Origin of the sequence: Acinetobacter sp. TTH0-4, from assembly GCF_015602665.1 — a bacterium.
GTDB lineage: Bacteria > Pseudomonadota > Gammaproteobacteria > Pseudomonadales > Moraxellaceae > Acinetobacter > Acinetobacter albensis.
The window spans coordinates 1613229-1843914 of sequence record NZ_CP059079.1; the positions used below are offsets into that span (position 1 = coordinate 1613229).

At 38.2% G+C, this 230686-nt stretch carries 218 protein-coding genes, 3 tRNA genes, 3 rRNA genes, 1 other RNA gene, 3 pseudogenes and 2 other annotated features (2 of these 230 only partly in view); of the genes and pseudogenes, 102 read left to right on the plus strand and 126 right to left on the minus strand.

What is annotated here, in order from left to right; all coding sequences use genetic code 11:
• From H0S58_RS07485 to H0S58_RS07510, 6 genes and pseudogenes are all read right to left on the minus strand, one after another.
• Positions 1 to 118, minus strand: partial view of a hypothetical protein gene (locus tag H0S58_RS07485; RefSeq protein WP_053578114.1) — the 5' portion only. 80 nt of this gene lie to the left of the window's left edge; the window shows 118 of its 198 coding nt (coding positions 1-118); it begins with the start codon at positions 116 to 118; its stop codon lies off the left edge, out of view.
• The gene (locus H0S58_RS07490) at positions 115 to 360 is read right to left on the minus strand and encodes a hypothetical protein (RefSeq protein WP_195726177.1); all 246 of its coding nucleotides are present in this window, start codon (positions 358 to 360) and stop codon (positions 115 to 117) included. The genes H0S58_RS07485 and H0S58_RS07490 overlap by 4 nt, the downstream gene beginning before the upstream one ends.
• Before the next feature lie 186 nt (positions 361 to 546).
• A pseudogene (locus H0S58_RS07495) lies at positions 547 to 957 on the minus strand (NAD(P)H-dependent oxidoreductase); the annotation flags it as partial.
• 4 nt (positions 958 to 961) lie between these two features.
• Positions 962 to 2002: an ACR3 family arsenite efflux transporter gene (gene arsB / locus H0S58_RS07500; protein ID WP_195726178.1), complete on the minus strand. Its 1041-nt coding sequence runs from the start codon at positions 2000 to 2002 to the stop codon at positions 962 to 964.
• A gap of 4 nt (positions 2003 to 2006) precedes the next feature.
• Positions 2007 to 2480: an arsenate reductase ArsC gene (locus H0S58_RS07505; protein WP_195726179.1), complete on the minus strand. Its 474-nt coding sequence runs from the start codon at positions 2478 to 2480 to the stop codon at positions 2007 to 2009.
• Positions 2481 to 2485: 5 nt separating this feature from the next.
• Positions 2486 to 2809 carry a metalloregulator ArsR/SmtB family transcription factor gene (locus H0S58_RS07510; protein ID WP_092720663.1) on the minus strand — a complete coding sequence of 108 codons (324 nt, stop codon included), beginning with the start codon at positions 2807 to 2809 and terminating at the stop codon, positions 2486 to 2488.
• A gap of 85 nt (positions 2810 to 2894) precedes the next feature.
• Between H0S58_RS07510 and arsC the strand changes: the two are divergent.
• Positions 2895 to 3254, plus strand: a pseudogene (gene arsC, locus H0S58_RS07515) (arsenate reductase (glutaredoxin)); the annotation flags it as partial.
• A 166-nt stretch (positions 3255 to 3420) separates the two neighbouring features.
• On the opposite strand, the gene H0S58_RS07520 reads toward arsC, so the two are convergent.
• The gene (locus tag H0S58_RS07520) at positions 3421 to 3711 is read right to left on the minus strand and encodes a hypothetical protein (protein ID WP_053578121.1); all 291 of its coding nucleotides are present in this window, start codon (positions 3709 to 3711) and stop codon (positions 3421 to 3423) included.
• A gap of 236 nt (positions 3712 to 3947) precedes the next feature.
• Between H0S58_RS07520 and H0S58_RS07525 the strand changes: the two genes are divergently transcribed.
• Positions 3948 to 5167, plus strand: a protein-coding gene (locus H0S58_RS07525; protein ID WP_195726180.1) for an IS3 family transposase whose coding sequence is annotated in 2 segments (ribosomal slippage) — positions 3948 to 4224 and positions 4224 to 5167 — 1221 coding nt in all. Because the reading frame shifts where the segments join, the coding sequence is not laid out codon by codon here.
• Positions 4223 to 4339 (plus strand) — a sequence feature (AL1L pseudoknot). It overlaps the preceding gene by 117 nt.
• A gap of 99 nt (positions 5168 to 5266) precedes the next feature.
• Here the strand turns inward: H0S58_RS07525 and H0S58_RS07530 are convergent.
• Genes H0S58_RS07530 through ybaK form a run of 6 tightly spaced genes read right to left on the minus strand, consistent with a single transcriptional unit; the run spans position 5267 to position 9388 of the window.
• On the minus strand, positions 5267 to 6022 hold the full coding sequence (locus H0S58_RS07530; protein ID WP_195726181.1) for an adenosylcobinamide-GDP ribazoletransferase: 756 nt from the start codon (positions 6020 to 6022) through the stop codon (positions 5267 to 5269).
• Positions 6023 to 6024: 2 nt separating this feature from the next.
• On the minus strand, positions 6025 to 6636 hold the full coding sequence (locus H0S58_RS07535) for a histidine phosphatase family protein (protein ID WP_195726182.1): 612 nt from the start codon (positions 6634 to 6636) through the stop codon (positions 6025 to 6027).
• 27 nt (positions 6637 to 6663) lie between these two features.
• Positions 6664 to 7716: a nicotinate-nucleotide--dimethylbenzimidazole phosphoribosyltransferase gene (gene cobT, locus H0S58_RS07540; RefSeq protein WP_195726183.1), complete on the minus strand. Its 1053-nt coding sequence runs from the start codon at positions 7714 to 7716 to the stop codon at positions 6664 to 6666.
• On the minus strand, positions 7716 to 8234 hold the full coding sequence (gene cobU, locus H0S58_RS07545) for a bifunctional adenosylcobinamide kinase/adenosylcobinamide-phosphate guanylyltransferase (RefSeq protein ID WP_195726184.1): 519 nt from the start codon (positions 8232 to 8234) through the stop codon (positions 7716 to 7718). The genes cobT and cobU overlap by 1 nt, the downstream gene beginning before the upstream one ends.
• A complete protein-coding gene (locus H0S58_RS07550) occupies positions 8231 to 8860 on the minus strand; it encodes a 2'-5' RNA ligase family protein (protein WP_195726185.1) in 630 nt (209 codons plus the stop codon). Before H0S58_RS07550 ends, cobU begins: the two co-directional genes overlap by 4 nt.
• Positions 8861 to 8917: 57 nt before the next feature.
• Positions 8918 to 9388, minus strand: coding sequence for a Cys-tRNA(Pro) deacylase (ybaK, locus tag H0S58_RS07555; protein WP_195727581.1), 471 nt, complete (start codon positions 9386 to 9388; stop codon positions 8918 to 8920).
• A gap of 659 nt (positions 9389 to 10047) precedes the next feature.
• Here ybaK and H0S58_RS07560 point away from each other — a divergent pair.
• On the plus strand, positions 10048 to 11316 hold the full coding sequence (locus H0S58_RS07560; RefSeq protein WP_195727582.1) for a dicarboxylate/amino acid:cation symporter: 1269 nt from the start codon (positions 10048 to 10050) through the stop codon (positions 11314 to 11316).
• A gap of 52 nt (positions 11317 to 11368) precedes the next feature.
• Here H0S58_RS07560 and H0S58_RS07565 read toward each other — a convergent pair whose 3' ends face one another.
• Positions 11369 to 12589, minus strand: coding sequence for an alkane 1-monooxygenase (locus H0S58_RS07565; RefSeq protein ID WP_195726186.1), 1221 nt, complete (start codon positions 12587 to 12589; stop codon positions 11369 to 11371).
• Positions 12590 to 12764: 175 nt separating this feature from the next.
• Here H0S58_RS07565 and H0S58_RS07570 point away from each other — a divergent pair, with 175 nt between their 5' ends.
• Entirely contained in the window at positions 12765 to 13688 is a 924-nt protein-coding gene (locus tag H0S58_RS07570; RefSeq protein WP_195726187.1) for an AraC family transcriptional regulator, read from the plus strand.
• On the opposite strand, the gene lpxB is transcribed toward H0S58_RS07570, so the two are convergent.
• The gene (gene lpxB / locus H0S58_RS07575; RefSeq protein ID WP_195726188.1) at positions 13648 to 14868 is read right to left on the minus strand and encodes a lipid-A-disaccharide synthase; all 1221 of its coding nucleotides are present in this window, start codon (positions 14866 to 14868) and stop codon (positions 13648 to 13650) included. The two genes, H0S58_RS07570 and lpxB, sit on opposite strands and share 41 nt — an antisense overlap.
• A 215-nt stretch (positions 14869 to 15083) precedes the next feature.
• Here lpxB and H0S58_RS07580 point away from each other — a divergent pair, with 215 nt between their 5' ends.
• The 5 genes from H0S58_RS07580 to H0S58_RS07600 all read left to right on the plus strand — a co-directional run bounded on the left by H0S58_RS07580 (position 15084) and on the right by H0S58_RS07600 (position 22344).
• Positions 15084 to 17282 (plus strand): TonB-dependent siderophore receptor, encoded by a 2199-nt coding sequence (locus tag H0S58_RS07580; protein ID WP_195726189.1) that lies wholly within the window; start codon positions 15084 to 15086, stop codon positions 17280 to 17282.
• Between the two features lie 350 nt (positions 17283 to 17632).
• Positions 17633 to 19207, plus strand: coding sequence for a PepSY-associated TM helix domain-containing protein (locus H0S58_RS07585; RefSeq protein ID WP_195726190.1), 1575 nt, complete (start codon positions 17633 to 17635; stop codon positions 19205 to 19207).
• A 440-nt stretch (positions 19208 to 19647) separates the two neighbouring features.
• The gene (locus tag H0S58_RS07590; protein ID WP_053577824.1) at positions 19648 to 20538 is read left to right on the plus strand and encodes a sulfite exporter TauE/SafE family protein; all 891 of its coding nucleotides are present in this window, start codon (positions 19648 to 19650) and stop codon (positions 20536 to 20538) included.
• Positions 20539 to 20663: 125 nt separating this feature from the next.
• Positions 20664 to 21755, plus strand: coding sequence for a 3-deoxy-7-phosphoheptulonate synthase (locus H0S58_RS07595; RefSeq protein ID WP_053580201.1), 1092 nt, complete (start codon positions 20664 to 20666; stop codon positions 21753 to 21755).
• Positions 21756 to 21819: 64 nt separating this feature from the next.
• A complete protein-coding gene (locus H0S58_RS07600) occupies positions 21820 to 22344 on the plus strand; it encodes a protein tyrosine phosphatase family protein (RefSeq protein ID WP_195726191.1) in 525 nt (174 codons plus the stop codon).
• Here H0S58_RS07600 and ispF read toward each other — a convergent pair.
• Entirely contained in the window at positions 22332 to 22823 is a 492-nt protein-coding gene (gene ispF, locus H0S58_RS07605) for a 2-C-methyl-D-erythritol 2,4-cyclodiphosphate synthase (RefSeq protein WP_195726192.1), read from the minus strand. The two genes, H0S58_RS07600 and ispF, sit on opposite strands and share 13 nt — an antisense overlap.
• Before the next feature lie 99 nt (positions 22824 to 22922).
• On the opposite strand from ispF, the gene H0S58_RS07610 reads away from it, so the two are divergent.
• Positions 22923 to 23573 (plus strand): hypothetical protein, encoded by a 651-nt coding sequence (locus H0S58_RS07610; RefSeq protein ID WP_195726193.1) that lies wholly within the window; start codon positions 22923 to 22925, stop codon positions 23571 to 23573.
• Positions 23574 to 23745: 172 nt separating this feature from the next.
• Here H0S58_RS07610 and aroC read toward each other — a convergent pair whose 3' ends face one another.
• From aroC to H0S58_RS07625, 3 genes are all read right to left on the minus strand, one after another.
• Entirely contained in the window at positions 23746 to 24840 is a 1095-nt protein-coding gene (aroC, locus tag H0S58_RS07615) for a chorismate synthase (protein WP_195726194.1), read from the minus strand.
• Between the two features lie 12 nt (positions 24841 to 24852).
• Positions 24853 to 25863 (minus strand): 50S ribosomal protein L3 N(5)-glutamine methyltransferase, encoded by a 1011-nt coding sequence (prmB, locus tag H0S58_RS07620; RefSeq protein WP_195726195.1) that lies wholly within the window; start codon positions 25861 to 25863, stop codon positions 24853 to 24855.
• A 90-nt stretch (positions 25864 to 25953) separates the two neighbouring features.
• Entirely contained in the window at positions 25954 to 26337 is a 384-nt protein-coding gene (locus H0S58_RS07625) for a lysozyme inhibitor LprI family protein (protein WP_195726196.1), read from the minus strand.
• 209 nt (positions 26338 to 26546) lie between these two features.
• On the opposite strand from H0S58_RS07625, the gene H0S58_RS07630 reads away from it, so the two are divergent.
• The 7 genes from H0S58_RS07630 to H0S58_RS07660 all read left to right on the plus strand — a co-directional run bounded on the left by H0S58_RS07630 (position 26547) and on the right by H0S58_RS07660 (position 33467).
• Complete coding sequence (locus H0S58_RS07630; RefSeq protein ID WP_195726197.1) at positions 26547 to 26852, plus strand: hypothetical protein; 306 nt, start codon at positions 26547 to 26549, stop codon at positions 26850 to 26852.
• Between the two features lie 260 nt (positions 26853 to 27112).
• A complete protein-coding gene (locus tag H0S58_RS07635) occupies positions 27113 to 28486 on the plus strand; it encodes an ABC1 kinase family protein (RefSeq protein WP_053577816.1) in 1374 nt (457 codons plus the stop codon).
• A 224-nt stretch (positions 28487 to 28710) separates the two neighbouring features.
• Positions 28711 to 30006 carry an acyl-CoA dehydrogenase family protein gene (locus tag H0S58_RS07640; RefSeq protein WP_195726198.1) on the plus strand — a complete coding sequence of 432 codons (1296 nt, stop codon included), beginning with the start codon at positions 28711 to 28713 and terminating at the stop codon, positions 30004 to 30006.
• 15 nt (positions 30007 to 30021) lie between these two features.
• A complete protein-coding gene (locus tag H0S58_RS07645; RefSeq protein ID WP_195726199.1) occupies positions 30022 to 31227 on the plus strand; it encodes an acyl-CoA dehydrogenase family protein in 1206 nt (401 codons plus the stop codon).
• 84 nt (positions 31228 to 31311) lie between these two features.
• Positions 31312 to 31797, plus strand: a complete 486-nt coding sequence (locus tag H0S58_RS07650) for a GNAT family N-acetyltransferase (protein WP_195727583.1) — start codon at positions 31312 to 31314, stop codon at positions 31795 to 31797.
• Positions 31798 to 32171: 374 nt separating this feature from the next.
• A complete protein-coding gene (locus H0S58_RS07655) occupies positions 32172 to 32714 on the plus strand; it encodes a type 1 glutamine amidotransferase domain-containing protein (RefSeq protein WP_195726200.1) in 543 nt (180 codons plus the stop codon).
• 219 nt (positions 32715 to 32933) lie between these two features.
• Positions 32934 to 33467 (plus strand): lytic transglycosylase domain-containing protein, encoded by a 534-nt coding sequence (locus H0S58_RS07660; RefSeq protein ID WP_227592272.1) that lies wholly within the window; start codon positions 32934 to 32936, stop codon positions 33465 to 33467.
• A 438-nt stretch (positions 33468 to 33905) separates the two neighbouring features.
• On the opposite strand, the gene rrf is transcribed toward H0S58_RS07660, so the two are convergent.
• The 8 genes from rrf to ftsY all read right to left on the minus strand — a co-directional run bounded on the left by rrf (position 33906) and on the right by ftsY (position 42565).
• A 5S ribosomal RNA gene (gene rrf, locus H0S58_RS07665) occupies positions 33906 to 34020 on the minus strand.
• Between the two features lie 190 nt (positions 34021 to 34210).
• Positions 34211 to 37104: ribosomal RNA gene (locus H0S58_RS07670) — 23S ribosomal RNA — on the minus strand.
• A 405-nt stretch (positions 37105 to 37509) separates the two neighbouring features.
• A tRNA-Ala gene (locus tag H0S58_RS07675) sits at positions 37510 to 37585 on the minus strand.
• Between the two features lie 86 nt (positions 37586 to 37671).
• Positions 37672 to 37748: transfer RNA gene (locus tag H0S58_RS07680), tRNA-Ile, on the minus strand.
• A 58-nt stretch (positions 37749 to 37806) separates the two neighbouring features.
• Positions 37807 to 39346 (minus strand): 16S ribosomal RNA (locus H0S58_RS07685).
• The 16S, 23S and 5S rRNA genes sit together here with 2 tRNA genes alongside, the layout of an rRNA operon.
• A gap of 419 nt (positions 39347 to 39765) precedes the next feature.
• Positions 39766 to 40413: a DUF2057 family protein gene (locus H0S58_RS07690; protein ID WP_195726201.1), complete on the minus strand. Its 648-nt coding sequence runs from the start codon at positions 40411 to 40413 to the stop codon at positions 39766 to 39768.
• Between the two features lie 224 nt (positions 40414 to 40637).
• Positions 40638 to 41231 carry a nitroreductase family protein gene (locus H0S58_RS07695; RefSeq protein WP_195726202.1) on the minus strand — a complete coding sequence of 198 codons (594 nt, stop codon included), beginning with the start codon at positions 41229 to 41231 and terminating at the stop codon, positions 40638 to 40640.
• A 227-nt stretch (positions 41232 to 41458) separates the two neighbouring features.
• Positions 41459 to 42565 (minus strand): signal recognition particle-docking protein FtsY, encoded by a 1107-nt coding sequence (gene ftsY / locus H0S58_RS07700; protein WP_195726203.1) that lies wholly within the window; start codon positions 42563 to 42565, stop codon positions 41459 to 41461.
• A 223-nt stretch (positions 42566 to 42788) separates the two neighbouring features.
• On the opposite strand from ftsY, the gene H0S58_RS07705 reads away from it, so the two are divergent.
• Both H0S58_RS07705 and H0S58_RS07710 read left to right on the plus strand, forming a co-directional pair.
• Positions 42789 to 44129: a M16 family metallopeptidase gene (locus tag H0S58_RS07705; RefSeq protein WP_413784420.1), complete on the plus strand. Its 1341-nt coding sequence runs from the start codon at positions 42789 to 42791 to the stop codon at positions 44127 to 44129.
• An 11-nt stretch (positions 44130 to 44140) separates the two neighbouring features.
• The gene (locus H0S58_RS07710; RefSeq protein ID WP_195726205.1) at positions 44141 to 45724 is read left to right on the plus strand and encodes an insulinase family protein; all 1584 of its coding nucleotides are present in this window, start codon (positions 44141 to 44143) and stop codon (positions 45722 to 45724) included.
• Positions 45725 to 46078: 354 nt separating this feature from the next.
• Here the strand turns inward: H0S58_RS07710 and H0S58_RS07715 are convergent, their stop codons facing one another.
• Complete coding sequence (locus H0S58_RS07715) at positions 46079 to 46438, minus strand: hypothetical protein (RefSeq protein WP_053577805.1); 360 nt, start codon at positions 46436 to 46438, stop codon at positions 46079 to 46081.
• A gap of 227 nt (positions 46439 to 46665) precedes the next feature.
• Here H0S58_RS07715 and H0S58_RS07720 point away from each other — a divergent pair, with 227 nt between their 5' ends.
• From H0S58_RS07720 to H0S58_RS07730, 3 genes are all read left to right on the plus strand, one after another.
• Positions 46666 to 46899, plus strand: a complete 234-nt coding sequence (locus tag H0S58_RS07720; protein WP_053577804.1) for a hypothetical protein — start codon at positions 46666 to 46668, stop codon at positions 46897 to 46899.
• A 139-nt stretch (positions 46900 to 47038) separates the two neighbouring features.
• Positions 47039 to 47413, plus strand: coding sequence for a DUF2750 domain-containing protein (locus tag H0S58_RS07725; protein WP_053577803.1), 375 nt, complete (start codon positions 47039 to 47041; stop codon positions 47411 to 47413).
• 120 nt (positions 47414 to 47533) lie between these two features.
• Positions 47534 to 47965: a CBS domain-containing protein gene (locus tag H0S58_RS07730; protein ID WP_053577802.1), complete on the plus strand. Its 432-nt coding sequence runs from the start codon at positions 47534 to 47536 to the stop codon at positions 47963 to 47965.
• Positions 47966 to 48036: 71 nt separating this feature from the next.
• On the opposite strand, the gene H0S58_RS07735 is transcribed toward H0S58_RS07730, so the two are convergent.
• The 8 genes from H0S58_RS07735 to H0S58_RS07770 form a co-directional block, all read right to left on the minus strand.
• Positions 48037 to 49224, minus strand: coding sequence for a vWA domain-containing protein (locus tag H0S58_RS07735; protein ID WP_195726206.1), 1188 nt, complete (start codon positions 49222 to 49224; stop codon positions 48037 to 48039).
• Positions 49225 to 49240: 16 nt separating this feature from the next.
• Positions 49241 to 50092 carry an AAA family ATPase gene (locus H0S58_RS07740; protein ID WP_092721163.1) on the minus strand — a complete coding sequence of 284 codons (852 nt, stop codon included), beginning with the start codon at positions 50090 to 50092 and terminating at the stop codon, positions 49241 to 49243.
• A 23-nt stretch (positions 50093 to 50115) separates the two neighbouring features.
• Positions 50116 to 50499, minus strand: a complete 384-nt coding sequence (locus tag H0S58_RS07745) for a hypothetical protein (protein WP_195726207.1) — start codon at positions 50497 to 50499, stop codon at positions 50116 to 50118.
• Positions 50500 to 50520: 21 nt separating this feature from the next.
• Positions 50521 to 50829: a YcgL domain-containing protein gene (locus H0S58_RS07750; RefSeq protein ID WP_092721161.1), complete on the minus strand. Its 309-nt coding sequence runs from the start codon at positions 50827 to 50829 to the stop codon at positions 50521 to 50523.
• 127 nt (positions 50830 to 50956) lie between these two features.
• Positions 50957 to 52099: a ribonuclease D gene (locus tag H0S58_RS07755; protein ID WP_195726208.1), complete on the minus strand. Its 1143-nt coding sequence runs from the start codon at positions 52097 to 52099 to the stop codon at positions 50957 to 50959.
• A 223-nt stretch (positions 52100 to 52322) separates the two neighbouring features.
• A complete protein-coding gene (gene recR / locus H0S58_RS07760) occupies positions 52323 to 52919 on the minus strand; it encodes a recombination mediator RecR (RefSeq protein WP_053577796.1) in 597 nt (198 codons plus the stop codon).
• Between the two features lie 12 nt (positions 52920 to 52931).
• The gene (locus H0S58_RS07765) at positions 52932 to 53261 is read right to left on the minus strand and encodes a YbaB/EbfC family nucleoid-associated protein (RefSeq protein ID WP_053577795.1); all 330 of its coding nucleotides are present in this window, start codon (positions 53259 to 53261) and stop codon (positions 52932 to 52934) included.
• Between the two features lie 40 nt (positions 53262 to 53301).
• Positions 53302 to 54489, minus strand: a complete 1188-nt coding sequence (locus tag H0S58_RS07770; protein ID WP_195726209.1) for an O-succinylhomoserine sulfhydrylase — start codon at positions 54487 to 54489, stop codon at positions 53302 to 53304.
• A gap of 136 nt (positions 54490 to 54625) precedes the next feature.
• On the opposite strand from H0S58_RS07770, the gene H0S58_RS07775 reads away from it, so the two are divergent.
• Positions 54626 to 55717 (plus strand): alpha/beta fold hydrolase, encoded by a 1092-nt coding sequence (locus H0S58_RS07775; protein WP_195726210.1) that lies wholly within the window; start codon positions 54626 to 54628, stop codon positions 55715 to 55717.
• Between the two features lie 10 nt (positions 55718 to 55727).
• On the plus strand, positions 55728 to 56600 hold the full coding sequence (locus H0S58_RS07780; RefSeq protein ID WP_195726211.1) for an NAD(P)-dependent oxidoreductase: 873 nt from the start codon (positions 55728 to 55730) through the stop codon (positions 56598 to 56600).
• A 149-nt stretch (positions 56601 to 56749) separates the two neighbouring features.
• Here the strand turns inward: H0S58_RS07780 and H0S58_RS07785 are convergent, their stop codons facing one another.
• Complete coding sequence (locus H0S58_RS07785) at positions 56750 to 57313, minus strand: lysozyme (protein WP_227592225.1); 564 nt, start codon at positions 57311 to 57313, stop codon at positions 56750 to 56752.
• Positions 57314 to 57753: 440 nt separating this feature from the next.
• Between H0S58_RS07785 and H0S58_RS07790 the strand changes: the two genes are divergently transcribed.
• The 3 genes from H0S58_RS07790 to H0S58_RS07800 all read left to right on the plus strand — a co-directional run bounded on the left by H0S58_RS07790 (position 57754) and on the right by H0S58_RS07800 (position 59816).
• Positions 57754 to 58023, plus strand: a complete 270-nt coding sequence (locus H0S58_RS07790) for a YARHG domain-containing protein (RefSeq protein WP_092721156.1) — start codon at positions 57754 to 57756, stop codon at positions 58021 to 58023.
• 31 nt (positions 58024 to 58054) lie between these two features.
• Positions 58055 to 58468, plus strand: coding sequence for an HIT family protein (locus tag H0S58_RS07795; protein ID WP_195726212.1), 414 nt, complete (start codon positions 58055 to 58057; stop codon positions 58466 to 58468).
• Between the two features lie 253 nt (positions 58469 to 58721).
• A complete protein-coding gene (locus tag H0S58_RS07800) occupies positions 58722 to 59816 on the plus strand; it encodes a porin (protein WP_195726213.1) in 1095 nt (364 codons plus the stop codon).
• Positions 59817 to 60129: 313 nt separating this feature from the next.
• Here H0S58_RS07800 and rodA read toward each other — a convergent pair whose 3' ends face one another.
• From rodA to H0S58_RS07830, 6 genes are all read right to left on the minus strand, one after another.
• On the minus strand, positions 60130 to 61266 hold the full coding sequence (rodA, locus tag H0S58_RS07805; protein WP_195726214.1) for a rod shape-determining protein RodA: 1137 nt from the start codon (positions 61264 to 61266) through the stop codon (positions 60130 to 60132).
• Positions 61267 to 61349: 83 nt separating this feature from the next.
• Positions 61350 to 62042, minus strand: a complete 693-nt coding sequence (gene ispD, locus H0S58_RS07810) for a 2-C-methyl-D-erythritol 4-phosphate cytidylyltransferase (protein ID WP_195726215.1) — start codon at positions 62040 to 62042, stop codon at positions 61350 to 61352.
• The gene (locus H0S58_RS07815; RefSeq protein ID WP_053580333.1) at positions 62032 to 62427 is read right to left on the minus strand and encodes a septum formation initiator family protein; all 396 of its coding nucleotides are present in this window, start codon (positions 62425 to 62427) and stop codon (positions 62032 to 62034) included. Before H0S58_RS07815 ends, ispD begins: the two co-directional genes overlap by 11 nt.
• A gap of 18 nt (positions 62428 to 62445) precedes the next feature.
• Positions 62446 to 63735 carry a phosphopyruvate hydratase gene (eno, locus tag H0S58_RS07820; RefSeq protein WP_053580195.1) on the minus strand — a complete coding sequence of 430 codons (1290 nt, stop codon included), beginning with the start codon at positions 63733 to 63735 and terminating at the stop codon, positions 62446 to 62448.
• A 58-nt stretch (positions 63736 to 63793) separates the two neighbouring features.
• On the minus strand, positions 63794 to 64651 hold the full coding sequence (gene kdsA, locus H0S58_RS07825) for a 3-deoxy-8-phosphooctulonate synthase (RefSeq protein WP_053580194.1): 858 nt from the start codon (positions 64649 to 64651) through the stop codon (positions 63794 to 63796).
• Between the two features lie 31 nt (positions 64652 to 64682).
• Complete coding sequence (locus tag H0S58_RS07830; RefSeq protein WP_092721152.1) at positions 64683 to 66320, minus strand: CTP synthase; 1638 nt, start codon at positions 66318 to 66320, stop codon at positions 64683 to 64685.
• A 226-nt stretch (positions 66321 to 66546) separates the two neighbouring features.
• On the opposite strand from H0S58_RS07830, the gene H0S58_RS07835 reads away from it, so the two are divergent.
• Positions 66547 to 66978: an internalin gene (locus H0S58_RS07835; protein ID WP_053580192.1), complete on the plus strand. Its 432-nt coding sequence runs from the start codon at positions 66547 to 66549 to the stop codon at positions 66976 to 66978.
• A 136-nt stretch (positions 66979 to 67114) separates the two neighbouring features.
• On the opposite strand, the gene H0S58_RS14015 is transcribed toward H0S58_RS07835, so the two are convergent.
• The gene (locus tag H0S58_RS14015; protein WP_413784405.1) at positions 67115 to 67231 is read right to left on the minus strand and encodes a hypothetical protein; all 117 of its coding nucleotides are present in this window, start codon (positions 67229 to 67231) and stop codon (positions 67115 to 67117) included.
• Between the two features lie 285 nt (positions 67232 to 67516).
• Here H0S58_RS14015 and H0S58_RS07840 point away from each other — a divergent pair, with 285 nt between their 5' ends.
• Positions 67517 to 68140 carry an aminotransferase gene (locus tag H0S58_RS07840; RefSeq protein WP_195726216.1) on the plus strand — a complete coding sequence of 208 codons (624 nt, stop codon included), beginning with the start codon at positions 67517 to 67519 and terminating at the stop codon, positions 68138 to 68140.
• Between the two features lie 35 nt (positions 68141 to 68175).
• Here H0S58_RS07840 and prpC read toward each other — a convergent pair whose 3' ends face one another.
• Positions 68176 to 69312 carry a 2-methylcitrate synthase gene (prpC, locus tag H0S58_RS07845; protein WP_195726217.1) on the minus strand — a complete coding sequence of 379 codons (1137 nt, stop codon included), beginning with the start codon at positions 69310 to 69312 and terminating at the stop codon, positions 68176 to 68178.
• A 27-nt stretch (positions 69313 to 69339) separates the two neighbouring features.
• Positions 69340 to 70215, minus strand: a complete 876-nt coding sequence (prpB, locus tag H0S58_RS07850; protein ID WP_195726218.1) for a methylisocitrate lyase — start codon at positions 70213 to 70215, stop codon at positions 69340 to 69342.
• A gap of 246 nt (positions 70216 to 70461) precedes the next feature.
• On the opposite strand from prpB, the gene H0S58_RS07855 reads away from it, so the two are divergent.
• Positions 70462 to 71112: a TetR/AcrR family transcriptional regulator gene (locus H0S58_RS07855; RefSeq protein WP_195726219.1), complete on the plus strand. Its 651-nt coding sequence runs from the start codon at positions 70462 to 70464 to the stop codon at positions 71110 to 71112.
• 111 nt (positions 71113 to 71223) lie between these two features.
• Positions 71224 to 72144, plus strand: a complete 921-nt coding sequence (argF, locus tag H0S58_RS07860; RefSeq protein WP_053580187.1) for an ornithine carbamoyltransferase — start codon at positions 71224 to 71226, stop codon at positions 72142 to 72144.
• A gap of 69 nt (positions 72145 to 72213) precedes the next feature.
• On the opposite strand, the gene H0S58_RS07865 is transcribed toward argF, so the two are convergent.
• The 7 genes from H0S58_RS07865 to rpiA form a co-directional block, all read right to left on the minus strand.
• Positions 72214 to 72567 carry a YnfA family protein gene (locus tag H0S58_RS07865; RefSeq protein WP_195726220.1) on the minus strand — a complete coding sequence of 118 codons (354 nt, stop codon included), beginning with the start codon at positions 72565 to 72567 and terminating at the stop codon, positions 72214 to 72216.
• Positions 72568 to 72672: 105 nt separating this feature from the next.
• Entirely contained in the window at positions 72673 to 74949 is a 2277-nt protein-coding gene (gene clpA / locus H0S58_RS07870; protein WP_092720770.1) for an ATP-dependent Clp protease ATP-binding subunit ClpA, read from the minus strand.
• Positions 74950 to 74958: 9 nt separating this feature from the next.
• Positions 74959 to 75372, minus strand: a complete 414-nt coding sequence (gene clpS / locus H0S58_RS07875) for an ATP-dependent Clp protease adapter ClpS (protein ID WP_053580185.1) — start codon at positions 75370 to 75372, stop codon at positions 74959 to 74961.
• A 17-nt stretch (positions 75373 to 75389) separates the two neighbouring features.
• Complete coding sequence (locus tag H0S58_RS07880; RefSeq protein ID WP_092720771.1) at positions 75390 to 76142, minus strand: DUF6776 family protein; 753 nt, start codon at positions 76140 to 76142, stop codon at positions 75390 to 75392.
• A 78-nt stretch (positions 76143 to 76220) separates the two neighbouring features.
• Positions 76221 to 77276 (minus strand): N-acetyl-gamma-glutamyl-phosphate reductase, encoded by a 1056-nt coding sequence (gene argC / locus H0S58_RS07885; RefSeq protein WP_195726221.1) that lies wholly within the window; start codon positions 77274 to 77276, stop codon positions 76221 to 76223.
• Positions 77277 to 77569: 293 nt separating this feature from the next.
• Positions 77570 to 78250 (minus strand): M48 family metallopeptidase, encoded by a 681-nt coding sequence (locus H0S58_RS07890; RefSeq protein ID WP_195726222.1) that lies wholly within the window; start codon positions 78248 to 78250, stop codon positions 77570 to 77572.
• 66 nt (positions 78251 to 78316) lie between these two features.
• A complete protein-coding gene (gene rpiA / locus H0S58_RS07895) occupies positions 78317 to 78988 on the minus strand; it encodes a ribose-5-phosphate isomerase RpiA (RefSeq protein ID WP_195726223.1) in 672 nt (223 codons plus the stop codon).
• Between the two features lie 106 nt (positions 78989 to 79094).
• On the opposite strand from rpiA, the gene ilvA reads away from it, so the two are divergent.
• The gene (gene ilvA, locus H0S58_RS07900) at positions 79095 to 80633 is read left to right on the plus strand and encodes a threonine ammonia-lyase, biosynthetic (RefSeq protein WP_195726224.1); all 1539 of its coding nucleotides are present in this window, start codon (positions 79095 to 79097) and stop codon (positions 80631 to 80633) included.
• Between the two features lie 52 nt (positions 80634 to 80685).
• Here the strand turns inward: ilvA and H0S58_RS07905 are convergent, their stop codons facing one another.
• Positions 80686 to 81078 carry a hypothetical protein gene (locus H0S58_RS07905; protein ID WP_227592226.1) on the minus strand — a complete coding sequence of 131 codons (393 nt, stop codon included), beginning with the start codon at positions 81076 to 81078 and terminating at the stop codon, positions 80686 to 80688.
• A gap of 490 nt (positions 81079 to 81568) precedes the next feature.
• On the opposite strand from H0S58_RS07905, the gene H0S58_RS07910 reads away from it, so the two are divergent.
• Complete coding sequence (locus tag H0S58_RS07910; protein ID WP_053580179.1) at positions 81569 to 82219, plus strand: potassium channel family protein; 651 nt, start codon at positions 81569 to 81571, stop codon at positions 82217 to 82219.
• A 3-nt stretch (positions 82220 to 82222) separates the two neighbouring features.
• Positions 82223 to 83563, plus strand: coding sequence for a TrkH family potassium uptake protein (locus H0S58_RS07915; protein ID WP_195726225.1), 1341 nt, complete (start codon positions 82223 to 82225; stop codon positions 83561 to 83563).
• Positions 83564 to 83629: 66 nt separating this feature from the next.
• Here the strand turns inward: H0S58_RS07915 and H0S58_RS07920 are convergent, their stop codons facing one another.
• The 3 genes from H0S58_RS07920 to H0S58_RS07930 all read right to left on the minus strand — a co-directional run bounded on the left by H0S58_RS07920 (position 83630) and on the right by H0S58_RS07930 (position 88544).
• Positions 83630 to 84778: a phospholipase A gene (locus H0S58_RS07920; RefSeq protein ID WP_195726226.1), complete on the minus strand. Its 1149-nt coding sequence runs from the start codon at positions 84776 to 84778 to the stop codon at positions 83630 to 83632.
• A gap of 32 nt (positions 84779 to 84810) precedes the next feature.
• Positions 84811 to 87750, minus strand: a complete 2940-nt coding sequence (locus H0S58_RS07925) for an insulinase family protein (protein ID WP_195726227.1) — start codon at positions 87748 to 87750, stop codon at positions 84811 to 84813.
• Positions 87751 to 88094: 344 nt separating this feature from the next.
• Complete coding sequence (locus H0S58_RS07930; protein WP_053580175.1) at positions 88095 to 88544, minus strand: GNAT family N-acetyltransferase; 450 nt, start codon at positions 88542 to 88544, stop codon at positions 88095 to 88097.
• 137 nt (positions 88545 to 88681) lie between these two features.
• Between H0S58_RS07930 and H0S58_RS07935 the strand changes: the two genes are divergently transcribed.
• Genes H0S58_RS07935 through H0S58_RS07945 form a run of 3 tightly spaced genes read left to right on the plus strand, consistent with a single transcriptional unit; the run spans position 88682 to position 90649 of the window.
• Positions 88682 to 89686, plus strand: a complete 1005-nt coding sequence (locus H0S58_RS07935; protein WP_195726228.1) for an adenosine kinase — start codon at positions 88682 to 88684, stop codon at positions 89684 to 89686.
• Between the two features lie 14 nt (positions 89687 to 89700).
• Entirely contained in the window at positions 89701 to 90012 is a 312-nt protein-coding gene (locus tag H0S58_RS07940; protein ID WP_193890771.1) for a Rieske (2Fe-2S) protein, read from the plus strand.
• A gap of 19 nt (positions 90013 to 90031) precedes the next feature.
• Entirely contained in the window at positions 90032 to 90649 is a 618-nt protein-coding gene (locus tag H0S58_RS07945) for an OB-fold-containig protein (RefSeq protein WP_092720781.1), read from the plus strand.
• A 115-nt stretch (positions 90650 to 90764) separates the two neighbouring features.
• Here H0S58_RS07945 and H0S58_RS07950 read toward each other — a convergent pair whose 3' ends face one another.
• Together H0S58_RS07950 and H0S58_RS07955 are read right to left on the minus strand one after the other, a co-directional pair.
• On the minus strand, positions 90765 to 91409 hold the full coding sequence (locus H0S58_RS07950; protein ID WP_092720782.1) for a YidB family protein: 645 nt from the start codon (positions 91407 to 91409) through the stop codon (positions 90765 to 90767).
• A 103-nt stretch (positions 91410 to 91512) separates the two neighbouring features.
• Positions 91513 to 91983: a DUF6231 family protein gene (locus H0S58_RS07955; RefSeq protein WP_092720783.1), complete on the minus strand. Its 471-nt coding sequence runs from the start codon at positions 91981 to 91983 to the stop codon at positions 91513 to 91515.
• A 34-nt stretch (positions 91984 to 92017) separates the two neighbouring features.
• Here H0S58_RS07955 and H0S58_RS07960 point away from each other — a divergent pair, with 34 nt between their 5' ends.
• Positions 92018 to 92890, plus strand: coding sequence for a DUF2797 domain-containing protein (locus H0S58_RS07960; RefSeq protein WP_053580169.1), 873 nt, complete (start codon positions 92018 to 92020; stop codon positions 92888 to 92890).
• Positions 92891 to 92948: 58 nt separating this feature from the next.
• Here the strand turns inward: H0S58_RS07960 and H0S58_RS07965 are convergent, their stop codons facing one another.
• The 3 genes from H0S58_RS07965 to H0S58_RS07975 form a co-directional block, all read right to left on the minus strand.
• On the minus strand, positions 92949 to 94817 hold the full coding sequence (locus H0S58_RS07965; protein WP_195726229.1) for a SurA N-terminal domain-containing protein: 1869 nt from the start codon (positions 94815 to 94817) through the stop codon (positions 92949 to 92951).
• Between the two features lie 131 nt (positions 94818 to 94948).
• Positions 94949 to 95221 carry an HU family DNA-binding protein gene (locus tag H0S58_RS07970; RefSeq protein ID WP_004651791.1) on the minus strand — a complete coding sequence of 91 codons (273 nt, stop codon included), beginning with the start codon at positions 95219 to 95221 and terminating at the stop codon, positions 94949 to 94951.
• A 158-nt stretch (positions 95222 to 95379) separates the two neighbouring features.
• Complete coding sequence (locus tag H0S58_RS07975; protein ID WP_092720786.1) at positions 95380 to 95847, minus strand: phasin family protein; 468 nt, start codon at positions 95845 to 95847, stop codon at positions 95380 to 95382.
• A 190-nt stretch (positions 95848 to 96037) separates the two neighbouring features.
• Here H0S58_RS07975 and H0S58_RS07980 point away from each other — a divergent pair, with 190 nt between their 5' ends.
• The 8 genes from H0S58_RS07980 to fdx all read left to right on the plus strand — a co-directional run bounded on the left by H0S58_RS07980 (position 96038) and on the right by fdx (position 102200).
• Positions 96038 to 96685, plus strand: coding sequence for a hypothetical protein (locus tag H0S58_RS07980; protein ID WP_195726230.1), 648 nt, complete (start codon positions 96038 to 96040; stop codon positions 96683 to 96685).
• Between the two features lie 113 nt (positions 96686 to 96798).
• Positions 96799 to 97272, plus strand: a complete 474-nt coding sequence (locus tag H0S58_RS07985; protein WP_053580165.1) for an Rrf2 family transcriptional regulator — start codon at positions 96799 to 96801, stop codon at positions 97270 to 97272.
• Position 97273: 1 nt separating this feature from the next.
• On the plus strand, positions 97274 to 98491 hold the full coding sequence (locus tag H0S58_RS07990) for an IscS subfamily cysteine desulfurase (RefSeq protein ID WP_092720788.1): 1218 nt from the start codon (positions 97274 to 97276) through the stop codon (positions 98489 to 98491).
• Between the two features lie 90 nt (positions 98492 to 98581).
• Positions 98582 to 98968, plus strand: coding sequence for a Fe-S cluster assembly scaffold IscU (gene iscU, locus H0S58_RS07995; protein ID WP_004651785.1), 387 nt, complete (start codon positions 98582 to 98584; stop codon positions 98966 to 98968).
• Between the two features lie 36 nt (positions 98969 to 99004).
• Positions 99005 to 99325 carry an iron-sulfur cluster assembly protein IscA gene (gene iscA, locus H0S58_RS08000; RefSeq protein ID WP_053580163.1) on the plus strand — a complete coding sequence of 107 codons (321 nt, stop codon included), beginning with the start codon at positions 99005 to 99007 and terminating at the stop codon, positions 99323 to 99325.
• 106 nt (positions 99326 to 99431) lie between these two features.
• Positions 99432 to 99947, plus strand: coding sequence for a Fe-S protein assembly co-chaperone HscB (gene hscB / locus H0S58_RS08005; RefSeq protein WP_195726231.1), 516 nt, complete (start codon positions 99432 to 99434; stop codon positions 99945 to 99947).
• A 38-nt stretch (positions 99948 to 99985) separates the two neighbouring features.
• A complete protein-coding gene (hscA, locus tag H0S58_RS08010) occupies positions 99986 to 101848 on the plus strand; it encodes a Fe-S protein assembly chaperone HscA (protein ID WP_195726232.1) in 1863 nt (620 codons plus the stop codon).
• 13 nt (positions 101849 to 101861) lie between these two features.
• A complete protein-coding gene (fdx, locus tag H0S58_RS08015) occupies positions 101862 to 102200 on the plus strand; it encodes an ISC system 2Fe-2S type ferredoxin (RefSeq protein WP_092720791.1) in 339 nt (112 codons plus the stop codon).
• A gap of 77 nt (positions 102201 to 102277) precedes the next feature.
• On the opposite strand, the gene H0S58_RS08020 is transcribed toward fdx, so the two are convergent.
• From H0S58_RS08020 to H0S58_RS08035, 4 genes are all read right to left on the minus strand, one after another.
• Positions 102278 to 103735 (minus strand): adenylate/guanylate cyclase domain-containing protein, encoded by a 1458-nt coding sequence (locus H0S58_RS08020; RefSeq protein ID WP_053580159.1) that lies wholly within the window; start codon positions 103733 to 103735, stop codon positions 102278 to 102280.
• Positions 103736 to 103795: 60 nt separating this feature from the next.
• Complete coding sequence (locus H0S58_RS08025; RefSeq protein ID WP_053580158.1) at positions 103796 to 104230, minus strand: HIT domain-containing protein; 435 nt, start codon at positions 104228 to 104230, stop codon at positions 103796 to 103798.
• 230 nt (positions 104231 to 104460) lie between these two features.
• Complete coding sequence (mfd, locus tag H0S58_RS08030) at positions 104461 to 107922, minus strand: transcription-repair coupling factor (RefSeq protein ID WP_195726233.1); 3462 nt, start codon at positions 107920 to 107922, stop codon at positions 104461 to 104463.
• A gap of 132 nt (positions 107923 to 108054) precedes the next feature.
• Positions 108055 to 108405 carry a hypothetical protein gene (locus tag H0S58_RS08035; RefSeq protein ID WP_195726234.1) on the minus strand — a complete coding sequence of 117 codons (351 nt, stop codon included), beginning with the start codon at positions 108403 to 108405 and terminating at the stop codon, positions 108055 to 108057.
• Between the two features lie 308 nt (positions 108406 to 108713).
• On the opposite strand from H0S58_RS08035, the gene trmA reads away from it, so the two are divergent.
• From trmA to H0S58_RS08050, 3 genes are all read left to right on the plus strand, one after another.
• Positions 108714 to 109796: a tRNA (uridine(54)-C5)-methyltransferase TrmA gene (gene trmA / locus H0S58_RS08040; protein ID WP_195726235.1), complete on the plus strand. Its 1083-nt coding sequence runs from the start codon at positions 108714 to 108716 to the stop codon at positions 109794 to 109796.
• A gap of 251 nt (positions 109797 to 110047) precedes the next feature.
• Positions 110048 to 110275: a hypothetical protein gene (locus H0S58_RS08045; protein ID WP_053580154.1), complete on the plus strand. Its 228-nt coding sequence runs from the start codon at positions 110048 to 110050 to the stop codon at positions 110273 to 110275.
• A 197-nt stretch (positions 110276 to 110472) separates the two neighbouring features.
• The gene (locus H0S58_RS08050) at positions 110473 to 111051 is read left to right on the plus strand and encodes a lecithin retinol acyltransferase family protein (RefSeq protein ID WP_195727585.1); all 579 of its coding nucleotides are present in this window, start codon (positions 110473 to 110475) and stop codon (positions 111049 to 111051) included.
• A gap of 262 nt (positions 111052 to 111313) precedes the next feature.
• On the opposite strand, the gene H0S58_RS08055 is transcribed toward H0S58_RS08050, so the two are convergent.
• Positions 111314 to 112533, minus strand: a protein-coding gene (locus tag H0S58_RS08055; protein ID WP_195726236.1) for an IS3 family transposase whose coding sequence is annotated in 2 segments (ribosomal slippage) — positions 111314 to 112257 and positions 112257 to 112533 — 1221 coding nt in all. Because the reading frame shifts where the segments join, the coding sequence is not laid out codon by codon here.
• Positions 112142 to 112258 (minus strand) — a sequence feature (AL1L pseudoknot). It overlaps the preceding gene by 117 nt.
• Before the next feature lie 76 nt (positions 112534 to 112609).
• Entirely contained in the window at positions 112610 to 114328 is a 1719-nt protein-coding gene (locus tag H0S58_RS08060; RefSeq protein ID WP_195726237.1) for a glutamine--tRNA ligase/YqeY domain fusion protein, read from the minus strand.
• 165 nt (positions 114329 to 114493) lie between these two features.
• Here H0S58_RS08060 and H0S58_RS08065 point away from each other — a divergent pair, with 165 nt between their 5' ends.
• The 3 genes from H0S58_RS08065 (at position 114494) to nfsB (ending at position 116671) form a co-directional block, all read left to right on the plus strand.
• A complete protein-coding gene (locus H0S58_RS08065; RefSeq protein ID WP_053580148.1) occupies positions 114494 to 115003 on the plus strand; it encodes a peptidylprolyl isomerase in 510 nt (169 codons plus the stop codon).
• Positions 115004 to 115112: 109 nt separating this feature from the next.
• Positions 115113 to 115832 carry a UDP-2,3-diacylglucosamine diphosphatase gene (locus tag H0S58_RS08070; RefSeq protein ID WP_195726238.1) on the plus strand — a complete coding sequence of 240 codons (720 nt, stop codon included), beginning with the start codon at positions 115113 to 115115 and terminating at the stop codon, positions 115830 to 115832.
• A gap of 185 nt (positions 115833 to 116017) precedes the next feature.
• The gene (gene nfsB, locus H0S58_RS08075) at positions 116018 to 116671 is read left to right on the plus strand and encodes an oxygen-insensitive NAD(P)H nitroreductase (protein WP_195726239.1); all 654 of its coding nucleotides are present in this window, start codon (positions 116018 to 116020) and stop codon (positions 116669 to 116671) included.
• Between the two features lie 318 nt (positions 116672 to 116989).
• On the opposite strand, the gene H0S58_RS08080 is transcribed toward nfsB, so the two are convergent.
• From H0S58_RS08080 to H0S58_RS08095, 4 genes are all read right to left on the minus strand, one after another.
• The gene (locus tag H0S58_RS08080) at positions 116990 to 117853 is read right to left on the minus strand and encodes an EamA family transporter (RefSeq protein ID WP_195726240.1); all 864 of its coding nucleotides are present in this window, start codon (positions 117851 to 117853) and stop codon (positions 116990 to 116992) included.
• Positions 117854 to 117957: 104 nt separating this feature from the next.
• Positions 117958 to 118995: a class II fructose-bisphosphate aldolase gene (gene fba, locus H0S58_RS08085; protein WP_053580144.1), complete on the minus strand. Its 1038-nt coding sequence runs from the start codon at positions 118993 to 118995 to the stop codon at positions 117958 to 117960.
• A gap of 122 nt (positions 118996 to 119117) precedes the next feature.
• Positions 119118 to 119390: a hypothetical protein gene (locus H0S58_RS08090; protein ID WP_195726241.1), complete on the minus strand. Its 273-nt coding sequence runs from the start codon at positions 119388 to 119390 to the stop codon at positions 119118 to 119120.
• A gap of 149 nt (positions 119391 to 119539) precedes the next feature.
• A complete protein-coding gene (locus H0S58_RS08095; RefSeq protein WP_053580142.1) occupies positions 119540 to 120727 on the minus strand; it encodes a phosphoglycerate kinase in 1188 nt (395 codons plus the stop codon).
• Positions 120728 to 120867: 140 nt separating this feature from the next.
• On the opposite strand from H0S58_RS08095, the gene H0S58_RS08100 reads away from it, so the two are divergent.
• Genes H0S58_RS08100 through H0S58_RS08110 form a run of 3 tightly spaced genes read left to right on the plus strand, consistent with a single transcriptional unit; the run spans position 120868 to position 123029 of the window.
• Entirely contained in the window at positions 120868 to 121251 is a 384-nt protein-coding gene (locus H0S58_RS08100) for a DUF2237 family protein (protein ID WP_195726242.1), read from the plus strand.
• The gene (locus H0S58_RS08105; RefSeq protein WP_195727586.1) at positions 121251 to 121844 is read left to right on the plus strand and encodes a Maf family protein; all 594 of its coding nucleotides are present in this window, start codon (positions 121251 to 121253) and stop codon (positions 121842 to 121844) included. The genes H0S58_RS08100 and H0S58_RS08105 overlap by 1 nt, the downstream gene beginning before the upstream one ends.
• Before the next feature lie 15 nt (positions 121845 to 121859).
• Positions 121860 to 123029 carry a cupin domain-containing protein gene (locus tag H0S58_RS08110; RefSeq protein ID WP_195726243.1) on the plus strand — a complete coding sequence of 390 codons (1170 nt, stop codon included), beginning with the start codon at positions 121860 to 121862 and terminating at the stop codon, positions 123027 to 123029.
• Positions 123030 to 123087: 58 nt separating this feature from the next.
• Here H0S58_RS08110 and H0S58_RS08115 read toward each other — a convergent pair whose 3' ends face one another.
• Genes H0S58_RS08115 through H0S58_RS08125 form a run of 3 tightly spaced genes read right to left on the minus strand, consistent with a single transcriptional unit; the run spans position 123088 to position 125079 of the window.
• Positions 123088 to 123864 carry a glutathione S-transferase N-terminal domain-containing protein gene (locus H0S58_RS08115; RefSeq protein WP_053580138.1) on the minus strand — a complete coding sequence of 259 codons (777 nt, stop codon included), beginning with the start codon at positions 123862 to 123864 and terminating at the stop codon, positions 123088 to 123090.
• Positions 123865 to 123888: 24 nt separating this feature from the next.
• Positions 123889 to 124401, minus strand: coding sequence for a ribonuclease E activity regulator RraA (rraA, locus tag H0S58_RS08120; RefSeq protein ID WP_053580137.1), 513 nt, complete (start codon positions 124399 to 124401; stop codon positions 123889 to 123891).
• Positions 124402 to 124413: 12 nt separating this feature from the next.
• Complete coding sequence (locus H0S58_RS08125) at positions 124414 to 125079, minus strand: NAD(P)H-binding protein (protein ID WP_195726244.1); 666 nt, start codon at positions 125077 to 125079, stop codon at positions 124414 to 124416.
• Positions 125080 to 125294: 215 nt separating this feature from the next.
• Here H0S58_RS08125 and rpsT point away from each other — a divergent pair, with 215 nt between their 5' ends.
• On the plus strand, positions 125295 to 125561 hold the full coding sequence (rpsT, locus tag H0S58_RS08130; RefSeq protein ID WP_053580135.1) for a 30S ribosomal protein S20: 267 nt from the start codon (positions 125295 to 125297) through the stop codon (positions 125559 to 125561).
• Between the two features lie 116 nt (positions 125562 to 125677).
• Here rpsT and H0S58_RS08135 read toward each other — a convergent pair whose 3' ends face one another.
• Together H0S58_RS08135 and H0S58_RS08140 are read right to left on the minus strand one after the other, a co-directional pair.
• Positions 125678 to 126415, minus strand: coding sequence for a histidine phosphatase family protein (locus tag H0S58_RS08135; protein ID WP_195726245.1), 738 nt, complete (start codon positions 126413 to 126415; stop codon positions 125678 to 125680).
• A 56-nt stretch (positions 126416 to 126471) separates the two neighbouring features.
• On the minus strand, positions 126472 to 127329 hold the full coding sequence (locus tag H0S58_RS08140; RefSeq protein WP_195726246.1) for a 3'(2'),5'-bisphosphate nucleotidase CysQ: 858 nt from the start codon (positions 127327 to 127329) through the stop codon (positions 126472 to 126474).
• 13 nt (positions 127330 to 127342) lie between these two features.
• Here H0S58_RS08140 and H0S58_RS08145 point away from each other — a divergent pair, with 13 nt between their 5' ends.
• The 4 genes from H0S58_RS08145 to H0S58_RS08160 all read left to right on the plus strand — a co-directional run bounded on the left by H0S58_RS08145 (position 127343) and on the right by H0S58_RS08160 (position 130338).
• Positions 127343 to 128029 (plus strand): HAD hydrolase-like protein, encoded by a 687-nt coding sequence (locus H0S58_RS08145; protein WP_195726247.1) that lies wholly within the window; start codon positions 127343 to 127345, stop codon positions 128027 to 128029.
• Positions 128022 to 128462 carry an RNA-binding S4 domain-containing protein gene (locus tag H0S58_RS08150; RefSeq protein WP_053580131.1) on the plus strand — a complete coding sequence of 147 codons (441 nt, stop codon included), beginning with the start codon at positions 128022 to 128024 and terminating at the stop codon, positions 128460 to 128462. Before H0S58_RS08145 ends, H0S58_RS08150 begins: the two co-directional genes overlap by 8 nt.
• Positions 128463 to 128606: 144 nt before the next feature.
• On the plus strand, positions 128607 to 129650 hold the full coding sequence (recA, locus tag H0S58_RS08155) for a recombinase RecA (protein ID WP_053580130.1): 1044 nt from the start codon (positions 128607 to 128609) through the stop codon (positions 129648 to 129650).
• A gap of 85 nt (positions 129651 to 129735) precedes the next feature.
• Positions 129736 to 130338 carry a regulatory protein RecX gene (locus H0S58_RS08160; RefSeq protein WP_195726248.1) on the plus strand — a complete coding sequence of 201 codons (603 nt, stop codon included), beginning with the start codon at positions 129736 to 129738 and terminating at the stop codon, positions 130336 to 130338.
• Between the two features lie 175 nt (positions 130339 to 130513).
• Here H0S58_RS08160 and ffs read toward each other — a convergent pair.
• Positions 130514 to 130610: signal recognition particle sRNA small type (ffs, locus tag H0S58_RS08165), an RNA gene on the minus strand.
• 294 nt (positions 130611 to 130904) lie between these two features.
• On the opposite strand from ffs, the gene H0S58_RS08170 reads away from it, so the two are divergent.
• Positions 130905 to 131735 (plus strand): YbgF trimerization domain-containing protein, encoded by an 831-nt coding sequence (locus H0S58_RS08170; protein ID WP_053580128.1) that lies wholly within the window; start codon positions 130905 to 130907, stop codon positions 131733 to 131735.
• Between the two features lie 46 nt (positions 131736 to 131781).
• On the opposite strand, the gene lpxA is transcribed toward H0S58_RS08170, so the two are convergent.
• The 12 genes from lpxA to rimO all read right to left on the minus strand — a co-directional run bounded on the left by lpxA (position 131782) and on the right by rimO (position 144191).
• Positions 131782 to 132570, minus strand: coding sequence for an acyl-ACP--UDP-N-acetylglucosamine O-acyltransferase (lpxA, locus tag H0S58_RS08175; RefSeq protein ID WP_092720812.1), 789 nt, complete (start codon positions 132568 to 132570; stop codon positions 131782 to 131784).
• Positions 132567 to 133052 (minus strand): 3-hydroxyacyl-ACP dehydratase FabZ, encoded by a 486-nt coding sequence (gene fabZ / locus H0S58_RS08180; RefSeq protein WP_171250395.1) that lies wholly within the window; start codon positions 133050 to 133052, stop codon positions 132567 to 132569. The genes lpxA and fabZ overlap by 4 nt, the downstream gene beginning before the upstream one ends.
• A gap of 6 nt (positions 133053 to 133058) precedes the next feature.
• On the minus strand, positions 133059 to 134126 hold the full coding sequence (lpxD, locus tag H0S58_RS08185) for a UDP-3-O-(3-hydroxymyristoyl)glucosamine N-acyltransferase (protein WP_195726249.1): 1068 nt from the start codon (positions 134124 to 134126) through the stop codon (positions 133059 to 133061).
• A gap of 3 nt (positions 134127 to 134129) precedes the next feature.
• A complete protein-coding gene (locus tag H0S58_RS08190) occupies positions 134130 to 134627 on the minus strand; it encodes an OmpH family outer membrane protein (RefSeq protein WP_092720814.1) in 498 nt (165 codons plus the stop codon).
• Positions 134628 to 134661: 34 nt separating this feature from the next.
• Positions 134662 to 137244, minus strand: coding sequence for an outer membrane protein assembly factor BamA (gene bamA / locus H0S58_RS08195; RefSeq protein ID WP_195726250.1), 2583 nt, complete (start codon positions 137242 to 137244; stop codon positions 134662 to 134664).
• A gap of 41 nt (positions 137245 to 137285) precedes the next feature.
• Complete coding sequence (gene rseP, locus H0S58_RS08200) at positions 137286 to 138641, minus strand: RIP metalloprotease RseP (RefSeq protein ID WP_053580122.1); 1356 nt, start codon at positions 138639 to 138641, stop codon at positions 137286 to 137288.
• A 3-nt stretch (positions 138642 to 138644) separates the two neighbouring features.
• Positions 138645 to 139841, minus strand: a complete 1197-nt coding sequence (ispC, locus tag H0S58_RS08205; protein ID WP_195726251.1) for a 1-deoxy-D-xylulose-5-phosphate reductoisomerase — start codon at positions 139839 to 139841, stop codon at positions 138645 to 138647.
• Positions 139842 to 140666 (minus strand): phosphatidate cytidylyltransferase, encoded by an 825-nt coding sequence (locus H0S58_RS08210; RefSeq protein WP_053580120.1) that lies wholly within the window; start codon positions 140664 to 140666, stop codon positions 139842 to 139844.
• A gap of 3 nt (positions 140667 to 140669) precedes the next feature.
• Positions 140670 to 141422, minus strand: coding sequence for a polyprenyl diphosphate synthase (gene uppS, locus H0S58_RS08215; protein WP_053580119.1), 753 nt, complete (start codon positions 141420 to 141422; stop codon positions 140670 to 140672).
• A 6-nt stretch (positions 141423 to 141428) separates the two neighbouring features.
• Entirely contained in the window at positions 141429 to 141983 is a 555-nt protein-coding gene (gene frr / locus H0S58_RS08220) for a ribosome recycling factor (RefSeq protein WP_053580118.1), read from the minus strand.
• A gap of 78 nt (positions 141984 to 142061) precedes the next feature.
• Positions 142062 to 142790, minus strand: coding sequence for a UMP kinase (gene pyrH, locus H0S58_RS08225; protein WP_053580117.1), 729 nt, complete (start codon positions 142788 to 142790; stop codon positions 142062 to 142064).
• 57 nt (positions 142791 to 142847) lie between these two features.
• Positions 142848 to 144191 (minus strand): 30S ribosomal protein S12 methylthiotransferase RimO, encoded by a 1344-nt coding sequence (rimO, locus tag H0S58_RS08230; RefSeq protein WP_092720820.1) that lies wholly within the window; start codon positions 144189 to 144191, stop codon positions 142848 to 142850.
• Between the two features lie 360 nt (positions 144192 to 144551).
• Between rimO and glnL the strand changes: the two genes are divergently transcribed.
• Positions 144552 to 145661, plus strand: a complete 1110-nt coding sequence (glnL, locus tag H0S58_RS08235) for a nitrogen regulation protein NR(II) (protein ID WP_053580115.1) — start codon at positions 144552 to 144554, stop codon at positions 145659 to 145661.
• Entirely contained in the window at positions 145648 to 147126 is a 1479-nt protein-coding gene (gene glnG, locus H0S58_RS08240; protein ID WP_053580114.1) for a nitrogen regulation protein NR(I), read from the plus strand. The genes glnL and glnG overlap by 14 nt, the downstream gene beginning before the upstream one ends.
• 50 nt (positions 147127 to 147176) lie before the next feature.
• Here glnG and H0S58_RS08245 read toward each other — a convergent pair whose 3' ends face one another.
• Positions 147177 to 147503, minus strand: coding sequence for a hypothetical protein (locus H0S58_RS08245; protein ID WP_092720821.1), 327 nt, complete (start codon positions 147501 to 147503; stop codon positions 147177 to 147179).
• A gap of 253 nt (positions 147504 to 147756) precedes the next feature.
• A complete protein-coding gene (gene mnmG, locus H0S58_RS08250; protein WP_053580112.1) occupies positions 147757 to 149637 on the minus strand; it encodes a tRNA uridine-5-carboxymethylaminomethyl(34) synthesis enzyme MnmG in 1881 nt (626 codons plus the stop codon).
• Positions 149638 to 149891: 254 nt separating this feature from the next.
• Here mnmG and H0S58_RS08255 point away from each other — a divergent pair, with 254 nt between their 5' ends.
• From H0S58_RS08255 to H0S58_RS08300, 10 genes are all read left to right on the plus strand, one after another.
• Positions 149892 to 150296 carry a hypothetical protein gene (locus H0S58_RS08255; protein WP_195726252.1) on the plus strand — a complete coding sequence of 135 codons (405 nt, stop codon included), beginning with the start codon at positions 149892 to 149894 and terminating at the stop codon, positions 150294 to 150296.
• Between the two features lie 323 nt (positions 150297 to 150619).
• A complete protein-coding gene (locus H0S58_RS08260; protein WP_092720822.1) occupies positions 150620 to 151489 on the plus strand; it encodes a bile acid:sodium symporter family protein in 870 nt (289 codons plus the stop codon).
• Positions 151490 to 151619: 130 nt separating this feature from the next.
• Positions 151620 to 152525, plus strand: a complete 906-nt coding sequence (prmA, locus tag H0S58_RS08265; protein WP_092720823.1) for a 50S ribosomal protein L11 methyltransferase — start codon at positions 151620 to 151622, stop codon at positions 152523 to 152525.
• A 14-nt stretch (positions 152526 to 152539) separates the two neighbouring features.
• On the plus strand, positions 152540 to 153415 hold the full coding sequence (locus H0S58_RS08270; RefSeq protein ID WP_195726253.1) for a DUF3426 domain-containing protein: 876 nt from the start codon (positions 152540 to 152542) through the stop codon (positions 153413 to 153415).
• Positions 153416 to 153801: 386 nt separating this feature from the next.
• Positions 153802 to 154071, plus strand: a complete 270-nt coding sequence (gene fis, locus H0S58_RS08275) for a DNA-binding transcriptional regulator Fis (protein WP_001086304.1) — start codon at positions 153802 to 153804, stop codon at positions 154069 to 154071.
• A 93-nt stretch (positions 154072 to 154164) separates the two neighbouring features.
• Complete coding sequence (purH, locus tag H0S58_RS08280) at positions 154165 to 155739, plus strand: bifunctional phosphoribosylaminoimidazolecarboxamide formyltransferase/IMP cyclohydrolase (protein ID WP_195726254.1); 1575 nt, start codon at positions 154165 to 154167, stop codon at positions 155737 to 155739.
• A 128-nt stretch (positions 155740 to 155867) separates the two neighbouring features.
• A complete protein-coding gene (gene purD, locus H0S58_RS08285) occupies positions 155868 to 157151 on the plus strand; it encodes a phosphoribosylamine--glycine ligase (RefSeq protein WP_195726255.1) in 1284 nt (427 codons plus the stop codon).
• A 450-nt stretch (positions 157152 to 157601) separates the two neighbouring features.
• Entirely contained in the window at positions 157602 to 158474 is an 873-nt protein-coding gene (locus H0S58_RS08290) for a MetQ/NlpA family ABC transporter substrate-binding protein (RefSeq protein ID WP_092720827.1), read from the plus strand.
• Positions 158475 to 158547: 73 nt separating this feature from the next.
• Complete coding sequence (locus H0S58_RS08295) at positions 158548 to 159573, plus strand: methionine ABC transporter ATP-binding protein (protein WP_195726256.1); 1026 nt, start codon at positions 158548 to 158550, stop codon at positions 159571 to 159573.
• On the plus strand, positions 159570 to 160265 hold the full coding sequence (locus H0S58_RS08300; protein WP_195726257.1) for a methionine ABC transporter permease: 696 nt from the start codon (positions 159570 to 159572) through the stop codon (positions 160263 to 160265). Before H0S58_RS08295 ends, H0S58_RS08300 begins: the two co-directional genes overlap by 4 nt.
• 98 nt (positions 160266 to 160363) lie before the next feature.
• Here the strand turns inward: H0S58_RS08300 and H0S58_RS08305 are convergent, their stop codons facing one another.
• Positions 160364 to 161125, minus strand: a complete 762-nt coding sequence (locus H0S58_RS08305; protein ID WP_195726258.1) for a DUF4184 family protein — start codon at positions 161123 to 161125, stop codon at positions 160364 to 160366.
• Positions 161126 to 161369: 244 nt separating this feature from the next.
• Between H0S58_RS08305 and dnaE the strand changes: the two genes are divergently transcribed.
• From dnaE to H0S58_RS08350, 9 genes are all read left to right on the plus strand, one after another.
• Positions 161370 to 164933: a DNA polymerase III subunit alpha gene (dnaE, locus tag H0S58_RS08310; protein WP_195726259.1), complete on the plus strand. Its 3564-nt coding sequence runs from the start codon at positions 161370 to 161372 to the stop codon at positions 164931 to 164933.
• 33 nt (positions 164934 to 164966) lie between these two features.
• Entirely contained in the window at positions 164967 to 165824 is an 858-nt protein-coding gene (locus H0S58_RS08315) for an RNA methyltransferase (protein ID WP_195726260.1), read from the plus strand.
• Positions 165817 to 166623, plus strand: coding sequence for a serine O-acetyltransferase (gene cysE, locus H0S58_RS08320; RefSeq protein ID WP_053580100.1), 807 nt, complete (start codon positions 165817 to 165819; stop codon positions 166621 to 166623). Before H0S58_RS08315 ends, cysE begins: the two co-directional genes overlap by 8 nt.
• 114 nt (positions 166624 to 166737) lie before the next feature.
• Positions 166738 to 167652, plus strand: a complete 915-nt coding sequence (locus H0S58_RS08325) for an ABUW_2363 family tetratricopeptide repeat lipoprotein (RefSeq protein ID WP_053580099.1) — start codon at positions 166738 to 166740, stop codon at positions 167650 to 167652.
• A 139-nt stretch (positions 167653 to 167791) separates the two neighbouring features.
• Positions 167792 to 169801: an esterase/lipase family protein gene (locus tag H0S58_RS08330; RefSeq protein ID WP_195726261.1), complete on the plus strand. Its 2010-nt coding sequence runs from the start codon at positions 167792 to 167794 to the stop codon at positions 169799 to 169801.
• A 370-nt stretch (positions 169802 to 170171) separates the two neighbouring features.
• On the plus strand, positions 170172 to 172808 hold the full coding sequence (mutS, locus tag H0S58_RS08335; RefSeq protein WP_195726262.1) for a DNA mismatch repair protein MutS: 2637 nt from the start codon (positions 170172 to 170174) through the stop codon (positions 172806 to 172808).
• Positions 172809 to 173012: 204 nt separating this feature from the next.
• Complete coding sequence (gene fdxA, locus H0S58_RS08340) at positions 173013 to 173336, plus strand: ferredoxin FdxA (RefSeq protein ID WP_053580096.1); 324 nt, start codon at positions 173013 to 173015, stop codon at positions 173334 to 173336.
• Positions 173337 to 173481: 145 nt separating this feature from the next.
• Positions 173482 to 174198 (plus strand): D-Ala-D-Ala carboxypeptidase family metallohydrolase, encoded by a 717-nt coding sequence (locus H0S58_RS08345; RefSeq protein ID WP_195726263.1) that lies wholly within the window; start codon positions 173482 to 173484, stop codon positions 174196 to 174198.
• Positions 174199 to 174364: 166 nt separating this feature from the next.
• On the plus strand, positions 174365 to 175030 hold the full coding sequence (locus H0S58_RS08350) for an O-methyltransferase (protein ID WP_195726264.1): 666 nt from the start codon (positions 174365 to 174367) through the stop codon (positions 175028 to 175030).
• A 148-nt stretch (positions 175031 to 175178) separates the two neighbouring features.
• On the opposite strand, the gene H0S58_RS08355 is transcribed toward H0S58_RS08350, so the two are convergent.
• The 11 genes and pseudogenes from H0S58_RS08355 to H0S58_RS08405 form a co-directional block, all read right to left on the minus strand.
• Positions 175179 to 176021 carry a universal stress protein gene (locus H0S58_RS08355; protein WP_092720834.1) on the minus strand — a complete coding sequence of 281 codons (843 nt, stop codon included), beginning with the start codon at positions 176019 to 176021 and terminating at the stop codon, positions 175179 to 175181.
• Between the two features lie 131 nt (positions 176022 to 176152).
• Positions 176153 to 176770: an acyltransferase gene (locus tag H0S58_RS08360; protein ID WP_195726265.1), complete on the minus strand. Its 618-nt coding sequence runs from the start codon at positions 176768 to 176770 to the stop codon at positions 176153 to 176155.
• Entirely contained in the window at positions 176767 to 177360 is a 594-nt protein-coding gene (locus tag H0S58_RS08365; protein WP_195726266.1) for an IMPACT family protein, read from the minus strand. The genes H0S58_RS08360 and H0S58_RS08365 overlap by 4 nt, the downstream gene beginning before the upstream one ends.
• A gap of 282 nt (positions 177361 to 177642) precedes the next feature.
• Positions 177643 to 178833 (minus strand): HlyD family efflux transporter periplasmic adaptor subunit, encoded by a 1191-nt coding sequence (locus H0S58_RS08370; protein WP_195726267.1) that lies wholly within the window; start codon positions 178831 to 178833, stop codon positions 177643 to 177645.
• Entirely contained in the window at positions 178830 to 180968 is a 2139-nt protein-coding gene (locus H0S58_RS08375) for a type I secretion system permease/ATPase (protein ID WP_195726268.1), read from the minus strand. The genes H0S58_RS08370 and H0S58_RS08375 overlap by 4 nt, the downstream gene beginning before the upstream one ends.
• Positions 180965 to 182499: pseudogene (locus H0S58_RS08380) on the minus strand (TolC family outer membrane protein). The gene H0S58_RS08375 and the pseudogene H0S58_RS08380 overlap by 4 nt, the downstream one beginning before the upstream one ends.
• A 679-nt stretch (positions 182500 to 183178) precedes the next feature.
• Complete coding sequence (gene lptB / locus H0S58_RS08385; RefSeq protein WP_053580087.1) at positions 183179 to 183925, minus strand: LPS export ABC transporter ATP-binding protein; 747 nt, start codon at positions 183923 to 183925, stop codon at positions 183179 to 183181.
• Positions 183925 to 184491 carry a lipopolysaccharide transport periplasmic protein LptA gene (lptA, locus tag H0S58_RS08390; RefSeq protein ID WP_053580086.1) on the minus strand — a complete coding sequence of 189 codons (567 nt, stop codon included), beginning with the start codon at positions 184489 to 184491 and terminating at the stop codon, positions 183925 to 183927. The genes lptB and lptA overlap by 1 nt, the downstream gene beginning before the upstream one ends.
• Positions 184475 to 185023, minus strand: a complete 549-nt coding sequence (gene lptC / locus H0S58_RS08395; protein ID WP_053580085.1) for an LPS export ABC transporter periplasmic protein LptC — start codon at positions 185021 to 185023, stop codon at positions 184475 to 184477. The genes lptA and lptC overlap by 17 nt, the downstream gene beginning before the upstream one ends.
• Before the next feature lie 41 nt (positions 185024 to 185064).
• The gene (locus H0S58_RS08400; RefSeq protein ID WP_053580084.1) at positions 185065 to 185604 is read right to left on the minus strand and encodes a KdsC family phosphatase; all 540 of its coding nucleotides are present in this window, start codon (positions 185602 to 185604) and stop codon (positions 185065 to 185067) included.
• 3 nt (positions 185605 to 185607) lie between these two features.
• Positions 185608 to 186600, minus strand: a complete 993-nt coding sequence (locus H0S58_RS08405) for a KpsF/GutQ family sugar-phosphate isomerase (RefSeq protein ID WP_195726269.1) — start codon at positions 186598 to 186600, stop codon at positions 185608 to 185610.
• A gap of 198 nt (positions 186601 to 186798) precedes the next feature.
• Here H0S58_RS08405 and cysS point away from each other — a divergent pair, with 198 nt between their 5' ends.
• Both cysS and H0S58_RS08415 read left to right on the plus strand, forming a co-directional pair.
• Positions 186799 to 188220 (plus strand): cysteine--tRNA ligase, encoded by a 1422-nt coding sequence (gene cysS / locus H0S58_RS08410; protein ID WP_195726270.1) that lies wholly within the window; start codon positions 186799 to 186801, stop codon positions 188218 to 188220.
• A gap of 62 nt (positions 188221 to 188282) precedes the next feature.
• Positions 188283 to 188358: transfer RNA gene (locus H0S58_RS08415), tRNA-Gly, on the plus strand.
• Positions 188359 to 188484: 126 nt separating this feature from the next.
• On the opposite strand, the gene H0S58_RS08420 is transcribed toward H0S58_RS08415, so the two are convergent.
• From H0S58_RS08420 to H0S58_RS08440, 5 genes are all read right to left on the minus strand, one after another.
• Complete coding sequence (locus tag H0S58_RS08420; RefSeq protein ID WP_227592227.1) at positions 188485 to 189522, minus strand: glycosyltransferase; 1038 nt, start codon at positions 189520 to 189522, stop codon at positions 188485 to 188487.
• A gap of 64 nt (positions 189523 to 189586) precedes the next feature.
• Entirely contained in the window at positions 189587 to 189772 is a 186-nt protein-coding gene (locus H0S58_RS08425; protein WP_195726272.1) for a hypothetical protein, read from the minus strand.
• Complete coding sequence (locus tag H0S58_RS08430; protein ID WP_195726273.1) at positions 189769 to 191478, minus strand: FAD-dependent monooxygenase; 1710 nt, start codon at positions 191476 to 191478, stop codon at positions 189769 to 189771. Before H0S58_RS08430 ends, H0S58_RS08425 begins: the two co-directional genes overlap by 4 nt.
• Before the next feature lie 57 nt (positions 191479 to 191535).
• Positions 191536 to 192837, minus strand: a complete 1302-nt coding sequence (locus H0S58_RS08435) for an MFS transporter (RefSeq protein WP_195726274.1) — start codon at positions 192835 to 192837, stop codon at positions 191536 to 191538.
• Between the two features lie 66 nt (positions 192838 to 192903).
• Positions 192904 to 193683 (minus strand): IclR family transcriptional regulator, encoded by a 780-nt coding sequence (locus H0S58_RS08440; RefSeq protein WP_195726275.1) that lies wholly within the window; start codon positions 193681 to 193683, stop codon positions 192904 to 192906.
• Between the two features lie 386 nt (positions 193684 to 194069).
• On the opposite strand from H0S58_RS08440, the gene fahA reads away from it, so the two are divergent.
• The 4 genes from fahA to H0S58_RS08460 all read left to right on the plus strand — a co-directional run bounded on the left by fahA (position 194070) and on the right by H0S58_RS08460 (position 197415).
• Positions 194070 to 195386 carry a fumarylacetoacetase gene (gene fahA / locus H0S58_RS08445; RefSeq protein ID WP_193892540.1) on the plus strand — a complete coding sequence of 439 codons (1317 nt, stop codon included), beginning with the start codon at positions 194070 to 194072 and terminating at the stop codon, positions 195384 to 195386.
• Positions 195373 to 196023 (plus strand): maleylacetoacetate isomerase, encoded by a 651-nt coding sequence (gene maiA / locus H0S58_RS08450; RefSeq protein WP_193892543.1) that lies wholly within the window; start codon positions 195373 to 195375, stop codon positions 196021 to 196023. The genes fahA and maiA overlap by 14 nt, the downstream gene beginning before the upstream one ends.
• Positions 196024 to 196044: 21 nt before the next feature.
• Complete coding sequence (locus H0S58_RS08455) at positions 196045 to 196620, plus strand: VOC family protein (protein ID WP_053580078.1); 576 nt, start codon at positions 196045 to 196047, stop codon at positions 196618 to 196620.
• Positions 196621 to 197028: 408 nt separating this feature from the next.
• A complete protein-coding gene (locus H0S58_RS08460) occupies positions 197029 to 197415 on the plus strand; it encodes a carboxymuconolactone decarboxylase family protein (RefSeq protein ID WP_092718041.1) in 387 nt (128 codons plus the stop codon).
• 274 nt (positions 197416 to 197689) lie between these two features.
• On the opposite strand, the gene H0S58_RS08465 is transcribed toward H0S58_RS08460, so the two are convergent.
• From H0S58_RS08465 to H0S58_RS08500, 8 genes are all read right to left on the minus strand, one after another.
• Entirely contained in the window at positions 197690 to 198229 is a 540-nt protein-coding gene (locus tag H0S58_RS08465; RefSeq protein ID WP_053580076.1) for a molybdenum cofactor biosynthesis protein MoaE, read from the minus strand.
• Position 198230: 1 nt separating this feature from the next.
• Positions 198231 to 198482, minus strand: coding sequence for a MoaD/ThiS family protein (locus H0S58_RS08470; protein ID WP_195726276.1), 252 nt, complete (start codon positions 198480 to 198482; stop codon positions 198231 to 198233).
• Between the two features lies 1 nt (position 198483).
• Positions 198484 to 199524 (minus strand): GTP 3',8-cyclase MoaA, encoded by a 1041-nt coding sequence (moaA, locus tag H0S58_RS08475; protein ID WP_195726277.1) that lies wholly within the window; start codon positions 199522 to 199524, stop codon positions 198484 to 198486.
• A 130-nt stretch (positions 199525 to 199654) separates the two neighbouring features.
• On the minus strand, positions 199655 to 200296 hold the full coding sequence (locus H0S58_RS08480) for a molybdenum cofactor guanylyltransferase (protein WP_171250333.1): 642 nt from the start codon (positions 200294 to 200296) through the stop codon (positions 199655 to 199657).
• Positions 200293 to 203085 carry a nitrate reductase gene (locus H0S58_RS08485; protein WP_195726278.1) on the minus strand — a complete coding sequence of 931 codons (2793 nt, stop codon included), beginning with the start codon at positions 203083 to 203085 and terminating at the stop codon, positions 200293 to 200295. The genes H0S58_RS08480 and H0S58_RS08485 overlap by 4 nt, the downstream gene beginning before the upstream one ends.
• A gap of 273 nt (positions 203086 to 203358) precedes the next feature.
• On the minus strand, positions 203359 to 204984 hold the full coding sequence (gene nirD, locus H0S58_RS08490) for a nitrite reductase small subunit NirD (RefSeq protein ID WP_193890347.1): 1626 nt from the start codon (positions 204982 to 204984) through the stop codon (positions 203359 to 203361).
• Between the two features lie 30 nt (positions 204985 to 205014).
• Positions 205015 to 207561 (minus strand): nitrite reductase large subunit NirB, encoded by a 2547-nt coding sequence (nirB, locus tag H0S58_RS08495; protein ID WP_195726279.1) that lies wholly within the window; start codon positions 207559 to 207561, stop codon positions 205015 to 205017.
• 36 nt (positions 207562 to 207597) lie between these two features.
• Positions 207598 to 208971: an MFS transporter gene (locus H0S58_RS08500; protein WP_053580070.1), complete on the minus strand. Its 1374-nt coding sequence runs from the start codon at positions 208969 to 208971 to the stop codon at positions 207598 to 207600.
• Positions 208972 to 209415: 444 nt separating this feature from the next.
• Between H0S58_RS08500 and H0S58_RS08505 the strand changes: the two genes are divergently transcribed.
• The 4 genes from H0S58_RS08505 (at position 209416) to H0S58_RS08520 (ending at position 213112) form a co-directional block, all read left to right on the plus strand.
• The gene (locus tag H0S58_RS08505; protein WP_195726280.1) at positions 209416 to 210003 is read left to right on the plus strand and encodes an ANTAR domain-containing response regulator; all 588 of its coding nucleotides are present in this window, start codon (positions 209416 to 209418) and stop codon (positions 210001 to 210003) included.
• 3 nt (positions 210004 to 210006) lie between these two features.
• Positions 210007 to 211002, plus strand: coding sequence for an ABC transporter substrate-binding protein (locus H0S58_RS08510; RefSeq protein ID WP_195726281.1), 996 nt, complete (start codon positions 210007 to 210009; stop codon positions 211000 to 211002).
• A 271-nt stretch (positions 211003 to 211273) separates the two neighbouring features.
• Positions 211274 to 212104, plus strand: a complete 831-nt coding sequence (locus H0S58_RS08515) for an SDR family NAD(P)-dependent oxidoreductase (RefSeq protein WP_195726282.1) — start codon at positions 211274 to 211276, stop codon at positions 212102 to 212104.
• Between the two features lie 39 nt (positions 212105 to 212143).
• Positions 212144 to 213112, plus strand: coding sequence for an alpha/beta hydrolase (locus H0S58_RS08520; RefSeq protein ID WP_195726283.1), 969 nt, complete (start codon positions 212144 to 212146; stop codon positions 213110 to 213112).
• A 22-nt stretch (positions 213113 to 213134) separates the two neighbouring features.
• Here the strand turns inward: H0S58_RS08520 and H0S58_RS08525 are convergent, their stop codons facing one another.
• Positions 213135 to 214316 carry a helix-turn-helix domain-containing protein gene (locus H0S58_RS08525; RefSeq protein ID WP_195726284.1) on the minus strand — a complete coding sequence of 394 codons (1182 nt, stop codon included), beginning with the start codon at positions 214314 to 214316 and terminating at the stop codon, positions 213135 to 213137.
• 202 nt (positions 214317 to 214518) lie between these two features.
• Here H0S58_RS08525 and H0S58_RS08530 point away from each other — a divergent pair, with 202 nt between their 5' ends.
• From H0S58_RS08530 to H0S58_RS08540, 3 genes are all read left to right on the plus strand, one after another.
• The gene (locus H0S58_RS08530) at positions 214519 to 216030 is read left to right on the plus strand and encodes an aldehyde dehydrogenase family protein (protein WP_053580064.1); all 1512 of its coding nucleotides are present in this window, start codon (positions 214519 to 214521) and stop codon (positions 216028 to 216030) included.
• A 331-nt stretch (positions 216031 to 216361) separates the two neighbouring features.
• Positions 216362 to 217081, plus strand: coding sequence for a glutamine amidotransferase (locus tag H0S58_RS08535; protein WP_195726285.1), 720 nt, complete (start codon positions 216362 to 216364; stop codon positions 217079 to 217081).
• A 61-nt stretch (positions 217082 to 217142) separates the two neighbouring features.
• Entirely contained in the window at positions 217143 to 217763 is a 621-nt protein-coding gene (locus tag H0S58_RS08540) for a LysE family transporter (RefSeq protein WP_195726286.1), read from the plus strand.
• A 110-nt stretch (positions 217764 to 217873) separates the two neighbouring features.
• On the opposite strand, the gene H0S58_RS08545 is transcribed toward H0S58_RS08540, so the two are convergent.
• Both H0S58_RS08545 and H0S58_RS08550 read right to left on the minus strand, forming a co-directional pair.
• Positions 217874 to 218077 carry a hypothetical protein gene (locus H0S58_RS08545; protein ID WP_004651643.1) on the minus strand — a complete coding sequence of 68 codons (204 nt, stop codon included), beginning with the start codon at positions 218075 to 218077 and terminating at the stop codon, positions 217874 to 217876.
• 227 nt (positions 218078 to 218304) lie between these two features.
• A complete protein-coding gene (locus tag H0S58_RS08550; RefSeq protein WP_074942988.1) occupies positions 218305 to 218883 on the minus strand; it encodes a YceI family protein in 579 nt (192 codons plus the stop codon).
• A 295-nt stretch (positions 218884 to 219178) separates the two neighbouring features.
• Here H0S58_RS08550 and H0S58_RS08555 point away from each other — a divergent pair, with 295 nt between their 5' ends.
• Positions 219179 to 219586: an OsmC family protein gene (locus tag H0S58_RS08555; protein ID WP_193890315.1), complete on the plus strand. Its 408-nt coding sequence runs from the start codon at positions 219179 to 219181 to the stop codon at positions 219584 to 219586.
• Between the two features lie 61 nt (positions 219587 to 219647).
• Here H0S58_RS08555 and H0S58_RS08560 read toward each other — a convergent pair whose 3' ends face one another.
• Together H0S58_RS08560 and tkt are read right to left on the minus strand one after the other, a co-directional pair.
• Positions 219648 to 219863 (minus strand): hypothetical protein, encoded by a 216-nt coding sequence (locus H0S58_RS08560; RefSeq protein ID WP_053580060.1) that lies wholly within the window; start codon positions 219861 to 219863, stop codon positions 219648 to 219650.
• 200 nt (positions 219864 to 220063) lie between these two features.
• On the minus strand, positions 220064 to 222052 hold the full coding sequence (tkt, locus tag H0S58_RS08565; RefSeq protein ID WP_195726287.1) for a transketolase: 1989 nt from the start codon (positions 222050 to 222052) through the stop codon (positions 220064 to 220066).
• Between the two features lie 750 nt (positions 222053 to 222802).
• On the opposite strand from tkt, the gene metK reads away from it, so the two are divergent.
• Positions 222803 to 223969 (plus strand): methionine adenosyltransferase, encoded by a 1167-nt coding sequence (gene metK / locus H0S58_RS08570; RefSeq protein ID WP_092717989.1) that lies wholly within the window; start codon positions 222803 to 222805, stop codon positions 223967 to 223969.
• Between the two features lie 144 nt (positions 223970 to 224113).
• Entirely contained in the window at positions 224114 to 224422 is a 309-nt protein-coding gene (locus H0S58_RS08575; protein WP_195726288.1) for a monooxygenase, read from the plus strand.
• A 74-nt stretch (positions 224423 to 224496) separates the two neighbouring features.
• On the opposite strand, the gene H0S58_RS08580 is transcribed toward H0S58_RS08575, so the two are convergent.
• Positions 224497 to 224727 (minus strand): hypothetical protein, encoded by a 231-nt coding sequence (locus H0S58_RS08580; RefSeq protein ID WP_053580056.1) that lies wholly within the window; start codon positions 224725 to 224727, stop codon positions 224497 to 224499.
• 326 nt (positions 224728 to 225053) lie between these two features.
• On the opposite strand from H0S58_RS08580, the gene H0S58_RS08585 reads away from it, so the two are divergent.
• The gene (locus H0S58_RS08585; RefSeq protein WP_053580055.1) at positions 225054 to 225254 is read left to right on the plus strand and encodes a hypothetical protein; all 201 of its coding nucleotides are present in this window, start codon (positions 225054 to 225056) and stop codon (positions 225252 to 225254) included.
• Between the two features lie 112 nt (positions 225255 to 225366).
• Positions 225367 to 226230, plus strand: a complete 864-nt coding sequence (locus H0S58_RS08590; protein WP_195726289.1) for an IS982 family transposase — start codon at positions 225367 to 225369, stop codon at positions 226228 to 226230.
• A 320-nt stretch (positions 226231 to 226550) separates the two neighbouring features.
• Here H0S58_RS08590 and H0S58_RS08595 read toward each other — a convergent pair whose 3' ends face one another.
• Positions 226551 to 227126, minus strand: a complete 576-nt coding sequence (locus H0S58_RS08595; protein ID WP_195726290.1) for an FxsA family protein — start codon at positions 227124 to 227126, stop codon at positions 226551 to 226553.
• Between the two features lie 122 nt (positions 227127 to 227248).
• Here H0S58_RS08595 and ruvC point away from each other — a divergent pair, with 122 nt between their 5' ends.
• Positions 227249 to 227794 (plus strand): crossover junction endodeoxyribonuclease RuvC, encoded by a 546-nt coding sequence (ruvC, locus tag H0S58_RS08600; RefSeq protein WP_195726291.1) that lies wholly within the window; start codon positions 227249 to 227251, stop codon positions 227792 to 227794.
• 9 nt (positions 227795 to 227803) lie between these two features.
• Here the strand turns inward: ruvC and H0S58_RS08605 are convergent, their stop codons facing one another.
• On the minus strand, positions 227804 to 228139 hold the full coding sequence (locus H0S58_RS08605; RefSeq protein WP_053580052.1) for a hypothetical protein: 336 nt from the start codon (positions 228137 to 228139) through the stop codon (positions 227804 to 227806).
• Positions 228140 to 228397: 258 nt separating this feature from the next.
• Positions 228398 to 229933: an NAD(P)H-hydrate dehydratase gene (locus H0S58_RS08610; RefSeq protein ID WP_195726292.1), complete on the minus strand. Its 1536-nt coding sequence runs from the start codon at positions 229931 to 229933 to the stop codon at positions 228398 to 228400.
• A 23-nt stretch (positions 229934 to 229956) separates the two neighbouring features.
• Between H0S58_RS08610 and queG the strand changes: the two genes are divergently transcribed.
• Positions 229957 to 230686, plus strand: the 5' portion of a protein-coding gene (queG, locus tag H0S58_RS08615) for a tRNA epoxyqueuosine(34) reductase QueG (protein ID WP_195727587.1). 371 nt of this gene lie beyond the right edge of the window; 730 of the gene's 1101 nt are visible here — the first part of the coding sequence; its start codon is at positions 229957 to 229959; the stop codon falls past the right edge of the window.

The following is a 230686-nucleotide window of genomic DNA, read 5'->3' on the forward strand; positions in this document are numbered from 1 at the left end:
CACAATCATTCGTAATATTTATAAAATTTCCATTTTCATCATAATTAGCCCAAGCTCCTTTTTGATTATTTGGATCAGTTAGTTTATAAAATGTGACTAGAACTTGAGGATGTATCATATTAGCTCCCCACCTTTATCAAAATTTATTTGAAAATTATTATATTCATCGATATAAAACACTTCATTTGTGGAAGGCAGAATCCATTGAGATGTTCCAAATATTCTGGTTAATTTCTCTTGTAGTTCGTTGTATACATTAATTAAATTACAATTATTGTCATATTCACCAATGTACATAACTTTGGGCAACAATCTAAACTCTTCAAACATTTTATGTACTTGTATAAGTTTTCTGTTCATTCTAAATCACCATATAATTAAAGGAACCTAAGCCCCTTTAATTTTTATATATTAGATAAAATAAACGTTATTGTTATTTTTTATCTGAATCTTTTTGCTCAGATTCTTTTTGTGTATTTTGTTGATTATCTTGATTTGGCTTTTGTTGATCAGGTTGTTGTGGATGCTGCTGAGATTGATTCTCTTGACCTGCATCAAGGCCAAAGTCTTTCCTTGAGTTGCACGAATTGCACCACCCGCCAATGGTATCCAGTCAATTTGCGATTTAAAAATAAAACTCATGGAGCCATGACGCTCAGGCGAGCACCACACCATTCCTTCTGCCCAAGCTAATAAATCATGTAACTCTTTGACTTTAGGATGTTCAGTATCCGCATCTTCAGGCAAAGGTAATCCCTTTGGATGGAAGATTTTTACTTCAGCACCAAAATATTCCAAGATCCGTCCTGCTTCCATCACCGCAAGTCTGCTGTATGAGCGCTCTCGGTTTGAACCGTAAAGCAGTAAAATACGAGGTGGATGATCAAGTTCTTTGGCTTGAACTTTATCTAAAGTCGGTTGTTCAAGAAGATTTAAATCTACATTTGGGAGAGTCATAGCGTTATATCTCTTTAAAGACTTTTTTTCGAAGCCAGAGTGACACACTTACTAAAGCAATGAGTACGGGAACTTCAACCAGTGGCCCAATGACTGTTGTAAAAGCAACCGGTGATGCCAATCCAAAGGTTGCAATGGCAACAGCTAAAGCCAATTCAAAATTATTCCCTGCCGCAGTAAACGAGATGGCAGCAGTTTTGGGATAATCATTTCCCATCCATTTACTCATAAAGAAGCTAATAAAAAACATCAGCACAAAGTAAATGGTCAAAGGAATGGCGATTCTGAGTACATCGAGTGGCAAACTGACCACTTCACCACCTTTCAGGCTAAACATAGCCAAAATCGTGAACAGCAAAGCAATCAAACTTAGAGGACTGATTTTCGGAATAAACTTGGTTTGATACCACTCCACGCCTTTTTGTTTCACCAAAATTAAGCGCGTTAAGAAACCCATTAAAAAGGGAATCCCTAAATAAACCAAAACTGCATGGGTAATGGTCCAGAAGCTGACATTAATAACTTGCGCTTCCACACCAAAATAAGGCGGTAAAAAGGTCAAAAATAGCCAAGCATAGGTACTAAAAAATAGGATTTGGAAAATACTGTTAAATGCGACTAAACCTGCAACATACTGATTATCACCACAAGCCAAACCATTCCAGACCAACACCATGGCAATACATCGAGCCAATCCAATCAGGATCACACCGGTCATATATTCAGGATAGGACTGTAAAAAAATGATGGCTAAAGCAAATATTAAACAAGGTGCAATGAGCCAGTTTTGCACCAAGGATAAGGTGAGCGTTCGTTTATCCTTAAAAACTTGTGGCAATGTTGCATAGTCCACCTTGGCCAGTGGTGGATACATCATTACAATCAAACCAATGGCAATTGGGAGATTGACTGAATCAATGCTCATCTTGTCCAAGGCAACAGATGCCTGAGGAAAGAACACACCAATCCCCACACCCAATGCCATCGCAATGAAAATCCATAGGGTTAGGTTTTTATCTAAAAATGACATTTTAGAAGCAGACATAATCTTACTCAATATTTGAAATTTTATTGATTTCTGCAATCAACTCAGAACGAGAAAGTGTGTTTACATCCAATGCAAATAAAGCATCCAAACGTTTATTAATATGATCAACCGTGACTAAAAAAGCGTTGAGCTTTTCTTCTTCAGGAAGATCTAGATGAGATGGATCAGATAATCCCCAATGTGCCTTAATCGCACCACCTAGATAAAGTGGACAAGCTTCTTGAGCTGCCGAATCACACACAGTAATGACCACATCAGGTTGATACTGTTCACAGTCATCAATGGTCTTACTCGATAAGCCATCGGTAGATAAACGTAAGTTCTGCAAAGTTTTTATGGTGAGTGGGTGAACCTGACCTGAGGGTTGACTACCAGCGCTGTAAGCTTTCCAACCTTCAGGCGCACGGCTATTGAATAACACTTCTGAAAGAATGCTACGACAACTGTTACCCGTACATAAAAATAAAAATTTCATCAGTATTACTCGCAATGCACGGAAATTGAAGAATGAACAAGAGGATTGTTCATGATGTCGTCATTTTGATTTGAGATAATGTTTAAAACCTCATTTGCCCATTCAGGCAGATTGGGATTCAAACGGTAATACACCCATTGCCCTTGTCTTTGATCAAGCAGAATAGAAAGATTTCGAAGTAAGGCCAAATGACGAGAAATCTTCGGTTGGCTAAGTTGCAACTGTTCTGTCAGTTCACATACGCAAACATTTTGTTTGGCCATCACTAACTTTAAAATGTCTAAACGCGTTGCGTCAGAAAGACACTTAAAGAAATCAGTTTGATTCATTTTCTTATAACCCATTATATTCACTATTGCGAATATACGCATAACCATATATAAATGCAATATTGTTTTTGCACTGAGAAAAGTCATGTCACAAAAGATTAAAATTTATCACAATCCTGCTTGTGGAACTTCTAGAAATACACTCGAACTTATCCGAAATACAGGGCAAGAACCTGAAGTGATTGAGTATTTGAAAACGCCACCAAATAAAGCAGAATTAATGACTTTAATTGAAAAATCAGGGCTTTCTGTCCTTGAAGCCATGCGTAAAAATGTTGAACCTTATGAGAAACTGGAATTAGCACAAGAACATTGGAGTGATGATCAGTTGATTAGTTTTATGCTTGAATATCCGATTTTAATTAATCGCCCATTTGTAGTGACGGATCTTGGTATTAAATTATGTAGACCATCTGAGTTAGTACTGGATCTATTATCTGCTCCTTAACTCAATACATTTATCAACTAAAGCGTGTTTGTTCTAATTGCTCCTGATCATCTTTCTCACCCAGCTCAGTGCATGCTTTAGTTTGAATTGAACGTTTCTTGGTTTTCCAAAAAAATTTTCGTCGATAAATAACACCACAAAACAACCTCCTGAAGAAGGCTTATCATAAAATATCGTTTGTTCTCATATTTTTTAGCTTTTTAAGCAACCAGTTTAAAAATGCTCTCTTTTCTCCGAACCTAGGAGCATCTCCAGCATTAAAACCAATGTAATTCCCATTAAAATGAAACTTAAACTTATAAGGCTTTTCAGCTAAAAAGCCATGCTCACCCTGTGTATGCAGTTCTTGTAGAAGTCTTTCAATTTTATCAAACTGTTGTCTTGAAGAAAATGATTCATCTTCTTTTAAAAAGTTATAAATTTGTTCTATTGATTCTGCGGTATTGGTATTCATTGTAATTTCACCTTGAAACCCATGAAGTGAATATAAGTAACATATATATTTTGGGTGTCTACATCGCTTGTATCAGTCATGTATCGAGACGATATAAATTAAATATATTGATTACTTAAATAATGATACAGATCAATCTAGCACAGATATTTTTAAAAAACTTTGAAATATAAATAAGATATAAACTGAACCGTACCGGGTTTGTCGGAGAGTCAATATTCTGAGAGACTATCCCGATGACAAAATTAAAATATACCCCTGAAATCAGAGAAAGAGCGGTTCAATTATTGATTGAATCCGAAAAAGATTATCCATCGAATTGGGCCGCAATCACAGCAATTGCGCCTAAGATTGGTTGTACTCCTGAAACACTACGTGCCTGGCATCAAAAGCATTTAGATCAGCAAAATCCTATTAAAGTACAAGAGATATCTGATCAAGAAAAAATGAAGCAAATGGAACGTGAAATTAAAGAATTAAAGCGTGCCAATGAAATTCTACGTAAAGCAGCCGCTTTTTTCGCCCAGGCGGAGCTCGACCGCCCACACAAATAATGGTGGATTTCATCCATAACAATAAAGATCGATATGGTGTTGATGCGATTTGTAGGATTTTACCGATCGCAGCTTCAACCTATTACCGAACTTTAGATCTCGCGGACAATCCAGAACATCGAGCGAAACGAGATCTACATGATGAGCATCATGCTGAACAAATTAAACGAATTTGGAAAGAAAGTTCAGGTCGATATGGTGTGCGTAAGGTCTGGCAACAATTGAAACGTGAAGGTTATGTTATCGCACGTTGTACAGTTGCTCGATTGATGCAGAAGCTAGGTATACAAGGTGTTTGGCGTGGTAAGAATAAACAAACCACCCGTAGCCGAGATGATCAAAAAAGAGCAGATGATTTAGTGAAACGTAATTTTAATGCTGATCATCCTGACCAACTGTGGGTCGCTGACTTCACGTATATTCAAACAAATTCAGGCTGGGTCTATACCGCCTTTATTATTGATGTGTTCTCACGAGCCATTGTTGGATGGAAAGTATCTACACGAATGAATACAGATATGGTGCTCGATGCATTAGAGCAAGCATTGCATGATCGAGGCATGCCAAAGAACGTGATTCATCATAGTGACAGAGGCGTGCAATATCTTTCCATTCGTTATACCAATCGTTTAGAAGCAGCAAATTTACGAGCATCAGTCGGTACGACCGGTGATTCATACGATAATGCTTTGGCTGAAACGGTGAATGGCTTATACAAAACAGAGGTGATTGAATATTTAAAAGCAGATTGGCAAGGTTTAGCGGATGTACAACTTGCGACATTAAATTGGGTAGATTGGTTCAACAAAAAGCGTGTACACAGTGCACTGGGTTATGTATCGCCTTTTGAGTTTGAAGCAATGTACTATGATAAGATTAACCCGTTAGGTCAGGTGGCCTAACTTAAATAAAAAAGTCTCCGACAAACCCGGTACGGTTCACCATTTCAGATCATTTTTTTGAATATATTTTTCAGACTTGATTGTGGTTAAAAGCTGGGATTAGAACCAAGTGGTCGGTACATAAAAACTAAGTACCACAAAACTCAATAAAGTGACGGTTTCAACGATTTCAATGCTCGCACCAATTGTATCACCAGTTATCCCACCAATACGTTGGATAAACTTATGTCGCAGATAAACCAGACTACCCAGAAAAATAAAGATCAGCACTAAGCCAGCATATCCAAAATATAAGGCGCTGGCTAAGCCTAGCCTTAAAACAATGCCACATCCGAGTTTTGGCAAATATTCTGCAATAGAAAAACCTAGCCCTTTCTCGCGCACATAATGGGTAGTCAAAAATAAAAACAACGCGGTTAAACGTCCCAGAACAGGAAATAAAAGTACTGCTAAAAATAATTGCTGTTCTAATAAGATGTAGATGGCTGACCATTTTAGTAAAGATACTATAATTAAACTGAGTACACCGATTGGCCCACAGTTCGGGTCTTTCATGATTGTTAAAGTACGTTCTTTATCGCCAAAGCCACCAACCCAAGCATCAGCGGTATCGGCCAAACCATCTAAATGCAGACCACCCGTCAACCAAATCCATACCACCAGAACCAGACTTGAAAGCAAAATGTAGGGTAATTCCTGCAATAAAATGACCAAGATCAACAGGATAATTCCGATGATTAGGCCAACCAGTGGATAAAACAATAAAGATTGGGCATTTTGCTGTTGCGTCGGCATTTTTTTTAACTGAATGGGAAATTGAGTCAAAAACTGTAAGGCAATCAAAAATGGTGTCATGATTATTCTTCCTTCAGCAAATGTACCGAAGCATTATCTCGAATGACAAAGGAGTTGAGTTGCCCCAACTCTGCGCTCATTTTAAGAATATCATCTAATTTATGATTCAAAGCGATGCATTTAAGCAGCTTTATTACACCGCCATGTGTCACCACTAAAGCATGCTTCCAATTATTTTTTAACATCTGCTGTTGGATTTTTTCAAAGCTAGTGAGAATTCTCTGCTGAAATTCCTGCAATTTTTCTGCATTGGGCGGCGTAAATACAGTGGGTTGTTGCCAAAAATTTGCTAGTAATTCAGATTCATTTTCATAAATCACCTGAGTTGAAATGCCTTCCCAATCTCCAAAATGCATTTCCTGCAAATTAGAATCAATAATCAACTCAAGCTTTAATTGCTGTGCAATGTGATGTGCAAATAAATGGCATCGCTTTAAAGAAGAACTAAAAACAACGTCCCATTGTAGCTGCTGATGTGTAGATGCCTGTAAAGACTGATCTATAGTTTGCTGCATTTGCGACCAACCTACTTCGGTTAAATCGTCATCCGTTGAACCCCTTAAAGTGTGGCTTAAAGTGGTTTCTCCATGACGTAATAGATCAATCTTTAACATCTACAATCCTAAACCAATATTCTGGAATTAAACTTTTTCGCCAATCACCGCAGCTTCAGTAAAAGTTGCCATGTTGTTGTGTAAGCTACACGCCAATTTAATAATTCCTAATGCAGCCCCTGCACCACTCCCTTCACCTAAACGTAAGTTTAGTTTGAGCAAAGGATTTGCCCGAAGTTCTTCTAATAATCGGCGATGACCATATTCAGCTGACTGATGTCCAAACAACATCCACTCACGAACTGCTGGATTTAAACGTACGGCAAGTAACGCTGAAACTGTCGTAATAAAACCATCAACCACTATAGGAACTCCAAGTTGAGCACAGCGGATATAAGCACCTGTCATGGCTGCTATTTCCAAACCACCCACTGCACACAATGCTTTAAAAGCATCTTGAGCCACATAATCTCGATGCAATGCCAAAGCCTGATTAATTACATTTTTCTTATGAATGAGTTGTTCTGCACGAATACCCGTTCCAACACCTGTTAACTGTTCTGCAGTTTCATTCAATAAAAAGCATGCAACTGCTGAAGCTGAACAGGTATTGCCAATGCCCATTTCCCCTGCGACATAAATAGATGCGCCATACGCCACAGCATCTTCAACACTTTTACGTCCCAAATCCATTGCTGCTATACATTGTGTTTCTGTCATTGCCACGTGATGACTAAAGTTGGCAGTCCCTGCAATGATACAATGGCGTTCTACGCCTTTATATTCATAATCATCACCAACTGTGCCACAATCAATAACTTGTAATCTGGCCCTATATTCTTTAGCAATCACACTGATACATGCACCACCTGAACCGAAATTTTGTAGCATTTGCCGTGTAACTGCTTGCGGATAAGCAGAAATATTTTCCTCCATAATCCCATGATCACCCGCAAAAATGCTAATCCAAGGTCGATCTACCTCTGGACGTTGATTGTCTTGTAAACTTGCCAATTGCACCGCGGTATTTTCAAGTTCAGATAATGACCCTGTCGGTTTGGTCAGTTGTAATTGAAGTTCTTGCGCTAATTTTTTTACTTTTGCACTTGGCGTTTTACACGCATCCAACCACCAGCTCATTATTTCTCTCCTTTTAACATCATGGGAAAACCCGCAACACAAAATACAACTTTTTCGGCAATTTGCCCCAATTGTTGATGTAAACGCCCAGATTCATCAACAAACTTACGGCTGATTTCCCCCATTGGAATCACCCCTAAACCTGTTTCATTACTGACTAAAATCAGTTCCGATTGTAAAGTAGGTAAAACTTCAAGCAATTTTAAGCATTCCTGTGACTGTAATTCAGCATTTTCATGCATCAATAAATTGCTCATCCACAAAGTTAGGCAATCGACAAGAATTAGTTGATTGGGTTCATTCACTCTCATTAAACACTCGGCTAGATATAAAGGTTCTTCAATCACAGTCCAATGCTTGGGTCGTTGTGCTTGATGATGATCAATACGGGCCTGCATTTCACGATCAAATGCCTGTGCCGTTGCAATATAAGTCACGTTTAAATTTGAATCTTTCGCAGCTTGTTCTGCAAAGCGACTTTTACCAGAACGTGCACCGCCTAAAATAAGTTGTATCATGCATTTTCCAATTTAAACTGCTGTAACGGATAAAGCGGGCCTTGTAGTACCTGTGCCTGATACCAACCAAAGGTAATTTGATCGACTGAAAATTCAAAACTTTGCTGTTCTATATTTTGAATATGTTTAAAAATCAGATCACTTTTGAAGCTATGAGAATATAAACCTAAGGTCAAATGTGGATGATAGGTTAAAGGTGCAATTTCATTTGCAGTTTCTTGAAACAAATGACGAATCTGTTCAAGTAGATTGCTGTCATCCATCACCTCTACAAATAAAGCACTTTCAAAACTATTAATCCTTCCAGTTTTTAATTTAATTTTTTTTGGTCTTTGTGCAATTAATGTCTGGAGATGTTGCTGCATAGCTACGAGATTAAAATCATCATCTCGAACAGGCTTGTGCTGCGTTAAAAAGCCACATACGAATAAAGTAATATGAAACTGTCGGCTATTTGGAGTGTATAAAAAATCCGAAAATTCAGAACGTAGCTGATTTAGATAAGCCAGTAATTCTGGATGTTCAATATGAATATACCAGAGTGAATAATACTCACGACCACAATGCCATTCAGGATAATCCCCTGTAAGGGTCGGAATAACAGAAGTTGAAGAGTTTAAGAACACATTATTATCACTTTAAATTCAATCTTATCATTAGAACGTACCTAGCTGTGCTGACTTTTAATCTTGATCTAGTACATCAGCAAATTGCGCACTCAATACCCATATGAGATCTTGAGGCTTTATACCGATATCCAAACCTCGTTTTCCACCACTGATATAAATTTTATTTAGTAATTCGGCTGACTGATCAATTACCGTTTTTAAACGCTTTTTCTGTCCTATTGGACTAATACCGCCAACCAAATAACCTGTTAAGCGCTCAGCATCTTTAGGCTCTGCCATCTGTAATTTTTTAGCACCCACTGCCGCAGCAATTTTCTTTAAACTTAACTGATGTGCAACAGGTAAAACTGCAACATAGAAATTTTTGCTATCCGTTACCAGTAATGTTTTAAAAACTTCCCTTACATCTAAATTAAGCTTTTGGGCAGCTTCTAATCCAAAACTTTTTGCGTGTACATCATGTTCATATTCATGAATTGAAAATTCAATTGCACTCGATTTTAAAACTTTGCAAGCAGGTGTCATTTTTAATGGATTAATCGTCAGTTTATTCAATTATATGCTTTTTCAAACTGAATGTTTAGTTTGCTTAGGCTATTTATTCCTAAATTCACTTCCAATCAATGACTTTAAAAGTTGGTGTTTTGATTTAAATTAAGCATGAACTTTCACATAAATGCTCTTTTAACAATACAATTCATATTACTTTAAATCGTTTATTTATAAAATTTGATTGTCGATTGAACCGCTATAAACCCATTTTAATTGAAAAAATCTGCATACATTGAATTACTCATTCAAATCCATTTTAACCGACAAACCATTTATATAAAAAATATCAATATCATTAACATGCTTTTATTATGTGATCGAAAAATTTTATTTTAATTTTTAAAAAACAGTTGGTTAATAAAATAACCATATAAAACATAAATATACATGCACCAAATTAGGGCCTACTATCATCATTTAAAATATACTTTTATATCTTTAAGATATAGTATCCAAAATTAGTATTTCTCAAATTTATGATGGAGTTGGCTTTTTCTTCTTTACAATGCTTCTTTTTCCTCCTTTCTGAAGTATTAATATTGCTGAGCGATTAAGTACTTTAGCTATTTAAAATTCTTTCCATCGTAAAAGGTATTCAGATAATGGATTTCAGTACCCTTTAACCAGAAGCTATTAAGAAGAAACAAAAGTTTCATCAGATCTTATATGTACAGGTCATCTTTGCAATTATCTTAGGTATCCTTTTAGGACATTTTTATCCAGAATTTGGCGAAAGTTTAAAACCTTTAGGCGATGCTTTTATTAAAATCGTGAAAATGATTATTGCCCCAGTCATTTTTTTAACAGTGGTGACTGGTATTGCCAGTATGACCAATATGAGTCGTGTTGGGCGTGTCACTGGTAAGGCAATGTTGTACTTCTTTACATTTTCTTCACTTGCCCTTGTTATAGGCATGGTAGTGGCAAACATTATTCAACCTGGTAAAGGCTTGAATATTGATCCAACCACACTGGCAACCGATAAAGTTGCAGGCTATGTCGAAAAAGCACACGACGCGACCTTGGTCGATTTCTTCATGAATATTATTCCAAAGACTTTAATTAGTCCTTTGGCTGAAGGAAGTATTCTACAAGTTCTATTCGTAGCCGTTTTATTTGGTATTTCATTAGCTGCAATTGGTGATCGTGGTCGTCCTATTGTAGATCTTTTAAATAACCTAACAGCACCTGTATTTTACCTCGTGGGCATGCTCATGAAATTAGCACCGATTGGTGCATTTGGTGCAATGGCATTTACTATTGGTGCTTATGGTATTCAATCTATTGGTAATTTATTACTATTGATTATGACGTTCTATATCACCGCTCTCTTATTTATCCTGATTATTTTAGGTGCTGTTGCTCGTTATAATGGTTTCTCAATTTTAGCACTAATCCGTTATATTAAAGATGAATTATGGCTTGTATTAGGAACCAGTTCTTCAGAAGCTGCGCTACCCTCTCTTATGCATAAAATGGAAAAAGCAGGCTGTGAGAAATCTGTAGTCGGTTTAGTGATACCAACAGGATATTCATTTAACCTTGACGGTACTAATATTTATATGACGATGGCCGCTTTATTTATTGCACAGGCCTGTAATGTCGATTTATCAATTGGCGAACAAGTCGCATTATTGCTGGTTGCAATGGTGAGTTCTAAAGGTGCAGCGGGCGTAACTGGTGCAGGTTTTATTACATTAGCTGCCACGCTGTCAGTCGTACCTGCCGTTCCCGTCGCTGGTATGGCACTTATTTTAGGGATTGACCGTTTTATGTCTGAGTGCCGTGCATTGACCAACCTTGTTGGGAATGCGTGTGCAACCATTGTGGTTGCTCGTTGGGACAATGCTCTAGATAAAGACGTTTTAAATGAAGCCCTAAATAAACCAAAACAGTCATAAAGTTTTCTTATTTTAAAAAAGAAAAAGAGCCTAATTAGGCTCTTTTTCATCTTTAATCTCTGTTTAAGAATTGATCAATTACCCCAAATTTCTGAAAGATTTTTGCACGACGTTTTGGATGAATATTGGCTTTATTTAAATCACCTTGATAATGATCAAAAACACGTTTATCCATCATTTTAAACCATAAGGATGGAATTAAAGCGGGCAATAACATGGTGGCATAACCACTTGGTAATTCTGGTGCTTCATCAAAATGACGCAAGGCTTGAAAAGGCCGTGTCGGATAAGCATGATGATCTGAATGACGTTGTAACTGATACAAAAATAAATTGGTGGTGATGTTATTGTTATTCCAACTGTGCTCAGGCATGGTTCGTGCAAAAGATCCATCTTCTTTTTGTTCACGCATTAAACCATAATGTTCAATGTAATTAATGACTTCGAACAAACTTACTCCATAAAAGGCTTGCGTCGCCAAGTAAGGGATAATCTCTCGCCCAAACAGGTTTAACAATGTAGCGTGAAATCCAGCACTCATCGCCCAGCCTTGAAATAGTTCATTTTGGGGACTAAAAAATGACAGACCTTTACGTTTTAAACGATTTTTTTCAATCTCTATAGCCGATTTTAAGCCACCAAAAACTGTTCTTGGCCAGAACTCATAGAAGGTTTCTCCCATTTTCGAAGATGCGGGATCATCGGGAGTAGCTGCACGTCTATGATGCCCATACGGATGTTCAACTCGAAAATGGTTATAAAATAACGGCATTAAAGTCGCATGTGAAAGATAATGATCTTTTTTATGGGGTCGGTGTGACAACTCATGTGCAGTATTGACTCCAATACCATTAATCGCACCCATGGAAATACCCAGTAAAATTTGATCGATAAATGAAGTACTTTTTCGACTGACCACATAAGCTGCAAAAACATTGGCAGTCATTTGTAAAGGGATAAAGAGTTTTACAATACGGTCATAATATGGATCTTTGACCAATGATTGGATTTGTTCATTTTCAGGATTGTTATTGTCCTGTCCAACAATAGAATCAATACTGGGAATAATGACATGTAAAAGTAAAGGTCCACCTAAAGCAAAGATTTTTTTTGTTGCTTTAGGGCCAAAATGATAACCTGCCAAAATACCCATTCCAAGCACAGGTAAACCCGGACTCAGTAACCACCAATAGCGCTTTTTATCTAACGCTAAGCCTGAAGAAGTAGGCACAATTTGAAGGTGGTCTTGATTTAAATTTAATGGCGCATTCATGCGATATGCTTCCCTATTTTCTGTTCTATCGCTATATTTATAGAAATAAGCCCTCAAGAACAGTTGTGAGCGTCCAAAAAACCTATCTAAACGTCCTTGGCTTAAGACCTAAAATCACATACTTATACTATTTGAGAATTCTTATACTTTAATTCGCTGCTGAAGAACGATAATCATGGATGCTTTAAGTAAAATATTTGATGATATTCATCTTAATCGATCTGAATATATCTATTTAAAACCGCAAGGTAATTGGGTGCATTGTTATCAAGAACAAGATGCCATGATTGGTTATGTGGTTTTGGTCGGTAGTATGATGCTACAACTCAATTCACATACTCAGCTTTATGTTGAAGCTGGAGATCTCATTCTGATTCCATCAGGACAAAATCACTCCTGTTCAAGTCATACACACAGCAATTTGGTAGAAGCTTTAGATATCACGACACTTTTTGATCAAAAAAGACAAGAAACCATTGAATTTGGCAGTCCGAGTGGAGAATCTACACTCATTTTAGCGATCCGCTGCCATCTTGATACCCTTATGGCGCGCCCTTTACTGCATGCCCTACCCCCCTATATTCACATTCATCATATTACAGGCAGTGCAGCACCAGAATGGTTGCAAATTGGTTTACATTTTTTAGCAATTGAGGCGTATCAAATCCGGCCCGGACGCGACAAAATTTTAGATCATCTGGTGAGTATTCTTTTTATTGAATGCGTTCGTGACTACATTGCACAATTAAACGATTCTAATAATTGGCTTAGCGCGCTGTCGCATCCTGAACTATCAAATGCTTTAGCAGCCATTCATAGCCAACCAGAATTGGCATGGACAGTTGAAACATTGGCTGAGCAATGCTGTATGTCCCGCTCTAAATTTGCCACCTTATTTAGCCAGATCGTGGGTGAAACGCCATTGGCATATTTGCAACAATACCGTTTCCGTTTGGCTTCACAACACTTACGTGCAGGACAATTTTCCATTCAACAAATTGCGCACCGAGTCGGTTATTCTTCCGAAACCGCCTTTAGCCAAACTTTTAAAAAACTGTTTAGTTTAACCCCAAGCCAGTATCGTCAACAGTTTCAGTAGATTTTACTGATTTTAAGGTATTGAGAATAGCCTGAACGGGATCTTCACTATTACCTGCAAGCAATTGTTTATGCATAGTAATGTGCTGCATCGCTTGAATTTGTGCGGTTTCAACATTCATTAATTTTTCTATTTCAGCCGCTAAGTTTTCGGCGGTGGCGTCATTTTGAATGAGTTCACGAATCACTTTTTTACCTGCAATAATATTGGGCAAAGAATAATACGGAATTTTGATCAGAAATTTAACCACCACATAGGTCAACCAATTCAGCTTATAAAAAGTGACCATTGGGCGATGTAATAACATTGCCTCTAAAGTTGCGGTTCCCGATGCCAAAGCGACAATATTTGAGGCATTCATGACTTGGCGACCAATTTTAGATTCAATATCACTATTCTCCATCAGTTTAATTTTGGCCACAAAGTCACTTGGATAATCTTTTAATAATGCTTCAATTTGTTGCTGACGCGCATCATTAATCGCAGGAATTAAAAAAATATATTCTGGATATTTTTGATAAATAATGTTAGCAGCATCCAATACCAAAGGGCCAAGTCTTTCAATTTCACCACGGCGGCTACCCGGCAAAAGTGCAATATGCTTATCTTCAATATTTAAATTAAGCTCTTGCTTTGCTTCTATAATTGGATTTTTAAGCGGCAATTGACTTGCCAAAGGATGTCCAACACAAGCAGCAGGCACATCAAATTTATGATAAAAAGACTTTTCAAACGGAAATAAGCAGAGCACTAAATCAATACTGGCTTTAATACCATGTACCCGTCCCTGACGCCATGCCCACACTGAAGGACTGACATATTGAACGGTTTTAATCGGTAGATTTTTTTGTTTTAAGCTTTTCGATAAACGTAAATTAAAATCTGGCGCATCAATACCAATAAAAATATCAACTGGATCTTTACTCCAAGTTTCAACCAAGCCATCACGTACTGCAAATAGTTTTTTAATGTCTTTAAGAACTTCAACAATCCCCATAACCGATAAAACATCCATCGGATAAGCACTTTTAAACCCCTCAGCGATCATCTGTGGTCCACCAATGCCTTCAAATTCAGCATCAATTCCTTGCTCACGAAAACTGCGGATTAGTTTTGCACCCAAAGTATCACCTGATACTTCTCCAACCACTATACCGATTTTAAGCTTCCGATTTTGCAAGACTTTTATCCTATTTAGATTTAGAACTATTTTAACATATTCAATTTATTTAAAGCGTAATCTTAAAATCACTTTCTAAACATGGCTTAAAGCATTTCTATCTAAATTCTCACTCTTTTTATTTATTTTAATTCAAAAACTCAATTACTTCTGTCTTGCGTTCAGACCATACAAACAATAATATTAATGATAATTATTTTCACTTAGAATCACTCATGCAATCCATCTCTCCTCTCTTTTATCAAAGCTTCAAATTATCTTTACTCAGTTTTGCGATTTTAAGTGTTCAATATAGCTTTGCAGAAAACCTTATTGAAAATGAAAGCCAAACCTTATCTACGATTCAACTCCAAGCCCAAGCAGAAAATACAAATGAGAGTTCTGAAAAAACCAAAGCTTATACTGTAAAAAATAGTAGCAGTGCTTCAAAACTCAATATTGCAGTCAAAGAGACCCCTCAAACCGTCAATGTAGTCACACGCCAGCAAATTGAAGATTTTGGTTTAAATTCAACACGTGAAATTTTAAAAAATACACCTGGGGTCACTGTTCAGAGTCAGGAAACAGAACGTAGCTCTTATATGTCACGCGGTTTTGAAATTTCAAATATTCTCACTGATGGTGTAGGCTTCCCATTAAGCAGTTATAACTATAATAATACCAATCCCGATACTTACTTTTATGACCGCGTCGAAGTAGTCAAAGGCGCCGATGCCCTATCGAATGCCTTTGGTGACCCAAGTGCAACCATTAATAATATTCGTAAACGACCAACTAAAGAGTTACAGGCCAACGCAGGACTGAGTTATGGATCTTGGAATACAAAGCGTTATGAAGCAGACGTTTCTGGTTCACTTTCTCCAGATGGACGAGTACGTGGTCGCCTCATGGGATATGAGCAAACGGGAGATTCGCATCTTGACCGATATTCTTCTGAAAAAAATGGCTTTGCAGGCATTTTAGAAGCAGACATTACAGATACTACTTTATTTACTGTGGGTTATAGTCAAAACCAAAATAAACCCAATGCCAATAATTGGGGGGCTTTACCACTACTTGATGCCAATGGAAAACAACTGGCTTATGACCGCAATTACAATCCAAATCCAGATTGGGCACATTGGGACAATGAAACCCAAGATGCTTTCCTAGAATTACAACAAAAACTTGGCAAAAAATGGACTGCAAAACTGAGCTATAACTATAGTGATACTGAACACAATAGCCGCTTGCTTTATTACTATGGCAATCCTCAAGCAGATGGTTCAGGCGTTTCACTCACAGCTTGGGGTGGCAAAGAACAACTGCGTAAACATTTTACTGATTTGAATTTCCAAGGTACTTTTAACTTACTCAATCAAGAGCATGAAGCTACATTAGGATACAGTCATATTCAAACACATCAATACGATCAACAATCGAGTGGTGTTATTAATGACAGTAATATTAATAATGTAGCAGGTATTTATGATGGTGTGCCTTATCTAACTCAATACACAACAAATTGGGCGAGCTGGACACCACAATCAGTTACATGGTCTGAGTTTAGTGATGCAGCGGACTATAAACAAAAAATTAACTCTTACTATGCTGCTACACGTCTTCATTTAAATGATGACTTGAAATTAATCTTAGGTGGCAATTACGTTCAGGCGAAAAGTCATGGCAGTAGCTATGGTTCTCCAATGGATTACAGTGAAAGTAAATTATCGCCCTATGCAGGTTTAACTTATAATTTCAGCCCTGAATATACAGGTTATATGAGCTATACCTCTATTTTCCGTCCACAAACAGGGATTGAAGAAACAACGCGTCAAGCTTTAAAACCTGTTGAAGGTGAAAGTTATGAAATGGGGATTAAAAGCGCATGGCTCAATGATCGATTAACAGGTTCAATGAGTGTCTTTAGAACGGAACAAAATAATTATCCATTGCGTAATTCCGATGGTAACCCATTAAATCGTACGTCTAAGACCAGCGATTTACTTTCTCAAGGCGTAGAAATTGGCTTGGCCGGACAAATTAACGATGATATCAACCTCGCTTTTGGTTACACCCAATTTAGCTTAAAAGATATAAAAAATGGTGGTGCAGCACGAACCTATAATCCAAACCAAACCATTAATCTGTTAGCAACTTATACCGTACCTACTTTACCTCAACTGAAAGTCGGTGCTGGGCTGCAATGGCAAGACAATATTAAATTGTATGATGCGACTTTAAATAGCACCATCACTCAAGATGCTTATGCCTTAGTCAATTTAATGGCCAGTTATGAAGTAAATGATCATATTTTGCTACAAGCAAATGCTAAAAATGTCACCGATAAAAAATACTTAAATAGCTTTCCCGATGGACAAGCTTTTTACGGCGAACCTGCTAACTATTCTGTGGCAGTGAAATTCAAATATTAAATAATTAACTTGGCCTGATGATTTAGGCGTGATTTTTGTGAGCACAGTGACCTTCCCTTATGAGTAAAACCGTATCTTTCTCTTATCGAATCTCTGTGCTCTATCGATTTATTATTGCATTTATCGTGGGCTACATTTGTACTTCTTTATTGATTCACAATCTCACCCTAATTTTGAATACTGTACTGCCGAAAGCAGAATCAATTTATTTGGCAGCCTTCTTCAGTCTTCTGTTTTTTATTGGTTTTGTGATCAGTAGTTTTTGTATTTACACGGTGCGTAAATTAAGTTTGATCAGTTTCAGTTTGTTGGTATGTCTAGCTGTAATATATTGGATATTAGGATAAGTCATGCAAAAATCAATACGTCAATCCATGGCATGGCTGCATTCTTGGACAGGATTAATCTTTGGCTGGCTCATGTTCGCCATTTTTTTAATGGGTGCACTGTCATATTATCGTCAAGAAATCAGCCTTTGGATGCAACCACCTCTGACCCAAATACAGGTTAATCAAGACACAGCTCTACATTCTGCATACCAGTATTTAGAACAAAATGCGCCAAATGCCAAAACATGGACGATCAACATCGCCAATGAACAGAAGCCAGTCAACCAACTATATTGGCAAAAAGCCGATGGAGCATATGAAAATAAGACTTTAAATCCGAATACTGCAACAGAAGTCAGCCTAACCGAAACACTCGGGGGAGATTTTTTCTATTTATTCCACTTCCAACTGTTCGGCATGAATTATTTGCTTGGTCGATTAATTGTGTCACTCGCGGCATTTATTATGTTGATTGCCTTGGTTTCAGGCATCATTACGCATAAAAAAATCTTTGTCGATTTCTTTACTTTACGTGCTTTTAAAGGTCAACGTTCGTATTTAGATTTTCATAATGTCAGCTCGGTTATTGCCCTTCCTTTCTTTCTCACTATTACATTTACAGGTTTAGCTATTTTCTTTTATTTATATTTACCTTGGGGTATGCAAAAACTTTATCCTGAAAATAACTACCAATATTTCGATGAAATTAATACAAAAATCGCTCCCAAAATTGAAAAAAACTCGCCCGCTCAAATGCAATCTATTGAGCGCTTGATACAACCTGTGCAACAAAAATGGGGCAAAACTGAGTTCAACACTATCCATGTGAAAAATCCAAATACCCAACAGGCACAAATTACTTTTATCGAACGTAAAGATCATTCGATTACCCGTAATCAAGCACAAATGACTTTCAATGCTATTACAGGGCAGCCATTATCAAGTAGTAAAAATGAGAGTGCAATTGCCACACTGAATGCAGGTGTATACGGATTACATATGGCAACTTTTGCACAACCCCTGCTCCGTTTGGCCTTGTTATTTTCAGGCTTACTCGGCTGCGCGATGATTGCATCAGGTTTATTGCTCTGGAGTTTAAAGCGACAACTACAAAATAAGCAGCAACAATTTCACTTTGGACATTATTTGGTTCAGCGACTTAATATTACGGCTATTCTAGGTTTACCAATTGCAGTTATGAGCTATTTTTATGCCAACCGCATCGGTTTATCTCTGCATAGTTCCCAAAACTATGAAGTCATAACTTTTTTTAGCGTATGGTTGGCTGTTTTTATTTTAAGTTTATGTTTAAAAAAACAATATCTTTGGAAAGTACAATTAAGCATATTTATTACATTGGCCTTTAGTTTGGTCGTCTTTAATCTGCTTTATCTGCTTTATCTGCTTAAACAAGACAGTATTCAGGATTTTATAGATTATTGGACTTTCTTGAGAATTGACATTTTTATTGTGCTTTTTGCTTTATTGGCTATATTTTTATATAAAAATATCCACCCCATTCAACTCAAAGCGCACACCAAAATAAAAAATAAGCTTGATAAAAATGCTCAATTAAAAAATCTGGACGGTCTTTGATGAATATTTTATGGAGTTTGCTCATCATTTTATGTGCTATTTTTGGTTTATATAAATTGAGTGAAAAACAAATCAAGAAAACTCAGCAATCCAAATGGTCATTTCTAGCGATTAAGCCTCGAACCACCCGATTCATGTGTTTGTTCCTTCTCCTCATTTCTATTTTTTTATTGATGAAACAACAGGTTTTTTCAATTGGTTTTATTAGCTTTTGGATTTTTTTGACTCCGCTTTTATGGTTGTTTATCTTTTGCGTCAATGAACTCAAAATTAAGAACAAAGAATATTCAAAATAGATGGAGTTATTTTTTAAATAAGAGTATCCAAATATATTAAATCGACTTTAGCTTTTTTTTGAATAAGCAAATCAATAATCAAGACAACGGCTTATACAAAAAAATCATAACATATCTACGTTTTTTGATATTTGGCATATAACCATGTTTGGTCCACTCGAATTTATTTTAGCAGGTGTATTGGTCGGTTTTTGTGTAGGTATTACAGGTGTTGGAGGTGGCTCTTTGATGACCCCCATCCTGATTAGTTTATTTAGAATTGAACCACATATTGCGATTGGTACAGATTTGTTATATGCCGCTATTTCCAAATTTTGTGGCTCGTTTGTACATGCCAAAAAATTGAATATTGTCTGGCCCATTGTGATTTGGCTAGCAGTCGGAAGTATTCCTGCTTCACTTGCCACACACTGGGTTCTAGAAAATTATTTAAGCCAATCTTCAAGTTATAAAGCCGTACTGACAACAGTACTTGGTTTTATGTTGACTTTAACTGGGATCTCTATTGTTTTCCGCGCTCAAATTGAACGTTTCTTTAATAAGTTTCGTAAAAATGATGCCTTAGATATGACCCAAGACTTAGAGAAAGTAAATTTTCAAGCCAAAGATAAACGTGCTTTGATTGTCATTATGGGCATTGTACTGGGTGTATTTGTGACCCTCTCATCTGTTGGTGCAGGCGCATTTGGGATTATGGCCTTAGTACTGATGTTTCCCAACTTACCCATGATTCGTATTATCGGTTCTGATGTCGTACATGCTGTACTTTTAACCTTAGTCGCTGGACTGGGACACATGAGCTCAGGAAATGTAGATTTTCATTTACTCGGTTGGCTGTTGGTTGGTTCAATTCCTGCCATTATCATCGGTACTTTAATCAGTTCCCGTTTACCTGAAAAAATTATTCGTAAAGTTTTAGGCATCACATTATTTGCATTAGGGATTAACTTCATTCTGCATCCAGTGAAAGCAAAACCAGTGGAAAAACCGACCACTGCCATGATTTCAACACTTGAACATAGCAGTCAAGCTTAGACTCTCTATTCGATTCATCTGTATTCTCATGATTTTATTGGTCTGTGCTATAGCAACTCACCAATAGAATCGTGTTATATTCAGGCTACTAAAAAAACTCTTGTATGATCAAACCAGTGACGGCAATGAATACACTACAGTCAAATTCTATTACACAATCCGACATCGATGACGTGAATGTACAAAGCATTCAGCCTCTCGTAACTCCTGCTGAATTAAAAAAAGAGTTACCTTTAACTGAACATGCCTATCAAACGGTATTAAAAGGTCGTGAAACTATTCGCAATATTCTTGACGGGACTGACAAACGCCTATTTGTGGTTATTGGTCCTTGTTCAATTCATGACACAGTTGCAGCTCATGACTACGCAGATCGTTTAAAAGTTTTAAGCGAAAAAATTAAAGATTCAATTTATGTGGTTATGCGGGTTTATTTTGAAAAACCACGTACAACTGTCGGTTGGAAAGGTTTAATTAACGATCCTGATATGAATGATTCTTTTAATATCGAAAAAGGTCTTCGTATAGGTCGTCAGCTGTTGGTTGAATTAAATCAAAAGGGTTTACCGTGTGCAACTGAAGCACTTGATCCGAACTCACCACAATATTATCAAGATCTGATTTCATGGTCAGCGATTGGTGCGCGTACCACTGAAAGCCAGACACACCGTGAAATGTCATCCGGTTTATCATCACCAGTAGGTTTTAAAAATGGTACAGATGGTGGCTTAACCGTTGCAACCAATGCGATGCAATCGGTAAAACATGGTCACAGTTTCTTAGGACTCAATGATCAAGGTCAAGTCTCTGTCATTCGTACCAGTGGTAACCAGTATGGGCATGTTGTGCTTCGTGGTGGTAACGGTAAACCAAATTATGATGCGGGTTCTGTAGCTGAAGCTGAAAATGCCTTAGCAAAAGCCAAAGTCAGTACCAAAATCATGATTGATACCAGTCATGCTAACTCCAATAAAGACCCCTATTTACAACCCTTGGTTCTGAAAAACATCACAGAACAAATTCAGGATGGTAATAAATCTATTGTTGGAATTATGGTGGAAAGTCATATTAAAGGTGGCCGCCAAGATATTCCAACCAATCTAGATGATCTTGAATATGGTCAATCTGTGACGGATGGCTGTATTGATTGGGAAACTACAGAAAAAGCCTTACTCGATATGCATGAAGCATTGAAAGACGTTTTACCAAATCGTTAAATCACCTAAAACGCCATCTCGATAGATGGCGTTTGTATTTTAAAGCTAGGGGAAAATTTATCTTATGAATGATATTGAACATGCACTCAGCCATATTGAAAATTTTCAGTTTATTCACGAACATCTTTTTACTTCAGCTCAACCGAATGCTGAACAGTTAAAAACAATTAAAGAGTACGGCGTAAATACCGTTATCAATCTAGGCTTATCCAATCTAGAACAATCCTTAGCCCATCAAGATCAAATTTGTCTTGATTTGGGTTTAAACTATATTCAGTTGCCCATTTCTCCAGATACCCCTTCTGATGATCAATGTTTATTGGTCTTAGACATGCTTGACCATTTAGTCAAAGAACAATTGGTTTGGGTGCATTGCTGTAAAAACCATCACGTCAGTAGCTTAATGTATTTATATCGTCAATATTTTATGGATATGGACTTACCTACGGCGCAAGATCTGATGCACAATATTTGGCAGCCAAATGATACATGGACAGGACTGACTCATGCTGTCGCATTACAACTTCAAGGTCGTAAAGCGACGAAAGAATTACAACAGTCTTTGATTCATCCAGATTATTTTACGTGATGCGAAATCAAAACCGTGGCCGTCGCTAAAATACCTTCTTGACGGCCAGTGAATCCGAGCTGTTCAGTAGTGGTTGCTTTGATACTGATTTGTGTCACATGTACTTTCAATACATCAGCAATACTGTGGCGCATATCTAAATTATGCTTGGCTAATTTTGGACGTTCACAAGCCACCGTTATATCAGCATTATTGAGTAAATACCCTCGATCTAAAATCAGTTGATAGACATGCTTCAATAGAACTCGACTATCAGCACCTTTAAATTTTGCATCTGTATCTGGAAAATGCTGTCCAATATCACCCAATGCTAATGCACCTAACAGGGCATCACACAACGCATGTAATACGACATCTCCATCAGAATGTGCTTTTAAACCTTGAGTATGGGGTATTTTTATTCCTGCTAAAGTGACAAAGTCACCTTCTTCAAAGGCGTGTACATCCATTCCCTGACCAATTCGAATTTGTGCGACCACTTTAAGCATCCTTAAGAAATAAATGATTGAAATGTTGTATTCACGCTTTCTCTTTCGCTATAGTTACAGCAGCGTAATATAGTGAAATTATAAGCGATCATGCTGCTGAATACCGAAATTAATCTCATTAAAACTTTTAGCATGTTGTTCAGTATTGGCTGTCTATGCTCAACGCTGGCGCATGCTCAAAAAATTGACTGTACTCAGCCCAATACATCGTCAATGAAGAAAATTTGTGCCGAGAATTTTGATGAATCTCGAGAAAAGCTGATCAATCATTACACCACGGCCTTTCTGGTCAGTGATGCACCCGTGCATTTATTACAAGATACCCATACTTTATGGTTTAAACGCCTTCAACAATGTAAAAGTTTAGATTGTTATAAACAACAGTTTGAATTGCGTATTGATGATCTCAACTTTTACACTTCCTTGAATCAAAGTTTAACCAGTCATTATTTGAAATTTGAAAATGGTCAAATTGCCAATCAACCTGTGCATTTACAGGTGCATCAGTTAAGCAAAAATAGTATTAAAATTGAAGGAATTGCTTATCGTAATCCGAATAATAAATTGGAAACACAAAGCATTCCGTTCTTGGCCTACACCACTCCAGACCGAAAAGATCAAGTGACAGATAACGAGCATGATTGCAAATATCAATTTAATTTTAGTAAAGCCATTTTATCGGTTAAGACTATGCAAAAAGGCTGCGAGCGTTTTGTAGGCGTGTATCGAGTTTATGATTAAATGAGATTCACGAATAAATTAGGTTCATTCTTGATAAATTGAACTTATATTTTAAATACATTATAAAAAAGATTACTCAAAAAAAAACCAGATTTTATCTCTGGTTTTTTAAAAACTTAAAATATCTATTCTTTACTTAGCTTGTTCGGGACAAAGCACTGCTTTGTTTTCCTCATTTAGGCTCGATGGGTGCAAATGGTGCGACCACATCTGCATTTTGAGCACGATGACGCATAAAATGATCCATGAGCACAATTGCAAACATTGCTTCAGCAATTGGCGTTGCACGAACACCCACACAAGGATCATGGCGACCTTTGGTCAATACATCCGTATCTTCACGCTCAAGATTAATAGTTTTACCCGGGGTCGTAATACTTGCAGTAGGTTTCAGTGCAATCGCAACGCGAATAGTCTGACCACTTGAAATCCCGCCTAAAATGCCACCTGAATGATTGGCCAAGAAACCATCCGTCGTTAATTCATCACGAGATTCATGACCAAACTGTTCGGCTACTGCAAAGCCATCACCAATTTCAACCCCTTTAACGGCATTAATTGACATCATTGCATGGGCAATATCTGCATCCAAACGGTCAAATACTGGCTCCCCCCAACCCACTGGAACATTCTCCGCCAAAATTTCAAGCTTTGCGCCACAACTTGTGCCTTGCTCACGTAATGACGTGACTAGTGCTTCAAAACGTGGAACTGCATTAACATCGCCACAGAAAAATGGATTATTAGGAACTTCATTCCAATCTAAAGTATGGACTTTTTCTGTTCCAATTTGTGTGACATGACCACGGATTAAAATACCAAATTTTTCAGATAAATATTTTTTCGCAATTGCACCGGCAGCCACTCGCATGGCTGTTTCACGTGCGCTTGAGCGACCACCTCCACGGTAATCACGAAAACCATATTTATGCGTATACGTATAATCCGCATGACCCGGACGGAAAGTTTGCGCGATATTGCCATAATCTTTCGATTTTTGATCTGTATTACGAATCAATAGGCCAATTGAGGTACCCGTAGTTTTACCCTCAAATACCCCAGATATAATTTCAACTTCATCGGGTTCTTTACGTTGAGTGGCAAATTTTGAGGTTCCTGGTTTACGGCGATCCAAATCTCTTTGTAAATCTGCTTCATTCAGTTCAATTCCAGGCGGTACACCATCGACAATTGCCATCAGGCCAGCGCCATGAGATTCACCACAAGTCGTTACACAGAACAATTGTCCAATCGTATTACCTGCCACGTTCCGAACTCCCTATGCTTCTACAGACTGTACAAATAAATCACGGTATTGACGGCATTGCGCCGCAGTTAAAGCAAAAATACCCGAACCACCTTTTTGGAAAGTCAACCAGTGGAAATCAATGGTATTAAAATTCTGTTTCATCGCCCATTCTGAATTACCCACTTCTATGACAATTAAACCATCTTCGGTCAAATAATCTGCAGCTTGTGCCAACATTTTACGCACCAAATCTAACCCATCTTGACCAGCAGCAAGCGCAAGTTCTGGTTCATGCAAAAATTCAGCAGGTAAATCAGCCATATCTTCTGCATCTACATAAGGCGGATTGGAGACAATTAAATCATATTGATTTTCAGCAGGAATTTTTGCAAATAAGTCAGATTCCATTAACGCAACTTGATATTGCATATTGTGATGTTCAGCATTAATTGAGGCTACCTCTAAAGCTTCTTTAGAAATATCGGTTGCATCCACTTCTGACTCAGGAAAAGCATAAGACAGCGCTATTGCAATACAGCCCGAACCTGTACACATATCTAAAATACGACGCGGCATTTTAGGCTGTGGATTCTCTGGAAGATTATTTTGGGCCTCACGCATTTGACCATTTTCATCTAAACAGTACGGGGCAAAACGTTGATTAATTAATTCTGCAATAGGAGAACGCGGAATCAATACACGCTCATCAACGTAATATGGGTTGTCACAGAAATAAGCTAAGTTTAGTAAATATGAGGTCGGAACTTTTTCATTGATGCGACGCTCAAGTAAACTGATAAATTCAGCTTTTTCACTTGGCAGCAATTTAGCATCTAAAATTTCTGGGTTTGCATTCCAGTCCAATGCTAAAGTTTGTAGAACCAGCGCAGAACTTTCAGCAAAAAAGTCTTCAGTGCCTTGGCCCAAATGTGCATCATATTGACGTAGAGCTGAAACACCAAAACGGATAAAATCACGAATGGTGTTTAAATTTTCAGCGGCTTCCTGCAAATGTTCAGGGCTAATAGTCAGTTGATCCACTTAAGGCGTCTCCAAGGTCAATTTTTTAAAACGCCTCATGATACCTTGTTTTGCGCGTTTTTTATAATTTTTCAATCAAGTTGAATATAATTATTTATACCCCATTTGCTTCATTTCATAATAATAAACACGTTCTTTTGTCATCGCTAATAGACATTTTTTTTGTTTAATTTCGATAAACGAAGAGGTCACGCCGAAATGACATTGTTGTTTCATTCGGTTCAACCAAAGCTGATGTTGTTGCTCAAGATTTTTTTGATGAGAGGCATTATTTTCTAAATTGCTTTTATAATATTTTTTTAATAATTTTTCCTGTATTTTTAATTCTTTATCAATACATGTAATGATAATTTTACTTTGACCATAAGATGTATTTAAACATTGAGTATATTCTTGACTAGCACCTGATTGCGCATTTACTGCCATAGCGCTTAAGCTGCCCACAGTTAAAATAATTGCAAATAAAAAATGCATGCTTCCCCCCTATTTGTTTGATCAATTTTTTATCAAAACTGAATCTTTAAATACTATTTTTTTGTTTATATTCAGATATTACAACAACTCTGTCAGAATTCCTATAAAGCGATTTGTAGAGATTGCATCATCAAATTTTAGTCCTCACTATTGAATCTCTCTCATCTACCCCGATATAAGATTTATTCTTTTTGAGTCTATGGATCAGCATGAGCTATAAACACAACAACCTCATGGCAATGCGTGAGAAATATTGGAATGATACCCCTTCTGCCCAAGTTGAAACTGAGAAAAAATTCTTGCAACATATTTTAATAAAATATGATATTTACGCCACACCGTCAGAGGATGATGCCAAATATTTATTCTTTAGTTTACCCAGCATTATTATTGTGAAAGGTTATGCGCTGGGTTTTATGCACGAAAACGTTCAAGCCATGATTTTTAAATACTTGCAAAATAATAAAACTTTGCTCAAGCAGAAAAGTGAAATGAAAGTACAGTTTCGTATGTAATATTTTTATTTCTGGTCTCATATTTTGAGCGTTCTTGAGCATTTTTGATGGATAAAACCAGTCCTCATTTTCCTCAACTCATTTTTTATTTCTATATAGTTGGATGAGTTGTGACTCAAAGTGTGACGGAAAAAATAAATTAAAATATTAAGAATATTAACGTTCAATTTAGCATATGGAACTTTTTTAATACGTCAATTCACGTTAATATCCGCTACAATTAAATATTCTGCGACTTGCTGCTTAAAGGATTTTGTTTAATGTCAAATCAGAACGATAAGCTTAAACAACTTAAAACCTCTTCTATGGATCGACGCTTATCTATCGCTAAAGCGTCCTTACTCGCAGGAACGCGTTGGGCAGCATCTAATGCAACCACCATATTTTCAAGTGAAGTCGAAAAAGACAAAAAACGCAAAAAAGCCATGAAACAACAAGCAGATTATCTTGTTTCAGAAATTGGTAAGTTAAAAGGTTCAATTGTAAAAATTGGACAAATGATGGCCTTATATGGTGAACATTTTTTACCAGAAGAAATTACTCAAGCGCTAAATACGTTAAACAACCAAACGATTGCACTGGCTTGGCCTGCAATTAAAGAACATTTAGAACAACAATTAGGTTCTAAACTCCATGATTTAACCATCGATCATGAACCATTAGGGACAGCTTCATTGGCACAAGTGCATCGTGCTGTGCGCAAGTCAGATGGCTTAGAAATAGTACTCAAAATTCAGTATCCGGGTGTAGCCGCTGCCATCGATTCTGACATGAGCCTCTTTAAAAATATGCTCAAGTTAACTCGTATGGTGCCGCAAACACGTGAATTTGATCAGTGGTTTGATGAAGTTCGCGAAATGATGCATCGTGAAGTGAATTATAAAATTGAAGCTGAAACCACCTGTCGCTTTGCTGAACGTTTGAAAGCAGATCCTCGTTATGTCGTGCCACAAATTATTCACGAATACTGTACCGATCAAGTGCTATGTATGACCTTTGAACGTGGCGTGCCGATTAATAGTCCAGTGATGCTCTCCTTACCTCAAGAACGTCGTAACCAATTAGGTGAAGCGTCCTTAGAAATAGCGGTACGTGAGATTTTTGAATGGGGTGAAATGCAAACCGATCCAAACTTTGGTAATTATCTAGTGCGCTTAGCAGATGATGAAAACGGTCAAGATCGGATTGTATTATTAGATTTCGGTGCAATTCGTCAGTTCGATCAACATTTGCTGACTGTCGCGCGTAATTTAATTCATGCAGGCTACTGTCATAATCAAGATGAAATGGTACAAGCCATGACGGGTTATGACTTCTTTGATTCTATTCCGCAAAGTATTAAACCCGATATGGCCAAAGTCTTTTTGTTAGCCACAGAAGCTTTTAGTACTATTGCCAACAATCCTGACTTGCCTGAAGGCGTGATGGATGACCAACAGCGTTATGATTGGAAAAAAAGTCTCCTTCATAGCCGCGTAATGCAACGTGCTTCTAAGTCGATGGCATCACGTTATTTTAGCGTACCACCCAAAGAATTTATGTTTATCAGTCGAAAATTTATTGGTGCGTACACCTTTATGACGGTGATTGATGCAAAAACCAATGTTCGCAAGATGGTGACAAAATTTTTATAATTTTTGATGACTAAAATGGCAACTTTGTCATTTTAGTCAATTTTTATTTTTAAAATAATCTTAATCATTAAAAAATAATTATAAAATTCATATTCTTGAAATCACCTAAAAACACCAAGAACCATTTATCTAAGTCAATTTTAATTGTCAATCATGACATAGTTTTTTCCATCTCCTCATGTCAGCATAAAAATATAAAGCAATAACATCGATGGATTATAAAAATGACCAATATGGTAAACAAGGCACAAGGATTTGGGCTCTCACTGATCACTAAAATTGCCGCAAGCGATGTACTGGATCAATTAAAACTCCGTAAATTTATTGAAAAATCCTTATATCAAGGTTCAAAAATGAGTTTTAAAACGCTAAGTCAATCTCAAAAAGTGTTTAAATCTGATCATAAGATGACGAAACAACGCCTGCCTTCTCAGCAAAAATCTTTATTTGATTTGAACCTGACTGAAGAACAGCAAATGACCTGTGACGCGATGGACCAGTTTGCCGCAGAGGTACTCTACCCTCTAGCACATCAAGCCGATCATGACGAAAAGTTTCCTCCTGCACTTTGGCAATATGCCACAGATTTAGGACTCAATTACTACGCACTTCCAGAAGCTTTAGGCGGTGTGGCAAGTGAAAAAAATATCTTAAGCAATATTTTAATAGCCGAGCATTTGGCCAAAGGTGATTTCACTTTAACTGCTGGATTACTATCTACTTTTAGTGTCATTAATGCCATTACCCAATGGGGTTCTGAAAGTATTCAAGCCACCTATTTAAGCAGTTTTGCAACTGAGTTAGACATTCAAGCCACGTTTGCTATACAAGAATCAACGCCAGCATTTAATCCCTACACCTTAAAAACGATAGCCACTTCATCACATGGAAAATATACCCTTCATGGTGAAAAAACCTTGGTAATTTTAGGTGAAACGGCTGATCTCTTTTTGGTGAATGCTGAACTTAACGGCTCACCAGAAGTCTTTTTGGTAAAAAGAGACAATACCATCACAGCCAAAAAAACATCTGCAATGGGCTTAAAAGCTGCTGAAACTATGACCTTAAAATTTGAGCATAGCCCTGCTGAACTTTTGGGAGATGACGATTTTAATTATTCAGCATTTTTAGATTTAGGTAATTTAATGTGGTGTGCCATGGCAGTTGGTACATGTGAAGCGGTAAAAGCCTATTGTATTGAATATGCTAATGAGCGTACTGCTTTTGGTGAGCCCATTTCACATCGTCAAAGTGTCGCTTTCATGATTGCAGATATGGCAATTGAAATTGAATCTATGCGTATGATGATTTTAAATGCAGCCAGTCTTGCCGAAGCAGGTCAACCTTTTCATCGTGAAGCCTATCTAGCTCACCTGCTATGCGCAGAAAAATCGATGAAAATTGGAACTGATGGTGTGCAAATTTTAGGTGGTCATGGTTTTACCAAAGAGCACCCCGTTGAACGTTGGTATCGCGACCTACGTGCAACTGCCATTATACACTCAGGTTTACATGCTTAATTTTGGAGAATAATAATGAATTTACAAAATCCTAAAAAATTTAAAATGCTGGTCGATCAAGCGCACGAAGTCGCTCTTAATGTTCTACGCCCGATATCACGAAAATATGACAAAGCTGAACATGCTTATCCCAAAGAATTAGACATGTTGTCATCTTTGGTCGATGGTATGAACGAAGGTGGCGAAGGCATGAATGCTGGAGCTGCGGGTGCAGGAAAACGCAGTGAAGATACAACAGCAGGTAATCGAAATGGTACCAATATGTCGACTGCTTTAAGCATTATCGAAATGTGCTATGGCGACACAGGTTTGTTATTGTCTATGCCTCGTCAGGGATTAGGAAATTCAGCGATTGCTGCTGTTGCAAATGATGAACAACTTGAACGTTTTAAAGGCACTTGGGCAGCGATGGCAATTACCGAGCCAAATTGTGGTTCAGATTCTGCTGCCATTCGAACTACAGCAATCAAAGATGGCGACGATTATATTTTAAATGGAGAAAAGATATTCGTTACTTCTGGTGATCGTGCCGATTCGGTGGTGGTTTGGGCCACCTTAGATAAAAATTTAGGTCGTGCAGCGATCAAGTCATTCGTAGTTGCAAAAGGCACGTTTGGCATGACAATAGAACGCTTAGAGCATAAACTTGGCATTAAGGCCTCAGATACAGCCGTTATTCGCTTTATTGATTGTCGTGTTCCTGCTGAAAACTTACTTGGCAACGCAGATATTGATATTTCTAAAGGTTTTGCTGGTGTGATGGAAACATTTGATAACACTCGCCCACTTGTTGCCGCAATGGCCGTAGGCTGTGCAAAAGCATCGTTAGAACGAATTAAAGAAATTTTTAGACATCAACTTGACTTGACGTATTCTACGCCATATTTGCATACTTCGAATATTGCAGCACAAATTTATCGTATGGAAGCAGAGTGGGAAGCGGCTCGGTTACTCACTTTGAAAGCGACATGGATGGCAGATAATAAAAAACCGAACTCTAAAGAAGCCTCTATTGCCAAAGCTAAAGCTGGACGTATTGGAAATGAAATTACACTTAAATGCGTAGAATTAGCTGCCAGTATTGGTTATAACGAAGATGATTTATTAGAAAAATGGGCACGTGATTCAAAAATTTTAGATATTTTTGAGGGAACGCAGCAGATTCAGCAATTGATTATCGCACGCCGTGAATTAAGCAAAAGTTCAAGTGAATTAAAATAAGCCAATATCTACTGCATAAAAATCTCAACTGGGATAGAATTTTTGTTATCAAAATCTATCCTTTTTATAATTAACTTTAGGCTTATGTACCAAATTAGATCACTCCAAGTGCAAGACAATCCTGAAATAGCCCGAATTATTCGCAAAGTTTCTAAAGAATTTGGACTCGCTGCTGAATCAGGTTTTGCTGTAGCTGATTCTATGTTAGATAATTTATTTGATTTTTATTGCCAGCCTCAAGCTGAATATTGGGTGATTACAGATCAGAATGGACAGATATTTGGAGGTGGTGGTTTGTCACCTCTCCAAGGTGATTCAACGGTTTTAGAAATTCAAAAAATGTATTTTTTACCTGAGATTCGAAGTTTAGGCTTAGCCCAGCAACTTTTAGAAAAAGCATTTGAGTTTAGCCAAGAAAATGGTTTTCAGTCATGTTATTTAGAAACCACACCTGCCCTCTTCCAAGCAATAAAACTTTATGAAAAATTAGGTTTTGAATATTTAAATCACCCTAAAGGACACACTGGACATAGTCATGTGTGTGAAATTTGGATGGAAAAAAGATTTTAGTTTATTTTGATTCTCATGTTGATTAAGTCAAATAGATAATAGAATTTATACATTCTAATCCAAGTGATTCATCATGAAGTCCGAAAGATCATATCTTACGTACTTCATATTTATTGATCCTAATCAATCAATAATCCTGTATAAAAATATCATTAAATTAAGATACTTACTAAATAAAAAATAAATTTCTAAGGCAAAATACTGGATAAAGAAAAAGTCAGCCGCTTAATCTTCAAAAAATATTTTTCATCTCAGCATGAGATTTATTGTTTATGTTCATTTCAAACTTTAACAAGAATGAGTCAAAATTTGTACAGCATGCATTCTCGATTTTGTTAAGGTCGAAAGTCAAATAAGCGATTCAGGATCATAAAATGTCTAAGAAAGCATTATTTATTACTTCAAATGTCGGTGTAGAACATGATGAACTGATGAAACCTCTTGAGTATTTACAATCTAAAGGGATTGAAGTCATTCATGCCGCAGAAGAACAAGCAGAGGTACATACTGTTAAAAGTGATAAAACACCTGCAACGTCTTATACTCCTCAAACCACTTTAGATAAGGTTGATGCGCAAGATTATGATCTTTTGGTTATTCCCGGTGGAACTATCAATGCAGATATGCTAAGACTCAACGAAAATGCACATCAAATTATTCAACATTTTACTGATCATGCAAAACCGATTGCCGCAATTTGTCATGCACCTTGGGTTTTAATTAATGCAGGGAAAATTAAAGATAAGAATTTAACCTCTTACAAGAGTATTCAATTAGATGTCGAAAATGCAGGCGGAAAATGGGTCGATAAAGAAGTACATCGATGCAATACTCATGGTTGGCCGCTCATTACATCACGCTGTCCCGATGATATTCCTGCCTTTAATCAGGCTCTTTTAGAAGAATTAAGTTCTTAAACTATTTAATTATTTCGACTTTGAGTCCCATTAATCTAATGGGACTCCTAATAAAATTCGCATTTAAAATAGAATACTTTAAAATCTTACATAGTGATAAAGTATTTGTTATTGACTCCCACAACCTGTCCGAATAGCATAACTTTTAATAAAAACTGACGAACGGCTTGTATTTTGTTATCTACACCATTTTTATTTTTAGAATCTAAGTTATTAAAAATTAAACCTTCATTTTTTAGATTAATATTTCTAATCAGTTTTATAGTCATACTCACAGGCTGCTCTGCTTTAGGCGGAGGATCAATTGCTAAAAGGTCAATTAAACTCTCAAATGGCATTCAAAATGCTTACGCTGTTGAAAGCAATACTGCTAATCGTGTTGCGCCTATTATTATTCAAGCTGCCGAAAAATATGATTTAAATCCTTTGATGTTAGCCGCGATGATTCAACAGGAATCGAGTTATCGAAACTATGTCATTTCACCAGCAGGTGCAATCGGTTTAACACAAATTATGCCCAATTATTGGCAACAAATCTGCCCGGGTGATTTATTTGAAGAAGCAACAAATATTAATTGTGGTTCATTTATTTTAGCTAAATATAATCAATCGGCAGGCAGTTGGAAAAAAGCATTAGCTTATTATAATGTCGGACCTACTGGCTATAAATCTAGTTGGAAGATGAAGCGTCAAGGTAAAAAATATGCGAGGCAAGTCAAACAACATGAAGAAAAATTAAAAAAGGTGTTATAAGATTTAAATAATTTAAATAAAAAAACCCAACATTATGTTGGGTTTTTAACAATTTTAATTTCAATTAAAGGTTTTTTTTAAAAATAACATCTTGATTTACAGAAATTTCAGTAAGTTCTAAAGCGGTATAAGTACTTCGATGATCTATACTCCCCTTTACTTACTACTATTTTAACCGCTTCTAAATGATGATTCTCAACAGCAGTTTAAAGTGCATTATAGCCTTTACTGCCTTCAGGAATTGAGGAGAAAAATCTGAATATAAAATATTTCTCACTATCTTTCTTACAAAGTATTTGAGAGTAGTTTGATTCAAATCTTAGGCTACAGTGAGAATTTTAAATTTTGAAAGCCACATTATTTATTTCACTTTCAACTTTTTAAATTATGTATAGAAAAACCCCCTCAGTCTTTAGGCTGAGGGGGTTTAGAATAATGAGCTGGCGATGACTTACTCTCACATGGGTAACCCCACACTACCATCAGCGCGAAGAGGTTTCACTTCTGAGTTCGGGAAGGGATCAGGTGGTTCACTCTTGCTATTGTCGCCAGCACAACTGTTTATGGACTTGTTCGGGTCTTATTTACGGGATTTATTTCGTAAGCCTTACTTTGTACCAAAAGAGTTATTAACAGACATTAAATTTGAGTTGAGATTTTAGTTTGTAGCGTTAACTAAATCAAGGGTATATTGCTTGGTTTTGAATCACTTAGATGATGCAATACAACTGTTTGGGTGTTGTATAGTCAAGCCTCACGAGCAATTAGTATTGGTCAGCTTCACATATCACTATGCTTCCACATCCAACCTATCAACGTCGTAGTCTTCAACGGCTCTTTAGGTGACATAAAGTCACAGGGAAATCTAATCTTGAGGTAGGCTTCCCGCTTAGATGCTTTCAGCGGTTATCCCTTCCGAACATAGCTACCCGGCGATGCAACTGGCGTTACAACCGGTACACCAGAGGTTCGTCCACTCTGGTCCTCTCGTACTAGGAGCAGATCCTCTCAAATTTCCAACGCCCACGGTAGATAGGGACCGAACTGTCTCACGACGTTCTAAACCCAGCTCGCGTACCTCTTTAAATGGCGAACAGCCATACCCTTGGGACCTGCTTCAGCCCCAGGATGAGATGAGCCGACATCGAGGTGCCAAACACCGCCGTCGATATGAACTCTTGGGCGGTATCAGCCTGTTATCCCCAGAGTACCTTTTATCCGTTGAGCGATGGCCCTTCCATACAGAACCACCGGATCACTAAGACCTACTTTCGTACCTGCTCGACTTGTGGGTCTCGCAGTTAAGCGCGCTTTTGCCTTTATACTCTACGCGTGATTTCCGACCACGCTGAGCGCACCTTCGTACTCCTCCGTTACTCTTTAGGAGGAGACCGCCCCAGTCAAACTACCCACCAGACATGGTCCTCGCTCCAGATTATGGAGCAGAGTTAGAACCTCAATATTACCAGGGTGGTATTTCAAGATTGGCTCCACCGAAACTAGCGTCTCGGTTTCAAAGCCTCCCACCTATCCTACACAAGTAAGATCAAAGTTCAATGTCAAGCTGCAGTAAAGGTTCACGGGGTCTTTCCGTCTAGCCGCGGGTACACCGCATCTTCACGGCGAATTCGATTTCACTGAGTCTCTGCTGGAGACAGCGCCCCCATCATTATGCCATTCGTGCAGGTCGGAACTTACCCGACAAGGAATTTCGCTACCTTAGGACCGTTATAGTTACGGCCGCCGTTTACTGGGGCTTCGATCAAGAGCTTCGCTTACGCTAACCCCATCAATTAACCTTCCAGCACCGGGCAGGCATCACACCCTATACGTCCACTTTCGTGTTTGCAGAGTGCTATGTTTTTAATAAACAGTTGCAGGGGCCTGGTTTCTGTGGCTGTCAACCGCTCAGGGAGTAAATCCCATCACCGTCGACAGCGTACCTTCTCCCGAAGTTACGGTACCATTTTGCCTAGTTCCTTCAGCAGAGTTCTCTCAAGCGCTTTGGTCTACTCGACCTGACCACCTGTGTCGGTTTCGGGTACGATTCCTGTGTAACTGAAGCTTAGAGACTTTTCCTGGAAGCATGGTATCAGCCACTTCACTGTACAAGTACAGCTTGCTATCAGTTCTCAGCATAGAGCACCCCGGATTTGCCTAAGATGCATGCCTACAACCTTTCACCTGGACAACCAACGCCAGGCTGACTTAACCTTCTCCGTCCTCTCATCGCATTACACAGAAGTATTGGAATATTAACCAATTTCCCATCGACTACGCCTCTCGGCCTCGCCTTAGGGGTCGACTCACCCAGCCCCGATTAACGTTGGACTGGAACCCTTGGTCTTTCAGCGTGCGAGTTTTTCACTCGCATTGTCGTTACTCACGTCAGCATTCGCACTTCTGATACCTCCAGCAGACTTCTCAATCCACCTTCATCGGCTTACAGAACGCTCCCCTACCACTTGCAATAAATTGCAAATCCGCAGCTTCGGCATATAGTTTTAGCCCCGTTACATCTTCCGCGCAGGCCGACTCGACTAGTGAGCTATTACGCTTTCTTTAAAGGGTGGCTGCTTCTAAGCCAACCTCCTAGCTGTCTATGCCTTCCCACATCGTTTCCCACTTAACTATAATTTTGGGGCCTTAGCTGGCGGTCTGGATTGTTTTCCTCTTGACTACGGACGTTAGCACCCGCAGTCTGTCTCCCGGATAGTACTCATTGGTATTCGGAGTTTGCATCGGTTTGGTAAGTCGGGATGACCCCCTAGCCGAAACAGTGCTCTACCCCCAATGGTATTCGTCCGAGGCGCTACCTAAATAGCTTTCGGGGAGAACCAGCTATCACCGAGTTTGATTAGCCTTTCACCCCTATCCACAAGTCATCCCCCGGCTTTTCAACGACGGTGGGTTCGGTCCTCCAGTTAGTGTTACCCAACCTTCAACCTGCTCATGGATAGATCACCCGGTTTCGGGTCTACACCCAGCAACTAAACGCCCTATTAAGACTCGATTTCTCTACGGCTCCCCTATGCGGTTAACCTTGCTACTGAATGTAAGTCGCTGACCCATTATACAAAAGGTACGCAGTCACCGAACAAGTCGGCTCCCACTGCTTGTATGCATGCGGTTTCAGGATCTATTTCACTCCCCTCACAGGGGTTCTTTTCGCCTTTCCCTCACGGTACTGGTTCACTATCGGTCAGTCAGGAGTATTTAGCCTTGGAGGATGGTCCCCCCATATTCAGACAAGGTTTCACGTGCCCCGCCCTACTCGTCATCATTATCTAAGCCCTTTCGTGTACAGGACTATCACCCACTACGGTTGCACTTCCCAGAGCATTCCACTAAAACTTAGATAACTTAATGGGCTGATCCCCGTTCGCTCGCCGCTACTAAGGGAATCTCAATTGATTTCTTTTCCTAAGGGTACTGAGATGTTTCACTTCCCCTCGTTCGCCTTGCATGACTATGTATTCATCATGCAATACCTACCTTATGGTAAGTGGGTTTCCCCATTCAGAAATCTCCGGATCACAGGATATTTGCCGCCTCCCCGGAGCTTATCGCAGGCTATTACGTCTTTCATCGCCTCTGACTGCCAAGGCATCCACCACATGCACTTAATTACTTGACTATACAACCCCAAACAGTCGTTAACACCCTACAAGTGATGTAACAACAGAGTCAGCCTTACGACCTTCTCATACAGTTTGTGGTCTGTAGATTTAACTACAGTACAGCTTCAATCTAAATTCATCTACCAAAACGCTTGATTCAGTTAATTTCGCTAGTTCTCAGTTCTTCTTCGTCATTGAAATGAAATACTTGCGTATTACAGTCAATGCTGAATTAGTTCTGAGTTCAAACAATTATTTCAACTCAAATTCTCAATCTGTTAATGATTAACTACGTCTTCGTCAGACCGTAGGTAACTGTGATAAATCACAGAACTTAATAAATTAAAAAATCATTTAATCATGATCTTATTTATTAAATTCTATAATCTAACTTCTTAGCTTATATATTGAAGAACAATATATGGTGGAGACTAACGGAGTCGAACCGTTGACCTCCTGCGTGCAAAGCAGGCGCTCTACCAACTAAGCTAAGTCCCCAGCTTATCACTTATTAGCTTTATGTATCTCTCGTTTGTAACTCAACTCCAAGACTCTCATCTCTTCATTATTTCAGTTAGTAGACTTGGTGGGTCTGACAAGACTTGAACTTGTGACCCCACGCTTATCAAGCGTGTGCTCTAACCAACTGAGCTACAGACCCATCGATACATCATGAAGAACAACTTGTTGTGGATTCTTACCAATCGTCAATCTTTCGTTAAGGAGGTGATCCAGCCGCAGGTTCCCCTACGGCTACCTTGTTACGACTTCACCCCAGTCATCGGCCACACCGTGGTAAGCGTCCTCCTTGCGGTTAGACTACCTACTTCTGGTGCAACAAACTCCCATGGTGTGACGGGCGGTGTGTACAAGGCCCGGGAACGTATTCACCGCGGCATTCTGATCCGCGATTACTAGCGATTCCGACTTCATGGAGTCGAGTTGCAGACTCCAATCCGGACTACGATCGGCTTTTTGAGATTAGCATCCTATCGCTAGGTAGCAACCCTTTGTACCGACCATTGTAGCACGTGTGTAGCCCTGGTCGTAAGGGCCATGATGACTTGACGTCGTCCCCGCCTTCCTCCAGTTTGTCACTGGCAGTATCCTTAAAGTTCCCGGCTTAACCCGCTGGCAAATAAGGAAAAGGGTTGCGCTCGTTGCGGGACTTAACCCAACATCTCACGACACGAGCTGACGACAGCCATGCAGCACCTGTATGTAAGCTCCCGAAGGCACCAATCCATCTCTGGAAAGTTCTTACTATGTCAAGACCAGGTAAGGTTCTTCGCGTTGCATCGAATTAAACCACATGCTCCACCGCTTGTGCGGGCCCCCGTCAATTCATTTGAGTTTTAGTCTTGCGACCGTACTCCCCAGGCGGTCTACTTATCGCGTTAGCTGCGCCACTAAAGTCTCAAAGACCCCAACGGCTAGTAGACATCGTTTACGGCATGGACTACCAGGGTATCTAATCCTGTTTGCTCCCCATGCTTTCGTACCTCAGTGTCAGTATTAGGCCAGATGGCTGCCTTCGCCATCGGTATTCCTCCAGATCTCTACGCATTTCACCGCTACACCTGGAATTCTACCATCCTCTCCCATACTCTAGCCAACCAGTATCGAATGCAATTCCCAAGTTAAGCTCGGGGATTTCACATTTGACTTAATTGGCCACCTACGCACGCTTTACGCCCAGTAAATCCGATTAACGCTCGCACCCTCTGTATTACCGCGGCTGCTGGCACAGAGTTAGCCGGTGCTTATTCTGCGAGTAACGTCCACTATCTCTAGGTATTAACTAGAGTAGCCTCCTCCTCGCTTAAAGTGCTTTACAACCAAAAGGCCTTCTTCACACACGCGGCATGGCTGGATCAGGGTTCCCCCCATTGTCCAATATTCCCCACTGCTGCCTCCCGTAGGAGTCTGGGCCGTGTCTCAGTCCCAGTGTGGCGGATCATCCTCTCAGACCCGCTACAGATCGTCGCCTTGGTAGGCCTTTACCCCACCAACTAGCTAATCCGACTTAGGCTCATCTATTAGCGCAAGGTCACAAGTGATCCCCTGCTTTCTCCCGTAGGACGTATGCGGTATTAGCATTCCTTTCGAAATGTTGTCCCCCACTAATAGGCAGATTCCTAAGTATTACTCACCCGTCCGCCGCTAAGTTAAGTAGCAAGCTACTTTTCCCCGCTCGACTTGCATGTGTTAAGCCTGCCGCCAGCGTTCAATCTGAGCCATGATCAAACTCTTCAGTTTAATATTGCTTAGTACCTATAGGGCACCAATCTTGGCTCATCAATTTTCTGACAAATATTTCTCAAATAAACTTCGAGTAATTTCTACCATCAATCAATGAAAATAATTTCGATCAATCAATCAGTAAAAATCCACACAAGTTGTTCTTCATAAGCTCTTAATGATCTCTCTTATTCCTCGTCAGAATAAGTCGCTCAACAACATAAACCTAAAAACTCAGCACCTAGTGCTTCGTACTTTCCGTCTATCTCGTCGGGATGCAGCGTATTCTATACACTTTATATCAGCACGCAACCCCTATTTATCAAAAAATACTAAAAAGATTATCAGTTGCTTACTTTTTAATCCAAAAAATCTTTTTATCAATTTTCTAATAAAGAAATGTACAGCACACCCTTTAAAAAAGATCCATGAATAGATTAGTTAGATTGTTCACCTAACCAATTCATAAATTTTTGACGTTCAATTTTGCTCGATTTTTTCCATAACTGAATAAGTTGTTGATCAGTTGTTGATATAGAGCGATCTTCTACCGATTCTGTAACAGAAGTTTGACTATACACTGGCGCAGGTTGATTGAGCGGAATTGATTTTTTTTGAGTAAGGTCGGTCACTTTTCCAAATAGACTTTGAGATAACCACGGCTTTTGCTCTGTATTGGCACCTGTTTGTTGGACTAATATTTTTTTATTTTGATCAAATAATGCAATCACAGGCTGTTCAGCATATTTTTTTGCAGTTTCGTAATTTGTTGGTGCATTGACTAAATTTAATGCATAGCTTTCACCATCTTTTAATAGCGGTGTTGTTAATGTAATTACACCAGACTTCACAATGTCATGCTCTCTATTCAGATGTTCAAAATATTGGTTATATCGAACACTTAAATTATTTTTACCTGCATCAACTTTATACTGATTATTTTTCGCACGAAACAATCCTGTATTCACCTCTTGATCATTTACTGCCAAAATTTTTATTTCTTCTGGTGCTGTAATTGTGACTGCTGAAAAGGTGGTTACACTGGCTAGGATTAATGTAATTGCAAAAATTGATCTTATAACCATTTCATTTTCTCTTTGTTCATCATTAAAATTTGATTGCACTATGCAATGCATAAATGACGATTTTATGACAAGCTGATTATCTATATACGATTATGTCCCAGTATTTGTTCAGATAAGCTTTTTCATTTAAAAGCTATAAGCATTATTGATTAAGTAAAATTTGAAAGATAAAACAAAAAAGAGCACTTTAAAAAGTGCTCTTTTCATTCAGTAAAAATAAATCTTTAATCAAATTTTTTAAAACGAATTGCATCATCAATAAAGGTTTTCTCGCCAGCCAAAGCTTCAATTGAACCAAATACCAACTGCCCTCGTAATTTCCAGCTTGCAGGAATATTAAAAGTTTTTGCTACTTCTTCATCAATAATTGGATTGTAATGTTGTAATGAAGCACCAATTTTTTGCTCTGCTAATGCATTCCAGACTGAGAATTGTGCAATGCCTGTTGAATGCTCAGACCAAATTGGGAAATGTTCTGCATACAAAGCAAACTGCTCTTGCAATGATTTTACCGTATCCTGATCTTCAAAAAATAAAGCTGTACCAAAACCAGCTTCAAAACTCTTAATTTTGGTATTGGTACTTTCAAACGCTGCTTCTGGTACCATTTTTTTTAAGGTTTCACGCACAATATTCCAAAATTGTGCGTGAGACTCACCATATAATGTCACAACACGTGAAGTTTGAGAATTAAATGCTGAAGGACTATGGCGTACTGCTTCTTTAATAATTTCTTCAATTTGATCTACTGTTAATTCAACTTTTTTACCGATTGCATAAATTGTACGGCGTTGTTTGATTTGGTTTAAAAATGGCATGAAATAGTCCTCTTTTAATTTTACTAAATGTTTTCAAGATAAATTGATCTTAAACCAACTTTAAGGCAGATACATGACCAAAACAGCAACATTATGTTTTATTTATAGAACAATCATGCAAAAAAACTTGTGTGCTTATTATTGAATGATTCATTTTGAATTGTTTTTCACAATATCTATCATTATAAAAAACTCCGCATAATGCGGAGTTCTCAAAAAATAAACTTTTACTTTTCTGTCTCAAATAAGGCGGCAACAAATGACTTAGCAGAAAAAGGACGTAGGTCATCAATTTTTTCCCCTACACCAATGAAACGTATAGGTACATGTGTACGACTTGCAATATTAAATAGTACCCCACCTTTTGCAGTTCCATCCAGTTTAGTAATGGTTAAACCAGTGAGTCCTACTGCCTCATCAAACACTTCTACTTGATTAATTGCATTTTGACCTGTGCCTGCATCTACAACCAACATGATTTCATGCGGTGCTGTAGCATCAATTTTTTGCATCACACGTTTAACTTTAGTCAATTCTTGCATTAAATGACTTTTATTGTGTAAACGCCCTGCAGTATCGGCAATAAGTACATCTATGCCTTTAGCACGCGCACTTTCAAAAGCATCAAAAATTACAGAGGCACTGTCTGCACCATGGCCTTGCGATACCACTGCAATATTATTGCGATCACCCCAAATTTGAAGTTGTTCTGTTGCCGCTGCACGGAATGTATCACCTGCAGCAAGCATGACTTTTTTACCTTCACCTTGTAAACGTTTGGCAAGTTTACCAATGGTTGTGGTTTTGCCTACGCCATTTACACCCACCACTAAAATTACAAATGGTTTTTTATTTGGATCTATATGTAAGGGTTTAACACGTGGTGCAAGTAAAGCGACCAATTCTTCCTGTAAAGCTTTGTAGAGTGAATGTGAATAGATTAAATCCCCACGTTCAGTACGTTCTGTTAGGTTGGTGATAATGGTTTTAGTCGCTTCCACCCCAATATCTGCAACCAATAGTTGTTCTTCAACTTCTTCTAATAATTCATCATCAATTTCTTTACCACCAATCAGGATATTTACCATCCCATCAGCCAGATTTTTACGGGTTTTGGTCAAACCGACTTTCATCCGATTAAAAAAGCCTGTGCCAGAAGTTGAAATATCTTCTGAATTGGTTTCCGTAGCGACAGGCGCAGAAATAATGAATTCTTTTTTTTGAGTTTCAATAATAGGAACATTTACCGCAGGTAAATTCGGTAAAGTGACATCGTCATCTCCGATATCAGCATCAATCAAAAATTTATTTTGCCCATTAGATTGCTGTTGCATGCCGAATCCTTGAAAAGCATTGTGTTAAAAAACAAAGATTCTAGCATAGATTCTGCTTGCAATACCTTGTAGACACGTGACACACGAAAAACGAACAACTTCACCTTGCTTTCAAAGCCAAATTTCTTAAAAATGATGATAAATATAATTTATTACTTTGGTTAAGCCTGTGTATAAAAGCTTTTTTTCACTTTTTCCAAAGCGATCATTTTTGAGCAAATCTATTTTAGCCGTTGGTTTTTTCATATTTTCAATTCAAGCTCATTTTACTTATGGTGAGACTCGGACTGAATTAGCACGTACTACATTTGAAACAACGCTGAAAAATGGACTCAAAGTCATTATTCGTGAAGATCACCGTTCACCTATGGTGATGACTCAAATTTGGTACGCGGTAGGCAGTAGTGATGAATCTGGAAACTTGTTGGGGATTTCTCATATTCTCGAACATATGATGTTCAAAGGTACGCAAAAAGTTCCAAATGATGAATTTACCCGCTTAAGTCGTATGTATGGCGGCAGTATCAATGCTTCAACTTTTACCAATTATACAAATTACTATCAACTTTATCCGAAAACCTATTTTCCTTTGGCTTTAGAACTTGAAGCAGACCGAATGCGTAATTTACTTTTACGCCAACAAGATTTTGAACCAGAAGTTAAAGTGGTTATGGAGGAACGTCGTCTACGCACTGATGATAATCCCCGATCTTTGGCTTTTGAGCGTTTCAAATGGATTGCTTATCCAACCAGTCATTACAGACAGCCTGTGATTGGCCACATGAAGAACTTACAAAATATTCAACTGAAAGATGTGAAAAAATGGTATCAGGATTGGTACACCCCCAATAATGCGGTGTTGATAATTGTAGGTGATGTCGATGCTGAAAATGCCTTGCGTCAAGTACAAAAATATTTTGGCGACATCCCTTCTCGCACTATCCCACCGAGAAATGATGTATTGGAATTTGATCGAGTCGGTTACCGCCATATGGAACTGAACTTGGCTGTAAAAGTTCCCAATCTTTATATGGCATGGAATGTTCGTTCTTTGGCTACTGCAAAAAACCCACAAGATGCTTATGCTTTAACCATTATCAAAAATGTACTGGATAGTGGCATTTCCTCAAGACTACAAGACCGCTTAGTAAGAGACAAAAAAGTTTTAACGGCTCTCAGTGTATCTTATGATCCTTATAATCGTGGCGATAGTTTATTTAGTGTTTCTGCTTTACCCGCCGATGGGATAAGTTTACAAGAGGCCGAGAAAGCCATTCAAGATGAAATTAACATCTTAAAAACCGAATTAATCCAACCAAAAGAAGTGGAACGGGTTACCGCTAAATTCGTTGCCAATTTAATCTATAGCCAAGATGATATAGTCGGGCAAAGTAAAATGATTGGAAATTTAGAAATTAATGGCTTGAGTTATCGTTTAATTGACCAATTACCGCAGCATTTTGAAACCGTCACCCCACAAGATATTCAACGTGTAGCCAATATTTATTTTGTACGTGACAATTTAAGCACTTTATACCTTTCTTCCGAGAACAAAACACAGTAATGAAATTTTATATGCTTAAATTCGGTTCTATTATTTTATTGAGTTCTACCTTGTATAGCGCATGGGCCAGTGCAGATGTAAATATAAATACAATGATTGATGACCATCCGAGTGATTTAAAATCAATTCCGTTTTTACAAAGTTTAAAAATCAATCCTACGCAACTTCAATTTCGTGCGCCTTATGTTCATGAACTTAAAAACCGTTATCGTGTTCGAACATTATTTGTTGAGTCACAGGACTTACCAATTATAGATATACAGTTAACCTTTAATGCAGGTGCAGCAAGAGATGAGGAAGTAGCAGCTGGCCTAAATGGCATTGCCAATATGGCGGCTCAACTCATGGATGAAGGAACTGAAAAATACAATGCCAATGAAATTGCAGGTACTTTTGAACGTGTAGGTGCTCAATTTAGTGTGATCGCTTATCGAGATATGTTTATTGTAAAATTACGGGTTTTATCTGACCCTAAAAAACTTGAGCCTGCTTTAGGTATGATGATGGAAGTTCTTAATCATTCAACCTTTAAAAAATCCAGTATCAATTTCGTTTTAAGCAATACCCAAGTGGGACAAAAACAAGTCCAAGAAAATCCCAGTCGCCTCATGAATATTCAATTTTATCGGGCATTATATGGCAAGCATCCTTATGCAGAACCTATAACTGGCACTCAACGTAGTATTAGTAAAATTACGCCTGTGCAACTTAAACAATTTAGTCAGCAATTCTTAGTGGCACAAAATTTAAATATTGCCATCACAGGCAAGCTTCATCCTAAAGAAGCATTAAAACTGTCTGAACGTATTGCAGGTCATTTACCACAAGGTGAAAAAGCCAAACCATTGGCGCTACCCATCGATAAAACACACTTTGACATTCGTCATCTCAACTTTAATTCTACTCAGGCGCATGTAATTTTGGGACATTTGGGCACAACTCGATTTGACTCAGATCGTTTAGCCTTGGAAGTGACCAATCAAATGTTTGGCGGAAGTGGTTTTAACTCCGTACTCATGCGGGAATTAAGGGTTAAACGAGGTTACAGCTACGGTGCTTATAGTAATTTCTCATTTACCCAAGTACCGGGCATATTTAGCTATAGTTATTCCACTCGTGAAGATCAGTTGATCGATAGTATTCAAGTTGCTCATCAAGCACTGGTCGACTTTGTTAAACAACCTATAGACCAAAAACAACTTGAAGAAACAAAGGCAGGTATGTTACGTGCTTTTCCCAATACTTATAGCAGTAATGCCAATATTAATGCGCAATTGGGTTCTATGGGATTCTACAATCAAAGAGCAGATTATTTGACTGAGTATCCAAAATTACTAGAAAAAATTACTGCTCAAGATGTCCAAAATGCAATTCAAAAGCATTTGCATCCAGAGCGTTTAACCGTAATTGTGGTCAGCCCTACATTTGATAAATCTACACTTGAAAAAATATTAGAGAGAAATTTAATTCGCCCTACTCCACCAAATACATTACCGACAGCAGATCAAGTTCCAAAAACTATTTTTTATCCGCCTGAAAAGGAGGCAATTGATGAGCCTGTTTTAATTCCCACTGATACGCCTGCATCAACTTAAAATATTGCACATGTGAAACTTTATACTGCTGAACCAGCATTAAAGCAATGACCTGAGTATCAGGATAACTCGCTTGGGTAGAAAGATGAATAATATTTTTAAATTGTAAAACTGAAATAGGACGATAAAGCGCAAAAGAAGCAAGAAAAAGGATAATCGTGATAATGAACACAATAAGAATGTTATAAAGATATTCCAGCTTTAATTCAGCTTTAAACCTAATAATTTTTTGTATAGCAATGTGCATAAACTACCTCAAACTTCGGGTAGTGTAGGATGGGATATAAATTAGTACAAGTAACTTTGCTCAACTCCTTGGTATTTAAATCAAGAAATTGAGCATTCGCTAAGCGTTTACCCCATCAAGTTTCTTATAATGGCAAAGTAAAATACCAATCCAATAATTGCGAGCACCAATATAATCGCAAAAGCGCTTAAACCTTTTTCTGCTTCAGGCGGGTGTAAATCATCATCGTCAGCAATACGTTTTAATTCATCATTATAAGTTAAATAAAATTCTTCACGTTGCTGTGGATCGAGCTGGCGCGTGAAATCATAAACTCGTTTTCTTTGTGCGAGACAAAAATCCCCCAAATGAATTTCTTCATGAAAAACAGCCTCATCTAAATTTTTACGATGCTGATGCGCAAGTTGTATTATTTGTGATGTTGTTGGAGGTAAATCAAAACTGAGTCCGTCAAATGTTTTATTCATGTTCTTCTCCTTATGTATTTATCTTTCAGTATAACTATATTAATAAAAAACTATTTTGTGCATTGTTTAATCGTGTAACCTTGATTTTATTTATTTTAACCACATATATTGTTTGACAATTCAAGTTTATTGTAATATTACTTTAACAATACTAAATTATAGTAATATAAAGACAACCTGAAAATTAAGTCTTTTAAAGCAATCATAATTACAATAAGGAGTTCTATATGATTCAACAAATCTCTCATCAAGACCTAGAACATGTTTATGCAAATGCAGTCAATACCATTCAATCTCAAATGATATTTGCAGAAGCAGTTCAACAATTGGAAGAAGTCGCACGTGCTGGACATGGTAAAGCTGCCTTATTCTTAGCAGAACTTTATTATCAAGGTTTTCGCGTAGAACGAGACTCTCTTAAAGCTCAGTATTGGCAAAATCTAGCCACTCTCCAAGCTTAGTAAAACGTCACTCAGGTGGCGTTTTTTTTCATCTATACTTTTTTGAATACATATTTGTTTACATTGTTTCTCAAAGCTTACACTGAACTTTCACATAAAATTATTACAATAGATACTGAAATCACAAACTATTTTTGACATGAATCAGATCAATTCATTACAACCACTGCCTAAAGATTTATTTTTTAAAATTACTATTTTAAAATCGATGATGTATTGCGGTGTACTTTGGGGACTTTACCATCAGCAAGGTTGGGCAATGATGTCAGACCATGAAGATTTTATTTTTCCATTTTGGCTTAATAATGTTCAAGCCCATAAATATGCAAAACTCCACTGGCCAAATTATACGCCACGTAAAATTACCTCTCAAGATTTTCAGGAATCCCTTTTACCAACCTTGACTCGTTTAAATGTAACGCCCGCTTTGTGTAATTCATCAAGTCAAAAATTTAAATTGACCACTCAACAAATGCGTCATTTCTTTTTTTCTGAGTCATACAAACCTGCTTAAACCGACATAAATCGTAAATAATCAAAGATAAATTAAATTTTTGATTTGAAAAGTATTTGCATTTTACTGATTTCGCGCTAAGTTGAATGTAGAGCAATTCATAACAAAGGATAACCATAAATGAGTAATGTAGCCCAAGTTATTCAGGATAAAGTTGAACGAACTATTTTTACGATTAGCCCAGAATCTACCGTACTTGAAGCAATTTCACTGATGGCAGATAAAGGTATTGGTGCGTTAGTTGTGACTGTGGAAGATAAAGTGGTGGGGATACTTTCTGAACGCGATTACACTCGTAAAGTGATTTTGATGGAACGTACTTCAAAAGAAACCACCGTAAGTGAAATTATGACGTCTAAAGTTTTAACCGTCACTAAATCCACTACTGTAGAAGATTGTTTAAGCTTAATGACAGATCGTCATCTACGTCATTTGCCTGTGCTTGAAAATGAAAAGCTGATTGGTTTAATTTCTATCGGCGATTTAGTGAAAGCTGTTATGGATGATCAACGCAAATTGATTGATCAATTACAACAATATATTGCAAGTTAATGAATCGTATTTAAGCAAAAACCTCTCATATCGAGAGGTTTTTTTGAACTCTAAACATTTAAAACTGAGAATTAACGCGCTAAATACTTGGTCATATCTTCTACGCCTTTTAGAGTCATCGGATACATATGATCTTCAAAGATTTGCTTTACCTGTCCAATCGTATGCGTGTAATGCCAATAATGATCTTGTTCAGGATTAAGCCAAGCCGTTTTTTCAAAATGTTGACGTAAGCGTTGTAACCAGACACTACCAGCTTCATCATTCATATATTCAACCGAACCACCCGCTGAAGTTAACTCATAAGGTGCCATACTGGCATCCCCCACGACAATGACACGGTAGTCTCGTCCATAGGTATTAAACAAGTCCCATGTATTCATACGCGTATTTGAACGTCTAATATTGTCTTTCCAGACATAGTCATATAAACAGTTATGGAAATAAAAATACTCGAGCGTTTTAAATTCTGTTTTTGCGGCACTAAATAGTTTTTCACATTGTGCAATATGGGAATCCATAGATCCACCCACATCAAATAACATCAAAACTTTTATTCGATTACGGCGCTCTGGCACCAATTGAACATCTAAAATCCCTTGCTTGGCCGTTTCACGAATGGTGCCATTAATATCCAACTCTTCAGCCGCACCTTGACGCGCAAATTTACGTAAACGACGCAAGACCATTTGCATTTGGCGTGTACCTAAAATTTGTTCATCATCCAAATTTTGATATTTGCGCTGTTCCCAGACCTTCACTGCGGAACGTTTACGTCCTGGGCCGCCTATACGAACACCTTCAGGATGGTCACCAAAGGCACCAAATGGCGATGTACCACCCGTGCCAATCATTTTGTTACCACCTTGATGCTTTTTGTGTTGCTCCCGTAGACGCTCTTCCAGCATTTTCATCAGCTCTTCAAGAGAACCTGCTTTTTTGAGTTCTTCGCGTTGTTCAGGTGTCAAATGTTTTTCAAGTAGTTCTAAATCAAACCAGTCTTTGGGTAACTTGTCGACTTGTTTCAGCAAATCATCTAAATCAAAAGTTGAAATACCCTCAAAATAGTCTTTCATGGCTCGGTCGAATTTATCAAAGAAACGCTCATCTTTGACCATCACCGTTTTAGCAAGTTGATAAAACTCATCTTGATCTGCAAAAACTAAACCTTCACTGACAGCCTGATTTAAATCGATCAATTCTCGCGTCGAAACGGGTACGCCGTAACGTCGTAATGTATAAAACAATCGCACGAACATGAGCGATGTCTCCTGCTTATCGACGTGACATAAAGGCTAAACGCTCAAGCAATTGTACATCTTGCTCGTTTTTAATCAGCGCACCATATAACGGTGGAATAGCTTTTGATTTATCATGATTGCGTAATACATCTTCTGGCATATCATCTGCCATAAGCAAACTTAACCAATCAATTAATTCTGAAGTTGAAGGCGGTTTCTTTAATCCTGGAATTTGACGAAGCTTAAAGAAAATCTGCAAAGCTTCATTCACCAAAGTTGCGGAAATTTTTGAGAAATGCACGTCAATAATATCGCGCATTGTAGCTTCATCAGGGAATTCAATATAATGAAAGAAACAACGACGTAAGAAAGCATCAGGCAATTCTTTTTCATTGTTGGATGTGATAATCACGATGGGGCGTTGCGTTGCAGTAATGGTTTCTCCCGTTTCATAAACATAGAAGGACATTTTATCCAGTTCATGTAAAAGGTCATTAGGAAATTCAATGTCTGCTTTATCAATTTCATCAATCAACAATACACAGCGCTCTTCGCTTGTAAATGCTTCCCACAATTTTCCAGGTTTAATATAATTTTTGATGTCATAAACCCGATCATCACCTAACTGGCTATCACGTAAACGCGATACAGCATCATATTCATATAAACCTTGCTGCGCTTTTGTGGTCGATTTGATATGCCATGTTTTTAGTTCAAGACCTAAACTTTGCGCTACTTGCTCTGCAAGTAACGTTTTACCTGTACCTGGCTCACCTTTGACCAAAAGTGGTTTTTGCAACGCACGCGCAGCTTTAACTGCCAATTTTAGACTTTCAGTCGCAATATACTGGTCTGTACCAGCAAAATGTTGAGTATCAACAGACATGATTTAACCTTTATTGTTTTTAATTAAAGTGGTGAGCTATTTTGTGTGACGACAAATTTTGTTTTGTTGAGGGAATATTTTGAATATAAATAACCCACAACCAAACCAAAACCGATTACAAATAAAATAAGTGAGGCATTTGACCAGACCAAACCATTTTCTTTGGTCAAAATACCAAATAACAATCCGAAAATAGCCGGTGCGATGGAAGCATTATTTCCTTCAGACACTGTCGGTGTAAGTAAAATTGCAAATCCAATGATCCACGTGATAGCACCGATGGGTTTAGGCAAACGCTTTGCTATCACATACCATGACCAAAGAAGAATAAAACTGCCCAACAAATATACCGTAATCGCAATGCTATCTTCAGGAATTGAATCAAGTAGCGCAAAAAAACTATTCATTATACAACTCCTGAATTCATTTTAAGCACCACGCAACCCTTCTGGTGCAGCTGCATTCGGATTGATTAATCCCTCTGGTGGCACTTGAATAAAAAATCCTTTATTTTGAATAGAATCCATCACATGTAAAACATTCACACGTGACAATTTACGCTGTTCTGATAATTCCAAATCCATGACAAATGTTGCACGACCAAAAGCGGCACGCATAGCTTCAGGTAAAACCTCAAGCGGATTTAAAGCATCAGTTTGGTTTTCGGTAGACTCAGGACGGGCGATATAAAGATACATTTCATCTTTTTTACTGGATTTATAAATTGAACAGTGCATATTTAGAACAGGACTCATAAAACTTAGCTCAAGCATACAACAAAAAAAAGACCGATACATGAATGATTATTAACGCATCGGTCTAGATTTTGTATAAATGATAATTCTTTAATCAATCGCTTTAAAATTATTCAACGACTTTCATTTGACTAGACAAGTAATTTTTATCTGCATGCAATACCTTAATTAAAGGCTGAGTTAGCAACTCATATCGCCATCCTAAAAGATAATTAGGTAAATCTTGTTCATCGTTATGAAAGACTACATGCTGATATAAAGCATGCATCCATTTTTTACGTATCAATACTTCTTTTGGAATATCAGTTTCTTGCACAACAGCCTGAATGACCTGATCCACATTTTCACTCATTTCTTTGGATGAGTTACGAATTGGGCGTACTAAACGAAGTGGCCATTCTGCTTGTTCAGGTAAGCAATTGAGTAAATCTAAAATTGTTTTACCATAATCACGCACAATATTTTGACGAATATCTTTAATATTACACAGCTGAAAATGATTACGCGGATTTTTTTCAACCAAGTCAATCATGGTTGAGGATTTAAGAATAAAACTACGTGGATAATTTAAAGCTTTAACCATTTTCTCACGCCATAATGCCAGCTGTTGTAATTGCATAAGCTGGCGACGCGAATGACGATAGTTCCCCATATCCAAATAAAGTAACTCTAATGGGGTTTCTTGACCAATTTCATACGTTAAATGACGGCAATCTTCGAGGGCAAAATCTAATACATTTTTTTGGGCCAATTGATGCTGAATAGTCTTGGATAAATCCATCAAATACAGAACATCATTTGCTGCGTAACTAAGTTGTTCGGGGCTAAGTGGACGTGCCAACCAATCTGATCGGGTTTGATCTTTATCAATATCGATATCAAGAATTTGTTTCAAAGCATTTTGATAGCTGACTTGTAAGCCATGACCTAAAAAAGACAGTCCAACTTGGGTATCAAATACATTATTTAAGGTTTTTTGCTGCGCATAATGATAAATCAGATCGATATCTTCACTACAAGCATGAAAAATATTTTGCTGTGCTTTAAATAATTTTTCCCAAAATGCAGACAAATCTAAACTTGTACCATCGAGCAAAAAAACCTGTTCTGCAACATTAATTTGAAATACACCCAATTTAGGCCACAAGGTATCTACCTTGATAAATTCTGTGTCTAGCCCATAAATGGAAGTGCAATTCATTAATTGCAAAATATTTTCTAAGTCTTTTTGTTGCTGAATAAACTGAAACATATTCCCGAGTCGAATGTAAGATTCTCTTTAAAAGTATATTAACCTATATATAGCATTTAGATATAAGAAATTTGACGACAAACATAGCGATTGCTTATATTTTTAGTGTCTAAATTTTGAAATCATCATTTTTTATATATTTTTTGTATAATTTCAAAATTGATTTAAAATCATAAGTTAAAAAAAATTAAATCAAAATATGATGAAATAAGTGCTTTTGCACTTACTTCATTCGCATACGATTATGTACAGCTTGGCTTAATGTATGACTATCAACATATTCAAGTTCACCACCCTGAGGTACACCTTGAGCAATTCTGGTCATCTGCACAGATAAATGCTTGGTGGCTTCTACCAAATAATGTGCCGTTGCCTGACCTTCAACTGTCGCATTGGTCGCTAAGATGACTTCAGAAACATGCCCCTGACTCAAACGTTGAATTAAATAAGGAATACCAATTTCTTCGGGTCCAATGCCATCCAATGGGGATAAATGCCCGCCCAATACATGGTATTTCCCACGAAAACTTCCACTTTGTTCAATTGCCATGACATCAGCAGGTGACTCCACCACACACAACAGCTGATCATCACGCTCATGCGAAATGCAGATGTCACAAACTTCATTTTCAGTCAAGGAATGACAAACACTACATTCATGAATATAAGTACTTGCTTCGTTTAAAGCATGTGCCAGCCCAATTGCACCTTCTCTATTTTTCATAATCAGGTGTAAGGCCATGCGTTGAGCCGATTTTGGCCCAACACTCGGCAAAATACGTAAAGCTTGAACCAGCTGATCAAAACGATCACTAAACACTAAACGTCTTCCTTAGAATAAACCTGAAAGGCCTGGTGGTAAGCCCATACCAGAGTTTGCTGATTTCATTTTTTCTTCTGAAATTGTTTCAGCTTGACGCGCAGCATCATTCATTGCAGCAGCAATCAAATCCTCAATCATATCCGCATCATCTTGCAAAAGTTCAGGACTAATCTCAATTCGTTTGACTACATTACGGCATGTCATCGTAACTTTTACCAAACCACCACCTGCTTCAGCATGCACTTCAGTTTGCGCTAACTCTTCTTTTGCCTTTTTCATGTTAGTTTCAACGTCTTTTTGCATACGCTGAGCTTGCTGCATTAACATGTTAATGTTCATAAAAATCTCCGAACAAATAATTTTAAATTAAAATCTTGAATTAGATGAGGTCTAAACCACGACTTAGATCGCGAATAATATCATCAATATCTTCTAAACCAACAGATACACGAATTAAACCTTCACGAATACCTGCTGCCTCTTTCGCGTCGACTGATAATTTTCCATGCGTCGTGGTCGCTGGATGAGTAATAGTAGATTTTGCATCACCCAAATTACCAGTAATTGAAATAAATTGGGTATTATCGATGACTTTCCAAGCCTCGTCACGCCCACCTTTTACTTCAAATGACACGATTCCACCAAAACCTGTTTGTTGTTTGCCAGCAAGTTCATGTCCAACATGTGCTGGCAAACCTGCATAGTAAACTTTTTCGACACTTTTATGTGCAACTAGGAATTCAGCTAATTTCTGTGCACTTGCTGAATGTTCGCGCATACGTAAACGTAAAGTTTCCAGACCTTTTAAAAATACCCAGGCATTGAAAGGGCTCATTGAAGGTCCTGTGGTACGTACATAACCAAAAATATCTTCAAGTAATTGGTGATTGCCTACGACAGCACCACCCAAAGCACGCCCTTGCCCATCCAAATATTTGGTTGCAGAATACACCACTAAATCTGCACCAAACTTAAGCGGTTGTTGCAAAACTGGTGTACAGAAACTGTTATCAATTGCAAGTAATGCACCATTGGCATGTGCGATATCAGCCAGTGATTGAATATCTGCAATTTCAGAAAGTGGATTTGACGGCGATTCAACAAACAGTAATTTAGTTTCAGGTTTAACTGCATTTTTCCATGCATTTAAATCTGTTAAGTCTACAAAATCGATGCTTACACCAAATTTAGCAATATATTTTTCAAATAAAGAAACGGTTGAACCAAATACAGCCCGTGAACAAATAACATGATCGCCCAATTTTAGATAAGACATTGCAACTGCCATAATCGCAGCCATTCCTGTGCTGGTCGCAACAGCACGTTCAGCGCCTTCTAAAGCAGCTAAACGTTTTTCAAACATAGCAACCGTCGGATTGGTAAATCGAGAGTAAATATTACCGGGTTCTTGACCTGAAAACTTAGCTGCGGCTTCTGCGGCATTTTCATAAACAAACGATGAAGTCAGGAAAATCGGTTCTGCATGTTCACCTTCGAAACTACGGGTATGACCTGTACGAATGGCTAAAGTATCTAATTGGTATTCAATGACATCTTGTTGGCTCATTTATAGTTCCCCAGTCCTGAACTGTGTTAACGAATAATGCCAACATTTTGAGCGCCTAATGTATTTAAGGTCAAGGTATAATGCATAAATATCACCTACACTTTCAGTAATTCATTCATATATCACTCGGCTTCTTATGATTCACATTAGAAATAAAATGGCAAAACATAAAATTAAGCTGAAAAATTTATCTACCCGTTTATTTAATTCTCGGTCACTGGTTCTGTCACAGACGACGCCTTACGATATTGTTGCCGAATATAAAAAAACATGCATTCGTTACTATGCCTCGCCTAAAAAGGAATACAAAGAACCGTTGGTTTTTGTTGCTCCACTTGCCATTAATATGGCCATTTACGATTTATTTCCTTATCGTTCATTAGTGAAACATTTTCAAAATAGTGGTTTTGATGTGTATTTAGTCGAATGGGGGCAATACAACTATAAAGATCGTTTTTTAAATTTCATGTCATTTATTGATGATGCAATTCCACATTGTATCGATCAAATTCGCAACCATTCGAACAGTGATCAAATTTCATTACATGGCTGGAGTATGGCGGGTATATTTGTATTGTTATATACCGCATTAAGGCAACCCCATTTTGTTAAAAATCTCATGGTTTTGGGTAGCCCTATAGATAGCCATGCATCAGGAAGTACGGGTAAAATTTTTCACACTGCCAATCAATTACTGGCCAAAAATAAAACTCTGCAAAACAAACTGTATTCGGAAATGATACCCAAGCATTTTATCCACTCTCCTGGCTTATTAAATGCTCTTGGTTTTAAAATGATTGACCCGATGGGATGGATTCAAAGTCAAAAACAACTTTGGTTCAATCTAGACAATAGACAAGCACTTTATGAACATGCCACTATGGGTGCTTTCTTAAATCAGATGATTGATTATCCGGGTGGAATTAACCAAGATATGCTATTTAATATTTGGCTCAGAAATCCGCTGAAAAATGGTGTGATTCAATTACAAGATCAAAAAATTGAATTAAAAAATATCAACTGCGCTTTACTAGTGGGCGCAGGTCGTAGCGATCAAATTGTATCAGCAGAAGCAATTCAGCCATTAACGGAATTGACCAGCAGTCAAGATGTTACATTTAAGCTAATTCCGGGCGGGCATCTAGGAATGATATCCAATCAAACCACTGCCAATGAGTTCTGGCCAGTCATGACCAGTTGGCTTAAACAAAGATCAAGCAAAATATAAAGGATAGAAAATGATTCAATCAGTTGCATTTATTGGTTTGGGCGCAATGGGTTACCGAATGGCGGCACATTTACCTCAACATTTTGATACGGTCTATGTGTGGAATCGTAATTTTGAAAAAGCCCAACAACACGCAACTGAATATGGCACTCAACCAGTGGACCTACATCAAGCTGTTCAAGCAGATGTTATTTTTTCGTGCCTGCCCACCAGTAAAGAAGTCGAACAACTCATTGCGAGTGTAAGTATTAAATCGGGTGCGATCTGGGTCGATTGCACCAGTGGTGTGCCTGAATCTGCTAAATTTTTATCTGAACAACTTAAACTACAACAGGTTGATTTTCTCGATGCTCCTGTTAGTGGTCAAACAATTGGTGCAGAAACTGCCACATTAACGGTGATGGTAGGTGGTGAAACTACAGCTTTTGAAAATGCACTACCCGCCATTCAAGCTTTTGGTAAATTGATTAAACATGTCGGTGGTGCTGGCGCAGGATTTTCAGTTAAAGCAGTCAATAATATGCTTTTAGCTGTAAATTTATGTTCGGTTGCTGAAGGTTTTACCGCTTTAAAAGCGCATGGTGTTGATCTACATGCAGCTTTAGACTGCATTAATGCATCCAGTGGCAAAAGTGGTGTGACTGAAACAGTATTACCACAACGTATTTTAAACCGTAGTTTTCCGCTTACTTTTGCTTTACCACTCTTGGCTAAGGATACAGGTATTGCTTTAGATTTAATTCGAGAGGCAAAACTATCTGCACCTGTTATTGCTTTAACTCAGAGCCTTATTCAAGCTTCCAGTGATTTGTCCAATCAAGACAGTGACTTCTCAAGTGCTGTAAAAATTTATGAATCATGGAGCAAAATCACTTTAGAGTAATTTTAACGATCTAATCAACTACTGAGTTAAAGCATATTCCAGCAATAAGGCGCAAAAATAGTACTCAGTAATTTTAGAAGAAACTAAAAACAAAATATTTTTACCCATTATTTTTATCCCGATAAAAATAATGGGGTAATTCAGAAGACTCATTTTAGAAACAAGCTTTTTTCTGCCTTACGTCGATTAACGAGACCTTGCATGCGCTTACCTCCAGCATTTATCCACACATCAAATTGCTGTGCAGCGCCATGCCTATCATCAGCATTCAGCTTTTTAACCAAAGTTGATTGACTAAATGCAGTCGCTCCGATGTTATATGCCAATGATACCAGTGCATCGAATTGATTTTGATTCAGCGGCACAGTCACCTTATTATTCACTATTGTCTCAAATCTTTTCAAATCATGTGTCATATAAGCTTTCGCTTGTGATTCTGTACAACTATCCCCTTTTTTGACTTTAATACCATTCGGGTAAAGCGTGGTACCAAATCCAATACTCCAAACGCCCACACCATCGTCATAAGCCAAAAGTCGTTTCCCCTCGAAACCACAAATTAGATTTACGCCAAACGAACTTGTGCTCATCTGGTCAATCGCAATAGCTGACATATGGGACAAATTTGAATCTGTCGCTGTTGCGATGGCTTGATGGTCAGCATCCACATTTTTTTGAATGAACTTGCTTAAAAAATCAAAAATTCGTTTCACGTATTCAGCCCTTTAACTTTGCTTTTAACTGTAAACAATCGATTATCACTGTTTCAAGTCAAAACCTGTATCAGTGTGATTGAATTGACCTATTGAACGATACTATTCAACACTTAAAATTACACCGTTGTAGTTAGTTTGAGTAAATTCACAGTCTTTATAGCAGTCTTTGGGTAAGTTGATTTACATAGTTCTTTCAAGCCAGTAATCTTTTCATTTCAGTCAAGAGTCCCAAGATTAACTGTGCTGAATATAAATAAACTTAAATAACTATTTCAAAATAGGATTTAAAAGCAATTGATATATAAAATTTTTATTATTTTTCAAATCAATTATGAAGTAAAATTACAATTGAGCAATAAGTCGCCATTGAATAATCATAATAACAACCTAATATTGTGTTTATATAACTACACAGTATTAAACCTGAGGAAACTTTTATGAACAAGTTTATAGTTGCAATGTTTGCAAGCTTTGTGACCTTAATCGGGGCAAATACATTTGCAGCAAGTGCAGATCAAGAATGTCAAAAATTAAAAAATGATCATGATGTCATTTATGCATCAAAAGGTTTTTGTTTTAAAGATAGCGAAGCAAAAGCGAAATTCGGTAATGATAACTGCTATACCACCAAACCGAAATTTTCTGAAAAAGAACAGCAAAAACTTGACACCATTAAAGAACGTCAGAAAGAATTAAACTGTAATTAATTCTGAACTCAATGACTTTCAAGGAATAAAAATGGTTTACGATGATGAAAACATTTTTGCACGCATTATTCGTAATGAACTGCCTGCAATTAAAATTTATGAAGATGATCATGTTTTGGCCTTTATGGATATCATGCCACAAGCCGAAGGTCACACATTGGTTATTCCCAAATCTCCTGCTATAACTTTGCTTGACCTTGCACCTGAAGCCGCAGCGTATACCATTCAGATTGTGCAAAAGGTGGCAAAAGCAATGGAACAAGCACTTGAAGTTAAGGGTATTGTACTGATGCAACTTTCAGGTGCGGCAGCCGGTCAAACTGTACCGCATGTACATTTCCATTTAATTCCAAGCTCCATTCATGAATTAGGTAAACATGCTTTACACATGGGTGACCAAGAAAAAATTAAAGTTTTAGCTGAAAAAATTAAAGCTGCACTTTAATTTTGAATACTTAAAAAATGAAGCTTAGGCTTCATTTTTTTATAACTCTTTAATAAAAAAAGAAATATAAAAACAAATATTAAACTCAAACACGTCATGAAACTGTCATTTATCTTTCACTTCACTGTCACAAATTTTACAGATACTGCTTAGCAAGTTGGTTAGCTTCTGTAACTTTTTGTACTCAAGCCGACTAAAAAGAAAAGTTAAGCAAGGCTAAGGCCATTAAGAACAGTGTTTTGGAGAAATCTCGATGAAAAAATTGCTTCTCGCTGCAGCAGTTACAACTTTAAGCTTAAGCGCAGCACAAGCGGCGCCAACTTTATACGGAAAGTTGAATGTAAGTGTTGATAGCTATGATAATGGTAAGGATACTGTTACTGAATTAAACTCGAATGCTTCACGTTTAGGTGTTAAAGGCGAAGAGAAATTAACAGAACAACTTTCTGCTGTCTATCAAGCTGAATGGGAAGTAGACGTAGATGGTGGTGATGACGTATTTAAAAAACGTAATATTTTCGCTGGTTTAAAGTGGGCTAATCTCGGTACTTTAAAAGCAGGTATCATGGATACCCCATTTAAAGATGCTGGTACTGGATACCGCGACGTATTTAATGATTATGCTCACGCTGACATCAAAGAAATGATGTACGGTGAAGAGCGTATAGAAAATGTCATTGGGATTGAAACTGATCCTAAACTATTGGGTGGTTTAGTCTTTGCACTTCAAACTCAACAAGGTGAGTCTACAAGTGATACCACTAAATATGTAGATGGAAAACGTGACAGTTTAGGTGATGGACTTTCTACTTCACTTTCATATGCCAATAAAGATATCGGCTTTGAAGGCGTTATCGCAGGAAACTTCAAGTCGGTAGGTGATTTTGCTGCGGTGGGAATTTCAAATGCCCCTGCTGATGCAATCCGTGTAGGCGGATCTTTTGATCTTGGAAAAATTGGTGCTCCTGGTTTATCTGTTGGTGCGATGTGGCAGACTGCAGAGATTTCAGACTATAGCAATATTAAACCTTTCACGGTTACACCAGCATATGCAGGTGACTACAACAAAGTTGAAGAAAATGCATGGTTAATCTCTGCAACTTACAAACTTGCAAATACACCGTGGACGCTTAAAGCTCAATATCAACAAGCAGATACGGACTACGCAGTGCTTGGTGGAGCATCTGGTGATAGCTCTGTAGACCAATGGGGTATTGGTGCAGACTATAAGCTTAATAGCCAAACCAAACTATTTGCGAACGCCGTTCAACGTGAATGGGATAATTCACCGAAGAAAGGTAATGCTGAGGAAAGCGTTTATGGCTTAGGCATGGAAATTAAATTTTAATTCCAAAGTAAACTTTTAACTGTTCAAAAAAAAGACCACCCTAAGGTGGTCTTTTTAGCAATTTATAATTCTATTCAAACGATTTAAATTTTTGGACAAGCTCAATATAACTAGACTCAGAATGAGGATTTTCTATTTTAATTTATAACATTTTATATTCTTATTTCACCATCACTCATATCTACTCTTATTAGAAATGCGCTTGTCACATTCAACAAAACATCCAATCGTGAGGATGCACAGATCATAAAAAAACTAAAATATTCATAAATAAGTCAGAAAATTTGTTCTCATCAATTGCTGAATAAAGGATTTAACGATGACTATGAATGGACATTACAATACCCATACTGGCCAACATGGAAATAACCGCTGTGCCACCATAACTCATTAATGGTAATGGATCACCTGTTACAGGCAGAATACCGCTCACCATTCCTGAACTTAAAAATACAAAAAAGAAAAAGGTCAGCCCAATTGCACCTGCATATAAACGTCCAAAATTATGAAAACTATTAATTCCAATCATAAGACAACGAATAATAATTGCAGCAAACAAGCTGATCAGCAAAAAAACACCAATAAACCCAAATTCTTCTGCATAAGTGGACATAATAAAATCAGTGTGATGTTCAGGTAAATAACCCAAATGAGACTGAGTACCGCCCAAATAACCTTTACCTGTAAAACCACCAGAACCAATTGCAATTTTGGATTGAATAATATTCCAGCCTGCTCCCAAAGCATCTGACTCAGGATCAAATAAAGTTAACACACGCTTTTTCTGATATTCCTGAAACACAAACATCCATAAAGCAGGTGCCGCAATAGCCAATGCTGAGAATGCACCTGCAATCAGTTTCCACGACATACCACTTAAAAATAGAACGAAAACACCAGGAATAATCAGTCCAATATTCATATCGGGTTGTAATAATACCAATACAAAGGGAATTAGCATCAATACCAAAGCCACAATAATATCTAAAAGCTTAGGTGGAAATGGACGTCTTGAGAAATACCATGCCATCATCAAAGGCATGGCAAATTTCATAAATTCGCTGGGTTGCATACTGCCAATACCAGGCAATGATATCCACCTTTTGGCCCCCATGCGCGTTTCACCTACCACCAACACCAACACCAACATCAACATGGCCAATACATAAAAGTAAGGACTGATGGCCTGATAAACTTTAGGTGGAATTTGCGCGCAAATAAATAATGCAATAAAACCAACACCAAAACTAATGGCTTGACGCAATACCATTTGGGAATCTTGTCCAGATGCGCTGTAGATGACCATCAGCCCTAAAGCGGAATTCAGAACCAAAAAACATAATAACCATGGATCTAAATGCCATTTTTTCCACTTCGATGAGTTATCTTTAATGCTTCTACCATCACGTAAAGAGTGACGTAAAAAACGATACTGCGGTGATGGTATCATTGGAAATATTTAAACATAGAGATGAGTTGATAAATTATAAAATTAAAGCTAGGCAGATAATACATCTGGAGGCTTTTTTTATTTTATTTTTGTGAGGATAAAATGAGTTTAGCCAATTCTAAATCATCAACATAGGTAATTTTAATATTGTCTGAACGGCCCTGCACTACTTTTACAGTTTCACCTATATACTCTAAAGCACTCGCTTCATCAGTAATATTGATGTCACTCAACAATGCTTGTTCAATCGCAGCTTTTAAGACACCTAATTTTGCAATTTGTGGTGTTTGCGCTTGCCATAAATCATGACGACTCACAGTTTGACTAATGGTATTTTGCTCTTCAACACGCTTTAATGTATCACGAACAGGAATGGCTAAAATTGCACTACTCTTTTCTTGTATTGCCGCATTAACCAACTGATTTAAGCAATCTTGAGTGACACATGGACGCGCTGCATCATGCACCAAAACCAAATCATCTAATGAGGCAAATTGACTTAAATATTGCAAAGCATTCAGCACAGAATTAACACGCTCAGCACCACCTTCACAGAAATGAGCTTTCTCGGATTGCACAAATTTTAAAGTGTGAATTATTGAATCATTTTCACTCGAGGCCAAAACATAACCCGAAAGTGGTAAACAATTTAAACGAGCCACAGTATGCTGTAACACCGTTTGACCTTGAATGATTTGATATTGTTTTAACTCTGTTTGAGAAAAACGACGTCCAGAACCCGCCGCAGGAATAACAGCCCAAAGTTTAGGGTTCATTTACAGTAACTTCTTGATTGCCATCTTCATTTGTTCTTAAATCAACGTTGGCATTTGGATCAATATAAACAGGTCTATATTGTGTTCCAATCATACTCATTTGCACAAAAGTTTCATGCGGTTTAATCAAACCCAGATCAAGGCGAGCATGTTCTTCAATGGCTTCGATACCATTTTTCAAATCAAACACTTCTGCTGCCAGAACACGATTACGTTCTTTTAATTCTGAATTAATTTCTGTTTGTTGTTGAATTTTTTGCGCTAACTTTTGATGATCATGGAAACCACCCTCACCAAACCAAAACAAATACTGAAACCCCGCGATCAAAATGATCGCAAGGCCCAATAATACTTTACTCACGATGGAGTCGAATATATTTAACATGAATGACATTGCAGTCGCTTAGTTCAAACCTTTGAATTCAGCTTTACCGCGGTAAGCAGCATTTGTCAATTCTTCAATACGAAGCAATTGGTTATATTTCGCAACACGATCAGAACGGCACAGTGAACCTGTCTTGATTTGACCCGCAGCAGTACCAACAGCAAGATCCGCAATGGTTGAATCTTCAGTTTCGCCAGAACGGTGTGAAATCACAGTAGAGTAACCATTTGCTTTCGCAAGATAGATTGCATCTAATGTTTCAGTCAACGTACCAATTTGGTTGTATTTGATTAAGATAGAGTTACCAACTTTCTCATTAATACCACGCTGAAGGATTTTTGGGTTGGTAACGAACAAGTCATCACCCACCAACTGGATTTTGTCGCCAAGGATCGACGTTAAGTAAGACCAACCTTCCCAATCTGACTCGTCCAAACCATCTTCAATTGAGATAATTGGATATTGGTTTACAAGACCCGCTAAATAGTCAGAGAACTGGTTGCTTGTGAATGCTTTATTACCTTCACCTGCAAGAATGTATTGACCATTTTTGTAGAATTCTGAAGATGCACAGTCAAGCGCAAGCATAATGTCAGAACCTGCTTTGTAGCCTGTTTGACCAATTGCTTCAAGAATGACCGTGATCGCTTCTTCGTTTGAACGCAAGTTTGGTGCAAAACCACCTTCATCACCAACAGCAGTGTTTAAACCTTTTTTGTTTAGCACTGACTTTAAAGAATGGAAGATTTCAGCACCCGCACGCAATGCTTCAGAGAATGAAGAAAAGCCAACAGGCTCAATCATAAACTCTTGAATATCTACATTATTGTCTGCATGTGAACCACCATTGATGATGTTCATCATAGGCACAGGCATCGTCAAAATGGATTGACCACGTAAATCTGCGATGTATTGGAACAATGGAATTTTCTTTTCATCAGCAGCAGCACGAGCAGCAGCCAGCGATACAGCTAAAGTTGCATTTGCACCCAATTTTTCTTTGTTTTCAGTCCCATCCAAAGCAATCATCGTATTATCGATGTCTTTTTGTTCAAATACTGATTTACCTAATAAAGCATCACGGATTAGCGTGTTTACGTTGTTAACCGCAGTTTTAACACCTTTACCTAAATAACGCGCTTTATCGCCATCACGAAGTTCTAAAGCTTCACGAGAACCAGTTGAAGCACCAGATGGTGCACATGCACGGCCAACTACGCCAGATTCTAAGATTACGTCTGCTTCGATGGTTGGGTTACCACGAGAGTCCAAAATTTCACGTGCACGAATGTCAACGATTTGACTCATGAACTATTCCTCAGTTGATTAATATGAGCTGCATTTCAAGCAGCACAAGAGTATAAACTCAGTGTGTATCTAACTTTTTGAAACCTTTAACCAAGGTATCCAATTCTTTTAATTGCGCCAAAAATGGCTCAAGCTGCGACATACGTAATGCACATGGACCATCACATTTTGCATTCTCTGGATCTGGATGTGCTTCTAAGAACAAACCAGCTAGACCTGTTGCCATACCTGCACGCGCCAAGGTCGTGATTTGTGCACGACGCCCACCGGCAGAATCCGCACGTCCACCTGGAGTTTGAAGCGCATGGGTCACATCAAAGAATACTGGCACATTCATTTCTTTCATGTGATCAAAGCCCAGCATATCTACAACCAAGTTGTTATAACCAAATGCTGAACCACGTTCACACAGAATAAGCTTGTCATTGCCTGCTTCTAAACATTTATTTAAAATGTGGCGCATTTCATGCGGTGCAAGGAACTGTGCTTTTTTGATGTTGATAATGGCATTGGTTTTTGCCATCGCCTCGACCAAATCGGTCTGGCGACTTAAAAACGCAGGAAGCTGGATAATGTCAGCCACTTCAGCCACTTCAGCTGCTTGATATGGCTCATGTACATCGGTAATGATTGGGACATTAAAATGTTTTTTAATGTCCGCTAACCACTCTAGTCCTTTTTCCAAACCTGGACCACGAAAAGAGGTCAAGCTTGAACGATTGGCTTTATCGAAGCTTGCTTTAAATACATATGGAATATCTAGACGTGTACAGATATCCACATAGGTTTCAGCAATTTCAAAAGCTAAATCTTTTGACTCAAGTACATTCATTCCGCCGAACAATACAAATGGCAAATGATTTGCCATCTGGATATCGCCTAAACGTACAATTTCTTGTGGTTTTAGTGGTGACATTTAAACTTCCTAGTATATTCCTAGACCAACATTATTTATTCTTTTGAAACTGCTTTTTCGCAGCCTCAATAAAACTCGCAAATAATGGATGCCCATCACGTGGAGAACTTGTAAATTCCGGATGGAATTGTACAGCAATAAACCAAGGATGTTGTGGTATTTCAACTGTTTCTACTAAGTGTTGTACAGGTGAATAGCCCGAAATTTTCATACCTGCCTCTTCAAGCGCAGGAATAAAGCGGTTATTCATTTCATAGCGATGACGATGACGTTCAATAATGTCAGCACTGCCATAAATCTCACGTGTTTTTGTACCTTCAACCAATTCTGATTTTTGAGCACCTAAACGCATGGTTCCACCTAGATCCGACTCTACAGAACGTTGCTGAACCTCACCACGCTCATCTAACCACTCAGTAATTAAACCGATTAATGGAGATTTGGTCGAACGATTAAATTCTGTAGATGTTGCATCGACAATACCCGCAACATTGCGTGCATATTCAATTACAGCAAGCTGCATACCTAAACAAATCCCGAGGAATGGAATGCCATTCTCACGAGCAAATTGAATAGCTTTCATTTTTCCTTCAGTACCGCGCTCACCAAAACCACCTGGAACAAGAATCGCATCAGCATCTTTCAATACAACCGTTACATCTTGACTTTCAAGCTCTTCAGCATTGACATAGTCAATTTGAACTTTAACGCGATTTTTAATTCCCGCATGCAGTAAAGCTTCATTTACAGACTTATACGCATCTGGAAGCTCAATATATTTACCAACCATCGCAACACGAACTGTGTATTCAGGGTTAAGTAAAGCTTCCACCACATTATCCCAATCTGTTAAATCAGCTTCAGGAAGGTCATAACCAAAACGTTCACAAATTAAATCATCAACATTTTGTTCATAGAAAGTACGCGGAATTTGATAAATTGAACGCGCATCTTTACAGACGACAACCGCACGTGCTTGTACATTGGTAAATAATGCAATTTTACGTGTGGTATCAGCATCTACATCATATTCAGTACGACAAATTAAAATGTCTGGCTGAATCCCAATCGACAACAATTCTTTTACCGAATGTTGTGTAGGCTTAGTTTTAAGCTCTGCTGCAGATTTAATATATGGAAGTAACGTTAAATGCATGAGCATGGTACGTTTATGACCCAGTTCGACCATCAGTTGACGTACAGATTCCATGAATGGGAGAGATTCAATGTCACCTACTGTACCGCCAATTTCAACAATCGCAACGTCATAACCTTCGCCTGCACGAAGAACACGTTCTTTAATATTGTCTGTAATATGGGGAATAACTTGAACAGTTCCACCAAGGTAGTCACCACGACGTTCTTTGTTTAAAACATCTTGGTATACGCGACCAGAAGTAAAGTTATTGAGTTTGGTCATTTTCGCACGACGCAAGAAACGTTCGTAATAACCCAAATCTAGGTCAGTTTCAGCACCATCTTCTGTGACAAAAACTTCACCATGCTGGAAAGGACTCATTGTCCCTGGATCGACATTAATGTATGGATCCATTTTGACCATGGTTACTTTTAAACCACGGGCTTCTAAAAGTGCAGCAACTGAAGCAGCTGAAATACCTTTACCGAGTGATGAAACTACACCACCAGTCACGAAAATAAAATGGGTCATTGGGTTTCTCGTACAATCGAGCCTAAATCGGCCTGCAATGTTGCGCAATTTTACTTTACTCTGTACCAATAAAGCAAAGTCATTCCGCATCAATTCAAAGAACAATAAGCAATTGATTATTCTATCAGCATTTCCGATAAAAAATTAGAGGGACTGAAGAGGATTTTTATATTCATATTTGCTGTTATAATAAGGGCATCTTAATTAATGCTTAATTTTGTGAATTATGAATAAAAAACTTTTACTTTGTGGTGTGATCGCAGCAAGCTTAATATTAACGGCATGTGTCAAGAAAGAAACACCGAAAGACGATGAACAAGAACAAGTCGAAACAACCCAACCGGCGCAGAGTTCTGAGGCAGTAGAATCTACTCAGTTTGAACCCTTAAACTCAATAGATAATTCAGAAGCTGAAGTTCCGACACAGGTCGAAGTTGAACGAACTGAAACTGAAAATACAACGACTGAAGTTCGTCGTGAAGTACGAGATGTTCCGCCACAAGCGCCATCTAAACCAGAAGCACAAAAGCCAGTTGCACCTAAAGCCGAAGATAAACCAACGTCCGCAACATCTAATCAGTCAAACTCAGATGCTCAATCTGAAGATGATGCAGTTGCCGCTGCAATTGCTGCCGCAACACCAGCGCTGAATAACTAAATTTAAATAAAAAACCCAGTGTAGGACTGGGTTTTTTATTGACTACATTATTTATATCGCAGTTTTAAATTTCTTTTTTACATTATTATTGATCAATAGTTAAAAGTTACAACCTCATAAATACAAATAAATCTCATTATAAAAAAGGATTAATAAAATAAAAATGTATGACTAAGACCATTAAAGCAATAATAGCCATGAATAAATAAGTATTTACCGTATTAAAACTTTTAATAAATTTGAGAATATCCACTTCTTTTGACCCTAATTAATTTTTAACAAAAATATATTTACAACACATAATGATATAATAAAAAACATAATAAAACATAAATTACTCAATTTTTTCACAATTAAATAAAATATTATAAAAAACACATTTAATAATTAGGTAATTGTTTTTACTAATATAAATCAAATATAAATTTAACATCACTAATCAAACTCTTTAGAAATTTTAAATAAAATTTAATATTTATATTCAAGTGATATATTTTATTTTACAAAAGATTATCAATCTCATTTATAGGGTTTCACTATGTTTAAAATAAAAAAATTATTCTATTTATTTATTTTTACTCCTTCACTGAGTTTTGCCACAGTCGGCGGTCCTCAAAATATAGAAATACTTGGATATGAAAGCCAAGACCAAAAAGTCTATTTGCTCAAACATTATCACGATGGTCGAGGTCGCCTGCCTCAGCTTTATTATTATCAATTCAAAAATAACAAAACACCTGAAAAAATAATTCAGGTCAACTCTTTATATATCAACCCAAAAACCCAAAAAATTGATTACGATCAAAATAGTCAGTTATTTGATCAAGAAATTCTTAACATTAAAAATCGACTTCAGCCATTAATAAAGCTCGCTCCCAATACAGTCAAAGCTCATGTACTTAATAAAATTACTTCTAAAGAAAAGTCTTGGTATGACCCAAATAAACTTATACCCAAATATACGTATACCTATCAGTTAAGAAGCAAAAATTATCAAAGTCAGAAACATCAAGCTTTAGCTTATCGGCACGGTATAAGCATTTCTCAAGTTTATAAAATTCCACATCAACAGAAAGTTTTGGCAGTGGTTAAATATTTAGGCATTCCTTTTGAAACAGGTTATACCCTTGAATCTCCGATATTACTCATCCCTAAAAAATAAAACCTCCGTAGAGGTTTTATTAACATTGATTAATCTTATGCAGCACTACGCGCTTCAATAGGCACAATCTTACGCAACTCTGGCCCCGTATAGTCCGCACTTGGGCGAATAATACGGTTGTCTGCGCGTTGTTCCATCACATGCGCTGCCCAACCAGTCACACGACTCATCACAAAGATTGGGGTAAACAGTTTGGTTGCAATATCCATAAAGTGATAAGCCGATGCATGGAAAAAGTCTGCGTTACAGAATAATTTCTTCTCTCGCCACATCACTTCTTCACAGCGCACCGAAACTGGATAAAGTACGCTATCCCCCACGTCTTTGGCTAATTTTTCAGACCAAATTTTAATGATATCGTTACGCGGGTCATTGTCTTTGTAAATCGCATGGCCAAAGCCCATGATCTTTTCTTTACGCTCAAGCTTACCCAGCATTTCTCGTTCAGCTTCTTCAGGAGATGCCCAGTTTTCAATCATCTCCATCGCTGCTTCGTTTGCACCACCATGCAATGGACCGCGCAGTGAACCAATTGCACCAGTAATACAGGAATGCATGTCTGAAAGTGTTGACGCACAAACACGGGCAGTAAAGGTCGATGCATTGAATTCATGCTCTGCATACAAAATCAGTGAAACGTTCATCACTTGTTCATGCAGTTCGTTTGGTTTTTCACCCCGGAGCAAATGTAAGAATTGTGCACCGATTGAATCATCATCGGTGTTTTCTTCAATACGTACGCCATCATGGCTAAAGCGGTACCAATAACAAATGATGGCCGGTAAGGTTGCCAAAATGCGGTCGGCCACGTCTTGTTGTTGTTCGAAGGATTGTTCTGTTTCAATGTTGCCCAGCATGGATACACCAGTACGCATCACATCCATCGGATGTGAATCTGCAGGTATACGCTCCAGTACTTCTTTGAGTGCTTGTGGTAATTGGCGCAATGATTTGAGTTTGGCTTTGTAGGTGGCCAGTTGTTCTGCTGTTGGCAATTCACCAAAGAATATGAGGTAAGCCACTTCTTCAAACTGGCAGTTTTCTGCCAGGTCTTGGACATCGTAACCGCGGTAGGTTAAGCCTGCACCACTTTTGCCAACCGTGGATAATGCCGTTTTACCTGCCACTTGTCCGCGCAATCCTGCGCCTGTGAGTACTTTTCCTTCAGCCATTTTTTTATTTCTCCATCTTTAACGGTTTTATTTAAATAATTTATCCAGTGTATTTTCAAAGGTGTGGTAGTCAAGGAATTGATAGAGTTCTTTACGTTGTTGCATCTGGTCTAGCACATTGACTTGGGTACCCTCTTTACGAATGGAATGCATCACTTCAAGCGCTGCTTTTTGCATGGCACGAGTCGCAGAGAGTGGATACAGCACCATGGATATGCCTTGCTCAGCCAGTTCTTGGGTGGTGTAATACGGTGTATCACCAAATTCTGTGATATTGGCCAGTACTGGTACACCGACTGCATCACAGACGGTTTTATACATGGTGATGTCCGTCATCGCTTCGGCAAAGATGGCATCTGCACCAGCTTCAACACAGGCACAAGCACGATCGATCACTGCTTGTAGGCCTTCTTTTTGTAGGGCATCGGTACGTGCCATCACCACAAAGTTGGAATCGGTTTTGGCATCGACGGCTGCTTTGATGCGATCCACCATTTCTTGCTGTGAGACAATTTCTTTGTTGGGGCGGTGTCCACAGCGTTTCTGTGCCACTTGATCTTCAATATGCACGGCTGCTGCACCTGCTGCAATCATTTGTTTGACACTGCGTGCGATGTTGAATGCTCCACCCCAACCTGTATCAATATCCACCAGTAAAGGCGTATCGACACGTTCGGTAATCCGGCGTACATCTTCCAAAACGTTATCTAGACTGGTCAGTCCCAAGTCAGGTAAGCCATAGGAGTAGTTGGCAACACCCGCACCTGAAACGTAGATGGCTTTGTAACCCACTTCCTTGGCCATCATCGCGGCATAAGCATTAACCGTACCAATAATTTGCAAGGGTTTCTCTATTTCTAGTGCTTCTCGAAATCTTAAACCTGCAGATCTTTGTGCTGTCATATTCCTTTTCCACAGTTTCATTTTACTTATCGAATTTCGAGTATAGCCATAAAGATCTTCATATCTACGACTTTTTAGTGTTTATACTTTAAAACTTTAGTCATATATTTAGCCAAACTATACTATTATTTCAATGCATCATATGCGTAACAAAATAATTCAACTCTAGTAATTTAAGAAATGTGTGCATATTTTTGCTATAATTGCAAATGATTTCATTTTTTCATTATTGACTCAATACGCCATATGCAACAAATAGTTCAATTAGATCCTTTAGCTCGTGATATTCCACACACAAAGCGTGGCCATGAACGATGCCTATCACTTTTACTCAGTGCCAATGAATTATTTTTAGAACGTGGTTATGATGCAGTTTCCTTAGATGATATCGTGCATCATGCGGGTGGCTCTAAAGCATCAATTTACAAGTTTTTTGGCAATAAAGAAGGCTTATTTACTGCCATTTGTGACTATCGTCGTGAACAATTTTTTAAAAATATTTGTGTTCCTTTTGAACAAGATAAACATAATTTAAAAACTTATCTCATTCGTACTTTATTAAATTTTCATCAACATTTATTACAACCAGAAAATACGGCATTTATGCGCTTAGTATTGGAGCGTACGCAACGAAGTTCGGAACTAGCCCTCTACATTCACGAACAAGGACCAAAACATATTCAATCTGCAATTGCCTGTGCGTTAAAAAAAGCGCATAGCAATGGAGTAATAAAGTGTGAAAATCCAATTTATTCTGCACAATTTTATTTCGGGATTTTACGAGATTTAGAATGGCGTATATTAATTGGACTTCCTATTGAGGAAGATGAACAAGAAACCATCACATACTTAAGTTATTGTGTCGATCGCTTTTTAGAAGGTCATCAAAAAGATTAGTTTTTTGCAATTTCCTCTGGTTATAGTATATTGGTCGATTCCCTTTTCACTTAACCAACCGACAATTCATTGTTGTTTTCGTTTTTATTTAACAATAATTGTGGAGTAATCATGGCTCTCCGTCACTTTCTGACCTTACGCGATTTATCGACTTTAGAACTTAACCAAATTTTACAGCGCGCAATTGAACTGAAGCGCAAGCAACATAACAATGAGGTATTCCAACCTTTTGTCGGTAAAGTCTTGGGCATGATTTTCGAAAAATCGAGTACCCGTACACGTGTTTCGTTTGAAGCAGGTATGAGCCAATTCGGTGGTAGTGCAATTTTCTTATCTTCTCGTGATACCCAATTGGGGCGTGGCGAACCGATTGAAGATTCTGCGCGTGTTATTTCAAGTATGCTTGATATTATTATGATTCGTACTTTTGGTCATGACATCGTAGAACGTTTTGCTTCTTATTCTACAGTGCCTATTATTAATGCTTTAACTGATGATCATCACCCTTGCCAGCTTTTGGCTGACATGCAAACTTTTCTAGAACATCGCGGTTCTATTGAAGGAAAAACAGTGGCATGGATTGGTGATGGTAACAATATGTGTAACTCCTATATTGAAGCTGCGCACATGTGGGGCTTTAACTTAAAAATTGCCACACCTAAAGGTTATGAACCTCAGCAAAAATTCTTGTCTGAATTTGCTCATTGTGTGGAATTATTTGATTCGGCAGAAGATGCAGCGGTAAATGCTGACCTCATCGTGACTGATGTTTGGGCAAGTATGGGACAAGAGGAAGAACAAAAAATTCGTGAAGCTGCATTTGCCGATTTTCAAGTGAATGAGAAATTAATGAGTTTGGCGCATCCTGATTGTTTATTTATGCACTGTTTGCCAGCACATCGTGGTGAAGAAATTTCAGAAAATATGCTAGATCATAAAAATGCTGTCGTTTGGGATGAAGCAGAAAACCGCCTACATGCACAAAAAGCTTTAGTTGAATTTCTGTTAAATCAAAATTTAAATAAAAATTAGAATATTTATTTTATTCAATAAAATTAAGCACCTTTTGGTGCTTTTTTATATTTAAGTTTAAAATAAGATTTAACGAACTAAACCCTGTGGTTGTAAAATAATAAGCAGTGCGCCGAGTATCACCACTATGCCGCCCAGCAAATCCCAACGTGTTAAACTGACTTGATCAACGTAACGAAGCCAGAGTAACGCAGTAAAAATATAGATTCCTCCATATGCTGCATAAATTCGTCCTGAAGCAGCAGGATGCAAAGTCAGCAACCAAACAAAAATCAATAGACTTAAGGCTGCAGGAATCCATAACCAATGAGACTTCCCTTGATTTAAAATTAAATAAGGAAAGTAACATCCTAAAATTTCAGCAATTGCGGTAATCAAAAAAAGAAAAAAGGTAGTGATGACTCTGGTAATTTGAATATCCATAAATTTTAATTCACCCAGCAATCTGGACCTTTGATCTTTAAGCAAAACTCATAAATTTTCAATATAAAAAAACCCGTACGGACACGGGTTGTTTTTTATATAGTCTTAAGCAGGTTCAGCGGTCTGATCTTCAAATACTTCCAATTTCAAACCAGTCGCTTTACCATTTTCTTTCTTCACGGAAACTGCGACATTGCCACCATGTTCCGCAAGCTCACCAAATAAAATCATTTCTGCAAGCGGTTTTTTCAAATGTTCTTGGATCAGACGTTGCATTGGTCGAGCACCCATTAAACGATCGTAACCCTGCTCAACCATCCATTCACGCGCATTTTGATCAACTTCAAGAATGACTTTCTTATCATCCAGCTGCGCTTGCAATTCAGTCAAGAATTTATCTACCACATTTTCAATTACTGTGGTTGGTAAGGCATTGAATTGAATTACACCATCTAGACGGTTACGGAATTCAGGTGAGAATGCTTTTTTCATTGCATCTTTATTGTCTAGACTATTATCTTGCTCCATAAAACCAATACTCGTGCGTGAAATACTTTCAGCGCCAATATTCGTGGTTAGAACAAGAATCACATTACGGAAATCTGATTTACGCCCATTATTATCAGTTAATGCCCCGTGATCCATAATCTGCAAGAGCAAATTAAATACATCAGGGTGCGCTTTTTCAATTTCATCTAATAATAATACACAATGCGGATTCTTATGAATTGCATCGGTGAGTAAACCACCTTGATCAAAACCAACATATCCTGGAGGTGCACCAATTAAGCGTGAAACAGCATGACGTTCCATATACTCAGACATATCAAAACGAACCAGTTCAACGCCCATCAATTTGGCCAATTGTTTGGTGACTTCAGTTTTACCCACTCCTGTAGGACCTGCAAACACAAAACTACCGACAGGTTTATCCGGTGATTTTAAACCTGCACGTGACAGCTTGATTGCAGAACCGAGTGCTTCGATGGCATTGTCTTGTCCAAATACCACACGTTTGAGATCGCGTTCAAGATTACTTAATACAGTTTTATCATCTTTAGATACTGTTTTCGGTGGAATACGGGCAATTTTGGATATAATATCTTCAATATTTTCAACGGTAATCAGGGTATTTTCTTGTTCAGCTTTTAAACGACGCTGCGCACCTGCTTCATCAATCACGTCAATCGCCTTATCAGGCAAGAATCGATCATTGATAAATTTCGATGATAATTCAACGGCTGCAATCAAAGACTGATCGTCATATTGTACATGGTGAAAATCCTCAAACTTAGATTTTAAACCGCGTAAAATATCAATTGTTTCAGAAATAGATGGCTCATTGACATCAATTTTTTGGAAACGACGTGACAATGCATGGTCTTTTTCAAAGACTTGGCGATATTCTTGAAATGTGGTTGAACCGATGCAACGCAATGAACCATTCGATAAAGCGGGTTTAATTAAGTTTGAGGCATCCATTGTGCTGCCCATACTTGAACCAGCACCAATAATCATGTGAATTTCATCAATAAATAAAATCGCTTCTGGTTTCTTTTTTAAAGCATTAAGAAGCTGTTTCAGACGTTTTTCGAAATCACCACGATATTTTGTACCTGCCACCAGTGCACCAATATCCAAGCTATAGACTTCAGCATTGGCGAGTGGTTTAGGTGCTTTAGCATTGACAATCAGCCAAGCCAAACCTTCCGCAATCGAAGTTTTACCCACGCCAGGATCACCGACCAATAATGGATTATTTTTACGGCGACGACATAGAATTTGTGCTGCGCGTTCAATTTCTTTTTCACGCCCAATGAGTGGATCAGTTTTGCCTTTTTGCGCTTCGACGTTTAAATTGGTCGTATATAAATCGAGCGGACCTGAATTTGAAGAACTTGATGTTTCACCATCTAACTCTTCCACTTCTTCTTCGGCCTGTACTTCTTCTTTGCGAGTACCATGAGATAAATATTGAGTCAACGTTAAACGATTAATTTGATGACGCTTAAGCAAGTAAACGGCAAAAGAATCACGTTCAGAATACATCGCGACCAATATATCAGCACCTTCAACGGTACGATCACCACCACTTGACTGAACATGAAAAATCGCACGTTGTAAAATACGATCAAAACTTTCAGTCGGATGAGGAGCCTGCTCACTGTGTTCACCCAGTTTAGGGGTATGCTGTTCAACGTATTCTTCAAGTTCTTTACGAAGCGCAACGATGTCTGCACCACACGCCTTTAGCGCGTTTACAGCAGAATCATTATCAAGTAAAGCCAACAATAAATGTTCAACCGTGAGAAACTCATGTCTCTTTTGACGAGCCATGCTTACAGCCAAACGTAAAGATACTTCTAATTGACGACTGAGCATGTAATCCCCTTAATCTTTTGGCTCAATCTGACAAAGTAATGGATGACCTTGAGACCGAGCATAATTATTAACTTGGTTCGCTTTCGTTTCCGCAATGTCTCGTGGATAAACGCCTGCAATACCTTTTCCTTCATAATGTACAGTTAGCATTACTTGAGTGGCTTGGTCAAGATTCAAAGCAAAGTATTGTTGTAAAATTTCAATTACAAAGTCCATTGGGGTGTAATCGTCGTTCATCAGAACCACAACATACAGCGGTGGACGTTTTAATTGTGGTTGCGCAGTTTGAACAGCCAGATCTCCTTGCTCGTCCCCATGCGTTTCATCGCTTAAGCGCGGATGAATATGCCAATCGACATACCCAGTTTGCTGAAAAGAATTTTTGATGTCGTTTAAACAATGTTGACGTTTATTCATTGGCATATAATTTAAAGTTCACACTATTGTGCATTGGCTTCTGCTTGAGGAATTTCAGAAATGAATGCGGATTGACTTTCTATAGGTTTCCCACGCCCCCAACTGAAACGCTTAATCACGGGGGTTGCTGTTCCCGTTAAACGAACTTCAATAAATTGCGGACTAAAGCCTTTAGGCATAGTCCAACGTCCAGTTAAACGTTCAAAATCCTGAAAATTAAAATTCTTATCTTCCAGTGGAATTTCTAAAACTTCAGTACCTTGGATTAAACGTAACTCGACACCTCCAGATGTACTACGTTTATTTGGACTCACTTGAACCAAATCAAGCTGATACTCATAAGCATTTTCAGGTAAAGGTTTAATTCCAATATTTTGAATGGTTAAGCTTAATCCACCTCGTTGACGCAGAACCTCACGGTAAATAGCACTTAGCCCCTCAGACTGAACTTTGTCTTCTTTGGCCTGATTGAGCACAGTAAATAAATCATTGGAATTACTTACTGCTACATCACGTTCTTGTACAGCTAGATTCAATGTTTTATTTAAAGTTTCGAGTCTGGTTTTTTGCTGTTTAACCACTTCAACCAATTGCTCAGCATCCGCCTCAAAGCCTACAGCGGTTAAACCCTGTCGATGTCCTACTGAATAGCCCATAAAGCCACTTCCTACCACTAAAATGGCAGCACCAATCGCAAGCGGCAAATTACCTTTTAAAAACGGCTTTTTATTGACCTGCGTCGGTTGTGACGGGGTATTTGATTCGGTATTCAACATCGTCATCTCTTATTTTGATTTATTCAAAACACATATTTAAATCTAAATCCAAATATGTGTGAAGTCTAAAATAGTTTTTTATGGTAATAAACCAATACCTTCTAATCCAGAAGTCTCAGTTAAGCCAAACATCAGATTCATATTTTGTACGGCTTGACCTGCTGCGCCCTTAACCAAATTATCTTGTACAGATAAGACAACTAACTTTTTCGGCTGAGGTTTGTACAATGCAATTCGAAGTTGGTTTGCACCACGAACTGAACGTGTCTCAGGTGAACTGTTCACGGGCATCACATCAACAAAGGCTTCATCTGCATAAAATTGTTCATAAAGAGCTTGCAAATCGGCTGCATCGCCTGCATCTGTCAAATCAACATAGATTGTACTCAACATGCCGCGAATCATCGGAACCAAATGTGGCACAAATACAATATAATCAAACACACCTTTTTGACCGGATATATTTTCCAATGCTTCCACAATTTCAGGATGATGACGATGTCCACCAACTGAATATGCCTTAAAATTATCTGCATTTTCCGAATAGCTCATCTCTAAGCTGGCTTTTCTTCCCGCCCCTGAAACCCCTGATTTTGCATCAATAATAATGCTTTCAGGTTTTATCAATGCATCACTGTTTTTGAATAGTGGTGCCAAACCCAATTGTACTGTTGTTGGATAGCAACCTGGGTTACCAATCACGTTGGCTTGTTTGATGTTTTCACGATTCAGTTCTGATAAACCATAAACAGAATCTTTCAAGATTTCTGGACAAGCATGTGGCATGCCATACCATTTTTCAAATTGCGCTAAGTTTTGTAAACGAAAATCAGCTGCAAGGTCTATTACTTTGGTATTTGATGCAAGTAGTTCTGCTGCATGATTCATGGCAACACCGTGTGGCGTTGCAAAGAAAACTACGTCACATTTTTTTAATTCATCGATATTTAAATCTGAATATTGAAGATCGGTATGTCCACGCAAACTTGGGAACATATCATCTACACGGCGACCATTTTCAGTACGCGATGTTAATACACTAACTTGTACATTTGGGTGTCGTAGCAAAAGACGCAACAATTCTACGCCTGTATAACCTGTACCACCGACAATACCAACTGTAATCACGCCCATTACCTCACATCAAAATTTTTTATTTCGTAATCACATAGTATGACAGGAAGCTGAATTTTTCTAAACTATTTCACTAAGGATTGCTTGTTTTTTTATTAGTTTAACCAGACCCAAACATAAATCTATTGAGTATGCTTAGCATATTTTGGACGGAGTTCTTATTTTATAACTTACATCTCATAAATAAAAATCCCGATAAAACTAGGCAAACAATTGCATTGTGATGCTGAGAAAATCCAACGACAGCAAATAATAACTCTAGTTTACTCAGCCTATTTATTCACTCTATCCGCCTAATGAATCCACCAATAAGGTAATGGCGTATTTTTTAATATTTTTCGATGCTGTAAATAATGCTGATCATACTTTGCCACTTCTGCCCAAAAATGCGGACCATGATCAAAATACTTGGTATGTGCCAACTCATGTACACACACATAACGAGCGATATGCTTTGGAAATAATACCAAACCACTGTTCAACATAATGTCATGCTTAGATGTACAACTTCCCCATCTGGTTTTAGGTTGACGAATCGCACATTTTGCAAAATTCAGATTAGATTCTTGGCTTATCTCTTCCAAGTAAAGTGGAAGATGATCCTTTGCATAAGCAATCACGAAGTTTTTTAAATATTGCTTAGGCTGCCGGTCACTGATAAGCAGCTGTAAATTTTGATCATCAAAGATAAAATTAGGCTGCTGCGTTTGATAAATAATAGTAACTGAATTTTGTAAATTAAAAAGTTGCAACGTATTCGGTAAAGTCCAATCTTGTTTTTTGATATTCTGTTGCTGCTGATGCCATGTTTTTAACAACCATTGTTCAGATAACTGAATAAAACTTTGAATTTGTCCTGGTGTACAAAAAACAGGAGCCGTAAGACGTATTTTATTAGGCTCAACGCGTAAACGTAAATGCTTAGAGCGCACATTTCGAGTGATTTCAATTTCTGGCAAGTCTGGAAAATTCATTATTCTTGTTCTTCTATTCAAATTTACTAACCCTCCTCCTACAAAAGGAGGATTAGTTAGCATGATTTAAACCGCAGTACGTTCTTCAATACCATTATTGGTAGCAACAATTGCTACATCAGCTTGATGAATCGCGAAAATGCCGTTACACACGACACCAGGAATATCATTCAAGGTTTTTTCAAGCTCAAGCGCATTTAAAATATTAAAGTTATATACATCTAAAATCACGTTGCCGTTATCGGTAACCACACCTTCACGATACACTGGGTCACCACCAAGTGAAACGATTTTACGTGCTACTGCGGAACGCGCCATTGGAATCACTTCTACTGGCAGCGGAAAATCACGCCCCAACTGATCAACCCATTTAGAATCATCTACGATACATACAAATTTTTTCGCAATCGATGCAACAATTTTTTCGCGTGTTAAAGCAGCCCCACCACCTTTGATCATATGCATATGACGATCAATCTCATCTGCGCCATCGATATACGCATCTAAACCACCAACATGGTTCATATCGACCACTTCTATACCCAATTTTTTAAGACGCTGTGCAGTGGCTTCAGAGCTTGCTACAGCCGCCTCCAACTGTAACTCAGGTAATAAATCAATCAGGAAGTTAACAGTGCTTCCCGTACCTACCCCCAAAATTCCACCCTTTGGCAAATGCTTTAATGCAGCTTTCGCGGCAGCTTGTTTCTTTTCATCTTGGGTCGCATACAGACTCATAACTTGGCTCAACTATTTTTGACATTTCTTGCTGATTAAACAGCCCAAATGCACAGGGGTTTGTTACAATAATTGCCTATTTTAAACTGTTAGATGGAAAATTAACATGCTGTCTCGTTTGGTTCGACAAATATTACAAGCAACTGTCTACGATGTTGCAATCGAAACTCCACTCGAAGCGGCACCACGAATTAGTGAAAAACTTAAAAACAACATTCGTTTTAAACGCGAAGATTTACAACCTGTCTTTTCTTTCAAACTACGCGGTGCATATAACCGTATTAGTCAGTTACCAAAATCACAATTAGAACGTGGTGTAATAACTGCGTCTGCTGGTAATCATGCACAAGGCGTAGCACTTTCTGGTCAAAAATTAGAGATTCGCGCCATTATTGTGATGCCTAAAACCACACCTGACATTAAAGTTCAGGCGGTAAAACGTTTAGGCGGTGAAGTCGTATTACACGGTGACTCTTTCGATGTTGCCAATAAATATGCGATTCAACGTGCTAAAGAAGAAGGCATGACTTTCATTCCGCCTTATGACGATGAATTGGTCATGGCTGGCCAAGGCACGATTGCCAATGAAATTTTGCGCCAATGGCGTGATGTTGAATATGTATTCGTTGCCGTAGGTGGTGGTGGCTTAATTGCAGGCGTTGCTGCTTACTTGGGCGATGTCGCGCCACATGTCAAAATCATTCCTGTGGAATATGAAGAATCCGCATGCTTAAAGGCAGCTTTTGAAGCCAATGAACGTGTGATTCTTCCACAAGTCGGCTTATTTGCCGATGGTACGGCGGTGGCACAAATTGGTGAAAAACCTTTTGATGTGATTCGTCTGCAAAAATCGGATAATTCAGGTCCAATTGTTGAACGCGATGTAGTTCTGGTCAATACAGATGAAATCTGCACAGCCATTAAAGATACTTATGATGAATGCCGCAGCATTGTTGAACCCTCAGGTGCTATGGCACTGGCAGGAATTAAAAAATACGTCGAACAACATGGTCTAGAAAACAAGAACATGGTCTCGATTGTATGTGGTGCCAACATGAACTTTGATCGTCTACGTTATATTGCCGAACGTACCGAACTCGGCGAACAAAAAGAAGCGATTTTTGCAGTCACTATTCCTGAAGAAAACGGTTCATTTTTAAAATTCTGCCGTGCGCTACAAGGACGTAATATTACCGAGTTTAATTATCGTGCTAGCAGTTCAAGTGCCGCACAAGTATTTGTTGGTATCAGCTTAAAAGGTGGCGAACCCGAACGTCATGATATCCATGAAATGCTTAAAGTTCAGTATGATGTGGATGATTTATCTGATGATGAAGTAGCCAAATTACATATTCGTTATTTAATTGGCGGTCATGCTGATCTTGAAAATGAACGTTTATTCCGTGTCGAATTCCCAGAACGTCCAGGCGCATTATTAACCTTCCTCGAACGTCTTGGGCCTACACATAATATTACCTTGTTCCACTATCGTAATCATGGTGCAGCAGAAGGTCGTGTTTTGGTCGGCTTAGAAGCCTCTGATGCCAAACAAAATCCAGATGGCTTAATTGAAACGCTAGAAAGTATTACTTATCCTTATGCAGAAATAACCAACAATCTTGGCTATCAACGTTTTTTAAAATAATCCTTTAAACAAAGAGCCATATATGGCTCTTTGTTTATTTTCAAATCGCTATTTAAGTCGATCTTAAACAATCTGATTTTGTATAATGTTCAATACAAATTCCTTCATTTTTAAATTGCTTGCTGAATGACTTACAAAATTTATGAATTTTAACATCCTGATTAGGAACCGCCATCCAGTACGTGGCATCTGCATAAATTAACAACAACTCAAAATTATGATGCTGTAATACTGTATCAATTTCTTCAAAAACCAGATCAAAAATTTGATCATTGATGTTGTAATATTTTCCAATCGTATCTTTATGTTTTTCGTAATGTGCATTGAGAGGCATGACTCGATCCTCAATGCGTTGCTGTATGTCTTCAAAATTTAATTTTAAGGTTTTTAACACTGCGCAACGCTGCAACTGATTGTCTAATGGACTTTTAAAAAACACTGACATCAAATGACTTCCCTTTTCACTCTCAGCTAAAATCCACGTGAGAAATTGCTAAAAATTCTGTCGATGTTTTTTCTTAGGTATGCCTTGTTGCGCGAGAATAGGAAACCAATCTTGTAATATTTTAAAAATCTTTTTATCGTCCATTTTAGTTCTTCTATGGTTATTTTTTAGACTTGGTGATAACAATAAAATCTTCTGAAGATGCTATATGGTATTTTTGAATGTTTGATGACGATCACCGTTTCATTTGTGTCTATTGTAATATTGAATACAAAATCTTTTTTTAGACTGCTACATATTTTCAAATCAAAGCGACGCTTTTTATATAAAAAATAAAGGTTTTAATTGGCTGTATATTTTATTTTTCCATCTAAAATAAACTCTTGTTATATATAATTTTGTAAGCTCGACACACGTGTGAAGTAGAACATTATAAAATGATTTGCTACTTAGACTTTCCATATATAAAAACCAATAAGAGGTATTTTGAATGGCTCAATTTGCAGTAATTGGTTTAGGCAGTTTTGGAGCAACGATTGCCACAGAGCTTGTAGGTTTAAATCATGATGTGATTGGTATTGATATCAATAAAAAATTTGTTGAAAACATTGCTGAGCAAATTACCCATGCCGTCATTGCAGATGCGACTGATGACCATGTTTTAAATGAACTGAATATTCAAAATTGTGAAGCAGTCGTGGTTGCGATTGGTGAAGATATTGAAGCCAGTATTTTATGCGTACTACATCTTAAAAATATGGGTGTAGAAAAAATCTGGGCAAAAGCCAAATCCAAAGCCCACCATATGATTTTGACTCATCTGGGCATTAGCAAAATTATTCATCCAGAAGAAGATATGGGCGTTCGGATTGCACAATCCTTGAGTTATCCCATGGTCAGCCGTTATATGGTTTTAGAAGATAACCATTTTCTGGTCAAAGTAGAAATTAAAGAAAAGCTTCACGGGGAACGCTTTAACCATCTCATGAATCATGCACCAGAAATTAAAACCTTACTGCATAAACGGGGCAAAGAAATTTTATATAGTATTGATCCAAATTTAATTTTACAAATGGGTGATGTATTGGTGGTTGAGGGAGAACTTGAACCCTTACGTAAACTCTCAGCACGGTTTAAATAACACATGAATTCATTACAGAATAAAAAACAAAATACTATTAATCTGAGTCCACCCAGTTTACTGGCCTTGGGGTTTTTAGGTTTTATTTTAACGGGGACATTGTTACTTAAACTGCCTATTTCACATCATGGTGAACTCAGTTGGTTAAATGCCTTGTTTACCGCTACATCTGCCGTGACCATCACAGGACTTTCTGTTGTCAATGTCGGAGAAGCCTACACCACTTTTGGACAAGTGGTGATTATGTTTTTACTGCAATGTGGCGGTTTAGGCTTTATGACTTTCGCCATTCTTGCAGCGCTCAGCCTGTCTTCTAATCTCAAATTAAAACAACAAATGATGGCTCAAGAAGCAATAGGACAAACCAGCCTAACCAAAGTTGCGTTTACCATTAAGGGCGTCCTTTTATATTCTTTATTTTTTGAAGCTGTGGGCACAGTAATTTTAACCATTGCTTGGATGCAAGAGTATGATTTTGCTCGCGCATTTTTTTATGCGGCTTTTTATAGTGTTTCTGCTTTTAATAATGGTGGCTTTTCACTTTTCCCCAATAGTCTGATGAGCTTTGCAGGGCATTATTTCATTACTTTCACCATTAGTATGCTCTATATTATTGGAGGCATAGGCTTTGTTGTACTCATGGATATTAAACGTACACGGCGCTGGAAAAAGATGAGTCCAAACAGTAAATTAATTCTCTCTACCATTGCAGGTTTAAATCTTCTTGCTTTTTTAGTTATTTGGGCTTTAGAAGCAAATAATCCATTAACACTCGCTAGCATGAGTCTCGGTGATCAAGCTGTAAATGCTTGGTTTCATGCGACTGTCCCGCGCTCGTCAGGCTTTAATAGTTTAGATATGTCGAGTATTACTGATGCTTCTAGTTTATTTACCATTATCTTAATGTTTATCGGGGGTGGCTCCCTCAGCACTGCTGGCGGCATTAAAGTTGGCACATTTATTATCGTGGTTTTAAGTGTCATCACCTTTTTACGTCGCTCTGAAGAATTACGTGTTTTTAATCATTCAGTTTCAAAAGTCACTTCATTTAAAGCATTCGCAGTTGTTTCAATCACGGCCATTTTGGTATTTTTAGGATTATTCACTTTACTTATTTTAGAACCCAATAAGAATTTTTTAGATTTATTATTTGAAGCAGTTTCTGCCGCCTGTACAGTCGGTTTATCTCGAGGGATTACCAGCGAATTGCAACCAGCTAGCCTAATCGCTCTAATATTATTGATGTTTGCAGGGCGTTTAGGTCCATTAACCTTGGCTTATCTTATTGCCACACCCAAAAAAACGCGTCTCAAACATCCACCCGCAGATATTCAAATTGGTTAACTTTCTCTAAATTTTAGTAAAAAAAAACCACTTTTAAAGAAAGTGGTTTTTAGCTTTTCACATAGTTTAGAACCAATTCATCAACGATACGCCTAAACCGACATACGTTGCACGGTGATTATAATCAATCAGACTCTCACCATAGCCATCAAATAATTGAAAATGGCCTCGTAATTTTCCACTAATCGGAAATACCCAATCAAATTGGGCCGCACCATGCGCATCATCTCCACCTTTCAATGAATGACGCAGCATCAATGAAAAATCATGATCATTCCAGCGATAAAAAGCCGTCAAATCTCCACGACCAATATAGTTTTTAATGTCTGGATTATTATCATCTTTTGAATCTTCTTCAATTCGATACCAAGGTCGCAACATTAATGCAAAATTATCACGCTCAAAACCGATATTCATCATGATACGGTTCCAACTACGCGACAATGGGTCTGCTCGCCCATTAGACTGATGATTAAAAGTTAAACCCAATAAACGTGCATTTAAACCCAATATTTCATAATTAGTCCGAAAAATGAGACTGGCTTCAGGTTCGTAATTGGTTTCACGAAAAGGACGAGATTCCTCACTGTTATAGACCTGCCAGCGCGAAGATTGTGTATAACCCAGCCAAATATCGCCATTATCACCCAGCAGATTTTCAACGGCTTTGGTCTTTAATGACAATTGAAATTTGGATTCTGTCGATTTCAAATTTTGATCTTTATCGACCGTATTGTACACATTCGGACTTTGCGGAAATTCATTTTTGTCTGAAGTCCAAAATGCAGGTAACAAATAGACTGGCTGATGTGCTCGAATATTCCATGTTCCGAGTTTACTGTCTGGAGATAACTCCCAACGTCGATCTAGCAATGAATGATTTGGATCGATTTTCGATCCGTCACTTGCAAATATAGTACTCACACCCTGACTGATTTTTTCTTTGAGTGTCTCGGGCTGAGTAGGTTCAGGTGCAAGCTCCTTTGCGGCTTGGCGTTCTGAAAGCAATGTCGTTTTCTCTGCTTCTGGCACTTTAAACAAAGTATCGTAACAAGATAATCGATCTGCATTTGACTCTAGCGCCACACATGCTTCAGCACTGGCGGGTGCAATCAAGTTTTCAGGGCTAACTGCATAACTAGTACTCACAGACAAAGAACTGAGCATAAATATGCTCAGTTTCAGTGTTGTGCATTCAAATGTTTTGAACGCCATCGTATTCCACCTCAATTTATTTTTTTAATGTATTAATTCACTTGCTGAAGATCAAAACCAAGCTCAAGCAAGATATCACGTTTCGACACAGGTGCCACCACAGCTTTAACAGGTTTTTGCTGAACCAAATATTGCTGAGTTACACGTTTTAAATCGTCTAAGGTGACATTCAATAAACGTGCTCTTAATTGTTTACGAATCGCAGGTGTTCTTGCATGCAACAAAGCATAACACGCCGTAATTGCTTCGCCCGCAGGAGAACCTGGTTTATCCATACTGGCAATCAAGCCCAAGATCGCTTCTTCAAGTTGATGAGGTTGATGTTCTGTTTTTAATAACCATTCAATACTGGCATCAAAATCTTTAAAGGTCTCAGCCAAGCGTGGGTCGCGATAACTGTAAAAACGGAATGAACAGGCATTACCGTCATAACTTGCCCCCCCCCCATAAGCTCCACCTTTTTCACGAATCGCACTATGTAAGAAACCATTACGTAAATAAGCAGCCAAGACCATTAAAGGAGCAGCATCGGGATGTGAAACTTCCACAGCAGCATAAGCTGAGGCACAAAATTGAACATTGGCTTGAATTAACCATGCTTCATCTTTATTGCTATCGACAAAAGCAACTGGCGTTAACTGAACAGGCTGAGAATCGACTACTAATTTATCCCAAACATTCTGAATTTCTTCAATCAAGCGGTCTGATTGAGGCTCTTCACAAACCAGTAAAAATTGTTTTGGGGCCTGTAACAGCAAACGATGAATCGCTTGTAACTCTGCAATTAAAGCATTATATGCAGTATCGTCTTTTTCAATTCGATTAACTAAGTCGTTTAACCAATTTAAAGCACCCAAACCTGTGGTTTGATAATCGCGTTGAGCCAAAGCACTACTATGACGAGATGCAATTTGCATAGCATAACTGTGCCCAGAACCAGAAATACGCGATTGCCAACGTGTTTTACGCTGTTGCAACAATTCAACGATTCGATCTTTTTCATCGAAACGTAACTGTTCAAAGGCTAATTTTAATAAACGGATCGCTTCAAAATTATTGACCAATGACTTAGTAGTAAGCGTGAGCCATGCGCTAATTTTATTTTTATCATCTACTTTAGAACGTAACGACGCACCCATTCCAACGCCACCACTTACCGCAGTTTGCAGCTGCTGAAGTTCAAGATAATCGTACTCACCTGCGCCAACCTCACCCAACAAAACGGACAATAGATTAAAATAAGGCGATTGCACGACTTCATCTGGAATTTGAACGACAACCTGCTGGTAATAAATACCATTTGTTCCAGCATGATATAAATTTAAAGGCGTATCGATATTATTACTAATAATTTCACGTAATTGACCTTGTACGATATGCAAGTCAGCAGGCACATCTTCCAAGCCTACTTTCGGTAATAAATTTAAATCATCTGGTGTGTCTTGACGGACATTGAGGGCTTCTGTTTGCTTGATAATCTCAGCTTTTTGCTCATCTGTCAGTTTAGCCCCGATTTCATTTAAACGTGCTTTCTCTGCCTCCGCTTCTTTTGCCGATTTAGTCGCATCTGGTACTAAAGTCAATTGCACACGATGTGGATTATCAATGAGATAGGTTTTGATCAGATTCGATAACCACATTGGATCTTTGAGTTCTTCTTTCACCAATGTAATCGCACTATCCACATCCCAAACATCCACTGGATCACTGTGATGAATAACACTGCTTAAGCCATTTAAAATCAGGCTTAATCCATATGGCATGCCGTCGCCATTAATTTCACGTTGGTGTAATTCAATTTGATGCAAAATCGCATCGACCATTTCTGTATCAACAGGCTTTGAAGCCACGTCTTCAAGAATTTTAAAAACGCCTTTTTTAAATTCTTCAGCATATTCAGCATTGGAACCTTGCACACCACAGAAAAAAGTCATTTCAAAGTTAGAATCATCAACACCCATTATTGGGCCAGTCGATTGAGCATAACCACAGGTTTCTAAATAATGGCGTAATGGTGATGCAGAGTCTTCAAGTAAAATGCCTTCGACCAAGCGCAAACCTAAACGCAATTTAATATCACTTGCTTCTGGTAATAACCATGAAATAATGTGGTAGGTTTTATCCTTTAAATCTTCTGCATCTAAAGCATAACTTTCTGTTACTTCTATTGGTGCTGTTAAACGTGTTTCAGGAGTTGAATGCAGCGTTTCACCTTGTTTGAATTTAGATAAGGCTAAAATTTCAAATTGCTCTTGCAAGTGATAAGCCGATTCATCACCAAACGTCATGAATACTGCATTACTTGGATGGTAATGCGATTTATAGAAATTAACCAATTCAGAGTAAGTTAAATCTGGAATATCTTTGGGATCACCACCTGAATTGTAGTGATACGTGGTTTCTGGAAATAAATGATGCGCCAATTGATGATACAACTGATCTGAAGGCGAACTCATCGCTCCTTTCATTTCATTAAAGACCACGCCTTTATACACTGGTTCGTCATTTTCAAGTTCAATCCGAATCCCTTCTTGTGCAAAATCCAATTCATTTAGATTTGCAGCAAACGCAGCATCTAAATAGACTTCTAATAAATTTTGAAAATCTTTCTTGTTTTGCGTAGCAAAAGGATAAGCGGTCCAGTCTGCCGAAGTGAACGCATTCATAAAGGTATTTAATGAACGACGAATCATGAGAAAAAATGGATCGCGTACTGGGAATTTTTCAGAACCACATAATGCAGTATGTTCTAAAATATGCGCTGCACCTTTTGAATCCATCGGCTGAGTGCGAAATGCCACTAAAAACACATTTTCATCCAGATCACTGGCCAAATGGTAATGGATAGCACCTGTGACTTTATGTTTATATTCAGACACAAAAACGTCTAAGGCTTCAACATGGTGTTGACGTATCAACTGAAACGCAGGGTGAACAGTTTGAGTAATGGTTTCAGTAACATCTACAGTCATGTGATCTCCTCAGATATACATATTTGATAAAATGTTTTTGAGTATACCTCAATCTACATCACTGTGGATTTTGGGGTTACGAATTTCATTGTATTTGAGGGTAGTTTTAAACCATATATTTTTTAAAATTTACAAATGACTCATCATTCGAAGATCGGATTGCAACGAATGCTTTTTTGGGCTCTTTCAACATAAAAATAAATTTAACTTTATACAAACATCACACTCCCAAAGTTAAAGTCCTTAAACTATTCCTTAAACAGAATTACTGCTATACAGGCAGAAATGGTGCGCTCTTTTAAATATACAAGCTAGACACCATTTTCCATACTCAATGGAAAATTTTAGAGTAAATATTTGAAATAACTATAATTAGGATGATTTTCAACAAAAACATAATTTTGCTTTTGATAAAAACTGGCTGCCGCTTTGGTATCAATACTCAAACACAAGGCAGAAAAATTTGCACGTGCCTGTTTTTCCAGATGTTGTAAAAGCTGTTTTCCAACACCATGCTTACGATACTTCGGCAATACATAAAAACGACGAACACGACCAATACGTGTATCAATTTCATTTTCATTCCATTGCTGATTAAGCCCCCCACAGGCAATTAACCGATCATCATCATAAGCAAAAAGAAGAAACTCCCCAGGTTGATTGAATCTATTTTTTCCACTTTCATACTCTTCAATCAATCCATCAACCAATACCAAGCCTTCTTTGTGAGCTTGCTTCGCCAATTCTTTGATTTCTACAGGTAATGTTTCTGCCTGAGTAATGGTGATGTTCATCTATGCTTCCTTATCCTTTCTTAAGTTACATTCTGAACGAATCAATAGACAATATCTTGAATTTTATTCATCAATCTACAGCAATCATGAGCATTGGTGTAAACTTAGTGCTTTAATTTAAAATGTGAATCAAAGACATGGCAACTGTGGATCTTTTTGCAATTGGTAATGCACTCATCGACCAAGAATTTCAGGTTTCTGACGATTTCCTTGTCCAACAAAATTTGCAAAAAGGCACTATGCAGTTGACTGATGCTGAAACACAAGCAAATTTATATAATAATCTAATCGAAACGCAAGTATACAAAGGTCAAGCATCGGGCGGTTCTGCTGCAAATACGACGGTGGCTTTTAGTGCTTTGGGTGGAGCCGCTTTTTATGGTTGCCGTGTTGGTCATGATGAACTGGGTGGGATTTATTTAGCAGGATTAAATGAAGCAAAAGTTCAAACCACCAAAAAATCAGTGAGTCATGGCGTAACAGGGACCTGTATGGTACTTGTAAGTCCAGATTCTGAACGCACCATGCATACATATTTAGGTATTACTGCTGAGTTAAGTGAAGATCAAATTTATTTTAAGCCTTTAAAATCTGCAAAATGGCTTTATATTGAAGGATATTTGTCTACCAGTGATTCTGCTCGACAAGCAGTCAAACAAGCACGTAAAATTGCTCGCGAACATGGTGTTAAAATCGCCCTGACCTTATCTGATCCAGCTATGGTGCAATATGCACGTCAAGGTTTAGATGAGTTATTGGATGATGGTGTAGACTTACTCCTCTGCAATCAGCAAGAAGCCCTGATGTATACCAATACTGAGACAATCGAAGCTGCGCTTGCTCAATTACAATTGAAAAGTAAATACACCGTCATTACATTATCAGCTGAAGGTGCTCTTATCTCAGATTCAGAGCAAACTTTTACGGTTCCAGGTCGAGCTGTTACAGCAGTAGATGCAAATGGTGCTGGTGATGCATTTGCAGGCGCGTTTCTTTATGCTTTAAATACAGGTCTTAGTTTAAAAACTGCAGCTGAATTGGCAATACTCATTTCAAGTGAAGTTGTTTCACAATTTGGTCCACGTTTAAGTGTTCAACACTATGCAGAATTATTAAATCATTTTCAAAAGGAATGTGCATAATGCTTAAAATTGCCATGACGGAAGAAATTCCCGAGCGTGAAGCTCGTGCTTATGAAACAGCGAATGGTGATACTATTTTTATTACCCAACGTGATGGTTCATTTTATGCTTATCAAAATATATGTCCGCACTTACAAGTTGAATTAGAATTTTTAGAAAATCAATTCTTAGATCAAGACCAAGAATATATTCAATGCTCTACACACGGTGCACTGTTTGTTGTAGAAACAGGTGAATGTATTTCGGGTCCATGCCAAGGTGAGTCACTTAAAAAAGTGAACATTAATGTGCACTCTGATGGCGGAATTTATCTAAACGAAGCATAAAAACCAATGGAATTTTATCATGCTTGAGTTTTTGCAAAACTATAATTTAATCCCCTTTCATTTAAGTTTATTGGCTTTGCTCCTCCTCAGCATGATAGAAACTATTGGGTATTACTTTAATATTCGCCCTATGCAATTTTTAAAACATTTATTCCCTAAAAAGTTAACCGAATCTCCTTTGCTCAGTGTTAAATTTTCTAAAACTTTGATTATTGTTTTTTTATTAATGAATTTTAGTTTTTCCGGTTATTTTTTACAGCTTTGTGCATTTGCACGCCAACAAGAATTTTTGCCTGCTTATTACTTGATTCTTCCCGCTCTTATCATTGCGATTTTCTTTACTGTATTTATGATTCACTGTTTAGATCAAGTGATTAAACCTACAAAAACCAAGCGACAAATTACGCTGCTTGGACATTTAGCCACCATTTCAAGCGGCAATGCGCGCCCAGGATTTTCTGCTCAAGCAAGGGTCAGAGATCATTTTGGACAATTACACTATGTTCAAGTTGAACCTGAATTTGGCGAATTAGAATTTCAATCACAAATAATTCTTATTCGATTAAAAAAATCGCATTACGTCGCCAAAAAGATTTCTAAATCGAATACTTTGTTTACGCTCGAACATGACTCTTAGACTTTTAAAATTGCTATTTTAAACAATTATACGCAGTATAAAACACAACACAGTAATCAAATAATTTTGTGTTGTGCTTTAAAATAAAGTGATATCAAGCTGTTGAAATATGAGATTAGCGTTTCAAGAAACCTGACACCAAGTTCATGACTTGCTGAATATCATTATTGGCTTCTTGTTTATCGGTGTGTTCGCCTTGAGGTGTCAACGAATCAATAATTTGCGGCAACACTTTAGAAATCGCGCTATAAATGTCCTGTTTCGGTACTTGCGCTTCTTCTGCAACTTGCGCTACTTCCTGCTCATCAAATAAGCTTTGCACTTGCTGTTGGTCTACACTTGCATTATCACCAGGACCTGTCGATACCCAGTCATCCACTTGCTGATTTAGCCCCATGCCTTTTAATTTTTCTAAAGCGCCCTGTATCCCACCTTGTTTTTGAATCCACGCCAACACCAAAGGTAAAACTGCAATCAATAAGGTTTTTGCACCACCGCCGCCTAAACCACTGTTTTTGGAATTCGATTGAGTTTGCTGTGTACCTCCTAAATGTCCCAAAACAGAGCCAAGTATTCCACCGAGACCACTTTGTTGTGATTGCGTCTGATTATGCGGGGTTTGCTGTGTATTATTCGTGTTTAATTGCCCCAAGACAGAACCTAAAATCCCACCTAAACCGCCTTGTTGCGATTGATTTTGCTGGCTGCCACCCAAAGCCTGCTTTGCCAGTATTTCCACAATATTGCTAAGATTAGTCATTCTTTTATCCTGATCTATGTTTTATAAAAGCATACGATGCTTTCAAAATATTAGATCAAGTGAATTGTTAAAATTTGCAATACTGAAAAAACATGAATAAATTTTACCAGCGAAACTTATTCCAGTTATCAGGATTCGCCCAGAATTTAGAATTAAACCAGTCTGGCACGTGCTTATAAGTCAAAATATTAAATTGCCATAACGCAAAATTATTAGAATATCGAGTTTTATCTATAAGCTGAGTAAATCCCAAAGAACGTAATAATTTTTCGTCTTGCAAGTGACTGACGACGACTATTCGTTTCGCCATCAAATCCCTTAATTTCACCAATAATTGAGATTTTTCTGTATTTGAAATATGACTAAATTCTGGAGAATCTAGCAATATAAATCCCAAATCATATCGTTGGGTAAAAGGCAGACTTAAAAACCCAGTTACGTTAAAATAGTGCCATTGAATGGATTGATTGTGATCGTATTGGCTTAAATTTTGACCAATACACAATGCAGTTTGAATAGGCTGTTCTTTAAATAAATCGTCTAGCATCGAAGCAATGACATTTTGTTCAGCCATAACTGCATCCTTATTATTTGAGAGAGTATTCTTCATGGAACTACAAGGCATTTGCTATAAAATGCATGCGGGTTTAAAGCAGCCTATTGTAACTGATCAACAGACCTGTAAGGCAAATGTAGAATATAAATTTGTGCTAGATCGCGCTGAAATAGACATTCCTTTTACCTTAGGTCAAGAAGTCGAAATTGAATGGACAGGCAATATTTACTGTGTCTCTTGTGGCAACAAAACACCAAAATCTTATGCACAAGGTCATTGTTTTAAATGTTTCAAAACAAAGGCCTCTTGTGACCTCTGTATTATGAAACCAGAGACGTGCCACTACCATTTAGGCACTTGCCGTCAAGACAGTTTCGCTCATGAAGTCTGCTTTCAGCCGCATATCGTCTATCTGGCCAACTCAAGTGCATTAAAAGTAGGAATCACTCGTTTCGGTCAAATGCCCACTCGCTGGTTAGACCAAGGGGCAACTCAAGCCTTACCTATTTTAAAAGTTGGTTCACGTCGGCTCTCAGGGCAGCTTGAAATTCTATTTGGTACTCAAGTGGCTGATAAAACCGATTGGCGCAAGCTGCTTAAAGGTGAAGCTGAGCCATTGGATTTACTAGAAGTACGGGAAAGACTCTTAGAGGAATTTGCGCCAAAAATTCAGACCATTCGTGAAGAATTCAGTCAAAATATTGAATTTAATGAAACCGTAGAATTACTGGAAAATGAACTGCCTCGTGAATTTGCCTATCCGGTAGACCACTATCCCGAAAAAATAAAATCGCATAATCTCGATAAAACACCCATTATTCGGGGCGTTTTACAGGGAATTAAAGGTCAATATTTAATTTTAGATACGGGTGTGATTAATATTCGAAAATATTCAGGATATCAACTTAAATTACGTGCTAACTAAATCAAATGATATTAAAAAAACCTGCATTAATGCAGGTTTTTTTTAATACTGAGATCAATTATTTAATCTTAGCATGCGATTTTAAATACTCAGTGTAGTCGTCTAATTCTTGCTGACCACGAAGCTGTTGATATAATTTAGACAATTCACTCAATTGCTGATCATTTAAAGCATTTGAAGTCGTCTTGTTCACATTTGATACAGCTACAACCACCAACTCATTCGGTAGTGATGCCGTACTCACTGACCACATCCCAGCCTTTGGTGCTGCAAGACTAAATGCTACGCGCTCAATCTCACGTTTTAAGCCTTGAGACCGTGTGAACACTCCCGCACTCTCGAATGCCATTTTACTCTGTGCCAACACTGCAGCAGCGGGCTGTGATTTAAAACTATTCAAGGTAGATTGAATTTTTGCTTTCGCAGCATCACTTGCTTTTTGCTCAATCAATTGAACTGTGACACGAGGAGTCGCTTCTGTAAGATTTTGCACACCAGCCGCATGGTAGTCACGTACTTTAATCCAAACAGTATCACCATTGCTTAGCTGAATACTGCTCGAAGCATTACGATCCCCATTTTTAACATCGTCATTAAAGAGTTTCACTTTTACATTAGAATCACTTAATACAGGATGTTGAGTCGACAAAGTCATACCTTTAACAGATTGCACAGTCACGCCTTTGACTTCCTGAGCAACGACATCTAAAGCATCACTCCCCACCACCATTTCGTTTAAATTATTTACAGTATCTGAAAAAGCATTTGCAGATTTATTCTTTTGCAATTCTGCCAATAAACGTGGTTTTTCTACCTCAAATGATGGAATTTTCACCGATGCAACTTCTGTTTCAATTAAATGATAGCCATATTGAGTTTTGACCGGTGCAGAAACTTGGGTCGATTTTAACGAAGCAACCGCCTGATCAAATGCATCACCAAATACACCTTTTTCATAAGCCTCAATGACACCGCCTTTGGCTTTAGACTCAGTATCATCTGAATACTGTGCAGCAGCTTCAGCAAAGGTCATTCCTGCTTTAATTTTTACAGCAGCTTCATCAGCCAACTTTTTCGCTTCAGCATCTGAGCGACTATCTGCAGTAATTAAAATATGTTTAACCAATGGTTTAATATTTTTCTTTTGCCCATCAACAAACGTTGCATAAGCTTGCTGTAATTCGGTATCTGTAACTTGAGCATTAGCAGGTGCAATATTGGTCGGTGTTATTACCACGTAATCTACATCAACACTTGCAACCTGCTTAAATGCAGCTTTGTGCTTGTTATAATAAGCCTCAACTTCTTGCGGTGTTACTTTAATATTTTTCTTATATTCATCAAGCTTAATACTCGCGAGATGTAAAGTACGCTGTTCCGTCTGCAAATTAGCAATTTGTTGAATATCAGGTTTACTTACCAAAGCATAGTCTGTAAATGTTGAAGTCAACATTTTTAAAGCATGATCTTGGCGCAAATTAACAATTAAAGCATCATTGGTCATACCCACCGAACGCAAATAATTTGCATATAAAGTTTCAGAGAATTTACCATTTTCTTGAAAATTTGGTTGCTGTGCTACCATTTGCTCAATCTGGGTATCACTTAAAGAAATCCCCAACTCTTCTGCTTGTTGTAGCAACAAAGTACGAGCCACCAAAGTATCTAAAGCTTTATTTTGAATAAAAGATTGATTCAATAAAGTTTCATCACCATTGGCATAGCTTAAGTATTGTTCTTTAAATGTTTTGGTGAGCGCTTCTAATTCTTTGTTGGAAATATCTTGTCCATTGACCACTTTTGCCGAATCTTCAGACTTTCCACCACTAAAATATCCTTCAATACCTACAAGTGCCAAAGGGGTTAAAAACAAAATAAGCAAAACCTTGCCCAACCAACCCTTAATAACTTTACGAAAAGATTCCATAAGTATTCCAATATTTTATTTGTGAGGGATTTTACCCGAAAACCTGTAATGAATGAATGAGTTCAAACTATAAATTAGCTTTATTAATAAAAAACGCGCCGATGAGGCGCGTTTTAAGGCTTTAAAAAAGATTAAGCAACAGAATCTTTCAAACCCTTACCAGCTTTAAAACTAGGAACTTTACTTGCTTTAATTTCTAAAGCTGCACCAGTCTGTGGATTACGACCAGTGCGTGCTGCACGTTCTTTAACATTGAATGTGCCGAAACCAACAAGAGTAACGGTATCACCAGATTTAAGCGCTTCGGTAATGGAAGCAATTGTCGCGTCTAAGGCTTTACCTGCATCAGTCTTAGACAATCCCCCTTTCTCTGCAATTGCATCGATTAATTCTGATTTATTCATGAAGATTATGTCCTCTTAATATCGTTTATTTAAGGTCTAAGGATTCCATAACACCTTTATAGCAATGCTTTAGGGCAAAACGCAATACTTTAGATCGGCATTTCTATAAAATAAATATGAAAAAATTTGTTGAATAATGCATAAAAAGCAAAATTGTTTCATTTTTTTACAATTTGTTCTTTTAAAATTTTATTCTCTTCTACCAACATATCAACTTTGCTATGTAGCTGTAATATGAGATTTTCTAGATGCTGAATATCTTTCACTGTCACCAAACCAATTCGGTTTAAAGAGTGATGGACACTGTGATCAATCAACTTTTCAACCTTATCTTTTGTATCCGTAACAGACTCTTTTGCTTTTTCAGATACTTTTTCTACTGTCTGATCTGCGATTTCAGTCGTTTTGGATTCAAGCTCTTCGCCTACTTTTACCAAGGAGTCAAATAATTTATTTCCTTCTTCTTCTGCACGTGAAAAAGCACCTAAACCAGCCAACCAAATTTGTTGCGTATATTTACGAAAATCCAAACTAGACTTACGTCCAGATTGTAACTTATTCTTTGATTTATCAGAATTTTCTCTTACTGAATGATCCGCAGTTTGATCCTTTTCACGTTTATCCATGCCACATTTCTCCTATCATTCTAAATACCCTTTAATATATTTTATCCACAAAATGCACTCATAATAGCAAATTAAATACTTGATCGATTTGCTAAACTGTTCTACAAAGCAAGATATTGTTTATTTAGTTTAGTCCTGAGGACATGTTTCGAGCATCGGATGCTCTAGTTTAAGGTAAGGATTGGGTTTTATGAGTGAAACGCAACAAAATCAAAATCGACCGCATTTGTTGCTAACCATGGCTATGATTGTTCTTGAAACTATTTTCACTTTCATTTTAAAACATGATCGTGTTGCAAGCTTGCAAGCTAAAAAATTTATTGATGAAAACATTACTATTAAAATCAATAGTTATTTACCGTATTTTGATTTTTATGTTCAATTTACCGAGCAAGGTATCTTATTTGATACCAAAGAGCCTGATCACGCAGTCAACCTTGATATCCGCACCACACTTATGGATTTGATAAACATTTTTGTTTTTGCAAATCGTCGTAGTTTAAAAAAAATGCGAATCGATGGTGATATTACCTTAAAAGATGAATTTCGCGATCTCGCCTTACTTTTTAGCGTGCCGAAAGTTTTATCAGATTGGAAACAATGGTTAAGTGAACCTTCTGACGAACAAGATATTGTTAGTTCCAAAAAACGAATTGCGCCGCTTTTAGAAAAAATTGATCAACAGCGTTCAAGTATTAATCATCTACAAGTAGAAGTGAAGCAATATAAGAATCGTATTCGTAGAATTGAACAAAAGCAAAAAAGAATTAATAGCGGATTTATCGTCATTGTCGGAATTTTAATTGCGTTATTAGTGTATAATTTTTGGCTAGGATAAATAATTAATTTTTCATCATAAATAAAACTGTTTTGTGGCACATAAAAAAACTTGACTATTTTAGTCAGGATTCATAAAATCAACACATCTAGTCTTAACATGTGTATCGAATCATGCGCCTTACCACTCGCGGTCGTTACGCAGTGACTGCTCTACTTGATTTAGCTTTGCAGCCAACTGAACAAACGATTACGCTTGCAGAAATTGCAAACCGTCAAACTATTTCCGTTGCCTATCTTGAGCAGTTATTCGCAAAACTAAAGCGCCATGGTTTGGTTTCTAGTGTTCGAGGTGCTAATGGTGGATACCATTTAGCACGTAATGCAGAAAAAATCACTGTCTTAGAAATTATTGAAGCTGTAAACGAAACTGTCGATGCGACTCGTTGTGACCATAAAGGTAACTGCCAAAATGGTGCAATGTGCTTAACACATGATTTATGGCAAGAACTCTCCCATCACATTGCCGATTATTTAGCTAAAATTACTCTTGCTGATCTTGTAGCACGTGACAACGTACAAACTGTTGCAATCCGCCAAAATTCACCAAGTTTTGATTCAGCCCTTTTATCGGGTACAGGTATTTAACATGAAACGTCCGATTTATCTTGATTATGCAGCAACCACTCCTGTAGACCCTCAAGTTGCAGAACGTATGATGGAATGTTTAACATTCGACGGTACTTTCGGTAATCCAGCATCACGTTCTCATGCCTACGGTTGGCAAGCAGAAGAAAAAGTTGAATATGCACGTGAACAAGTTGCAAATTTAATAAAAGCTGATCCACGTGAAATCGTCTGGACTTCTGGTGCGACTGAATCTGATAACTTGGCGTTAAAAGGTATTGCTCAGTTTTATGGTTCTAAAGGTAAACACATTATTACCAGTAAAATTGAACATAAGGCAATTTTAGATACCTGTCGTGAGCTAGAAGAAGAAGGTTTTGAAATTACTTATATCGAACCTGAGCCAAAAACAGGTTTAGTCACCCCTGAAATGGTAAAAGCAGCCATTCGTCCAGATACCATTCTAGTTTCACTGATGATGGTAAACAATGAAATTGGTACAGTAACTGACGTTACTGCGATTGGTGAAATTACCCGTGCCAATAAAACGTATTTCCACGTCGATGCTGCTCAAGCCGCAGGAAAAGTTGAAATTGATCTTTCAACCATGAAAATTGATTTGATGAGTTTCTCAGCACATAAAATTTATGGTCCTAAAGGGATTGGCGCGTTGTTCGTTCGTCGTAGCCCACGTGTTCGTCTTAAAGGGCAAATGCATGGTGGTGGTCATGAACGTGGTATGCGTTCTGGTACACTTGCGACTCATCAAATTGTGGGTATGGGCGAAGCATTTGAGCTTGCAGGTAAAAACTTAGTATCTGAGCAAAAACGCATTCGTGTATTACGCGACAAACTCTGGAATGGTTTACAGGGTTTAGAACAAGTATTTTTAAATGGTCATGCTGAACAAAGTGTTGCAAATTACTTAAATGTAAGCTTCAACTTTGTTGAAGGTGAATCATTAATGATGGCATTGAAAGATGCAGCAGTTTCATCGGGTTCTGCATGTACTTCTGCAACACTTGAACCTTCATATGTACTTCGTGCATTAGGTTTATCTGATGAGTTGGCACATAGTTCAATTCGTTTCAGTTTTGGTAAATATACCACTGAGGCAGATATTGACCATGTTCTTGAAGTGACTATTGCTGCTGTAGAAAAATTACGTGATCTTTCTCCTCTTTGGGATATGTACAAAGATGGTGTAGATCTATCTACAGTCGAGTGGGCTGAACACTAATTAATTTATTCATGGCATCTTATAGAAATCTATTAAAGATGCCCCCATATTAAACCTTATCAGGCTGACCCCGAGGTTTGGAGACGCATCATGGCTTATAGTGAAAAAGTAATTGATCATTACGAAAATCCTCGTAATGTAGGTGTTTTGGATAAAAACGCTGAAAATGTTGGTACAGGTATGGTGGGTGCACCAGCGTGTGGCGATGTTATGCGCCTGCAAATTCAAGTAGATGATAACGGTGTGATTGAACAAGCACGTTTTAAAACTTATGGATGTGGCTCTGCAATCGCTTCAAGTTCATTGGTAACTGAGTGGTTAAAAGGTAAAACTTTAGACCAAGCACAAGCGATTAAAAACATTGATATCGCTACTGAACTCGCACTTCCTCCAGTAAAAGTACACTGTTCTGTACTTGCTGAAGATGCCATTAAAGCTGCTGTTGAAGATTATCGCAGCAAAAAAGCGAAAGCTTAATTATTTAAGTTTTGAATAAGGAACAATGGAGTTTTCATGATTCATTTAACTGAAAATGCTGCAACTCATATCAGCAATTACTTGAAAAATCGCGGTAAGGGTGAAGGCATTCGCGTTGGCGTGAAAACTTCAGGCTGTTCTGGTTTGGCTTATGTACTCGAATTTGTCGATGACATTGATACACATGATCAAACTTTTGAACAGTTTGGTGTTAAGGTTTTTGTTGATCCTAAAAGCAGTGTCTATTTGGAAGGTTTAGAAATGGACTATGTAAAAAATGGATTAAATGAAGGCTTCGAATTCAATAATCCCAATAAAAAGGGTGAATGCGGTTGTGGTGAATCTTTCACTGTCTAAACAACTCTCCTGACCTTTTTAAAGCCTTAAAACAGTGTGCCTACACTGTTTTAATTGCATTCATTTATGCACTTATTTTTATTGAACTTTGCGGATCACATCTCCCATGAATCATTTTGAGTTATTTAATCTTCCAGAAGTACTCGATATTGATTTAGCAGCTTTAAAAAATGAATTTTTAAAATTGCAGCAACAATATCATCCAGATAAAGCCGAGAATAAAGATCAAGCGTTGATTAAATCAAGCGAAATTAATCAGGCCTTTAAAATTTTATCTCAAGTTGATAGTCGTGCGGGATATCTGCTTTCATTAAAAAAACAAGATCACCTTCTCGATCAATCGATTAGTGATTTTGATTTTCTACAATCTGCCTTAGAAATTCGTGAGCAACTCGATGAAGCACATTCTGCCGATGACTTGGTTTCTCTAAAACAAGAAGTTCAACAGTGGATTGATAGCTTAGTTCGTGAATTTAAAATTGATTATGCTGAGGAAGATTGGACTGAAGCCCGTGATACAGTTCGAAAATTACGTTTCTTTCAAAAAGTTATGAGCGATATCGATAAAGCTGAAGATCGCTTTTTGGATGATGATACTTTTGATCTTGATGATGATTTTTAATTTATTTTTACTTTTAGACGTTCAAAGGATGTAACACTATGGCTCTCTTGCAAATTGCAGAACCTGGTCAATCAAGTGCGCCCCATGAACACCGTATTGCGATTGGTATCGATTTAGGAACCACTCACTCTTTAGTCGCTACGGTTTTATCTGGCAAAGCCAAAGTTCTTAATGATGATCAAGGTCGCGTGTTACTTCCATCTCTTGCACATTATGCGGAGCACACAGCTCTGTATGGAGATGATGCAAAAAGCTTTATTACCAGCGACCCTAAAAACACAATTATTTCTGTTAAACGTTTTATGGGACGCTCAAAAGCAGATATTAAGTTTCAACATCCGTATACACTGGTCGGTGAAGATCACCAAATGCCAGCCTTTGAAACCAATCAAGGACCTAAAACGCCTGTTGAAGTTTCGGCTGAAATATTAAAACAATTAAAAGATCGCGCTGAATCAAGTTTACAAAATCCGATTAATGGCGCGGTGATTACTGTTCCTGCTTATTTTGACGAAGCGCAACGCCAAGCCACTCGCGATGCTGCGCAATTGGCTGGTTTAAACGTATTGCGTTTATTGAATGAACCGACTGCTGCTGCGGTGGCTTATGGTTTAGATCAAACTGCAAATTTGGCTTCCGATCGCAATTACGTTATTTATGATTTGGGCGGTGGGACTTTTGACGTTTCTATTTTGCGTTTTACTCAAGGTGTTTTTGAAGTATTAGCCACTGGTGGACACACTGCACTTGGCGGTGATGATCTTGATCGATTAATCGTTAAATGGGCAAAAAAACAACTGAATATTGAAACGCTGAATGATTCAGAATATGCACATTTTATTGTTGCAGCGCGCAATGCCAAAGAATCTTTAACCGATGTAGAATCTGTCGATCTTCAAATCTTCAATCATGTTTTAAGTCTAGATCGAATCACATTCCAAGCTATTATCAAAGTTGCTTTGGACAAAACGATTAGTGTATGCAAACGTGTCATGCGCGATGCTAAACTTGAACTGAGCGATATTCAAAATGTAGTTCTGGTGGGTGGTTCAACTCGGTCTTATGCAGTACAACAAGCGGTACAAGACGTTTTTAATCAAGAACCTTTATGTACCATTAATCCAGATGAAGTGGTTGCAATTGGCGCAGCCATCACTGCAGATCAACTGATTGGTAATAACACAGAAGCTGCATTACTTCTTGATGTTACCCCACTCTCGCTCGGTTTAGAAACCATGGGCGGGTTGGTCGAACGTCTGATTTCACGTAATACTGCTATTCCCGTAGCACGTCGTCAAGAGTTTACCACCTATCAAGATGGTCAAACTGCTATGCTCATTCACATCGTACAAGGCGAACGTGATTTGGTGGAACATTGCCGTAGTTTAGGTCGTTTTGTCTTGCATGGCATTCCTCCAATGACTGCGGGTCAAGCACGTATTGAAGTGACATTTCAAGTAGATGCAGATGGTTTGCTTACCGTTTCTGCAAAAGAAACCACTTCTGGTGTACATGCACAGATTGATATCAAACCGTCTTATGGTTTATCGGATGCTGATACTGAGCGCCTATTGATTGAAGGTTTTAAATTTGCAGAAGAAGATAAAAATCTTCGCCATTTGCAAGAAACCAAAGTTGAAGCGCAACGTGAACTTGAAGCACTGACCCAAGCATTGAAAGTTGATTCAAGTATGCTCAGTGCAGAGCAACAAAATGCTTTAGCACAAGCCAAAGTAGAACTTGAACAACAATTATCAACAACCAATATTGAAACTATTGAACAAGCTGTGCATCAGCTTAAAATACACAGTGATGCTTTTGCAGCGGCTCGTATGAATCAACATATTGATTCTGCGCTCAAAGGTACTCAACTTGATGATTGGTCAAACTCACCCAAATAAATAGGTAGAAATTATGCCACGTATTAAAGTTCTTCCGCATGCGCAAATTTGCCCTAACGGTGCGGAGTTTGAAGTTGAACAAAATGCCAATCTTTGTGAAAGCTTATTGAAAAATGGTATTAAAATTGAGCATGCTTGCGATATGTCTGCTGCATGTACAACGTGTCACGTGGTGGTACGTAGAGGTTTTGATAGCCTAGATGAAATGAATGATGTTGAAGCCGATTTACTTGATCGTGCTTGGGGACTTGAACCTGATTCACGTCTTTCTTGTCAGGTTAAAATTGTAGAGCAAGATTTGGAAGTTGAGATTCCAAAATATACGATCAATCATGCTTCGGAAAATCATTAATTTTTTCACCGCATAAAAAACCACGCTTTCGCGTGGTTTTTTATGCTAAATACATATTTTAATTATGCTTTTTTATACTACTCATCATCATTTCTAGGTTTTTTTACTTCATCTTCTAAATTCAATTTTACAATACCCTGAGCATTGGTCATTTTTTGCTGTTTTTGAATTCTTTTGATCATTTTTTCTAAAACATTAATCAACTCTGGATATTCATAATTTTGAACTTCATCTAAGTTTAATAACAAATGAAAACCTTTATATTCATAATCAAACCAGCGCTGATAATCTAACTTCCGCGAACTGTATTTTTCCATCACTTGCCAAGTATTGACTGGTGCTTGAATGCCCTTAAGGGTAATCGGTGCTTTAGGTGCACATAAGTAATCATTTTTAATTAAGTTATAGGTCTCATCTGAAATCAAAATTTCATCGACTGCTGCGGCACTTTGCAAACGTGCTGCCAAATTTGCATCGCGCCCCACAATGGTATAGGCCATGCGATGTGCTGCACCATAATTTCCAACGTGACAATATCCCGTACTGATTCCCATCCGGATATGTAAAGCCGGATAACCCATTTTAATCCAACGCTCTCTTAATAGTTTCATTTGTTGACGCATCTCAATGGCCATATCTAGACAAGTTTTTGCATCTTGTTCTACACCCTGAGAAATTGGATCACCAAAAAAAATGAGAATTGCATCGCCCATAAATTTGTCGACTGTTGCTTCATGATGTTTCGCAATTTCAGTCATATGGCTTAAATAGTCATTGAGTAAAAAAGCTAAATCATCGGGAATCAAAGTTTCAGAAAGCTCAGTAAAACCTTGAATATCTGAAAAAAAGATGGTCATCTTTTTACGTTTATACTCTATTTTAGCTGCAGACTCACCTTTCATAATAGAATGCCACAATTGCATAGGCGCATAACGGCTAAGCTGATTGGCAAATTCCATATAGCGATTCATTTGCTCAAAATAGTAAGTTTTACGGTCATTGATATGCTGCACTTGACTACGTTGGTAAAAACTACCCACACCAAAATAAGTAATTAAACAAATAAAACCAAGAACGGTTAATTCACCTGTAGTTTGCTCAAAATAATCACCAAACCCAAAAATAAAGATATTGCATAAATAAAAAATTGCACAACCTAACAGGCTAGCCAATGAGATCAGCATAAATGAAATTTTAATATTAAAAGCAGTGTATAAAAGAGCAAAGAATAAGAGCAGGGTCAGAACAAGATTTAAATGGATTGCAGATAAAATGATTGCAATGACAACAATATCAAGAATAAACAAGACATTATTTTGTGTCTTTAAATTAAAACGGTATGACAACCAATTGGATAATTTAGGTGTAATTAATAAAATAAACAGCAGGAAAATAGGAACATAGATCTGATAGTGAGTGTCAGATGATGTGTAATGATAGACGAGGATAATCAAAGACAACATGATATATCCCATCAAGCGATGAAAATATTCAAATTGTTTTGGTTCTTTTCTTATCCAATCGTCCAATGACACTTAACTGCTCCCAACCAGAGGATTTACATTTTATTCTTTTAATCTGGTTTAATGACTGGATCAGTCCATTCGCCAATCAAATGGCATATCACCTTGACCACGTAAAGCCAACATTAAAGTTTGACGCATATGCGCAAGGACTTCATTGCTATAAGGAACGGCTGGTGTTCCCCAAACAGGTTTTGGCCATGCAATATCATTCTGATAACGTACAACATGATGAAAATGTAATTGTGGGACTACATTTCCCAAAGCTGCAACATTCATTTTATCAGCACGGAATACACGCGCGAGCTGGCTTGATAACCAACTTGATTCACGCAAGAATTGTTCTTGGTCCGCCTGACTCAGCTCATATAATTCTGTAATTCCCGGTACACGCGGAATCAAGATCAGCCATGGAAATTGCATATCATTCATTAAACGACATGTTGACAGTGGAAAGTCGCCTATGAAAAAAGTATCTTGAGCAAGTTGTGGGTGCAAACTAAACATATCTTTATAAATGATGCAAAATTAAAATGATGGCTAATACTACCACATACAATGAAGTGTGAATATTCTATGCAATGCGTTTCATTACAAATAAATTACGATTTTCTTTAAACCCTTTAAGCGCTCTAAATATATTAAATTTCTTCAAAAATCAAATATATGTTAGAGATCAGGTTTATTTCTTTCTAGCCTCCAGATAGGCACGCTTATTTTTCAGTGCCTGCCTATTTTCATCCATGAATTTCTTGCAATAAATTACTCAATACATCTGAAATAAATTGAATTCTTTTTTGATGATCTTCTAGCATGACCATGATTTTTAAGCGCTGCCCTCCTTCCATACGGAAAAAAGTGGGGTGTTTTTGCATCATTTGAATAATACTGATTGCTTGTACAGGTGTATCTGGAGAAAATTCAATATGGCCACCTTTTGACCCAATATCCACCTTGGTAATACCCAATTGTTCAGCTTTTAGACGCATCTGATGCACAGCAAATAATTGTTTCACAGGTTGCGGAGGCACACCAAAACGATCTATCAGTTCCATTCGAATATTGTCCAGTTTTTCTTGGCTATCTGTATTACTAATTCGTTTGTAGAACATCAGTCTTTGATGTACATCTCCCAAATAATCATCTGGAATTAATGCGGGCATATGTAAGTTAATTTCAGCGGTTAGAGATAATGGCGCATCGAAATTTGGCGTTTTGCCCTTTTGAATTGCTTTGGTCGCCTTTTCAAGCATTTCCATGTACAAGCTATAACCAATTGCTTGCATAGAACCACTTTGCTGCTCTCCTAATAACTCACCAGCTCCCCGAATTTCGAGATCTTCAATTGCGAGCATAAACCCTGCACCTAAATTTGAGGCACGTTGAATGGCATCAAGACGTTTTTCTGCATCCCCTTTTAGGCTCTTTAGCGAAGGCACGAGTAAATACGCATACGCTTGATGATGTGAACGTCCAACGCGACCACGTAATTGATGTAACTGAGCAAGTCCCAGTTTATCAGCTCGTTCAATCACAATGGTATTGGCATTGGGAACATCAATTCCTGTTTCAATAATGGTTGAACACACCAAGACATTATATTCTTTGTGATAGAACTGCTGCATGACCTGCTCAAGTTCACGTTCGCGCATTTGTCCATGTGCCACAGCCACACGTGCTTCTGGCACCAATTCACGTAAACTTTCAGCAGTACGTTCAATGCTATCCACTTCATTATGTAAAAAATATACCTGACCGCCACGAAGCAACTCACGCAGAATCGCTTCTTTCACCGAATCGCCAGTATGTTCTTGTACGAAAGTTTTAACGGCTAAACGACGGGCAGGTGGCGTAGCAATAATCGATAAATCACGCATTCCACTAAATGCCATATTTAAAGTCCGTGGAATAGGTGTGGCTGTTAAAGTCAACATATCGACATCCGCACGCATGGCTTTGATCCGCTCTTTATCTCGCACACCAAAGCGATGTTCTTCATCGACAATCATCAATCCCAAGTTTTTAAATTGGATACTTTGTTGCAAAATTTTGTGGGTTCCTATCACAATGTCTACCTTACCTGCGGCTAAGTCTTCGGTGGTTTTAACATGTGATTTATTTGAACCAAAACGGGAAAGTACTTCAATTCGAATCGGCCAGTCAGCAAAACGATCCTTAAAGGATTCATAATGTTGTTGTGCTAACAATGTCGTAGGTACTAAAACTGCGACTTGTTTATTGTTCTGGACAGCTAAAAATGCCGCACGCATAGCCACTTCTGTTTTACCAAAACCGACATCACCACACACCAAGCGATCCATCGGTTTTGCCAGTTGCATATCATGTAAAGTCGCTTCAATCGCATTGGCTTGATCAAGAGTTTCTTCATAAGCAAAACCACTGGCAAATTGCATATAAGGACTTTGCTCAAGCTCAAAGCTAAATCCAGGTCTAGCTTGGCGGCGTGCCTGTATATGCAAAAGTTCAGCAGCAACATCATGAATTTGTTCTAACGCTTTACGCTTGGCTTTACTCCATGCATCTGTACCTAATTTATGTAATGGAGCTAAATCAGGATCACCCCCACTATAGCGACTAATCAAATGTAAGTTGGTGACAGGCACATACACTTTCGCAGCATCGGCATAATCGAGCTGTAGAAACTCATAATCTTGATCATCAATACTTAAGGTGACCAAGCCTGCATAACGCCCTACCCCATAATCAATATGTACCACAGGTGCACCGATACTCAGTTCCGTTAAACTGCGAATCAGAAACTCTTCAGATACTTCTTGCTGACGCTTGCGACGGCGCTGTACAACGCGATGCTCATATAACTGATTTTCAGAAATAACGGTCAATTGATCAGGAATGACTAAACCACGGTCAAGTGGCGCACTGGTGATTGCAATTGCGTATAGGGATTTTCTAAAGTCAGCAAAATTATCAATATTGGGAATATCGCCTAAAGCTGCTCGCAATGCATCTTTTAACGTTTCACGGCGACCAGCACTCTCCGCGACCAATAATACGGGATGACTTGCAGCATCAATATATTTTTTAACGGCTGAAAAGGGTTGCTCTTGTTTGGGGTCAACAGGTAAGCGCGGTGGTAATTCAGTTTTAAAATTTAAAACACCTGTTTTCTCTATAAACTCCTCTGCAGAAGCAATAATTCGAGCAAATTGATTCAGTTGTTCTAAAACTTGATTCGGCGGCAGAAAAATCTGTTCAGGTGATAAAATTGGATGATCAACATTATATCGACGGTCTTCATAACGACGAATAACATCTTTCCAAAAACTGGCTAAAGTGTCATCTAAATACTTGTCTGTTATGACAATACTATTCTTGGGTAAATAAGCCATAAGCATGCTTTGATTCAGCATAGCCTCTTTACTAAAAAATAAAGGAAAATAAAACTCAAGACCTGGGGATGCAATCCCTTCTAATACATCTTGATATACTGGATTTTTTTTTGGATTTGCATTTGGAAAACTTTCTGCGTAACGATCTCTAAAAATTGAACGCCCTTCTTTGAGGGGAAATTCCTTTGCTGGTAATACGGCAAACTGCTGCAAGTTTTGCGTGGTTCTTTGGGTTTCTGGATCAAAAAATTTTAAGCTTTCTATCTCATCATCAAACAAATCTATACGAATTGGTGCGTTTTGCCCGGACGCATAAATATCCATAATACTGCCACGAACAGCAAATTCGCCATGATCATATACTGTATCCACCAAATGATAGCCTGCTTGAATCAAGCGCATCTTTTGCTGCTCTAATTTAAACTTTTGACCGACCTGAATATCAAAATGCTCACCCAATATCCATGAGGTGGGCGCTACACGCTGTACCAAAGTCGAAGCTGAAAGGAGGAGTACCCCGCTTTGCGGCATATTGGATAAAATGGATAGTCGTTCAGAGACAATATCTTGATGAGGCGACAAACGATCGTAAGGCAAAATTTCCCAATCTGGGAAAATGGTCGGTTTTATGCCATAAAACTCTAATTCACTTTCCAACTGTCCCAAATGTTGATTATTTGTGGCGACTAAAATAAACAATTGCTTGGTTTGACTCGCCATTTCTTTAAACAATAAAGACGCAGATGAGCCTTGTAAATTACCGACCCAGCGTTTTTCGCCTGCTTTAAGTTGCTGCAAATTTAATTGAGAAATTTCTTGTTGGAACATGTATATAGCTTTTGGTCTAAATGACATAGGCAATATATTAGCATGGGTTATTTAGCGTTTGAGTTATTTTTATTGGTGCAATTTTTACACTAAATTTTATCTGTGACTCCATATTAAAAGAGAATGAATCCATTATTTATCACGCAAAAAATGGCGATAGTAGTCATTTAATTTTTTGATGGCATGCTTCATCTGCAACAAATTTTCTTGATTGTTACCTAAATGCCTGACAAAACGCTGATTCGCAATTTCTAAATCAATTTTTTCATTGATAATCATGGCGCTGAAATACAATGCTTTTAAATCATTAAATGTGCTTAATTTTCGGTTAGAAAAATACATTAAACGTTCTGACCATTGATTGATTTCTATTCCATCTACAATATAGCCTTGCTCTGGATCAAATTGAATATTGTTTTCTTGCAAAAATATTTGCTCAGCTGAAGGTTTCTTTTTAAAAAAATCAGCAAGTGTATTGAACATGATGAATTTATCTATTGAACAATTTCCACTATGTTAACGCTATCTCTCAATTTAAACGACTTATTTATACCTGCTTATTTCAGAGTCCATTCTCATTTTTTAAATAAGATTACTACGATGCTGCACGCATATTTAAACTTTGTACTAGCTCAACACGAAGCGAATAAATCTATCATTAAACACATTTAAAAGTATGTTATTTTTAGGTGTGGTGACATTTCTACTGCTTAATCTGGAATAAGTTTAGTCATCTGATTCAAACTTTGTTACCATTCCTGTTTTCAATGTGTTCATAATTTTTACTGCATATGACTTCCCCTTATCAGTTACAGCTTGATGCCAAAATTGCCCGTATTTCTGCTCAATTTGCCGAGTTCAATCCTCCATCTTTAGAAGTGTTTCAGTCGCCTGAACAAAACTTTCGGATGCGCGCAGAATTTCGTATTTGGCATACAGATGATGATATGTTTTATGCCATGTTCGAACGCAGTGAAGATCAGCAAAAACAAGTGATTCGGATTGATGAATTTCCTATTGCGGATACTCGCATTAATCAATTGATGCCCGTTTTACTACAAGAATTAAAAAGTAATCCTGTTTTATCTCAACGCTTATTTGAAGTGCATTTTTTAGCAACACTCAAAGGTGAAATGTTGGTATCGATGATTTATCGTTGCCCTCTCACTGCTGAATGGGAAACATTGTCTAAACAACTGGCAGAAAAACTAAATATTAAATTGATTGGCCGCAGTCGTGGTCAAAAAGTCGTTTTAAGTGATGAATTTGTCATTGAAGAATTGAAGGTATTTGATCGCACCTATAAATACAAACAAATTGAAAGTAGCTTTACTCAACCGAACGCACAAGTGTGTAAAAAAATGCTCGAATGGGCATGTCATGCAGCCAAACAGTCAGATAAAGACTTATTAGAATTATATTGTGGCAATGGTAACTTTACATTACCCCTATCCACCAAATTTAATCGTGTACTTGCCACCGAATTGGCTAAGTCATCGGTATATGCTGCGCAGTGGAATATCGAACAAAATCACATTGATAATATTCAAGTCGCACGCCTATCAGCAGAAGATTTTACCCAAGCTTATAATGGCGAACGTGAATTCCGCCGTTTACAAGAAGCCGAAATTGATATTTCCAGTTATGATTTTGACACGGTATTTGTTGATCCTCCGCGTGCTGGAATTGATGATGAAACTTTGAAATTAATTCAACGCTTTGAACGTATTATCTATATCTCTTGTAATCCTGATAGCTTACAAGACAATTTAAATACTTTAACGCATACCCATAAAATCACTCAATTTGCAATGTTTGACCAATTCCCTTATACCCATCACGTTGAATGTGGCGTATTACTGGAAAAGATTTAAACAATTTATTTCATTGTTCAGCTTTAAACACTTTTAGAATTCTGAATAAAATTTTAGGTTTTTAAATTATTATATTTTAAATTAGCCACTTACGATCAAATGAAATTAGTCAACATTATAATTTCGTTAAATCTATTGAACACTATCGGAAAGATTCGTGTTCAATTGCTGCTTTTTTCACTTTAGTAGACTTGTTTTATTTATAAAACTGACTATATTTCGATCTATGTTAGGTCGTATATGAATACTCTATGAGTTTTTGGCAAAAGCTGTTTTCTGCGAATCAACAGCTCAATGAACACAAGAATCAAATCTCGTGTGTTGAAAATGATTGCTCTTGTAAATCCAATGAAGAATTGATTCAAGCTTTAGCGAAAGCCAAAGATGAAGACGTGATTATTGGAATTAAGAAAGTGTTAGCTTCTCGGGGCTATAGCCGTAAAGAGTTAAATGAATTGCAGCATTTACCGCTGCAATAATAGAGTCTCAAATAAAAGGCATTTAGTTGATCTAAATGCCTTTTTTATGAAGCGCAATAAAATATTTCCTGCTTAAAATATGATGACTACATTACAAGCATAAATGATTTAATAAAGTGAAATAGTCGATTCTTTTACACAGAAGCAGTACACTAGGCTCATAAAATACATTTGTAACTTTATTGGCTATACGTATGATGCAGTTGCAGAAAGCACGGTTTCCTTTAGGGACACATCTTATTGTTAAACATTTTGGATACTCCCATCACGGCATTTATGCGGGGCGTGGAAGAGTCATTCATTATTCAGGTTTTGCACATTTATTTAAAAAACGTCCTATTGAAATGACCTCTTTAGAAAAGTTTAGTGCGGGTAAAACTGTTATTGTCCAAAAATACCAGCACCCCAAATTTACTGGTCGTAAAGTTGTTCGTCGCATGCGCTCACGTATGAAAGAAAACAACTATCATCTGATCTTGAATAACTGCGAACATTTATGTACTTGGGCAATTACTGGCTTAGAAAGTAGCCCTCAAGTCATACGCATGATGAATCGCTTAACCACACTGGGTTACGTAAGCTCTATTATGAGTTATATGAACAGTATGTTGCTGGCGATCACCACGACCTGTTTTGCGCTGGTCTTGTATATCAAGAAAAAATTACGTGACAAAGCCAAACATCGTTTGAAACATTATCGTTTAATGCGTAATCCGATTGAACAGCCAAATAACACTGTAACGAAACCGGATATCACTGATCACAAGACACTTTAATTTCAAATCCATTCTATTTTATAAGTAAGTGCGAGCATTATTCAGTTTCAATTTAAGTTCTCTTTTAACAGTATTTATAAGTTATAAGCGCTTACACAAGATTAAAAAAGCTCAACCGAAGTTGAGCTTTGAGAAGATCTATTTCAAGGACTTTTCACCTGCATCACAGATGAAGTAAAACTTCATCTTCTACGTTTGGGCAAATAAGCTCTATATGACAAAATGAACCGTACCGGGTTTGTCGGAGACTTTTTTATTTAAGTTAGGCCACCTGACCTAACGGGTTAATCTTATCATAGTACATTGCTTCAAACTCAAAAGGCGATACATAACCCAGTGCACTGTGTACACGCTTTTTGTTGAACCAATCTACCCAATTTAATGTCGCAAGTTGTACATCCGCTAAACCTTGCCAATCTGCTTTTAAATATTCAATCACCTCTGTTTTGTATAAGCCATTCACCGTTTCAGCCAAAGCATTATCGTATGAATCACCGGTCGTACCGACTGATGCTCGTAAATTTGCTGCTTCTAAACGATTGGTATAACGAATGGAAAGATATTGCACGCCTCTGTCACTATGATGAATCACGTTCTTTGGCATGCCTCGATCATGCAATGCTTGCTCTAATGCATCGAGCACCATATCTGTATTCATTCGTGTAGATACTTTCCATCCAACAATGGCTCGTGAGAACACATCAATAATAAAGGCGGTATAGACCCAGCCTGAATTTGTTTGAATATACGTGAAGTCAGCGACCCACAGCTGGTCAGGCTGATCAGCACTAAAATTACGTTTCACTAAATCATCTGCCCGTTTTTGGTCATCTCGGTTACGGGTGGTTTGTTTATTCTTACCACGCCAAACACCTTGTATACCTAGCTTTTGCATCAATCGAGCAACTGTACAACGTGCAATCACATAGCCTTCACGTTTCAGTTGTTGCCAGACCTTACGCACACCATACCGACCTGAACTTTCCTTCCAAATTCGTTTAATTTGTTCAGCATGATGAAGGTCATGCAGATCCCGTTTCGCTCGATGTTCTGGATTGTCCGCGAGATCTAAAGTCCGGTAATAGGTTGAAGGTGCGATCGGTAAAATTCTACAAATCGCATCAACACCATATAAGTCTTTATTGTTATGGATGAAATCCACCATTATTTGTGTGGGCGGTCGAGCTCCGCCTGGGCGAAAAAAGCGGCTGCTTTACGTAGAATTTCATTGGCACGCTTTAATTCTTTAATTTCACGTTCCATTTGCTTCATTTTTTCTTGGTCAGATACCTGTTGTACTTTGGCGGGATTTTGTTGATCTAAGTATTTTTGATACCAAACACGTAGTGTTTCAGGAGTACAGCCAATTTTAGGAGCAATTGCGGAAACTGCTGCCCAATTCGATGGATAATCTTTTTCAGATTCAATTAGTAATTGAACCGCTCTTTCTCTAATTTCGGGGGTATAGTTTGGTTTTTTCATCGGAATAGTCTCTCAGAATATTGACTCTCCGACAAACCCGGTACGGTTCAAAAGACGAAATGATTTTTACTTATACTTACTTAGGCTTAAAACTGTCTTTTAAATCCAAAATGCGGTTAAACACGGGTTTGTCGCTTGTATGATCATATTGATCCGCTACAAAATAACCTTCACGTTCAAACTGGAATCGATCTTCGGGTTGCGCTTGTGCTAAAGCAGGCTCAATCACGGCTTGAAGCACATTTAAAGAATCAGGATTTAAGTGCGCCAAGAAATCATCATCGGCATCAGGTGCAGCTTCAGTAAATAAACGGTCATACACACGCACTTCTGCAGCAACCCCTTTACTTGCAGAAACCCAATGTACAACTCCCTTCACTTTACGTCCTTCAGGATTTTTACCTAATGTTTCTGGGTCGATTGAACATTTGAGCTCAATGACTTCACCATTTGCATCTTTAATTACTTCATCGCACTTAATCACGTAAGCATGACGTAAACGTACTTCACCTTCAGGAATTAAGCGTTTAAAGCCTTTTGGTGCAATTTCTTCAAAATCTTTACGATCGATATAAATTTCTTTCGATAACGGAATAATACGCTCTCCCATATCCACATTTGGATGACGTGAATGGGTTAAGTCCATATCTGCTGCTAAGTTGGTTAAAGTCACTTTAAGCGGGTTTAACACTGCCATACCACGTGCAGCGGTATTTTCAAGCGATTGACGAATACAAAACTCAAGCATCGCGACATCGACAATACCATCCGTTTTAGATACACCCACACGCTTACAAAAATCACGTAAACCTTCAGGCGTAAAACCACGACGACGCATACCGACGACAGTTGGCATCCGTGGATCATCCCAACCATTGACATGATTTCCCTCAACCAATTTACGTAATTTACGTTTCGAGGTAATGGTGTAATCAATATTTAAACGGCTTGATTCGTACTGACGTGGAATGGCTTCAGATTTAACTTTATCCACCACCCAATCATAAAATGGACGGTGATCTTGGAATTCCAACGTACACAGTGAATGGGTAATCCCTTCAATCGCATCTGATAACGGATGAGCATAGTCATACATTGGGTACATTTTCCAAGTATCACCGGTTTGATGATGCTCAGAATGTAGTACTCGATATAGAATCGGATCACGCATATGTACATTCGGTGATGCCATATCAATTTTGGCGCGTAATACTGCTTGCCCTTCACCCAATTCGCCATTATTCATTTGAGTAAAACGTGTAAGATTTTCTTCCACACTCACATCACGATAAGGTGAATTTTTTCCGAGCTCTTTGAAATTACCCCGGTTTAATTTAATTTCTTCAGGGCTTTGCAAATCCACATAAGCATCCCCTTGTTGTATCAATTGAATTGCCCATGCATGCAACTGATCAAAATAACTTGACGCATAGCGTGGTTCGCCCTCCCAATGAAAACCCAACCATTTTACATCGTTGGCAATACCGTCCACATATTCTTGTTCTTCTGCATCGGGATTGGTATCGTCAAAACGAAGATTGCATATACCATCAAATTCTTGTGCAATGCCAAAATTTAAACAAATGGCTTTGACATGACCAATATGCAAATAACCATTTGGTTCTGGCGGGAAACGTGTCACCACAGTTTGAGTACGGCCTGCTGCCAAATCTTCACTAATGACCTGACGAACAAAGTCTAAGCCAGGTTGTTGTTCTTGCTGCGCAGCATCGACAGATTGATTTTGAGTTGTCGGGTTATTTGGCAGGGATGAAACAACATCATTTGGCTTCATAGTTGATAAATCACTTCTATAAGATAAAATAGGATAATTAAAACGCTTTCTTGATTTTTTAACAAAGAAAATAACGTTTTTGCTTGCCTTGTAGTTTACAGTTTGCTTATGCTTCTCTCAACCAAAAACCCATGGCTTTTTTGTCCATGATCAGGAGATTATAGAATGAGTTTTCCTCAAGTTGAATTAAACACCAATAAAGGCCGTATTGTGCTTGAACTGAACTCTGAAAAAGCACCTAAAACTGTTGCTAACTTTTTAGAATATGTTCGTGACGGTTTTTATGATGGCGTAATTTTCCACCGTGTTATTGAAAATTTCATGGTTCAAGGTGGTGGAATGGATGAAAACTTCAAAGAAAAAGCCACTCGCGATTCAATCGAAAATGAAGCTGACAATGGCTTAAGCAATGAAATTGGTACAGTGGCAATGGCACGTACACAAGCGCCGCATTCTGCATCTGCACAATTTTTCATTAATGTAAGCAATAACTCTTTCCTAAACCATACGGGTAAAACAGCACAAGGTTGGGGCTATGCAGTGTTTGGTAAAGTGACTGAAGGCCTTGATATTGTTGATGCTATTAAAAGTGTTCGCACAGGCAACCGTGGTTACCACGCTGATGTTCCATTAGAAAATGTTGTGATTGAATCTGCTAAAATTATTTCTGAATAAAAAATCTCCTCTCCGTTTTAAATGAGTTTTCAAGTGCTGCTTTAAAACGGAATAATGAAAATAGATTCCTCATTTATTGAGGAATCTAGAGGGTAAAAAAGGAAATATTGTGACCTATTTGTTTATCGCTGATTTACATTTGTCACCTGAACACCCTCGACTTGTTCGGGGGTTTTTGGATTTATTGGCACACTATCAAAACAAAAATACCCAGCTCTATATTTTAGGTGACTGGTTTAATGCGTGGCTTGGTGATGACTACACTGCCCCATGGCTAGATGACGTGATTAATGCCTTAAAACAGTTCAATCAAACTGGTAATCAAGTTTATTTCCAAGTCGGCAATCGTGACTTTGCTTTAGGTAAGCGTTTTTTAAAACAATTTAATGGTATTTTATTGCCTGATGTTGATATTTTAAAAATAGATAACATTCAAATACGGCTTGAACATGGCGATTTACTCTGTACCGATGATGTGTCCTATCAAAAGTTTCGTAAAATTATTCGTAATCCGCTTCTTTTAGGCTTTATTAAAAGTATGCCGCTCAGTTTCCGTCAGCAATTGGCTAATGGTTTCCGTAAAAAAAGCACAAAAACCAAACGAGTAAAATCCTATGAAATTATGGATGTGAATCAACATGCTGTTGAACAATCACTTCAATCAGTTGATTTATTGATTCATGGACATACGCATCGCCCTGAAATGCACCATGAATTTGGCAAGACTCGTATTGTTTTAGGTGATTGGCGTGAAAACCAAGCACAGATTTTAGAAATTGATCCCCAACAAATACATCAAACCTTAAAATTAAAAACTTGGTCTTACTAAGTAAAAAATAATGCTGTATGTTTACAAAACGATGACCTCCATTTCATTTCAAATACTCAGCCTTAGCTTCTTGATAAGGTATATTTATCATGCCAAAGTCTAATATATGTTCAATTTGTTATAAGCCATTGTCATCTAGCTTCAGGTAGAATAAGACTTATATTTTTCCAGTGGAGTCATGCTTGATGGATCTTTTAAACGTTTCAAAAACTCGCTATACCACCAAAGCTTATGATCCTGATCGAAAAATTCCATCTAAACAGATTACGCGACTATTAGAAGTACTCCGTTTAACACCCTCTTCAATCAATATTCAACCTTGGCATTTTTTTATTGCAGATCATCAAATAGCCAAAGAGCGTATTGCCAAGGCATTGGTCGGCAAATATGCGTATAACGCACCCAAAGTTTTAGATTCGTCCCATACCATTTTATTTTGTACGCAAGCTGATATTAGTGAACAGCATTTAGAAAATCTACTCCAACAAGATGATGCAAGTGGCCGTTTTAAAGACTCAACTGCGAAACAAGGTCAAAAAGACAGTCGCAGTGGTTATGTTGATTATTATCGTAATGAAAAAGGTGATATTCAACGTTGGGCAGAAAATCAAACCTTTATTGCTTTAGGTCAAATTTTACTGGCTGCTGGCATCGAGGGTATTGATGCCACACCGATTGGTGGCTTCGATGAGCAAATTATCAATGATGAACTAAAACTGACAGAAAAAGGTTTAGTACCTTCTGTACTCTTAACACTCGGCTATAGAAGCGAAAGTGATTTCAATGCCAAATTGCCAAAATCACGTCTCAATAAAGAGACTATTTTTACTCAGCTTTAATTAAAGCTATTTAAAATAAAACGGAGTGCAGATCAGATCAAACACTCCGTTTTATGTCAATTTAGGACATATTTCTTACATAATATACAGGTTATACTGCTAAAAAATAAAACAGTAGTGGTTCTTATGTCTGTTCTACCTAAAATGCCAATAAAATTCGAATGCAACGATTGTTGTAAAATCTATATGTATCCATATTCAGTTAAAACCTTAAACGTTTATCCGAAGTGTCCGGGTTGTAAACAAGCAGGTTCAATTTTAGGTACAGCTGAAAAGCTTGATATCATTAAACATCCACGACACTTTTAAAGTCTGTATTTAAACAGATAGCGTATATGCGAGGCAAATAACACTCGCTAAACCAAGTAATAAACCTAAAGCAGTCATCAATTTTAATTTTTCTTTGAAAATCATTAAACCACTGCATGCACCCAAAACAACCACCAGAATATTCATACCTGCAAAAACAATAGCAGGTGTGTCTTTCAATAGCATATGTGCTTTAACATAGAGGGCAATATTAGCAAAATTTAAAACACCTAAACCTAAGCCGGCTATTATATTTTTTGCATGGCCAAAAGTTTTTGATGTGAATAAAATATAAACCAGTGACAAGATAAAAGCACAGATAAACATCAGATTTAACACCACAGCAAATTGAATCCCCAATCCTGTGGTGTATTTGAGCAACACATCAATCAATGCATAACCAAACCAAACTAAAACAAGATAAAACATCGCTTGTTTTGAAGATGCTTTGGCTTTTTGATTACGTTGTTGTGAAAATAGGATACTCAATACAGCCAGAATACCCAGAGCAATTCCAATGATCTTTAAATAATTAAACTGTTCTTGAAAAATAAAAAATGCCGCCAATAAAGATAAAACTACGGATAAACGTTGTGCAATTTCAGTATTGATTATGCCAGCATGGTGCAAAGATTTTGCCAAGCATAAAAAAATACTGGGTAGCAGAATCCCTAAAGCTATAATTAATAACCATGGGGTATGAGAAACTGAAATATGCTGCAAGTCTGGTTTAAACCATAAAAGACACAATAAACTTGCCGATGCATAATTCCACGCAATCATGTGCAGTGCATTGAAACCTTTCGTTTTTGCAAGCTTTAAAAGGATTGAAATCAGTACACTACAACAAGCTGCAGCAAATATAAGTTCCATCTTTTACCTTTTTTAAAAGTGAAATACAAAAAAGCCCACAAGAGTTGCGGGCTTTTGATCATAAATAATTTTTATCGATGATCTTGATAGATCATCATCAAAGATTATTTATAACGATCTACCATTTTCTCTAAAGAGATTGGGCGAATTTTGTCTGCATGACCTGCTGTACCAAACTGGGTATAACGATCTACACAGATTTGTTTCATTGCAACCACTGTTTCTGCAAAGAATTTACGTGGATCGAATTCACTTGGTTTTTCAGCCATCATACGACGCATTGCACCTGTAGATGCCAAACGTAAATCGGTGTCAATATTAATTTTACGCACACCGTGTTTAATTGCTTCAACCAGTTGTTCAACTGGCACACCATAGGTTTCTTTGATGTCGCCGCCGTACTGGTTAATAATCGCCAACCATTCTTGTGGTACAGAGCTTGAACCGTGCATCACAAGATGTGTATTTGGCAATGCCGCATGAATTTCTTTAATGCGGTCAATGGCTAAAATATCACCTGTAGGTGGACGTGTAAATTTATACGCACCGTGGGAAGTCCCTACTGCAATGGCTAAAGCATCAACATTGGTATCTGCAACAAATTGAGTTGCTTCTTCAACTGAAGTTAAAAGTTGGGAATGGTCAAGAACACCTTCTGCACCAACACCATCTTCTTCACCGGCCAAACCTGTTTCAAGGCTACCCAAACAGCCAATCTCACCTTCAACGGAAACGCCACATGCATGCGCCATTTGAACGGTGCGACGTGTTACGTCGACGTTATATTCATAATTTGTCGGAGTTTTGCCATCTGCACCCAATGAACCATCCATCATCACCGATGAAAAGCCCAATTGAATCGAACGTTGACACACATCAGGATCAGTACCATGATCTTGATGCATTACCACGGGAATATGTGGCCACTCTTCAATTGCAGCCAAAATTAAATGACGTAAAAACGGAGCACCTGCATATTTACGAGCACCCGCAGATGCTTGAACAATAACAGGTGAATTCGTTTCGTCTGCGGCTAACATAATTGCGCGCATTTGTTCTAAATTGTTTACGTTAAACGCTGGTACGCCGTAATTGTGTTCACCGGCGTGATCCAAGAGCTGGCGCAATGAGATAAGTGCCATAAAGTCCTCCCAGTTGATGCCCCATATTCTACATGCTGAATCATTTCAATTCAGTAACAAAACACACTATTTTAAAAAAAAGTCCCTGCAAATGCAGGGACTTTTTAAATAATATGAGCAACCTAAGGTGTTACAGCCTCAGAAGCAGCGACTTCTGTGTCTGGAGTTGCTTCATCTGCATCTGCATTCGCAATTTCTGGCGCCACATCTGTGTTGTGTTCATCCAAAATAGGTTGATCAATGGCATCGATAGCAGCTTGTTGTTCTGGTGTAATTTTTTCATTTACTGCCACAGTTTCAGCAGTTTCATTTTTTGGTGCTTCATCTTTTTTTGCACATGCGGTTAAAGCCAAAGGCACAATCAGTAAGGCTGCAAGCGTTAATTTTAAGTTCATCACATTTTCCTAAGACAGGAGATTTAATGAACATAATTTTATTGCAATTATATTTCATTTTCATGACTAAAGTATGTCTATCAAAAAACAAAGGCTGGCCTAAGCCAACCTTATTACTCTTCCAATCTGTTCTACTATCTTATTAGAGATTAAGCACGCTCTAATAATACTGCTACCGCAGGTAAGGTTTTACCTTCTACAAATTCAAGAAAAGCACCACCACCGGTCGAGATATATCCCATTTGGTTAGCGACTTCATATTTGTCAATGGCAGCCAAAGTATCGCCCCCGCCTGCAATAGAGAAACCAGCAGATTCCGCAATCGCTAAAGATAAGGCTTTCGTTCCTTCGCCAAATTGATCGACTTCAAATACACCGACAGGACCATTCCAAAGAATCGTTTTTGAAGTTTTGATAATTTCTGCAAATGCTTTTGCTGTTTCTGGACCAACGTCTAAAATCATATCGTTGTCAGCGACATCAGCAACATTTTTAACGATTGCTTTTGCTTTTGCTAATGAGCCCAAGAAATCACTGAAATCAATTTCAGCTGCATCAGCAACCACAACATCTGTAGGTAATGGAACAGAAACTTTAGCAGCAATGGCTTTAGCTGTATCGATTAAATCATTTTCACACAATGATTTACCAACGTTGTAGCCCGCAGCAGCCAAGAATGTATTGGCAATACCACCGCCCACAATGATTTGATCGCAAATACTAGAAAGCGAAGTCAGTACATCAAGCTTGGTTGAAACTTTTGAACCCGCAACAATAGCCACCATTGGTGATTCAGGGGTCTGAAGTGCACGACCTAAAGCATCTAGTTCCGCGGCAAGTAACGGCCCTGCTGCTGAAACTTGAGCAAAGCGCGCGACACCTTCTGTGGATGCTTCCGCACGATGTGCAGTACCAAAGGCATCCATCACAAATACATCGCAGAGCGCTGCATATTTTTGAGCAAGGTCAGGGTTGTTTTTCTTTTCCCCAACGTTAAAACGTACATTTTCAAGCAATACCACTTGACCAGCCACAACCTGTACGCCGTCTAAATAATCAGTAATTAATTCAACCTTTTGACCTAAAGCTTGCGTCAAATAAGCAGCAACAGGTGCTAAAGATTGTTCGGGTTGAGCTTCACCTTCAACGGGACGACCTAGATGTGAACACACCATTACTGCAGCGCCTTTTTCAATGGCTGCCTTAATAGTTGGAAGCGCAGCGCGTAAACGTGCGTCACTGCTAATCTCACCATTTTTGACAGGCACGTTTAAATCTTCACGGATTAAAACACGCTTAGCGGTTAAATCAAGGTCAGTCATACGCTGAAAATTCATGTATAGCTCTCTTTATAAATATAAAAATCGCCCGATTTTAAATGATTATGTAGAAAAAGGTTAGCTTCTTTTGTATAAAAGCTGTCGAAAGGCAAAGTTTTGATTATGATAGTCAAAAGCCACATTATGATTCAGAATTTATGTCTATTCACCCCGATCCAAAAATCAATCGATTAAATGTTTTAGGCGAATCCTTAGCCAGCTGTTGTTACGCTCCCATTACAGGATATTTTCGCAATGGTTTTTGCCATACTGCCACGACCGATCTCGGTCAACACACCATGTGTGTGCTAATGACTGCCGAATTTCTAAATTATTCGCAGAAAGTAGGTAATGACTTAATTACCCCTTTACCTGAAATCGACTTTCCTGGCTTAGAACCTAGTGATTTTTGGTGTATTTGTGTGACACGCTGGGTAGAAGCATATCAAGCAGGAATTGCTCCTCCAATTAAAATTCATGCCTGCCATCAAGCTGTACTTTCTTATGTACCTATTGATGTACTGATGGACTATGCGGTGTAATCAAAATGTCTCAAATTATTTTGGCTTCAAGTAGTCAAACGCGAAAAGCATTGATGGATCGGCTTTATATTGATTATCAATGTGTAGTGCCTGATATTGACGAGTCACCACACCGTGAAAACCATGCTGATGACTTGGCAAAGCGCTTGGCTTTCGAAAAAGCCAAACAGATTTCTGATCAATATCCCGAAGCGATTGTGATTGGATCTGACCAAGTGGCTTGGCGTGAAGGTGCACCTGATATTTTTATTGGTAAACCTTTAACTCACGAAAAAGCGATTAAGCAGTTACAAGCCAATTCAGATAAAATCGTGTATTTCAGTACTGCTTTAAGCATACAGCAGCAATCTACAGGTTTTGAACAGACCTTGGTTGAACATTATAAAGTCAAATTTCGCAAACTGACCTTAACTGAAATCGAGCGTTATATCCGAATAGATCAGCCTTTAATGTGCGCAGGCAGTTTTAAATGTGAAAGTCTAGGCATTAGTTTATTTGAAAACATGAGTGGACAAGACCAAACCACACTTATGGGTCTGCCCATGATTCAACTTTGCCATATTTTACGTCAATTCAACATTTTAGTTCCTTAATTTTAGGCTTTACCTATGTCTCAAACTTTAGCTGTTTTGGGCGGAATCACCGCTGAACAATTTCTTACCGAATACTGGCAAAAGAAACCGTTACTGGTGCGTAATGCGCTTCCTGAAATTAAAAATCTTTTAGAACCAGCCGATGTAATGGAGCTGGCTTTAGATGAAAATATCAATGCACGATTGATTAAGCAAAAGGACAAAGATCCGAATCATTGGTCAGTAAAATCATCACCTTTAATGAAAGCCGACTTTCAAAAGATGCCAAAACTTTGGACACTTTTAATCCAAGCTGTCGATCATTATTCATTTGATTTGGCCGAACTTTGGAAGAAATTCCCTTTTATTCCACAATGGCGTCGTGATGACATTATGGTGTCTTATGCGCCTAAAGGTGGTTCAGTCGGTAAACATTTTGATTTTTATGATGTATTTCTAGTACAAGGTCATGGACATCGACGTTGGCAGCTTGGACAAATGTGTGATGCAGGCAGTGAAATTGTGGCCGGTCAACCGTTAAAATTATTGCCAGAAATACAAATTCATTTTGATGAAATTTTAACACCGGGTGACTTACTTTATGTACCACCTGGTTTGGCACATTACGGTGTAGCAGAAGATGACTGTTTGACTTATTCTTTTGGCTTTCGCATGCCAAATGTTGCGGAAATGATGGATCGTGTCAGCGATAAATTTGCGGTTGATCAATTACTTAAAAATCCACTCACAGATATTCTGCGTGAAAAAGTGACTTCTGTGGGTCAAATCAATCAAACAGAACTTGAATATTTAAAAACAAAACTCTTGGCGCAATTGCAAAATCCAAACGTGCTTGAAGATGCACTCATGAGCCTGATGTCAGAGTCAAAATACCCTGAAAATATTCCAGAGGCAGAAGCCATTGGTTCAGGTGATTTAGAACAAGCACTTGATCAAGGTTATTCACTGATGCTTGAGCCTGCATCACGTCTGCTCTACACCGAAGTTGAAAGTAAATTGTTGTTTTGGGCGAATGGTGAAGGGATTTGTATTTCTGATGATTTTGCGCCACTTTTAAAACAATTGGCTGATGGCAATTTAATCTTACTCGATGAAAAATTGGCTCGTCCAGAGATGCTAGAAGATATTGTCAATTTACTGAATGAATCAATCTTAATGTTATTGCCTGCTGTAGATACAGAATAAACCATGAATCAAGGGGAAATTATGATTTTCCCCTTGATTCAAATCAATTCTTTATTATTCACGCATATTGCTGCTTTAAGTATTTTACAATTTTTGCAGATTCAAACATTTTCACCCCAGTATTAGGATCAACCAAATAAGGAACCTGAATATCTCTTCCCATAATCTCAATAACTTTTTCGCGCTTACCACCTTTTAACGGCTCATATTTACCGGGTTTCAAACGCAATAATGCGGGACCCATATCCTGCCAACGTTCTTTGGGCACATTGTGAAATATGAATGGTAATTCTAGCTCTGTTAAAACGCCGCGTACCACACGGGTAAACGGACTGGCTTCAAAACCCCATAATTCTAAAAGTTGTGCAGGTGCTTCACGCTGAATGCTTTTCTCATTGATCCAGACACCACGCGCACCATTAATCAATGTTCCTACAAAAGCAACGACAGGGATTTTAGGATAAGTCGAAAATTTTGTCGGTGTTTTTCCAGTCCGTCCATAATGTTTAAACAGATAATGAATGATGTCTTGTGACTCATACATCTCAATACCTGTATTTTTATCTATGAAAAACGGAAATTGTTTTTTCCCCCCTTTTTCTTGCACAACTTTACGGTATTTTTGTCCCCCTTTTGGACAAGGATAAACCTCATAATCCAAATTCAATAGACTCATCACTTCACGTACACGACGGCAAAATGGTGAACCTTCAAATTCATAAAGTTGCAGTGCTTTTTCTGGTTGCTTCGGAAATGCTGTACCGCTTACCCCTCGACCACCTTCAGTGATAGAAGATGCTAGAGCCTGTAATACTTTAATTTGATGCATCACCATTCTGTTATTCCCGTTCAGTTGTGTTTATAAATCGACTAATTTTTCTTTTGCAATCACTATTCCATTATTATCGGCGTAAATATAGTCACCAGAATTAATACTTACTCCACCAAAATATAGTGTTAAATCTACTTCGCCTATGCCTTTTCGATTGCTTTTTTGCGGAATTGCAGCCAATGCATGTATACCTAAATCAAGTTCAGCAATCGCATCCACATCACGCACACAACCATAAATCACAACACCACTCCAGTGATGATTCACTGCAGATTCTGCAATCATGTCGCCCATTAAGGCACAACGCATTGATGCTCCCCCATCCACTACCAACACTTTTCCACGACCATCAGTTGCAAGGAGTTCTTTAACCCGTGAATTGTCTTCAAAGCATTTTACCGTCACCACCTGACCAGCAAAACTTTGACGTGCTCCATAACTTTTAAAAAATTTCCCATCCATAGATGGTGTCACAACCTGAAGATCTTTTTCAGGATGATCATCCAGCAAATCACAGGTTACAAAAGTTTGATCCGACACTCTCCATCTCCTTTATTTTGAATTCTGTATAGCTAAATTATCATAAATTTCAAACTTATCCGTCTGAAACTGTGCCGCTTTGAGCATAGTACGAGCCACTTGCGCTGCTGTCACTGGCTTATATTTAAAAGTATTGGGTACGAAATGCGACAATTTTTGATAAAGTTTTTGCGTCATATCCTCTAAAGTTCGTTGTTCTGAGCGATCACCTAGTAACAAGGAAGGTCTAACAATTGAAACATGTTCCAGTTTCAGATCTTGAATATGATTTTCTAGTTTTCCTTTCACCTTATTGTAAAAAAATTTTGAATCTGCATTGGCACCCATCGCACTAATGAGCAAATAATGCGTAGAGGTTGATTCGAATAAATCGGCAAAATGTGCATTGATTTCATAATCAATATTATAAAATTTTTCTTTTGAACCTGCTTTTTTCAAGGTTGTTCCTAAACAGCTAAATGCATGGCTATAGCCATTTACATCTTCATCGTTTAGCAAAAGAAAATCATCCAGTCTAAATTGTTGCACTTTTTCCAATGTTCGAAGTTGTGCGTCTTCATGGCGGACAACAGCGGTAATTTTTTCACACACCTCAAGTTGATTCAGCTGTTTTAATAGTTCACGACCAACCAAACCAGTCGCACCAATCACAATTACACTTTTAATTGATTTAGTCATTTTTTAAACAATCTCTAAGGGTTATTACCAATCTAGCGCTTTCTCGATCATTTTTCTGCATCTAAAATGTTGTCAAAGTAAGTCAAGACTTGACTTAACCTCATAGTTTAATCACAATATGGCACTTGTTTACGGGCTGGTGATAATTCTTCTGATGAAGGTTTTCAGTTGCAATTTCAGCCCGCCCAGACCAATCTATTTCAAGGAGTGCACGAGTGGCAAACTCTGCTCAAGCTAAAAAACGTGCTCGTCAAAACGTTAAAGCACGCAAACACAACGCAAGCTTACGTTCTATGGTTCGTACTTATCTTAAACGTACAGTAGCTGCAATCGCTGCTGGTGATTATGCTGTTGCTTCAGAAGCATACAAAACTGCAGTACCTGTAATTGATCGTATGGCTGATAAAGGCATCATCCATAAGAACAAAGCTGCTCGTCACAAGAGCCGTTTGAATGCACAAATTAAAGCGTTAGCTAACTAATTTGTTGCATTGAAAAAAGCCCGTTAAGGGCTTTTTTTAGGTCTATATTTTTTCAAATAAAAATAAATGAAATGAATCTTTAAGAAAAATAATCAATATAAGTGTACCTATTTACTTTATTTTTCTAACAATTGAAAATCTCGAATAGAAAGTTCACTGACTTTACCGCGCCAAATCCATTTGAGTTTTGATTCTAAAAATTGATCGCCTTCAAACCAGACAAATAAGCCTTCCATCATTTTGGGCCAGTCTTCTTGGCTAATGCTCTTATGCCCAGAAATAACAGCAATAATCGCCGCTAAAATAGTGTCATGACTGACAGCCAAACTTAAACCAAACTGATTTTGCGGATGTGCGTTATAAATCAGTTCCAATACATCCACCACACCCGAAATTGGGTGTTTCATCCCAGGTAAAGCATTATTCACAAAACTGTTAATAAAACCTAAAGCCCCTTGTTTTCGAAAATAAGGACCTGCTTGTTTAATATCCAATACAAAACTACCTGGCTCGACCAGCAACCCTTGCTCAACAATTTCGATATGATGAGTATTTTGGACAGATGTATTAGAGTCAGCACCTTGAATCATTAAAGCGGCTGTATCTACACAGCGCTGTATCGGACTTGAAATGCAGTGTTGAATACTTCGGTCTGTATTCTCAATTAAATAACATCCCCAAGCCTCTGCTAATTCTCGACCTTGGGAAGTCAATTGTAAATCATAGCCAGCCAAGCCCTGACCCGATACCATTTCACGAATAGAATGACGAGTAAATAAAGTGACAGGGACTTTTGCTTCTGGCAATAAATCAATTGCTTTGAGCATACTTTTAGGAAGGAGGTCTAACGCCATGATGCAGCCAAAAATTAAACATGGTTCGCCATACTATAGCATGTTACAGCGTGGACTTATTCGTTGTTCGCCATAAGTCGCAATGCTTGAAATGCAATATTTTTCATTTCGATAGTCTTAAAAGCGATAAAACCCTTGTTTAATAAGCTGTCTCTTTGATTATATTGAAAATCCTTTCCTTGCAAGCTGACCAGCCCACCACCAATACGCTCAAGTAAACATTGTCCTGCACTGGTATCCCATTCGCTGGTCGGATGGAAACGGGGATAAATATCTATCTTTCCCTCTAAAATCATACAAAATTTATAAGCACTCCCTGCTTTGAATTCAACAATTTCAAATGACTTTTTGAGTATTTTTACATATTTTGCATACTGAGTTTTACCTTGATCACTTTGACTGAGCCCAATTTGAATCGCTGTAGTCGTTGCTTGATCTTCAACATAGCTTCCCCAGCGCTGGTTTTTAATTTCAAACTTTAAAGGCATCCCTTGTTTTGGGCAAATATACAACGTTTGCTCCTCTGGAATGGCTAAAATCGCAAAAATCGTCTGTGTACCCTCAACCAGACTTAAATTAATTGTAAATTCAGTTCGCTTATGCAGAAACTCCTTAGTTCCATCTAGAGGGTCGAGTAACCAAAAAGTTTGCCATTGTTTACGTTGCGTATTATTTCCCTCTTCAGACAAAACTGGAATGTCTGGAAAATTTCTTCGCAATTCTGCTACTATAAATTCATTCACCCGATAATCAGCCTGCGTTACAGGTGAATGGTCACTTTTTTTCTCAATATCAAAAGCAACACCTGAACAATAAGCACGATATTCTGCTCGCAAAATTTCACAGGCCTGTGTCACAATGGGGATCAATTGTAAAATCAAAGCATCTTGTGGTGCTGTTGTTGTTCTAAACATAGATTACCTTTATATGCCAAATAACTTAAAAAAACCGACGATCATTTTCGATATGGACGGTACACTTCTTGACCTTGCCTATGATGATTTCATTTGGAATCACCAACTTCCTACTCGTTATGCAGAAACACATAGCTGTACTTTAGAACAAAGCAGCCAAGCATTATTTCAATTTTATCAAGAACATAATCATACTCTAAACTGGTACTCAACTCGCTTCTGGAGTGCCAAAGTAGGACTCGATACGCTTGCCCTACAACATGAATTTAAACATAAAGTTGCACTACGTAGTGGTTGCATGGAATTACTTGATGCTTTAAAAGCACAGGATTACCCATGCTGGATTGCGACCAATGCTGACTGTGCAGGACTTCAGTTTAAGCTTGAACAAATGCAAATTGCCCATTATTTTGATGTAATAATCAGTAGTGAAAGTATCGGCTACGCCAAAGAGTCAATTGAGTTTTGGCAAAATTTACATACTTTGCATCCCTTTTGTCTAGATTCAGCTTATTTTATAGATGACACAGAAAAAGTACTCAACAGTGCAAAAAAATTTGGTATCGCCAATTTAATTACTATTGCTCAGTCCTCATCTAAAGGGAAGATAAGAGTTGAGAGTGCTTATCCTATTTTAAATCATTTGACTGACTTAATGCAGATGTTAGAACACACTGAGGATATGAAAAAATATGCCTAATTCTTCTCAACAAACTGATGTTGAAAGTATGCGTGTCGATAAATGGTTGTGGGTTGCACGTTTTTTTAAAACGCGTTCCATTTCAAAAGCAGCCATTGAAGGTGGTAAAGTTCACCATAATGGTGAGCGGGTCAAAGTCTCAAAAGAAGTACGTGTCGGTATGGAACTCACTATTCGGCAAGGTTTTGATCAAAAAACTGTGGTCATACAATCGTTATCGGCCATACGTGGCGCAGCACCGATTGCACAACAACTTTATACAGAAACCGAAGTCAGTATTGCACGAAGAGAGTTGCTTGCAACCCAAAGAAAGTTGCATAATCTAGCGCGGCCTGAACATCGACCTGATAAAAAAGATCGTCGGCAAATGAGTAAATTTAAACAAAACAATGATCAGCAATTAGACCAAGACTGGTCTTATAGTCATGATTAATTTAAGCGTCATATTCTGTCGTACCCGACTGAATTGATATAGAACATAAAGAATGAATCTGTCACTATACTGAAGTGGAACACGTTTTAAAGTTACACATCCACTTAAGTTAATAATTTTGTGACATCGCTTTGAGGTTGTGAGATGGATGATAATAAAAGTAAGGCGCTCAATGCTGCCTTAAGCCAAATTGAAAAACAATTTGGTAAAAACACAGTAATGCGTCTAGGTGATAATACCGTACTGGCTGTTGAAGCCGTCTCTACGGGTTCTTTAACACTGGATATTGCACTCGGTATTGGTGGCTTACCTAAAGGTCGTATCGTTGAAATTTACGGGCCTGAATCCTCTGGTAAAACCACAATGACTTTGCAAGCGATTGCAGAATGTCAAAAAGCGGGTGGTACATGCGCTTTCATCGATGCCGAACATGCGCTTGATCCACAATATGCACGTAAGCTTGGTGTAGACCTTGATAACCTTTTAGTTTCTCAACCAGACCACGGTGAGCAGGCACTTGAAATTGCCGACATGTTAGTACGCTCTGGCGCTGTCGATATGATTGTTGTCGATTCCGTTGCTGCCCTTACCCCTCGTGCAGAAATTGAAGGTGAAATGGGCGACTCACACATGGGACTACAGGCCCGTTTGATGAGTCAGGCATTACGTAAAATTACTGGTAATGCAAAACGCTCAAACTGTATGGTGATCTTTATTAACCAAATTCGTATGAAGATTGGTGTAATGTTTGGTAGCCCTGAAACAACAACTGGTGGTAACGCACTTAAATTCTACGCTTCAGTACGTTTAGATATCCGTCGTATTGGTCAAGTGAAAGAAGGTGATGAAATTGTCGGTTCTGAAACACGTGTTAAAGTCGTGAAGAATAAAATGGCACCTCCATTCAAAGAGGCGTTATTCCAAATTCTCTATGGTAAAGGTGTTAATCAACTCGGTGAACTGGTTGATCTTGCTGTGGCTCAAGAACTGGTACAAAAAGCAGGTGCATGGTATTCATATCAAGGCAATAAAATTGGTCAAGGTAAAAACAACGTGATTCGTCACCTTGAGGAAAATCCTCAAATTGCACAAGAACTTGATCGCCTTATTCGCGAGAAACTCTTGACGCCTGTGACTACGCCAATTGAAGAAAAAGATGAAATCGAACCTGATTTACTAGACGCTTAATCACGATTTGTTTTCAAACGCTATCCACCTTAAACTGTAAAACGCCTTGCGAGGCGTTTTTTATTTGATTCAATAGAACCCTATTATGAGCGATCCAAAATTTCCTAAAATGCTTGACTATGATCTACTCAAGCAAGAATTGAATGATTCACACTTAAAGTCAGCAACAGATTCTTCTCTCAACCATCTAGCACCTGAAGCCTTACATTTTGAAGATCACCCGTCAACTAAAGTAGAAGGTCTCACAGGTTCACGTTTACGTTCTTACGCTTTTGCAGTACTTACACGCAAAGAATATTCAAAATCTGAGTTGGTTGAAAAACTGGCTTTGTATGCAGCACATCGAGATGAAGTTTTAAAGCTGGTCGAAGAATTAGCAAAAGAAAATTACCAAAGCGACCAACGTATGGCAGAAACGATGCTGTCGAGTCAAAAACGCAAAGGAAAAGGGCCAAACCGCATAAAACTGGCATTAAAATCAAAAAAAATAGACAGCAGCTTAATTCAAGAAGAATTAAAAGAAACAGATTGGAATGAACAAGCATATCAACTTAAAGTTAAAAAATACGGTACTCAAGTCGAAAAAGAAGCCAAATTAAAAGCCAAACAAATACGTTTTTTGATGTATCGAGGATTTGAAATGGATGCGATTATTAAAGCGATTACAAGAAAAGAAGATGACATTTAGAAAATAGAAAATAGAAAATAGAAAATAGAAAATAGAAAATAGAAAATAGAAAATAGAAAATAGAAAATAGAAAATAGAAAATAGAAAATAGAAAATAGAAAATAGAAAATAGAAAATAGAAAATAGAAAATAGAAAATAGAAAATAAGGATTATTATTTTAGAAACTGGTGGCAACCCCACTAGCAAAACTTCGGCACATCATAGTTCTGTTACCGTTGCTACCTTCCGGTCCTGGCGGGGTTCACAGAGTACAATTGCGAAGCCACCAGCGGGGCTACCATTGCAAGAACAGAGTATAGAGATTTTTAATCAACTTGCAAGTATAGAAGCGACATTTATAATGGCATTGCTTGTGTTTGCTTATTAAAAAAACAATTTGCATTAAAAACGATATTTTATTTATTTTTATGAACTAAATCATTTACTTTAAAACTACGACAACATTGCAAATCTATATTGCATTTCAGGGGATTGACGTCTTTAATGTGGTCATGTCTTTTAAATCGCTATAGCTCTAAAGTTAGGTATTTAGAATGTAGCAATGAATACGAAATGGATATTTTTTATGATACTTAAAAAGCACACATTGTGTGTTGTTGCTCTCATGAGCTCAACTTTACTGTATGCCAATGTGCCGATTGAATCTCGAGGATTAAGCCAAAATAGTACAACTGATGCCAATAGTGTAGCCATAAGCTCTGGCGCTATCACGGCAAATGTTCCTACAAATTTGAATTGGCAAATGATGCAAAAAAATCAGCAATTAGAAAATGATTTACGTGAACTACGGGGTAAAATTGAAGAGCAAGATAATGAAATTGAAAAACTTAAACATGAACTAACTAATCGCTATACAGACTTGGATCAACGATTAGAACTTCTACAACAGAAAATAGATCCAGAACCGACTGCGCCAGAGGAGGAAAACCAACAGGATATTTCTCCCAGTCCAGCAGACGCTAACACCCCAATAGGATCAGGTACAACCTCTACTTCACCAGAGACCGTCTCCACTACTCAGAATGCAACTGAAATGGATAAAGCGGCCTATACTGTAGCACTAGATGCTTACAAGCAAGGTGGAGCAAAAAAAGCCATTGCACCGATGCAAAACTTTATTAAGAACAACCCGAATAGTGTTTATATTAGCAATGCCTATTTTTGGTTAGCAGAGTTTAATTTAGCCATTGAACCGACCAATTATACTGAAGCAAAAAAGAATTATAATATTGTAGCCAACCAATACCCCAATTCCGCTAAAGCAGCACGTGCACTGTATCAACTTTATAATATTGCTAAAGATGTAGACCGAAATACTACACTTTCAAATCAACTCAAAACTAAACTCATTAAAAACTACCCAACCTCAGAAGAGGCTGGATATTTTAAAAAATAAAAAAAAGACACCGAATACGGTGTCTTTTTTTAAATCAAATACTGAGTTAACGTACAATACCACGCTTAGATTGCTCTAAAGAGTCAATTAATAATTGAACCTCAGCAACTTCAGGCAGTATGTCTAGACGAATCTGTTGAAGCGCTTGCTCAGTCGTTAAACCATCTTTATAAATCAGCTTAAATGCTTGGCGAAGACCTTGAATAACATTCTTGGACCAACCCTTACGACGCATTCCTTCCACATTCATAGAAAAAGCATGTGCTGGATTACCAGAAACCATCACATAAGCAGGTACATCTTTTAAAATTAACGAAGCACCACCAATCATGCTGTAAGAATCAATTTTACAGAATTGATGAATACCTGAATTTCCACCGACTACGACATAATCCCCAATATGAACATGCCCAGCCACACCAACATTATTGGCAAAAATATTATGATCACCAATGACACAATCATGTGCGATATGGGTATTCACCATAAGGAGGTTATGACTGCCAATCTTGGTTAAACCTTGGTCTTGGGTAGTACCGCGATGTAAACTGCAATGTTCACGAATACGATTATGATCGCCAATTTCAAGCCATGTTTCTTCGCCAGCATATTTCAAATCTTGACAAATTTCACCCACACTCGAAAATTGAAAAATTTCATTATTTTTTCCAATTTTGGTGTATCCCCCAATCACTACATGTGAATGTAGCTGAGTGCCTTCACCAATCGAAACCTGTGGTCCAACAATAGAATAAGGACCAATTCTTACATCTGCGGCAATAACAGCAGATGGATCAATGATAGCGGTTGGGTGAATTAAATCGTTATTACTCATGCCTGCTCTATTTTTTGATGCGAAACCATAATTTCCGCAGTTGTTGCTACAACACCATCAACAGTAGCAATACAATTATATTTGTAAATGCCACGTTTATGCATTACCAGCTCCGATTTTAAAACGAGTTGGTCACCTGCAACAACCTGTTTTTTAAAACGAACCTTTTCTGCCCCTGCAAAAAGGAATAAAGAACCTTCACTTGGTTTTTCATTATTCATAATAAAACCAAGTATACCAGAGACTTGAGCTAAGGCCTCAACAATTAATACACCTGGCATAATCGGATAGCCTGGGAAATGTCCCTGTAAAAACTCTTCATTAATTGAAACGTTTTTATAACCCACAATCGCATTATCAGTCACATCGACAATACGATCGACCAATAAAAATGGATAGCGGTGAGGTAAATATTCACGAATTTGTTGAATGTGCATTGGCAATTCAGGTTTCGTAAATGCAGCAGTATTCGACTCAGTCATCATATTCTATTTACGCTTAAAAGTTGATTCAAGGGACTCAATTTGAGTCTGCATATGATCAATCCGTTTGAGCAGTTGGGTCAATGGCACATCTGCTAATTGTTTAAAGCGAATTGCAGCACGCTTCCAAGGCAAACTTTCCAACATAGGTGTACCTGAAGAATAGCTTCCTGCTTCGGAAATACTTTTTGTGACCATTGACATTCCCGTTATGGTCACATTATCTGCAATATTAATATGCCCTACTACACCAACACCACCTGCTAAGACACAGTTTTTGCCTATGATCGTGCTTCCTGCAATACCGCATTTGGCAGCTAGCGCAGTATGTGTACCAATTTTAACATTGTGTGCAATTTGCACAAGGTTATCAATAATGACACCATCTTCAAGAATAGTGTCATCCAATGCACCACGATCAATACTACAATTTGACCCAATTCTGACATCATGACCAATTTTAACTGAGCCTAATTGTGCAATCCGATGCCATTTTCCTTGATAAGGTGCAAAACCGAAACCTTCACCACCTATTACAGTATTGGCATGAATACGAACCCGATTCCCTATTTTCGTTTCACCCGTTAAAGTCACATGTGAATCTATGAAACATTGTTGCCCAATTTCGACATCATGATCAATTTTAACGTGCGACTGGATAATCGTTTGCTCACCCACAATACATTTTTCACCAATCACGACAAAGTGTCCAATATATGCACTCTGAGCTATGATTGCTGATGGATGAATTTGTGCAGTATCTTCTATTCCTTTTTGTTCACATTTTTTTTCAAAAACATGTGTCAGAATTGCAAAAGCGAGATAAGGATTCGCAACCACGATAAAATTATGATGATTGCTCAATTGATTTTTCAATGATGCAGTAACAATCAAGGCACCTGCTTTTGAAGCCTGTGCCTGATCTAAATATTTATCCGCGTTTACAAATGCAAGATGTCTTGCTTGAGCTAGATCAAGGCTAGCTAATCCTTCTAGTTGCAAATCAGATTGACCAACAAACTCGCCTTGTACAAGACGAGCAAGATCTTCTAAACAAAATTGTCTATGATTCATTGATTATTTAATAGCATTGACCTTTTGGATCATTTTATCAGTTAAATCATATTTAGGGTCATAAGCAAGCGCGGTATTTTTATTCAAAACACCATCAAAGTTATTTTCTTTACGCAATTGCTCAGCAACTTGTTTCACTTGTCTATCTAAGGTTTGATTCATCACTTGAATTGAAGATTGAACACTCGTCTGCAATGCTTGTTGAATTGAATTAAACTCTTTAAGTTTCGCCTGATATTGAGCGGCCATTTTTTGCTGTTCAGCTTGAGATAAATTGGTGCTCTGTTGCGCACGTGTCTGAATCGCTTCCAACTCTTTGCCTAATTGCTCAAGTTTAGTGGTTTGCGGCTTCATTTTTTGCTGTAAAGAGGTATTTTGTTGTTTCAAATAAGTGCTATTTTCCACAACTTTTTCTAAATCAACAACACCGTAACCTGCAGCATGCACCACAGAGCTACTCGCAATCCCAGCAAAAATCAGAACTGATAATATTTTATTCATTTTAATGTCCTTTTAAATTTTCTAAGGTTGCCACTTAGAAAGTACGACCGATTTCAAACTGGATATTTTTAGTTTCGTCACCAGCTTTATCATTTATTGGGTATGCATAGCTTAGCGAAAGAGGACCAATCATGGTAATCCAAGTAAAGCCTACGCCTACGCTATAACGGAAGTTATCTGCATCAAAACCAAAGTTGTCTTCACAATATTTTTTAGCATCTACACCTGGATCATTCGGTGTTCCTTGTAAGTACAAAGCTCCGCTTGGAATGCTACATTGTGTATCAAATACTTGTGCACCTTCTGCAAAGAGCACAGGACGTATTTGACGTGTCCAATCCCCTTTAAACGGTAAAGGCAAAGCAAGTTCAGCACCAAATTGCACCAAGGCATTTCCGCCTACTTCCTCAGGGTCATAATCTATTTGACGTGACTCATTATAGGTTACGCCTGGATACTTAGGTCCGAGTGTACTATTGTCATAGCCACGAACTGAACCAAAACCACCTGCATAGAAATTTTTATAGAATGGCAGATCATTACCATAACCTAACTTACCGTAACCACGTAAAACAAAGTCATAGGGTAAAGGGAAAAATGCCTGAGCATCATAAGTCAGTTTCTGATATTCAACATCACTGCCTGGTAGTGCAATTTCACCATTCACACGATGAGACATACCTGATGTCGGGAATACAGGGCGGTTTAACGTATTGTATGACCAACCCAAGTTCAAGTTATAAGTTAAAAAATCACCTTTGAATTGATCTTCAAAATCAACCAACCCTACAGCCTGTTGGTTATTATCTAAACATTTATCAGGAGTATCATAACCCTCAGGAGGTGTCGTAGGTCTTTCTTTACCATTAAGTTGATCCAGTGCTGCTTGTGAATATAACGTCGCAATACAAACATCTTGACGAGTATTTGTGGCTTTTCCGCCATTTGCTTTTAAATAGTCACGCACATAGGTTGATACATAAGGACCCGTCGTTACTTCAGTTTGGTCAATATTTAAACCCGCACTAATACTCTGGTTTTCATCAATTGGATAACCAAAGCTAATCCCTCCACCAAAACTGTCTGTGACGTAATTATTAACGTTATAATCATCATCTAACTTGGTTTTGCGGTAATACATGTTGTAACCACGACGCACACCATCAATAGTAAAGTATGGATCAGTGACACTTAAATTATAATAGTCTTGTGTTTCTGAACGAGACAAATCAACTGAAACACTATTCCCTGTACCCAAGAAATTGGTCTGACTTAAACCTGCTTGGAAAGTAATACCGCCACTTTGTGAAAAACCTACAGCAAGTGTACTCGTACCTGAATGTTGTTCTTCAACATTCACATTTAAATCGACCTGATCAGGCACATTTGGAATACGTGCTGGCTTAATATCGACAGTTTTAAAGAAACCTGTACGTTCTAAACGAACTTTTGATAGATCAATTTTTTCGTTACTGGCTAAAGCACCTTCCATTTGACGCATTTCACGACGTAAAACTTCATCTGCCGTTTTAGTGTTGCCCGCAAAATTAATACGACGTACAGTCACCTGTTGCCCTGGATTAATATAATAATTCAAATCAACCAATTTGGTTTCTTTGTTAATCTCGGGAACCATATTCACTTCGGCATAGTAATAACCGGCATTACCATACTTACGTAACAACAATTGCTTAACCGCATTTACTTTTTCTTGAGAATACGTCTCGCCATCTTTATAAATTTGTAAGACTTTTAATTCTTCTGGTTTATAAAGTGCATCACCTAAAAATTTGGTTTGACCAAATTTAAACTCTTCACCTTCTTCAACAGATACTTCGATAAAAATGTTCTTTTTATCTTCACTTAAGTTCAAGTTTGAATTGGTAATATTAAAATTGATATAACCTTTATTCAAATATAAAGCGCGTAGTGCTTCAAGGCTTGCCGCCATTTTTTCACGCGCATAGCGATCATTACGAGTAACAATTGAACTCCATGCACTCTCTTTTACTGCAAAAGCTTGTTTGATTTCACTTTCTTTAAAGACAGTGTTACCAATAATATTGATATCAACAACTTTAGCCGCTTTGCCTTCCACAAACTCAATGCTTAAATCTACGCGATTATTAGGACGAGCTGTAGTCACAACTTTAACATCAGCGTCGTAACGACCTTGCTGCATATATTGTTGTTCAAGTTCAGTTTCTATGGTTTGCAAAGCAGATTTTTTCAAAACCTCGCCTTCCGCAATACCCATTTTTTTCAAACCTTCATCTAAGGCTTCTTTGGGAATAAGTTTATTCCCTTTAAACTCCACCTTAGAAATCAGCGGACGTTCAACCACTGCGAAAACAAGCGTATCTGCATTTTGAGAGACTTTAATATCATCAAACAAGCCAGTGGCATACAAAGCACGAATCGCATTTGCAATAGTCACATCATTGACACGATCACCTGCATTAATGGGCAATACCCCATAAACATTTGCTGGCGTTAAACGGACAAGTCCGTCAATTTTGATATCGCGGACAATGAACTCATCTGCTGCATATACTTTTTGTACTGCTGCCATTGCACTAATAAGCGCCAAAGGCATAAATAAATGTGTGTGCTGCATGCCAGTCTTTTCCGATGTTAATTTATTTCATAGTAACGTTGTTATAAACGCATAAAATCATTGAATAATGCAAGGAGCATCATACTACCGAGCAGTACCATACCAACTTTTAAACCAACCAATTGTATTTGTTCAGAAACAGGTTTACCACGAATCAATTCAATAAAATAGTAAATTAAATGTCCGCCATCAAGCATCGGGATAGGTAATAAATTTAAAATTCCTAAACTTACACTCATTAACGCCATAAAAGAAATAAAGGTTTGCCAACCCATTTCTGCACTTTGTCCAGCCACTTTAGCAATGGTAATTGGACCAGATAAATTATCCAAACCGATTAAACCACGTACCATTTTGACAATCGAGTTCAAAATCATACTTGAAATTTGACCGGTTTTATCAACAGCCATACCGAAAGCTTCAGCAGGATTATACTGAATCGTTTGTTTATAATCCGCAGGAATATTTATTTTCCCAGGAATACTTTGCACACCTAAAACCCCAGAAACATTGCCCATATTGTCACGCTGTGCTTGTGGCATGACTTGCAACTGCATTCTCTGATTTTGGCGTAACACATCTATTTTCAAAAGTTTTTCTGGTGAAGCTTGAATAATCTGTACAACATCAAACCAATCTTTTACTTTCACACCATCAATTGCAAGAATTTGATCGCCTTGTTTCATGCCCTGACGTATTGCCGCACCATCTGCACTTAATTTGGTCGCAATAGCAGGAATATGAGGACGATAAGGAGTAAAACCTAAACTCTCCAACGCAGATTGATTTTGATTTTTAAGAAAATCTTGTATCGGTAATTTAAATGTTTGAATTTGTCCTGCACGGTCAGCTTGAATTTCAATCGAGCCTGTTTCACCTACACGATTCACTAAAGCAAAATTCAGTTTTTCCCATGTTTTAGTTTCATTTCCATCTACTGCGGTAATTTTGTCACCGACCTGCATCTGAACTGAAGCGGCTGGTGTGTTGGGTAACACTTTACCAACACGAGTGTTTAATTGTTCTTGTGTCGGTAAGAATAAGATCCAAAACAACACTACTGCAAAAGCTAAATTGATTAACGGACCTGCCGCTACAATCGCAATTCGTTTCCACGGAGATTGACGATTAAATGCTTTCGGTAAATCTTCTTCCGCAACATTACCTTCGCGCTCATCTAACATTTTGACATAGCCGCCTAAAGGCAAGGCGGACAGCTGATATTGGATACCTGATTTTTTAGATGTCCATTTCAACAGCGTAGGACCAAAACCAATAGAATAAACTAAAACTTTAACGCCTAATTTTCGTGCAACAATATAATGCCCAAACTCATGAATTGCGATGAGAGGCCCAAGCAGAAGAATTGCTGCCATAATAATAAACAAGGCATTCATGCTTTAGCTTCCTGTATTCAGGACAATCTGATCAGCAACAGAACGTGCCAAGAGATCTGCCTGTAAAATGAGTTCAATTGAATTTGCCGCACCATTTTCAACGTGATTTAACGTCTTTTCAACGACCTGCGAAATTTCATCAAATCTAATCGAATGATTCAAGAATGCTGCAACAGCAACTTCATTTGCAGCATTCAAAATAGTCGGTGCCAACCTTCCACTTTGCATCGCTTGACGTGCAAGCTTTAATGCAGGAAACCGAACAGTATCAGGTTCTTGAAAGTCCAAACGATGATTTACAAACAAATCCAGTGCAGGCACATGCGTTTGTATTCGTTCTGGCCACGCCAGTGCATGCGCAATCGGCGTACACATATCAGGATTGCCCATTTGTGCCAAAGTCGAACCATCCACATATTGAACCATGGAATGGATAATACTCTGTGGATGCACCACTACTGTTACAAACTGTTCTGAAATTGCAAACAAGTGGCAAGCTTCAATCAACTCTAAACCTTTGTTCATCAATGTAGCCGAGTCAACAGAAATTTTTTGACCCATCGACCAATTTGGATGCTTACATGCTTGTGCAGGCGTAACATTTTTTAATTGATCTAAATCATAATGCAAAAATGGGCCACCCGAGGCAGTCAATAAAATTTGTGCAACCCCCTTTTGAGGTTGTCCATTCCGCTCTGCCTGTAAATAACCTTCAGGTAAACACTGAAAAATTGCATTGTGTTCAGAATCGACTGGAAGTAATACAGCGTGATGATCTCGCGCAGCTTGCATCATGATATCGCCAGACATCACAAGCGCTTCTTTATTGGCCAGTAAAACACGTTTTCCCGATTTTACTGCTGCCAATGTGGGCAACAAGCCAGCTGCACCCACAATGGCCGCCATTACCACATCTACATCTGAATGTTCAGCAACAGCAATTAAGCCAGCTTCATCAGTCAAAATTTCAATATGATTCAGATGCTGATTTTTGAAATATTGTCGCAGTTCATCTACTTTATTGGATGGAATAACTACCACTTGTGGATGATACTGTTTGCATATTTCAACCAATTCTAAAATTCGGCTGTATGCCGTCACCGCAAATACAGAATACTTTTCAGGATGCTGTTGCAGAATTTTTAAGGTACTTTGACCAATTGAACCCGTAGCACCTAATATACAAACAGATTGTGACATCTATAAATCTACACCAATAAGTTTTAAAACATACATGCTTGCAGCAAAAATTGGAGCAGCAGCCAGCAGTGAGTCTATACGATCCAATACCCCACCATGTCCTGGTAAGATACGACCTGAATCTTTAATTCCCGAGCGGCGCTTCAGCATAGATTCAAATAAATCACCCAAGACAGAGCTAAATACTGTCACAACCGACAAAATCAGGAATAATAAATGCTGAGCCAACGTTAAATTTAAATATAAAACTTCAACAGCCACCACGATCAACATTGCAGTAAACACACCACCGTATAGACCTTCTAAAGATTTATTTGGACTGACATTGGGAGCAAGCTTTCTTTTACCAAACTTACGGCCAACAAAATATGCACCACTGTCCGCACCCCATACCAGTAAAAACAGGTACATGAGCCACCAAGGCGAACTTTGCCATACAGAAAAAATTGCAGTCACTGCGGCTGAAATTAAGATAAAACCTAAAATATTCAGTGTTGAATTATACCAACCATCATAATTTGGATAAGATTTAACCCATACAATACTTAAAAGCCAAGACAATATCGAAGCGGACCAAAGCAATAAAGCAATGTCATTAAAATATAATGCTAAGGCTGCTAGAGCTGCCGTTGCAGCACCATACATCCACGCAATAGGTTTAACAGGATTTTTATTTTTTCTTGGCATAAGTTTAAACCACTCATACCCCGCCACCCCTGCGGCTACAATCATCAGCATAAACATTGGATACTGAGACTGTGTAGCAAACATACAACTCAGCACGACTGCTACCAATACCAATGCGGTTATAATCCGCTCTAACATGTATTAATTCTCAATTTTCTTTTGTTGGAGTTGCTCTGAGGTTTTCCCAAAACGACGTTCTCGCCCAGCAAAAACTGCTAGCGCATCATCGAATTCTTCAACTGTAAACTCAGGCCATAACGTTTGGCTAAAATATAGCTCAGCATATGCTGCTTGCCAAAGTAAAAAGTTCGATAAGCGGAAATCACCACCGGTACGAATCAGTAAATCTACAGCAGGTAAATCTGCCATACTTACATGTTGCCCAAAAAGCTCAACATTTATATCTTCAACAGCAACTTTATTTGCCACAACCTTAAGTGCAATTTGTTGCGCAGCATGTGCAATATCCCACATACCACCATAACTAATAGCAATGGTTAAAGTCATGCTATCGAAATTAGCAGTCCTTTGTTCAGCTTGCAACATTAACTCACACAAATGCGCAGATAAACGAGAACGATCACCAATAAAACGTAAAGCTATATTGAATTTTTCCATTCTAGGCAATTGCTCTAAAATAGTTTCTTCCAATAACGCCATGAGTAAATCGACCTCAAATTGAGGTCGATTCCAGTTTTCACTGGAAAATGCAAAAACAGTTAACGCCTGTATTTGATTTTTTCTACAGTGTTCAACAATCGGGTCAAGGACATTTTTCCCTTCACGATGGCCATCACCTTTCTGCATTTGCATTTTTTTAGCAAAACGATTGTTGCCATCCATAATGATGGCAACATGTTTTGGAAGATGCGAATTATCTTCTGATGCGGTCATTCAATGTTAGACCTTCATCAATTCAGCTTCTTTTGCAGCAAGACGTTTATCAACTTCAGCTACAAATTTATCCGTAATTTTTTGAATATCATCTGCCGCACGACGATCATCATCTTCAGAGATTTCTTTGTCTTTAAGCAAAGATTTGATATCACCCAATACATCACGGCGAATATTACGAATCGCAACTTTGGCATTTTCAGCCTCATTACGTGCAACTTTTTGCATGTCACGACGTGTTTCTTCAGTGAGAGCAGGCATAGGTACACGAATTGCGTCAGCAGTAATAGGATTTAAGCCTAAACCTGCTTCACGAATTGCTTTGTCAATTGCTGAAACCATATTACGTTCAAATGGCTGTATCACCAAAGTACGAGCGTCTTCAAGACCCACATTTGCCACTTGATTTAAAGGCACGTCAGAGCCATAGTAAGGAACCATCACCCCATTAAGTATAGAGGGATTTGCACGGCCAGTACGAACTTTAGCAAAACCTTGCTCTAAAGAGTCTAAAGTCTTGTTCATACGGTCTTCACTGTCTTTTTTAAGATCGTTAATCATATGATCTTCCTTACTGAATTCTAAGAAATGTAATTACTAAATAATGTGTAGTATAAAGAGCTTTGGAGTTCACGTACATTAGTTCGTAACGTGAGTCCCTTCTTTTTCACCCATGACCACTGAAAGCAATGAGCCTGATTTATTCATATCGAATACTTGTAGCGGTACATTATGATCACGACACAAACAAATTGCGGTTAAATCCATGATGCCTAATTTTTCATCTAGAACCTGATCAAATGTCAGTGTTTCATACTTCACTGCATCATCATATTTGCTCGGATCTTTATTATAAACACCATCAACTTTAGTGGCTTTCAAAATTAAGTTAGCCTCAATTTCAATACCACGTAAGCAAGCTGCTGTATCCGTGGTAAAAAACGGATTACCCGTTCCTGCCACAAATACGCAGACTTCGCCTTGAGTTAAATGACGAATCGCATCACGACTTGAATAAGACTCAACAACTGCACCAATGGGAAGTGCCGACATTAAACGGGTCTTAATATTACGACGGACTAAGGCATCTCGCAAAGCCAAGCCATTCATTACAGTGGCAAGCATCCCCATTTGGTCACCCGTTACACGACCAACTAAGCCGTCTTTTTGCAACTGACTCCCACGATACAAATTACCACCACCAACGACAATACCGACTTGAACACCCAAACCAACCAAATGTGCAATCGCTAAAGACATTTGATCAAGCACCATCGCATCAATCCCCATATCTTTATTGCCTGCCAGGGCTTCACCAGACAGTTTCAATAAAATACGTTCATAACGGGGCTTTTTTGAATCCAACATTAGGAATCTCCGAATCTTCCAATATCTAAAATTTTTTTTGCATACTTCAATAACAGATTAAGCCGACTTAATCCGAATTAACTTGGCATATAAATCATATTCATCTGCATCAGTAATTTCGACTTCGAGTAAATCACCAGATTTAATTTGACTTTTATCAATATCTTCTACAAAAACATTACCATCAATTTCAGGCGCATCCGCATAAGAACGTGCAATCGCCACTGGAAATTCATCTTCCAGACCATCGACCAATACAGTCATGGTTTGACCAATACGTTTTTGTAATTTTGCTGCTGAAATTTCTTGCTGCACTTGCATGAAGCGTTCATAACGATCTTGTTTAATGTCTTCAGGGACATGATCTGGCAAATCGTTGGCTGTTGCGCCCTCTACAGGTGAATAGGTAAAACAACCAACTCGGTCAAGCTGAGCTTCTTTGAGCCACTCTAATAGAATTTGGAAATCTTCTTCAGTTTCACCAGGGAAACCCACAACAAATGTGGAACGTAGCACCAAATCCGGACATTTTTCGCGCCACAATTTCAGACGCTCCAATGTATTTTCACTATGAGCTGGTCGTTTCATCAATTTTAGGATGCGTGGACTGGCGTGCTGAAAAGGAATATCTAGATAAGGCAATATTTTACCTTGTGCCATTAAATCAATCACAGCATCCACATGTGGATAAGGATAGACATAATGCAAACGTACCCAAACCCCTAACTGACCGAGTGCTTCACACATGTCATAGAATTTGGTTTTAACAGGCTGACCATTCCAAAAATCGAGTTTGTATTTGGTATCTAGGCCATAGGCAGAAGTATCCTGAGAAATGACAAGCACTTCTTTTACACCTGCATTTTTTAATGCTTGTGCTTCGCTTAAAACTGAACCTACAGGACGAGAAACCAAATCGCCACGCATACTTGGAATAATACAGAATGTACAACGATGGTTGCAGCCTTCCGATATTTTTAAATAGGCATAATGTTTAGGCGTTAAACGAATTCCCTGTTCAGGAACAAGGTCAATAAAAGGATTGTGCTTTGGTGGTTCAGGTACGTACTGATGTACGGCCTCCATCACTTCTTGATATGCTGCTGCACCTGTAACCTTAAGAACACTAGGATGCATTTTGCGAATCTTGTCTTCATCTTTACCCAAACACCCTGTCACGATGACGCGACCATTCGCACTAATGGCTTCGCCAATCGCGTCTAAAGACTCTTGTACTGCAGATTCAATAAAACCACATGTATTGACAACAACCAAATCGGCACCGTCATAATCCGATGCAACATCATAACCTTCAGTTTTTAACTGAGTTAAAATTCGTTCAGAATCTACCAACGCCTTAGGACAACCTAAAGAAACAAAACCGACTTTGGGGGACTTCATGAATCTACACTCCACTATAATGCGCATATTGTATGTCTTTTCCGTACATATGAATAGGTGGAATGCCGACTCTTTGCGTAACGCACCAAAATACATCCAATTTTTTACACATTTCCTTGTGCGCACTATTTTGGTTCAATAATATTTTGAATTGATTTACTATGAGATGTGTTTCTGCAATCAAATAACAAAAAAGCGCATTTTTCTCTTCATAATTTTTTTATTTATACCGATAGTTAAAGTTGGCGTGCATTTTGCTTTATTTTGACAATGCTTAATGCGTTGAATGTCCCATAACAGGGAGAAATAATCAAAAATGCAGCTGCCATTGCGCTATTTTAATACAGGATAATTTCATCAATGGATCAACCCGTCGCGATCGACTACCGCCTTTTAGTGGATAATTTAACGACTGCTATTTTACTGGTTGATGGGCAACTTAATGTTTTTTATTTAAACTCTTCATGTGAATCATTATTTGACATTAGTCTGCTACGCGCATCAGGCCAGCCTGTTTTAAATTTGCTGCATATGGCCAATGATGAGTTCAATACCCAAGAAGCGCTATTGAATACTTTTAATACGGGACAACCTTACACACGACGCGAAGCAACCATTCGCGTAAATTTCAAAGATATCCATGTGGATTATACTGTTTCACAAATTAATGCAGAAAAATCCTACCACCCACTTTTATTGATTGAACTTGATCAAATTGATCGAATGTTAAAAATCTCTAAAGAAGAAAACCTCATTCAGCAACACCAAGTGGCGAGGCAACTTATTCGCGGTGTTGCACATGAAATTAAAAATCCTTTAGGCGGTATTCGCGGTGCAACCCAATTACTGGCACGTAGCTTAAATGATCCGCAGTACGAAGAATTTACCGACATTATTATTAGCGAAGTAGATCGTTTAAGAAATTTAGCCGATACCATGCTCGGTTCGCGCCAATTACCCAGTTACGAATTAGTCAATGTACACGAACCTTTAGAACGTGTTCGCTCACTGGTGACCAATCAAACCAAAAAGAAAATTAAAATTACTCGCGATTATGATTTGTCTTTACCCGATGTACTGGCAGATCGAGACCAACTGATTCAGGTCATGCTCAATATTAGTGTCAATGCAGTTCAAGCCATGACAGAAAATAAAGAATTCTTTATCGACCATCAGCCTGAATTAATCTTAAGAACGCGTATTCAACGATTAGTCACCATTAATGGCGTATTAAAACGATCTGTAGTTCGTATCGATATTGAAGATAATGGCCCAGGCGTACCAGAAGAAATATTAGAATCAGTGTTTTATCCTCTTGTTACTGGACGCGCTAAAGGCACAGGCCTAGGTTTAAGCATTGCACAAAATATTATGCATCAACATGGTGGAATGATTGAATGTCAATCCATTCCAGAAAAAACAATATTTAGCTTATATTTACCTTGGGAGGCGAGTCATGTCGCGAAATAAAATATGGGTCATTGATGATGACCGTGCCATGCGTTGGGTACTCGAAAAAACATTCAAAGAAGAAGGTTTTGAGGTTACCAGTTTTGAAGAAGCACAATCTGCGCTTGATCAAATGAATACAGAGTTACCCGATGTCATTTTAACTGACATTCGCATGCCCGGTATCGACGGTCTTACATTTTTAGGAAAAGTTAAAGCCAGTCATCCAGAACTTCCTGTGATTATCATGACCGCACATTCTGACTTAGAATCTGCTGTATCGAGCTATCAAACAGGTGCATTTGAGTACCTACCTAAACCATTTGATATTGATGAAGCTTTAGCACTAGTCAATCGTGCTATTTTACATATTGCCAAATTACAACAACAAGAATCCGCCAAAACTGCCCCACCAATTCAATCCACTGAAATTATTGGTGAATCTCCTGCTATGCAAGAGGTTTTTCGTGCAATCGGTCGCCTGTCCCAATCTCATATTACCGTACTTATTAATGGCGAATCTGGAACAGGTAAAGAATTGGTCGCGCATGCGCTACACCGCCATTCACCACGTGGCAGCAAACCTTTTATTGCCCTGAATATGGCAGCCATTCCTAAAGACTTGATTGAAACTGAACTTTTCGGGCATGAGAAAGGTGCTTTTACAGGTGCAAATTCGCAGCGCCAAGGTCGTTTTGAACAGGCCAATGGTGGTACGTTATTCCTAGATGAAATTGGCGACATGCCATTTGAAACCCAAACCCGTTTGCTCCGAGTTTTGGCCGATGGCGAGTTTTACCGTGTTGGCGGACATATCCCTGTCAGAGTAGATGTGCGTATTGTTGCAGCAACTCATCAGGATTTAGAAAAATTGGTGAATGACGGTCGTTTCCGTGAAGACTTGTATCATCGCTTAAATGTCATTCGCATTCATATCCCGAAACTCGCGCATCGTAGTGAAGACATTCCGATGCTGGCGCAGCATTTCTTGGCACGTGCAGGTAAAGAACTGGGTGTAAATGCTAAAATTTTACGCTTAGAAACCCAAGAATATATGAAACAATTGCCTTGGCAAGGTAACGTGCGCCAACTAGAAAACACCTGTCGTTGGCTTACGGTCATGATTACAGGTCGTGAAGTCTATCCAGAAGACTTACCGTCGGAGTTAAAACAACTTCCGATTCAGCGCTCAGGCGATGAAGCACAAGTACAGAATAGTTTTGATCGAGTGTCTTTGCATCATTGGGATGAATTATTAAATCAATGGGCAATACAAAAGCTTAAAAATGGTGAAATGAAGATTCTTGATATTGCAACACCCATGTTTGAACGCACACTCATTACTGCTGCACTGCAACAAACCCGTGGCCGTAAACGTCATGCTGCTGAACTTTTAGGTTGGGGAAGAAACACCTTAACCAGAAAGCTGAAGGAGTTGGGTATGGACACTGTAGATGATGATACTGAAGAAGAAGTAGAAAGCTAACTTTATAAAGAAAAGCTCCTATTGGAGCTTTTCTTTTTTGCGTTGTCTATTTAAGCGGTAAAACCAATGTAGCGAAAATACCCTTGTGCGCCCAAATCTGATTTAAAAATCAAATAATTCGGATATGTTGATTGAGTAATTTCTGCAAACATATTCACCTGATCATCATGGGCATGCAAATCATCCACAGAACGCTGCATAGTTTGTTCAAAATCATCAGTTATATATTCAAAACCAATATCCATAGCAATAAACAAGGTATGTTCACACGGTTGAATATATTGCTCTTGTATCCAATCAATCACATTTTGCTGACAATGTGGGCAAGCGATATTATCAACTGCCGAAATAGATAAGGGAATAATTTGATAAGCCATTTAGTATTCGTCTGTTTTGCTATAGTGTCATTTTAGCAAATTTTTAGATTGGTTTATTTTGCACATCACATTTTTTAAAATAAAAAAATTTAAGGAAAAAAGATCAAGCTTCCATAATATTTAACTTTTACATTCAGTATTTGTCACTACGTGTAGATGTTTAAATAGAATGACAAGCATGATGTTCAAGCTAAAATTAAATTATAAAAGCCCACATGAAGTGGGCTTTTAACATCATCAAACCAAACTAAAATTATGCTGATTTTTTCGTTTGTGCATTCTTACGAATGGTAATCATAATCAATTGCACCGCAGCAGGCGTAACACCTGGAATACGATTTGCTTGCGCTAAAGTTTCAGGACGCACATCTTTTAACTTTAAAGTAATTTCACGTGATAAACCTGAAACAATATCATAATCAAAATCAACAGGAATTTTTGTGTCTTCCAGACGCTTCATCTGAGCCACATCTTCATGCTGACGGTTGATATAACCTGCATACTTCACTGCAATTTCAATTTGCTCACCCACAAACGGGGTTACTTCAGAATCTGTCAATTCTGCAATTTGAGCAAAATTGATATTTGGACGCTTCAATAAATCAATCGCAGAGCATTCTTTAGAAAGATCTGCCCCTGTCATTTCTACGAACTTCTTGCCCATTGGATTGTTGGGTGCAGCCCAAAGATGCTGTAAACGCCCCGTTTCTTTCTCTACTGCTTCCATTTTTTCACAATAAGATGCCCAACGCGTGTCATCGACCAGTCCAAGTTCACGCCCGATTGTCGTTAAACGCTGATCTGCATTATCTTCACGTAACATCAAACGATATTCGGCACGTGAGGTAAACATACGGTATGGCTCTTTGGTTCCCAGTGTAATTAAATCATCCACCAAGACACCCATATAGGCTTCATCACGTTTTGGTGTCCATTGCTCTTGATCCCATGCACGACGTGCTGCATTTAAACCAGCCAACAAACCTTGTGCACCCGCCTCTTCGTAACCTGTGGTGCCATTAATTTGACCGGCAAAATAAAGGTTATGAATGGCTTTGGTTTCAAGCGAAAATTTTAACGCTTGTGGATTAAAATAATCATACTCAATGGCATAACCTGGACGAAGAATATGTGCATTCTCCATACCACGAATTGAACGGACCAATTCAAACTGCACATCGAACGGCAAAGAAGTTGAAATACCATTTGGATAAAGTTCGTGCGTATCTAAACCTTCAGGTTCCAAGAAAATCTGATGCGAATTTTTATCAGCAAAACGATGAATTTTATCTTCAATTGATGGACAATAACGCGGCCCAACCCCTTCGATCACACCGGTATACATCGGTGAACGATCTAAACCACCACGAATAATGTCATGGGTACGCTCATTGGTATGCGTGATATAGCAATTCACCTGCTCAGGGTGCATAGAAGCATCCCCCATGAACGACATAACAGGTGACGGAAAATCACCCGGTTGAGCGGTCATGACTGAAAAATCAACTGAACGCGCATCAATACGTGGTGGTGTACCCGTTTTTAAACGACCAACTGGCAAATTCAATTCACGTAAACGAGCAGCCAAAGAAATAGATGGCGGATCACCCGCACGACCACCACTCGATTTTTCAAGCCCCACATGAATTACCCCACCCAAGAAAGTTCCTGTCGTTAAAACGACAGTTTTTGCCTCGAAGCGAATACCCATTTGAGTGACTACACCTTTGACAGTATCACCCTCAACAATCAAATCGTCTGCTGATTGTTGAAAAATATCTAAGTTGGCTTGATTTTCTAAAGTTTCACGAATTGCTGCTTTAAAACGCACACGATCTGCTTGTGCACGGGTAGCGCGAACTGCCGCACCTTTGCGTGAATTCAAAATACGAAATTGAATACCACCTTTATCGGCAGCCAATGCCATAGCGCCGCCTAAAGCATCAATTTCACGAACTAAATGCGATTTACCAATACCACCAATTGCTGGGTTACAGCTCATTTGCCCTAAAGTCTCAATGTTGTGAGTTAGGAGCAATGTCTGTCGACCCATACGTGCCGCAGCAAGCGCTGCTTCAGTACCTGCGTGACCGCCACCGATAACAATGACATCGTAAACTTTAGGATAATGCATAATGGTTTGAGAGATAAAAAGGAATGACAGAACATTATATCAAAATTGATCAACTGAGGTGGATAAAATACGACGATTTTATCATGTCTTAAATGGCGTCAATCTCTTGCTTAAACATTGCAATGTAAGTCTAGTTTGCAAAGTAACCATAAAAATTAAACATTTAATGAATAATATTTACTTGATTGGTCTTGTTTTATTCTGGTTATTTTTTACTCTATAGGTTGGTTACATTACAAACAAAGGTATAAAAGATGAATAACAATGCTTTTCTTTCGATCATCCTCTGTAGTCTATGTCTCACTCCTTTTGCTACCCAAGCAAATGACAAAGTAGAAACCACTTATAACGCGCAAAAATATCAACAAGTCTGTAAAGGCAAAACTCAAGGTGCTCAAGTCAGTTTTGCACATCGAGGAATTATATGGAATGGCACCTGTGAACCACAATTTTTCTCTTCATCAAAAAATAGCGCGATTAAAGGTGATGAAGCCGAGCTCAGCAGCACTTGTAGTGCTGATATGAATGCTAAAATGGCAAACATAAATGGTAAAGAAATCAAAGGGAAATGCGCCTTAGGCTTTATGCCACCCCAGCCCCAGATGCAAAGCCCATCGATGCAATCACAACCTACTAGGCAGTCTCCAACAGCGATGTAAACGCATTACATTTTAATTCAATTGATATTTACTTAGCGTAAATACTTGACGGGTAAACAATTAAATTTTTACCCGTTTTTTTATGCAGAATAAATAGCGCCTTAAAATTAATTTTGTTCTAAAAACCAACATCCGAATTAAAGATAAAGAAAAAAATATTCAATACAACTTATAAAAAACTTTACTTTTAAACAGCCATACTCTTAGTCTTTATAAATTCTAAAATTCATCTAATATTTTCAAATTTTAATTTTATAAGCTATATATAGGATTGAAATTAAAAAAATTAAACAAAAAATAAATTAAGGATTAGGAAAATCAATATGGATTCTGGAATTATTACTCTCTTATTACCTTTAGCTCTGGCAATTGTTATGGCTGGGCTTGGTTTAGAACTCACACTCAAAGATTTCGCTCGTGTGACCAAACATCCTAAAGCTGTATTTTTAGCACTTTTTTGCCAACTTGTAGTTTTAGTCGGAGTCGCGTTTTTAATTTGTAAGTTATTTCAGCTCCCTCCACTTCTAGCTGTTGGTCTCATGTTGCTCGCAGCCTCACCAGGAGGAGCAACAGCAAATTTATTTAGCTATCTTTATAAAGGAGATATTGCTCTCAATATTTCCTTAACCGCAGTAAATGCCATTTTGTCTGCATTTACTTTACCTTTGATTGTAAATTTTGCTGTTATTCACTTTATGAATAATGGTGACGGCATGGGCTTACAATTTGCAAAAGTAATTCAAGTGTTCATTATTATTTTTGTCCCTGTGTGTATCGGCATGTTGATTCGCCGCTACTCCCCATCTATTGCAACCAAGCTACAACGTCCTACTAAAATTTTTGCGATTGTATTTTTAATTGCAATTGTCTGTGGCGCAATATTTCAAGAACGAGAGAATATTTTAGGTTATTTTGCACAAGTGGGTCTAGCAACCGCTGTATTTTGTGTGGCAAGTTTAGCCATCGGTTATTTCGTCCCTCGCTGGGCTGGAGTAAGTTCATTTCAAGCACGCGCTTGTGCTTTTGAAATTGGGATACATAACAGCACGCTGTCTTTGACAATAGCACTGACCATTATGGCCAGTACAACCATTGCAATTCCTGCGGCTGTGTATTCAATTTTTATGTATTTTTTTGCAGTCATCTTTGGCCTGCTATTGAATAAGTATGCACCGCAACCTGCAACCACCTAAACTAGATTTTTACCTAAAAAGACCTACCATTAGGTCTTTTTATTTTTTACTGGTTTTATGAAAATATAGTGGTTTAAGTACAACTTCCGCTACAATGGCATTTTTAAAAACATCAATTTAGGTTATTTCTGTGAAGTGGTTACAAATTCATATTACTGTTGAACAAGCTCAAGTCGATTTTACCGAAACCTTATTAAGCTCACTGGGTGCAGTGAGTGTAACTTTAGACGATGCTGAAAATCAGGACTTGCTTGAGCCACTTCCAGGAGAAACTCCACTGTGGAATAAAGTTATTGTTACTGGTATTTATGCTCAAGAAGAAGATGAAGAAATTGACGTAAATGCCCTAACAACCTTTATTACTGCACAAATGCCCGATACACCCTTGCGTTATGACTTCCTTGAAGATCAAGAATGGGAACGAACATGGATGGATGCCTACAAGCCTATTCAAATCGCTGAGAAATACTGGATTGTGCCTGAATGGATGCAAGCACCTGAACCAGATGCAGTTAATATTAAACTGGATCCCGGTTTAGCCTTCGGTACAGGTAATCATGCGAGTACTTTCCTCTGCTTACAATGGCTTGGGAAAATTAACCTTAAAGATAAAATTGTCATCGATTATGGTTGTGGTTCTGGTATTTTAGGCGTAGCTGCACTGTTATTAGGTGCTAAAAAAGTCTATGCCACCGATATTGACCCGCAAGCAGTTTTGGCAACCAAACAAAATGCCGAATTAAATGGTGTACTTGAACATTTATATGTAGGTTTACCCGAAGAGTTTAATATTGAATTTAACCATCAAAAAGCAGATGTGTTTGTGGCCAACATTCTGGCTGGCCCACTTATGGCACTTGCGCCTGAGTTCTCAACTTTAATAAAATCTGAGGGAGAGTTCGCACTTGCTGGCATATTAGAAGAGCAAGTTACTGATGTTTCTGCTGTTTATTCACAGTTTTTTGATATAATAGAAGTCGAAAAACGTGAAGAACAGTGGTGCCGAATTTCGGGAAAACGCCAAAACATCCTTTAATTTCTGAATAGATCATGAGCGAAAAACAAACCTATTGCCCGAATTGTTTGACTAAATACAAGGTCTCTGTAGAACAACTCACAATCGCGCGGGGGATGGTTTGTTGCGCAAAATGTTCAACCAACTTTAATGCATTAACTCACTTAGTCGTAGAGAAAAATCAAAATTTCTCTACCACTAAAGACTCTCTATCTGTCAGTTCAATCCAGAAAAACATGCCAACAATGGCAACAACAGGATCGCTTCTGATAGATTTATCGACACCCGAACAACATTTATTGGATATTTTTAATCGTAAGGTAGAAAATTCAAATATTGATTTAAAAACGTATTTGAACAATTTGAATTACTTCAGTACAGAACCCATTCGAAATTATCCAATCATGAATTGGGATGAGACATCTGAAAATAATAAAAAACACAGCACACGCTATTATGTAATATGGCTATTCGTTAATTTATCTTTAATTGGTTTACTGGTTTTTCAATTTTTTTGGTTTAACCCTAAAGTTTTCAACAATAGTCCCGCATTGGGCGTCTTATTGAATCAAGTATGCCAACCTATTAATTGCTCTATCATGGATGATAATTATCAGTTACTGGCCACCAAAAAAGTTAAGCTAGAGCCAATTGCCGATCGTAGAATTCAATTGACAGGCGAACTGGTTAATTATCATACAAAAAGCTTATCACTGCCTATTTTGAAAATTAATTTGAAAAAAAAAGGTAAAGTCGTTTCATCTTACTCATTGAACGCTTCGGAATACTTGACGACTAGCTTGCATGGAATTCAGAGAATCCCTCAAAACAGTCCTTTCAAATTTAAGTTTAAGCTTCCAGTCGCACGTGAAAGTTTCGATAATTATAATTTAGAAATAATTCCACCGTAATATTGATAAAAATTATTAAAAAAATAAAAAAAAATAAAAAAAATGTAGTTTTCTTGCTCACTTTTTCTTAGACAATGCTATCATACGCGCCACGAAAGCTTTGTGCTGCAAACTCCTCGCTATTTTCACAACAAATATAGTCTAGCTGATGCGCTTTATTTTTATTAATGCGTATTGAGTAGATTTTTTGTTTTGATTTTGGTCTGTAACAAATATTAATGTATTGTTACGCTTATTTTTCGACCAAGTACGTCGAGTTGTGGCAAGCTAAATGTACAGTTTTAGAATTTCCGTTTTAGGATCTAAAACGGAGTTCATTTAATTTTATAGACCACTTTTATATATCTCTTTACCCAAGTGATATTTGATTTTTCGGATTAATTCGCATGAATAGCAAATCTCCTATTTTTACTGCACAATCTGATGTCGCTCTACGTATTCATGTAGATCGCGCAGTTCGCCATTATTTTGCACAATTGCAGGGCGAGCAACCTTCTCAGGTATATGACATGGTGTTGGCAGAAATGGAGAAACCTCTTTTATCTGTAGTTCTAGAATATACACGTGGTAATCAAACACGTGCTGCCGAGATTCTCGGACTGAACCGTGGTACTTTACGTAAAAAGTTGAAAGCTCACGGTTTAATGAGTGAATAAATGATAAAATGCTCGCGGTTACCGTGGGCATTTTTTTTATCTTATATGTGCCTATTGTTTTAATCTATACCTTTAATATTGTTGACCAAAATCATGACTATTAAACGCGCGTTAATCTCTGTTTCTGATAAATCAGGGATCGTTGAATTTGCTAAAAACCTTGTTGCTCTAGGGGTAGAAATTTTATCTACCGGCGGTACATATAAGTTGCTTAAAGACAACAATATTGCTGTCGTAGAAGTTTCAGAGCATACAGGTTTTCCAGAAATGATGGATGGTCGTGTAAAGACTTTACATCCTAAAATTCATGGTGGAATTTTAGCACGTCGTGGTTTAGACGAAGCGGTGATGGCTGAACACAATATTGATGCGATTGATTTAGTAATTGTAAATCTTTATCCATTTGCAGCTACTGTAGCGAAACCAAATTGTTCACTTGATGATGCCATTGAAAATATTGACATCGGTGGGCCGACTATGGTGCGTGCTGCTGCAAAAAATCATGCTTCAGTGGGTATTATTGTGAATGCATCTGACTATGATGCCGTGATTGCAGAAATTAAAGCGGAAGGCGTTTTATCTCATGCAACACGTTTTGACTTAGCTGTTAAAGCATTTGAACATACAGCACAATATGACGGCATGATTGCTTCTTACCTTGGTGCTCGCGTAGGTAAAGAAGAAGGTTCTGCTGACAAATTTGCACGTACCTTCAATACCCAATTAAATAAAGTACAAGATCTTCGGTATGGTGAAAACCCACATCAATCTGCTGCATTCTATGTTGAAAGCACTGCAACCGAAGCCTCTGTTGCGACTGCTAAACAATTACAAGGTAAAGAGCTTTCTTATAACAATATTGCAGATACCGATGCCGCACTTGAATGTGTAAAATCTTTTGCTAAACCTGCGTGTGTCATCGTTAAACATGCAAACCCTTGTGGTGTTGCAGTTTCTTTAGATGGCATTCAAGTTGCTTATGATCTTGCTTATGCAACTGATCCTGAATCTGCATTTGGTGGCATTATTGCATTTAACCGTGAATTAGACGTTGCAACTGCGCAAGCCATTGTTGATCGTCAATTTGTTGAAGTGATTATCGCACCAAGCATTGCTGATGGCGTACTTGAAATTACAGGTGCGAAGAAAAATGTACGCGTATTGGTATGTGGAGCATTACCTGCAATTGATGCACGTCAATCTCAGTTAGATTACAAACGTGTCAATGGTGGCTTATTGGTTCAAGACCAAGACTTAGGCATGATCACGAAAGACGATCTTAAAGTTGTGACTAAAGTTGCACCAACGGATGCTGAGATTGATGACTTAATCTTTGCATGGAAAGTTGCAAAATACGTTAAATCAAATGCCATTGTTTATGCTAAAGGTCGTCAAACCATTGGTGTAGGTGCAGGACAAATGAGCCGTGTAAATTCTGCACGTATTGCTGCCATTAAAGCTGAACATGCAGGTCTTGTGGTTGAAGGTGCAGTTATGGCATCTGATGCATTCTTCCCATTCCGCGATGGTATTGATAACGCTGCTAAAGCGGGTATCAAATGCATTATTCAACCAGGTGGTTCTATGCGTGATGAAGAAACCATAGCTGCTGCTGATGAAGCAGGTATTGCTATGGTATTCACGGGTATGCGTCACTTCCGTCATTAATAGATGCAATCCTGATTGTAATGACAATGTCATTCATGTTGTTTAAAACAGATTTCTAAATCTTGTATAAAGTCCTCTCCTTTTGGCTGAGGACTTTATGTCATTTTGGATTCATGGAGTATGAACCGATGAACATTTTAGTTTTGGGTAATGGTGGTCGTGAACACGCACTTGCTTGGAAAATCGCGCAAGATGAGCGAGTAGCGAAAGTATTTGTTGCACCGGGTAACGCAGGCACAGCAACAGAACATAAATGTGAAAATGTGAATTTAAGCATTTTAGACAATGCTGCAATTATCGACTTTGCAAAAAATAATGCCGTTGAGTTAGTGATTGTTGGTCCAGAAGCGCCACTCGTAAATGGTGTAGTCGATGCATGCCGCGCAGCAGACGTTAAAGTTTGGGGTCCGACCCAATTTGCTGCACAGCTTGAAGGTTCGAAAGCATTTGCTAAACATTTCTTGAAACGCCATAACATTCCCACTGCATTTTATGATGTATTTACCGATGTTGCAGCAGCCAAAGCCTTTGTTGAAAAAAATGGCGCGCCGATTGTGATTAAAGCCGATGGTCTTGCTGCGGGTAAGGGCGTGATTGTTGCCATGACCAATCAAGAAGCATTTGATGCGATTGATGACATGCTTGCAGGCAACAAATTTGGCGATGCAGGTTCTCGCGTAGTGATTGAAGAATTTCTTGCAGGCGAAGAAGCGTCTTTCATTTGTATGATTGATGGCGATAATATTTTACCGATGGCTACATCTCAAGATCACAAACGTATTTTTGAAGGCGATCAAGGGCCAAATACAGGTGGTATGGGTGCGTATTCCCCTGCGCCAGTGGTCACTGCTGAGGTCTTTAAAAAAGCCATGAATGAAGTCATGCGTCCTACCGTTGACGGAATGAAAGCAGATGGTCATGTGTATACAGGTTTCTTATACGCAGGCTTAATGATTGATGAACACGGTCAGCCAAAAGTGATCGAATTTAACTGTCGTTTTGGTGACCCTGAAACTCAACCGATTATGATGCGTCTAAAATCATCTTTGGTTGAACTGGTTGAAGCTGGGATTGCAGGTAATTTACCTGCTGAAGCTGAATGGGATGAGCGTAAAACTGTCGGTATTGTGCTTGCCTCAAAAGGCTACCCAGAAACGTCGAGCAAAGATGATGTCATTTCTGGTTTAAATACAGAAATGAATGATGCTAAAGTTTTCCATGCAGGTACTGCACTCAATGCAAATGGTGATGTTGTGACTGCTGGCGGCCGTGTACTATGTGTGACGGCACTTGGCAATACCATTGGTGAGGCCCAAGCTAAAGCCTTGGAACTATGTCAAAAAGTTACTTTTGACGGTGTTCAATATCGTCAAGATATTGGTTATCGTGCGATTGCGCGTGAAAATGCCTAATCATTAAAATATTTTTAAAAAAGCTCGCCTAATGCGAGCTTTTTATTTTTTTGAATTTAGAATCAAGAAAATCTTATAAATTAAAAAGTTACACTGCTATTTTTAAAATAACTGAAAGTATAAATAGCATATTGATTTAACAGATATTAAATATTAAAACATCATTTTATTTATTTTTTCTTCGCTATGTGCAAAATTTTTATAGTCTATATTGAATATCAATTTATTGTTATGATATTGCAAATTTTTAAATGAAATTGAAGCTTTTAAGTTGTTGAATATTTATATTCAAATCAAGATTTAAGCTTCAAAAAAATAGTTTATACATCCAATTTTCACTCTCAAATTCTGAGGTTTCTACGGAAAAATGAGTGTATTAAATTTGATTAATCTCTCTAATTAAAATATGTGAATTTAGACTTTAACGTTAAATTTACTAAGGGTGAATACATGAAAAAGTTCCTCGGACTTGTTTTAGGTGTGGCCGTTGCCTTAACGGGTTGTTCTAAACCAGAAGCACCTGCAAACGAGTCAGCGCAAGCTAAAGATTCAACTGCTCTTCAAACTGTGACTATGGCATCAACTGGTTCTGATGCTGACATTTGGCGTTTTATTGCGACTTTGCCTGAAACCAAACAAGCTGGTATTAAATTGGAAGTGAAAAACTTCACAGATTATGTCGCAATGAACACAGCTGTTGCAAATAAAGAAGTGGATATTAATGCATTCCAATCTTATGCGTATTTGGTGGCATTTAATGCTTCAAATAAAGATAAAATTGCCGCAGTTTCGACTACCTACCTTGAACCAATGGGAATTTATTCAAGCAAAATTAAAAAGATTGAAGAACTGAGTAATGGTGCAACCATTGCAATTCCAAACGATGCTGCGAATGAAGCGCGTGCCCTATTGCTTCTTCAATCTGCGGGCTTATTAACATTAAAAGCTGATTTCAACCCAGCAACAGGTACACCAAACGATATTACTGAAAATGCTAAAAAAATAGTGATTAAACCGATTCAAATGGCGACTGCTGTTCGTGTAAAAGATGAAGTAGATGCTATTGTTCTGGGCAATACTTTGGCCATGGAAGGTGGTTTAAACGTGCTAAAAGACTCGATTTATTATGAACCTGTAGATCAAAGCACCAAATTAAATGTGAATATTTTAGCTGTCGCTGAATCACGTAAAGATGATGCTGTATTACAAAAAGTCGGTGCTTTATATCATACCGAAGCAGTCAATCAATATGTACAAAAACACTTTGGTGGTACAAAGGTTGATGTAAATAAACCAATTAGTTATTTAACAGATGCAAAATAGTAATATAATGATTTAAACAAAACAGGCAAAATCACTTTGCCTGTTTTTTATTTTCTGACTAATTTTTGACGATATGATTGAATTTAAAAACATTTCAAAGCACTACCAGCTAAAAGGCCAAACCATACGCGCTCTGGATCAAATTAATTTGGTGATTCCAGAAGGCAGCATTTTTGGCATTATTGGTTATAGTGGCGCGGGTAAAAGTACCTTAATACGTTTGATTAATTTATTAGAGCGACCAAACGAAGGTCAAATTATTCTGAATCAAAAAGACTTTACCGCTTTGGATGCGCGCTCATTACGTCAAGAACGTGCAAATATTGGAATGATTTTTCAACATTTCAATTTATTGCAGACCAAAACAGTGGCAGCCAATATTGAAATGCCGCTTAAGCTCTTAGGTATACCCAAAGCAGAACGTGAAACACGCTTAAACGAGTTGCTTGAATTTATTGATTTAAAGCATAAAAAAGACGCTTTTCCCGATGAGCTTTCAGGTGGACAAAAACAGCGCGTTGGTATTGCACGTGCGCTTGCCAATCGACCTAAAATTTTATTGTGTGATGAAGCTACATCGGCACTTGACCCGCAGACCACCAAATCTGTTTTGGCATTATTGAAAAAAATTAATCAAGAACAGAATATTACGATTGTCATGGTCACGCATGAGATGGATGTGATTGAGACAGTGTGTGATTATGTCGCCGTGATGGAGCAAGGCAAAGTTATTGAAACGGGTTCTACGATTAATATTTTTAGTCAGCCACAACACCCGACCACCAAAAACTTTATTCAAACAGTGCTTCAGCAGCAACTCCCTATCAATATTCTTAAAAATCTTGAGAATCAGAACCATAACAGCATTTATTGTTTACAGTTTTTAGGAAAATCTGCGCAAGAAACGGTAGTTCAAGCAGTCATCAAAAAATTTGATATCAGTCTAAATATTTTGTTTGCCAATATGACTGAAATTAATGGCACTGTGATTGGGCAAATGTTTATCCAGTTACTGGGTGACCCCTTGATTATTCAGCAGGCAATTGAATTTTTGAAACAAAATGGCGTACAGGTTGAACATTCAGGAGATCAGGTATGAGAGATTTAATCGTACAATGGTTGACTGAACTCACTGCACCATTTTGGCAAAGCTCCTTGTCAATCGATCAATTTGTCACGGCATTGCAAGAAACTTTCCATATGGTGTTCTTTGCCATGCTGTTTGGAGGCATTTGGGGCTTCATTCAAGGGATTATTTTATTGGTGACGCGCCCTGAAGGTATCCTGCCAAATCGTGCGGTTTATCATATTTTAAATCCTATTGTGAATGCGCTACGCTCCCTCCCCTTTATTATTTTACTAATTGCCGTTATTCCGCTGACCAAATTTTTAGTCGGTACTTCAATTGGTACATGGGCTGCGATTGTTCCGCTCACGATTTATATTGGCCCTTATATGGGACGTCTTATTGAAACATCTTTACTTGAAGTCAATGAAGGCATTGTAGAATCTGCTCAAGCCATGGGCGCAACGCCTTTACAAATTATTTTCAAGTTTATTCTACCTGAATCACGTAGTTCACTCATTTTAAATTTGACTACCGCTACGATCAGTTTAATTGGCGCTACAGCAATGGCAGGTGCAGTTGGAGCAGGTGGGATTGGTGATTTAGCAATTTCATATGGTTATCAACGTTTTGATACGAGTGTCGTGATTTTAACGGTGATCGTGCTTTTACTCTTGGTTCAAATTGTTCAGACGATGGGCGATTGGTTAGCCAAATTAAGATAAAAATGATTCAAGCAAAATTTTAAAGCCCTCACAAATTTGAGGGCTTTTTATTATATGGATTTCATGGGCTGCACTTATTTTCCAGAAAAGAAAATGGCTCATTGAGTGTTTATTATCTTTCTATTTTTCATCATCTTAAAAAACAAAGACACAATTAAGATGCTCCAAAATAAACATGCTATTGTAGCGACCAATACATGAACCAAAGAAAATTTTAAATCACTATTGAATATTAACCATAAACCAAGCAAACACCCTAGCAATATCAATATCGCTCCCCAATACATCCACAGGGTTTTTCTTTCATTATTTGTTTGAATACTTGTATAAGATGGTAGTTTAAAAAAATAAATAGCAATGATTATCAGTCCCAAACTGGAACTTAAATGCTGAAAAATTTTATACAGCGGTATATTGAAATCTGCAATTGAAACAGTATCTTGTAAAAAAACATTTTTCTGCACAAAAAAACCTGTTTGATGCGTAAAAGCATCCCATATTACATGGGTGAGAATTCCGAAGAAAATCGAAATAATGACCATCAAATAGTGGTTTTTAAAATATTCAAACCAATCAAGATTTTGAAAAATAAGAACCCGTTTTTTCAAAAACCAAGGTGAATGTTCAATCATTTCATCACGAATTACTTGATGAAAAACTAAAGCAATTAAAATTGAAACCGGCAGATTAAAAAGAAAAATTCCCGCAATATGATGTCCAAACTCCCCCTGCATTCTCATTCTTAAGAAGTATTCAAAATCTGGCGCCATACATCCAAGAACAACGCCAGTTAGCGATAATTTATTTAGCCAAGGCTTAAAAAGAAATGCTGCCACTGTATGCGAAAATGTAAAAGGCATTGTTTTAAATTTCTGTTTTTCTTCGAAAGAAGAATATTATGAATTAAAACTGCTGTAAAAACCTGAATCAATCTAAAATAAACATAGAGTCTCGGTTGCTAAATACTTTAACCTCGCCAAGTACTTCTCATCTAGGTGATTGAGCTTCAATAATCAAATAAAACTTCGCCAAATCACTTGAATATCCCTCAGATTGACTGCGGGCCATGCTAAAATAGCCGACGGTTTTTGCAGGGACTCATTTATGCACTTTGTTCATCTTGGTATACATACAGAATTTTCAATTACGGAATCTATCGTACGTATACCTGATCTTATTAAAGCTGCAGTGAATGATGAAATGCCAGCTTTGGCATTAACAGATCTATCGAACTTACATGCCGCAGTTAAATTTTATACAAAATGCTTAGATAAAGGCATTAAACCTATTTTGGGCAGTAATATTCGCCTGAATGATGCAGAACATAAAGTCACTCTGCTTTCAATGACCAACAAAGGTTGGCGCAGTCTCACTGAAATTGTTTCGCGTGGCTTTATTGAAGGTCAGCAACTAGATATCCCTTGTGTACAAAAAGAGTGGGTTTTAGAACAAAACCAAGACATTATCGTGCTGTTAGGCATGCATAGTGATGTGGGTAAAATGCTGAATTCATCCAATCCACAAAAAGCCGACGCGCTACTAGAGGAATGGATTGAAAAATTTGGTAACCGTGTCTATTTAGCCCTGACCCGCACCGACCGCCCTGATGAAGAAAATTTCATTGCTGGGGCAATCAAATTGGCTCAAAAATATAATATTGGTGTCGTTGCGCATAACGATGTGCATTTTATTGCACAAACTGACTTTGAAGCGCATGAAGCCCGTGTATGCATTGCAGATGGCTATGTTTTAGGAGATAGCCGTCGTCCACGTTATTACAGTCCTGAGCAGTATTTTAAAACAGCTGAGGAAATGACGGCATTATTTTCAGATATTCCGACGGCGATTGAAAATACTTATCACATTGCCAAACGTTGTAATGTCAGCTTGCGCTTAGGATTCAACGATCTTCCGGATTATCCTGTTCCAGAAGGTCATACCATTGACACCTTCTTTGCCTATGTTTCGCAACAAGGTTTAGAAGAACGCTTAAACTTGTTGTATCCAATTGAAAAACGGGATGAAGACTGGCTTGAGATTCGTCAAAAATACGATGAACGACTGACGTATGAAATCAGTACCATTTTAAATATGGGTTTTCCAGGCTATTTTTTAATTGTCATGGATTTCATTCAATGGTCTAAAAATAATGGGGTTCCTGTCGGCCCTGGTCGTGGTTCTGGTGCAGGCTCACTGGTGGCCTATAGCTTAAAAATTACCGATCTAGATCCACTGCGTTATGACTTACTTTTTGAACGTTTTTTAAACCCTGAACGTGTATCGATGCCTGACTTTGACATCGACTTCTGTATTGCAGGCCGTGACCGCGTGATTGATTATGTCGCACGTCATTATGGCCGCGAGGCTGTTTCACAAATTGCAACCTTTGGTACGATGGCAGCAAAAGGTGCTATCCGAGATGTTGCTCGTGTTCTTGGAAAATCATACGGTCTGGCTGACCGTATTTCCAAAATGATTCCGACCAAACCTTTAGGTATAGATTTACGTGGCGCCATTGATATGGAACCGCAGTTAAAAGATATCGTCACCAATCCATCTAACCCAGATAATGATGATGCCGCTGAAATCTGGGAAATGGCACTAAAACTTGAAGGTATTACCCGTAACACAGGTAAACATGCCGGCGGTGTGGTGATTGCACCAGGTAAAATTACCGATTATTCAGCTGTGATGTGCGATGCTGACGGGACTAACCGTGTCGCACAATTCGATAAAGATGATGTTGAATCCGCAGGTTTGGTTAAATTTGACTTTTTGGGTTTACGTAACCTGACTGTGATTGAAGATGCCATTCAAAATATCAATAAGCGTGTTGCAGAAGACAAAAAAGTGGATATTGTTTATATCCCACTAGACGATCCGAAAGCCTACGCCATCTTTGCAGATGCCAATACAACTGCAGTATTCCAGTTTGAATCCGTCGGCATGAAAAAAATGCTGAAAGAGGCACGACCAAGTAAGTTCGAAGAAATTATTGCCTTTGTATCCTTGTACCGTCCAGGGCCAATGGATCTGATTCCAGACTTTATTCACCGCATGCATGGGGGTGAATTTGAATATTTACACCCACTTTTAGAAGGTGTTTTGGAACCGACTTACGGGATTATGGTTTACCAAGAACAAGTGATGCAAGCTGCGCAATACTGTGCAGGTTATACGCTGGGCGGTGCAGATATGTTGCGCCGCGCAATGGGTAAAAAGAAACCTGAAGAAATGGTGAAACAGCGCCAAATCTTTATTGAGGGTGCTGCCGAAAAAGATATTGATGAGGCGACAGCCAATCATATTTTCGATTATATGGAAAAATTTGCAGGCTATGGTTTTAACAAATCACATGCGGCAGCCTATGCCCTTGTTGCCTACCAAACTGCATGGTTAAAAGCTTATTATCCATCTGAATTTATGGCTGCGGTCATGACTTCAGAAATGCAAAACACGGACAACGTAGTATTTTTGATTGATGATTGCCGTAATAACCAGTTAGAAGTATTTCCACCGTCAATTAACATGTCTTTTTACCAATTCCATGCCAGCGATGAAAAAACCATTGTCTATGGTTTAGGTGCAATTAAAGGTGTAGGTGAAGCAGCCATGCAATCAGTGATTGATTCACGATTGCAGGACGGGCCATATAAAGACTTATTCGACTTCTGTCACCGAATTGATTTGAAAAAGATCAATAAACGAACCTTAGAAGCACTTATTCGCTCTGGTGCATTGGATTGTTTGGGCATTGATCGTGCAAGTTTAATGACACAATTACCAGAAGCAGTTCAAGCAGCAGACCAAGCACGTTCTAACCGTGAAACAGGCATCATGGATTTGTTTGGTGAAGTTGAAGAAGTTCAACGTAAACCTGCAAAACCAGTAAAACCGTGGTCGGATGAAGTTCGTCTAAAAGGTGAAAAAGATACCCTTGGTTTATATTTAACAGGACATCCAATTGATGTTTATCGCTCTGAATTAAAATCATTTATTCCAGTTAAACTCAATGAATTAACACCCACCCGTCGCGGGGTAACCACTGTTTTTTCAGGCTTGGTGGTTGATATTGCCAATTTCCCCAACCGTATGATGGTCACCTTAGACGATGGTACATCACGCCTTGAAGTATCTGCCAATCATGAACGTTTCCAGCGCTTTAAAGATATTGTTCAACTTGAGCGTGTGGTTGTCATTGAAGGTGAAATTTATGAGCGTGAAGGTTATGACCGTCCAATGGCGCGCTTAAACAAGGCTTTTAGCTTAAATGAAATTCGTCAAAAACGTGCCAATAGCATTCAAATTAAACTCAATAATGAGCATTTGAGTAAGACCCTAAGTCAAGATTTACAAAAGATATTACTGCCTTTCTGTAACGTCGATATGTGTAATCATATTCCCCTGCAATTGCAGATTGAATATGATTATGCTTCTGCCGAAGTTCACTTGGGCTTAAACTGGAAAGTGGCACCACAAGATGAATTACTGGCCAAATTACGCGATTATTTTGGTAAAGATGTGATTCATGTCGAATATCAAGTGAAATCTAAAGCCGCAAAAATCGTGCAGTACACTAAGCCCGCACAAACTGTACCACCTCCTGCCAACATCAGTATGGATGATGCAATGGATATGTATCAGGCAGAAGCCAATCAATATTCTTAATTTTTAAATACTTAAATTTATATCGGACACATTATGAGTCAAATTGACAATGCTGTTGTTTCAGCACATCTCTCCCATGTGCGTATTGTCATGGTCAATACCACACTGCCTGCTAACATTGGTAGCGCTTTACGTGCAATGAAAACCATGGGCTTATCTAAGCTCGTTTTAGTGGCACCCAAAACCTATCCTCATCCAGATATTGATGCTTTGGCTGCAGGTGCAACCGATCTTATCGAACAGATTGAAATTGTATCGACTTTAGAAGACGCCATTCAAGATTGTCATTTGGTTTTTGGTACCAGTGCACGCAGCCGTACTATTCCTTGGCCATTGCTTGACGCTCGTCCTGCTGCAGAAAAATCGCTACAAGCAGTGTTGAACGATCAGCAAGAGGTTGCGATTGTATTTGGCCGTGAAGATCGTGGTTTGACCAATGAAGAATTAGCGCTGGCCAATTATCATGTCACTATTCCCGTCAATAATGATTACGGCGTATTAAATGTCGCACAAGCCATTCAAGTGATTTGTTATGAACTACGTATGGCAACGCTGGCTTTAGTGGAACAAAAAGATAATACTGAAGCCACTATGCCTGTCACCGAAACAGAATCGATGCAATGGGATGAACCTTTAGTCACACACGAACAAATGCAACAATTTTATCCGCATATTGAAAAAATGTTGGCTGAAATTGAATTTATGGACCCTAAAAATCCAAGATTGTTGCCATTACGCTTGCGCCGTCTCTTTGGACGTATACAATTAGATCGTATGGAATATCATTTACTTCGTGGCATTTTTACTCGTGTGCAAGCCATGAATAATGGCACATGGAAAAAATCTAAAACCGAAACTACAGATTCTTCAGAGGATCAACCCCATGTTTAAACAGCTTAAAGAAGATATACACGCTGTATTCGCGCGCGATCCAGCAGCTCGAAATACTTTAGAAGTTCTGACTACTTATCCTGGTATACACGCGCTGATTATGCATCGTGTTGCCCATGAACTTTGGCAAAAAGAGTGTAAAGGCTCTGCGCGTTTATTGTCTTCTTTTAGCCGTTTCGCCACAGGAATTGAAATTCATCCAGGCGCAAAAATTGGTCGTCGTTTCTTCATCGATCATGGCATGGGTGTTGTGATTGGGGAAACAGCAGAAATTGGTGATGATGTTACGCTTTATCATGGCGTTACTTTAGGAGGCACAACATGGCATAAAGGCAAACGTCATCCGACCTTAGAAGATGGTGTCGTAGTGGGTGCAGGAGCAAAAATTCTTGGCCCCTTCACTGTCGGGAAAAATTCAAAAGTTGGCTCGAATGCAGTCGTAACCAAAGAAGTTCCACCAGATACTACAGCAGTGGGCAACCCTGCCCGTTTTATCACCAAAGACAAACCAAAAGATGCAGAAGAAGCTCGTCGACGTGATTATGCAGAAAGTATAGGTTTTCTGCCCTATGCGGCAACGCAAGAGCAATCTGATCCGATTCTAGATGGTATGCGCGTTCTACTCGATCGGATTCAGCACAATGAAAAGCGCATGAATAGTTTATGCCAACGTTTATCTTTATTAGATCCTAGCTTTAAAAAGCAGCAAGATGAACAACCGTTTAGTGTCGAAGAGCTTAAAATTATTGAAGATGTTCGCCGTGAATGTGAAGCGCAAAGTAGCCAATCTAAAGCCTGAGAAAGTAATTCAAATATTAACAAGCGCTAACTTGCATGTTCGTGAGAGTTTTTTTAGACTGACGAACATGGCTATTTATCAGTATACAATTAATTAAATGAATGGATGATCGATATGACGCTTAAGCCTTTGGCATTTACATTAATAGCGGTTTCCTTACTCTCTGCTTGTAGTACAGCACCTAAAAAAGAAACGCCAGTCAATGGTCCGATTGTCTTTACCGAACCTGATTTAACACCACCTTTTTACGCCCTTAATCCATTTAATTATGATGCACCACCACCTTTTGAACTTGCCTTAAAACAAGCTGCTGTTCAGCCTGTAACCAAGATGGAAGTCAGCATACAAAATGATCCGACTAAAAAGCTGATTTTAGATGTCAACAAACTTATTATCCCTACCGTTGATAATAATGAAAGAACACTAAAATTTGCTGCTTTGGCGGGCGAAAATGAAATTGATATCACTGAAATTGATGATTTCTTACAAATGGTTGAAGGCAAAGCTCGTCATTATCCGCCCCGTTTTACAGAACGTCAGGAACGTAAAGGTTTCGAAGCTAAACTGAAGCAATTAACTCAACAACTTGATGGCTTGGCGGTTAAAGAAAATGCGTCTTTCGATATTCTTATGCGCGCTTTTAAAGCCAGTGTGATGGCGCGTAATCTAGATTTAGGATCTGTTTACACGACAAATTCTTTGACCTATGCACAACGCATTTTAAAAATTAATAAGGACGATGCAGAAGCGAATTTCTGGTTTGGATTTGGTTTATCTGAAGGTGGTGGTCAACGTGAGGCTATTCCTTATTTAGACAAAGCCATGAAAGCGGGTGTCCAAGAAGCTTATTTGTCTGCTGCTAATAACTACATTGCCATGGAACAAAAGAAAAATGCAATTCAAACGCTAAAAAATTATAAAATAAAATATCCGCAAGAAGCAGAAGTTTCTGATCGCTTAATCGCAGAAATTGAAAATCAAGGCCGTTGGAATGTTTGGCAGGTGCTGAATGTGACCAAAACATCTTAATTTTTAAATCATAATTTAAACTAGATCATCAAAATAGACCGTCCAGTACGGTCTATTTTGTTTTGAGCGAATTGAAAATGAGTAGAATTATCGTATGATGATGAAAAATTCAAATAAACATTTAATGTAGACAATCTTTATGCCTAAACACATTTATAAAATTGTTTTTTCAGCGCTTGTGAGTGGTTATTTACTCACAGGTTGTCAAATTGTCAGTGTTAAAAACCAAGCCATCAATGTCACCATTGCCAATGAACGAGAAAGTATTCTTACTCGCGACAAATTAAGCGAAGCGAGTTTAAATGTACTTTCGATGACGGGTCGTGAAGCTAAGGTTTGTTCTGAACAACCAGATCAATGCATTCAAGAGTTGCAGCAAATTCCTCAAATTCAAGAGGAACAATTACTTTCAACAGCAAGTGAAATCTATTTATCCAAAGCCTTAACTTTTGAAAAATCGAACGATTGTAAAATCAGTATTTTAAATCGTACACAATCAGAAGAAAAACAGAAACTACAGCAAGTCAGCTATGATCAGTGCTTAGATCAGCAACTTTATATGCTGGATAAAAGTATTCGATACAGCTACGCATATATGTTTAAAACGAAACGCGGCCCTCAAGATCGTATTTTTGATAACAGACAAGTTCAAATCCGAGATTTTTACAATTTAGCTTTGGCAAAATTAATCCCGACTTATGCTTTACGCCATAAACCGACTGAAGTTCAATCCCAAATTAAAGTCGGCAACAGTATTTATAAAATTAATTTTGATGCCTATCCACAACTCAAGCAACAAAAAATTGAACAACTTCTCTCTAGTTATAATTTAAACTTTTCAGGTTTACGCTCTATCAACCGTCGTGATGGTTTTGGCTCAGAATTTGTCGTGGTTTTACCGCAAGTTAAAGATGACATTGGTGAAGGAAAAGCCAAATATATTATAGATCCAATCAATTTTAGTTATAAAAATGGGATTAATCCTAATATTCATCAGGCACGCTATTTAGCCGCTACGATTATAGCTGAACCTAAATCTAGCCAAAATATTCAAGACATTTTGAATCAGTCTGAGTTTGAATTAAAAGCATTCGATCCCTACAAATATGAAAAAGTAAGTATGGCAGGTAAGAGTTATCCTTTGGCTGCTAACTTTTCTACACCTTATGGTCTATGGTTAGCACAAAATAATTTAGGAAAAGCAGCTTATCTGTCCTTAATTGATCGCGATGATCATCTGACGATGCCGCATTTATATATGTTGGAACCTTACAACCCAAATAAAAAAATCATTGTGTTGGTTCACGGTTTAGCCAGTAGTCCAGAAGCATGGATACGACTCACCAACGATATTATGGGTGATAATGCATTGCGTGAAAATTTTCAAGTATGGCAAGTTTTTTATTCAACCAACATGCCCATCATAGAAAGTCGTTTTCAAATTTATGCTTTAATTAACCAAGCTTTCGCTCAGGTGGATGCAAAATCAGCAGCCAAAAAAGATGCCGTATTGATTGGGCATAGCATGGGCGGCATTATTGCCCGCCTTTTGGTCAGCGATGCGGATGTCACTAAAAAGGCATTATCTATGATGAATAATCGTCAGCTAGCTAAATATCAAAAATTACCAATTGTGTCACAACGTTTGGTCATTCGAGATATTCCGAATTTTAATCGCGCAATTTTCTTGGCTGCTCCTCATCGTGGAACAGAATATGCAGACCGCTGGTTTACTAAAGCTGCACGTAAAATTATACGTCTACCCGTGACTTTTGTGTCTGCTATAGGTGACTCTTTACAAAGCCAAAACTTAGATTTTAAAGAGTTGATGGACCAGATTGACCAAGGATTCATTCAAAATGGTCCCAGTGATTTAAGCCATCAATCTAAATTTATGGAATTGACTGAAGATATTGCGCCACGTAAAGGCTTGGCTTTTCATTCCATTATGGGGAACATTACCAAGAGTGATGATTTAAATGTCATTACAGATGGCATCGTTCCTTATAAGAGTGCGCACTTATCAGGCGCACTTTCAGAAAAAATTATTAAAGGTGGACACTCTATTCAGGAAACACCAGAAGCTGTTTTAGAACTCCGTCGAATCTTGCGTTTACATTTAACTCAATTGGGTTTGCAGAAACCTTAATTTTACTTAATATCTATCAACATCGGTTAAGCATGGCATATATCAGACATGTTTAACCGTATTTTAGATTTATTCATTTTTGAAAATAACAACGTCATAACAAAATAAAGAAAGATTAAATTTTTGAATTTTTTATCCGCCTCGTTAAAGACACTAAAATTGATTGTTGCGTTCATTTATCATAATTTGCTGCAAAGCTTTTTTCTATACAGCTGCAAATTTGCTAAGATATGCCTTTCGATGAAATGAATTTTTCTCTCTCTAATTTGTTTAAAAGTTCGACCCACTTTTGGTTTTTGTACAGAAAATTGGTGAAACAGCCAAGTTTTTAGCGATTAATGATATTCAAATATTTAAGGATTTTATCTCAATGAGTTACTCGGAAATCATGGCTGATTTTTCCACATTAACCCCGATGATGCAGCAATATTTAACCATAAAAATGCAGCACCAAGACTCACTGATGTTTTATCGGATGGGTGACTTTTATGAGCTCTTTTTTGATGATGCGCACAAAGCTGCTAAATTATTGGGAATTACCTTAACGCATCGTGGTAAAGCCAATGGGCAACCTATTCCAATGGCTGGTGTGCCTTATCATGCGGCTGAAGGTTATCTTGCCCGACTGGTAAAAAAAGGTGAAACTGTCGTCATTTGCGAGCAGCTGGGCGAGGTGAATGGCAAAGGTCCAGTTGAGCGCGGTGTCGTTCGGATTATTACTCCTGGTACCCTAACGGATGATGCCCTGTTAAACAGCTACCAATCCTCCAATTTAGTTGCACTCTGTATTCAACAAAATCAAATTGGTATAGCGTTGCTCGATTTGAGCGCAGGCATTTTTAAAGTACAACAACAAGATTTTAAACATGAGCAATTAGCGATTGAGCTTTCTCGTTTAATGCCGAGTGAAATTGTGGTTGATGAGAATATTGTCGATCCCAACATTATTGAACAAATTAAAAAACAGCTTGATTGCCCTATTACAAAGCGACCAAATGTCGATTTCAATGTGAATAATGCGCAAAAAACACTGTGTGATCAATTGGTCGTTTCGACCCTTTCAGGTTTTGGAATTGATCATTTACCACTCGCAAAAGCTTCAGCTGCGGCATTGATTCATTACGCTAAAGAAACTCAAAAAACGGCTTTGCCTCATATTCGTTCAATTCAACTTGAACAAAGTAGTGATTTTATTGCACTTGATCCAGTCACACGACGTAATTTAGAGTTAGTAGAGCCTTTATTTGAACATGGCACTTCACTCTTTCAACTCATTAATGATTGCCAAACTGCAATGGGCAGTCGTTTGCTCAGTCGTACTCTGATGCAGCCATTAAGAGACACAAAGCTACTTGATGCTCGTCTTGATGCGACTGCTGCCATGTTGAATGAATATCATGAATCACCCATCCGTCTTGTCCTTAAAAATATTAGTGATATTGAACGTGTGCTTAGCCGTATTGCTTTAGGTAGTGCGCGACCACGCGATTTAGTTCAGTTACGTCAGGCATGTGCGCAAATTCCGTTATTAAGACATGCGATTCAACCCATTATTTCATTAAAAACGTCTGTATTGGTTCAACAACTTGATGAGGAATTAGGTGATTTTAAAGGACTTTACCAACGTCTGATATCAGCCATCGTAGAGCATCCCCCCGTGTTACTTCGTGATGGCAATGTAATTGCAGAGGGATTTGATAGTGAACTTGATGAATTGCGTAAAATTCGAGATCATGCTGGGCAATTCCTCATTGATTTAGAACGACAAGAACGTGAAAATACAGGCATAGTCACCCTTAAAATTGGTTATAACCGTGTAAGTGGGTATTTCATTGAATTAACGCGAGCTCAAGCAGATCAAGCTCCCGATCATTATATTCGACGTCAAACTTTGAAAAATGCAGAGCGTTATATCACACCAGAACTTAAATCATTTGAAGACAAAGTACTTTCAAGTGAATCACGCGCACTTGCACGTGAAAAAATGCTGTTTGAAATGCTATTGGATGAATTACGTCAAGATATTGGCAATTTACAAATGATGAGCAGTGCAATTGCACAAATTGATCTGCTTGCCAATTTCGCTCATCAAGCTCGATTAAGAAATTGGGCTCGTCCTGAGTTTAGTCCAGAAATCGGGGTTAAAATTATTGCGGGTCGACATCCTGTGGTAGAAGCATTAAATAAAACTGCTTTTACCCCGAACGATACCAGTTTAGATTTTAATCATCGCATGGCAATTGTGACAGGACCCAATATGGGGGGTAAATCTACGTTTATGCGTCAAACTGCCCTCATTAGCTTATTGGCTTATTGTGGATGCTATGTGCCTGCTAAAACTGCTATTTTGGGCCCTATAGACCGTGTTTTTACCCGTATTGGTTCTGCCGATGATTTATCTACAGGTAAATCGACTTTTATGGTTGAAATGACAGAAACCTCACAAATATTGCATCATGCGACCAATCAGTCTTTGGTATTGATGGATGAAGTTGGTCGTGGTACCAGTACCTACGATGGCCTATCACTAGCTTGGGCATGTGTACTTGATTTAAGCAGACGAATTAAATGCTTATGTTTATTTGCAACCCACTATTTTGAACTGACTGAACTGGGCAAAGAATCAGGTATTGATAATTATCATGTCACTGCGAAAGAATTAAATGGTAATTTAATTTTATTGCATAAAGTTCAGCATGGTCCTGCCAGTCAAAGCCATGGTTTACAAGTGGCAAAATTGGCAGGTATACCCGTAAGTGTAATTAAAGAAGCACAAAATCGTTTGAAAATTTTAGAGAAACAGCAGCATCAACACCGTAACACCGCGGTACAAAATGACTTGTTCAGTATCACGGATGACCCTAAAACTGAAATTATTGAACGAATTATCGAGGTGGAAAAAGACTTACCTGCTTTATCTATGTTAAGAGCATTAGATGTCGATAATCTTTCTCCACGTGAAGCACTTCAACAAATATACGCATTAAAAGACGCACTTCAAATTTAAAAGATAAAATGAGTCGATTGTAAAAGGCTGATGTATTGAGTTCTTTTACAATTACTCAGCTTATTTCGACGTATATTGAGTAATTATCAAAATTAACAGCCCCGCATATAACAAATATCAATAAAAGGAATTGTTAGTTGTAGGCATTTTTGCCTAAAATACAGCATCTGTAATTAGAACCATATTTTTTAGGTAGCTGTCGCCATGACCTTTGTTGTCACTGAAAATTGTATTAAATGTAAATACCAAGACTGCGTAGAAGTTTGTCCAGTAGATTGTTTCTACGAAGGTCCAAATTTCCTTGTGATCAATCCTGATGAATGCATCGACTGTGCGTTATGCGAACCTGAATGTCCAGCAAACGCTATTTTCTCAGAAGATGAATTACCAGAAGGTCAGGAAGTCTTTATTGAACTCAATACTGAACTGTCACAAAAATGGCCGAATATCACCCAAATTGGTGATCAGCCTGCTGACCGTGAAGAATGGAATGGTAAAACCGATAAGTTACAGTACTTGGAAAAGTAAGACTCTTCTAAAACTTAAAAAAGAGATCGGCAATTGCTGATCTTTTTTTATACCTAAAACACACATTTGATTGCAAAATTTTCAAATTTTCTCCTTAAAATTAGATTAAAATAGAACAAGTATTTATAAATATTTGATTTCTATAATGAAGCATTTTCGAAAGAGATTACTCAGCTTAAGCGTGATTTCTCTTGCTATGGTTGGATGTACTACATCTACTCATAAACCAGGACATACAACGCCTGATGGAAAACGGATCTTCATCCCACAAGAACGTATTATTATTGAACGCCCAATTCCACCTAAAACTGTGCCCTATGCCTACAATGCTTGGATTGCAGTAGGTGATAATTTAAGACGTGTACGTGAATATGAAATTTTTCTTGAGAGAAATGGTGTAGGCAACATTATTCCTAGTTTTGAACTCATGCGTACCGCACGTGACTGGCAGAAATGTGCTCGCTCGCAATATATGATTCCAAATAGAGAATTATGGAATAACCAAATTTCGACCTTGAGAGTTTTTAAATATTTGGTCGCAGCAAAAGTTTTAACTGATTTTGAAGTCACTTCTGTTTATCGTGATTTGCCACTGAATCAATGTGCTGGTGGCGCAAGTTCATCACGTCATCTCTTTAATTCTGCTATCGATTTTCGTATTGGGCCTGCTTATCCACAGCCCGAAGATTTTACTTTTATTGAAAATACTAAATTTAAATTGTGTCAGTTCTGGGCTCAACATGGTCAAAATCTCAATATGGGACTTGGATTATATTCTTCAGGTCAAATTCATATCGATACGCAAGGCTATAGAACTTGGGGGCCAGATCTTTCTAGAAACAGCTCAATGTGCAGTTATTAAGGTTGCATAGTCGATCAATTGTTTGCCCATTAATTCCATGTTCCAATACTTTAGAGATCATTAGTATCTCTTTTTTTCATTTTTGCAGTTAAATACTAAAACGAAAAATTGCACTCTGAATGGAAAAGTTTAAAATACTGTGCAACGCAACAAGGGTGAAAAGATTATGCAAAAAATGTGGACAGAGATTGATGCTTACATCGATTCACATTTGATTCCAGAAGATCCTATTCTGTTACAAACGCTCAAAAATACTGAAGATAACGGTTTCCCAGATCATCTTGCAGTTGCACCCAATCAAGGCATGCTGCTTCAAATGTTGATTCAAATGAATCAATGTAAACGCGTACTAGAGCTAGGTACTTTTGCAGCTTATAGTACAATTTGGCTCGCACGTGCTTTACCCGAAGATGGTTATATTTTAACAATTGAAGGACGCGATACACATGCAGCTTTAGCACAAGAAAATATCAAGCAGGCAAAATTGCCACAGACAATTGAACTTCAAGTCGGACGTGCAGCTGACGTACTAAAAGCACTTCCTCAAGATTTTGAAGCTTTTGACTTTATTTTTATTGATGCAGATAAACAAAGTTATTCTGAATATTTAGAGCTCAGTTTAAATTTATCTCATTCTGGTACCATTATTGTACTGGATAATGTTGTACGTGCTGGTGAAATTATTAATAGTACAAATCAAAAACCAAGTATCGAAGGTATCCGAGATATGTTTGTCGCTTTAAAAAATCATCCAAAAATTTTATCATGCACTGCTCTACAAACTGTAGGCAGTAAAGGTCATGATGGTTTTGCTTTAGTACTGGTGAAATAATTAGATACAAAGCTTAAAAAACAAGCGTAGTCTTTTTTTAATTAAATATGAGTCACTTATAAATATTGTCCATATAGTTATCCACAACTTATGCGGATAACTTTAGGACAAGAAGGCATTAAAGTAAGCATTCAAACCTATCTAAACATTATTTAACAACCAACAACGGTACCGTTGAATTTCTGAATATACTGGTTGCAACACTTCCCAAAAAGAATTGACGTATTTTACTGTGACTAAATGCACCGAGTAAAATCAACTGAATACCATGCTCTGCCTGATACTCCAGTATGTTTTCCGCCACATCTCCATAACGGTATTCCATGATTACATCAATCCCTGCATCACTTAAATATTTCGAAGGCTCATTTAGAATTTCGGGATGATCACCTACATATAACAAATGACATTGTAATAATTTTAATAAGTCTGTTTGCGCTACTCGATGCATTACCTTGACGCAAGTGGGTGAATATTCATATGCAAAAATAAAACGTGTTGGTGGTTTAAAGTTCTCTCCAACAGTCATCACCGCACAATTTGCACCACGAATAAAGTTTTCAACATTACTGCCTATAGGTTTATTCCGTTCTGCTGAACGCTCCCCTACTCGACCAATCACTGCAATGTCATCTTCATGCAGTACATTAAAACTTTGTTCTAAAAAATCACCTTTTTCTTGAATATGTGAAGTGGTAATCTGATATTTTTGCTGAATCATCTCAGATATATGATTCAATAAATTATTACTATAATCCAGTGCAAGTTCGCTTTGTTTTTGTTCAAGTTCTGCCAGTTCCTTCAGCAACATGGCATTACTTTCAAAACCAATTACGCCACTAATTTCCCCCAAATGATAACTTGCTGGGTAATAGTCTAAAACCTGTAATAATACTAATTCACGTTGTGTTTGCCTTGCCACCCATGCCGCAGCTTCAGCAACTGCATTTACACAGGGAGAAGAATCAATACAAGCGATTACACGTTTCATTTTAGCCTCGCTTTTTGCCTATTTGGGCTTTAAGTCTATTGGTTATTTTTAACTTAGCACATCTGTTATAACGCGAGGATGCTTTTATGTAAATATCAGTATAAAAAACTGAGGATTAAATTCATCCAGTATTAATATCTATAACGAATAAATTGAGCTGGGTTTCCGACGACAATCGCAGCTTCGTCAACATGTTTAGTCACCATACTGTTCATTCCAACCACTGCTTTTGCTCCAATTTTGACACCATCTTTTACACCTACATGTGCGCCTAGCCAAACATCTTGACCAATTTCAATCCCTTTTGATCGAACGGGTTGTTGGTATATTGGCTGTTCTAAAGCCATGCCATGATCAAAAGCATATAAATGACAATAGGCGGCCATTCTTACTTGATCATGCAGTTTTATGCCGACACGTCCACCATCCAAGATACAATGATGATTAATGGCGACTTCATTGCCGATGTCCAAAGGCCCGTGCAAGGTACAATCTGCTGCAATAAAAGTATGATCTCCGATACTAATTTTTCGACCTGGTTCAGCAAAAATATGCGCTAAAGGTGAAATAAAACAGTTTTCACCAATTTCAATGGTTTCCATCTGCATTAAATAGGTCTGATATTCTTTTTGCCAAGTTTCTGCCCATGCACGATTTTTCGCCTTTAACGACCAATATAACCAAGGCATATAATTTAAACGATGCTTATGCTGCTCACGATACTTTAATAGAGGATCAGACTCATTCATGGTAATTCCTCTATTCTTTTAAGTTGCTCACGACCACGAGTTACATCCTGAATTTTTAATGATAAATGTTCCATTTGATCAACTCGAACATAAGCAATAATTTGTACGCCTGTAGCCAAATAATCTTCTTTAAATTCGATCTGTTGCTGATTTAAATCATATTGAAAAATAGCCCATTCATTAAAATTGCATAAAAAGCTGACGGGTATTTTTTCTATAAGTTCAATTTTTTCAGCCAATGCTAAACATTGCCCAGCAGAGCCACCATAAGCACGAACTAAGCCGCCAGTGCCGAGTTTAATCCCCCCATACCAACGATTCACTAAAACTATAATATTAGTCAATTCATTGCCTTCAATACTGGCAAGGATAGGTCTACCTGCAGTTCCAGATGGTTCACCATCATCATTAAAGCGCACTTGATGACCAATTTTCCATGCCCAACATTGGTGGGTTGTGCTGAGATCTTGATAAGTCTCTAAAAAGTCTTTTACAGCTTGTTCATTTTCTACAGGAACAGCAAAGACTTGAAAACGACTTTTTTTAATCTCCGCTTGAAAGGTCACAAGTGAAGCAAGGGTAAAAGGCATAACTCTAGAATAAATAACGACATCAAGTCAGTATAGCCTGATTTTGAGAGGATTAAAGTGCCAAGAATACGTCTAGGTAAAACTTATCCTCCCATAAACAGTTGCAAGTTCATCATGATCGTATTCAATTTTTGATTTTGTGCTGCTGAGTACATGACTCAAAAATTTACAAATGACAGATTTAGAAATCCATTAAAAAATATAATTAAAAAGCCATTAATTTTTAAAATTAACGGCTTTTTAATTATATCCAAGCGCTATATTTACTTAAATTTTTATGTATTATCGCTCTCGTAAGGCTTCCTGTGCTTTATTAAACGGTTTGATCAAATAATCCAAAACCGATTTTTGTCCTGTTTTAATGTCCACCGTTGCGACCATCCCAGGTGTAATACTAAATTGTTGACCTGCTTTATTGGTGAGTTTATCGGTATCTGTTCGAATATACACTCTATAATAAAACTGGTCTTGCTTCACTTCATCTCTCAAAGTATCAGGTGAAATAACCTTGACCTTACCTTTTAAACCGCCATAAATAGAATAATCATAGGCTGTAATTTTAACCAGTGCATCTTGTTCAGGATGAATAAATGCAATATCTCGCGGTGAAATTCGGGCTTCTATCAATAATTGTTCATCTAAAGGAACAATGGTCATGATTTTACCATTCTGCGGAATGACCCCACCAATGGTCATCACATCTATTTCTTTCACTACCCCGCGCATCGGGGCTTTAAAAGTAGTTCGACTGAGTGTATCAGACTTGCCTTTTACAACTTGTTGCTGCATTTCAACATCAGTATTGGCTTTGGACAATTCTTCACGCGCTTTGACATAATATTGATTGCGAATATCATTCATCTGATTACGAAGATTATTGGCTTCACGTTTTAAACGTAATACCTCCACTTCACTGGCCGCACCCTTAGCCACCAATGGCTCAGTCATTCTGAGTTCTTGTTCGACCAAACTTAATGCCTGACGCAGACCTGCTATAGACTCATCCAAATTGGCGCGCCGTGAATGATAAAGTGCTGTTTCTTCCTGAACCAATTTATTTTCTTTTAAAACATCTTCTGGAAATGACAGCGCTGTACCGTTTACTTCTGATCTTAAACGGGCTGACGTGGCACGTGAAGACATTAATAAAGAAGCTGACTCTCCCACATTTGAGGCAAATCGAGTAGGATCAAGTTGTGCTAAAATTTGACCCGGTTTTACAATTTCACCTTCACGCACATTAATTTTGGTGATTATCCCGCCTTCAAGAGATTGAATGATTTGTTCTTTTGAAGAAGGAACAACTTTCCCCGTTCCAGTTGATACTTCTTCAAGTTTAAAAAACCAAGCCCATAAGAGTAAGACCAATAAACCAAGGCAAATTATCCAGATAAAGATACTTGATTTAGGTAAAGGTGGTTCAAGTTCAGTTATTTTCGAGGCATTTTTTGGATTGTATTCTTGATTGCTCATGAACTTGTACCTCCGGCTTGACGTTGCTGATGCAAATTTTGATTTAAAATCTGATCACGTGGGCCATCCATCACAATTTTGCCGTCATTGACCACAATAATTCTGTCCACCAACTCAAGCACAGCGCGACGATGTGTCGCAACAACTAAGGTTCGATGCCCCAACCAAAATTTTAAATGATCAATAAATTGTTTTTCTGATACATCATCAATTGATGCAGTAGGTTCATCCAGTAAGAGAATATTTGGTTGACGAATGAGTAATCGTGCAAGTAACAAAGCCTGCTTTTGTCCACCCGAAAAACCCACGCCTCCCTCAAGAATAATATGATCTAAACCCTCTTTTTTATCCTGAACAAATTGCATTGCACCGGTAATTTTTAAGACCTTAAAAATATCTTCATCACTGGCTAAAGGTGCACCTAGAGTCAAATTTTCACGAACAGAACCGAAAAATAAATAGGCATTTTGGTTTAATAAAGCCATATCTCGTCGAACATCGGATGGATCAATCAAGCCCAATTCAATATTATCTAGTTTAATTTTTCCTTGAGTGGGTGTCTGCATACCCGACAATAGCTGTAATAATGTCGATTTTCCTGCTCCATTACGGCCAAGAATAGCAATTTTTTCACCTGATTTTATTTCAAGTTTCGGAATACTCAGACTTGGTCTCGCATCATTCTGACCGTATTGAAAACTTAGTCCAGATAAGCTGTAATCCCCATTTAATACAGCACGATGAATCAAATGTGCATGATCTGGCTGATCTACCGTTTTTTTCATTAACTCATCTAGTCCAGCTTTAGCAACCTTTGCCTGCTGCCAACGACCTAAAACACCCGTAATTTGTGCAATAGGCCCTAACATACGTGAAGAGAGCATAGAACAAGCCACTAAAGCACCTGTGGTCATGTCACCTTTCATCACAGCAAAACAACCCACCAATACGACGACAGCAAAAGTTAATCCTTGTATTTTCTGTGTCCAAGCTGTCATGACGCCAACAATTTTCCGCTGCCGCATGGAAATATCTGCTGAAGTTTCATTCATGTGATTCCACTGATTTTGGAACCGTGCTTCTGCACGCAGCAGTTTAATATCTTCAATTCCCTGAACGGCCTCCACGAGCATGGCATTACGAATAGCACTTTCGCGCATCCCTTCATTGGCAAGTTTAGCCAAACTTTTTTGTGCCAAAATCCCCGGTAAAATCATTAAAGGTACGACTGCAAGCATAATCCAAAAAAGATTGCCGCCAATAAGCCAAAAAATAACCAAAAACAAAATAAAAAAAGGTAAGTCAGCAATCGCCGAAATGGTGCTTGACGTCACTAATTCACGTACCCCTTCAAGTTCACGAATTTGGGAAATAAATGTGCCTGTAGATTTAGAACGTTCACTATTTTTAATTCTCAGTGCATGCCCAAAAACACGATCCGAGACTCTTAAGTCAGCACGTTTTCCAATCACATCAGATAAATAAATTCGTCCTACACGCAAACTAAATTCAAAAATAGCTGCAATGAGAACGCCACCTGCCAAAACCCATAAAGTGGGAACAGATTGTGCAGGAATCACCCGATCATATACATTCATAGAAAAAACAATGGTTGCCAAGGCCAAAATATTCGCAATCATGGATGCAAACATCACATCGATATAACGCTTCCAATCACGTAATACAATGCTCCAAAACCAACTACTTTGGTAAGGCTTAATATATTCATCAACACGCGCATCAGGTACAGATTTTTCTGGTCGGATAATATAGATATGGCGTATATTGGCATGCACGACTTCAGGGGTCAGAACTTGGGTGAGTCCCTGTTCAACACTAAACTGGATGCTGGCATTTCCTTGACTGTCGACCTTATCAATCACGCCGACTTGACCATCATGAAATTCGACCATCACAGGTAAACGCCAAGGGTTGATTAAATCAGGATCAAAGTTAGATTTGCGCAAACTCATGCCAATCTGGCGCGTCATTAATGCCAAAATATCGTCCGTATTTTGGTTCGGATTCCAATCCAGTTGTAAACGTATACGTTCTTCTGAAGGCTCTATACGATAGTGTTTAGCAATGCTTAAAACGGCTTGTAACCAAGGCAGGTATTGATTCTTATTATTCATGGCTGTATCTCAAATCCCTGAATTGAAATGTGATTTAAATCATACAGATCGCGCGAACGTCCTGTGACAAAATGTATCTCACAATAGCGTCATAAATATCAAAACGTGCATTTTCGATTTCTTGCGCTGCACTATGAATGGCTTGTTCAGCATTCAGTAAATCGACGGCTGATCGTGTGCCGAGTTTGTACTGTTCTTGATAAAGTTCACGCGTGCGTACTGTGGTTTGCTTGCGGGCAATTAAACTGACAATCTGACGCTGCTTATTTTCAATTTCTTCACGCAAAGAACGTATTTCATCCAGCACATCTAAATAAACACGATTTACTTTGGCTTTAGCTGCTTCTTCTGCATAACTGGCTGCACGAGTCTGTGACGCAGTTGCACCACCTTGATATAAATTACTGTTGGCTTCAAGCATGATTGAATTATAAAAACCATCATCTTCATTGTTATTCGGATTTCGACCATTCACAGCCTGACTTAAAGAACCTTTCACATTAATGGTTGGATAACGACTCAATTTAGTTTGTTGCTTCTGAAATTTCGCCACATCGACTTCTGCCTGTGCAGACATCATGTTAGGTACTTTATTAAATTCAGGATCAGTATATAAATCTGACTCTTTCACCAAATGTTCTGGAATAGCCCATTTCAACCCTTTAACTTCGCTACCCAAAAGTGTACGTAATCTTTGTTGAAATTTTTTAAGCTGTGTTTCTTGTACAATTAAATTGGTTTCCGCTGCTTGTACATTTGAACGGGCTTGTACTGGATCCGCTTGTGAACTAATTCCAGCTTGAGCCCTTAAGTTGGTTATTTCGGCAATTCGTTAAATTCCACTAATTTGCTGCTGTGCAATTTTAATAATTTCTTGATAACGTTGAATATTAACAATCGTATTGGCCGTTTCATATGCCACATTATCGATACTGACGAGAACATTGGCTTGAGCCACTGAAAGTTTGGCTTCTTGTATATCAACACTGCTATTGATCTTGCCAAAATCATAGAGCATTTGTGTCGCACTGAGGCTTAACATTTGTCGACCACGCTCACCCGACGTTAAGTCTGCCGTAGACAATCCACCTGAAACTTGCGGATAATATTGTGCTTTTGCAACATCAATATTTGCGCCCTGAGCTGCCAAAGTAGCAATATTTTGTGAAATTTCAGGACTGCGTTGCAATGCGTGCAGAATAGTTTCATTCAACCCAGAAGCATTAAAAGCAGTATAGGTATATTGAGGTGACCTACCCATTTGAGCAGGAGCAAAAATAGTCGGCAACTCCTGTATTTTAGTCGTATCCAATTGAAAATTGCTTAAAGAAGAAATACTCGCCTTAGCATAATTTTCCTGCGATTTAGGCGCTAAAATTTCGCTCATACTTGACTGAACAGACTGCAAAAATGTTTTTGAGTTTTCCGCATGTAAAGCGTTAACTTGAAAAGGAATGATCCATATTAAAAACCGTAGATTTCTAACGAATAAATTTTGGTATGAAATAATTTTACTTTGATTTTTGAGCATCATTTGACTAGCAATCACATTCAACGGATATCCTGATGTATTCGAAATGTATACACCTATTATTGTTAAGTAATTTTCTTCTTTAAAACTTTTAAAATGTTATAACACTATGATGATCATGTCATTTTTTAAATGAAAAATCATCTTATTTATTGCTTAGATTTTCTAATGAATACCAATAAAAATTAATCTAGCTAAGAGATAAGAGATCAAATTTAAAATCTACTACGCAAATGCTTTTAAATAAGAGATTTGGTTTACACTCTCTTTAAGGTTTCTAAAAAAAAGTGACTTACAAAAAGAAATGATGATTTTCAATGATCAAAATATCTATAAAATTTCAACACCTTAATCCACCATTACATTTTATCCATTGGGGAATAGATGTGATCTTCAATCCAAACATTAGTTAATCCTCGTTTCGATTGTAAACAGAAAATAGGACAATCTTTCTTCAAAAGCTACCGTTCATCCAACCACTCCATCCAATAAGCGTTATTAACACTCACTACAGGTAATTTTTAACAATTCAGCTTATATAGCCAGATTATAAATGAGCTGATTTTTATTTTCGATCCGCAAAACGAGAGTATGCCTGCCAAAAAAAGACTCTGATTTGAAAGTCAGAGTCGGATAATATGGTAAGAGCGCTGTGCTGACCAGTTAAATCGAAGTTGAATTAAACGGTGAAATCATCACCTAAATAAACTTGGCGTACTGTTTCATTTTCTAAAATTTCTTGTGGTGTGCCTTCAGCAATCACTGCACCTTCACTGACAATATAAGCACGTTCACAAATTGCTAAAGTTTCCCGGACATTATGATCGGTAATTAAAACGCCGATCCCACGATCTTTTAAAGTCCGAATAATATCTTTAATATCACCCACTGAAATAGGGTCAACTCCCGCAAAAGGTTCATCCAACAGCATAAATTTCGGATCAGCTGCCAAAGCACGTGCGATTTCTGCACGACGACGCTCACCGCCCGAAACGCTCATACCAAGTGAATCTTTAATATGAGTGATTTTAAAATCGGCCAACAGTTCACTTAGACGTTGCTGACGCTGTGCCTTAGTTAAATCTTTACGGGTTTCAAGAATGGCCATGATATTTTCAGAAATGGTTAATTTTCTAAAAATAGAGGCTTCTTGTGGTAAGTAACCAATACCTTTACGCGCACGTTCGTGCATGGCTAAATCGGATAAATCTAAATCATCTAAATGGATTTCACCTTTATCCATTCGGACTAAACCTACAACCATATAGAAGCTTGTCGTTTTACCTGCACCATTTGGACCAAGCAAACCTACAATTTGTCCACTTTGCATTTGAAATGAGACGTCTTTCACGACCCATCTTTTGCTATAGTTTTTTGCAAGTTGTTTAATACACAGCGTTTGTGGTTTATTTGGCGCTTGCTCCATTAATCACGTGCTCCTGGAAAAGATTTTGATGCAGAAGGTGGTATCACAATTTGGACACGCCCTGATGATGAACCGGTAGAGTTTGGCGTACCTGTTGCCTCGACATCTCCTCTGTTCATGCTATATTTCAAGGTATTACCTCGAATACTTGCATTATTTTGTTCTAACAATGCACTTCCTGACAAAGTAATAATGCCTGTTTCTGCATTGTAAATAATCTTTTGTGCCTGTCCTTTCGCCAAACCTTTATTTACATCTGTTTGCTGCTGAAAACGTGCAGGACGCCCTGAAGCAGTAATGGTACTGATTTCTCTTTTGCTGTTTAAATTGGCCACAATAGAATCAGCCTGTAACTTCATTGTGCCTTGTTCAATGATGACATTACCCGTATACGTGGTGATTCCTGTTTTCTCATTGTAGGTTGCACGATCGGCTAAAAGTGAAATAGGTTGGTTTCGATCAGAAGGTATGGCAAAAACAGTTGACGATGACAATACAACCAAACCGACTAAAGCTGCTTGCTTAAGCAAGGATTTAGAATATGTAAGCTTAAGATTTTGGTTCATATTTTCCTCGAATATTAAAAAATTCGTATTGACCGTTGTTAAAATTGGCTTTCAAACCTTGGCTTACAAATTCAGCTTGCGGTGACTGCACAACGACTTGTTTGTTGGATTCTATTTCACGTGTTTTAGGGTAACCCGTTAATTCTGTGGTTTTAAACTGCATTTTACCTTGTTGCATGAGTTTAACAGCAGTTACATCACCAGATAAAACGACCCGTTGATTATCATCATAACTATTTGCAACTTTGGCATAAAAAGTCGCATCTACAGCACCATCTTTATATATAGAAGCATCCAGATTCGTCAGTTTCGCTGTTTGTTTTTGCATGTCTTGTTCAAGCCGATCGACTTGAGCACGCATATATAAATTGCCTTGATCATCCGTTTGAGTCAAATGAATTTTCTCAGCGGAATAGGTCATACTTTTGGCTGAATCAACCTCAAGCTTGTTCCCCTTACCACTATAATAGTAGTAACCACCACTTATAGCTGCAATGGCTATAGCAGTTACGTATAAAAATTTTATATCCATAAGTGGTGTACTGAACTCAAATAAAATAGATGATTAAATAATTAATATGGGGTAGAAGTATATTTTTCAAGCAGGCTGTTATAAACACCTTTTGCGCTTAAAATCATATCGCAGATTTCACGTACTGCACCACGCCCACCCATAGCCTGAGTCACCAAGTCTGCACGACGTCTAACTTCTACATGTCCATTGGGTACAGTGACTTTAAGTCCAGCAATCGCAAATGCAGAAAGGTCAGGCCAATCATCTCCCATATATAAACAATCTTCTGGTGCAATATTGAGTTGTGCACATGCCTCACGTAGTGCAATACCTTTATCTTCACGGCCTTGAAAAATCAAATCCACACCAAGATCAGACATACGTTTTTCAACGATATGACTCTTACGGCCTGTAATAATAATGACTTTGACACCTGCTTGCTGTACAAGTTTCATGCCCAAACCATCACGAATATCAAAAGACTTAATTTCGTCACCTGAATTGGTCAGCGTCACAAAACCATCACTTAAAATACCGTCTACATCGAGAACCAACGCTTCAACATGACGCGCTTGTTGTAATAAAGTGTAAGATGCCATCTGTTAATTTACCCCAGCTTGAATTAAATCGTGCATGCTAATCACGCCAATCACTTGATTTAAATCGTTTACAACCACAAATTGATTAATTTTTTTATCATTCATTCGCTCTAATGCTTCAACAGCACGTGCTTCTTGTGAAATAGTGAGGGGGTTTTGGGTCATCACTTCAGACACCACTAAATTCACATCAAAACCTTGCTGCTTATCAATGAGGCGACGCAAATCGCCATCCGTAAAAATCCCAAGTAGCACGTCATTTTTATCTACAATTGTGGTTAAACCTAGACGTTTATTTGAAATTTCGTATAGAACCTGATTCATTGGTGTATCTGGAGACACTTTTGGCAAATCTGTATCGGTATGCATAAGGTGCTTAACATGCAACAACAGGCGTTTGCCTAATGCACCTGCTGGATGTGACATCGCAAAATCATCTGCCGTAAAACCGCGCGCATCTAATAAAGCCACTGCCAAGGCATCACCTAAGGCCAAGGTCGCCGTCGTACTTGAAGTCGGAGCCAAACCCAGTGGACAAGCTTCTTGAATATTGCCCAAAGTTAAAGCAACATCTGCATTTTGTGGCAATGGGCCTTTTGTATCACCACTAATTGTGATGAGTGGTACTTCTAAATGCTTAATCAAAGGCATCAACATCATAATTTCATCACTCTTTCCAGAGTTTGAAATAGCAATCAGTACATCACCATGTACCAACATACCTAAATCACCATGCCCCGCTTCACCGGGATGCATAAAAAATGAAGGCGTACCTGTAGAGGCAAACGTTGCTGCCATTTTTCGACCAATATGGCCTGACTTACCCATTCCCGTAATGACTAAACGTCCGCGACAATGCAAAATAATTTCACACGCCCGACTAAAACGCTCATCAATTTGAGTTGCCAATATCTCTAAGGCTTGCTCTTCTATACGTAAAGTTTCTAATGCAACTTTTTGGAAGTCTATGGGATTCGGCCTATTTTTTAGATTCAAAGTCAGTCTACCTTTACGCTATAAAGCCTTGATGTTAATCAAGCAAAAATAATTTTCATAATTTTATCATATCTATACAAATACCACGTTTCTAAATGTGTAAGTTTTCACATCCTTATAAAAAAAAACTATAAAACTTTATGAAGAATAAGGCTTGAGTTAAGATGAGACATCTTTTATTTAGTCTTTTGAAACTCTATGCAACCATTTGTTCTATATAACTCAGAGCAACGTAAAAAAGTTGAATTTGTTCCGCGTGTTGAAGGACATATCGATATGTATGTATGCGGTATGACTGTTTATGATTATTGTCATATTGGACATGCTCGGGTCATGGTTGCATTTGACTATATTATTCGTTTTTTACGCAGCCAAGGTTGGTCGGTCAAATACGTCCGTAATATTACCGATATTGACGATAAAATTATTAAGCGTGCTAATGAAAATGGCGAGAGTATTACAGCTTTAACGGATCGTTTCATTCAAGCGATGAATGATGATGCGGAAAACTTAGGCTGTTTAGCACCAGATGAAGCACCGCGTGCCACTGACTATATTGATCAAATGCAAAGCATGATTGGTCATTTGGTGGATAAAGGTACAGCTTATCCATCTAAAAATGGTGATGTGTATTTTCAAGTGGAAAATTTTGCCAAATATGGCCGCTTGTCTGGGCGTAAACTTGAAGATATGCAAGCAGGTGCATCAGAACGCGTCGATGTTGAAGTTGAAAAAAAGCATCCTTTTGACTTTGTTCTGTGGAAACATGCCAAAGAAAATGAACCCTCTTGGGCTTCGCCTTGGGGGAATGGACGCCCGGGCTGGCATATTGAATGTTCAGCGATGTCTACCTGCTGCCTAGGCAACCATTTTGATATTCACGGTGGCGGTTCAGACTTAATGTTCCCACATCATGAAAATGAAATTGCACAATCTGAAGCCTCGACTGGCGAGCAATATGTCAATTACTGGATGCATGTGGGCTTTATCAATGTTGATGGCGAAAAAATGTCGAAGTCTTTAGGCAATTTCTTCACGATTCGCGATGTCATGGACAAGTTTCATCCTGAAGTAATTCGCTACTTTATTGTGTCATCACATTATCGTAGTCCTGTGAACTTCTCTGATACAGCATTAAAAGAAGCGAAAAATACCTTGTCGCGTTTTTATCATTCTTTTAAAGCCTATCAAGCAGTATATGGTGAAAAAACCACGGATCATTTAGACGAAACTTTAGTGGAACGCTTTAATACAGCAATGCGTGATGACTTTAATACATCTGAAGCAATTGCTGTGTTGTTTGAAATGAATAAAGAACTCAATCGTGCGGTGAAGGATGAAAATGCTGACCAAGCTACTCTCTATTATTCAACTTTGCGCCATTTAACTCATATTCTTGGTCTGGTTCAATATAATGTAGACGATTTTTTAAAGTCTGATATTGGTCAAGACGCTTTAGAACTCAGTGCAGAACAAATAGCAGATTTTATTCAACAGCGTGTCGATGCCAAAAAAGCCAAAGAATTTGCTAAAGCCGATGAAATTCGTCAGTCTTTACTTGATCAAGGTATTGTTTTAGAAGACACACGCCAAGGTACAATTTGGCGTCGTGCTGATTAATTCACCATTTAGAATTATAGAGAGTTGACAGTTTCTAAAAGCGCTCTATAATACACACCATTGCGGAAATAGCTCAGTTGGTAGAGCATAACCTTGCCAAGGTTGGGGTCGAGAGTTCGAGTCTCTTTTTCCGCTCCAAATTCAAATAGACCCTCATCGAAAGATGAGGGTCTATTTTTTTATTGATTTAAATATTTGATCAGTTCATTTTGAAAAGAGATGATCTCTTTTCAAATGATAAATATAAAGCTCGACATAATGAAATTAAGCGTAGTACTTCAGATTCGAGCTTATTCTTTTTGCTTCAGAACGTGGGAATTTTTGCTCTTGCAAAAGTTTTAATATCGCTTGTTTACCCTGTTCTTTATAAACTTGACAGTAGGATGCTGAAACACTCAATTCATCCAATGCTCGCCACTCATACACACTTGCATCAACAAATAACTTGTCATTAGACATGTCGATTTGAGTTGCTTGTTGGGCATAATAACTGGCCAAATCATATTGATTTAAAGAACGGTAAAAGCGGGCTAACTCATATAAAGGTTCGGCACGATTCTGTCTGGCGATCCACGCTTTTAAATATTCGAGATAAATTTGTTCATGTGGAAGTTTTAAGCGTTCTGCCATTTGAGCAGCACGAAATTGAGCCATCCAACGCTCTTCTTCCCAACCTCCTGCATTGGCCCGTTTTAAAAAATACGTTCTACTTTTATCTAATAATCCAGCATCTCTATAACTTTGTGCTAGATAAAAAATATACCGCAAATTGTCTGGCTCATCTTGAATACCCTGTTCCAGTGTTGCGATATCTTTCAAATATGTATTTGCACTTTTTGCTCTGGCACCATCATGCTGAATAAATATATTTAAACCTTCAAGCGTTTGCCATTGATGAGGATGAGGAGAATGTAAATACTCATGTAAAACCCCTTTCCATGACCAAGCTAAACGTGTCGAGATCAAAGCATTTCGGCAATAACGTAAATTGTCATAGATACAATTAAAATAATATGCTGTACCCGTTAAAGCTGGCCAACTGAAACCAGATTCAGCCAATAAACTTTCATCTGCATCAATAAAAAGTAAATAATCTGCTTTGGGTAAAGCATCAGTTAAAGCCAATTCCAAAGCTTCAGTACGGTTAAAACCAAAATTTTTCCATGGCCGTTCCAATAATTGTCCCGGCAAATCTTGCAAATAATTTTGAATTATCTGTTGTGTGCCGTCGGTTGAACCCGTATCCACAATCACCCAGCCCTGTCGAATACAGAACTCAGTCCTTGAAAACCGCTTAATCAATCCGTCCAACTTTCGGGGGTCAGATCAATTAGCCCTTTTTTAATCATCAGCTCAATAATAAAAATCAATCTTCAAAAACTTTGGCTTGCTGAATAAGTTGCGTAAATACAGAAGCATCCTTAATTTGATTGGCACTCAGCAGTGCCAATTTAACTAAAAATAATTCACGCTTTTCGACTGAAATCGAGTCTATGCTTTCCGCCAATTGATCATAGACTTTTTCTAAATCAGGAATTGAAATGGTACTCATGCGTTGACTCCTTCAGCGACTTGAGTGAATTGATGAAAAGTTCCAGTAATCGCATTTTCACGATAGTTCAACCAACGTCCATTGATATGATGCCCAGGACGTACTAAATAAATGGTGTTCACATCTGCAAAAAAACAGTCTTTCACTATGTTTGGATCAATCGTAAATGAAATATCAGCTTGTTTGACCTTTTGATCATCGATTGCCAGTGCAATCAGTTGAGCAGGAATACCGAATTGTTTTAATGCATTTATTTCACTGATTAAATTTTCAGGTACTTGACCATTTTGAGTAAACATTATGACCGAAAATTTACCACTAATGGCATCATATAAAAATGAGCCATCTGCAAATTTTATATTTGGAATGAGAGCACCATTTTCAGTCAATTCGTGCATCAAAGCATTATCATCGTTTTGACTGTTTAACGGTGAATGCGTATAAGCATGTGGTCGTGACGTACGCCAGTGGTATAGTGGTCGAACAAATTCATGCTCAAGTGATAAAGAGAGTACAGCATTACGCAATAAACGATAACCTGCCGTTGGCGGTGCCATAAAACGTGTTGATTTACACGCTTCTGCAATAATTTCGCGTGCTGCACCGACACGGTCAAAACTATAACTTTGAAGTAATTTTTCTGTTGACCACCCTTTCACAACAGCCGCAAGTTTCCATGCCAAATCTTGAGCATCTTGGAAACCTGTATTTGCACCACGAACACCAAATATTGGCAACAAATGCGCAGCATCTCCAACAAATATGGTGCGGTTATGTACATAGTTATCAAGCGTTAAAGCACGGGCTGAATATACGGTGCTCCAATCCATTTCCCATTCCAAATGATCTTGACCAATCATTTTTAACTGATCATTGACTGCTTTATTTAAATTTTCAGGTTTTAAAGCGTCTTCTGGAGCATTTTTTGGATCTAGTTGATAATCAAAACGCCAAATATTATCTGGTTCACGATGCATCAAAATAGTATTTCCAGGATTCCAATCTGGTGAAAAAAATGCAAGGCGTTCTGTAGGATAGTCTAATTTAATACGAATATCGGCGATCACAAAACGACCTTCATAACTTGCACCTTCCATCCGGAGTTTCATCCCTTCACGAATCGGTGAACGCCCACCATCCGCGGCAACTACCCAATGTGAAATGTGCTGATACTCACCTTCAGGTGTATGAATTGTTAAAGTGACGTGTTCATCATTTTGTTGATGCGCAACAATTTTATTTCCCCAACGCACTTCAATATTTTTTTGTTCTTTGATGGTCTGTAATAAAAAATGCTCTAACCAATTTTGTTGTAAATTATTGAGTGGTGCAAACTGATCATTGTCATGGATCGGTGATGCCATACGAAATGCCACCTGACCTTTATAAATTGAATTACCATGTGTCCATGCTAAAGCTTTGGTCATGATACGATCAGCAACACCTGCTGCTTGTAAAATTTCCATAGAACGTTTGGTGTACACCAAGGCGCGACTACCTTCAGATAGCTGCTGTTCAGCGGACAGTAAAATAACCTTAATGCCTTGTTTTGCCAACAAGAGCGCTGTTGCCATGCCTATTGGCCCAGCACCAACGACTGTGACCGTATCTGATTCTGCAAGCGTATTTTTATTTGAATGAAAATAGGGATAAATCTCATAATTATAATAGAGCGATTTTCTCGGTTGAATTTCAGGAAAGTGCATGTCGAACTCCTTATCGTCATTGTTTACAAAGTAAATAAAAAATCAGTATTACAGTGCTCAAGCCGCTTGAGCAGTAGAGGAACTTTGGGTGAATTGTTGATTATTAGCACTACGGTACGTTTGACTGCCTTTTAAACCCAGTGCGTAAAACATAAAGAGCAGAACCGTTAAAATACTGCAGATGATCCAGACCATCATGAATGAGCCCGTTGCAGTGGCAAGCATAGAAATAGCAGGTACACCACTGGCAATTCCCAAAGTTTGGAAACGTAAGCAGATACCGTATACTTCACCATAATGCTGTGGGCCGTAGGTTTGTGAGGCCACCACTGCAGGTGTGACGGTACCAATACAATTTCCAACTCCCCAGAACACTACAGCGATTAAACCCAATAACCATGCATTTGAACCTCTCGCTAAAGCAAACGGAATACACGTCATTAAAATACTGGCACAGACTAATGTGGTTGCTTTCATGGTACCCAGTTTGTCGTAAAGCCAACCCAACATCACCTTGGCAAAAATCATTACACCTAAAGTAATCACTAAAAATTGAGCGGCCTGTTGCATCCCAAAGGTATTTTGCAAAAATACAGGAAGTTGCAAAACAATACCTCCGCCGACAAATCCGACCAAAAAATGGGCTGCCAACATAGACCAAAAAAACGGTTTTTTCTTTAAAACTTTAGGCTCAAGATGAACCAGTTTTATTTCTGAACCTAGGGTTTTGGTCGGACAAACGTCAGTTGCATCTGCGCCCAAAGCCTTCAAACCAACATCTTCAGGTTGTGCTTTAATTACAAACAAGATCAGCACACTGCTAAACACAAACATGGTTGCTGCTATAACTTGATAAGCCAACTGATAAGTAAAATTTTGAATGCAATAGGTAATGAATGGGCTAAGAATCATGCCGAAAATTGCGCTACCCGAGAGTGCGATACTCATCGCCAACCCTTTTTTCTGAACAAACCAACGGTTGACCAAAATATTAGGTGGCATGAAGGTTAGACCTGTCGAGAAGAACCCGAACAACGCTGCTACGCCATATAAAATATAAATATTGGTCGCAATAGAAAATGCGGCATAGCTCAAACAAAAACCGAGCAAGAAAATGAGTAATACTTTTTGTGTATGTTGTTGCAGAATTTTTCCGACTTTCGGAGAAAACAACATCACAGTGATATTAATAATGGTTGAACACAGCGCAAATTGGGTTGGTGAAATTCCCATAGACTGGGTAAATGGGTTTAAGTAAATATTAAATGTGGTAATGGTGAGTGCTATGGCTGTACCTGATACGACCATCAATGCCAAAACCACCCACCAACCATAAAACAACTTGTTCGAATTATTCATTGTGTTTTTCCCGTTTCCATACACATCATTTACAGGACTCAAGAAAAAGCACACATCAATCGAATTTTAATCTTGAGCAATGTACCGGGTTAAAGCTTCTGCTGTTTCCTTCAACGCTTTAACTCTTTCATTTTTAAAATCAATAGGAAGATGGTGTTCACTTCCTAATGCTGCAATACAAAACTCTATTTCACTGTATCGATTGAAAACCGGTACACAAATTGCGTTTACACCGACCAACAAATCACCTGACACTGTCGCGGCACCCTGCTGAATGATGCTTTGCTTTAACACCAAAAATTCTTCCCAATTGGCAGGATAAACCTGCTGATGGAGTGCCTTTTTTTGCTGCCATTCACGTTCTAGTAATGGTCTGATCATCTTTTCTGCACCAAAGGCTGCATATACACGCCCTGTGGCAGAATTGAGTAAAGGCATGATCGAACCCACTCGTGTAATCACTGAAACCAGTTGATTGGGTTGCATCCATTGCACAATCAATGGTCCTTGCGAAGTCCATTTGCTAATTTGTAACCCACAATCAATTTTCCGATGCAGCTCATCAATCAGTGGTTGAGCAGCTTGAATCGTGTCGGTACGCTGAATACAGCTCAAACCTAAACGCCATGCCTGGTCACCCAGTGCGTAACGTCCATCGCTTTGTTGTTTGGCATAGTTCATTCGAACTAGACTTACAACATAACGATGAACTTTGGCAGGATGCATCGACAAATTTTCAGCAAGCTCTTTCAACATCATAGGGCTGCGATGTGCAATCAACGCATCAAGTACCGTTAGCCCTACTTCTAAAGATTGAACCCCACCTTGTATTTTTTCTTCTGACATTGGTTTCAAACTCATGAATTGAATGATCAGCATTCTACTCTAAGCGACCCAATTTCGAAGCAAACCCACAACAAAAAATGAATTTGGGTTCTTGAATACTTTTTGCCTATGGTCATCTAAAGCCACATTAAATTACGCTATACATAATTAAATTATTTATTGCGTAATTAATTAAAATGAGTATGATTAGATTAAGCGTAAAAATCAAGCGTTCTCACAGCAAGGTTGTATATTTTTATTTATTTAAATCAATTTGTTATTTAAATAAATTGTGTGAAAAATCATTTAAATACAACTAAAGTCGCAGATCGTTTGGATATTTTTTTATTTCGGATGAACAAACGAATCTATTGAATCGAATTCGTTTAGACACAAGGAACATTCAAATGACAGGTCAATTAAAATCATTTATTGAGGTCGCACAAGATTCTGACTTCCCTATTCAAAACTTACCTTTTGGTGTCTTTAGCCAATCACGTGAAGGTAAACGTCGTGTGGGTGTCGCACTTGGTGAATGGGTCGTTGATCTTGCAGCTTTAGAAGCAAATGGTTGTTTAAATCTTCACCCAAATGAAAATTATTTTAATCAATCCACCTTAAACACATTTATCGAGTCAGGAAAAAGTAACTGGTCTAAATTACGTGCAGAATTACAAAATCTACTTTCAGCAGACAATCCAGAATTACGTGATAACTTGGTTTTACGTGATCAAGTTTTCTTTAAACAAAGCGATGTGATCCTGCATTTACCAGTTCATATTCCAGGTTATACCGATTTCTATTCCTCTAAAGAACATGCCACCAATGTAGGCTGCATGTTCCGTGATCCTAAAAATGCACTGCTTGCCAATTGGTCAGAACTGCCCGTAGGTTATAACGGTCGTGCGAGTTCCGTGATTGTCAGCGGAACGGATGTAGTACGACCTTCAGGCCAAATCAAACTTCCAAATAGTGAACGTCCTGAATTTTCAGCTTGTCGTAAACTTGATTTTGAACTTGAAACTGGCTTTATTGTGGGTAAAGCAAATCGATTGGGTGAGCCAGTTTCTATTGAAAATGCGTGGGATCATATTTTCGGTATGGTGCTGTTTAATGACTGGTCGGCACGTGATTTACAGCAATGGGAATATGTGCCTTTAGGCCCATTCAATGCAAAAACTTTTGCCTCCTCTATTTCACCATGGATTGTGACCATGGAAGCGCTTGAACCCTTTAAAACCCACTCTCCTATTCAAGAACCCCAACCACTTCACTATTTACGTGAAGATCATGCGAAGAACAGCTATGACATCCATTTGTCTGTGGAATTAAAAGCCAAAAATGCTGAACACACAGATGTGATTAGTCAAACCAATTTTAAATATATGTACTGGTCGATGGCACAACAGTTGACTCATCACACCATTGCAGGTTGTAACCTTCAAGTCGGCGACCTGATGGGTTCGGGTACTATTTCTGGTCCCACGCCGGAATCTTATGGATCATTACTGGAAATTACTTGGAATAGTAGCAAACCACTCACCTTATCGAATGGCGAACAACGTAGCTTTATACAAGATGGCGATACGCTCATTATGAAAGGCTACTGTCAAAAAGAGGGTTTACGGATTGGGTTTGGCGAAGTATCAGGTAAAGTTTTGCCTGCTATTCAATTTAACTTCACCGCCCATACCGCTGAGGAGAAACTCAGTGAAACTGTATAGCTATTTCCGAAGTTCTGCGGCTTATCGTGTCCGAATTGCTTTGAATTTAAAAGGTTTAGATCCTGAATATATTCCAGTACATTTGGTTAAAAATGGCGGTGAACAGCACAGTCCTGAATATCATCAGATCAATCCAACAGAGCTAATTCCAGCGTGGATTGAAAAAAATATACAAGATGAGTTCACACTCACCCAATCACTCAGTATTTTGGAATATTTAGAAGAAAAATATCCAGACGTGGCTTTATTACCTCAGGATTTTCAACAGCGCGCTTTAATTCGCGCAGTCAGCCAAAGTATTGCCTGCGATATTCATCCGCTGAACAATTTAAGAGTGTTGCAATATTTATCCAATACTTTGGCAATCTCTGATGAGCAAAAAACAACGTGGTACAGACATTCGATTGAAACTGGATTCAAAGCATTAGAAATACAGTTGAAAAACTCAAACGGCCAATTCTGCTTCGGTGAAACCGCTAGCTTTGCGGATTGTTGCTTAATTCCGCAAGTGTATAACGCATTACGTTTTAAAATTGATTTATCCCTTTACCCGAAAATTCAAGCCATTTACCAACACTGTAACACCCTCTCCGCATTTCAAAATGCTGCGCCTGAAGCGCAAGCTGATGCTGCTTAAATTATAAATAAGGATATTGTTATGACCATTCAAATCGAAAAAATTCACCATGTGGCTTATCGCTGTAAAGATGCCAAAGAAACAGTGGAATGGTACAAAAAGAATCTGAATATGGACTTCATTTTAGCATTTGCAGAAGACTATGTGCCGTCAACCAAAGCTTTTGATCCGTATATGCATCTTTTTTTAGATGCTGGAAATGGTAATGTATTGGCTTTTTTTGAGTTACCGACCCAACCCGATATGGGCCGTGATGAAAATACACCAAAATGGGTGCAACACATTGCTTTAAAAGTTAAAGATCGCTCAGCATTACTGGCCGCGAAAGAACATTTAGAAGCCAATGGTAATCATGTTTTAGGCGTGACCAATCACGGTATTTTCCATTCTATTTACTTTTTCGACCCAAATGGTCACCGCTTAGAGTTGGCCTATGATGATGAAAAAGCCGCCTCAAAAATTGCCTTGATCACAGAAGAAATGAAATATGAAATGTTAGAAGAATGGAGCAAAAATAAACGCGCTCCGCATCATACGCAATTTTTACATGCAAATGAACTTGAGCACAGCACAAGTTATGCAAAAGCAGATGCTTAATTTTTCATTATCAATTTACGGGGAAGAGAAGGAAATCATTAACATTCTCTTTCCTAAAATGAATACTTAGTTAAAAGATTAAGTTAGACAATAGTTGATTAAGCATTGATAAATTTTTAAGTAATGAAAGGAGAACTTAAATGCTGATCAACACATTGTCAGAGATCAAACTCATTAATATTGAAATTTCAGTTGAAACGTTTAGATCAATTCAATTTGCGAGAAAATAAACACTGCAAAGAACAGCAGAAATTGCTTTGTATTTGTTTAACTTTGGCGAAAATCATCTTCAACTTTAAAAACCGTGATGACACTAAAATTTAGACCATAAACCGATATGCAGATGGATCAGCAAAGCATAAACTTGAGTCACTTAATTTTTTGATCGATATAACAAGAGTAAATAATATGTCAAAACAAGACTTTGAAAATGGCTTAAAAGTTCGTACTGAAGTGATGGGTGAGTCATTTGTCCAACGTGCACAGGACAATACGGTTCCATTCACACAACCATTGCAAGATTGGATTAATGAACATGCATGGGGTTCGACTTGGCAACGTGAAGGTGTGCTACCACGTAAGTATCGTTCACTCATTACCATCGCATTTTTAACCGCCCAAAAAAGCCCAACTGAGCTTAAAGGTCATGTCCGTGGTGCTTTAAACAATGGTGCAACAGTTGAAGAAATTCAAGAAGTCTTACTACATAGTTTGCCTTATTGTGGTGCGCCAGCAACTCAAGAAGCCTTTCGTGCCGCCCTTGAAGTAATCAATGAATATCAAAAAATAGAATAAGTTAACGATTGTAGAAATTGATTCAATCACCAGCTTCTCAGCTTAGGCTATTTAAATCCTTATTAAAATCTTAGCGTGATTTACTAAGCTTGATGCGCTACATGCGCCTTTCAATGGAATCATTTTGGCGCATGGCAAAACATTCATCCAATTTTGAAATTACAATTAATATTTTCACGCGCTGATGAATGCTAACCTTTTTTCAAGATCAATCATTAGCGCTTCATATTGGAAATAAAAAACTCAATACTCAATAGATTCTATTATTTTCAATTTAATGATGACAATAGAGATGCTCTTCATCTTCAGATGGCTGACGCTTATATAAATGTTGTGGCACGGCAGGCTGAGATACAGCGCTATGGTCTATGTCATCTTTTCGGATGCAGCAGCCTTCCACATATTGGCTGCTACCATCCATATAAAATTCCTCTTTCCAAACAGGAACCTCATGCTTAACCCTCTCCACTGCTTCTTCACATGCAGCAAAGGCTTCACGGCGATGCGCAGCATAAGCAATCGCGATAATGGCTGTTTCACCAATATCTAAAGCGCCAACTCGATGAATCACCCGTACATAAGAGGCTCCAAATTTTTGCTGAATTTCTTGCTCTATTTGCCGAATCATTTTTTCTGCGACAGGTGCATAAGCGCTATATTTCAGTGCTTTCACTGCTTTACCTTGATGATGATTACGTACCGACCCCACAAAAATACCAGTACCACCACATTCAGGAAAACACTGAATTCCATCAAAACCATCTAGATTTAAAGCAGTCTCTTGAATTCTAGGAAATTGTTTGAATACGTTCATTTCAACCTCCTGCAACCGGCGATAGCAGTACCAAAGTACTGTCCGAGGTGAGTTTGTTCTGACGTGGAATAATATCTTCACCGATAGCACAAGCACATCTTTCTAACATGGCTAAAGCTGATGGATAATCAAATGAAATTTGATTCAAAACATCATAAACGGAACTATTTAAATTACAGCTAATTTCTAAGCAAGTCGGCAAATGTCGTTCTATTGCACCGAAGGCTTCAATTTTAATTTTGATCTGTGACACTTTAACCTCCAAGCATATGCATGCTAATTTTTCGACTGCTTGTCGTGGTAGTTTGATTTTTTAAACGTTGCTCAATGGCATGAAAGCCTTGTTCTTTGTTCCAGATATACTGAGATAAAATATGATGCAGATTCACTTCACTCGAAGCCTGAGTGGAAGCCAATGCCTTAATTTCTGTACTGAGCTTCAAGCCTTGAGGTGCAAATAAACAATTATAAAACTCACCTTGTGCCGTTAACCGTAATCGATCACAACTTCCGCAAAATGAATGGGTAATCGTAGAGATCATCCCAATTGGATGATGATTAATCAGATATTGTCGCGCAGGATCGGCAGAATGATTCATTTGATTGGTTACATTAAATTCAGTCTTTAATACATCTAAAATATGTTTTTCGCTGACCACATGCGCGTTTGACCATTTACGATCACCATCGAGTGGCATAAATTCAATAAAACGTAAGTTTATTTTTTCTTGAATCGACCAACGCGCCAAAGGCAAGATTTGATCATCATTGATGCCCTTCATCAGTACGCTGTTAATTTTGATCGGTAATCCGACAATTTTTGCAGCACGAATTCCTTCAAGTACTGGTGCCAAATCTTTTTGTGTAAGCTGTTTAAATTGAGTTTCATCGAGACTGTCTAAACTAATATTCAAGTCATCTAGTCCTGCTTGTTTTAAAGCGAAGGCATATTTTTTTAAATAATGCGCATTGGTCGTCATAGATACGCGCTTCAATCCAATTTTTTTTAGACCTTGCAGTTGTTCAATAAAATGCACAACGCCTTGACGCATCAGCGGTTCACCGCCTGTAATACGTATAGAGTGGATACCTCGCTGTACCATGAAATCACAAAATTGATAAAGCGCCTCAAAACTCAGTAATTCATTTTTTTTCATCCATTCAGGATGTTCAGGCATGCAGTAAATGCACTTAAAATTACAGCGATCAGTGACTGAAATTCTGAGTTTGCGCTTAGCACGACCAAATTGATCCATGAATTGCATTTCATCTTTCAGTCCGAGCATCCTATTCATATTCAATCCATTCTGAGGTGTTGATATAGAAATACACAGTACTTGTGAATAGAACTAAAATTATTTAATCCACTAAGATTAAATATGCAATAAATGTTCCAATTTTATGCTACCGCTAAGGAACAAAGTGTTAATGCAGTAATTTGAGTTGTTGATGCTGCTGCAATTCATCGATTGAATTAATACTGTGAAAAAATAAAGCCTGATTTTTAAAATTAATAACCTGAGCGTGTAAATCCAGAAAACACTGTTTTAAACTACGCTGATTTTGCGCAAGATGCTTGTAAATGGTCGTATAAGCACTGCGTTTTACCAAACAAAATGGATACAGTGCCTGACCATTCACTTCGACATAGGCCACTTCAGCTACACTATTTTTAGTTAAAGCTAAATGTAATTTCAATATGACTTTGGGTGGAATATAAGTCACATCACACGGCACAAAAAGAACATAATCCGATTCAACATGCGACCAAGCACTTTTAATTCCCATAAGTGGACCGAAGAAACCGCTTTCTTCATCTTGATAACAACCAATACTGGGAATGATTTTCTGATAAATTGAATCATCTCGATGGCTATTAATCCAAACTGCATTAACATCATTTTTAAGCTGCTGATAAATTTTAATCAGTTGAATTTGATCATCAAATTTCTGTAATAGTTTATTGATCCCATTCATGCGACGCGCCTGCCCACCTGCCAAAATCACCAAATCCGTGCGAGGATAAAATGAAGAGGTCAAACTTTTTATCATTGAACTTCGACTCATTCTACGGCCTCCATTTGACACGCTTTAATCAAGCCACGAATTTCAGGCAAACATGAACCACAATTTCCGCCTGCTTTTAAACATGCTGTGACCTGTTTTTCATTGCTGAGATTTTTTTCTTTAATCGTATCAATAATTCGGTTTTTACCGACTTTAAAGCAGCTACAGACCAAAGGCCCTTCACTATTCCCCATTGACATGGCTTGACCTGCCAGCAATGCTTTACGGTGTATGGCACTTAAACGCTCACGTTTAAATAAACTGGCGACCCAATCTCGATCAGGCAATAAAGCTTTGGGTGCAATGTACAAACTCGCAATCAAAATACCATCTTTCATAATAACACTATGGCTCATATGTGCCGAAGGATCATCCAGATTCAACCATTCAAAATCTTCATTCTCAAATGGTAACAACGCTTTTAAATGCTTAGTGGTTTCAGTCAGTTTACGCCGATCTGCAAGTTCATAACGTGTGGCTTGAGTCGTTTTAATTTTTGTCCACCACGTTAAACGTTCTATGGAAGCTTGCACCATTTTTTCAAAACCATCACGTACATAGAACACCCCTTGCCATTGGGTATAAAATGGATGAATGATGACAGGTGTATGTTTAAATTCTGGCTCACCCGAAATGGGATCGACCACGGGGTTAACGACTTTGCCAATTCTGGCATCAGAAGCAAACTGATCATTCCAATGAATCGGTGCAAAAATTTGTCCACGGCGAATATTGTCACTCACAACACTACGTAGTACGCAATTTCCCCAAGCTGATTTGACCTCGACTAACTCACCCTCTTTAATGCCATATTTCAAGGCATCATTCGGATGGATTTCACAATAAGGCTCAGCTTTATGTGTGCCTAAATTGGCAGACAGTCCTGTACGGGTCATCGTGTGCCATTGGTCACGAATCCGTCCTGTATTTAAAATCAGTGGATATTCAGCATTGGGTAAGTTGATTGGTTTTTTAGCCATGGTCGCAATAAATCTGGCTTTGCCATCAGCATGACTAAACTGCCCTTCTGAAAATAATTGGGCATATTGAGCTTCGTTTTGATCGTTCTTTAAAACAGGCCACTGAATCGGTTTAAGATTTTGATAGGCTTCAAAACTTAAATGAGTTAGCCCCTGTAAATTAAAATATCGAAAGTTTTTGATATTTTGACGACTCGAAACGTCTAGGTTTTGATAAGCAGAAAGTTGCGCATGTTCTAAAAAAATCTCATGACTATTTTTAAAATTAAAACCTGAAAAGCCCATTTTTTGCGCCACTTGAGATACTGCCCACCAATCGGCCTTGGTCTGCTCAGGCGCATCTAAAAATTGGCTTTGACGGGAAATACGGCGTTCCGAGTTGGTGACTGTGCCATCTTTTTCCCCCCAACCCAAGGCAGGCAATAAAACATCGGCATATTGCGTGGTATCCGTGTCCTGACAAATATCAGACACCACCACAAACTGACATTTATCTAAAGCACGTTTGACCTGATCAGCATTGGGTAAACTCACCACAGGATTGGTTGCCATAATCCAAATGGCTTTAATTTTACCGTTTTCCACTGCTTCAAACAGATCAACGGCTTTTAAACCCGGTTTTTGTGCAATCAGCGGACTGTCCCAAAAAGTCTGAACCAGTTGTTGATGTTCAGGATTTTCAAGTTCCAGATGTGCCGCCAACATATTGGCAAGACCACCGACTTCACGCCCACCCATCGCATTCGGTTGTCCTGTCATGGAAAATGGCGCAGCACCACGCTTGCCAATTTTTCCTGTCAGTAGATGTGTGTTAATAATACTATTGGCCTTATCCACCCCTTGAGAAGATTGATTGACCCCCATCGAAAATAATGTCATCACTTTTTCAATCTGCGCAAATTTTTCAAAAAAGAGGTGTAATTTTTCTAAGGAAATTCCTGTTTTCAGTGCTACATCTTCAATATTTGCTTCGGTTTGTGAACTTTCTAAAGCAGCATCTAAACCCAGTGTATGTGCTGCAACAAATGCGGGATCAGCATGACCATGTTGCTGTAAATATTGTAATAATCCATTGAACAGCGCGACATCTTGTCCTAGTAAGATCGGTAAATGTAAATCAGCAGCTTCACAGGTGGCGGTGAAACGTGGATCAATCACCACCACAAATAAATCTCTTTCTTCCTTGGCTTTCATAATGCGTTGATACAACACAGGATGACACCATGCTGTATTTGACCCGACCAATACCACCATATCCGTATGTTCAAAGTCCTCATAACTTGCAGGAACTAAATCTTCCCCAAAAGCACGTTTATGCGCTGCAACCGCAGAAGACATACACAGCCGTGAATTGGTGTCGATATTCGCTGTGCCCAAGTAGCCTTTGACAAATTTATTCACTACATAATAATCTTCTGTCAGCAACTGTCCTGAAACATAAAAGGCAATACTGTCACGACCATAATCGTCTATACATTGCTGAAATTTATTGGCAATTAAATGGATTGCCGTTTCCCAATCTGTGGTTTTACGCTGATTGTCAATGGATGTTTTTCGGCCCAACATTGGCTGTAAAACACGCGTTTGCAATCCAATTGTATCGGCTAGATTACTCCCTTTAATGCACAATTTACCAAAGTTAGATGGATGATCTACATCACCCATTACTGATACTTTTTGCCCCATAGCTGTTTGCTGCACAGTCGCTGTTACGCCGCAACCTACACCACAATACGGGCATGTGGTATTCACTATTTTGGTGTCTAAATCTGTGGAGCTATGCAGTTCCATTACAGGGATACTCTTCATTTCTGCTATGCTCCTTCTCTAAATTTATACATGTATGACTTTGAAAAACAATTGATTCAGACGTTTTTAGACCCATGTAAACCTCAACAATCTTGAGGTGGCATGAATGCCACCATTTCCCATCATTACAAGGATGTCATGTAGAAGGGACAAAGATTTTCTTACCTTGTGCCGCAATACGGCTCATACTTCAAAAGTAAGTTAAACGCTTACGCAAATTCAGATTAATCTTCGAGGTAAATATGACCGTACAAAATTCTGGCCTGATTAGAATCACCCTGCTTTCTTTAATGCAAAATCTTTACCAAATAGCAGTTTATTGCGAATCGAAGAAATGGATGTTTGATCGGAAATGAGTTCTGCATACCATGTTCCATCTTCTGTATCACCAAAGAGCACTGCACCAATCACTTTATCTTTTTGAATAATAATACGTTTATAAATCTGACGTTTTTCGTCATTTAATACAATATCTTCAAAATCTTCGTTGGCTTCACTATTGTCCAAATCAATTCGCCCTGCTGAAAACACATCACAGCCACTGACTTTTAACTGAGTTGGAACAGTCGGTGCTTTAAAAGTTAAACTTCCATGTTCTGCTAGATGTGATGCACAAATAAATGCCTGTCCCCAAAGCGGTTCAACCAATCCAAAAGTCTGGTTACGATGCTCAATACACTCACCGACTGCATAAATACTTGGGTCATAAGTTTGCATGGTGTCATTCACCAAAACGCCACGGTTACAACGTAAACCTGCGCTTTGCGCCAATGTCATATTGGGGCGAATACCAACTGCAAATACCACAAGATCCGCCTCTAAAACCTGACCATCTTTTAAACGAACTTTCGTGACATGACCATTTTCACCGATCAGTTCTTCAGTATTGGCTTCAGTAATAATAGAAATGCCTTTTTGTCCAATACTATGGCGGAGCATTTGACTGGCTTTAGCATCCAACTGACGTTCCATAATACGATCCATCAGATGTAAAACCGTGACATTCATACCCCGTTGTTTTAGACCATACGCAGCTTCCAAACCGAGCAATCCACCGCCAATCACTACAGCATTCTTCTTAGAAACACAGTAATCAATCATTTTATTCACATCGTAAATATCACGAAAACTCACCACACCTTCTAAATCTGCACCGTTGACAGGTGGTACAAAAGGTTTAGAACCTGTGGCGATAATCAATCGGTCATAATCCACCATGACACCTTTTTCGGTATACACCTGTTTACGTGGTCGATCGATCCTTACCGCTGCATCGCCTGCAATAAAGCGAATTTTTTTATCGGCATACCATGCATGTGGGTGCAACATAATGTCATCAATGGTTTTATCACCCGACAATACTGGGGATAACATGATCCGGTTATAATTGCCCCATGGCTCTTCGCCAATCACCGTAATTTCATAACGATCAGGTGCCATATCGAGTAAATCTTCAAGACAACGCATACCTGCCAGACCGTTGCCAATAAGCACCAGCTTCATTTTTTCGTTCGATACACCATTATTGGTGATATAGGTTTTTTGTGGCGTTGGACTGATCAACACACGACCATTTTCAATTTTGCTTGGAAAAACCAGCAATTTTTGATCTTTATCTTCCAAGCAACGCCCTGTCGCTAAACTAAAATGCTGCTTGTATATGGGTGAGGCAACCACACGCTCCCCCTGTAAATCACCAATAATGCCGCGCGCCATTACAAAGGCTTTACTAAATGGATCCTGATTACTTAAAGCATAAACACGTTTTTCATTACCAATACGGAAAATGGCCACTTGTTGATCTGCAATTAAAGCACCCACACCTGTATTGGCGGTTAGGTCATCTAAATCACACACGTCAATCCAATCTAATTCATTCATTTCTTTTAAAATTGTCATCATTATTTTCCTTTATGCTTTTTGAGCAACTTAAGCTTCAACCACAGGAATACGTGTCACATCACGTTCAGCATCTGTTTTAGGCCGAATTTGCCCACGGACTGCTGCAAACTGAATGTGCGGATCTTTTTGTTGTTCCGCTTTTGCATTGATAAAAGTCACAAAGCGTTTACGCACCTCAGGATTTTCCAACGCAGTACGCCATTCATCCTGATAAGTGCCTACGACATGGCTCATATGGCGTTCAAGTTCGGCAGCAACACCTAAAGAATCATGAACGACTACATCTTTCAGATAATCCAAACCACCTTCCATGTTGTCACGCCATACCGAGGTCCGTTGTAAACGATCTGCGGTTTGCACATAGAACATAAAGAATCGGTCGATGTATTTGATTAAAGTCTGTGTATCCAAATCAGATGCCAGCAACTCTGCATGGCGTGGTTTCATCCCACCATTACCACATACATATAAATTCCAGCCTTTTTCTGTGGCAATCACACCGACATCTTTACTTTGGGCTTCAGCACATTCTCGAGTACAGCCTGAAACTGCCATTTTAAGCTTATGGGGTGAACGTAAGCCTTTGTAACGATTTTCTAAAAAGATGGCTAAACCAACAGAATCATCCACGCCATAACGACACCATGTACTGCCGACACAGGACTTTACGGTGCGTAATGATTTACCGTAAGCATGACCAGACTCAAACCCCGCATGAATCAGTTTTTCCCAAATTTCAGGCAACTGATGCAATTGTGCTCCAAACATATCGACACGCTGTCCACCTGTAAGTTTGGTATATAAACCATATTCTTTGGCAATTTGACCCACAGCAATTAAACCGTCTGGAGTGACCTCCCCACCTGCCATACGTGGTACAACCGAATAAGAACCATCTTTTTGAATATTGCCGAGGTAATAATCATTACTGTCCTGTAGACCTGCATGGCTTGGTTTCAACACAAAATCATTCCAGCAAGACGCTAAAATATTTGCGGCAGTGGGTTTACAAATATCACACCCCAAACCATGACCATGTTGCTGAATCAGATCATCAAAGGTTTTAATCTCATTGACACGTACCAAGTGATACAGCTCTTGACGTGAATAGGCAAAGTGCTCACACAGATGGTTATTGACTGTGACGCCTTGGCGTTGCAATTCAGATTTTAAAACCTGAGTCACCAATGCTGAACAACCACCGCAAGCAGTTGCTGCTTTGGTACATTTTTTCAATGCACCCAGTGAGGTTGAACCTTCGGCAATGGCAGAGCAAATATCTGCTTTAGACACGTTATTACATGAACAAATGGTGGCACTGTCAGGCAGCAAATCGATGCCACTTCCGCCTGTTTTAGCAGCAGACTGAGCATAGCCCGGCATGATTAAACTTTCAGGGTTTTCAGGGAGTGTTAAGCCATTGAGCATCATTTGTAAAAGATCATTATATTCTTTGGCACAACCCACCAAGACTGCTCCCAACAGTTTGGTTTTGTCGCTATTCACCACGATTTTTTTATAAGTCATGGTTTCTTCATCTGCATAGAAATAGCTGAGAGATTTTGGCGTTATGGCATGGGCATCACCCACCGATGCGACATCTACGCCCATAAGTTTAAGTTTGGTACTCATGTCTGCGCCTGCAAATTCGTTGCAAGGCTGTTGCATCACATGTTTTGCTGCAATACGTGCCATGTCATAACCTGGTGCAACCAAGCCATAAATTTTGTTCTGCCATAGTGCACATTCACCAATAGCATAAATATCGGCCTCAGAAGTTTGGCAGTAATCATTAATGACAATACCTCCACGCTCGCCAATGGCCAAACCACTTTGACGTGCTAGTTCATCACGTGGGCGAATTCCTGCAGAAAATAAAACGATATCAGCTTCAAGTTCTGAACCATCAGCAAACTTCATCACATGCGTGCTATTTGCACCCTTTTCAATAGATGATGTGGCTTTTTGGGTATGAACTTTCACCCCTAAATTTTCAATTTTAGAGCGTAAAATCTTTCCGCCCAGATCATCAATCTGTACCGCCATGAGGCGTGGTGCAAATTCAACCACATGTGTTTCCAGATCCAGATCGCGTAAGGCTTTGGCGGCTTCAAGACCTAATAGTCCGCCGCCAATCACGACCCCGGTCTTTGCATTTAAACTCGCAGCGCGAATGGCATCCAAGTCATCAATAGTTCGATAAACAAAGCAATTTTGACGGTCGTTGCCTGAAATCGGTGGAACGAAAGCATAAGAACCTGTTGCCAGAACTAATTTGTCATAAACAATTACATCACCGTGATGGGTCGTGACTGTTTTATTTACGGTATCAATTGAGGATGCTTTAGTGCTTAAACGTAGGTCAATACCATAGGCATCAGCAAAGTCAGAGCGGCAAAGAGTGAGATCTTTGGCTGATTTTCCTGTGAAGTACTCTGTTAAATGTACACGGTCATAGGCTAAACGTGGTTCTTCTGCCAATATAGTGATTTCAATGTCATCGCCTGCATGTTCCAACACAGATTCAATGAATTTATGGCCGACCATGCCATGACCAATCATTACTAATTTCATTTCTATTCTCCTCAATTCTTATCGTTATGCTTCGACTTAAACGCTTTGCTTGATAGTGGCTGATGCGTTTTGTTCAAGGCTTTGACGCTCAAGTACTGCGGCATCAAATAACTTTTGTTCTTTCTCTTTATGTTCAACTGAGAAGCGAATCATCAACACACAACTGGCCGCAATAACCACTAAACCACCCAAAATCATGAGCGTGGTTTGAATGTCTAACATTCCTTTAAGCAAGAAACCTGCTGCAACTGCACCAACGTTACCACCCGCTCCGATAATGCCTGCTACACCGCCTAAAGCATCACGATCAATGAATGGAACAAGTGCATAGGTTGCACCGCAAGCCATATGAGTGAACAATGCAAATACGGTCATCACAAGAATGGCGAGAATGGCGGTATTCATTTGTGAGAATAAAATTAAGAACACACCTTCCAGCAAAATCATGCTGAACAAAACTTTGGTACGCCCATCCAAGCCTTTTTTAATCGCGATTTTATCTGAAACAATACCACCCAAAGCACGGGCAAATAGTGCCAGCAATCCAAAGATTCCCGCAGCAAAACCAGCTTCTTTTAAACCGAACTGAAAGTGGTCAACAAAATACAGTGCAATAATATTGTGAATAAAAATTTCAATTCCAAAACACGCTGCATAAGCACCAAACAATATCCATACGCGGTAGTTTTTGGCTGCATGTTTTAAAATAGCTAGACCGCCTTTTTTATCACTACCGACCTGTACACCTTCTGCACGGAGTTCTTTAAAATCACCTTGTGGGCAGTCTTGGGTAAATTTCCAGTACATTGCACCCACTATCAGCATTAATACACCCGGCACAATGAGTGCAATTCTCCAGCCCATGGCTTGCTCAACACCAAACATGACCAAAGCCGCCAGCATCAGTGGCATCAGTGCTTGCGTTGCACCACCGCCTGCATTTCCCCAACCTGCTGTGGTTGCATTTGCAGTTCCCACGACATTTGGCGCAAACATAATACTGGTGTGATATTGAGTGATGACAAAACTGGCACCAATCGCACCAATCAATAAGCGGAAAAACAGGAAAGATTCATAGCTGTTGGCCGATGCCACGCCAAAGACTGGAATACTGCCGATAATGAGCAATGCAGTGTAGGTTTTTCGAGGACCATACTTATCACAGAGTGGACCCACAATCAGACGCACCAAAATAGTGATAGCAACGGCAGCAATATTAATATTGGCAATTTGATCTTTCGTCAGATGAAATTCACCAGCAATAACAGGCATTAAAGGTGCGCAGGCAAACCATGCAAAGAAACAGACAAAAAAAGCGAGCCAACTCATATGGAAGGCTCGTGTCGCTGCGCTGCTGAAGTTAAAAAGACTTATTTTTGTGGCTTTTTTAGCATATAAATTTGAAGACATTGTCATCTCCTTCCTGAACTGAACGTGTAGGGTTATCTGCTATGCGGATTGCTGCATATCAGATTCGATCAGAGCGGACGTCGTTGGCCGTCTTACAAATTTTTTAGAGTCGTCTTTGACTCAAATTAAATAATGCAAACACCGTGCCAAGTAAATAGAAAAATAGATAACCTATTTATAAATAATAATTTTTATAATTTCTATCTATTGTTTTTAAGCTTATAGAAGTGTTATTTCAGAGAGCTAAACCCTAGGGAGCAACTAAAAACACTCCAGATCCTGCGTTCTCATAGCGCATTTTTGCTTTAAGACAGTGCACAAAAATATAGAGTTAAATCTAGATTATTGATTTTATTAATTAAATATAATAATTAATATGTTGGCACTGTAATTGCTTTATTTTTACTATAATTTTTTTCAGGCTTTGCCTGTTGTTTAGCCCTTATGCCAAAACTTAAAATCGCATTGATTGATGACGATCAAGAGCGTGCTAATTATATTAAAGCGTCCTTGATCGAACATCATTTCGATGTCGTCGCCTGTTTGACGATTGATCATTTAAATCTGTTCCGATTGGAGCAACTCTATGCCGATGTAATTTTGTTAGATATGGATCATCCGCAGCGCGATGTTATTGAGAGTTGCGTGAGTCAATTCGATTTACCCACAGTTTTATTTACGAAAAATAGTCATAAAGATACCATTAGAAATGCAATTGATGCAGGCGTCACGGCGTATATCGTCGATGGTATTGATCCGAGTAAACTGGAAAATATTTTAGAGATTTCAATTGAACAATTTAAAAAACATAAGAAATTATTGGGTGATTTAGAAGAAACTAAAAATAAATTGGCAGACCGTAAAGATGTCGAAAAAGCGAAAGTTTTGATGATGCAATTACATGCTTTAACTGAAGATCAAGCATTTCAACTGTTAAGAAAAAATGCCATGAGTCATCGCATGACCATTGGGGAAATGTCGCGACGCCTGTTAGATGCTCAACAACTGTTACAAAACCAACTTAAGGATTGAACTATGACCGATTTAGAAAAAAATGAAATTCAAATCGGCTACATTCCTTTGTTGGATTGTGTGGCCATACTGTGGGCCAAGCAACGTGGTTTTTTCGATGAACTGGGTTTAAAGGTCACTTTGGTCAAAGAAGCGTCTTGGGCAAGTTTAAGAGATCGCTTGGCTTTTGGTTTCTTAGATGCAGCACATTGTTTATCTGCCATGCTGCCTGCTGCTGCATTAGGTAAAGATCAGCTTGGCATTCCTTTACAGACGGCTTTGGTTTTAAGTCAAAATTGTGCATTCATTAGTTTAAGTCAGAAATTATGTTTTGAGCTCCATATTTCAAGGCAAGATAGCGCGCAGGAATCGGCACAGAAAATAGTCTCTGCACTACAACAACAGAAATCCATTCAGTTAGCACATGTGTTTCAGCAGTCTATCCACCATTATTGTATAAGAGAGTGGTTGGCTTTAGCTAACATCGATATTGCTCAACATATCAAACTGGCGACTCTACCGCCGCCGTACATGGTTGAAGCTTTGAGTAACCATGTGATTGATGGTTTTTGTGTGGGTGAGCCATGGAATACTCAAGCTGAACTTTCTGGAATGAGTCAGATTGTAGCCGAAAGCCAAGACATCATTCCCCCAGTGGCAGATAAAGTATTGGCTGTTACTGCAGATTGGGCTGAGCAACATCCACACACCCATTTTGCTTTAGTTCAAGCCATTCAAAAAGCACAACAAGAGCTCAAAATATTAGAAGATTACACAGCGGTCTGGCAAATGTTGATTGAGTTTAATATTATTCAATTTCAATGTTCTGATCGTATTCATGTACAAAAATTTCACTCCATTCAAATGATTATCCGTCACTTTGTTCATGAATCTTCAAAACCTCGAAGTGAGGATTTTAAATGGTTAATTGAACAAATGCAGAAATGGGATCAAATTGAAATTGAGGTAGCAGAAATTGAACAGATCAGTCAAAACTGTATTTTATATTTAAAAGAATAAGTGACCTATTAGTGACCTTTTAAAGCCAAAACCTATTCATGCAGAAAAATAACGACGCAGTACAACTTCAAACATGAAAGGTTTTTGCTGTATGAGCTAAATACGTCTATAGAAATAGTGATAGATATAGAATGGATCACAGATCGTCCCTGTTGAAGCATGATCTTCGTCATTATATTTTTTTATGTTTGAAAATGCTGAATAAGTATTCACTATCGACCCTATTCGGTTTATAAATGAGTCCACCTTTACAGAAAATGCAATTAAAATAATGAAAACAATTCTAATTACCGGCGCCAATGCAGGCATTGGGCTCAAAACTGCGGAACAGTTTGTAAATGAGGGTCATCATGTCATTCTGGCCTGTAGAAATATGGAAAAAGCGCAGCAAGCCAGACAGCTCTTGCAACAACAAGGCAAAGGTCAAGTTGATCTGATTGAACTTGATTTAAATAGTCTCGAAAAAGTTAACCATTCAGCCAATCAAATTTTATCTCAATATAATCATATTGATGTTTTAATTAACAATGCAGGATTAATTTCCACCCATCTGGCGCGTACAGAAGACGGTTTTGAAAAACATTTTGGGGTAAATTATCTGGGCCATTATTTATGGACCTTAAAATTGTTACCTTTGCTCAAAAAAGCGCAACAAGGTCGAATTATTCATTTATCTTCACTGGCACACTGGGCTGGACGTATTCAGCCTGAAAATTTTCATGCAGATCATCATCCTGTTTATCATACCTTTTCAAGTTATGGCAGCAGTAAATTGCAGAATTTATTGTTTAGTCATGTGTTGGCGAAACAACTTCAACATTCCAATGTGACCAGTAATGCAATCCATCCAGGTGTAGTCGATTCTGAGTTATATCGTCAGCTGCCTAAACTTCAATATCGAGTGGTTTCCTTGGCTTTAATTCCTGCCAGCAAACCTGCTCAGCTCATTAAAAAAATGGCTTTAGACAAATCATGGGCAAAAAAGAATGGACAGTACGCCAGTGTGCAAACACCTGCTCTTCGTTCGCCAAAATCTAAAGACATGCCATTGGCGCAACAACTTTATGATCTGTCCTATGATCTGATCAAACAATATCTATAATTTTAAAAACTTAGATGTCTCCATCGAAGGTATAGCAAAATGACCAGAAAAATCATTGAACCGCTTTATCAACAAGATATATTGGGAATGGGCTATGAACAGGCCACTTTAAATTTTCCCGATGATCATGAAGGTCAAGTCACCGCAACCTTAATCCGTAAAAAGGCAGGATTAACAACCCATAAAGCCGTCCTATATATTCATGGTTTTATTGATTATTTCTTTCAAACTGAAATGGCAGAGCAGTTTAATCAACACGGTTTTGATTTTTACGCCGTTGATTTACGCAAATATGGACGCTCGCACCTACCACATCAAAAATATTATAACGTGCGTGACCTAGCCGAATATGATGCTGAAATTGGCCAAGCGCTTGATATCATTGCAGCTGAAGGTCATGATGCTATTGTGCTGAGTGGACATTCTACTGGTGGTTTAACCAGCACCTTGTATGCAGCCCACCATCCAGAACATCCTTTAATTAAAGCACTTTGGGTCAATAGTCCTTTTTACGACTTCAATATGAACCCCATCAAGAAAAAATTGGGTGTTCCAAATTTAAGTCGTATTGGCAAACTTTGTCCAGATTTAAAATTTCCAAGTGAGTTGAATAAATTCTATGTCCCTAGTTTGCATAAAACCATGAATGGCGAATGGGATTTTAATCTGGAATGGAAAAAAACCGCCTACCCTATGGTTCGCTTAAGTTTTGTAAGGGCCATTTTTGAAGCACAAAAAGAAATCCATCAGGGCGTCAAACTGAATATCCCTGCTTTGGTCATGCATTCACATCAAACCAAAAACCCGAAAAAATGGCATAAAGATGCGCAAAATAGTGATGTAATTTTGAATGTAAAACATATTGAAAAATATGCCAAAAAAATCAAAGGTGATGTGACTGTCAGCAAAATACACAATGGCTTACATGACTTGGTTTTATCGGAAAAATCTGTACGTGAAAATGTCTACCAACAACTCTTTGCATGGCTAAAACAAAAAGAGCTGTAAATTCAATTTGTCCTTTTAAGGATTAATCATCTTTATATTTCAGTAAGGTTTGATGCACAGGATGCGTTTTTGGCATAAGTTCAATTAAACGCTCTACAGCATCAATCGCTTCTGGAAAACGCGCCACATGTTTCAGCAGGACATCGGTTTCATTGGCTTTAAAAATAGCATCACTTAAACGTGACTCTAAGCAGTCACGCCATGCACATAAAAAAGGACTTTCCGTTTTTGCTAAGAACACACCCGTACATAGTTTTAAAGCAGAATCGATATAGCCTGCATCTAAGGATTGTTCTGTCAGTAAAAAATCAGCTTCTACATGGGCCAGTAAACGATAAGGTCGAGAACCCAACATACCACCTAAAATATCGCGTAATTGTGACATTTCCGCCTTTAACGTTCCCATACTCACTTTTCTTTCGCCGTACAAAGCTTGATGCAGTGTATCTAAACTCAGACCTTGAGGACATAGCGCTAAAATCGTTAGAATTTCAATTTGACGCGGTGTCAGCACCAAAGTTTTGCCATTGAACAATATTTGGGGCACGGAAAATGCCCGAATAAACAATTGCTGTTTTTGATGTTCCATCAAAGCGGATTGAATAATCGATGCGCAACGTTCCGCGGCAAGTAAGCCCAAACTATTATGCTTTTGCCATAGCGTTGATAAATCAATCACGCCTAAAACTTGTTTCGAATAGGGATCAATAATTGGGGCGGCATAACAAACCCAATCATGAATAGAGGACATAAAATGTTCATTGGAAAATACACAGCTCGATTGCTGGGTTTTTAACGACAAAGCCAAAGCATTGGTGCCGACTAATTCTTCTCGCCATTGCCCACCTTCAATAAAATGCACACTCTCTGCTGCACTTTGCATTTGTGGGCTTGAAGCCGTCCAAATGATGGTACTACCGATATCCCCGACGGCCAGCACCATTGAGGATTGTTCAGCGATATGCTTTAAATCTTGGGCGCAATGGCGCAGCGCATGTTCCAAAGCAGTGGGATAAGTTTCTTTTTGTAAATGGACCAAGGGTGCAGCTGAACGGTCTTTGGGAATTTCAGCAGATGTTGAGCGTTGCCAAGAACTGACAATACTTTCTCCTAACTGTTCGGCATGCAATGGAGACAGACTGCTACTTTGTCTAAACTGATCAATCTTCTGTCTTTTTTGCATTAAATTCTGTTTTGTCATCATTCCTTATTCTCTCAACAATTCATGATTTACATCCACTGTAATACCTATTCTTTTATGATCAATGAAAAAGATTGTAAACCTTCTTGTATCCAACCTTTCTCCAACCTTGTCCAGAGTATGCTAATCAAATAATGTGCAAAAGTACCTTATACCAAAGCTGTAGATGCAGCTTTAAACATAAAATAAGCAAAGGAAGATACATATGCGTTACGTCGATCCTAATCAATCTGGTTCAAAAGTTCAATTTAAAGCCCAATATGAAAACTTCATTGGTGGACAATGGGTAGCACCAGTGAAAGGTGAATACTTTGACAACATTTCTCCTGTCGACGGTAAAGTATTCACTAAAATTCCACGTTCAAGTGTTGAGGATATTGAACTTGCACTTGATGCTGCACATAATGCCAAAGCACAATGGAGCAAGTCTTCTGCTACAACGCGTTCGAATATGCTGTTAAAAATTGCAGACCGCCTAGAAGCCAATTTAGAACTTTTAGCTGTTGCTGAAACTTGGGACAATGGTAAACCTGTACGTGAAACCTTAGCTGCTGACATTCCTTTAGCGATTGACCATTTCCGCTACTTTGCAGGCTGTATCCGTGCGCAAGAAGGCGGTATTTCAGAAATTGATGAAGATACAATTGCTTACCATTTCCATGAGCCTTTAGGTGTCGTCGGGCAAATTATCCCGTGGAACTTCCCTATTTTAATGGCCACGTGGAAATTAGCCCCTGCGCTCGCTGCTGGTAATTGCATTGTTTTAAAGCCTGCTGAACAAACCCCTGCCAGTATTTTGGTATTGGCTGAACTCATTCAAGATTTACTCCCTGCTGGCGTATTAAATATCGTGAATGGTTACGGTGTTGAAGTGGGTCGCCCTCTGGCAACTAATCCGCGTATTGCCAAAATTGCATTTACTGGTTCAACAGCTGTTGGTCAGCAAATTATGCAATATGCGACTGAAAACATCATTCCTGTAACGCTTGAATTGGGTGGTAAATCTCCAAATATCTTCTTTGAAGATATCATGGATAAAGATGACGAATTCCTAGACAAAGCACTCGAAGGTTTTGCAATGTTTGCCTTAAACCAAGGTGAAATTTGTACTTGCCCTTCACGCGCACTGGTTCAAGAAAGCATTGCTGATCAATTTCTAGAAATGGCGGTTGAACGGGTAAAACGGATTAAGACGGGTCATCCTCTGGATACCGATACCATGATTGGTGCGCAAGCATCTCAAGAACAGCAAGATAAAATTTTAGGTTGTATTGCCACAGGTCGTGCTGAAGGCGCTCAAGTGCTTACAGGTGGCGGTGACCGTCAGGAAGTGGGTCAAGGTTTCTATATTGAACCGACCATCTTTAAAGGCGATAACAGCATGAAAATCTTCCAAGAAGAAATTTTTGGCCCTGTACTTTCTGTGGCAACCTTCAAAGATTATGATGAAGCCATTAAAATTGCCAATGACACCATTTACGGTTTAGGTGCTGGGGTTTGGTCACGTTCAGCGCATACGGCTTATCGTGCAGGTCGTGCCATTCAAGCTGGACGAGTATGGACGAACTGCTACCATATTTACCCTGCTCATGCGGCATTTGGTGGTTATAAGAAATCAGGGATTGGTCGTGAAAACCATAAAATGATGCTAGATCATTACCAACAAACCAAAAACTTATTGGTCAGTTATGCAACCAAACCGATGGGATTTTTCTAAAAAATTAATCCTCTAATGATTTAAATATTTATAAAAAGCGAATTTTGGTTCGCTTTTTTATTTTATATTGTTCCTTTACACTTGCGCCAATCTGTTGCGATAACAAAAGGATGATCTTTGAGCTATTACATATTTTTTAAATATCAAAGATGATCTGTTCATTTTAAAAGTGGTTATTTTTATTGAGTTCTTTGCCAAAATCTTAAATAAGCTAAGCGCTGAAAGCATGAATCTTAAATTGAAAAATATTCACTCAACCTCCATTAATATCTTCATTTTTCTTTATATTCAGGCTAAATTCTTATTCTCTTCAATTTTTTTGAACGTTCTTATGCTCAGCACTTCGACAGACTTTCCCGATACTATTTATGCCGTTCAACATCTTGCCTTTGAGGACTTAGGCGCATTAGAAGATGTCTTTTATCAATTAGGTTATCGGGTACGTTATTTTGAAGCGGGTGTAGATGACTTAACAAAAGCATTTCAGCATAAAGGCTTAACCATTATTTTAGGCGGGCCAATCGGGGTTTATGAGTCGGATGACTACCCTTTCCTACAAAAAGAAATAGACTTACTTAAAGAGCGTTTAAAGCAGAATTTACCCACCATCGGGATCTGTTTAGGTGCTCAACTGATTGCACATGCCTTAGATGCCAAAGTCTATGCAGGACATCAAAAAGAAATTGGATGGAGTACGCTAAATATTTCAAACCGTACAGATAATCTGCTTTCAGCGTTAAGCAACACTCCTGTCTTACATTGGCACGGCGATACTTTCGATTTGCCTGAACATGCTGAATTATTAGCGAGCTCAGGACTTTATCCACATCAGGCTTTTTCGATAGGAAAAAATATTTTAGCCTTACAATTTCATCTTGAAGTGGCGGAAGAAAGTTTGGAAAAATGGTTAATTGGTCATACCTGTGAGCTTCGACAAGCCAATATCAATATTTCAGCGCTCAGATCAGATAATCTTCGTTATGCTTCAGCACTAGAACAAGTGTCAGGCAAAATTATTCAGCAATATTTAAAACAGATCATTGAAAATTAAGCTGTACAAGCCTTAATTTGCACATTATAAAAGTGTCATCTTCCACGAATCAGGTCATCCGATGACACTTTTTATAAGTATTGCCATCATTCATTTTTTTGCCCTGCTCAGTCCTGGTCCAGATTTTTTCTTTGTCACTCAAAGTGCAATTCGTCAATCTCGATCTCATGCTATGTTCGCGGCTTTAGGAATTTCCTTAAGTATTTTGGTCTGGGCGATTTGTGCGCTGAGTGGTTTGCATTTTCTCTTTCAAAAAATTGCTTGGTTACAACAGGCATTAATTATTTTGGGTGGGGTCTATCTTTTCTACTTGGGCATCCAATTATTAAAATCTGCATTTAATCAAAAACCTATAACACTTCAAAATTTAGCCAGTGTGCCTAAATCCAAAACCTCTTTATTATTACAAGGCTTTTTCACCAATATGGCAAATCCGAAAGCCTTGGTTTATTTTAGTAGTGTTTTTTCTTTGGCAATCAATGCAGATTTACCCTTAAGCACTCAAAGTTCTTTATTGGCTCTCATCTGGATTGAAAGCTTGATTTGGTTTGCACTGGTCGCGTATTTATTTTCTTGGCAGAAAATGAATAGCGCATATCAACGTTTAAGCCAATGGATTGATGGTCTGACTGGCGGTATTTTTATTAGCTTTGGCTGTTATCTGATTCTCAATCGTGATTAAAACATTCATCCTTAAAAAAAGCACCCTTCAAATAAGACTGAAAATGTCCAATTTAAAGGGTGCCGTTCAACTTCATCAGCTTAAATTAAAGCCAATATCATTTTAAATTTTTATTCATGTACAGAAACTCCCAATTCCTGATCTTTAGCCAAAAACACCGATATTAAAATAGGCACGGCAAGAATAATAGGAAAGGTGAAGATCCATAGTACAACCGTTGTTTCCCCTGAAAATAAAAAATGAATAACAAGTGCAGCTAATACTAAAACAAAGGCAAGAACACTAACGAATCGAATTACAAAATTTTGAGGCATTTTTTTTGCTCACATAGGATTCTAACAGTGTCTTTAAGTATATACCTTATGCTTTCTTTTTGTTATATGGCACGACTAAGTGATTTTGCTTTTTAATAAAAAAAGAATTTTATAATAAATTATTGAAAAATTTATCATAAAAATTAAATGCTTTTTGTGTTCTATATCAAAAAAATATGCCACCTATTAAAGGTGGCATGTTGTTATAAATAATTGTATTTAAAAAATTATTTAGGTACTGACGCTTCAGTTGTGATATTTACCGTAATTTTATCACCCACATTTGGCACATAAGCACCTACGCCGAATGCTGAACGATCAAATGAAGTGGTCGCATTAAAACCAATAGACTCAGCTTTAGTCATTGGATGTACGCCTTGTTTATTCAAGACGGCATCTAAAATTACAGGTTTAGTCACATCTTTCACTGTCAGGTTACCAGTGATTTTGTATTTGTTTTTACCTAAAGCTTGAACTTTAGTACTTTTAAATGTGATGTTTGGGTATTTGGCTGCATCAAAAAAATCTGCTGTTTTTAAATGCTCATCCAATGCTTTTACATTCGTATTTAAACTCGATAAAGGAATAGTCACATTAACAGATGAATTTGCAGGTTTTGCATTATCGACGTTAATTGTACCTTGAATGTCGCTAAAGTTTGCAGATGGTGTAGAAAAACCAAAATGGTTCCAAGCAAATACAGTCGCTGTATGAGTTGGATCAATTTGATATGCAACTGGTTTTGCCAACGACAAAGTTGCAACAGATGCTACGGCCAAACCTAAAGTGATTGCTTTAAAATTCATGTGTTTTTATCTCGTTTTCGAATAGTGATGAGTTTATACCTTTCCTATCTTAATTCACTGCTCTTGATAAAACGATATGTTGCAAGAATAGAACAATCTATAGGGCTTTATTAAAATCTGATATTTAAAAATAATAGACCAAATTAAGCAATTGATAAAAATATAGATTTTAAAAATAATTTATAAAAATTTTGTTTTTACTGATTATCTGAGAATAATTTAATACAAAAAACAAACAGTCTTCATGCACTATAAAGTTTTTTATATCTAGATCATTTTTTAAAAAATAATTCTTATGATTCATAGCGTGCAAGCTCAAAATACAACTACACCCTATCGCGTTACACTTACTGATCCTTCAGGTCATACTTGGTATGTAGACGAACCTCTCTCAAAAGGTGGACAAGATACAGCTCCCAACCCAATACAACTTTTGCTTTCAGCTTTAGGTGCATGTACAACAGTCACTTTGCAAATGTATGCCGATCACAAAGACATTCAACTAGAACATATACAGGTCGATTTGGCTTTAAATCCAAATGCAGAACAAGAAGCAGGCCAAAATATCATTGAACGTAGAATTACTTTAAAAGGCAATTTTACTGAAGAGCAGCATAAACGCTTATTGAAAGTGGCTGAAAACTGTCCCGTTCATAAATTGCTCACCTCCACTATTCATATTCAGACTCAATTAACACTTTAGAAAATAAGTGAGCTCAAATAATAAAAGCCCCAGATGGGGCTTTTAAAGGATTTTTAAATATTTATAACTTTTCAACCAAAACACGATCAATCTGTTTTAAACCCGTATTTTTTTCACGATTTTGTCGACGAACTTTAATGACTTTCTCTTCATCAAGTTCTTTCAACATGAGTACGACTGCCATCATGGATTCAAGAGGCAAATCCTGTCCAATCCACTTTTGCTCGCCCACATCCATCAAAGTAATTTCATCACTAATCTGTTCATAAAGGCTCATAATTTCCTCACTTATGGTTTATGAAACCATAGCTAGATGTATACGGAATGAATGCTGCAACTATATACTTTCCGATCAAAACTGCCAGTCATATTTAGTAAATTTTAAACAGCAGAATTCATTGGTCATCACACAATAAAAAAACGCTCCGATGGGAGCGTTTTCAAACTCACTGTGTCGTTAAATAAAACAATAAATAATTACGCAGTTAATTCTTGTACAGCAGCAACCACTGCTTCAGTGGTAATACCAAAATGCTGATATAAATCTTTTGCTGGCGCAGATTCACCATAAGTCGTCATTCCAATCACACGTCCATCCAGCCCGACAAATTTCCACCAGTAATCGACATGTGCAGCTTCAACAGCAACACGCGCACGCATATTTGCAGGAAGAACAGCTTCACGGTATGCAGCATCTTGCTTTACAAACTCTTCAGCACACGGCATAGACACAACACGCACGCCTTCAAGCTGAGCATGCGCCTCCATTGCAAGTGATACTTCTGAACCTGTTGCAATAATGATCGCTTTTAATTCGCCCTTTTCTTTAGCCAGAATATAACCACCCTTCGCAACATCCTCAATTTGAGTTTGAGTACGTGTTTGGAAAGCCAAATTTTGACGAGAGAAAATCAGTGCAGATGGACCTTCTGAACGTAATAATGCAGATTTCCAAGAAATTGCCGCTTCAACTGTGTCACATGGACGCCATGTATTTAAATTTGGTGTTCCACGTAGTGATGCAATTTGTTCTACAGGTTGATGCGTTGGACCATCTTCACCCAAACCAATTGAGTCATGAGTATATACATGGATTACACGTTGTTTCATCAACGCAGACATACGTACTGCATTACGCGCATATTCCATGAACATTAAGAATGTTGCAACGTAAGGAATGAAACCGCCGTGAAGCGCAACACCGTTTGCAATGGCAGTCATACCAAACTCACGTACACCATAGTGTACGTAGTTACCTGCTGGATTGTCTTGAACGCCTTGGCAACCTTTCCAAAGTGTTAAGTTAGAACCCGCCAAGTCCGCAGAGCCGCCTAATAGTTCAGGCAATAATGGACCAAATGCTTGTAATGTGTTTTGGCTTGCTTTACGTGTAGCAATGGTTTCCGCTTTTGCATTGGTGTCAGCAATAAACGCATCTGCTTGAGCAAGGAATTCAGCTGGCAATTCACCTGAAAGGCGACGTTTCAATTCAGCTGCTTCAGTTGGATATTTTGCTGCATATTGAGCAAATAATTCATTCCAAGCTGCTTCAGAAGCCGTCCCTTTTGCTTTTGCATCCCATGCTGCATAAACGTCAGCAGGAATTTCAAATGGACCTTCAGTCCAGCCCAATGCCTCACGTGTTAATGCAATTTCGTCATTACCTAGCGGTGCACCGTGGCAGTCTTCTTTACCTTGCTTATTTGGTGAACCTAGACCAATAATCGTTTTACAGATAATGATCGTTGGTTTTTTCGTTTCAGCTTTTGCTTGCAAAGTTGCAGCACGTAATGCATCTGCATCATGACCATCAGCTTTAAGTACTTGCCAACCATACGCCAAGAAACGTTGCTCTGTATCGTCAGAGAACCAACCTTCTACTTCACCATCAATCGAAATACCGTTGTCGTCATAGTAAGCAATTAGTTTACCTAGACCTAGTGTGCCTGCAAGTGAACATGCTTCGTGAGAAACACCTTCCATTAAACAGCCATCACCTAAGAAGCAGTAAGTGAAATGATCAACAACACTCATCTCATCTTTGTTGAACTGCGCTGCTAAGGTTTTTTCAGCTAGAGCAAAACCAACTGCGTTTGCAATCCCCTGACCAAGCGGGCCAGTCGTAGTTTCGATACCTGGTGCATAACCTAATTCTGGGTGACCTGGCGTTTTAGAGTGCAGTTGACGGAATGCTTTTAAATCTTCAATTGATAAATCATAGCCCGTAAGGTGCAATAACGCATATTGCAGCATAGAGCCATGACCATTTGATAGTACAAAGCGGTCACGGTTCGCCCATTGAGGGTTAGTCGGGTTATGGTTAAAAAACTCACGCCATACCACATCAGCGATATCAGCCATCCCCATTGGCGCACCTGGATGTCCAGAGTTTGCTTTTTGCACAGCATCCATTGCCAATACACGAATTGCGTTTGCAATACGACGTTCGTTAAGCGGGGTTGTCATAGGTCAGCGTCCAACTAAATCGTTTAAAGAAGATCATGAATAGGAACATTCAAAGTTGGCTATATTGTCTTAAAAAAACGCCAAGGGGTAAAGCCTAATAGTCAACATTTCCACATTTATTCGTGACTGCTTATCTCTTATTCACAATTAAGTGAAATCTAGTATCAATTTTATTGATGAGTAGCCAAAAACAGGTGAATTTCTACACTAAAAATGTGATGACTAAAATTTTTCAATTTTCAATTCAACAATTAAATGCTGCGACAAACGTCCTTATTTTACTTATTCATGCTTTTATCTAAACTTTTCATCTCTTATGAAAAAATTATTCTCTAGAAAATTTATTAAATGAATAAAATTCACTTTAATTAAAATAAATCAAAAATTCATAAAATAATGACTCTGTGATTGACCTTAATATTTGTTTTAAAAATTTTTCTATTTTATAAAATAAATTTTAGTAAAATTTAAGCCATTGATAAGCATTAAAATATTAAAAATATAAAGATAAAATCTCTAGGTGGCTCAAGTCAGCTATCACTTGCTCGATTCATTATTCTCAAAATATGTAAGAGTGAAAACTTAGTTTAGATCCACATTTTTGATTCCTTATCAGTTTTTTAAATGCTCATATCAATTAAAAAGTCGTAAAATTGAAATAATTTCAGGCATTTTGGTCGAGTAGAACTGGTCGAAAAGTCGAACTCGATGTAACATATTGCGTCTTTTGAATTAACTGTGATAGGACTTATGCGCGAGTACGCTGTATTTACCTCGGAATCTGTAAGCGAAGGCCATCCGGATAAAATGGCTGACCAAATCAGTGATGCTATTTTGGATGCAATCTTAACGGAGGACCCATTTGCACGGGTTGCTTGTGAAACGCTTGTAAAAACAGGTGCTGTAGTCCTTGCAGGTGAAATCACAACAACAGCAAATGTAGACTTTGAAGCAATTGTACGTCAAACCGTGAATGGTATTGGTTATCACCATTCTGACCTTGGTTTTGATGGTTCAACCTGTGCCGTCATTAACATGATTGGCAAACAGTCACCTGAAATTGCTCAAGGTGTTGATCGTCAAAAACCTGAAGATCAAGGTGCTGGTGATCAAGGCTTAATGTTTGGTTATGCAAGTCGTGAAACTGACGTACTAATGCCTGCACCAATTTCATATGCGCATCGTTTAATGGAAAAGCAAGCTGAACTACGTCGTAATGGCCGTTTACCTTGGTTACGCCCTGATGCGAAAAGTCAGGTCACTTTTGCTTATGAAAATGGCATGCCTGTTCGTTTGGATGCAGTGGTTCTCTCAACGCAACATGATCCTGAGATTTCACAAGTTGCTTTAAAAGAAGCAATTATTGAAGAAATTGTGAAACAAGTGATTCCTGCGGAGATGTTCCATGCAGACACCAAATTCCACATCAACCCAACGGGAATGTTTGTGATTGGTGGACCTGTAGGTGATTGCGGTTTAACAGGCCGTAAAATTATCGTCGATACGTATGGTGGTATGGCACGTCATGGTGGTGGCGCTTTCTCTGGTAAAGACCCATCAAAAGTTGATCGTTCTGCTGCATATGCAGGTCGTTATGTTGCGAAAAATATCGTGGCTGCTGGTCTTGCAGACAAATGTGAAATTCAAGTGTCTTATGCGATTGGTGTTGCAGAGCCTACTTCTATTTCCATTAATACCTTTAATACTGCAAAAGTGGCTGAAGAACTGATTATTCAATTGGTCCGTGAACACTTTGACTTACGCCCATACGGTATTACCCGCATGTTAGACCTGATCCAACCAATGTATAAGCAAACTGCTGCTTATGGTCACTTTGGCCGTGAAGGTTCAGATCATGCATTTACTTGGGAAAAAACGGATAAAGTTGAAGCACTTAAAGCTTCAGCAGGACTTTAAACTTTAAAGTCAATTGTTCTCAATTTAAAAGCTCACACTGGTGAGCTTTTTTAATGACTTTTTAAAAATTTAAAATGATCATCAAATCTAAAACTGAGATATATCTTAAGCTTCATCATATTTAAAAACGAGAAGGAAAATAAAATGGCCGTTATATTACAAGTAGATTTTCCGACTCACGGACCTTTTGGACAAGAAATGTCAGAGGCTTTTCAAGCTTTGGCAGAAAGTATTAATCAAGAACAAGGCTTACGCTGGAAAATTTGGACTGAAAATGCTGAGACTCAAGAAGCTGGTGGAATTTATTTATTTGATGAGCAAAAACATGCTGAACAATATCTGAAAATGCACACTGCACGTTTAGAAAGTTTTGGGATTGATAATATTCAAAGTAAAATTTTTCAGGTCAATCAAACGCTCTCTGTTCTTAACCAAGCAAATTTTCTCAATTAAACTCGGCCAAACCCTGACATTTTAGGTGAATGTCAGGATTTAAAATGACGACGACTATATTTTGCTGTTATTTATTACTTTTCATTAATGGCTTCAAGTACCGATTGCTGAACAGGAATTTCCTGATGATCTTGCAAATAAATATGTCCCACTTTAAATACAATCACAGCAGCCAAACAGGTTAAGACACAAAAAATCCAAAAACCAAAAGGACTTCGAATATTGTGCGAACCGCAATTTGAACACGCCTTTTCACTGGACTCAACCACTTGATTACAACAACCACAATGATATTGATATAGCATAGGTATGCTCCTATTTTAGTGTCCCTTCTTTTTTTTATTCCTATCTGTTTTTATCAACCAGATAGACCATATCCTTCTCAATGAGCTTATGTGAGTCTTTATCTAGATACAAGACACTCTACAAATAAAATTGAACTCAACAGTCAATAATTTTCTGTTTTCACTCTTAAGTGATTTATTTTATTTCATAAAGTAGAAATTAAAATCTTTCTAGAGAAATGCTTTGTTACACTATGAAACAAAACATATTATGCTTTCAGATTTAAAAATGAGCTCGATTTTTTATTTTTGGTTAAAATCACACAATCATATTTGGAGTGCAAAAAATGGTACAACTCATTAAAAAAGGTGGTTTACGTGAACGTGCAAATCGTAGCCGAAGTTATCAAGGTTCAGAAAATACTGAAACAACCTTAAAGCCGAATCGTTATATACAACATCTACAAAAACAGCAAAATCAAGCAGAATCTATTTCTTCTGTATCTACCCAACTTGAGCAAAGTGTGATTGAAAAGATTAAAATCTGATGAAAAGCTTAATAAATAACCTGAGTTCGACATAAAAAATAAATGAAAAAAAGCCTTAGCATCTGTAATATCTTGGTTACGAAGACAAAACATTTCAGAGCAAGGCTTTTTCATGGACTATATTACCGAATTATTTTGTATTTTGGATGATTTCTGCAAAAAATTTAATGAATCTTTAGAGAAAGCTCTAATTTCTGATCAAAAAACAACAATGAAAAAGTCAGCTTTAAGCTTGTCTGAAGTCATGACCATTGTCATTTTATTTCATAAATCCGGGTTTAGATTTTTCAAATATTTTTATTGTCATATGATCATCCCATTTTGGAAATCAGCTTTTCCCAAGCTTCTTAGTTACAATCGTTTTATTGAAATTATGCCGCGTTGTTTACAAGCTTTGAGTAGTTTCTTCCATCAAGTTAAAGGAGAAGATACCGGAATTTGTATTATTGATTCGACTAAATTGGTCGTTTGTCATAATCTTAGAATTAAAAGAAATCGTGTGTTTAAAGGCTTTGCCGGTCGCGGTAAAAGTAGTACAGGTTGGTTTTATGGGTTTAAAGTCCATCTTATTATCAATAACTTAGGTGGAATTATTAATCTCAAGATTACATCAGGGAATGTTCATGATGTTGCTGTACTTGAATCTTTAACCAAAGAGTTAAAAGGCATTTTACTGGGCGATAAGGGGTATTTGAGTAAAGTAAAAACTGAAGCTTTAGCAGCAAGGGGACTAAAATTATTGACCCCGTCACGTAAGAATATGAAAAATAAACCCATCTACACTGAAGAAGAAAAGCAATTACTTTGCAGAAGAGGATTGATCGAAACAGTGAATGATCAGTTAAAAAACTTGCATCAAATTGAACATTCACGTCATCGTTCGGTCAATAACTTTATGGTGAATATTATGGCTGCGATAGTGGCTTATTGCTTAAATCCCAATAAGCCAACTTTCCAAAATATGCTAAAAAGCTAAAAATGTTTCGTCGAACTCAGGTTAAATACTTAGTTTAAATCTAGGCTCTGTTCTTTTAATTTTATAGCTTCTAACTTGGATGCTCTCATCAAAGCACCCGATCAACAATTAATCAAATCACAAAAAACCAAATCAATTTCTCAAAAATATTTTAATCAATAAAATGATCGCTTATACATATGAATGATTTGAAAAGTATAATTATTGTTTTTTGTTTCAGTTATATAAACGTTTCTTTTCTAATACCCCCTCCTCAAATAACCAAGATTAAAAAAGCCGAATCTTTATGATTCGGCTGATGAATACAAAAATTGATCTCTTTATTTATTTACATCTTTCATTTCAATTTTTTTGGCTTCAGGCTTAACCTCACGGGCTTCGCCATCTATGACATTCGAATCTTGATGCGTTGATCCCTGCTGCATCTCCTGCATTTGACGCATCAAATCCGCAAAAGGACTCTGACCCGAAGCATTACCGCCCATCCCATTCATATTGCCTCCCATCATCCCGCCCATCATTTTTTCCATCATGGCTTGTTGACGTTTTGCCATAGCTTTCATCATGGCATTTTTAAAAAGATTTTGAACGACTGGAATCAAAATTAATACGGCTAAAACATCGGTAATTAAGCCTGGAATCATTAAGAAAAAACCAGCTAAAATTTTGGGTAAATTCGCAGTTAATGTTGGATCACCATTCATTTGTCCCATTTGCATTTGTTGCATCTGCGGCATGACACCAACGGCATATTTACGAATCAAATTTAGACCAATAAAAAAGGCCATTACAAACCAGAAAAATACGTACCACATACTACCGACGAGGTCACCCACGCCAATCCAGACGAATATTTCAAGGATTAAGCCAGCTAAAACAATAAGAAATAATTTCATAAAAATTAATCTAATCTCAACAAAGTAAATGGGGACAAAATTCTATGCATGATCACCAGATCAAGCTTTTTTGATACGCTTATGTAACAATATGGGCATTATTTTATTTTTAAAGTCTTTTTATGTCATTAATTATTGGTATCGATCCGGGTTCACGTATGACAGGCTACGGAATTATCGAAAAAGATGGGCAAAAATTGACTTTTGTAGATGCTGGAACCATTCGTACTGAAACCACTGAAATGCCCGAACGCTTAAAACGTATTTTTGCGGGGGTAGAACGGATTGTTAAATTTTATGGTCCAACCGAGGCTGCAGTTGAACAAGTTTTTATGGCGCAAAACCCAGACTCTGCCTTAAAACTAGGTCAAGCACGCGGTGCTGCTATTGCGGCTTTAGTCAACCTAGATTTACAAGTCGCGGAATATACTGCCCGTCAAATAAAACAATCGGTCGTGGGTTATGGTGCAGCGGATAAAGATCAAGTCCAGATGATGGTCATGCGAATTTTAAATTTAAGTATTAAGCCGCAACAAGATGCTGCTGATGCCTTAGCCGCTGCTATTTGTCATGCACATGCTTCAGGTAGTATGAGCAAAATGGCAGTATTGAATGCACTTGGCGGCATGGCAAGGGGTCGTAGTCGTTATAGTGGTAGAAGACGTTAAGTCTTAATTTCAAATATTTGAAAGATAAGGTGCAAAATCTTTGCGCATTTCACGCAGTGAAGGTTGCTTAGGATAAGTAAACGTTACTCTACGGCCAAAAGTTCGAATGTTCTTTTTTTGATTTGAATCAATTCGAATGACAATAAATTCCTCTAATTCATTGCGAGAATTGATTTCACAGATTACAAAGCTCTCATTCTTTTCGATGACTTTATATTGTCTGAATTCATTCTGCACAATGTGTTTGAATGATTTCTTGTTTGAAGTTGAGCTAGCTCGCTGCGTATAAATCACGATTAAACTACAAACTATAAGCACTATCAAAACCACAAAATATTTATTCATCCGTTCTCTTTATCTCTTTTTCTACCGAACTTTAATTTAGCGTATCATTTCAAATGATTTTAATAGCATGAATTAAATCAACATTTATCTCGACCATTTGAGAAACTTCTACATGTAGTGAAGCGAGAATGCACTATTCTATTAGAGTATCTAACTGACTTTAAGCACTAAATAGCAAAATTTCAACTTTACTAGGCTTAAAATTTATATCTGATTTTTCATTTTAATATCTAGATTTACCCTCTGCATTATAAGTCATCACTTATCGTTTAGACTGGAAGTATTCATAAGAGTTCCATGGGCTTCTGCATTCTGATTTCTCTGATTTACCACATGATAAACCGCTTGATTCATATTCTGAGCCTGTAAACCACGCATTCCTTTTTCGGCTAGCCAATCACCTGCTAAAGCATGTAGCGTTACAACTTGATGCAGATGGATCTGCTGGTGAAATTGCGCTTTTAAACTGGCCAGCATTCCTGCCAGAATATCACCCATCCCGCCGGTGCCCATTCCCGCATTGCCTGCCGTGCAAATCCACAAGCGATCTTCTAAAATCAGACTGCCTGCTCCTTTAAGTACCCACTGTCCTGCATACTGATTTTGTAGGTGTTGAATGGCAGCAATTCGATCATCTTTAATATCTTTCACTGAGCACTTTAAAAGTTTTGCAGCTTCACCTGGATGTGGTGTTGCATAAGTTTGTTTTTTTAATGGTTCAGAATATTCTGCCAAAAACCATAAAGCATCCGCATCCATGACTACTTCTAGATGTTCACTATTATTGATCAGGGGAAACCATTTTAAATACTGCTGTTCTGACCATGAATCTCGGCCTAAACCCATTCCAAAACTGATTGCATCAACTTGCTGTAATAACTGTTGAATTTCTGCCTTGGTTAAAGCATTAATGTCGTGCAGCATAATATTGGGTGAACGTGCCAAAATTGCTGTGTGATGTTTCTCATGACACACCACGGTAACTTTGCCTGCACCCGCACAAAATGCTGCTTCGCCTGCTAGCATTACTGCACCCCCCATATTGGCATGCCCACCTACCACGAGTACATGACCATAACTCCCCTTATGACCAAAAGCTTGACGTTTGGGTAGTGAAAAATCATGCGATGAAAGCTGAGCCAACGGTTTTAAATCTGCATCAACTGGAATAAGAGAAATGAGTTGGATTTGCCCTACAAATTCTTTTCCTTGCCCTGTAAAAAGCCCAGCTTTTAGAGCGAGTACTGCAAAAGTGTAATCTGCTTGAATAGCAAACGGTAAGGGCTGACCGGTATTTGCCTGTAAACCACTTGGAATATCAATGGCTATTTTTAAACCCTTTTGCGCATTAATAATTTGAATAATCTGTTGCAAATCTGGATTTAAATTTCTGTTGAGACCTATGCCAAATAAAGCATCGATATAACAATCATAATTTTTTTGGAAGTTAAAATTTGAATAAATACTGATTTCACTCTCTATCACTTCTTGATGCGCTTGTTGTAACGCTTGTGACTGCCCTAATTCAGTCGCAAAAACGTCGACCTCAAAACCCATTTGTTTTAAATATTTAGCTGTTAAATAACCATCAGCTGCATTGTTGCCCTTCCCACAACATACTGCAATGTGGTGAATTTTCTCTTGCCTAAAAATGGGAATTAAACGTTGTGCTATATTCCATGCAACTTGCTGCATTAAGCCATATCTACTGTTTTTATTCTCAAACCAGCGTTGCTCCCATGCTTGAATACTTTGGCTATGATAAACACTGCTATGGTAAACTTGCTGATGCATTATTTTTCCCTTTATATTTCATTATGGTTTCTTCTACCTTGTCACAAAAAATCCATTTAGATCAAGATGATTCTGAAGCACTCAAAAAGTGGATTAAAGCGCAAGCTTTAGAGTTGGGCTTTAGTGATTGTGTCATCGCCAAACCAGATGCTCAAGCAGAATTGGAGCGTTTTAAAGAATACTTAAAACGGGGTTATCATGGCGATATGAAGTTTCTAGAAGAAAATTTAGAGAAACGCGCTGACCCCACCTTACTCATTCCTGGTACAAAAAGCATTATTTGTGTTCGGATGAACTATTTAGTTGAAACACCAAAACCACGTTATATTCCAGATGAACCCAATGCAGCCATTATTGCACGCTATGCACGTGGTCGTGATTATCATAAAGTCATGCGCGGACGCTTAAAAACTTTGGCGGCAAAAATTCGTGAAAAAGTAGGTGATTTTGAAGCGCGCCCTTTTGCGGACTCTGCACCAGTATTCGAAAAGTCCTTGGCTGAAAATGCTGGTATGGGATGGACTGGAAAACATACCTTACTCATTCATAAAAGCTCAGGATCTTTTTTTGTTTTAGGCGAACTGTTTACTTCATTAGATTTACCTTTTGACGGCCCAACCACAAAGCATTGTGGCTCTTGTACCGCCTGTATCGACATCTGTCCCACACAAGCGATTGTTGAACCTTATATGCTTGATGCACGAAAGTGTATTGCTTATTTAACCATCGAATATAAAGGGATTATTGCTGAAG

Bases quoted from the DNA above. Each gene is read 5' to 3' on its own strand.
- H0S58_RS07830 (WP_092721152.1), bottom strand. From the start codon at position 66,320: ATGACCCATTTTATTTTCGTGACTGGTGGTGTAGTTTCATCACTCGGT.
- H0S58_RS07735 (WP_195726206.1), bottom strand. From the start codon at position 49,224: ATGTTCGTGCGATTGTTTTATACATTACGACGTTACGGCGTACCCGTT.
- H0S58_RS08140 (WP_195726246.1), bottom strand. From the start codon at position 127,329: ATGTTTAGAACAACAACAGCACCACAAGATGCTTTGATTTTACAATTG.
- H0S58_RS08370 (WP_195726267.1), bottom strand. From the start codon at position 178,833: ATGAGCAATCAAGAATACAATCCAAAAAATGCCTCGAAAATAACTGAA.
- ftsY (WP_195726203.1), bottom strand. From the start codon at position 42,565: ATGCAACAGCAATCTAATGGGCAAAATAAATTTTTGATTGATGCTGAT.
- H0S58_RS08525 (WP_195726284.1), bottom strand. From the start codon at position 214,316: ATGATGACAAAACAGAATTTAATGCAAAAAAGACAGAAGATTGATCAG.
- H0S58_RS08585 (WP_053580055.1), top strand. From the start codon at position 225,054: ATGGTACAACTCATTAAAAAAGGTGGTTTACGTGAACGTGCAAATCGT.
- H0S58_RS08300 (WP_195726257.1), top strand. From the start codon at position 159,570: ATGAGAGATTTAATCGTACAATGGTTGACTGAACTCACTGCACCATTT.
- H0S58_RS08465 (WP_053580076.1), bottom strand. From the start codon at position 198,229: ATGAACGTATTCAAACAATTTCCTAGAATTCAAGAGACTGCTTTAAAT.
- lpxD (WP_195726249.1), bottom strand. From the start codon at position 134,126: ATGAATCATAGACAATTTTGTTTAGAAGATCTTGCTCGTCTTGTACAA.
- H0S58_RS07535 (WP_195726182.1), bottom strand. From the start codon at position 6,636: ATGTTAAAGATTGATCTATTACGTCATGGAGAAACCACTTTAAGCCAC.
- H0S58_RS08325 (WP_053580099.1), top strand. From the start codon at position 166,738: ATGACGCTTAAGCCTTTGGCATTTACATTAATAGCGGTTTCCTTACTC.
- prpB (WP_195726218.1), bottom strand. From the start codon at position 70,215: ATGACAGCACAAAGATCTGCAGGTTTAAGATTTCGAGAAGCACTAGAA.
- H0S58_RS07505 (WP_195726179.1), bottom strand. From the start codon at position 2,480: ATGAAATTTTTATTTTTATGTACGGGTAACAGTTGTCGTAGCATTCTT.
- H0S58_RS07750 (WP_092721161.1), bottom strand. From the start codon at position 50,829: ATGCACTGTTCAATTTATAAATCCAGTAAAAAAGATGAAATGTATCTT.
- bamA (WP_195726250.1), bottom strand. From the start codon at position 137,244: ATGCAGCACACACATTTATTTATGCCTTTGGCGCTTATTAGTGCAATG.
- pyrH (WP_053580117.1), bottom strand. From the start codon at position 142,790: ATGTTGGATTCAAAAAAGCCCCGTTATGAACGTATTTTATTGAAACTG.
- H0S58_RS07755 (WP_195726208.1), bottom strand. From the start codon at position 52,099: ATGTTTCAGTTTATTCAGCAACAAAAAGACTTAGAAAATATTTTGCAA.
- H0S58_RS07520 (WP_053578121.1), bottom strand. From the start codon at position 3,711: ATGAATACCAATACCGCAGAATCAATAGAACAAATTTATAACTTTTTA.
- lptA (WP_053580086.1), bottom strand. From the start codon at position 184,491: ATGAACCAAAATCTTAAGCTTACATATTCTAAATCCTTGCTTAAGCAA.
- H0S58_RS08035 (WP_195726234.1), bottom strand. From the start codon at position 108,405: ATGTTCAATACACTTGCTGATTTTTTTAAAAAGAAACCTTCAGCTGAG.
- H0S58_RS08610 (WP_195726292.1), bottom strand. From the start codon at position 229,933: ATGCATCAGCAAGTTTACCATAGCAGTGTTTATCATAGCCAAAGTATT.
- H0S58_RS07990 (WP_092720788.1), top strand. From the start codon at position 97,274: ATGAAACGTCCGATTTATCTTGATTATGCAGCAACCACTCCTGTAGAC.
- H0S58_RS07980 (WP_195726230.1), top strand. From the start codon at position 96,038: ATGAGTGAAACGCAACAAAATCAAAATCGACCGCATTTGTTGCTAACC.
- frr (WP_053580118.1), bottom strand. From the start codon at position 141,983: ATGATTAACGATCTTAAAAAAGACAGTGAAGACCGTATGAACAAGACT.
- H0S58_RS08555 (WP_193890315.1), top strand. From the start codon at position 219,179: ATGATTCATAGCGTGCAAGCTCAAAATACAACTACACCCTATCGCGTT.
- H0S58_RS07795 (WP_195726212.1), top strand. From the start codon at position 58,055: ATGGTTTACGATGATGAAAACATTTTTGCACGCATTATTCGTAATGAA.
- metK (WP_092717989.1), top strand. From the start codon at position 222,803: ATGCGCGAGTACGCTGTATTTACCTCGGAATCTGTAAGCGAAGGCCAT.
- clpA (WP_092720770.1), bottom strand. From the start codon at position 74,949: ATGCTCAGTCGTCAATTAGAAGTATCTTTACGTTTGGCTGTAAGCATG.
- H0S58_RS08535 (WP_195726285.1), top strand. From the start codon at position 216,362: ATGCTCAGCACTTCGACAGACTTTCCCGATACTATTTATGCCGTTCAA.
- H0S58_RS08190 (WP_092720814.1), bottom strand. From the start codon at position 134,627: ATGAATAAAATATTATCAGTTCTGATTTTTGCTGGGATTGCGAGTAGC.
- H0S58_RS07695 (WP_195726202.1), bottom strand. From the start codon at position 41,231: ATGCCATTTTTAAACCAAATCAAACAACGCCGTACAATTTATGCAATC.
- cobU (WP_195726184.1), bottom strand. From the start codon at position 8,234: ATGATACAACTTATTTTAGGCGGTGCACGTTCTGGTAAAAGTCGCTTT.
- H0S58_RS07950 (WP_092720782.1), bottom strand. From the start codon at position 91,409: ATGACTAATCTTAGCAATATTGTGGAAATACTGGCAAAGCAGGCTTTG.
- H0S58_RS08135 (WP_195726245.1), bottom strand. From the start codon at position 126,415: ATGGCGTTAGACCTCCTTCCTAAAAGTATGCTCAAAGCAATTGATTTA.
- H0S58_RS07800 (WP_195726213.1), top strand. From the start codon at position 58,722: ATGAAAAAATTGCTTCTCGCTGCAGCAGTTACAACTTTAAGCTTAAGC.
- H0S58_RS08480 (WP_171250333.1), bottom strand. From the start codon at position 200,296: ATGAGTCGAAGTTCAATGATAAAAAGTTTGACCTCTTCATTTTATCCT.
- H0S58_RS08425 (WP_195726272.1), bottom strand. From the start codon at position 189,772: ATGAGTACCATTTCAATTCCTGATTTAGAAAAAGTCTATGATCAATTG.
- H0S58_RS08160 (WP_195726248.1), top strand. From the start codon at position 129,736: ATGAGCGATCCAAAATTTCCTAAAATGCTTGACTATGATCTACTCAAG.
- H0S58_RS08595 (WP_195726290.1), bottom strand. From the start codon at position 227,126: ATGAAATTATTTCTTATTGTTTTAGCTGGCTTAATCCTTGAAATATTC.
- H0S58_RS07630 (WP_195726197.1), top strand. From the start codon at position 26,547: ATGAGCTATAAACACAACAACCTCATGGCAATGCGTGAGAAATATTGG.
- H0S58_RS07970 (WP_004651791.1), bottom strand. From the start codon at position 95,221: ATGAATAAATCAGAATTAATCGATGCAATTGCAGAGAAAGGGGGATTG.
- H0S58_RS08115 (WP_053580138.1), bottom strand. From the start codon at position 123,864: ATGGTGATGCATCAAATTAAAGTATTACAGGCTCTAGCATCTTCTATC.
- H0S58_RS07925 (WP_195726227.1), bottom strand. From the start codon at position 87,750: ATGACTGTAGATGTTACTGAAACCATTACTCAAACTGTTCACCCTGCG.
- H0S58_RS08605 (WP_053580052.1), bottom strand. From the start codon at position 228,139: ATGAATAAATATTTTGTGGTTTTGATAGTGCTTATAGTTTGTAGTTTA.
- H0S58_RS07610 (WP_195726193.1), top strand. From the start codon at position 22,923: ATGCTGCTGAATACCGAAATTAATCTCATTAAAACTTTTAGCATGTTG.
- H0S58_RS07790 (WP_092721156.1), top strand. From the start codon at position 57,754: ATGAACAAGTTTATAGTTGCAATGTTTGCAAGCTTTGTGACCTTAATC.
- H0S58_RS07580 (WP_195726189.1), top strand. From the start codon at position 15,084: ATGCAATCCATCTCTCCTCTCTTTTATCAAAGCTTCAAATTATCTTTA.
- H0S58_RS08245 (WP_092720821.1), bottom strand. From the start codon at position 147,503: ATGGCTTATCAAATTATTCCCTTATCTATTTCGGCAGTTGATAATATC.
- rpiA (WP_195726223.1), bottom strand. From the start codon at position 78,988: ATGAGTCTGTATGCGACCCAAGATGAAAAGAAACAAGCTGCCGCGAAA.
- rimO (WP_092720820.1), bottom strand. From the start codon at position 144,191: ATGAAGTCCCCCAAAGTCGGTTTTGTTTCTTTAGGTTGTCCTAAGGCG.
- H0S58_RS07715 (WP_053577805.1), bottom strand. From the start codon at position 46,438: ATGAATAAAACATTTGACGGACTCAGTTTTGATTTACCTCCAACAACA.
- tkt (WP_195726287.1), bottom strand. From the start codon at position 222,052: ATGACAACCCCGCTTAACGAACGTCGTATTGCAAACGCAATTCGTGTA.
- H0S58_RS08360 (WP_195726265.1), bottom strand. From the start codon at position 176,770: ATGAATGAGTCTGATCCTCTATTAAAGTATCGTGAGCAGCATAAGCAT.
- H0S58_RS07905 (WP_227592226.1), bottom strand. From the start codon at position 81,078: ATGTCAGTGTTTTTTAAAAGTCCATTAGACAATCAGTTGCAGCGTTGC.
- H0S58_RS08090 (WP_195726241.1), bottom strand. From the start codon at position 119,390: ATGAACTTAAAATTAACGCTTGCAGCCTTACTGATTGTGCCTTTGGCT.
- H0S58_RS08355 (WP_092720834.1), bottom strand. From the start codon at position 176,021: ATGAAACGTGTAATCGCTTGTATTGATTCTTCTCCCTGTGTAAATGCA.
- H0S58_RS07890 (WP_195726222.1), bottom strand. From the start codon at position 78,250: ATGAATTTTCCAGACTTGCCAGAAATTGAAATCACTCGAAATGTGCGC.
- H0S58_RS07910 (WP_053580179.1), top strand. From the start codon at position 81,569: ATGGCTCAATTTGCAGTAATTGGTTTAGGCAGTTTTGGAGCAACGATT.
- eno (WP_053580195.1), bottom strand. From the start codon at position 63,735: ATGAGTCAAATCGTTGACATTCGTGCACGTGAAATTTTGGACTCTCGT.
- H0S58_RS07645 (WP_195726199.1), top strand. From the start codon at position 30,022: ATGAATTTACAAAATCCTAAAAAATTTAAAATGCTGGTCGATCAAGCG.
- nirD (WP_193890347.1), bottom strand. From the start codon at position 204,984: ATGACAATTTTAAAAGAAATGAATGAATTAGATTGGATTGACGTGTGT.
- H0S58_RS08270 (WP_195726253.1), top strand. From the start codon at position 152,540: ATGAGCGAAAAACAAACCTATTGCCCGAATTGTTTGACTAAATACAAG.
- H0S58_RS07650 (WP_195727583.1), top strand. From the start codon at position 31,312: ATGTACCAAATTAGATCACTCCAAGTGCAAGACAATCCTGAAATAGCC.
- H0S58_RS07955 (WP_092720783.1), bottom strand. From the start codon at position 91,983: ATGGCTGAACAAAATGTCATTGCTTCGATGCTAGACGATTTATTTAAA.
- H0S58_RS08550 (WP_074942988.1), bottom strand. From the start codon at position 218,883: ATGAATTTTAAAGCAATCACTTTAGGTTTGGCCGTAGCATCTGTTGCA.
- recA (WP_053580130.1), top strand. From the start codon at position 128,607: ATGGATGATAATAAAAGTAAGGCGCTCAATGCTGCCTTAAGCCAAATT.
- uppS (WP_053580119.1), bottom strand. From the start codon at position 141,422: ATGACCGCATCAGAAGATAATTCGCATCTTCCAAAACATGTTGCCATC.
- H0S58_RS07530 (WP_195726181.1), bottom strand. From the start codon at position 6,022: ATGACACCATTTTTGATTGCCTTACAGTTTTTGACTCAATTTCCCATT.
- purD (WP_195726255.1), top strand. From the start codon at position 155,868: ATGAACATTTTAGTTTTGGGTAATGGTGGTCGTGAACACGCACTTGCT.
- H0S58_RS08330 (WP_195726261.1), top strand. From the start codon at position 167,792: ATGCCTAAACACATTTATAAAATTGTTTTTTCAGCGCTTGTGAGTGGT.
- H0S58_RS07720 (WP_053577804.1), top strand. From the start codon at position 46,666: ATGATTCAACAAATCTCTCATCAAGACCTAGAACATGTTTATGCAAAT.
- H0S58_RS08505 (WP_195726280.1), top strand. From the start codon at position 209,416: ATGCCAAAACTTAAAATCGCATTGATTGATGACGATCAAGAGCGTGCT.
- H0S58_RS07780 (WP_195726211.1), top strand. From the start codon at position 55,728: ATGATTCAATCAGTTGCATTTATTGGTTTGGGCGCAATGGGTTACCGA.
- iscU (WP_004651785.1), top strand. From the start codon at position 98,582: ATGGCTTATAGTGAAAAAGTAATTGATCATTACGAAAATCCTCGTAAT.
- H0S58_RS07710 (WP_195726205.1), top strand. From the start codon at position 44,141: ATGCTTAAATTCGGTTCTATTATTTTATTGAGTTCTACCTTGTATAGC.
- H0S58_RS07625 (WP_195726196.1), bottom strand. From the start codon at position 26,337: ATGCATTTTTTATTTGCAATTATTTTAACTGTGGGCAGCTTAAGCGCT.
- H0S58_RS07510 (WP_092720663.1), bottom strand. From the start codon at position 2,809: ATGAATCAAACTGATTTCTTTAAGTGTCTTTCTGACGCAACGCGTTTA.
- H0S58_RS07880 (WP_092720771.1), bottom strand. From the start codon at position 76,142: ATGTTGAATACCGAATCAAATACCCCGTCACAACCGACGCAGGTCAAT.
- fis (WP_001086304.1), top strand. From the start codon at position 153,802: ATGAATAGCAAATCTCCTATTTTTACTGCACAATCTGATGTCGCTCTA.
- H0S58_RS08255 (WP_195726252.1), top strand. From the start codon at position 149,892: ATGAATAACAATGCTTTTCTTTCGATCATCCTCTGTAGTCTATGTCTC.
- H0S58_RS08110 (WP_195726243.1), top strand. From the start codon at position 121,860: ATGTCTCAAACTTTAGCTGTTTTGGGCGGAATCACCGCTGAACAATTT.
- fdxA (WP_053580096.1), top strand. From the start codon at position 173,013: ATGACCTTTGTTGTCACTGAAAATTGTATTAAATGTAAATACCAAGAC.
- H0S58_RS07915 (WP_195726225.1), top strand. From the start codon at position 82,223: ATGAATTCATTACAGAATAAAAAACAAAATACTATTAATCTGAGTCCA.
- H0S58_RS08260 (WP_092720822.1), top strand. From the start codon at position 150,620: ATGGATTCTGGAATTATTACTCTCTTATTACCTTTAGCTCTGGCAATT.
- purH (WP_195726254.1), top strand. From the start codon at position 154,165: ATGACTATTAAACGCGCGTTAATCTCTGTTTCTGATAAATCAGGGATC.
- rseP (WP_053580122.1), bottom strand. From the start codon at position 138,641: ATGAATGCCTTGTTTATTATTATGGCAGCAATTCTTCTGCTTGGGCCT.
- H0S58_RS07920 (WP_195726226.1), bottom strand. From the start codon at position 84,778: ATGGCGTTCAAAACATTTGAATGCACAACACTGAAACTGAGCATATTT.
- H0S58_RS08065 (WP_053580148.1), top strand. From the start codon at position 114,494: ATGAGTTTTCCTCAAGTTGAATTAAACACCAATAAAGGCCGTATTGTG.
- H0S58_RS08045 (WP_053580154.1), top strand. From the start codon at position 110,048: ATGAGTTTTTGGCAAAAGCTGTTTTCTGCGAATCAACAGCTCAATGAA.
- H0S58_RS07570 (WP_195726187.1), top strand. From the start codon at position 12,765: ATGGATGCTTTAAGTAAAATATTTGATGATATTCATCTTAATCGATCT.
- H0S58_RS07985 (WP_053580165.1), top strand. From the start codon at position 96,799: ATGCGCCTTACCACTCGCGGTCGTTACGCAGTGACTGCTCTACTTGAT.
- H0S58_RS08150 (WP_053580131.1), top strand. From the start codon at position 128,022: ATGCCTAATTCTTCTCAACAAACTGATGTTGAAAGTATGCGTGTCGAT.
- H0S58_RS07595 (WP_053580201.1), top strand. From the start codon at position 20,664: ATGAATACACTACAGTCAAATTCTATTACACAATCCGACATCGATGAC.
- H0S58_RS07690 (WP_195726201.1), bottom strand. From the start codon at position 40,413: ATGGTTATAAGATCAATTTTTGCAATTACATTAATCCTAGCCAGTGTA.
- fabZ (WP_171250395.1), bottom strand. From the start codon at position 133,052: ATGACTGAGTCGAATACTGCTGCATTTACGAAACCTGAATTGCCAATG.
- H0S58_RS08460 (WP_092718041.1), top strand. From the start codon at position 197,029: ATGTCAAAACAAGACTTTGAAAATGGCTTAAAAGTTCGTACTGAAGTG.
- glnG (WP_053580114.1), top strand. From the start codon at position 145,648: ATGTCGCGAAATAAAATATGGGTCATTGATGATGACCGTGCCATGCGT.
- H0S58_RS08025 (WP_053580158.1), bottom strand. From the start codon at position 104,230: ATGTTTAGTTTGCACCCACAACTTGCTCAAGATACTTTTTTCATAGGC.
- H0S58_RS08520 (WP_195726283.1), top strand. From the start codon at position 212,144: ATGACCAGAAAAATCATTGAACCGCTTTATCAACAAGATATATTGGGA.
- mutS (WP_195726262.1), top strand. From the start codon at position 170,172: ATGAGTTACTCGGAAATCATGGCTGATTTTTCCACATTAACCCCGATG.
- H0S58_RS07745 (WP_195726207.1), bottom strand. From the start codon at position 50,499: ATGAATAGTTTTTTTGCGCTACTTGATTCAATTCCTGAAGATAGCATT.
- H0S58_RS08430 (WP_195726273.1), bottom strand. From the start codon at position 191,478: ATGCACTTTCCTGAAATTCAACCGAGAAAATCGCTCTATTATAATTAT.
- hscA (WP_195726232.1), top strand. From the start codon at position 99,986: ATGGCTCTCTTGCAAATTGCAGAACCTGGTCAATCAAGTGCGCCCCAT.
- H0S58_RS08050 (WP_195727585.1), top strand. From the start codon at position 110,473: ATGCAGTTGCAGAAAGCACGGTTTCCTTTAGGGACACATCTTATTGTT.
- H0S58_RS08575 (WP_195726288.1), top strand. From the start codon at position 224,114: ATGGCCGTTATATTACAAGTAGATTTTCCGACTCACGGACCTTTTGGA.
- nirB (WP_195726279.1), bottom strand. From the start codon at position 207,561: ATGAAATTAGTAATGATTGGTCATGGCATGGTCGGCCATAAATTCATT.
- cysE (WP_053580100.1), top strand. From the start codon at position 165,817: ATGTTTAAACAGCTTAAAGAAGATATACACGCTGTATTCGCGCGCGAT.
- glnL (WP_053580115.1), top strand. From the start codon at position 144,552: ATGGATCAACCCGTCGCGATCGACTACCGCCTTTTAGTGGATAATTTA.
- H0S58_RS08515 (WP_195726282.1), top strand. From the start codon at position 211,274: ATGAAAACAATTCTAATTACCGGCGCCAATGCAGGCATTGGGCTCAAA.
- kdsA (WP_053580194.1), bottom strand. From the start codon at position 64,651: ATGTCACCACTAAAACCACAAGAAATTGTACGTTTAGGCGATATCCAG.
- H0S58_RS08170 (WP_053580128.1), top strand. From the start codon at position 130,905: ATGATACTTAAAAAGCACACATTGTGTGTTGTTGCTCTCATGAGCTCA.
- H0S58_RS07775 (WP_195726210.1), top strand. From the start codon at position 54,626: ATGATTCACATTAGAAATAAAATGGCAAAACATAAAATTAAGCTGAAA.
- H0S58_RS07590 (WP_053577824.1), top strand. From the start codon at position 19,648: ATGTTTGGTCCACTCGAATTTATTTTAGCAGGTGTATTGGTCGGTTTT.
- H0S58_RS08095 (WP_053580142.1), bottom strand. From the start codon at position 120,727: ATGAATTTTCAGCGTATGACTGACCTTGATTTAACCGCTAAGCGTGTT.
- H0S58_RS08290 (WP_092720827.1), top strand. From the start codon at position 157,602: ATGAAAAAGTTCCTCGGACTTGTTTTAGGTGTGGCCGTTGCCTTAACG.
- ruvC (WP_195726291.1), top strand. From the start codon at position 227,249: ATGTCATTAATTATTGGTATCGATCCGGGTTCACGTATGACAGGCTAC.
- H0S58_RS08365 (WP_195726266.1), bottom strand. From the start codon at position 177,360: ATGCCTTTTACCCTTGCTTCACTTGTGACCTTTCAAGCGGAGATTAAA.
- H0S58_RS07600 (WP_195726191.1), top strand. From the start codon at position 21,820: ATGAATGATATTGAACATGCACTCAGCCATATTGAAAATTTTCAGTTT.
- argF (WP_053580187.1), top strand. From the start codon at position 71,224: ATGGCTCTCCGTCACTTTCTGACCTTACGCGATTTATCGACTTTAGAA.
- ispD (WP_195726215.1), bottom strand. From the start codon at position 62,042: ATGAACCCTAAACTTTGGGCTGTTATTCCTGCGGCGGGTTCTGGACGT.
- H0S58_RS08580 (WP_053580056.1), bottom strand. From the start codon at position 224,727: ATGCTATATCAATATCATTGTGGTTGTTGTAATCAAGTGGTTGAGTCC.
- H0S58_RS07965 (WP_195726229.1), bottom strand. From the start codon at position 94,817: ATGGAATCTTTTCGTAAAGTTATTAAGGGTTGGTTGGGCAAGGTTTTG.
- cobT (WP_195726183.1), bottom strand. From the start codon at position 7,716: ATGAGCTGGTGGTTGGATGCGTGTAAAACGCCAAGTGCAAAAGTAAAA.
- cysS (WP_195726270.1), top strand. From the start codon at position 186,799: ATGCAACCATTTGTTCTATATAACTCAGAGCAACGTAAAAAAGTTGAA.
- H0S58_RS07940 (WP_193890771.1), top strand. From the start codon at position 89,701: ATGACGGAAGAAATTCCCGAGCGTGAAGCTCGTGCTTATGAAACAGCG.
- H0S58_RS07585 (WP_195726190.1), top strand. From the start codon at position 17,633: ATGCAAAAATCAATACGTCAATCCATGGCATGGCTGCATTCTTGGACA.
- ybaK (WP_195727581.1), bottom strand. From the start codon at position 9,388: ATGACACCTGCTTGCAAAGTTTTAAAATCGAGTGCAATTGAATTTTCA.
- H0S58_RS07490 (WP_195726177.1), bottom strand. From the start codon at position 360: ATGAACAGAAAACTTATACAAGTACATAAAATGTTTGAAGAGTTTAGA.
- H0S58_RS08435 (WP_195726274.1), bottom strand. From the start codon at position 192,837: ATGAATAATTCGAACAAGTTGTTTTATGGTTGGTGGGTGGTTTTGGCA.
- ispC (WP_195726251.1), bottom strand. From the start codon at position 139,841: ATGTCACAATCTGTTTGTATATTAGGTGCTACGGGTTCAATTGGTCAA.
- prpC (WP_195726217.1), bottom strand. From the start codon at position 69,312: ATGGCTGAAGGAAAAGTACTCACAGGCGCAGGATTGCGCGGACAAGTG.
- H0S58_RS08060 (WP_195726237.1), bottom strand. From the start codon at position 114,328: ATGAAGCCAAATGATGTTGTTTCATCCCTGCCAAATAACCCGACAACT.
- H0S58_RS08375 (WP_195726268.1), bottom strand. From the start codon at position 180,968: ATGAATAATAAGAATCAATACCTGCCTTGGTTACAAGCCGTTTTAAGC.
- H0S58_RS07640 (WP_195726198.1), top strand. From the start codon at position 28,711: ATGACCAATATGGTAAACAAGGCACAAGGATTTGGGCTCTCACTGATC.
- H0S58_RS08400 (WP_053580084.1), bottom strand. From the start codon at position 185,604: ATGGCATCTTACACTTTATTACAACAAGCGCGTCATGTTGAAGCGTTG.
- moaA (WP_195726277.1), bottom strand. From the start codon at position 199,524: ATGAATAGGATGCTCGGACTGAAAGATGAAATGCAATTCATGGATCAA.
- argC (WP_195726221.1), bottom strand. From the start codon at position 77,276: ATGGGCGTGATTACAGTTGGTATTGTCGGTGGTACAGGTTATACAGGC.
- H0S58_RS07835 (WP_053580192.1), top strand. From the start codon at position 66,547: ATGAATAAAAAACTTTTACTTTGTGGTGTGATCGCAGCAAGCTTAATA.
- fdx (WP_092720791.1), top strand. From the start codon at position 101,862: ATGCCACGTATTAAAGTTCTTCCGCATGCGCAAATTTGCCCTAACGGT.
- trmA (WP_195726235.1), top strand. From the start codon at position 108,714: ATGACTTCCCCTTATCAGTTACAGCTTGATGCCAAAATTGCCCGTATT.
- H0S58_RS08510 (WP_195726281.1), top strand. From the start codon at position 210,007: ATGACCGATTTAGAAAAAAATGAAATTCAAATCGGCTACATTCCTTTG.
- H0S58_RS07935 (WP_195726228.1), top strand. From the start codon at position 88,682: ATGGCAACTGTGGATCTTTTTGCAATTGGTAATGCACTCATCGACCAA.
- rodA (WP_195726214.1), bottom strand. From the start codon at position 61,266: ATGATACCATCACCGCAGTATCGTTTTTTACGTCACTCTTTACGTGAT.
- ilvA (WP_195726224.1), top strand. From the start codon at position 79,095: ATGCTGTCTCGTTTGGTTCGACAAATATTACAAGCAACTGTCTACGAT.
- lptB (WP_053580087.1), bottom strand. From the start codon at position 183,925: ATGGAGCAAGCGCCAAATAAACCACAAACGCTGTGTATTAAACAACTT.
- H0S58_RS08440 (WP_195726275.1), bottom strand. From the start codon at position 193,683: ATGTCAGAAGAAAAAATACAAGGTGGGGTTCAATCTTTAGAAGTAGGG.
- mfd (WP_195726233.1), bottom strand. From the start codon at position 107,922: ATGTTCCAACAAGAAATTTCTCAATTAAATTTGCAGCAACTTAAAGCA.
- H0S58_RS08100 (WP_195726242.1), top strand. From the start codon at position 120,868: ATGTCTATTCACCCCGATCCAAAAATCAATCGATTAAATGTTTTAGGC.
- H0S58_RS08590 (WP_195726289.1), top strand. From the start codon at position 225,367: ATGGACTATATTACCGAATTATTTTGTATTTTGGATGATTTCTGCAAA.
- H0S58_RS08540 (WP_195726286.1), top strand. From the start codon at position 217,143: ATGACACTTTTTATAAGTATTGCCATCATTCATTTTTTTGCCCTGCTC.
- H0S58_RS08305 (WP_195726258.1), bottom strand. From the start codon at position 161,125: ATGCCTTTTACATTTTCGCATACAGTGGCAGCATTTCTTTTTAAGCCT.
- H0S58_RS08315 (WP_195726260.1), top strand. From the start codon at position 164,967: ATGAGTCAAATTGACAATGCTGTTGTTTCAGCACATCTCTCCCATGTG.
- H0S58_RS08530 (WP_053580064.1), top strand. From the start codon at position 214,519: ATGCGTTACGTCGATCCTAATCAATCTGGTTCAAAAGTTCAATTTAAA.
- H0S58_RS07725 (WP_053577803.1), top strand. From the start codon at position 47,039: ATGAATCAGATCAATTCATTACAACCACTGCCTAAAGATTTATTTTTT.
- H0S58_RS08500 (WP_053580070.1), bottom strand. From the start codon at position 208,971: ATGTCTTCAAATTTATATGCTAAAAAAGCCACAAAAATAAGTCTTTTT.
- H0S58_RS07635 (WP_053577816.1), top strand. From the start codon at position 27,113: ATGTCAAATCAGAACGATAAGCTTAAACAACTTAAAACCTCTTCTATG.
- H0S58_RS08350 (WP_195726264.1), top strand. From the start codon at position 174,365: ATGCAAAAAATGTGGACAGAGATTGATGCTTACATCGATTCACATTTG.
- H0S58_RS07930 (WP_053580175.1), bottom strand. From the start codon at position 88,544: ATGAACATCACCATTACTCAGGCAGAAACATTACCTGTAGAAATCAAA.
- H0S58_RS08345 (WP_195726263.1), top strand. From the start codon at position 173,482: ATGAAGCATTTTCGAAAGAGATTACTCAGCTTAAGCGTGATTTCTCTT.
- clpS (WP_053580185.1), bottom strand. From the start codon at position 75,372: ATGCCAATGAATAAACGTCAACATTGTTTAAACGACATCAAAAATTCT.
- mnmG (WP_053580112.1), bottom strand. From the start codon at position 149,637: ATGCATTATCCTAAAGTTTACGATGTCATTGTTATCGGTGGCGGTCAC.
- nfsB (WP_195726239.1), top strand. From the start codon at position 116,018: ATGGATCTTTTAAACGTTTCAAAAACTCGCTATACCACCAAAGCTTAT.
- H0S58_RS08455 (WP_053580078.1), top strand. From the start codon at position 196,045: ATGACCATTCAAATCGAAAAAATTCACCATGTGGCTTATCGCTGTAAA.
- H0S58_RS08080 (WP_195726240.1), bottom strand. From the start codon at position 117,853: ATGGAACTTATATTTGCTGCAGCTTGTTGTAGTGTACTGATTTCAATC.
- H0S58_RS07815 (WP_053580333.1), bottom strand. From the start codon at position 62,427: ATGTTAAATATATTCGACTCCATCGTGAGTAAAGTATTATTGGGCCTT.
- H0S58_RS07770 (WP_195726209.1), bottom strand. From the start codon at position 54,489: ATGAGCCAACAAGATGTCATTGAATACCAATTAGATACTTTAGCCATT.
- H0S58_RS08485 (WP_195726278.1), bottom strand. From the start codon at position 203,085: ATGAAGAGTATCCCTGTAATGGAACTGCATAGCTCCACAGATTTAGAC.
- H0S58_RS07740 (WP_092721163.1), bottom strand. From the start codon at position 50,092: ATGTCTGTTGATACTCAACATTTTGCTGGTACAGACCAGTATATTGCG.
- H0S58_RS08210 (WP_053580120.1), bottom strand. From the start codon at position 140,666: ATGTTAGAGCGGATTATAACCGCATTGGTATTGGTAGCAGTCGTGCTG.
- fahA (WP_193892540.1), top strand. From the start codon at position 194,070: ATGACAGGTCAATTAAAATCATTTATTGAGGTCGCACAAGATTCTGAC.
- iscA (WP_053580163.1), top strand. From the start codon at position 99,005: ATGATTCATTTAACTGAAAATGCTGCAACTCATATCAGCAATTACTTG.
- H0S58_RS08145 (WP_195726247.1), top strand. From the start codon at position 127,343: ATGCCAAATAACTTAAAAAAACCGACGATCATTTTCGATATGGACGGT.
- lptC (WP_053580085.1), bottom strand. From the start codon at position 185,023: ATGGATATAAAATTTTTATACGTAACTGCTATAGCCATTGCAGCTATA.
- H0S58_RS07855 (WP_195726219.1), top strand. From the start codon at position 70,462: ATGCAACAAATAGTTCAATTAGATCCTTTAGCTCGTGATATTCCACAC.
- H0S58_RS08125 (WP_195726244.1), bottom strand. From the start codon at position 125,079: ATGACTAAATCAATTAAAAGTGTAATTGTGATTGGTGCGACTGGTTTG.
- H0S58_RS08560 (WP_053580060.1), bottom strand. From the start codon at position 219,863: ATGAGCCTTTATGAACAGATTAGTGATGAAATTACTTTGATGGATGTG.
- H0S58_RS07865 (WP_195726220.1), bottom strand. From the start codon at position 72,567: ATGGATATTCAAATTACCAGAGTCATCACTACCTTTTTTCTTTTTTTG.
- H0S58_RS07960 (WP_053580169.1), top strand. From the start codon at position 92,018: ATGGAACTACAAGGCATTTGCTATAAAATGCATGCGGGTTTAAAGCAG.
- H0S58_RS08295 (WP_195726256.1), top strand. From the start codon at position 158,548: ATGATTGAATTTAAAAACATTTCAAAGCACTACCAGCTAAAAGGCCAA.
- H0S58_RS07945 (WP_092720781.1), top strand. From the start codon at position 90,032: ATGCTTGAGTTTTTGCAAAACTATAATTTAATCCCCTTTCATTTAAGT.
- H0S58_RS07975 (WP_092720786.1), bottom strand. From the start codon at position 95,847: ATGGATAAACGTGAAAAGGATCAAACTGCGGATCATTCAGTAAGAGAA.
- H0S58_RS07765 (WP_053577795.1), bottom strand. From the start codon at position 53,261: ATGAACATTAACATGTTAATGCAGCAAGCTCAGCGTATGCAAAAAGAC.
- lpxA (WP_092720812.1), bottom strand. From the start codon at position 132,570: ATGAGTAATAACGATTTAATTCACCCAACCGCTATCATTGATCCATCT.
- H0S58_RS07655 (WP_195726200.1), top strand. From the start codon at position 32,172: ATGTCTAAGAAAGCATTATTTATTACTTCAAATGTCGGTGTAGAACAT.
- arsB (WP_195726178.1), bottom strand. From the start codon at position 2,002: ATGTCTGCTTCTAAAATGTCATTTTTAGATAAAAACCTAACCCTATGG.
- H0S58_RS07565 (WP_195726186.1), bottom strand. From the start codon at position 12,589: ATGAATGCGCCATTAAATTTAAATCAAGACCACCTTCAAATTGTGCCT.
- hscB (WP_195726231.1), top strand. From the start codon at position 99,432: ATGAATCATTTTGAGTTATTTAATCTTCCAGAAGTACTCGATATTGAT.
- H0S58_RS07840 (WP_195726216.1), top strand. From the start codon at position 67,517: ATGTTTAAAATAAAAAAATTATTCTATTTATTTATTTTTACTCCTTCA.
- H0S58_RS07730 (WP_053577802.1), top strand. From the start codon at position 47,534: ATGAGTAATGTAGCCCAAGTTATTCAGGATAAAGTTGAACGAACTATT.
- fba (WP_053580144.1), bottom strand. From the start codon at position 118,995: ATGGCACTTATCTCATTGCGCCAGCTCTTGGATCACGCCGGTGAACAC.
- H0S58_RS08545 (WP_004651643.1), bottom strand. From the start codon at position 218,077: ATGCCTCAAAATTTTGTAATTCGATTCGTTAGTGTTCTTGCCTTTGTT.
- dnaE (WP_195726259.1), top strand. From the start codon at position 161,370: ATGCACTTTGTTCATCTTGGTATACATACAGAATTTTCAATTACGGAA.